At 41.3% G+C, this 230,686-nt stretch carries 217 protein-coding genes, 3 tRNA genes and 3 pseudogenes (1 of these 223 cut by a window edge); 100 read left to right on the forward strand and 123 right to left on the reverse strand.

What is annotated here, in order from left to right; translation table 11 throughout:
- A pseudogene (locus tag LEP1GSC185_RS00435) lies at positions 1 to 1,615 on the reverse strand (SpvB/TcaC N-terminal domain-containing protein); the annotation flags it as partial.
- Between the two features lie 220 nt (positions 1,616 to 1,835).
- Positions 1,836 to 6,196 (reverse strand): annotated as a pseudogene (locus LEP1GSC185_RS00440) (LIC12048 family lipoprotein).
- Between the two features lie 1,023 nt (positions 6,197 to 7,219).
- On the opposite strand from LEP1GSC185_RS00440, the gene LEP1GSC185_RS00445 reads away from it, so the two are divergent.
- The 6 genes from LEP1GSC185_RS00445 (at position 7,220) to LEP1GSC185_RS00470 (ending at position 10,907) form a co-directional block, all read left to right on the forward strand.
- Complete coding sequence (locus LEP1GSC185_RS00445) at positions 7,220 to 7,987, forward strand: glucose 1-dehydrogenase (protein WP_010514821.1); 768 nt, start codon at positions 7,220 to 7,222, stop codon at positions 7,985 to 7,987.
- Positions 7,988 to 7,997: 10 nt separating this feature from the next.
- Positions 7,998 to 9,161 carry a thiolase domain-containing protein gene (locus tag LEP1GSC185_RS00450; protein WP_008590930.1) on the forward strand — a complete coding sequence of 388 codons (1,164 nt, stop codon included), beginning with the start codon at positions 7,998 to 8,000 and terminating at the stop codon, positions 9,159 to 9,161.
- Positions 9,161 to 9,520, forward strand: a complete 360-nt coding sequence (locus LEP1GSC185_RS00455; RefSeq protein ID WP_008591199.1) for a Zn-ribbon domain-containing OB-fold protein — start codon at positions 9,161 to 9,163, stop codon at positions 9,518 to 9,520. The genes LEP1GSC185_RS00450 and LEP1GSC185_RS00455 overlap by 1 nt, the downstream gene beginning before the upstream one ends.
- A gap of 251 nt (positions 9,521 to 9,771) precedes the next feature.
- Positions 9,772 to 10,185: a c-type cytochrome gene (locus LEP1GSC185_RS00460; protein ID WP_008591214.1), complete on the forward strand. Its 414-nt coding sequence runs from the start codon at positions 9,772 to 9,774 to the stop codon at positions 10,183 to 10,185.
- A gap of 92 nt (positions 10,186 to 10,277) precedes the next feature.
- Complete coding sequence (locus LEP1GSC185_RS00465; protein ID WP_008590052.1) at positions 10,278 to 10,490, forward strand: hypothetical protein; 213 nt, start codon at positions 10,278 to 10,280, stop codon at positions 10,488 to 10,490.
- 78 nt (positions 10,491 to 10,568) lie between these two features.
- Positions 10,569 to 10,907 carry an STAS domain-containing protein gene (locus LEP1GSC185_RS00470; RefSeq protein WP_008590375.1) on the forward strand — a complete coding sequence of 113 codons (339 nt, stop codon included), beginning with the start codon at positions 10,569 to 10,571 and terminating at the stop codon, positions 10,905 to 10,907.
- Here LEP1GSC185_RS00470 and kdsB read toward each other — a convergent pair.
- The 7 genes from kdsB to LEP1GSC185_RS00505 all read right to left on the reverse strand — a co-directional run bounded on the left by kdsB (position 10,904) and on the right by LEP1GSC185_RS00505 (position 16,024).
- Positions 10,904 to 11,647 (reverse strand): 3-deoxy-manno-octulosonate cytidylyltransferase, encoded by a 744-nt coding sequence (kdsB, locus tag LEP1GSC185_RS00475; protein ID WP_008591411.1) that lies wholly within the window; start codon positions 11,645 to 11,647, stop codon positions 10,904 to 10,906. The genes LEP1GSC185_RS00470 and kdsB overlap by 4 nt on opposite strands.
- On the reverse strand, positions 11,647 to 12,171 hold the full coding sequence (locus LEP1GSC185_RS00480) for a flagellar basal body-associated FliL family protein (RefSeq protein WP_008591739.1): 525 nt from the start codon (positions 12,169 to 12,171) through the stop codon (positions 11,647 to 11,649). The genes kdsB and LEP1GSC185_RS00480 overlap by 1 nt, the downstream gene beginning before the upstream one ends.
- 21 nt (positions 12,172 to 12,192) lie before the next feature.
- Entirely contained in the window at positions 12,193 to 13,020 is an 828-nt protein-coding gene (gene motB / locus LEP1GSC185_RS00485; RefSeq protein ID WP_008590914.1) for a flagellar motor protein MotB, read from the reverse strand.
- 21 nt (positions 13,021 to 13,041) lie between these two features.
- Complete coding sequence (locus LEP1GSC185_RS00490; protein WP_008589686.1) at positions 13,042 to 13,824, reverse strand: motility protein A; 783 nt, start codon at positions 13,822 to 13,824, stop codon at positions 13,042 to 13,044.
- A 6-nt stretch (positions 13,825 to 13,830) separates the two neighbouring features.
- Positions 13,831 to 14,055, reverse strand: coding sequence for a flagellar FlbD family protein (locus tag LEP1GSC185_RS00495; RefSeq protein ID WP_008591343.1), 225 nt, complete (start codon positions 14,053 to 14,055; stop codon positions 13,831 to 13,833).
- Positions 14,052 to 15,155 carry a glycosyltransferase gene (locus LEP1GSC185_RS00500; protein ID WP_024863944.1) on the reverse strand — a complete coding sequence of 368 codons (1,104 nt, stop codon included), beginning with the start codon at positions 15,153 to 15,155 and terminating at the stop codon, positions 14,052 to 14,054. The genes LEP1GSC185_RS00495 and LEP1GSC185_RS00500 overlap by 4 nt, the downstream gene beginning before the upstream one ends.
- A gap of 65 nt (positions 15,156 to 15,220) precedes the next feature.
- Complete coding sequence (locus LEP1GSC185_RS00505) at positions 15,221 to 16,024, reverse strand: MlaD family protein (RefSeq protein WP_008590974.1); 804 nt, start codon at positions 16,022 to 16,024, stop codon at positions 15,221 to 15,223.
- A gap of 136 nt (positions 16,025 to 16,160) precedes the next feature.
- Between LEP1GSC185_RS00505 and LEP1GSC185_RS00510 the strand changes: the two genes are divergently transcribed.
- Genes LEP1GSC185_RS00510 through ftsZ form a run of 3 tightly spaced genes read left to right on the forward strand, consistent with a single transcriptional unit; the run spans position 16,161 to position 19,334 of the window.
- On the forward strand, positions 16,161 to 16,904 hold the full coding sequence (locus tag LEP1GSC185_RS00510; protein WP_008589815.1) for a cell division protein FtsQ/DivIB: 744 nt from the start codon (positions 16,161 to 16,163) through the stop codon (positions 16,902 to 16,904).
- Between the two features lie 4 nt (positions 16,905 to 16,908).
- On the forward strand, positions 16,909 to 18,135 hold the full coding sequence (gene ftsA, locus LEP1GSC185_RS00515; protein ID WP_008591091.1) for a cell division protein FtsA: 1,227 nt from the start codon (positions 16,909 to 16,911) through the stop codon (positions 18,133 to 18,135).
- An 11-nt stretch (positions 18,136 to 18,146) separates the two neighbouring features.
- Positions 18,147 to 19,334 (forward strand): cell division protein FtsZ, encoded by a 1,188-nt coding sequence (gene ftsZ, locus LEP1GSC185_RS00520; RefSeq protein ID WP_008589880.1) that lies wholly within the window; start codon positions 18,147 to 18,149, stop codon positions 19,332 to 19,334.
- A gap of 1 nt (position 19,335) precedes the next feature.
- On the opposite strand, the gene LEP1GSC185_RS00525 is transcribed toward ftsZ, so the two are convergent.
- From LEP1GSC185_RS00525 to LEP1GSC185_RS00550, 6 genes are all read right to left on the reverse strand, one after another.
- Positions 19,336 to 20,409 (reverse strand): lipoprotein LipL41, encoded by a 1,074-nt coding sequence (locus tag LEP1GSC185_RS00525; RefSeq protein ID WP_008590705.1) that lies wholly within the window; start codon positions 20,407 to 20,409, stop codon positions 19,336 to 19,338.
- 28 nt (positions 20,410 to 20,437) lie between these two features.
- Positions 20,438 to 21,568, reverse strand: coding sequence for a metallophosphoesterase (locus tag LEP1GSC185_RS00530; protein ID WP_008589649.1), 1,131 nt, complete (start codon positions 21,566 to 21,568; stop codon positions 20,438 to 20,440).
- On the reverse strand, positions 21,565 to 22,398 hold the full coding sequence (locus tag LEP1GSC185_RS00535) for a bile acid:sodium symporter (RefSeq protein ID WP_008590201.1): 834 nt from the start codon (positions 22,396 to 22,398) through the stop codon (positions 21,565 to 21,567). The genes LEP1GSC185_RS00530 and LEP1GSC185_RS00535 overlap by 4 nt, the downstream gene beginning before the upstream one ends.
- A gap of 9 nt (positions 22,399 to 22,407) precedes the next feature.
- Positions 22,408 to 22,932: a hypothetical protein gene (locus tag LEP1GSC185_RS00540; RefSeq protein ID WP_008591787.1), complete on the reverse strand. Its 525-nt coding sequence runs from the start codon at positions 22,930 to 22,932 to the stop codon at positions 22,408 to 22,410.
- 8 nt (positions 22,933 to 22,940) lie between these two features.
- Entirely contained in the window at positions 22,941 to 23,687 is a 747-nt protein-coding gene (gene map / locus LEP1GSC185_RS00545; protein ID WP_008589911.1) for a type I methionyl aminopeptidase, read from the reverse strand.
- A 74-nt stretch (positions 23,688 to 23,761) separates the two neighbouring features.
- A complete protein-coding gene (locus LEP1GSC185_RS00550; protein WP_008591256.1) occupies positions 23,762 to 24,394 on the reverse strand; it encodes a low molecular weight phosphatase family protein in 633 nt (210 codons plus the stop codon).
- Between the two features lie 115 nt (positions 24,395 to 24,509).
- On the opposite strand from LEP1GSC185_RS00550, the gene LEP1GSC185_RS00555 reads away from it, so the two are divergent.
- Positions 24,510 to 25,325 (forward strand): SDR family NAD(P)-dependent oxidoreductase, encoded by an 816-nt coding sequence (locus tag LEP1GSC185_RS00555; protein ID WP_008590015.1) that lies wholly within the window; start codon positions 24,510 to 24,512, stop codon positions 25,323 to 25,325.
- Between the two features lies 1 nt (position 25,326).
- On the opposite strand, the gene LEP1GSC185_RS00560 is transcribed toward LEP1GSC185_RS00555, so the two are convergent.
- The 9 genes from LEP1GSC185_RS00560 to LEP1GSC185_RS00600 all read right to left on the reverse strand — a co-directional run bounded on the left by LEP1GSC185_RS00560 (position 25,327) and on the right by LEP1GSC185_RS00600 (position 31,386).
- Entirely contained in the window at positions 25,327 to 26,085 is a 759-nt protein-coding gene (locus tag LEP1GSC185_RS00560) for an amidohydrolase family protein (RefSeq protein WP_008591630.1), read from the reverse strand.
- 78 nt (positions 26,086 to 26,163) lie between these two features.
- Complete coding sequence (locus LEP1GSC185_RS00565) at positions 26,164 to 26,757, reverse strand: RDD family protein (protein WP_008589719.1); 594 nt, start codon at positions 26,755 to 26,757, stop codon at positions 26,164 to 26,166.
- A gap of 10 nt (positions 26,758 to 26,767) precedes the next feature.
- Entirely contained in the window at positions 26,768 to 27,295 is a 528-nt protein-coding gene (locus LEP1GSC185_RS00570) for a hypothetical protein (protein WP_008591418.1), read from the reverse strand.
- A gap of 137 nt (positions 27,296 to 27,432) precedes the next feature.
- Positions 27,433 to 28,023 carry a glutathione S-transferase family protein gene (locus tag LEP1GSC185_RS00575; protein ID WP_008591085.1) on the reverse strand — a complete coding sequence of 197 codons (591 nt, stop codon included), beginning with the start codon at positions 28,021 to 28,023 and terminating at the stop codon, positions 27,433 to 27,435.
- A gap of 75 nt (positions 28,024 to 28,098) precedes the next feature.
- A complete protein-coding gene (locus LEP1GSC185_RS00580) occupies positions 28,099 to 28,503 on the reverse strand; it encodes an MORN repeat-containing protein (protein ID WP_008589956.1) in 405 nt (134 codons plus the stop codon).
- 68 nt (positions 28,504 to 28,571) lie between these two features.
- Complete coding sequence (locus LEP1GSC185_RS00585; protein ID WP_232298418.1) at positions 28,572 to 29,021, reverse strand: MarR family winged helix-turn-helix transcriptional regulator; 450 nt, start codon at positions 29,019 to 29,021, stop codon at positions 28,572 to 28,574.
- A gap of 79 nt (positions 29,022 to 29,100) precedes the next feature.
- Positions 29,101 to 29,628 carry an acyl-CoA thioesterase gene (locus tag LEP1GSC185_RS00590; RefSeq protein WP_008591466.1) on the reverse strand — a complete coding sequence of 176 codons (528 nt, stop codon included), beginning with the start codon at positions 29,626 to 29,628 and terminating at the stop codon, positions 29,101 to 29,103.
- Positions 29,629 to 29,782: 154 nt separating this feature from the next.
- Positions 29,783 to 30,685 (reverse strand): hypothetical protein, encoded by a 903-nt coding sequence (locus LEP1GSC185_RS00595; protein ID WP_008591361.1) that lies wholly within the window; start codon positions 30,683 to 30,685, stop codon positions 29,783 to 29,785.
- Between the two features lie 2 nt (positions 30,686 to 30,687).
- Positions 30,688 to 31,386, reverse strand: coding sequence for a hypothetical protein (locus tag LEP1GSC185_RS00600; protein ID WP_008591741.1), 699 nt, complete (start codon positions 31,384 to 31,386; stop codon positions 30,688 to 30,690).
- A 175-nt stretch (positions 31,387 to 31,561) separates the two neighbouring features.
- On the opposite strand from LEP1GSC185_RS00600, the gene LEP1GSC185_RS00605 reads away from it, so the two are divergent.
- Complete coding sequence (locus tag LEP1GSC185_RS00605; protein ID WP_008591451.1) at positions 31,562 to 32,461, forward strand: FecR family protein; 900 nt, start codon at positions 31,562 to 31,564, stop codon at positions 32,459 to 32,461.
- A complete protein-coding gene (locus tag LEP1GSC185_RS00610; RefSeq protein ID WP_008589884.1) occupies positions 32,458 to 33,699 on the forward strand; it encodes a hypothetical protein in 1,242 nt (413 codons plus the stop codon). The genes LEP1GSC185_RS00605 and LEP1GSC185_RS00610 overlap by 4 nt, the downstream gene beginning before the upstream one ends.
- A 108-nt stretch (positions 33,700 to 33,807) precedes the next feature.
- Here LEP1GSC185_RS00610 and ompL47 read toward each other — a convergent pair whose 3' ends face one another.
- From ompL47 to LEP1GSC185_RS00635, 6 genes are all read right to left on the reverse strand, one after another.
- On the reverse strand, positions 33,808 to 34,845 hold the full coding sequence (gene ompL47, locus LEP1GSC185_RS00615) for a multi-beta-barrel domain surface protein OmpL47 (RefSeq protein WP_010514800.1): 1,038 nt from the start codon (positions 34,843 to 34,845) through the stop codon (positions 33,808 to 33,810).
- A gap of 130 nt (positions 34,846 to 34,975) precedes the next feature.
- On the reverse strand, positions 34,976 to 35,458 hold the full coding sequence (locus LEP1GSC185_RS00620) for a hypothetical protein (RefSeq protein WP_008590713.1): 483 nt from the start codon (positions 35,456 to 35,458) through the stop codon (positions 34,976 to 34,978).
- A complete protein-coding gene (locus LEP1GSC185_RS19635) occupies positions 35,459 to 35,614 on the reverse strand; it encodes a DUF488 family protein, N3 subclade (RefSeq protein ID WP_008589961.1) in 156 nt (51 codons plus the stop codon).
- A 45-nt stretch (positions 35,615 to 35,659) separates the two neighbouring features.
- The gene (locus LEP1GSC185_RS00625) at positions 35,660 to 36,796 is read right to left on the reverse strand and encodes an Acg family FMN-binding oxidoreductase (protein ID WP_010514796.1); all 1,137 of its coding nucleotides are present in this window, start codon (positions 36,794 to 36,796) and stop codon (positions 35,660 to 35,662) included.
- Positions 36,797 to 36,886: 90 nt separating this feature from the next.
- Positions 36,887 to 37,348, reverse strand: coding sequence for an SAM-dependent methyltransferase (locus LEP1GSC185_RS00630; protein WP_008590699.1), 462 nt, complete (start codon positions 37,346 to 37,348; stop codon positions 36,887 to 36,889).
- Positions 37,349 to 37,411: 63 nt separating this feature from the next.
- Positions 37,412 to 38,038, reverse strand: a complete 627-nt coding sequence (locus LEP1GSC185_RS00635) for a hypothetical protein (RefSeq protein WP_008590577.1) — start codon at positions 38,036 to 38,038, stop codon at positions 37,412 to 37,414.
- A 517-nt stretch (positions 38,039 to 38,555) separates the two neighbouring features.
- On the opposite strand from LEP1GSC185_RS00635, the gene sppA reads away from it, so the two are divergent.
- The 7 genes from sppA to LEP1GSC185_RS00670 all read left to right on the forward strand — a co-directional run bounded on the left by sppA (position 38,556) and on the right by LEP1GSC185_RS00670 (position 41,893).
- Positions 38,556 to 39,521: a signal peptide peptidase SppA gene (gene sppA, locus LEP1GSC185_RS00640; protein WP_010514794.1), complete on the forward strand. Its 966-nt coding sequence runs from the start codon at positions 38,556 to 38,558 to the stop codon at positions 39,519 to 39,521.
- Positions 39,522 to 39,525: 4 nt separating this feature from the next.
- Positions 39,526 to 40,128 carry a hypothetical protein gene (locus LEP1GSC185_RS00645; RefSeq protein WP_008590029.1) on the forward strand — a complete coding sequence of 201 codons (603 nt, stop codon included), beginning with the start codon at positions 39,526 to 39,528 and terminating at the stop codon, positions 40,126 to 40,128.
- Between the two features lie 10 nt (positions 40,129 to 40,138).
- Positions 40,139 to 40,891 (forward strand): 5'/3'-nucleotidase SurE, encoded by a 753-nt coding sequence (surE, locus tag LEP1GSC185_RS00650; RefSeq protein ID WP_008591449.1) that lies wholly within the window; start codon positions 40,139 to 40,141, stop codon positions 40,889 to 40,891.
- Positions 40,892 to 41,605 carry a tetratricopeptide repeat protein gene (locus tag LEP1GSC185_RS00655; RefSeq protein WP_008590950.1) on the forward strand — a complete coding sequence of 238 codons (714 nt, stop codon included), beginning with the start codon at positions 40,892 to 40,894 and terminating at the stop codon, positions 41,603 to 41,605. It abuts the gene before it with no gap.
- 35 nt (positions 41,606 to 41,640) lie between these two features.
- Positions 41,641 to 41,712: transfer RNA gene (locus LEP1GSC185_RS00660), tRNA-Pro, on the forward strand.
- A 22-nt stretch (positions 41,713 to 41,734) separates the two neighbouring features.
- Positions 41,735 to 41,811: transfer RNA gene (locus tag LEP1GSC185_RS00665), tRNA-Arg, on the forward strand.
- A gap of 6 nt (positions 41,812 to 41,817) precedes the next feature.
- Positions 41,818 to 41,893: transfer RNA gene (locus LEP1GSC185_RS00670), tRNA-His, on the forward strand.
- 68 nt (positions 41,894 to 41,961) lie between these two features.
- Here the strand turns inward: LEP1GSC185_RS00670 and LEP1GSC185_RS00675 are convergent.
- Together LEP1GSC185_RS00675 and LEP1GSC185_RS00680 are read right to left on the reverse strand one after the other, a co-directional pair.
- A complete protein-coding gene (locus LEP1GSC185_RS00675; protein WP_008589504.1) occupies positions 41,962 to 42,765 on the reverse strand; it encodes a CPBP family intramembrane glutamic endopeptidase in 804 nt (267 codons plus the stop codon).
- A 15-nt stretch (positions 42,766 to 42,780) separates the two neighbouring features.
- Entirely contained in the window at positions 42,781 to 43,377 is a 597-nt protein-coding gene (locus tag LEP1GSC185_RS00680) for a hypothetical protein (RefSeq protein ID WP_008596406.1), read from the reverse strand.
- Between the two features lie 136 nt (positions 43,378 to 43,513).
- On the opposite strand from LEP1GSC185_RS00680, the gene LEP1GSC185_RS00685 reads away from it, so the two are divergent.
- Together LEP1GSC185_RS00685 and trxA are read left to right on the forward strand one after the other, a co-directional pair.
- On the forward strand, positions 43,514 to 44,425 hold the full coding sequence (locus tag LEP1GSC185_RS00685) for a TIGR01777 family oxidoreductase (RefSeq protein ID WP_008589559.1): 912 nt from the start codon (positions 43,514 to 43,516) through the stop codon (positions 44,423 to 44,425).
- Positions 44,426 to 44,544: 119 nt separating this feature from the next.
- The gene (trxA, locus tag LEP1GSC185_RS00690) at positions 44,545 to 44,850 is read left to right on the forward strand and encodes a thioredoxin (protein ID WP_008591489.1); all 306 of its coding nucleotides are present in this window, start codon (positions 44,545 to 44,547) and stop codon (positions 44,848 to 44,850) included.
- 212 nt (positions 44,851 to 45,062) lie between these two features.
- On the opposite strand, the gene LEP1GSC185_RS00695 is transcribed toward trxA, so the two are convergent.
- The 4 genes from LEP1GSC185_RS00695 to metG all read right to left on the reverse strand — a co-directional run bounded on the left by LEP1GSC185_RS00695 (position 45,063) and on the right by metG (position 53,383).
- Positions 45,063 to 46,790, reverse strand: coding sequence for an acyl-CoA dehydrogenase family protein (locus tag LEP1GSC185_RS00695; RefSeq protein ID WP_008590451.1), 1,728 nt, complete (start codon positions 46,788 to 46,790; stop codon positions 45,063 to 45,065).
- A 159-nt stretch (positions 46,791 to 46,949) separates the two neighbouring features.
- A complete protein-coding gene (locus tag LEP1GSC185_RS00700) occupies positions 46,950 to 48,671 on the reverse strand; it encodes an alpha-glucosidase (protein WP_008591324.1) in 1,722 nt (573 codons plus the stop codon).
- A 14-nt stretch (positions 48,672 to 48,685) separates the two neighbouring features.
- Positions 48,686 to 51,319 carry a [protein-PII] uridylyltransferase family protein gene (locus tag LEP1GSC185_RS00705; RefSeq protein ID WP_008590206.1) on the reverse strand — a complete coding sequence of 878 codons (2,634 nt, stop codon included), beginning with the start codon at positions 51,317 to 51,319 and terminating at the stop codon, positions 48,686 to 48,688.
- Between the two features lie 30 nt (positions 51,320 to 51,349).
- Positions 51,350 to 53,383: a methionine--tRNA ligase gene (gene metG / locus LEP1GSC185_RS00710; RefSeq protein WP_008590159.1), complete on the reverse strand. Its 2,034-nt coding sequence runs from the start codon at positions 53,381 to 53,383 to the stop codon at positions 51,350 to 51,352.
- Between the two features lie 115 nt (positions 53,384 to 53,498).
- On the opposite strand from metG, the gene LEP1GSC185_RS00715 reads away from it, so the two are divergent.
- Together LEP1GSC185_RS00715 and LEP1GSC185_RS00720 are read left to right on the forward strand one after the other, a co-directional pair.
- Positions 53,499 to 54,005, forward strand: coding sequence for a tellurite resistance TerB family protein (locus LEP1GSC185_RS00715; protein WP_008590475.1), 507 nt, complete (start codon positions 53,499 to 53,501; stop codon positions 54,003 to 54,005).
- Between the two features lie 22 nt (positions 54,006 to 54,027).
- Positions 54,028 to 54,966 (forward strand): hypothetical protein, encoded by a 939-nt coding sequence (locus LEP1GSC185_RS00720; protein ID WP_008591574.1) that lies wholly within the window; start codon positions 54,028 to 54,030, stop codon positions 54,964 to 54,966.
- A 22-nt stretch (positions 54,967 to 54,988) separates the two neighbouring features.
- Here LEP1GSC185_RS00720 and LEP1GSC185_RS00725 read toward each other — a convergent pair whose 3' ends face one another.
- The 4 genes from LEP1GSC185_RS00725 to eat form a co-directional block, all read right to left on the reverse strand.
- Positions 54,989 to 55,219 carry a hypothetical protein gene (locus LEP1GSC185_RS00725; protein ID WP_008590817.1) on the reverse strand — a complete coding sequence of 77 codons (231 nt, stop codon included), beginning with the start codon at positions 55,217 to 55,219 and terminating at the stop codon, positions 54,989 to 54,991.
- 84 nt (positions 55,220 to 55,303) lie between these two features.
- Positions 55,304 to 56,086 carry an ethanolamine ammonia-lyase subunit EutC gene (gene eutC / locus LEP1GSC185_RS00730; RefSeq protein ID WP_008591205.1) on the reverse strand — a complete coding sequence of 261 codons (783 nt, stop codon included), beginning with the start codon at positions 56,084 to 56,086 and terminating at the stop codon, positions 55,304 to 55,306.
- The gene (locus LEP1GSC185_RS00735) at positions 56,083 to 57,477 is read right to left on the reverse strand and encodes an ethanolamine ammonia-lyase subunit EutB (protein ID WP_008589936.1); all 1,395 of its coding nucleotides are present in this window, start codon (positions 57,475 to 57,477) and stop codon (positions 56,083 to 56,085) included. The genes eutC and LEP1GSC185_RS00735 overlap by 4 nt, the downstream gene beginning before the upstream one ends.
- A 104-nt stretch (positions 57,478 to 57,581) precedes the next feature.
- Positions 57,582 to 58,892 carry an ethanolamine permease gene (gene eat, locus LEP1GSC185_RS00740; protein ID WP_008591443.1) on the reverse strand — a complete coding sequence of 437 codons (1,311 nt, stop codon included), beginning with the start codon at positions 58,890 to 58,892 and terminating at the stop codon, positions 57,582 to 57,584.
- A 191-nt stretch (positions 58,893 to 59,083) separates the two neighbouring features.
- On the opposite strand from eat, the gene ilvD reads away from it, so the two are divergent.
- Both ilvD and LEP1GSC185_RS00750 read left to right on the forward strand, forming a co-directional pair.
- Positions 59,084 to 60,940, forward strand: a complete 1,857-nt coding sequence (gene ilvD, locus LEP1GSC185_RS00745) for a dihydroxy-acid dehydratase (RefSeq protein WP_008589869.1) — start codon at positions 59,084 to 59,086, stop codon at positions 60,938 to 60,940.
- A gap of 138 nt (positions 60,941 to 61,078) precedes the next feature.
- The gene (locus tag LEP1GSC185_RS00750; protein ID WP_024863946.1) at positions 61,079 to 61,690 is read left to right on the forward strand and encodes a hypothetical protein; all 612 of its coding nucleotides are present in this window, start codon (positions 61,079 to 61,081) and stop codon (positions 61,688 to 61,690) included.
- Between the two features lie 131 nt (positions 61,691 to 61,821).
- Here LEP1GSC185_RS00750 and LEP1GSC185_RS00755 read toward each other — a convergent pair whose 3' ends face one another.
- The 10 genes from LEP1GSC185_RS00755 to LEP1GSC185_RS00805 form a co-directional block, all read right to left on the reverse strand.
- Positions 61,822 to 63,492 (reverse strand): acyl-CoA dehydrogenase family protein, encoded by a 1,671-nt coding sequence (locus tag LEP1GSC185_RS00755; RefSeq protein ID WP_008590926.1) that lies wholly within the window; start codon positions 63,490 to 63,492, stop codon positions 61,822 to 61,824.
- A 165-nt stretch (positions 63,493 to 63,657) separates the two neighbouring features.
- Positions 63,658 to 63,915 (reverse strand): hypothetical protein, encoded by a 258-nt coding sequence (locus LEP1GSC185_RS00760; protein WP_008589828.1) that lies wholly within the window; start codon positions 63,913 to 63,915, stop codon positions 63,658 to 63,660.
- A gap of 12 nt (positions 63,916 to 63,927) precedes the next feature.
- The gene (gene mltG, locus LEP1GSC185_RS00765; protein ID WP_008590824.1) at positions 63,928 to 64,947 is read right to left on the reverse strand and encodes an endolytic transglycosylase MltG; all 1,020 of its coding nucleotides are present in this window, start codon (positions 64,945 to 64,947) and stop codon (positions 63,928 to 63,930) included.
- A gap of 52 nt (positions 64,948 to 64,999) precedes the next feature.
- A complete protein-coding gene (locus LEP1GSC185_RS00770) occupies positions 65,000 to 65,545 on the reverse strand; it encodes a phosphoribosyl-AMP cyclohydrolase (protein WP_008590371.1) in 546 nt (181 codons plus the stop codon).
- Positions 65,546 to 65,635: 90 nt separating this feature from the next.
- On the reverse strand, positions 65,636 to 65,989 hold the full coding sequence (locus LEP1GSC185_RS00775) for a single-stranded DNA-binding protein (protein ID WP_008590370.1): 354 nt from the start codon (positions 65,987 to 65,989) through the stop codon (positions 65,636 to 65,638).
- A gap of 162 nt (positions 65,990 to 66,151) precedes the next feature.
- A complete protein-coding gene (locus tag LEP1GSC185_RS00780; protein WP_010514783.1) occupies positions 66,152 to 66,454 on the reverse strand; it encodes a hypothetical protein in 303 nt (100 codons plus the stop codon).
- Positions 66,439 to 66,996 (reverse strand): RNA polymerase sigma factor, encoded by a 558-nt coding sequence (locus LEP1GSC185_RS00785; protein WP_008590234.1) that lies wholly within the window; start codon positions 66,994 to 66,996, stop codon positions 66,439 to 66,441. The genes LEP1GSC185_RS00780 and LEP1GSC185_RS00785 overlap by 16 nt, the downstream gene beginning before the upstream one ends.
- Positions 66,997 to 67,020: 24 nt before the next feature.
- Complete coding sequence (locus LEP1GSC185_RS00790) at positions 67,021 to 67,473, reverse strand: Spy/CpxP family protein refolding chaperone (protein WP_024863947.1); 453 nt, start codon at positions 67,471 to 67,473, stop codon at positions 67,021 to 67,023.
- Positions 67,474 to 67,531: 58 nt separating this feature from the next.
- A complete protein-coding gene (locus LEP1GSC185_RS00795) occupies positions 67,532 to 68,203 on the reverse strand; it encodes a response regulator (protein ID WP_008591519.1) in 672 nt (223 codons plus the stop codon).
- Positions 68,204 to 68,398: 195 nt separating this feature from the next.
- Positions 68,399 to 69,676, reverse strand: a complete 1,278-nt coding sequence (locus tag LEP1GSC185_RS00805) for a phosphoinositide-specific phospholipase C-related protein (RefSeq protein WP_024863949.1) — start codon at positions 69,674 to 69,676, stop codon at positions 68,399 to 68,401.
- A 310-nt stretch (positions 69,677 to 69,986) separates the two neighbouring features.
- Between LEP1GSC185_RS00805 and LEP1GSC185_RS00810 the strand changes: the two genes are divergently transcribed.
- Positions 69,987 to 70,451, forward strand: coding sequence for a DUF1801 domain-containing protein (locus LEP1GSC185_RS00810; RefSeq protein WP_232298417.1), 465 nt, complete (start codon positions 69,987 to 69,989; stop codon positions 70,449 to 70,451).
- A 5-nt stretch (positions 70,452 to 70,456) separates the two neighbouring features.
- Here LEP1GSC185_RS00810 and LEP1GSC185_RS00815 read toward each other — a convergent pair whose 3' ends face one another.
- The 6 genes from LEP1GSC185_RS00815 to LEP1GSC185_RS00840 all read right to left on the reverse strand — a co-directional run bounded on the left by LEP1GSC185_RS00815 (position 70,457) and on the right by LEP1GSC185_RS00840 (position 78,953).
- Complete coding sequence (locus LEP1GSC185_RS00815) at positions 70,457 to 71,716, reverse strand: esterase/lipase family protein (RefSeq protein WP_010514776.1); 1,260 nt, start codon at positions 71,714 to 71,716, stop codon at positions 70,457 to 70,459.
- Positions 71,717 to 71,842: 126 nt separating this feature from the next.
- Positions 71,843 to 72,193, reverse strand: a complete 351-nt coding sequence (locus LEP1GSC185_RS00820) for a hypothetical protein (RefSeq protein ID WP_008590079.1) — start codon at positions 72,191 to 72,193, stop codon at positions 71,843 to 71,845.
- 65 nt (positions 72,194 to 72,258) lie between these two features.
- Positions 72,259 to 73,392, reverse strand: coding sequence for a hybrid histidine kinase/response regulator LvrB (gene lvrB, locus LEP1GSC185_RS00825; RefSeq protein WP_008591244.1), 1,134 nt, complete (start codon positions 73,390 to 73,392; stop codon positions 72,259 to 72,261).
- A gap of 1 nt (position 73,393) precedes the next feature.
- Positions 73,394 to 73,837 carry a response regulator gene (locus LEP1GSC185_RS00830; protein WP_008590472.1) on the reverse strand — a complete coding sequence of 148 codons (444 nt, stop codon included), beginning with the start codon at positions 73,835 to 73,837 and terminating at the stop codon, positions 73,394 to 73,396.
- Between the two features lie 6 nt (positions 73,838 to 73,843).
- The gene (locus LEP1GSC185_RS00835; RefSeq protein WP_008591328.1) at positions 73,844 to 75,637 is read right to left on the reverse strand and encodes an ATP-binding protein; all 1,794 of its coding nucleotides are present in this window, start codon (positions 75,635 to 75,637) and stop codon (positions 73,844 to 73,846) included.
- A 178-nt stretch (positions 75,638 to 75,815) separates the two neighbouring features.
- A complete protein-coding gene (locus LEP1GSC185_RS00840; protein ID WP_008590916.1) occupies positions 75,816 to 78,953 on the reverse strand; it encodes a SpoIIE family protein phosphatase in 3,138 nt (1,045 codons plus the stop codon).
- 245 nt (positions 78,954 to 79,198) lie between these two features.
- Here LEP1GSC185_RS00840 and LEP1GSC185_RS00845 point away from each other — a divergent pair, with 245 nt between their 5' ends.
- The 4 genes from LEP1GSC185_RS00845 (at position 79,199) to rdgB (ending at position 83,059) form a co-directional block, all read left to right on the forward strand.
- Positions 79,199 to 80,698, forward strand: coding sequence for a hypothetical protein (locus tag LEP1GSC185_RS00845; RefSeq protein ID WP_008591535.1), 1,500 nt, complete (start codon positions 79,199 to 79,201; stop codon positions 80,696 to 80,698).
- Positions 80,695 to 81,936 (forward strand): acyltransferase family protein, encoded by a 1,242-nt coding sequence (locus LEP1GSC185_RS00850; protein WP_008591129.1) that lies wholly within the window; start codon positions 80,695 to 80,697, stop codon positions 81,934 to 81,936. Before LEP1GSC185_RS00845 ends, LEP1GSC185_RS00850 begins: the two co-directional genes overlap by 4 nt.
- 200 nt (positions 81,937 to 82,136) lie before the next feature.
- Positions 82,137 to 82,475 (forward strand): STAS domain-containing protein, encoded by a 339-nt coding sequence (locus tag LEP1GSC185_RS00855; protein WP_010514772.1) that lies wholly within the window; start codon positions 82,137 to 82,139, stop codon positions 82,473 to 82,475.
- Complete coding sequence (rdgB, locus tag LEP1GSC185_RS00860; RefSeq protein WP_008591093.1) at positions 82,472 to 83,059, forward strand: RdgB/HAM1 family non-canonical purine NTP pyrophosphatase; 588 nt, start codon at positions 82,472 to 82,474, stop codon at positions 83,057 to 83,059. The genes LEP1GSC185_RS00855 and rdgB overlap by 4 nt, the downstream gene beginning before the upstream one ends.
- Before the next feature lie 171 nt (positions 83,060 to 83,230).
- Here rdgB and LEP1GSC185_RS00865 read toward each other — a convergent pair whose 3' ends face one another.
- Together LEP1GSC185_RS00865 and LEP1GSC185_RS00870 are read right to left on the reverse strand one after the other, a co-directional pair.
- Positions 83,231 to 84,874, reverse strand: coding sequence for an ATP-binding cassette domain-containing protein (locus tag LEP1GSC185_RS00865; RefSeq protein ID WP_008590807.1), 1,644 nt, complete (start codon positions 84,872 to 84,874; stop codon positions 83,231 to 83,233).
- Between the two features lie 96 nt (positions 84,875 to 84,970).
- Positions 84,971 to 85,657 carry an OmpA/MotB family protein gene (locus tag LEP1GSC185_RS00870; protein WP_024863950.1) on the reverse strand — a complete coding sequence of 229 codons (687 nt, stop codon included), beginning with the start codon at positions 85,655 to 85,657 and terminating at the stop codon, positions 84,971 to 84,973.
- A gap of 200 nt (positions 85,658 to 85,857) precedes the next feature.
- Here LEP1GSC185_RS00870 and LEP1GSC185_RS00875 point away from each other — a divergent pair, with 200 nt between their 5' ends.
- The 4 genes from LEP1GSC185_RS00875 to LEP1GSC185_RS00890 all read left to right on the forward strand — a co-directional run bounded on the left by LEP1GSC185_RS00875 (position 85,858) and on the right by LEP1GSC185_RS00890 (position 89,724).
- On the forward strand, positions 85,858 to 86,499 hold the full coding sequence (locus LEP1GSC185_RS00875; protein ID WP_244264622.1) for a hypothetical protein: 642 nt from the start codon (positions 85,858 to 85,860) through the stop codon (positions 86,497 to 86,499).
- Positions 86,500 to 86,727: 228 nt separating this feature from the next.
- Positions 86,728 to 87,321, forward strand: a complete 594-nt coding sequence (locus LEP1GSC185_RS00880; RefSeq protein WP_008589839.1) for a TetR/AcrR family transcriptional regulator — start codon at positions 86,728 to 86,730, stop codon at positions 87,319 to 87,321.
- A gap of 69 nt (positions 87,322 to 87,390) precedes the next feature.
- Complete coding sequence (gene ccrA / locus LEP1GSC185_RS00885; protein ID WP_008590947.1) at positions 87,391 to 88,638, forward strand: crotonyl-CoA carboxylase/reductase; 1,248 nt, start codon at positions 87,391 to 87,393, stop codon at positions 88,636 to 88,638.
- A gap of 72 nt (positions 88,639 to 88,710) precedes the next feature.
- Positions 88,711 to 89,724 carry a zinc-dependent alcohol dehydrogenase family protein gene (locus tag LEP1GSC185_RS00890; RefSeq protein ID WP_008590473.1) on the forward strand — a complete coding sequence of 338 codons (1,014 nt, stop codon included), beginning with the start codon at positions 88,711 to 88,713 and terminating at the stop codon, positions 89,722 to 89,724.
- Here LEP1GSC185_RS00890 and LEP1GSC185_RS00895 read toward each other — a convergent pair.
- On the reverse strand, positions 89,721 to 91,520 hold the full coding sequence (locus tag LEP1GSC185_RS00895; RefSeq protein WP_008591620.1) for an N-acyl-D-amino-acid deacylase family protein: 1,800 nt from the start codon (positions 91,518 to 91,520) through the stop codon (positions 89,721 to 89,723). The two genes, LEP1GSC185_RS00890 and LEP1GSC185_RS00895, sit on opposite strands and share 4 nt — an antisense overlap.
- Before the next feature lie 669 nt (positions 91,521 to 92,189).
- Between LEP1GSC185_RS00895 and LEP1GSC185_RS00900 the strand changes: the two genes are divergently transcribed.
- Positions 92,190 to 93,113 carry an esterase/lipase family protein gene (locus LEP1GSC185_RS00900; RefSeq protein ID WP_008591357.1) on the forward strand — a complete coding sequence of 308 codons (924 nt, stop codon included), beginning with the start codon at positions 92,190 to 92,192 and terminating at the stop codon, positions 93,111 to 93,113.
- A 123-nt stretch (positions 93,114 to 93,236) separates the two neighbouring features.
- Positions 93,237 to 94,274: a 2-dehydropantoate 2-reductase gene (locus LEP1GSC185_RS00905; protein WP_008590981.1), complete on the forward strand. Its 1,038-nt coding sequence runs from the start codon at positions 93,237 to 93,239 to the stop codon at positions 94,272 to 94,274.
- Here LEP1GSC185_RS00905 and LEP1GSC185_RS00910 read toward each other — a convergent pair.
- The 3 genes from LEP1GSC185_RS00910 to LEP1GSC185_RS00920 all read right to left on the reverse strand — a co-directional run bounded on the left by LEP1GSC185_RS00910 (position 94,271) and on the right by LEP1GSC185_RS00920 (position 96,720).
- Positions 94,271 to 95,206, reverse strand: coding sequence for a DUF2167 domain-containing protein (locus LEP1GSC185_RS00910; protein ID WP_008590257.1), 936 nt, complete (start codon positions 95,204 to 95,206; stop codon positions 94,271 to 94,273). The two genes, LEP1GSC185_RS00905 and LEP1GSC185_RS00910, sit on opposite strands and share 4 nt — an antisense overlap.
- 108 nt (positions 95,207 to 95,314) lie before the next feature.
- Positions 95,315 to 95,923, reverse strand: coding sequence for a DUF2062 domain-containing protein (locus tag LEP1GSC185_RS00915; RefSeq protein ID WP_008589941.1), 609 nt, complete (start codon positions 95,921 to 95,923; stop codon positions 95,315 to 95,317).
- An 11-nt stretch (positions 95,924 to 95,934) separates the two neighbouring features.
- A complete protein-coding gene (locus LEP1GSC185_RS00920; RefSeq protein ID WP_008590776.1) occupies positions 95,935 to 96,720 on the reverse strand; it encodes a tetratricopeptide repeat protein in 786 nt (261 codons plus the stop codon).
- Between the two features lie 354 nt (positions 96,721 to 97,074).
- On the opposite strand from LEP1GSC185_RS00920, the gene LEP1GSC185_RS00925 reads away from it, so the two are divergent.
- Positions 97,075 to 99,168, forward strand: coding sequence for a SpoIIE family protein phosphatase (locus LEP1GSC185_RS00925; protein WP_008590616.1), 2,094 nt, complete (start codon positions 97,075 to 97,077; stop codon positions 99,166 to 99,168).
- 50 nt (positions 99,169 to 99,218) lie between these two features.
- On the opposite strand, the gene LEP1GSC185_RS00930 is transcribed toward LEP1GSC185_RS00925, so the two are convergent.
- Both LEP1GSC185_RS00930 and LEP1GSC185_RS00935 read right to left on the reverse strand, forming a co-directional pair.
- Complete coding sequence (locus LEP1GSC185_RS00930; RefSeq protein WP_008590909.1) at positions 99,219 to 99,635, reverse strand: MaoC family dehydratase; 417 nt, start codon at positions 99,633 to 99,635, stop codon at positions 99,219 to 99,221.
- Between the two features lie 13 nt (positions 99,636 to 99,648).
- Complete coding sequence (locus tag LEP1GSC185_RS00935) at positions 99,649 to 100,101, reverse strand: FAS1-like dehydratase domain-containing protein (protein WP_008589515.1); 453 nt, start codon at positions 100,099 to 100,101, stop codon at positions 99,649 to 99,651.
- A 241-nt stretch (positions 100,102 to 100,342) separates the two neighbouring features.
- Here LEP1GSC185_RS00935 and LEP1GSC185_RS00940 point away from each other — a divergent pair, with 241 nt between their 5' ends.
- Entirely contained in the window at positions 100,343 to 102,709 is a 2,367-nt protein-coding gene (locus tag LEP1GSC185_RS00940; RefSeq protein ID WP_232298416.1) for a sulfatase, read from the forward strand.
- A gap of 114 nt (positions 102,710 to 102,823) precedes the next feature.
- Positions 102,824 to 103,051, forward strand: a complete 228-nt coding sequence (locus tag LEP1GSC185_RS00945) for a hypothetical protein (protein WP_139032646.1) — start codon at positions 102,824 to 102,826, stop codon at positions 103,049 to 103,051.
- Between the two features lie 34 nt (positions 103,052 to 103,085).
- On the opposite strand, the gene LEP1GSC185_RS00950 is transcribed toward LEP1GSC185_RS00945, so the two are convergent.
- A complete protein-coding gene (locus LEP1GSC185_RS00950; protein ID WP_010514758.1) occupies positions 103,086 to 104,384 on the reverse strand; it encodes an OmpA family protein in 1,299 nt (432 codons plus the stop codon).
- A gap of 225 nt (positions 104,385 to 104,609) precedes the next feature.
- Here LEP1GSC185_RS00950 and LEP1GSC185_RS00955 point away from each other — a divergent pair, with 225 nt between their 5' ends.
- Positions 104,610 to 105,644 carry a helix-turn-helix domain-containing protein gene (locus tag LEP1GSC185_RS00955; RefSeq protein ID WP_008590404.1) on the forward strand — a complete coding sequence of 345 codons (1,035 nt, stop codon included), beginning with the start codon at positions 104,610 to 104,612 and terminating at the stop codon, positions 105,642 to 105,644.
- Positions 105,645 to 105,852: 208 nt separating this feature from the next.
- Positions 105,853 to 107,550: a CocE/NonD family hydrolase gene (locus LEP1GSC185_RS00960; protein WP_008590800.1), complete on the forward strand. Its 1,698-nt coding sequence runs from the start codon at positions 105,853 to 105,855 to the stop codon at positions 107,548 to 107,550.
- A gap of 49 nt (positions 107,551 to 107,599) precedes the next feature.
- On the opposite strand, the gene LEP1GSC185_RS00965 is transcribed toward LEP1GSC185_RS00960, so the two are convergent.
- Both LEP1GSC185_RS00965 and cutA read right to left on the reverse strand, forming a co-directional pair.
- Positions 107,600 to 108,214: a hypothetical protein gene (locus LEP1GSC185_RS00965; protein ID WP_008589870.1), complete on the reverse strand. Its 615-nt coding sequence runs from the start codon at positions 108,212 to 108,214 to the stop codon at positions 107,600 to 107,602.
- Positions 108,215 to 108,308: 94 nt separating this feature from the next.
- Positions 108,309 to 108,626 (reverse strand): divalent-cation tolerance protein CutA, encoded by a 318-nt coding sequence (gene cutA, locus LEP1GSC185_RS00970; protein WP_008591102.1) that lies wholly within the window; start codon positions 108,624 to 108,626, stop codon positions 108,309 to 108,311.
- Positions 108,627 to 108,749: 123 nt separating this feature from the next.
- On the opposite strand from cutA, the gene LEP1GSC185_RS00975 reads away from it, so the two are divergent.
- The 6 genes from LEP1GSC185_RS00975 (at position 108,750) to LEP1GSC185_RS01005 (ending at position 115,933) form a co-directional block, all read left to right on the forward strand.
- Positions 108,750 to 109,598, forward strand: a complete 849-nt coding sequence (locus tag LEP1GSC185_RS00975; RefSeq protein ID WP_008591583.1) for a patatin-like phospholipase family protein — start codon at positions 108,750 to 108,752, stop codon at positions 109,596 to 109,598.
- A 759-nt stretch (positions 109,599 to 110,357) separates the two neighbouring features.
- Positions 110,358 to 111,521: an acyl-CoA dehydrogenase family protein gene (locus LEP1GSC185_RS00985; RefSeq protein WP_008590499.1), complete on the forward strand. Its 1,164-nt coding sequence runs from the start codon at positions 110,358 to 110,360 to the stop codon at positions 111,519 to 111,521.
- Between the two features lie 86 nt (positions 111,522 to 111,607).
- On the forward strand, positions 111,608 to 113,032 hold the full coding sequence (gene trpE, locus LEP1GSC185_RS00990; protein WP_024863952.1) for an anthranilate synthase component I: 1,425 nt from the start codon (positions 111,608 to 111,610) through the stop codon (positions 113,030 to 113,032).
- Entirely contained in the window at positions 113,029 to 113,607 is a 579-nt protein-coding gene (locus LEP1GSC185_RS00995; RefSeq protein ID WP_008590226.1) for an anthranilate synthase component II, read from the forward strand. Before trpE ends, LEP1GSC185_RS00995 begins: the two co-directional genes overlap by 4 nt.
- A 5-nt stretch (positions 113,608 to 113,612) precedes the next feature.
- A complete protein-coding gene (locus LEP1GSC185_RS01000; RefSeq protein ID WP_008591374.1) occupies positions 113,613 to 115,520 on the forward strand; it encodes an ABC transporter ATP-binding protein in 1,908 nt (635 codons plus the stop codon).
- On the forward strand, positions 115,517 to 115,933 hold the full coding sequence (locus LEP1GSC185_RS01005) for a response regulator (protein WP_008589402.1): 417 nt from the start codon (positions 115,517 to 115,519) through the stop codon (positions 115,931 to 115,933). The genes LEP1GSC185_RS01000 and LEP1GSC185_RS01005 overlap by 4 nt, the downstream gene beginning before the upstream one ends.
- Here LEP1GSC185_RS01005 and LEP1GSC185_RS01010 read toward each other — a convergent pair.
- Positions 115,930 to 117,060 (reverse strand): nitrilase-related carbon-nitrogen hydrolase, encoded by a 1,131-nt coding sequence (locus tag LEP1GSC185_RS01010; RefSeq protein WP_008590798.1) that lies wholly within the window; start codon positions 117,058 to 117,060, stop codon positions 115,930 to 115,932. The two genes, LEP1GSC185_RS01005 and LEP1GSC185_RS01010, sit on opposite strands and share 4 nt — an antisense overlap.
- Before the next feature lie 366 nt (positions 117,061 to 117,426).
- On the opposite strand from LEP1GSC185_RS01010, the gene LEP1GSC185_RS01015 reads away from it, so the two are divergent.
- The 3 genes from LEP1GSC185_RS01015 to LEP1GSC185_RS01025 are packed head-to-tail and all read left to right on the forward strand — an operon-like array spanning position 117,427 to position 133,689.
- Complete coding sequence (locus LEP1GSC185_RS01015) at positions 117,427 to 127,332, forward strand: type I polyketide synthase (protein WP_008590590.1); 9,906 nt, start codon at positions 117,427 to 117,429, stop codon at positions 127,330 to 127,332.
- Complete coding sequence (locus LEP1GSC185_RS01020) at positions 127,329 to 127,778, forward strand: holo-ACP synthase (protein ID WP_232298415.1); 450 nt, start codon at positions 127,329 to 127,331, stop codon at positions 127,776 to 127,778. Before LEP1GSC185_RS01015 ends, LEP1GSC185_RS01020 begins: the two co-directional genes overlap by 4 nt.
- Before the next feature lie 10 nt (positions 127,779 to 127,788).
- Positions 127,789 to 133,689 (forward strand): carboxyl transferase domain-containing protein, encoded by a 5,901-nt coding sequence (locus LEP1GSC185_RS01025; protein ID WP_008591732.1) that lies wholly within the window; start codon positions 127,789 to 127,791, stop codon positions 133,687 to 133,689.
- Positions 133,690 to 133,770: 81 nt separating this feature from the next.
- Here LEP1GSC185_RS01025 and LEP1GSC185_RS01030 read toward each other — a convergent pair whose 3' ends face one another.
- The 7 genes and pseudogenes from LEP1GSC185_RS01030 to LEP1GSC185_RS01060 form a co-directional block, all read right to left on the reverse strand.
- Positions 133,771 to 136,749 (reverse strand): PP2C family protein-serine/threonine phosphatase, encoded by a 2,979-nt coding sequence (locus LEP1GSC185_RS01030; RefSeq protein WP_008590372.1) that lies wholly within the window; start codon positions 136,747 to 136,749, stop codon positions 133,771 to 133,773.
- Positions 136,750 to 136,753: 4 nt separating this feature from the next.
- Positions 136,754 to 137,174, reverse strand: a pseudogene (locus LEP1GSC185_RS01035) (ATP-binding protein).
- A gap of 9 nt (positions 137,175 to 137,183) precedes the next feature.
- Positions 137,184 to 137,525 (reverse strand): STAS domain-containing protein, encoded by a 342-nt coding sequence (locus LEP1GSC185_RS01040; protein ID WP_008590000.1) that lies wholly within the window; start codon positions 137,523 to 137,525, stop codon positions 137,184 to 137,186.
- Positions 137,526 to 138,449 carry a hypothetical protein gene (locus LEP1GSC185_RS01045; RefSeq protein WP_008589842.1) on the reverse strand — a complete coding sequence of 308 codons (924 nt, stop codon included), beginning with the start codon at positions 138,447 to 138,449 and terminating at the stop codon, positions 137,526 to 137,528.
- 192 nt (positions 138,450 to 138,641) lie between these two features.
- Entirely contained in the window at positions 138,642 to 139,343 is a 702-nt protein-coding gene (locus LEP1GSC185_RS01050; protein WP_008596135.1) for an MgtC/SapB family protein, read from the reverse strand.
- Positions 139,344 to 139,358: 15 nt separating this feature from the next.
- On the reverse strand, positions 139,359 to 140,138 hold the full coding sequence (locus LEP1GSC185_RS01055) for an inositol monophosphatase family protein (protein ID WP_008589939.1): 780 nt from the start codon (positions 140,136 to 140,138) through the stop codon (positions 139,359 to 139,361).
- 18 nt (positions 140,139 to 140,156) lie between these two features.
- A complete protein-coding gene (locus tag LEP1GSC185_RS01060) occupies positions 140,157 to 141,464 on the reverse strand; it encodes a HEAT repeat domain-containing protein (RefSeq protein WP_232298414.1) in 1,308 nt (435 codons plus the stop codon).
- Positions 141,465 to 141,800: 336 nt separating this feature from the next.
- Here LEP1GSC185_RS01060 and hflX point away from each other — a divergent pair, with 336 nt between their 5' ends.
- Positions 141,801 to 143,471, forward strand: a complete 1,671-nt coding sequence (hflX, locus tag LEP1GSC185_RS01065; protein ID WP_332306295.1) for a GTPase HflX — start codon at positions 141,801 to 141,803, stop codon at positions 143,469 to 143,471.
- A 22-nt stretch (positions 143,472 to 143,493) separates the two neighbouring features.
- Here hflX and LEP1GSC185_RS20230 read toward each other — a convergent pair whose 3' ends face one another.
- Entirely contained in the window at positions 143,494 to 143,619 is a 126-nt protein-coding gene (locus LEP1GSC185_RS20230; protein WP_008591752.1) for a hypothetical protein, read from the reverse strand.
- Between the two features lie 112 nt (positions 143,620 to 143,731).
- Between LEP1GSC185_RS20230 and murB the strand changes: the two genes are divergently transcribed.
- The 3 genes from murB to LEP1GSC185_RS01080 all read left to right on the forward strand — a co-directional run bounded on the left by murB (position 143,732) and on the right by LEP1GSC185_RS01080 (position 146,373).
- The gene (murB, locus tag LEP1GSC185_RS01070; RefSeq protein WP_008589606.1) at positions 143,732 to 144,685 is read left to right on the forward strand and encodes a UDP-N-acetylmuramate dehydrogenase; all 954 of its coding nucleotides are present in this window, start codon (positions 143,732 to 143,734) and stop codon (positions 144,683 to 144,685) included.
- A 15-nt stretch (positions 144,686 to 144,700) separates the two neighbouring features.
- Positions 144,701 to 145,282, forward strand: a complete 582-nt coding sequence (locus LEP1GSC185_RS01075; protein WP_008590700.1) for a TetR/AcrR family transcriptional regulator — start codon at positions 144,701 to 144,703, stop codon at positions 145,280 to 145,282.
- Positions 145,283 to 145,776: 494 nt separating this feature from the next.
- Positions 145,777 to 146,373, forward strand: coding sequence for a hypothetical protein (locus LEP1GSC185_RS01080; RefSeq protein ID WP_010514738.1), 597 nt, complete (start codon positions 145,777 to 145,779; stop codon positions 146,371 to 146,373).
- A 27-nt stretch (positions 146,374 to 146,400) separates the two neighbouring features.
- Here the strand turns inward: LEP1GSC185_RS01080 and LEP1GSC185_RS20095 are convergent, their stop codons facing one another.
- Positions 146,401 to 146,934 (reverse strand): hypothetical protein, encoded by a 534-nt coding sequence (locus tag LEP1GSC185_RS20095; RefSeq protein WP_010514736.1) that lies wholly within the window; start codon positions 146,932 to 146,934, stop codon positions 146,401 to 146,403.
- Between the two features lie 520 nt (positions 146,935 to 147,454).
- On the opposite strand from LEP1GSC185_RS20095, the gene LEP1GSC185_RS01090 reads away from it, so the two are divergent.
- Positions 147,455 to 148,165, forward strand: coding sequence for a TetR/AcrR family transcriptional regulator (locus tag LEP1GSC185_RS01090; protein ID WP_232298413.1), 711 nt, complete (start codon positions 147,455 to 147,457; stop codon positions 148,163 to 148,165).
- Between the two features lie 171 nt (positions 148,166 to 148,336).
- On the opposite strand, the gene gpmI is transcribed toward LEP1GSC185_RS01090, so the two are convergent.
- Positions 148,337 to 149,977 (reverse strand): 2,3-bisphosphoglycerate-independent phosphoglycerate mutase, encoded by a 1,641-nt coding sequence (gene gpmI, locus LEP1GSC185_RS01095; protein WP_008591307.1) that lies wholly within the window; start codon positions 149,975 to 149,977, stop codon positions 148,337 to 148,339.
- Between the two features lie 243 nt (positions 149,978 to 150,220).
- Between gpmI and LEP1GSC185_RS01100 the strand changes: the two genes are divergently transcribed.
- The 4 genes from LEP1GSC185_RS01100 (at position 150,221) to LEP1GSC185_RS01115 (ending at position 156,555) form a co-directional block, all read left to right on the forward strand.
- Positions 150,221 to 152,245: a hypothetical protein gene (locus LEP1GSC185_RS01100; RefSeq protein ID WP_008590498.1), complete on the forward strand. Its 2,025-nt coding sequence runs from the start codon at positions 150,221 to 150,223 to the stop codon at positions 152,243 to 152,245.
- Positions 152,246 to 152,409: 164 nt separating this feature from the next.
- Positions 152,410 to 153,426 (forward strand): DUF1554 domain-containing protein, encoded by a 1,017-nt coding sequence (locus LEP1GSC185_RS01105; RefSeq protein WP_008591521.1) that lies wholly within the window; start codon positions 152,410 to 152,412, stop codon positions 153,424 to 153,426.
- Positions 153,427 to 153,513: 87 nt separating this feature from the next.
- On the forward strand, positions 153,514 to 154,644 hold the full coding sequence (locus LEP1GSC185_RS01110) for a DUF1554 domain-containing protein (RefSeq protein WP_008590072.1): 1,131 nt from the start codon (positions 153,514 to 153,516) through the stop codon (positions 154,642 to 154,644).
- 282 nt (positions 154,645 to 154,926) lie between these two features.
- Positions 154,927 to 156,555, forward strand: coding sequence for a hypothetical protein (locus LEP1GSC185_RS01115; protein WP_008591232.1), 1,629 nt, complete (start codon positions 154,927 to 154,929; stop codon positions 156,553 to 156,555).
- Positions 156,556 to 156,642: 87 nt separating this feature from the next.
- On the opposite strand, the gene LEP1GSC185_RS01120 is transcribed toward LEP1GSC185_RS01115, so the two are convergent.
- Positions 156,643 to 157,446, reverse strand: coding sequence for an LA_0442/LA_0875 N-terminal domain-containing protein (locus LEP1GSC185_RS01120; protein WP_008591126.1), 804 nt, complete (start codon positions 157,444 to 157,446; stop codon positions 156,643 to 156,645).
- A gap of 140 nt (positions 157,447 to 157,586) precedes the next feature.
- Between LEP1GSC185_RS01120 and LEP1GSC185_RS01125 the strand changes: the two genes are divergently transcribed.
- The gene (locus LEP1GSC185_RS01125) at positions 157,587 to 158,141 is read left to right on the forward strand and encodes an RNA polymerase sigma factor (RefSeq protein WP_024863953.1); all 555 of its coding nucleotides are present in this window, start codon (positions 157,587 to 157,589) and stop codon (positions 158,139 to 158,141) included.
- Positions 158,142 to 158,301: 160 nt separating this feature from the next.
- Positions 158,302 to 159,357: a FecR family protein gene (locus LEP1GSC185_RS01130; RefSeq protein ID WP_008590520.1), complete on the forward strand. Its 1,056-nt coding sequence runs from the start codon at positions 158,302 to 158,304 to the stop codon at positions 159,355 to 159,357.
- A 115-nt stretch (positions 159,358 to 159,472) separates the two neighbouring features.
- Here LEP1GSC185_RS01130 and LEP1GSC185_RS01135 read toward each other — a convergent pair whose 3' ends face one another.
- Entirely contained in the window at positions 159,473 to 159,919 is a 447-nt protein-coding gene (locus LEP1GSC185_RS01135; protein ID WP_008591617.1) for a DoxX family protein, read from the reverse strand.
- A gap of 152 nt (positions 159,920 to 160,071) precedes the next feature.
- Between LEP1GSC185_RS01135 and LEP1GSC185_RS19985 the strand changes: the two genes are divergently transcribed.
- The 3 genes from LEP1GSC185_RS19985 to LEP1GSC185_RS01145 all read left to right on the forward strand — a co-directional run bounded on the left by LEP1GSC185_RS19985 (position 160,072) and on the right by LEP1GSC185_RS01145 (position 162,605).
- Entirely contained in the window at positions 160,072 to 160,236 is a 165-nt protein-coding gene (locus LEP1GSC185_RS19985; protein WP_008590138.1) for a hypothetical protein, read from the forward strand.
- 69 nt (positions 160,237 to 160,305) lie between these two features.
- The gene (locus LEP1GSC185_RS01140; RefSeq protein ID WP_008590315.1) at positions 160,306 to 162,246 is read left to right on the forward strand and encodes an ABC-F family ATP-binding cassette domain-containing protein; all 1,941 of its coding nucleotides are present in this window, start codon (positions 160,306 to 160,308) and stop codon (positions 162,244 to 162,246) included.
- A gap of 23 nt (positions 162,247 to 162,269) precedes the next feature.
- Positions 162,270 to 162,605: a rhodanese-like domain-containing protein gene (locus LEP1GSC185_RS01145; protein WP_008590944.1), complete on the forward strand. Its 336-nt coding sequence runs from the start codon at positions 162,270 to 162,272 to the stop codon at positions 162,603 to 162,605.
- Positions 162,606 to 162,616: 11 nt separating this feature from the next.
- Here LEP1GSC185_RS01145 and LEP1GSC185_RS01150 read toward each other — a convergent pair whose 3' ends face one another.
- Both LEP1GSC185_RS01150 and LEP1GSC185_RS01155 read right to left on the reverse strand, forming a co-directional pair.
- On the reverse strand, positions 162,617 to 163,537 hold the full coding sequence (locus tag LEP1GSC185_RS01150) for an alpha/beta fold hydrolase (RefSeq protein WP_008590024.1): 921 nt from the start codon (positions 163,535 to 163,537) through the stop codon (positions 162,617 to 162,619).
- Positions 163,534 to 164,151, reverse strand: a complete 618-nt coding sequence (locus LEP1GSC185_RS01155) for a TetR/AcrR family transcriptional regulator (protein ID WP_008591726.1) — start codon at positions 164,149 to 164,151, stop codon at positions 163,534 to 163,536. The genes LEP1GSC185_RS01150 and LEP1GSC185_RS01155 overlap by 4 nt, the downstream gene beginning before the upstream one ends.
- Before the next feature lie 159 nt (positions 164,152 to 164,310).
- On the opposite strand from LEP1GSC185_RS01155, the gene LEP1GSC185_RS01160 reads away from it, so the two are divergent.
- The 3 genes from LEP1GSC185_RS01160 to LEP1GSC185_RS01170 all read left to right on the forward strand — a co-directional run bounded on the left by LEP1GSC185_RS01160 (position 164,311) and on the right by LEP1GSC185_RS01170 (position 168,424).
- Entirely contained in the window at positions 164,311 to 165,063 is a 753-nt protein-coding gene (locus LEP1GSC185_RS01160; protein WP_008589761.1) for an acetoacetate decarboxylase family protein, read from the forward strand.
- A 57-nt stretch (positions 165,064 to 165,120) separates the two neighbouring features.
- Positions 165,121 to 167,148, forward strand: a complete 2,028-nt coding sequence (locus LEP1GSC185_RS01165; protein WP_008590065.1) for a neutral/alkaline non-lysosomal ceramidase N-terminal domain-containing protein — start codon at positions 165,121 to 165,123, stop codon at positions 167,146 to 167,148.
- Positions 167,149 to 167,242: 94 nt separating this feature from the next.
- The gene (locus tag LEP1GSC185_RS01170; protein ID WP_008589945.1) at positions 167,243 to 168,424 is read left to right on the forward strand and encodes an acetyl-CoA C-acetyltransferase; all 1,182 of its coding nucleotides are present in this window, start codon (positions 167,243 to 167,245) and stop codon (positions 168,422 to 168,424) included.
- Between the two features lie 67 nt (positions 168,425 to 168,491).
- Here LEP1GSC185_RS01170 and LEP1GSC185_RS01175 read toward each other — a convergent pair whose 3' ends face one another.
- Positions 168,492 to 169,502 (reverse strand): LLM class flavin-dependent oxidoreductase, encoded by a 1,011-nt coding sequence (locus LEP1GSC185_RS01175; RefSeq protein ID WP_008590998.1) that lies wholly within the window; start codon positions 169,500 to 169,502, stop codon positions 168,492 to 168,494.
- Positions 169,503 to 169,702: 200 nt separating this feature from the next.
- On the opposite strand from LEP1GSC185_RS01175, the gene LEP1GSC185_RS01180 reads away from it, so the two are divergent.
- Entirely contained in the window at positions 169,703 to 170,239 is a 537-nt protein-coding gene (locus tag LEP1GSC185_RS01180) for a methylated-DNA--[protein]-cysteine S-methyltransferase (protein ID WP_008589633.1), read from the forward strand.
- Here the strand turns inward: LEP1GSC185_RS01180 and LEP1GSC185_RS01185 are convergent.
- From LEP1GSC185_RS01185 to LEP1GSC185_RS01300, 24 genes are all read right to left on the reverse strand, one after another.
- Positions 170,211 to 171,479, reverse strand: a complete 1,269-nt coding sequence (locus tag LEP1GSC185_RS01185; RefSeq protein WP_008591687.1) for an amidohydrolase family protein — start codon at positions 171,477 to 171,479, stop codon at positions 170,211 to 170,213. The two genes, LEP1GSC185_RS01180 and LEP1GSC185_RS01185, sit on opposite strands and share 29 nt — an antisense overlap.
- A gap of 103 nt (positions 171,480 to 171,582) precedes the next feature.
- Positions 171,583 to 172,542: a hypothetical protein gene (locus LEP1GSC185_RS01190; RefSeq protein ID WP_008591104.1), complete on the reverse strand. Its 960-nt coding sequence runs from the start codon at positions 172,540 to 172,542 to the stop codon at positions 171,583 to 171,585.
- Positions 172,543 to 172,551: 9 nt separating this feature from the next.
- Complete coding sequence (locus LEP1GSC185_RS01195) at positions 172,552 to 173,250, reverse strand: hypothetical protein (RefSeq protein WP_008591537.1); 699 nt, start codon at positions 173,248 to 173,250, stop codon at positions 172,552 to 172,554.
- The gene (locus tag LEP1GSC185_RS01200) at positions 173,247 to 174,374 is read right to left on the reverse strand and encodes a baseplate J/gp47 family protein (RefSeq protein WP_008590907.1); all 1,128 of its coding nucleotides are present in this window, start codon (positions 174,372 to 174,374) and stop codon (positions 173,247 to 173,249) included. Before LEP1GSC185_RS01200 ends, LEP1GSC185_RS01195 begins: the two co-directional genes overlap by 4 nt.
- A 5-nt stretch (positions 174,375 to 174,379) precedes the next feature.
- On the reverse strand, positions 174,380 to 176,137 hold the full coding sequence (locus LEP1GSC185_RS01205) for a hypothetical protein (protein WP_008589477.1): 1,758 nt from the start codon (positions 176,135 to 176,137) through the stop codon (positions 174,380 to 174,382).
- Positions 176,138 to 176,494, reverse strand: coding sequence for an LIC10183 family protein (locus tag LEP1GSC185_RS01210; RefSeq protein WP_008590796.1), 357 nt, complete (start codon positions 176,492 to 176,494; stop codon positions 176,138 to 176,140).
- Positions 176,495 to 176,582: 88 nt separating this feature from the next.
- Positions 176,583 to 177,137: a hypothetical protein gene (locus LEP1GSC185_RS01215; RefSeq protein ID WP_010514718.1), complete on the reverse strand. Its 555-nt coding sequence runs from the start codon at positions 177,135 to 177,137 to the stop codon at positions 176,583 to 176,585.
- Complete coding sequence (locus LEP1GSC185_RS01220; RefSeq protein WP_010514716.1) at positions 177,134 to 178,096, reverse strand: hypothetical protein; 963 nt, start codon at positions 178,094 to 178,096, stop codon at positions 177,134 to 177,136. Before LEP1GSC185_RS01220 ends, LEP1GSC185_RS01215 begins: the two co-directional genes overlap by 4 nt.
- Entirely contained in the window at positions 178,087 to 178,488 is a 402-nt protein-coding gene (locus LEP1GSC185_RS01225; protein ID WP_008590592.1) for a hypothetical protein, read from the reverse strand. The genes LEP1GSC185_RS01220 and LEP1GSC185_RS01225 overlap by 10 nt, the downstream gene beginning before the upstream one ends.
- Positions 178,485 to 178,937, reverse strand: a complete 453-nt coding sequence (locus LEP1GSC185_RS01230; protein WP_008589823.1) for a DUF6046 domain-containing protein — start codon at positions 178,935 to 178,937, stop codon at positions 178,485 to 178,487. The genes LEP1GSC185_RS01225 and LEP1GSC185_RS01230 overlap by 4 nt, the downstream gene beginning before the upstream one ends.
- Positions 178,938 to 181,241 (reverse strand): phage tail tape measure protein, encoded by a 2,304-nt coding sequence (locus tag LEP1GSC185_RS01235; protein WP_008590230.1) that lies wholly within the window; start codon positions 181,239 to 181,241, stop codon positions 178,938 to 178,940.
- Positions 181,223 to 181,468 carry a hypothetical protein gene (locus LEP1GSC185_RS01240; protein WP_024863955.1) on the reverse strand — a complete coding sequence of 82 codons (246 nt, stop codon included), beginning with the start codon at positions 181,466 to 181,468 and terminating at the stop codon, positions 181,223 to 181,225. Before LEP1GSC185_RS01240 ends, LEP1GSC185_RS01235 begins: the two co-directional genes overlap by 19 nt.
- A gap of 253 nt (positions 181,469 to 181,721) precedes the next feature.
- Positions 181,722 to 182,138 (reverse strand): LIC_10177 family protein, encoded by a 417-nt coding sequence (locus tag LEP1GSC185_RS01245; protein ID WP_008590002.1) that lies wholly within the window; start codon positions 182,136 to 182,138, stop codon positions 181,722 to 181,724.
- A gap of 17 nt (positions 182,139 to 182,155) precedes the next feature.
- The gene (locus LEP1GSC185_RS01250) at positions 182,156 to 182,587 is read right to left on the reverse strand and encodes a hypothetical protein (RefSeq protein WP_008591656.1); all 432 of its coding nucleotides are present in this window, start codon (positions 182,585 to 182,587) and stop codon (positions 182,156 to 182,158) included.
- 14 nt (positions 182,588 to 182,601) lie between these two features.
- Entirely contained in the window at positions 182,602 to 184,098 is a 1,497-nt protein-coding gene (locus tag LEP1GSC185_RS01255; protein WP_008590739.1) for a DUF2586 family protein, read from the reverse strand.
- Between the two features lies 1 nt (position 184,099).
- Positions 184,100 to 184,516 (reverse strand): hypothetical protein, encoded by a 417-nt coding sequence (locus LEP1GSC185_RS01260; protein WP_008589861.1) that lies wholly within the window; start codon positions 184,514 to 184,516, stop codon positions 184,100 to 184,102.
- A 2-nt stretch (positions 184,517 to 184,518) separates the two neighbouring features.
- Positions 184,519 to 185,088 (reverse strand): LIC10173 family protein, encoded by a 570-nt coding sequence (locus LEP1GSC185_RS01265; protein WP_008591074.1) that lies wholly within the window; start codon positions 185,086 to 185,088, stop codon positions 184,519 to 184,521.
- Complete coding sequence (locus LEP1GSC185_RS01270; RefSeq protein WP_008590204.1) at positions 185,085 to 185,525, reverse strand: phage virion morphogenesis protein; 441 nt, start codon at positions 185,523 to 185,525, stop codon at positions 185,085 to 185,087. Before LEP1GSC185_RS01270 ends, LEP1GSC185_RS01265 begins: the two co-directional genes overlap by 4 nt.
- Positions 185,522 to 185,896 carry a hypothetical protein gene (locus LEP1GSC185_RS01275; protein ID WP_024863956.1) on the reverse strand — a complete coding sequence of 125 codons (375 nt, stop codon included), beginning with the start codon at positions 185,894 to 185,896 and terminating at the stop codon, positions 185,522 to 185,524. The genes LEP1GSC185_RS01270 and LEP1GSC185_RS01275 overlap by 4 nt, the downstream gene beginning before the upstream one ends.
- A gap of 15 nt (positions 185,897 to 185,911) precedes the next feature.
- Entirely contained in the window at positions 185,912 to 186,331 is a 420-nt protein-coding gene (locus tag LEP1GSC185_RS01280) for a hypothetical protein (protein ID WP_008590382.1), read from the reverse strand.
- A gap of 16 nt (positions 186,332 to 186,347) precedes the next feature.
- Positions 186,348 to 187,427 carry a hypothetical protein gene (locus LEP1GSC185_RS01285; protein ID WP_008591792.1) on the reverse strand — a complete coding sequence of 360 codons (1,080 nt, stop codon included), beginning with the start codon at positions 187,425 to 187,427 and terminating at the stop codon, positions 186,348 to 186,350.
- 12 nt (positions 187,428 to 187,439) lie between these two features.
- The gene (locus LEP1GSC185_RS01290) at positions 187,440 to 187,811 is read right to left on the reverse strand and encodes a hypothetical protein (protein ID WP_008589751.1); all 372 of its coding nucleotides are present in this window, start codon (positions 187,809 to 187,811) and stop codon (positions 187,440 to 187,442) included.
- Positions 187,812 to 187,822: 11 nt separating this feature from the next.
- Positions 187,823 to 189,091 carry a hypothetical protein gene (locus LEP1GSC185_RS01295; protein ID WP_008590835.1) on the reverse strand — a complete coding sequence of 423 codons (1,269 nt, stop codon included), beginning with the start codon at positions 189,089 to 189,091 and terminating at the stop codon, positions 187,823 to 187,825.
- A 67-nt stretch (positions 189,092 to 189,158) separates the two neighbouring features.
- Complete coding sequence (locus LEP1GSC185_RS01300) at positions 189,159 to 189,401, reverse strand: helix-turn-helix transcriptional regulator (RefSeq protein ID WP_008589373.1); 243 nt, start codon at positions 189,399 to 189,401, stop codon at positions 189,159 to 189,161.
- A gap of 79 nt (positions 189,402 to 189,480) precedes the next feature.
- Here LEP1GSC185_RS01300 and LEP1GSC185_RS01305 point away from each other — a divergent pair, with 79 nt between their 5' ends.
- The gene (locus LEP1GSC185_RS01305; RefSeq protein ID WP_008590421.1) at positions 189,481 to 189,915 is read left to right on the forward strand and encodes a hypothetical protein; all 435 of its coding nucleotides are present in this window, start codon (positions 189,481 to 189,483) and stop codon (positions 189,913 to 189,915) included.
- Between the two features lie 92 nt (positions 189,916 to 190,007).
- On the opposite strand, the gene LEP1GSC185_RS01310 is transcribed toward LEP1GSC185_RS01305, so the two are convergent.
- The 6 genes from LEP1GSC185_RS01310 to LEP1GSC185_RS01335 all read right to left on the reverse strand — a co-directional run bounded on the left by LEP1GSC185_RS01310 (position 190,008) and on the right by LEP1GSC185_RS01335 (position 195,117).
- A complete protein-coding gene (locus LEP1GSC185_RS01310; RefSeq protein ID WP_139032645.1) occupies positions 190,008 to 190,343 on the reverse strand; it encodes a hypothetical protein in 336 nt (111 codons plus the stop codon).
- Positions 190,344 to 190,372: 29 nt separating this feature from the next.
- Positions 190,373 to 190,816, reverse strand: a complete 444-nt coding sequence (locus tag LEP1GSC185_RS01315; RefSeq protein WP_008591709.1) for a hypothetical protein — start codon at positions 190,814 to 190,816, stop codon at positions 190,373 to 190,375.
- Positions 190,817 to 191,171: 355 nt separating this feature from the next.
- A complete protein-coding gene (locus LEP1GSC185_RS01320; protein WP_008590448.1) occupies positions 191,172 to 191,939 on the reverse strand; it encodes a matrixin family metalloprotease in 768 nt (255 codons plus the stop codon).
- Positions 191,940 to 191,953: 14 nt separating this feature from the next.
- Positions 191,954 to 193,405, reverse strand: coding sequence for a hypothetical protein (locus LEP1GSC185_RS01325; RefSeq protein ID WP_232298412.1), 1,452 nt, complete (start codon positions 193,403 to 193,405; stop codon positions 191,954 to 191,956).
- A gap of 605 nt (positions 193,406 to 194,010) precedes the next feature.
- Entirely contained in the window at positions 194,011 to 194,454 is a 444-nt protein-coding gene (locus LEP1GSC185_RS01330; RefSeq protein WP_008590085.1) for a hypothetical protein, read from the reverse strand.
- Between the two features lie 294 nt (positions 194,455 to 194,748).
- Complete coding sequence (locus tag LEP1GSC185_RS01335; RefSeq protein ID WP_008589748.1) at positions 194,749 to 195,117, reverse strand: helix-turn-helix domain-containing protein; 369 nt, start codon at positions 195,115 to 195,117, stop codon at positions 194,749 to 194,751.
- Positions 195,118 to 195,265: 148 nt separating this feature from the next.
- On the opposite strand from LEP1GSC185_RS01335, the gene LEP1GSC185_RS01340 reads away from it, so the two are divergent.
- The 21 genes from LEP1GSC185_RS01340 (at position 195,266) to LEP1GSC185_RS01445 (ending at position 210,637) form a co-directional block, all read left to right on the forward strand.
- On the forward strand, positions 195,266 to 195,538 hold the full coding sequence (locus LEP1GSC185_RS01340) for a helix-turn-helix domain-containing protein (RefSeq protein ID WP_010514701.1): 273 nt from the start codon (positions 195,266 to 195,268) through the stop codon (positions 195,536 to 195,538).
- Positions 195,525 to 195,935 (forward strand): hypothetical protein, encoded by a 411-nt coding sequence (locus LEP1GSC185_RS20100; RefSeq protein WP_008596244.1) that lies wholly within the window; start codon positions 195,525 to 195,527, stop codon positions 195,933 to 195,935. Before LEP1GSC185_RS01340 ends, LEP1GSC185_RS20100 begins: the two co-directional genes overlap by 14 nt.
- Positions 195,932 to 196,192: a hypothetical protein gene (locus LEP1GSC185_RS01350; protein ID WP_008590744.1), complete on the forward strand. Its 261-nt coding sequence runs from the start codon at positions 195,932 to 195,934 to the stop codon at positions 196,190 to 196,192. Before LEP1GSC185_RS20100 ends, LEP1GSC185_RS01350 begins: the two co-directional genes overlap by 4 nt.
- Positions 196,189 to 196,443 carry a hypothetical protein gene (locus LEP1GSC185_RS01355; RefSeq protein WP_008590760.1) on the forward strand — a complete coding sequence of 85 codons (255 nt, stop codon included), beginning with the start codon at positions 196,189 to 196,191 and terminating at the stop codon, positions 196,441 to 196,443. The genes LEP1GSC185_RS01350 and LEP1GSC185_RS01355 overlap by 4 nt, the downstream gene beginning before the upstream one ends.
- 130 nt (positions 196,444 to 196,573) lie before the next feature.
- Positions 196,574 to 196,768 (forward strand): Lar family restriction alleviation protein, encoded by a 195-nt coding sequence (locus LEP1GSC185_RS20300; RefSeq protein WP_010514698.1) that lies wholly within the window; start codon positions 196,574 to 196,576, stop codon positions 196,766 to 196,768.
- An 18-nt stretch (positions 196,769 to 196,786) separates the two neighbouring features.
- A complete protein-coding gene (locus LEP1GSC185_RS01365) occupies positions 196,787 to 197,017 on the forward strand; it encodes a hypothetical protein (protein WP_008591297.1) in 231 nt (76 codons plus the stop codon).
- Entirely contained in the window at positions 196,998 to 197,978 is a 981-nt protein-coding gene (locus tag LEP1GSC185_RS01370; protein WP_008591648.1) for a hypothetical protein, read from the forward strand. Before LEP1GSC185_RS01365 ends, LEP1GSC185_RS01370 begins: the two co-directional genes overlap by 20 nt.
- Entirely contained in the window at positions 197,975 to 199,777 is a 1,803-nt protein-coding gene (locus tag LEP1GSC185_RS01375; protein ID WP_008590185.1) for an integrase, read from the forward strand. The genes LEP1GSC185_RS01370 and LEP1GSC185_RS01375 overlap by 4 nt, the downstream gene beginning before the upstream one ends.
- Complete coding sequence (locus LEP1GSC185_RS01380) at positions 199,774 to 200,787, forward strand: ATP-binding protein (protein ID WP_008589806.1); 1,014 nt, start codon at positions 199,774 to 199,776, stop codon at positions 200,785 to 200,787. The genes LEP1GSC185_RS01375 and LEP1GSC185_RS01380 overlap by 4 nt, the downstream gene beginning before the upstream one ends.
- Positions 200,788 to 200,981: 194 nt before the next feature.
- Positions 200,982 to 201,584 (forward strand): host-nuclease inhibitor Gam family protein, encoded by a 603-nt coding sequence (locus LEP1GSC185_RS01385; RefSeq protein WP_008589506.1) that lies wholly within the window; start codon positions 200,982 to 200,984, stop codon positions 201,582 to 201,584.
- 72 nt (positions 201,585 to 201,656) lie between these two features.
- Positions 201,657 to 202,247 (forward strand): hypothetical protein, encoded by a 591-nt coding sequence (locus LEP1GSC185_RS01390; RefSeq protein ID WP_008591003.1) that lies wholly within the window; start codon positions 201,657 to 201,659, stop codon positions 202,245 to 202,247.
- Entirely contained in the window at positions 202,234 to 203,904 is a 1,671-nt protein-coding gene (locus LEP1GSC185_RS01395) for a phage terminase large subunit family protein (RefSeq protein WP_008590295.1), read from the forward strand. The genes LEP1GSC185_RS01390 and LEP1GSC185_RS01395 overlap by 14 nt, the downstream gene beginning before the upstream one ends.
- Entirely contained in the window at positions 203,905 to 206,226 is a 2,322-nt protein-coding gene (locus tag LEP1GSC185_RS01400) for a hypothetical protein (RefSeq protein ID WP_008591737.1), read from the forward strand.
- Entirely contained in the window at positions 206,223 to 206,819 is a 597-nt protein-coding gene (locus LEP1GSC185_RS01405; protein WP_008590720.1) for a hypothetical protein, read from the forward strand. Before LEP1GSC185_RS01400 ends, LEP1GSC185_RS01405 begins: the two co-directional genes overlap by 4 nt.
- Before the next feature lie 2 nt (positions 206,820 to 206,821).
- Positions 206,822 to 207,157: a hypothetical protein gene (locus tag LEP1GSC185_RS01410; protein WP_008591771.1), complete on the forward strand. Its 336-nt coding sequence runs from the start codon at positions 206,822 to 206,824 to the stop codon at positions 207,155 to 207,157.
- A gap of 192 nt (positions 207,158 to 207,349) precedes the next feature.
- Positions 207,350 to 207,730 (forward strand): ASCH domain-containing protein, encoded by a 381-nt coding sequence (locus LEP1GSC185_RS01420; protein ID WP_008591061.1) that lies wholly within the window; start codon positions 207,350 to 207,352, stop codon positions 207,728 to 207,730.
- Between the two features lie 5 nt (positions 207,731 to 207,735).
- A complete protein-coding gene (locus LEP1GSC185_RS01425; protein WP_008589619.1) occupies positions 207,736 to 208,590 on the forward strand; it encodes a DNA-methyltransferase in 855 nt (284 codons plus the stop codon).
- 92 nt (positions 208,591 to 208,682) lie between these two features.
- The gene (locus LEP1GSC185_RS01430) at positions 208,683 to 209,075 is read left to right on the forward strand and encodes a hypothetical protein (RefSeq protein WP_008589550.1); all 393 of its coding nucleotides are present in this window, start codon (positions 208,683 to 208,685) and stop codon (positions 209,073 to 209,075) included.
- Entirely contained in the window at positions 209,072 to 209,761 is a 690-nt protein-coding gene (locus LEP1GSC185_RS01435; protein WP_008596414.1) for a M23 family metallopeptidase, read from the forward strand. Before LEP1GSC185_RS01430 ends, LEP1GSC185_RS01435 begins: the two co-directional genes overlap by 4 nt.
- A 10-nt stretch (positions 209,762 to 209,771) precedes the next feature.
- The gene (locus LEP1GSC185_RS01440; RefSeq protein WP_008590976.1) at positions 209,772 to 210,203 is read left to right on the forward strand and encodes a hypothetical protein; all 432 of its coding nucleotides are present in this window, start codon (positions 209,772 to 209,774) and stop codon (positions 210,201 to 210,203) included.
- Positions 210,200 to 210,637: a hypothetical protein gene (locus LEP1GSC185_RS01445; RefSeq protein WP_010514691.1), complete on the forward strand. Its 438-nt coding sequence runs from the start codon at positions 210,200 to 210,202 to the stop codon at positions 210,635 to 210,637. The genes LEP1GSC185_RS01440 and LEP1GSC185_RS01445 overlap by 4 nt, the downstream gene beginning before the upstream one ends.
- 135 nt (positions 210,638 to 210,772) lie before the next feature.
- On the opposite strand, the gene LEP1GSC185_RS01450 is transcribed toward LEP1GSC185_RS01445, so the two are convergent.
- Positions 210,773 to 212,974 carry a tetratricopeptide repeat protein gene (locus tag LEP1GSC185_RS01450; protein ID WP_008589836.1) on the reverse strand — a complete coding sequence of 734 codons (2,202 nt, stop codon included), beginning with the start codon at positions 212,972 to 212,974 and terminating at the stop codon, positions 210,773 to 210,775.
- A gap of 14 nt (positions 212,975 to 212,988) precedes the next feature.
- Positions 212,989 to 213,573 carry an LIC_10572 family protein gene (locus LEP1GSC185_RS01455; RefSeq protein ID WP_008591750.1) on the reverse strand — a complete coding sequence of 195 codons (585 nt, stop codon included), beginning with the start codon at positions 213,571 to 213,573 and terminating at the stop codon, positions 212,989 to 212,991.
- 203 nt (positions 213,574 to 213,776) lie between these two features.
- On the opposite strand from LEP1GSC185_RS01455, the gene LEP1GSC185_RS01460 reads away from it, so the two are divergent.
- The 3 genes from LEP1GSC185_RS01460 to LEP1GSC185_RS01470 are packed head-to-tail and all read left to right on the forward strand — an operon-like array spanning position 213,777 to position 215,787.
- Entirely contained in the window at positions 213,777 to 215,066 is a 1,290-nt protein-coding gene (locus tag LEP1GSC185_RS01460; protein ID WP_008590373.1) for a homoserine dehydrogenase, read from the forward strand.
- 3 nt (positions 215,067 to 215,069) lie between these two features.
- Entirely contained in the window at positions 215,070 to 215,399 is a 330-nt protein-coding gene (locus tag LEP1GSC185_RS01465) for a hypothetical protein (protein WP_008590624.1), read from the forward strand.
- A gap of 16 nt (positions 215,400 to 215,415) precedes the next feature.
- Entirely contained in the window at positions 215,416 to 215,787 is a 372-nt protein-coding gene (locus LEP1GSC185_RS01470) for an STAS domain-containing protein (RefSeq protein ID WP_008589531.1), read from the forward strand.
- Between the two features lie 82 nt (positions 215,788 to 215,869).
- Here LEP1GSC185_RS01470 and LEP1GSC185_RS01475 read toward each other — a convergent pair whose 3' ends face one another.
- From LEP1GSC185_RS01475 to LEP1GSC185_RS01495, 5 genes are all read right to left on the reverse strand, one after another.
- Positions 215,870 to 216,556 carry a phosphopantothenoylcysteine decarboxylase domain-containing protein gene (locus LEP1GSC185_RS01475; RefSeq protein ID WP_008596092.1) on the reverse strand — a complete coding sequence of 229 codons (687 nt, stop codon included), beginning with the start codon at positions 216,554 to 216,556 and terminating at the stop codon, positions 215,870 to 215,872.
- An 11-nt stretch (positions 216,557 to 216,567) separates the two neighbouring features.
- Entirely contained in the window at positions 216,568 to 217,107 is a 540-nt protein-coding gene (locus LEP1GSC185_RS01480; RefSeq protein ID WP_008590142.1) for a flavoprotein, read from the reverse strand.
- A 36-nt stretch (positions 217,108 to 217,143) separates the two neighbouring features.
- Positions 217,144 to 218,472 (reverse strand): hemolysin family protein, encoded by a 1,329-nt coding sequence (locus LEP1GSC185_RS01485; protein WP_008591299.1) that lies wholly within the window; start codon positions 218,470 to 218,472, stop codon positions 217,144 to 217,146.
- A gap of 217 nt (positions 218,473 to 218,689) precedes the next feature.
- Positions 218,690 to 221,338 carry a tetratricopeptide repeat protein gene (locus tag LEP1GSC185_RS01490; RefSeq protein ID WP_008591206.1) on the reverse strand — a complete coding sequence of 883 codons (2,649 nt, stop codon included), beginning with the start codon at positions 221,336 to 221,338 and terminating at the stop codon, positions 218,690 to 218,692.
- Positions 221,339 to 221,364: 26 nt separating this feature from the next.
- Positions 221,365 to 222,366, reverse strand: coding sequence for an NAD(P)H-dependent glycerol-3-phosphate dehydrogenase (locus LEP1GSC185_RS01495; protein ID WP_008589775.1), 1,002 nt, complete (start codon positions 222,364 to 222,366; stop codon positions 221,365 to 221,367).
- Between the two features lie 167 nt (positions 222,367 to 222,533).
- Between LEP1GSC185_RS01495 and LEP1GSC185_RS01500 the strand changes: the two genes are divergently transcribed.
- From LEP1GSC185_RS01500 to recG, 5 genes are all read left to right on the forward strand, one after another.
- On the forward strand, positions 222,534 to 223,226 hold the full coding sequence (locus LEP1GSC185_RS01500) for a hypothetical protein (RefSeq protein WP_008590809.1): 693 nt from the start codon (positions 222,534 to 222,536) through the stop codon (positions 223,224 to 223,226).
- A 93-nt stretch (positions 223,227 to 223,319) separates the two neighbouring features.
- Entirely contained in the window at positions 223,320 to 224,318 is a 999-nt protein-coding gene (locus LEP1GSC185_RS01505; protein WP_008589410.1) for a metallophosphoesterase family protein, read from the forward strand.
- A gap of 4 nt (positions 224,319 to 224,322) precedes the next feature.
- Positions 224,323 to 225,000 carry a hypothetical protein gene (locus LEP1GSC185_RS01510; protein ID WP_008589399.1) on the forward strand — a complete coding sequence of 226 codons (678 nt, stop codon included), beginning with the start codon at positions 224,323 to 224,325 and terminating at the stop codon, positions 224,998 to 225,000.
- Positions 224,997 to 225,392, forward strand: a complete 396-nt coding sequence (locus LEP1GSC185_RS01515; RefSeq protein WP_008590494.1) for a hypothetical protein — start codon at positions 224,997 to 224,999, stop codon at positions 225,390 to 225,392. Before LEP1GSC185_RS01510 ends, LEP1GSC185_RS01515 begins: the two co-directional genes overlap by 4 nt.
- The gene (recG, locus tag LEP1GSC185_RS01520) at positions 225,373 to 227,493 is read left to right on the forward strand and encodes an ATP-dependent DNA helicase RecG (protein WP_008591554.1); all 2,121 of its coding nucleotides are present in this window, start codon (positions 225,373 to 225,375) and stop codon (positions 227,491 to 227,493) included. Before LEP1GSC185_RS01515 ends, recG begins: the two co-directional genes overlap by 20 nt.
- A gap of 65 nt (positions 227,494 to 227,558) precedes the next feature.
- Here the strand turns inward: recG and LEP1GSC185_RS01525 are convergent, their stop codons facing one another.
- Entirely contained in the window at positions 227,559 to 227,897 is a 339-nt protein-coding gene (locus LEP1GSC185_RS01525; protein WP_024863959.1) for a TIGR04452 family lipoprotein, read from the reverse strand.
- A gap of 214 nt (positions 227,898 to 228,111) precedes the next feature.
- Here LEP1GSC185_RS01525 and LEP1GSC185_RS01530 point away from each other — a divergent pair, with 214 nt between their 5' ends.
- A complete protein-coding gene (locus LEP1GSC185_RS01530; protein ID WP_008590266.1) occupies positions 228,112 to 228,876 on the forward strand; it encodes a M15 family metallopeptidase in 765 nt (254 codons plus the stop codon).
- Positions 228,877 to 228,920: 44 nt separating this feature from the next.
- Here LEP1GSC185_RS01530 and lpxA read toward each other — a convergent pair whose 3' ends face one another.
- Positions 228,921 to 229,700, reverse strand: coding sequence for an acyl-ACP--UDP-N-acetylglucosamine O-acyltransferase (lpxA, locus tag LEP1GSC185_RS01535; RefSeq protein WP_008589520.1), 780 nt, complete (start codon positions 229,698 to 229,700; stop codon positions 228,921 to 228,923).
- A gap of 152 nt (positions 229,701 to 229,852) precedes the next feature.
- Between lpxA and LEP1GSC185_RS01540 the strand changes: the two genes are divergently transcribed.
- Complete coding sequence (locus LEP1GSC185_RS01540) at positions 229,853 to 230,200, forward strand: Hpt domain-containing protein (RefSeq protein ID WP_008591349.1); 348 nt, start codon at positions 229,853 to 229,855, stop codon at positions 230,198 to 230,200.
- Positions 230,201 to 230,220: 20 nt separating this feature from the next.
- Here LEP1GSC185_RS01540 and LEP1GSC185_RS01545 read toward each other — a convergent pair whose 3' ends face one another.
- On the reverse strand, positions 230,221 to 230,686 hold the end of the coding sequence (locus tag LEP1GSC185_RS01545; RefSeq protein WP_008589845.1) for an N-acetylneuraminate synthase family protein. The gene runs 677 nt beyond the window's last position; only the last 466 of its 1,143 coding nucleotides appear in the window; its start codon lies off the right edge, out of view; the stop codon is at positions 230,221 to 230,223.

The raw sequence follows: 230,686 nt of genomic DNA on the forward strand, positions 1-230,686 counted from the left end.
CTTAACTTTGGCTCTATCTTTTCCATCAATACTCGTATCGTTTGTGCTAACACTATCCAAGTTTGCATTGGGAGAATAATCTCCCCTAAACACGTTCTGGAACTTTTTGCCTACTTTTAAGAATTCGAAACTTCCACCCTTATTCAGCATCAAAGTCCAAAGACCGGTAGGTTCGTCGAAGAGTAAGGAATCGGAGAGACCGTTTCCGTCGTAATCTCCAGGAAACCATTCCATCCGGAAAATATCCGGGATCCTACTCATCAATCTTCCATAATTACGAAATTGGAATACTTGCCCGTCATGTTCTGCAACAATGAAGTCTTTGGTTTCAGGAAGATAGAATGCGATATCGGATCTTCCGTCCCCGTTAAAATCACCGCTAACGTTTCCTTTAAAGAATCGGATCTTAGAAGGGCCGTCATAATTTTTATAACGATTCGCATAGGTCTTAAAATTATATCCGCCTTCTTTTCGGCCTTCTGCTGCCTTCCAATTTCCAGTTTGAGGATTGAAGAATACGATATCAGAAATCGCATCTCCATTAAAATCTCCCTCAAAATATTCGGTGGAATTCGGAAGAACTTCCGGCTCGCTGGACGCTTGGTTTACTATATTCTGCCAAGTTAATATTCGAGAAGAACTGCTATATTTGAATTCGGGTTTTGTAGTATGGCGATCGGATTCTACAGTTTTGAGAATAGGTCTTCCGGAATCGAAGGAAGTATCGTATACGAGTGAGTATGTCCAAAGTTTTACCGCCAGTCCAACCGACCTCTATCTTATCTAAAAGTCTATCCATGGTCATAGTAAAACCAGGAGCCATACTTACATAAGAATCGCCTCTTGACTTTGTGATAAACTTAACATATTGTTTTGCAGGAAATCCGCTTTTGCTATTCCCGGTATACTTGATCTCTTGGACATATAAATTCCGTTTTTCGGAGTAGTTAGAAGTGTCGTATGTGACCTGCATATAGTTTCCGTTCCGATCTTCCGTTTTGGAAAGATACCAACTATATGTTCTGGAAATTTGGTTTGGATCGTAGATCCGATTGGAAGCAGAGTCCCCAAAGATCGTCTTGGTCCCATCAGAGTCCAGAACCTCCCAGGTCCCCCCATTTTCTATATTCGTTAATTTTAATAGTGCAAAATCTTCTTCCGTGATTTCGGGTCTATACACTCCGTTCTCGTTAGAAGTGGAACCTGAGACTTTGATTAGTCTTTTTCCGTTCCAAGTAAATGTGTCTCTGGAATCATAGAACAAAGCCCCATATTCCGGAGTTCTTGTGATCGCTCCCAGTCCTATACTCCAGCCGATCCCAGTCCATCCATCTCCTCCAGTGGAAGAATACGATAACGCTAGGCTTGGCTGAACTCCTGCTCTTCCTGCGGGAACTTGGATTGGATAATTTAAGGAAACTGCACAGAAATTATTCGGTTCAGGTGGCGCGATAAACATGGCTCCGGTTAATGCGTCTGCCTTTGTTTCCGGATCGTCTATCGCTTCGCTGTAGTTTGTAGAAATGGAAAATAGATCACTTCCTTCGGGTGCTGGTGCGGAACCTGGAGATAAGAAGGAAGTTCCAGATGGAAGTATTCCCGCTGCCCTAAACAGCCTATCTAAGGGACTGCCTCCGTTTCCACAGGAAGTAAAAAAGAACGAAAAGGCTGCGGATAAGATCCAAAATTTAAAAGAAGCTTGTGCTCTAATAAACGATACAAGTTTCTTTTTTTGAGCTGAAGATCCTTTTGACAGCATACTTTTCCCGTTCTCTTATATTCTATTTTCTTAATGGGAGTGAGCGGCTCTTTACGAAAGAACCGCCCTCGATTTGTTACGGAACGATTTGAACGCTAAGCGTATAATCTCTCTCGATCAAAGGAGCGATAAAGAAGTTGTTCAAACCGAACTGAAGAGAACCTGGACTTAAAAGATCCAAACTGAACCCTCTGATCACCTGTTGAGTGGTATCCTGAGAAAACCAAGCAGGAAGAGCTTTAACATCATACACAGCAAGTGTCACACCTGATTGTGTTCCTTGATTGGTCGTGCTTAAGAAGAACTCTCCACTTCCTTTTAACGCAAATGGTGATAAAGTTGCTGTCCGTCCTCGGACCGTTCTCTTATTATTTTCGAAATGTTCCCAAACCGAAGTAATGATATTTCCGGAAAGAACAGTTTCACCAGGCTTCTGTGTTGCAGTTGCAGACACTGATCCGATCTGCAATGCATTCGTATATAAAAACTGTCCATCGGCAAGGTTTAAGACTTTCATATACATACCTCCTGCTTTGGAGTATGTTGCGAATACCTGACCTCCAGAAAGTGAGAAATCAGCTACAACATTGGTCGTATCAATAGTTAAGTCCGTTGCCAACTTAGTCGCAGTCGTCAAATCAATTCCTCGAGCAATCCAAGGGCCCGTGTAAGTAGGCCACATTACAAAACCTTTAGTGCCTGAAGCCTTTACAAAGACTCCACTTCCACTTCCTATCGCAGCATCACTTAAGCTGATATCGGATCCGACTTGAACACCAGTAGTGATATTATATACTCGCGCACCAATTGCTTTAGCATATGTAACTGGATTTCGATAGTGAAGCCCCAACAGCACATTTGTTCCACCCGCTCCATCTGCCTGAATTTCATATCTTGCAGCATCAGGATTTATCACATCGCTAATCAAGAAGGTATCTACAGTAACTGCACCAGTAGAAGTGTTAAAGATCCTTCCTCTAGTTAACTTATGGTAATTCATATTACCAGCAATGGCCTGGTTATCACTCCATACAACCATGGCCCTGTCTGAAGCTGCAGCTACATCGATTCTGGACCAATCTGCTAAGTCATAATTTCGAGTAATTACTTTGGTCTCAGCAACAGTAGCAGCATACGTGCTCATATTTCTAACCGCTAAATAAATATCTTTAGCGTTCTCCCAAATAATAACAGCCTTTCCATTATCCAATTTAGCGACTAGTTCACCTGGAGAAGTGATTGCAGTGGTATTGATTTGGAATTGAGCACCTAACACAGTTCCTGTAGAGATTTGGAATACTTTACCATAAAGGTTAGTATCTCTTCTCCAAATTACCATCGTTACGTCACCTTGGGTAACGGAAACTGGTTCACCTAAAGGAACAGCAGTTCCAGCATCACTAAGGATTGTATCGCTTGCAAGAGTTCCTGCCTTGTAAGTGCGACCGCTATTGGTAGTAAGTTGGAAGGTTCCACCAGAAAGGAAGCTTGTGAATCCTCCCGCATCTGTCCAAGAGTTCCAATAAGGAACACCTTTGTTATAATTCCCCATCCAGTTAACTGCTAAATAATCAGGAGTGTATCCGAGACATCCGGAAGGATGGAAAAGATTTGCTCCCGAGCAAGATACGGTCGCGGAGGTTAATAGAGGTAGATATTGTGGGAGAGAATAGTTCGAAGCAGGAGTTCCGTTTGTTTGAGTATTCCAATCCGTTACGAAAGAATTGTCCACAATCAAACGTGCATCGGGTGCAGCTAATGCTCCCGGAATAGTTACCCCTGTAGTCTTGATATTCTTCTTCTTCATAGCGGTATCAACAACTACCGTAAAAGAACCATCCGGGTACCCGGGAGTTGGAGTGCTACTTACTACTGTATATGGATACGTATCCCCACTAACGTAAATGGAATCATTTACTTCTATCGTTCCATACACTCCTGAAAGATAAATTGTAGTATCTCCAATACTTGTTGGAGAACTTAATACCCCTCTCATTTTTTTCACATCGGTGTATTTTAACGGCCAAATAGTTCTGCGATATGCACTGTTTAAAGCCGGACGAACATAGATGTTTACTAAACTATTTTCAGGATCTACAACTGTGCTAAGCTGAGGCATACGGAGACAAATTCTGAATGTTTGGTCTGCATAACCGGAAGTGTCTATCCACATCTTTTGTATTTTATAAGCGTCCACGGCATCCGTGTCTTTATAGACATGGACCCAATCAGTTCTTTGTCCACCAAAGCCTAAGCTGATCTCAAAATCCATTACTTGATCAATATTGAATCGTTTGGTCGCAACCACAGGAGAATATTTGAAATCCGTAAAGTACTGGTAAGAACCACCATTTTCAGGTAAGCCAAAGTTAGGATTCAAATATTTAGTTTGGTCCAACTTCACAGTAAATACTACTTTTTCATTAAATCCAACTTTTCCTACATAGAAAGATTTTTGATCCGGCTCATAAGGGTTTTCACCGAACTGAGATAGATCCCATTGAGTATTTAATTTAAAGAAAGAGTTTGGATCATTTGCGTCGATGGCTCCTCCAGTAGGAGTAGAACCAGAAGACCCAATCGGAGTAGCTCCATAAGGAGGATTTACTTCATTTTTAGCTAAATCCTTTACGGAAATATAAACTATATCGTAATAATCCCCTGCCCAAGTGATAGAATCCACGCCCTTTACCATCTGTGCTTTTTGAATATTGCCCGGATCGAAGATGCGGATATTAGAACCATCTACCCAGAACTCAGTTGGATCATTATATTTTCCGTTAGAATAGATCGCCCAAACCCCTGCAGTTCTCTTCTCTTCGTCCGTCCAGGCAGAAAACGGTTTTTGAACACAAGCAGTACGGCTGACTCCATCGCTACCTGAGAATGTTTGGTTTTCACAAGGTAATGTAGTAGATACTCCGGCAAAGGACTTGATTCCCTTTAAATGGATTTTGGATTGGCCGAGAGCAGGAGCGAACTCGCTAAAGTCGATAACATAGTCTCCGTATTCAATCTGAACTCCAGAACAAGCAACTCTCTCCAAAGCTTTTTCAAAGTTACTCCTGGAGCAAGAGTTGTCGCAGTTTTAGTAGTGCAAGGATTTTCTACACTTAAGTCATCAAAGGCAGCAACTCTATATTTTTCACGTATTTGAGGGCCAAACACTTTAATAAGGCTTGTTCTTCCTTTTGCGTTCTCTTCTACAATTTTTAGATTATCTCCAGTAAAGCTCAAAAGTGCAGATTTATAATTAGAATCTGCGACATGAGTCATTGTATAATCAACAATGAAAATTTTAGGAGTATAGCCGGAAGCAATTGCATTTTCAATTTCTGCTGTGTTTAAATTAGGAAGTTCCACAACATAAGGTCCGAAATCGTCTCCCCCATAAACTTCAACCTGAAATAAACTATAGTCATCATTTCTTAATCGGAAACTTTGGACTGGAATTAAATTCCCTCTCGCGTCTTCAAACATCAGTGTGCAAAGTATATTGCTCAGTTTTACCGGCATATTCACTGATCTGTTCTTAATATATAATGCTGCTCTTACATAACCAGCATTCGCATCTATTTTGGAAGTTTCGTTAATCTTAGAACTTTTTTCGGACCTATATTTTCTGGCTTTTTGGCTGGCAGAATCCGATTTAACCGTCTTTGCTTCTTTATCGATATTGTTTTTAAAAGGTTTGTCTGCCCATTTAGTAGTAGTAGCTTCTTCTAAGAATCTTTTAGACCAGCTATTTGCCTGTTTATATGAAGTGGCAACTGAGCCAGACATGGACACTCCTGTTTCCGCAGGACCTTTTACCTCCATGCTAGTACTTACACTTAAGCTGCCTTCAGTATCGTTAGACTCGCTCATTTCCGCTTCTCTTTTATATTGGTCCTGAAATTGAACTGTCCTCAGATTCAATTCATTTTGGTGAACCGATTCAGATCCTTCATTTTTATTGGATTCAATATCGTCAGAATTGATCTCACTTACGATCTCATCGCTTTCGCCAGTACTACTCTTTAAGATTGCGACCTTCATTGTGATAGGAGGAGCTACAACTGTGTCGATTTCCGGATAATCAGCTACCCAAACGTTCGTAGTCGTTTCATTGATATTTAATATTCCATCTCCATCGAAGTCATTCAGGATGGTGGTTCCGGTTGGATCTATTGCTCCACCTAAAGCCTGTGCACTTACCTTTGTTCCCGGCTTTAAATTAAACAAGTTATTCACCGGGGTAACAGTCCCGCCACCACCGACAGGAACTCCGCCCTTATCCACCACTAAAGGGACCTTTTCCGCAACCAACCATGTGGCTTTTTTTAGATCCACATCTCCGCTGCCAAAACCCCAGTCGCTTAAACAACCTGCAAAAGAAAGTACAATAGAAGTTAAAATAACTTTCCTAACAACAATCCTAACGATCAAATCGAACATCGAACGAACCTCCGGTTTCCCATCACTACTGAAAACCAAATCCAAAATACAAAACACACCGGACAAATTTTTCGACGTGAGTCGACTTTTTTGACTGAGTTCAAATTTTTACTCACAGTTTTGCCTGATTCATCTTTGAATCGAAACACAACTTGGGCGTTTGAATGGATGTTTCGAAAAAGTTCCCATTTTTGTCTAATTTTTTGCATCAAACTTAAAAAAAATTTGGAAAACGTTTAGAAAACAGGCAAGTATCAGGACAAAATGAAGCTAACAGGAAAATTTTGGGGAACTTTATCTCTCAGATGGGATAACTCAATCCAACTAACATATATCCCATAACGGATAGTTTACATTATCCTAATATGGGATATATGCACGATGAATTTTTCATAAAAATGGGAACTTTATATTATTATAATATTTAAATCTAGATTACTGGAAATTAATTATTAATAAAATAGGCAGCCAGATTGCAAATAGTTCGGATTTCAAATCATAAAGCGAACTGGACTTTCCTGATCTCTATTCATAAGAAGGATTTCGAAAAACCGTCCTTCCCTTTATTCGAATCATTCCTCAATGAATAAAATTACCTCATTTGGGTAATACGCGGTAAAACCAGAATTCAAAATCGTCTTTTGCCATTGCTGTTACCAAATAACCGCTTTTATATAGAACAACTCGGTAGGACATACAAATTCGATATAATATTATATATTTATAATGTATTGTAGTTTCAGCTGATCTGCGACCCCTTTATTCACTTTCAAAATGTGACATATCTCCTTCACATAACTCATTTTAAACCTTACCAACATTCCTACTATATCTTGCGAACAAATGTTCAACAAAAACGAACAGTGTTTCATGATCTCATATTCATATGAATTTTCCTTGTCGGGAATCCAGGTACAATCCATCTTTTACCAGAACAATCGTTCTATTTCAAACAGATCGAATTCTATCTGTACGACCCGAAAGTTTAAAAATTCGTTATCCGAGGACATAAGAGGGATCCAAATGGCAAAACAATTCGAAGGTAAAGTTGCATTAGTTACGGGAGCTGCATCTCCCCGAGGTTTAGGTCGCGCTATCGCCAATACTATCGCCAAAGACGGCGGAGATGTGGTCGTAGTAGACTTAAATAAGGAGCATATCGAGCAAGCAGCGGCTGAGATCGCTAAAGAATTCGGCGTTAAAACCTTAGGTATTCCGGTAAATGTCACTAAGCCGGAAGATTGCGAGGCTGCAATCAATGCAGTTAAAGAGAAATTCGGTAAACTGGACTTCTTAGTTAATAATGCAGGTGTTCTGAAAGATAATCTTTTTATCAGAATGAGCGAGCAAGAGTTTGATTTCGTGATGGATGTGAATGCGAAAGGTGTGTTCTTAATGACCAAGTATGCTTCTAAACTTCTTTTAAAAGCTCCTTCCGGTAGGATCGTAAACATCTCTTCTCTTTCAGGTCTTTCAGGCCAACCTGGACAAGCAAACTATTCTTCGTCCAAAGCCGCTGTGATCGCTCTTACTAAAGTTGCTGCAAGAGAATTCTCCGGTAGAAACGTTTTAGTAAATGCAGTTTGCCCTGGTTATGTGCAAACAGACATGACTGCCTCTCTTCCGGAAGAAGTTCAGAAAAAACTTACCGATCCTATGTTCATTCCTTTAAAAAGACCTGGTACTCAGCAAGAGATCGCTAACGCAGTGGAATTCTTTCTTTCTGATAAAGCTTCTTATATCACCGGTGTTTTCCTTCGTGTAGACGGCGGCGCCGGTATCGGAATGTAAGGAGTTCATCATGAGAGAAGTAGCAATCATCGGGGCTTATGAAACGGTCCACGGCAATCACAAGGACAGAACTCTACGCGATCTAGTTACCGAAGCGGGTAACGGCGCCATCAAAGATTCAGGCATAGACAGAAAGGAAATCCAAGCCGTCTATGTTGGAAACTATGCCGGTAACGAGTTTAACGCTCAAAACACAATGGGATCTTATGCTGCCAATTTACTTGGACTAGGCGATCGACCTGCGATCAGAACTGAAGGAGCTTGTGCTTCCGGTGGGATTGCAATGAGACAAGGTGTTCTTGCCGTTGCCTCCGGTCTGTATGATACAGTTTTAGTTCTGGGCGTGGAAAAAATGAACGGTTTAGACCCGGAAACTACGATGGAAATCGTAGCAAGAGGCCAAGACCAAGATGTGGAAGGCGGGTATTGTATTTCAGGTCCTTCCGGTTTTGCGTTAAATGCCATCCGTCACATGCATGAATTCGGCACCACCAAGGAAATGTTGGCTACAGTTGCCGAAAAAAACTATTTCCATGGTAGCTTAAATCCATTCGCCCATAAACAAAAAGAGATTTCTTTTAATAATATCATGAGAGCCAGAATGGTCACCACTCCATTCGGTTTTCATGATGTTTCTTTGGTTACGGACGCTTCTGCTGCGGTTGTGATCACTACTAAAGAAAGAGCAAAATCCGTTCGTAAGGACTATGTGGTGGTAAAAGGTTCCGGGATCGGCGGAGATTACTTCAATGTTGCTCTTAAAAAAGATTCCGTTAGCTTTCCCGCTTCCGTTCAAGCAGCTACCGAAGCTTTTAAAATGGCCGGTGTAGAAAGAAAGGACATCGATGTTTTGGAATGTCATGACTGCTTCACGATTACCGAGATCATCAATATCGAAGATCTTGGCTTTGTGGAAAAAGGAAAGGGCGGCCAGTTCACTAAAGAAGGTCATACTCGACTGGGCGGAAAACTTCCTGTTAATACTTCAGGCGGTTTGAAAGCGAAAGGTCATCCGGTTGGCGCTACTGGCGTTGGTCAGGTTGTGGAGATGACTTTCCAACTCAGAGACCAATCTGAAAAAAGACAAGTTGCAAATGCTCGCACCGCTTTAACTCACGTTTTAGGCGGCCCGGGTGCAGTTAGTATAGTGCATATTCTGCAGAGGGGGGAATAATGGCTGAGATCATGGAAGCTCATTCTTTAACGGGAAAAAAATGCAAATCCTGCGGATTCGAAGCTACCGATCCTGTAGTTTCTTGCACAAGCTGCGGATCTGATGATGTGGAGCCTAAAACTTTTTCCGGCAAGGGAAAAGTTTATACTTACACAGTGGTCCATGTAGGCTTCGGACATTTAGCTCCAAGAGCGCCTTATGTTCTTGCGGTTATCGAGTTGGAAGAAGGTGCAAAGACGATGAGTATTATCGAAGGTGAATACCAGGGCAAACCGGTTACTGAATCTATCGCGATCGATATGCCTGTCCTTTTCGATAGGACGGAAACTTCTACGGGATTTATTTTTAAACCCGCTTGATCTAAAAAGGAAAGCGGGGTGGGACTCCCCCGCTTTTGTTTTACAAAAAACGAATAAGTCCGATTCTTTTCCATTCTTAGAAATCGATATTAAGAATCAGCTCCTGATACTTTGACAAAAGTCAATTTTTGGCTTCTTCTTCATTTTACTCTAAATCTTTTACGGATCTTCCACCGACACTTCCGTGACAAAAAGTTCTTTGCTTTCTCTTTCTAAAAAAGAAACTTGGAACCAATATAAAGGAGTAATCCATGAAGACTCGGGCAATCCTGATTTCCCTTTTTGTTTCCATTCTCTCCCTCATCTTCCTATTGAACTGCGGAGATAAAGAAAAACCGAAAGAAGAAGCTGCACCTGTAGCAAGTACCGCGACTTTAAGTCCGGAAGTAGAAGAAGGTAAAAAACTTTTTCTTGAAAACGGCTGTAACGCATGTCACGGAGATACTGGTGCTGGGGACGGAGCTGCTGCGGCTAGCTTGAATCCAAAACCTAGAAATTACAAAGCACCTGCAAATGAATGGAAAAACGGTCCTACAGAAGCGGGAATTTTGAAAACTTTGAATAACGGAATTCCAAGCAACCCTGTAATGACTTCCTACAAGTTCTTAGGTGACGAAAAACTTAAAAAAATTGCTAAGTATATAATTTACCTAAACCAAAATTAATTCCAATTCTAAGGGAGTCCGAAAGGACTCCCTTCTTAATTTTTTCCCACTTTTCTTCTGGAAGTTTTCCACCCACATTTCAACCTAGCTTTGTGAGCCAATCCTCTTCTTTACCACATTGCGACAGTTGCGGAACGGATAGAAAATCCCCTCTTTCCAGAGAGGTAAAAACCTATGGCAACTGGGCCTGGTTTTTGATCCTTTTCGGGATTTCTTCTAAACCTACCACTGTTTCATTTCAATGTTCCAAATGCGGCCAAATTTTCGACAGACTTTCTCCGGAGGAGTTAGAGCACTACGTTTGACGGATACTCTCCTGGCGGCCCCGGTTTTCGGGATTGACTGTCTTCGGGAGGGAAGGTCTTTTGTGCTAAATAAGGCAGATGTCTGACGAATTCAAAATAAACGTGGATCTTGAACCTAACGTTCCGGTAATCCATATCTCTGGAGAAATTACCTCCGAGGCGGACGACGAAATTTTAGGAAAATACCAGTCCATACCGGAACAACGTAGGAATAGAGTAATTTTGAATTTCCACGGAACGTCTTACATCAATTCGGCGGGACTTGCTACTTTGATCAGTTTGATCACCAAAGCAAGTGAATCTTCTGCCAAAATCGAATTTGCGGGTCTAAACGACCATTTCCGAAAAGTAATGGATATCGTCGGTCTTACCGATTTCGTTCTGATCCATAACACTCTGCAAGAAGCTCTTAGTTAAGAGATCAGTCCCTTTTTCTTAAAATCTTCGACTACTAATTCCAGGTCTTCCGGTGTGTCTACGCTCAATGCTGCCCGGCTTGCGATATACACTCCGATGGAATGCCCTGCTTCCATTGCTCTTAATTGTTCGAGCGATTCCGATTCTTCCAAAGCGCTTGGGGGAAGTTCCGGATATCCTAATAAGAAGTCCCTATCGTATCCGTAAATTCCGAGATGTCGATAAGCAGGGACCGTTTTTTTAAATTGGCTAGGAATTGCAGAACGGGAGAAGTAGAGCGCTTTTCCGTTTTTATCTAAGACCACCTTGACCCTGTTCGGATCATGGATTTCTTTTTCTTCCAATAAAACCGCTGCGGTGCTCATCGCCCAATCCGGTCTTTCCAGCTTGAGCTTAGCTACTCCGTCAATGAGTTCAGATTCTATTCCAGGTTCGTCGCCTTGGATATTGATTATAATTCCGGAGTCTGGATATTTGAGCGCAACCTCTCTGATCCGATCCGTCCCGGAAGGATGGTCCGCGGAAGTCATTACCGCCTTACCACCGTTATCTAAAACTACTTTTAAGATCCTTTCGTCGTCTGTGGCGACTACAACATCATGGAGAAGAGAAGACTTTAGAGAATTCTTATATGTCCAGGCGATCATAGGAAGGTTCCCGATCTTGGCCAATGGTTTGCCAGGGAATCGGGAACTTCCGTATCTTGCGGGTATAACCCCTAGGATTTTCGGTTTTGTCATCAGTTGACGATAAATTCTGTGAAGTAAACTTCTTGGATCTTTCCGTCGGAGAGGATATGATTGATCTGAGCCTTGATCTCTTCTCTCAGATCTAACTGATCTTCGACATCGATCAGATCGTCTTTGGTTTTTCTACCTATAATTAGGTTTACCAAGTCTCTCATCTGAGCGATCCTTTCCGCAAGTTCCGCAGTGATCTTAGCGTCGTCTCTCGCCACTCCGAAAGATAATTTCATCTTTACGAAGTGAGTTTCTCCTTTGTCCGCAGTGTTGATCCTGAACTCTTCCTGAAATTGGAAGGTCATGAGCGGCGGAGGAGGTTTTACTAAAGCCACGTTTTTCATTTCGCGGAAAGTGCTAGTCGCCGCCTGTTTCGCAACAAACATGGAAACAAGTACGACTATGATAATTCCGAATACGGCACCGGCAATATAGATCAGCCATTTGATGAGCGGAGACGAGCCGGCGCCGGCATCCGCCGCGGGTAAACCGCCTTCTTCCTCGTCTATTTCGGGATCGCCCATGGGTATTCTCCTTTTACTCTACTATAATCCACTTTCGGTGGAAGATTCCGAACCCGGAACGCGGCTCTTTGGTAGGCCGAAGTTGGATTCGTATTCGCTTCGTTTGGTGGATTTTTCCGTTAAAATTACGATATCAATTCTTCTATTGAATGCTTTTGCTTCCGGAGTCCCTTGGTTCTCTACTACCAAAGGTCGATAGGATCCGAAACTCACCGCCTGGAACCAACTCGGATCCAACTTTCCTACCCCTACGATATAATCCGTGGAGTTGATCGCTCTGGCCCCGGCAAGATCCCAGTTGTTTAAGTATGTTCTTTCTTCTCTGTTCGGATTTGCGCCGGGAAGCACCGCATCAGCATCACAGTGACCTTCTACCCTTACGAATCTTTCCAAACCTTTAATAAGCCCGCTGGCCTTTTTTAAAGTGCTCTTGATCGGCTCCTGTAAGATTGCGGAGCCGGGATTAAAATAATCCGCTCCCACTAAACTGATCACAAGACCTCTTTCGTCTTCCGTTACTCGAACTTTACCTGCTTCTATCTCAGGTTTAAATAATTCTGTGGCTGTCTTTTTGGATTTAGAAAGCGCCTTTCCCGTAGTCATGGATGGCAGACTTTCTATGTTCATTCCCATCTCTTCCAATTTTCCTTTGGAGAGAGTTTGACCGCCGTCAAAAAATCCGGTGGTGGTTTTGAACGCGGATAGAATGATCTGCATCTCTATCGCGTTCGTTTTACCTGTACGGTATAACATAATAAAGAAACAAAGAAGAAGCGTAACCATGTCTCCATAAGTAAGCATATACTCTGGAATATTTTGGATACATTCTGGACATTTCTGTTTTGCCATATTCTTCTTCCGAAATAAATCTTAATCGTTTTCGTCTTTTAACACGCCGCGTTCGCCAGGTGGCAGATAACTTGCGAGTTTGTCCTTAACGATACGAGGGTTGTCTCCCGACTGAATGGAGAGTGTACCTTCTATCATGATCTGTCTTACTAATAGTTCGTCTTCGGATTTACGTATGAGTTTTTTCATGATCGGGATCGCGACCATGTTCGCTCCCATAGATCCGTACAGTGTGGTGATCAAGGCTGCCGCCATCCCTGTTCCGATCGCACTTGCGTCTCCGGAGCCAAGGTTTTTTAACATCTGAACGAGTCCGATCAGAGTTCCGATCATCCCGAACGCAGGAGCAAGCGCTCCCCAGTTTTCCCACCAGGCTTTTCCGGCGCCGTGTCTGGATGCAATATTACTCATTTCGGTTTCCATAATATTGCGAACGAGTTCAGGGTCCGTTCCGTCCACTACGAGGGTGATTCCCTTTCTTAAAAATTCTTCCGGAAGTTCGTTTACGTCGTCTTCCAACGCGAGTAGACCTTCTCTCCTTGCTTTTTCGGAAAAGGAAACCAATGTTTTGATAAGTCCTATGAGGTCGCTTTTTTCTTCTCTAAAAGCTTTACGAGTTACCTTTCCCAATTCCAAGGTATTTTGCCAAGGTACCGCCATAACCGTACAAGCAGTAGCCCCTCCGAATGTAATTAGGATCGAGGGAATGTCCACGATATCGATCGGATTCAAACCGGCGGAAAGAATCCCGAAAATAAACACTGTTATCGCAGCGCCGAAGCCTATGATTGTAGCTATATCCATTGTAGTCTAATCTGCCCTCTTAAATTGATCCGGCGCGGAACCCAAAGGAAACACCAGCACTCGTTTTTTGAACTCCAAAATTTTTTCGATCACTTGTGGAATACTCTCTTGGACCACGTATTTTCTATCGTTAGACAAAGTGATCGTAGTATCCGGATTGGCCTCGATACATTCTATATGAGAGGCGTTTAGAACGAATTCATTTCCTTTTAATCTATGTAAAGTAATCAAGCGCCCCTCCTTTTTCCAGAGTTCTTTTTTATAGTCTCGACCGTCTTTTGGATTTGGATGATGAATTTTTCCTCCGTAAAACGGTTTACCGAGGCCTGAAAGTCCTTAGATTTCCATTCTTTTCGTTCGGATTCCCGAATGGCGGAATTCAATGCCTCCACTGTTTGCTCTTTGAAGAATAGCCCGGTCTTTCCCGAGACCACTGTTTCCAAGGCTCCACCTTTTGCATAAGCCAGAACAGGAGTACAATACCCCTGAGCTTCGACAGGTGCGATCCCGAAATCTTCCATTCCGGGAAAAATGAATGTCTTAGCCTTAGACATATACTCTTGCACTTCGTTTCTTGGCCGATGAGGTAGGATTTCCACATTAGGTGGAAGATCTTTTACAAGTTTTTTATATTCTTGGCCGCTTCCTAAAATTTTGAGCGGTCTCCCGTTTTTTCTGTATGCTTCTATCGCTAAATCTATCCTTTTATAAGGAGCGAATGCGGAAACGATTAGGTCGAAGTTTTCCTTCTTCCCTGCCTGGACCTGAAACCCTTTGGGCAAACAAGGTGGATATACTACCTTGGAATCCCTTCTGTAGAATTTTTGGATCCTTCTGGAAACGAACTCCGAATTGCATAAGAAAGAATCCACTCTATTGGAAGAAACGGAATCCCAAGTGCGAAGATAGCTAGAGACAAGTTGAAATGCAAAAAACTTCAAACCGCTTCTTGCGGGGAAGTAATCGTAATACAAGTCCCAAACGTATCTCATGGGAGAATGTACATAGCTGATGTGGATCGCATCCGGGTCAGGGATTATACCTTTGGCAACACAATGAGAAGAAGATACGATCAGATCATATCCTCTTAGATCCAAGGACTCTATCGCAGTAGGAAATAACGGAAGATACCAACGGTATTTGGATTTAAAAGGCAGGCGATCCGTAAACGCGGTTACGATCTTTCTATTTTCGATTCTTTCGTTTAACTTCCCTTTTTCATAAAAAAGAGTAAATAGATCCGCATCCGGAAATACTTTAAGGATAGAATCGAGTACGATCTCTCCCCCTCTCATTCCATTCAGCCAATCATGGATCACTGCGACTTTCATAGATACTAGGATCGGCAAGGTAGCCTAGTTTGTCCCCGCCTTTTCGAAGTATCTACTTATCGGAACTATAGTTTGTTCAGATAGAAATCGCTGGAAATCCCACCGATGATGGTGGTCCTACGATACAAATTGATGGAGAACGGGATGGGAGCGCTTCTTTCTATTTTGCGATACCCTTCTACATATCTTCTGGCATCGTCCCCTAAAATTCTCATGTCAGTCAATGTCTCGGCCAAATTATCGTAAGTATCGGGATCGTTTATAAATCTTGGAACGGAGCCGTTACTACTTTTGAGTTTGTAAGAGATCTCTTCCAAGTTTGCAAACATCAAATTAATATCTTGTTTGTTCTCCCGGATCACGCCGGTGGACGCAGCGAAAAAGTCATCATAGTATCTGGCAGAAGGAGTAAAGTCCGGACGAGAATCCTCTTCTTCTTTGTAAGTGGGTCTGAAAAAAGTCTGTTTAGAATCTTCTTCCGCGTTTCCGGGATTTATATCTATCGTTCGCCCTGCAAGGACAGTCGCAGTCCTAAAACTGATATCATAGTTTGAATATAATGTGATCGGTTCCGCAAGACGGATCGTGATCTCCACAGCTTTGGTCCTGTTCTTATCTAAAAATCTTTTATCCGGAACTTCTTCTATCCCGACCACATCCACATCTCGAACGATTCCCCTTGCCAATCCTAAAATACTGACTGGAGTTCCGGGGCGTATCCCTTGAGACTTAGGATAATAAATTTTTAAAGTATAAGGATAATCTTCTTCCGAACCGGATCGTTCTATCACTGATTGGTATAAGAGTACAAAAAAAGCACAAAAGAAAACGAAACCTAGATGTATGGGAGAAGGGATCGGGAATTTCATACTTTCTTCTATTAGAAACTTCGGCTTTCGATTCGGATCAACTAAATCCCGGTAAATCAAAAATAGATGGGCGAAATTTTAGAGAATTTCCCGATAATTCTAAGGGAAAGGAAGAAAAAACCCTCTCCAAACGCCTATGAGACATAATATAATTGACTTTTTGAAAGAATCCGTTCAAAAAAGAACGAGTTGGTGGCTTCTGGCCTTCCTCTTTCTATTGGCGAGTACTTTAGGCTGGGGATATAGGAGAGGGACCCTCCCCCAGGAGTTGAATAAACTCATACTGACAGGACACGAAACTCTTAGAACGGAAGAAATAGTTCAGATCATGGGTATCCAACCGGGAACCTCTTTCGAAAATTACGACCTCGGCCAAATGGAACACCGACTTACCTCACATCCCAGGATCAAATCAGCCCACTTGGAAAAAAAAACGGACGACCAATTGTTGGTGGAGATCACCGAAAGAAAACCGAGTTACCTTGTGAATTCTGACGGCCATCTTTTCGAAATAGATCCTGAACTTAAAATACTTTCTATGGATGATGTTAGAAGCAAAGGACTCACAGTTCTTTCCGGAACTTTCCCAAGAGAAAAGGGAGAAGTAGTCGGCGCGGCTTTCAAAGACCTTCACACTTCCGTAGAGAATGCGTTTCGTTCTTATCCTGCATTAAAGTCCCGCATCTCCGAAGTATCCTTGCATGAAGATGGAGAAATTTTCGTCTACGCGGACACTCCTCTTTCCGTTCGTGTGCAAGTCGGGACCTTATTCCAAACTGAGCAGGTCAGAAAGTTATACGCTGTATTAGCATATCTTGAAAAAGAAAAAGTCCGCCCGAAACTCGTGGACATACGAGGAGAAGACGCGGTCTACCATTAAGAATATGGAATCTTCCGAAAGAATCATAGTCTCTCTGGATCTAGGGTCGGCACTCACAAAAGTGGTGGTAGGACGTCCTATCTCAGAATACGAAACTGAAATTATCGGAACAGGAATGTTCCCTTCTTCCGGGATCAAAAACGGATCCATTATCAATATAGAAGCGACAACCCGCTCTATTATCGAAGCAGTAAGCGAAGCAGAGCTCATGTGCGGCCAAGAGATCGGTTATGTGGTAGTAAACGTAACCGGTAAATCCGTTCGTGCGGACAATTCCAAGGGAGTTGTCGCGATCACAAACAGAGACAGAGTGGTGACCGAACCGGATATAGTCAGAGTGATAGAAGCTGCACAAGCCGTTAGAGTTCCTGCTGACCAAGAGATTTTACATGTTCTTTCCAAAGAATTCTCAGTAGACGATCAGACTTCTATCAAGGACCCGATCGGAATGACCGGAGTTCGTTTAGAAGCAGAAGTCCATATTGTAACAGCAGGTCTAACAGCACTTCATAATTTAGAAAAATGTATTGAAGCCGCGGGCCTCGCGGAAGAGACAAGAGTTCTTTCAAGTTTAGCTTCTTCCGATGCAGTTTTAACTTCCGGCGAAAAAGATCTAGGCACAGCGGTTCTGGATATAGGCGCGGGAATCTGCGATCTGATCGTTTATGTGGACGGAGGGATCGCTTATTCTTCCGTTATTCCATTCGGCGGATATAATGTTACTTCTGATCTTTCTATCGGTTTAAAGACCACGATTGAAACAGCGGAGCTTGTGAAAAAAAGATTCGGTCATTGTTCCTTAGAAGAAATTGATCCGACCGAAACAGTGGAGATCCCGCCGATCAGCGGAAGACCTGCCAGAACTGTTCTTAGAGAAGAACTAGTTCATGTGATCGAACCTCGTATGAGGGAAATTTTCGAAATGGTAGATGCGGAACTCGTCAAGTCCGGAAAAAAATCCTTCTTGGCCGGAGGAGTCATCCTCACAGGAGGAGGAAGCCTTTTGGAAGGAATAGAAAGTCTTGCAGAAGACGTATTTCGTCTAACGGTAACCCGTGCGAGACCCGCCGGACTTTCCGGACTTTCAGATAGAGTGTCTTCTCCCGAATTCGCTACCGCAGTCGGACTTATCAAATACGCCTCCAGGTTAGGGGACATGGAAAGAAAATCCCAGGATAGAAGCGAGACCTGGAGCAAAAAAATACGGAGATGGATAGAGGAAAATCTCTAAGGGAGTGATATATGTTACGTTTCGAAGAAGAAGAAAGATCAAACCCTGCTATTATTAAAGTTTTAGGGATCGGTGGCGGCGGAATGAACGCAGTCGCAAGAATGGCGAATTCCAGCTTAAGAGGCGTGGAATACGTTATCATGAATACCGACGAACAGGTATTAAAACGTTCCGAGATAGAAAATAAGATCGCATTAGGTTCTAAAACTACAAGAGGAATGGGCGCAGGAGGGGATCCTGAGTTAGGCGCAAGAGCAGCAGAAGAAGACAGAGAGAAGATCGCGTCCGTTATCCAAGGTGCAGACATGGTCTTTGTTACCGCCGGAATGGGAGGCGGAACCGGAACAGGAGCCGCGCCTATCGTTGCAAAGATCGCTAAAGAACAGAAATGCCTGGTAGTAGGTGTGGTCACTATTCCATTTTCTTTCGAAGGAAAAAGAAGAATGGAACTCGCCAAAAGAGGCGTGGAACAACTTCGTTCTTACGTTGATACTTTAATTTTAGTTAATAATGAATCCATCTTTCAAGTAGTAGAAAGGGATACCCCTATCGACCAGGCATTCAGAGTAATAGATGATATTCTTTTGAATGCAGTCAGAGGGATCAGCGATATCGTAAACAATCCAGGCATCATCAATGTGGACTTCGCTGATGTAAAAGCAATTATGAGAGATACTGGTGATGCAGTTATGGGAGTAGGAGAAGGTTACGGAGAAAACAAAGTTTCCGAGGCAGTGAACTTTGCGATCGATAACGCTCTATTGGATTCTCGCTCTATTGCCGGGGCCACTTCTCTATTGATCAATGTTACCGGTGGAACCGATCTTACTATTTCCGATTGGAACGAAGTATCTCAGATCATCACTTCTCAAGTGGATCCTAACGCAAATATCATCATTGGTTTAACTGAAGACGCGGATCTCGAAAAAAGAATCCGTATCACTGTAATCGCTACCGGGTTTAACAAAAGGGCTGCGGGCATCGGATCCGTTCCTAAATTACAATCCCAACCTCAAAGAAAAGTTGTAGGACTTCCGGAAATGGAAGAGCCTCGTCAAACTTTTAAAACAGAACCGGAAAGGATTAGCAACGACCCGGAGGCATACAGAGCGCTTAAATCAAAAAATCCTTCCGGAAACATGAAAGAAGATTATGATATTCCTGCTTTCTTAAGAAGAGGAGAAAAGGGAAGAGGTTAATTTACTTTTCTTGGGGTGCCTCTTCTTCTATCGAAGGAGGCGCCATCAATTCCTTTAGTTCTTTCAGATAATCGTTTTCGGGGCCGCCCAAACGGATTGCCTCATCGTAAAATTGAACCGCCTTTTGATAGTCACCTTCAGAAAAATAATAAGTAGCTAAATTCGCTTTCGCCGCCCAGGATTTTCCTTTCGCTTTTAGATCCGCTTTTTCCCAAGCGATCTTTGCTCTTTGGAAATTCGGATTTTCACCAGTAATCTCTTCATAACCTTCTAAAAGAAGAGCTTCCACTTCAGGATTTTCGTCTTCCGTAAAAATAGAAATATCTTCGGATTCTATTTTAGGTGAAAGCCTTCTTTGTATTTCCGAAATAGATTCATCCAACGCCGTAGCAAGAGAAGGGAGCATACTAGGACAACTAACGTCCCCTACTCCATTATATATGATAGAAGGTTTACTGAGGGTAGTCTTCATCATTTCTCCGGAATCTATTCGGATCAAATTTGCTTCTATCGGTATATAAACTTTTCGGACGCCTGTGGGCTTCATGATCGGATCTTCTACTAGAGAAGCTGCAGCCCTACTTAATTGTCTGTCCCTATCCTTACCGGCGGCAGCTGCTCTAAGAACGGCCATCCCAAGAGCAAGATAATCCATTTTTCTTTCCACATAACATTGGGACTCCGGTTGTTTGACGGAAACATATAAGACTGCGTCCACATCCAATATTTCTCCGATCTTTTTTCTGTTTTTTTGTATTCCCTCTATCGAAAGATCTTTTGATTCCAGAACATCCGCTCTATCTTTCAGATCCAAAATTTTAAAATAAGAATCTTTTGAAAAACTTTCATAAATTTTTCCGGGCACCATCAATACGAAAGAACGATTGCTTTCGTGGGCCCAGATCTCGGAAGTCAAAGGTTCTAATGCAAACGCGACCGTCTTCACTCCGTTTAAGAATTGTTTTAGATCTCTTCCTTCTTTTGTAGCTGGATATTTAGGATATTCTACGGTTACCGATTGGCAGGTCACAAAAACCCCAAGTAAACAGAATAGAAAGACTAACGTAAGCCTCATACTCGATCCGACCCTCCCCCCGTAAATTTTAGATCCCGTTTTTCGCCGTTTCTTTTTCGGAATTCGCGGGCAGGAGTTCCAACAAGATCAGATGAGGTCTTGCTCCGAATCGAATTCTAGGCGCTACATGACCTTCTGCTCCTAAACCTCGACTGACAATAATATCAGTATTTTCGTAGCCGTTCAATCCCCCAGCAGCGATATGTCTTGGAACTCTAGATAGGGTTAAGATGGGACCAAAAAACGGAACCTGGACTTGGCCTCCATGAGTATGTCCAGCCAGGACAAGATCCACTTTTTGATTCGGTTGATGCAAAACTGAATCAGGATAATGGCTGATCAAGATAGAATAAATATCCTGAGGGATTTCTCTTCTCAAACTCCAGATCAAAGTTTTGTTTTTATAATCAGGTAAACCTAATCCGATCAAGCCGATCTTATTTTTCCCAACCTGAAGGACTTTGGATTTTCGGTCCCAAAGGACCGATCCGCTCTTAGAATAAAAATCGGTATAACGCAGAATATGATCCACATCTCCGGTAACGAAAAAGAATCCATGATTGCTCTTAAATTCTTTCAGATAAGAAGTTACGATCGGATATAAGGAAGTATGATTCATCACATCCCCCGTAAATAAGATCAGGTCCGGCTGGAAACGATTTGCTTCGTCCCTAACTTCTAAATGTAGATTCCGAATATCATCCGTTTGTAGATCGGAGATATGAACAATCTTAATGGGAGAAATTATTTTATCCGATCGGATCTGTATACGTTCCACATCCAGAAAATTCGGTTCCCAAACTTCCGAATAATATTTGATACTAACCAAAAAGATAGAAATGAATAGAAAAACGATTCTCTTGGAAAATACGAAATGAACTATACCAAAAATCGGCAGAGCGATCGTCAGAATAGTCCAAGCAATCCTAACTCGGATAAAAGAACTCACATCCAAAAAGAATGGAATGGTAGATGAAAGGACCAGATAGATCAGTGTAAGAATTAGAATCCTTTTATAAAAGGAAAGATCCCATTCTTTGGAGATTATAAACTTTCTTTTATTTCCTAAAAATATAAAAAGAAATAAAGCAAAAGTAATAATTACCAAAACATCTATTATAAAATTGGATCGAGAATACTCATTCAGATAAAAATTCATATCTGGCTCTTCTTTCCATTCCAAAATTCAGCAGCGATCGCACTCAATAAATACATTACGGTTCCGTACATAAGTACTGTAAGCAATGTCTCACTTTGTTTTATATGAAGTTCCGCAAGAAGAAGAGCCAAGGATAAACTCCTGATCCCCGAAACCATAGACAAAGAAGACCTGACTTCCTTTGAAGAATGAAACAAAAAGATCCCGGGAAGAAGAGAAAATCCTACAGAAACGGCAGCACCGATCCAAGCAACCCAACCTAGACTCAGCGCAAATTCTCCATATTGGAAAATCAAAAGTAAGATCGATAATATCAAACAGAAAGTGCTAAATTTTTCCACCCAGGGGGCAATCGGATCGGAAAATTTAGGAAAGAAGTATTTGCTAAAAAGTCCCAAAAGCAATGGTAAACCTTGCAAGAAGGTCCCGATCAAAAAAAGTTTTAAGAAAAGATCAAAGTTAAATCCGGAGCCGCCTTGGTAGATAGAAAAGATCAAAGGAGTCAGAACAGTATTCGCACCGTTCAATAATGCAATCAACATTCCGCCTAACGCAGGATTCCCCTTTGCCCTTAATACAAACAACCCCCCGGAAGCTCCTCCGGGAGAAGCGGCACAAAGAAATATGGCAGCGAACGCAAGTTCGGATACTCCTAACAGTTTTCCCGAAAAAAACACGAAAACGGGAAGTATCCCGAAATTCCAAAAGAATGCGAACACAAGGATCGGAATAAACTTAGACCAAGAGCCCAATTCCTTTTTTTCTATTCTCAATCCCAAGCCGTACATCGAGGAAAGGGAAAGGAGAATGAGCACGATCCGTATTAACATTTTCTAATTTTACGAAAGACTCTTTTTAAGGAAACTTCTCTCTTTGATCGTTTGAGAAATAAAACTAGCGATCGCAAAGAAAAACGCAAAGCCAAGGAAAAAATAAGGAGCGATAGAAACTTGCTCTTCCGGAATATTATTTTGGACTAACATTCCGTAGAATACTACTACGAATAAAGCCGCCGGAACTGTAAGCACCGAGCCTAAATTAACGAATAACTTATATTGAATGGACCCGTTCTCGGCTTTTTTAGCGTAACCAAAGGACCATAACCAGTTCCTATGTTTAGCCAACTGGGAAGCGTTTTGGAAAAAAAATTTGTCTCCTTCCGCTTTGACAATATATCCTGCCTTTCCGAATTGAGAAGAGGCTGAGTTTATATCCGACTTCAATTCTCCGGATAAAATAGCCGGAAAGAAGGAGCCGAAATATTTTTTGGAAAAAGTTTCCTTTTGTTTTCTATCCCATATAGAAACAACAAATACCAGAATGAAAATCAGTATCGGAAGTACGTTTAAAATTATAGTGATCATCTTTGTTTTTATGCCGCAGTTAAAATGATCGGCCCAAGTTCGGTGACTACTACTGAATGTTCAAACTGAGCTGTAAAAGAACCGTCAGGAGTTTTTAAAGTCCATCCGTCCGATTGTTCCACAAAGTCCTCTGCTCCCGTCGAAACAAAAGTTTCCACCGCGATTACCTGTCCCGATTTTAAAATTCGCTTATCTCTTGGTTCATAATAATTACAAATATCGAATGGTTCTTCGTGAAGGGATTTACCTACTCCATGCCCGCATAAGGTACGGATCACTTTGTATCCATTCTTCTTCGCAGTATTCTCGATTGTTCTTCCGATCGAATTCAGTTTTTCTCCGGTCTTCACTCCGGAAAGAGCAAGTTTCAACGCTTCTGAAGACACATCCAAAAGTTTAGTTAAACCTTTGTCATCTTTACCGACGATCAATGTAAAACCGGTATCAGCAAAATAACCGTTCAACTCCAACGAAACGTCAAGGTTCAGAAGGTCACCTTCTTTCAGGATACGATTACTTGGAATTCCATGAGCGATCTCAGTATTCAAACTTATACAAGTGTATCCGGGAAATTTATACATCAGTTGAGGAGCGCTTCTCGCCCCAAACTTAGAAAAATATGAATGAGCAATACGATCCAATTCTTTGGTGCTAATCCCTGGTTCCGCAGCCTCTCTCATCTTGACCAAGGTTTCGGCAGTGATCTTGCCAATCTTTTGTAGCGCTTCAAGGTCTTCCTTATTACGAACCGTCATAAATATTAGTTCTACAGAGAGAAACTAGATGGCAAACGATAAATGTGGGAATTCCAACCGGAACCGAAAGAATCTCAAAGTTTCTGCTTCACTTCCCGGAAAGTATAAAGAAGTTCGGAAGCAATTAGATCGCAGGTCAGCAAATATTTTTCCAAAGGATTTTCAGAATCGTCCGCCGATTTTGGATCTTCAAAAGGAAGAGAGATCCTTGCTTCCGCGCCAGGAACATAAGGACACGATTCATCTGCTTGCGAACAAACTAAAACTGCAATGAACTCGGAGACAGGATTCGGTGCATCTTGGAATTTTTTAGAATATGCGATCAAAGCAGGAGTTCCATCCGCCCACCAAATGGAATATTTAGGATTACGAGGAGGTCCTTGGTTCTCTAAACGAAACCCGCAATTTTCCAATGCATTCACCGCATTCGGATGAAACTCTGTAACAGTTGTTCCGCCTGAAAAAGATCTAACTCCCGGGAAATCAAAATAGTGAGGGATACAGGCGGCGAATGCCTGAGCTATCTGGCTCCTTCTCGAATTATGGGTACATATAAAAACTAAATTCGCTTTTTGTTTGGTCTCGAAGGATTGAAGAATGAAATCCGCCAAAGAAGATAGCACCGCCCTTCTTTCATTAGGGATCTTATCGATCAAAGAAAGTTTCGTATCCAAATATGTTTTTAAAGGTTGGAATAAAGGAGACATTCCGGGAACTTTAAGTTCCTTTTTTAAAGGAGCAAGCTAGATTTTTCAAGTTTTGAAAGGCTTTGACATATTTCAGCTCATCAGGGATGAATTGCGAAATCGAAAAGGAAACTAAATGAAAACGAACAACTCTTTAAAAACAGTATTAGTTACGGGAGGATCATCCGGAATAGGTAAAGAACTTTCCATCTTACTATACAAAGATGGTTATAACGTATTAGTAGTCAGCATTTCCAAAGAAGAATTAAAACTTCTGGATAAAGAATGCAAAGAAATAGACCCTTCGGGAAAATTAGAAACCTTAGAAACGGATCTAACTCAAAACGAAAGTATCCCTAAAATCTTAAAATGGATCTCTAAACTAAACTTAGAAGTCGATGTCTTAGTCAATAATGCAGGATTCGGACTTTGGGGAAAATCCTGGGAACTGTCTCCGGAAAAAGTGGACTCGATGCTTCGACTGAATATGAATGCAGTTACTATACTTTCCAACGAATTTTCAAAAAGAATGATAGAACGTAAGAACGGTTTTATATTGAATGTTGCATCCACTGCTTCTTTACAACCTTTGTCTCATATGGCAGCCTATGCTGCAAGCAAGGCTTATGTAGTCAGTTTTTCAGAAGCGCTAAGAGCGGAACTTGCTCCTTATGGAATCAAACTTGGGATCTTATATCCGGGGACCACTAAGACAAATTTTCTATCAGTCGCGGGAATCCATAAAGAAAACAAAAAAGGAAGCTTAGGGAATCTTGCCTACTCGATCGCGATGGATCCGAAAGATGTAGCAAAGGTTGCATTCAATGCGATCCAAAATAAAACCGAAAGGTCAATTCCGGGATTTATGAATAAGACACATTATTATTCTACGAAAATATTTCCGTCCTGGATCGTAAAAAAAATAGCGGATCGGATCTTTAAAAAGGAATGAGTTATACTTTTACGTTTACTCCGTAGAATTCAAGAGCATTCGAATATAGTACTTTTTGTAATAATTCACCTTCGAATGTATCCGTAACTAAATGTAAGTCCTCTTCGGTAAAAGGAGCGGGAGAACGAGTAGAAGGAAGGTCTGTCCCGAACATCAAGGCATCCGGGCTGATTTCCGCAATTTCTACTAACGCAGACCTTATATCCATATTAGTCCTGCCAAATCCTGTGGCCTTTATTCTCACACCTTTTTCTACCAATCTTAAGATAGTTGAAAATCCTTCCTTAGATAGCCCCAAATGATCTATGGAAACTTTGGGTAGAGACAATAACACTTCTTCCAAAAATTCATCTATCTCTTTGGCATCTATATATAATTCCACATGCCAACCCGCTATATCGTAAACTCTTGCCCCCATTTCCTTAATCTTGGAAATCTCCTCAGAGCCTCCCCTTCTCACATTAAAGCGGACAGCTCTCACTCCAGATTTATGAAGAGATAAAATTTCGGAATCTTTAGTATTTGCGGGAAGCTGAGTAACACCCACATAATTTTTTCCTAACGCGGAAAGCGTATCCAACAGATAGGTTTGATCGAAAGCCTGAAAAGAACCGGAAACAACCGCGCCACCTTTGATCCTAAGCCAATCCGCCTGCTTATTATAATCGGAGACCGTAAAAGGCTCCGGCAAGAAGCCGTGATTAGGCACCAAAGGAAATCTTGGATCTATGATATGAAAATGAGAATCGAAGATCCGCATTTTTGTAGTATAACATTTACGGAATGTGAGTCAAGAGAATGTAGATATGAAATTTATTTCCTTAAAAGACCATGGCCCCTATTCCACTCTATAACGAAGCACCCTGGTCCCGGCAAAAAGGTCGTGTAATGCGGTCCTTTTATGAGAAAAGAAGATACAAAGGACTGAAATCCCATAATATATGATAGAATCCCAAAAAGTGAAATTATCCAAAGGGTTCCATTTGTTCAAGATCCTATGAATACCCGCCAAAGGTAGACCCTCCATCTCCGCCTGATGAGCCATAAATATCCTAGAATCGTATACTGCGCTCATGATCGTCACTAACGATAAAACAAGTTCAGGTAAGGTCCGAATAAAAGATCGAACCCATCCTAAACGTCCCTTGCCGGAATCGGTAACGATTATCCCGGCAAACGCCTTGCCAAGAGTTCTACCATACAAGGCATGCATTACGAATCTATACCCGATATAAAGTAAAGAATGTAAGGCCGTATAGAATGGGAACAATTCGTACACAAACTTATTATGATAATAAAAAACCATGATCTGAGGGATCAAAACGGGACACAGGATCAAAAAATCCAGAAACTGAGCATACACCCTTCTGCTCAAACTCGCATAAGACAAATGTCTTTCTTCAGTATTAATTTTTTCGAATATACTCTTCATTTGTAAATAATTATAGGATATTTCTAAAGTGAAAAACGAACCATCTAAGCTCTTTGCCGCTCTCGCAGAGATAAAAACCGTCTTTATGAGCTACAACATCGGGATCCTTGGAAATTTCCGCCCAAAATCCTTTGGAACAAGGCCCCCACCAGTCCGGTTTACAATTTCCTTGGTCAAAATTTTCAGGCCAGTCGTTTGGATAAGAATCGAATCTACGATTTAAACCGGGATGGTTTTTGAATCGTTCCAGAATTGTTTTCCGAAACTCTGGATTTTCCACTTTATATTTTGAGAAGACCACCCAAGATTCTTTAAATCCGCAACGTTTGATAAAGTAATCAGAGATACCGTTTGGAATACCGATGATCCCAAACTTTTCCGCCTGAGCCCGTGTTAGGCCCTTAAATTCAAAACGATCCGTAAAGTCAGGAATATCGGAACCGTTCCGAAAGAAAGAATATAGAAAAATCCCTAAAACGATAAGAATAACAGCGCTTACGCACGTTAGTAGAATCTTAGAAGTGAAATATTTCGCCATTTTTTCGCCGGGATCGGATCGGCCGAATCTTAACGGTAGAATATGGAAACCAAAAGTAAGGAATCAAGGAGAATTTAGAAAAGCATACTTACTTACTTCTCTCAATTCGAACATGTAGTTCTTCAGATATAGATCCTTCAGTATATCGGAATAAAATTCGGGATCTTTTTGATCCTTTCTATCCAAGAGATAATATTTGGAAAATCGGCAAGAGAAAATTGACCTTCTTCCGCCACATGTGTATATGCAAAAAGAGAAATGTCAGCAATGCTCGGTTCTTTCGAACCGAAGAATTGATTTTTAGCAAGATAGTCGTCCATAATCCGAAGAGCATTCATTCCTTTGGGAAGATTTTCGGAAATTCTAGGATCATCTTTTTTATTCTGCAATCGAATAAGACTTCTATTCACTGCAATATAGGGCTCATGACTATATTGTTCAAAGAACATCCATTGTAGTATTCTGGACTGGATCAAAAGATCGTTCGGGAAGAAGTCGGTTTTATTCGCCAAGAAGTACAGGATCGCATTGGATTCGGAAAGAAATTCGCCCGAGTCCAATTCCAGCAAAGGAACTTTGCCCACCGGATTTTTGAGAAGAAATTCTTTTGTCTTAGTTTCACCGTTTCTGACGTTGATCTCGATCCATTCATAAGGGATTTTCAATAAATGTAATAACAGTTTGATCTTGTAACAATTTCCTGAAACGGAAGTACCGTAAACTTTCATCTTAGTGGCCTGCAAGTTAATATCTAACTAGCCTAAACTTCAAGCGGAGATCCGCAATGGAAAAAATAATATATTTCATTTTGAATTTTTAGCCAAGACCTGCTTATCGTCCGCCCATTCCCCTTCGAAAATCAATACCCCGTCGGGATCAGTCAATTTACCAAAACCGTTTCTCTTATTCAATTTCCATTGGCCTTCATAAACGGTACCGTCCGAATATTTGTAAATCCCATTACCTTCTTTATTACCACGATCCCAGTCTCCATCGTAAGACTCGACTCCTCCTAATACAAGTTTACCTTTTCCATGGGCTAGTCCATTTTGAAAACTTCCATCATAACGATAAGATCCGGACATGATCTTTGTCCCAAATCCATTCTTACAATTTCCGGAAATACAACTGGGAGAAAAAAAATAGTACGCGAAGAATAGAAAGATAGGTATCAATAGGATAGGATAATAACTTTTGTTCATAGTCATTGGGAAATCGGTACAACTTATAAAGATCTATTTTAAGAGAAAAAATAAAGGATAGATTTGTAGATCTCTTAAGTTTCAGATCTGGAAAAATCTTTGAAATTCCTTTTACGAACGATCGAATTCAATCTTTTTAATAATCTTTTCAGATCGTCTTCTCCCATAGCTTCCGTCACTGCAGCCTGAGCTTCTTCCCAGATCGGATATGCTATCCTCAAAGCTTCCAAACCTTTTTGGGTTAAGATTACTTTTCTCGCTCTTTTATTTTCGGAAGGAACATCCGCAACATATCCTAATTCTTCCAAAGGAGTCAGGTTACGGATCAAAGTAGTTCTATCTAAAACAAGAAGATCCGCTAACTCAGCAAGCCCAAGACCGTCCGTTGCACCAAGAGTATGCAATAAACTGAATCTTTGGGAAGTAAGGCCGGCCTTCTCCAATTCTCTATCATAAAATTGAGTGACTGCCCGAGAAGCCCTGCGCAAATTAAAGTTCACACAACTTAAACCTGCGCTAAGCATATCTGCTTTGCTCGGAAATTTTTCAGACTTCCGAGCCGTAGTATTTTGAGACTTCTTGGACATTGGATCAAAAGGACTATCAGTCTTGGGAATATTTTCCCTCCGACACTTGTTTTCGCAACTGTTTTACCCTGTCCTCAAAAGAACCGTCATTCAAACCGGACTCACTAAATACAAAGTTCCCTAAAAAAGACATCATCTCTTGGTCATGCCGAACAGGACGTCCCTTTTGAAGATCGATAAAAGAAAACTGTGCTCTTAAAACAGCCTTCAACCGACTTCCTTCCTTGTCCAAAAGTAAGTATTCATTGTGGATCGTTGCGGGAGTCAGCTTGATCAAACGAGTTACGATCTTCACAACATCGTTCTGCTTGACCGGTTCCAAATATTGAGTCTCCACTTTACTTACCACCCAAGATTTACCCGAGCTGGAACCGTATTCGTAAAAATCGAAATTTGCGGTCTCCCTCAACTGCTCGGAACGAGCTTCCAAAAAATAATCCATATACCTTGCGTTATTCAAATGCCCGAAAGGATCACAATCCTGGAAGCGAATCCTTGCAAAACTATAAGGGGAAAGCACCGGTTTATCAATCGTCAATTCCATACCGAATCTCCTAAGAGAAATAATGTGCACTTACATATATGTAATTACACATGTGTAATTACAGGAATTAGACCTGTCGAAACCTTGGTCAAGGCAAAAAATCACATTTTCCGCGCTATTGGAGCTCCTAAAAAAGGGTTCTAATTTTGGAAGGTCAGTCCAGTTTCGAAGGCAGAAGGTCTAATAACTCGGACCACTTTTTTTTATCCTCTATGCTGATCTTACTTCTTCTATCATAGCGAATATTATAAATTCCGAATTCTCCTCTATACAATTTAGAAACCTGTGCTGATGAAGTCAGCCTACCACAACCGGAATGCTCCCAGGAATACGAAATTTTTCCCGACTTCTCAGACTCCAAACCCCAAATAACGTTCGGACATTCCTTTTTTTTACCGGACTCCAATAAGGAATAAATTTCAGATGGAGAAGAAGCTCTCACTTTATAAACATGAATGGAAAGCATTTCATTCCAGAACAATAAAGACTCGGACTTAGGGACGTATTGTAATAATGCCTGATCCATTCTGTCCACATCCGAGACCAGTCTCCACTCCCTCCCGTCCAGGCGAATAGATTCCCCTTCCGCATCCAATAGAAGGTCCTTTCTGAACTGTTTTTTATCTGATTCATGGACGGATACCTCTGTTTGCAAATGAGTAATCTGTCCATTATCGTTTTTTAATGCGATCCGGATCCATTTACGAGTAGTCCCGATCTTTCGGATCCATTCTTTGTTTTCGGAGGCTTCTATCTTAAATTTCAAAAGGACAGACCCAACTGAAAGTGGTTTTTCCTGTTGGAATAACGGAATGTCGGAAGAATTTTCATTTAATTCAAATCCTTCTATGCCTATCAAAAATGGATTTTTTACCATTCCTTTCACGAAGATCTCTATTTTCCTAGGTTCCGTTCTATAAAAGATCTTCTCTATTTTAAACCAATCGTTTTCAGATTTCTTCTTGCGGACCATATCCGGAAAACAAAAAGTAAATAAGAATATACAAAAAATAGAAATTACTATTTTAGAATGTAATTTTCCTGAAGAAAGATACAAAATTAACCTGCAACGAATCTTCTTCGAATAGAAACAAAATGAGCGAATAAGACGGAAGGAACTATAAAAGAAGGCAACCATACGTAGGGGAATTGGAGCACCGCAATGTTCGGCCTTTCAAAAGATAATTTTTGGAAAGGCCCCGGCGCGGATAAGATCCCCAAGGCCACTATATTCAGTAAAAATAATAGGCCTACTATATTCCAAAACAAAATCCAATTTTTAGAAGAGGAACGTCGATTCAAAATAAAAAATGCAGCAATCGGAGCGGTCAACCCGATTAGAATGTCGAAATTCCAACCTGCAAATGTCATACTGATAGGGATCCAGCCGTACATTGCCAACCAATATAAAACTAACTCCACCGGTATCCTGGCCAAATGTAAATATGTTAAATTGACTTCTGGGATCTGATCCATCCAAGCTCTACTGGATGGAAAAAAGAAAAGTAAAACTAAAAACAAGACCGGTGGGGCAACCGCACATAAAAATCTAGGCGGAAAAGAGTCAGTAACAAGATAAAATCCGACCCCACTTAAGATCCCTTGCAATACAAGCCAAGCAGCCAAAACCAAAAGTATCAAAGAAGAGCCGATCCAATTTTTTCTAGAGCCCAGGATGAGTGAGAAAAAATATCCTAAAATAGCAAATACGGTAGAACCGAAAATTATCGGAACAAGTGGCGGGAGATGAGCAGACATTACGATCTCCAAAATGAGGCCCAAATCATTGGAATTTCAGAAAATATGGCAATCACTTTCCTGGAAAATTGAGGCAATTCTTCCTTCTCCTTTTTCACCTAAGCGCCGTATTTTGTTGGAATTCCCACAAGATTCCCTTCTAATGATAGGATAGAACTAGTATCCAGGATAAATCATGGCCTCCCAGAATTTCTCTTTTTCGATATCTCGATCCAGACTGTTTCAATTTTTTACGATCTTACTCATCTCCGTTTCTTTGATCGGAATTCTTGCTGAACCGAAAAAAGGAGTCCACGAAGATGTTTTCGAATATAAGGTAAAGAAGAACGATACCTTATCCAAAATCGCAAAGGAATTCCTGCAAGACCCAAGAAATTGGAAAGAATTATTAAAATATAATGAAATTCCAAACCCTTCTTTGATTAGAGAGGGTACAACTCTTCTCATCCCAGGCTTCTTAAGAAAGGACACTATTTCCGCGACAGGAGAAATCATAAAACCTAATGCAGGTCCAGTGGCAATTGCAGATTTCCAAAAGGGACAAGTTCAATTCTCAAGAGATTTTACCCCGACAGGACTCCCGGCAAGTTGGTCCAAACTTTCCAAAGACCAATTATTGAACATGGACGATTGGGTCCAAACTGGACAAGGCTCTTCTTCTAAAATCATATTCACCAAAAACGGAACAGTCGTAGAGCTAAGAGAGAAGACCTTAACCAAGATAGTAAAAACAACTTCAGAATCTATTTCGGAATTTAAACTGAATAAGGATGGAGGGATTCTTGAACTCAAGTCCGGATATCTGGAGGCTAAGGTACCTCCTAAAAAGCCGGGAGATGATACTCGCAAATTTATGGTAGTAACTCCTACGGCTGTTGTGGGAGTGAGAGGAACTGAATTATACGTGAATGCTCCCGATCCTGAAAATACTATGGTCGGATGTTACAAAGGAGAATTAGAAGTCTCCGCTGAAGGAAAAACAGTGGCGGTTCCTGCCGGATTCGGAACTACTGTGGTAAAAGGACAGGCGCCTTCCAAACCGGAAAAACTTCCCGAAAAGGTTGAGTTAGAGTGAGAATTCTGGATCGGAATATTATAAAATATAAATTTTCATTTTTATTATCTTTTCTGCTTCTTCTTTCGGGAGAGGCATTTTCCGAACAACAAAGAGTAAGCCTTCGTTGGAAACCTAGCCAAGGTGCAGAAAGTTATCTGATCGAACTTTCAGAAGATAGGGAATTTCTAAGAATACATCATTTTTATAAGACTAAAAACTTCCGTTATGAATTCAATTCACAAGATTCAAAGTTCTACGTTCGTGTAGTCGGGATCAATGTGGATGGAGGAAGAGGAGTTTCCTCTCCGATAATATCTTTGGCCGAAAAATTCGCCGCTGCACCTAAAGTAAAAGTGGAGAGGCCTTCTACAGTAGTCGCTTCTTCAGAAGAATTGCGGATCTCTCTGGGCGGCGATCCTAAGACGGGCGAACCTTCCTCCAATTCTCCCGGATCTGCAAACTCCCAAAAACAAGTACCCGTTTCTACATATTATAGAGTGAACGGAGGCGAATGGCAAAGGTACGACGGTTCCATTTCTCTTTCCCAAGAAGGTTGGAACGAGGTGGAATTCTATTCCGAAGATATATTAGGAAATAAAGAAACGCCTAAAAAGACAAAATATCTCAAAGACACGACCGCCCCCCAAGTCCGTTTGATAGGAGAAAAGAAGGGACAATCAGGTTTAATTGAGATCAAATCCGGAGCAGAACTTACATTACAGGTTACTGAAGAAGGTTCCGGAATGGAAGAGATCACGATCAATCTTGCAGCCAGAGACGGAAGCGGAGCAGAAGTGAACTTAACGCTCTCCGGAGAAGAGACAAAGAAACCGATCAAAATTTCTTCCTCCGGTATAGACGGACTTTCGACTCTTCGTTGGGAAGCGAATGACAAAGCAGGGAATTATATACAATCAGAGATCCCTTTACTGATAGATGCGAAACATCCAGTCTGCGTATTCGCTCCTACAGAAGGTAAACTTCGGGAAGATGGGATCTATTATCTAAAAGAAAACGGACTCATTGCTATTCGTTGTGAAGACCCGGGCACTGGATCAGGACTTTCTAAATTGGAATACAGAATAGGAAATGGTCAGGTTCAGCCTTACCAAAGTCCGATTGGATTCAACACCGGAGTTCATTCGGTGACAGTTTATACTTCGGATAAAGTCGGAAACCAAGCAGAGTTCAAGATCAAAGTGAACGCGTTAAAGCCTGATTGGCAGAAGACCGGATCCGAACTTCAAGAAAAATAAGAATAAAAGATTATTACAGCGCCGCTCCCAGCTTCCCTGGGGTTCACGCTACGACTATAAAGAAAGAAGAAGGGACCCGTATTTTCAACGGATCCCTTTTGGCGGTTCCTAATTTTCTGTGCTTGGTGAAGCAGAAGAACTTGCAGGTTTAGTTGCCGGGGCTGGAGAGCTAGGCTTATTATCCACTTTCTGGATCTTAGTCTCAGGAGGAGTGGTATCTACTATAAAAGCGATCTTCTTCACATCACTTTCGTTACCGACCGAATCTACTGATTTAGCTTCGATCGTGTGATTTCCTTGTGCTTCTACAGAAACTGGATCAGCGTATAATTTCCATTCGCCTGAATCCAATTTATAAAAGATCTGCTTAATTCCGGATAATGTATCCGAAGCCTTGATGGTAAAAGCATTTCCGCTTTTCACAAAAATTTTATCTTTTACGGTTACAAGAGCAGAACCGAAAAGTTCAACCATCGGTTTCTCTTGGTCCACTGTTACTGCCAAAACGGAATCGGTAGAAGTATTTCCTGACTTATCAGTTGCAGAAAATTTAATGGTGTTCACCCCGGCTTTTTCCAACTGGATGGGTTTACCGTCATAAACTTTTGGCTCTGCTCCATTGATAGAGACCTTGATATCTTGAACACCCGCCAGGTTATCCTGAGCGGTAATAGAGTACGTTAGAGTTTTAGTAGCATAGTTCGTATTTTCATGAACTATTAATGCAGCACTTGGAGTGATCTTGGTAGAAGGAGGGGTATTATCCACAAGAACGTTAAAATGTTTTTCCGGTTCTTTATTCCCGGCTTTATCCACCGCTCTGTAAGTGATCTTAGTCAGACCTTCTCTTACCAATGTAATAGAAGAAACATATTTAGTATAATCTCCTGATCCGATCTTATATTCGATATAATCCACACTGGAACCCTCGTCCTTAGAGTTAAATTCGAAGGAAGATTGGGAGTTGATATATAGATCCGGTTTTTCTCCGGAAGATGATTCTCTTTCCGTTCCGGACGGCTTAGTAGTTTCCGCCTTAGGCGTGGTAGATTTCGGAGGAGCAGTCGTACCTGGCGAAGTTTGAGCGAGAATAGCGCTGGAGACTAGCATACTTGCTAGAAGGACCCATAAGGGATTACGATTCATTCTTTTCTCCAATGGAAAATTAGTGTTATCACTGTTTGACGAGAAAATATACACGGAATCTTCTCTTTCTTTGTGAGAAATTTGAAAAAATTCCGACTAAATTTCGTCAACTTTCCGGAGAAAAAATCTTCTATTTCTTTTCCTTTTTAGAGAAGGATCCGGACTTCCAAAATTTGTAAACTGGCAAAAAACTGCCTAAAACAGGCAATAACATCAAAATAGCGTAGATCCTAGAAAACAGACTTGCTGCTCCGTTCTGGACCACATTCGTAGCGTTATACAATGTCAGATCGGAAACGATTACTACGCATAAATCGTAATTTTGTAATGTAGAATATACGAAATAAACGGGGATATAAGCGATATAAAAATACAAACTAACCAAGAATGGAAAGACCACGAGCGACTGTCCCACCAAACCGCCCGAAGGTGATCCGAACCAAACTAAAAACAAGGCCAAGACTGAAATCGCAAAAGAAGCCTGAGTAAATAAAAGAAAAATACTATCGTCGCCTTGTGTGCAGGTACCCGCTTCTGCCAAAACGATACATAACGGAATGAATAAGAATAGAAGGTCGCCGAGCCAAAATAGGATTTTTTTAAGTATATTCATTTATTTGGACAAAAATTCCTTTAGCACAATCGCTTTATTATATTCCAGATTTTTAGAAGAATATAAAAAGGTGATCACTTTTTCATCCATAGAAACTTTTAATTTTTCCAAACCTTCCGGGTTGGATTTTAATTCTGCCCAATATCTTTTTTCCATCCTCTTCGGAAGGGGCGTCATACACTCTTTTGATCTTGATCTGCATTAAATGATAAAATCTTTAGTATCTCTTCTCGGACTATAATAATGATAGTCGCTTCTTCCTAAACGAACCAACATCTGGATTTTTTCTCCCGGCTTTAAAGAAGATTCGAATTCATTCCTGATCTGATCCATTTCAGGATATTCTTGTAGAATTTGGCTCATCGGATGAAGAGAAAATCCGTTTTTAGTCGCGGCTAAATGCAAACGAAGATAATCCCTTCCCGCTTGGACCCAATCAATAATTTCATTACGGTTCGTTTTCAGAAAAATAAATCCCTTAGAACTTTCTACCATGGAAGTAAACATATCCATACCTGCTTTTTTATTTTCAGGCGAATGCCAACTTTCTGCTCCATGTTTTAAGAAAAAATTTCGAGCGAAATAATATTTCAAACCTGAAACCCCGTTGGCTCTAAGAGAAAGCCCATCTTTATATTTTCCGATCTCTTCGTCGTTGTAACGAAACCAAATTCTGGATTCTTCATACGTATTATAAGTATCCGTTTCCATTTGCATCGCAGCGACCAATCGTTTTCCTAAGTTCTCCGATCCTTCTTTCGCGACAAATTTTAGTTCGGAATATAAGACTGTGGAATCTTTATAGATCTTTTCAAAATCATCCGGGGTTAGATCATCACCTTCGTAAATACTTCTTCTTGTTACTCTATCTGAAATAAATTCGGACAAGGGATTTCGAACCAGATCTTCTTGTTTGACTAAAACAATTTTGGCGATCGGCTTTTTGCCCATATCCGCAATCGTATATTTTCCTTCCGGAAAAAGTGAAACTTCTGCCAGATAACCGAATACTTGAGTTCCTAAACTTAGATTTTCTAGAAAGGTCCCTTGTCCTATATGGATTTGTCGAAAGGTAGGATCGGTATCTTTTAATAAACGTCTTTCATCCACATACAAAAGCGCAGAATGATCGTCTATAAGTTTGAATTTCCAAGGTTGTACATTATGAGGATTGGGAGCAGTAATCCCGATACGAAGAGCTTTTAAGATAGGAGAAATATTTTCGGAAAGAAACTCAGGATCGAATGGATTTTTTCTTTCGTAATCATATCTTTCCTTGGAGGAAGTTTTACAATATTGTAAAACTTGTGAAGTAGAAAGAAAAGCACCGAAGCTCATTCCATATTTTATAAAAGTTTTTCGACTGATAGAAACCATGGCCGAAAAACCTAAGGGAAACTAAGTCGGAGTCAATCTAATTCGAAAAAACTATTCCCAATAATTTATCATCAATTCTTTAGACCAATCAGGCTGAGAAATCCCGGACATAGGCAGGAATTCGCGCATCACAGGTTTTATATCCACTACCGGCGTCCCATCGATCGCATCCAAATATTTCACTAAAAGTTTTTTCCCATCTCGTCTCAAAAGTTCTACAATCGTAGAGCCAAGATGATTCGGGCGATTTTTCTTTCTTTGAGCAAAGATACCAACCTTAGGCCATCTTTTATTCTCTCTAGGATGTTCACTGCCCAAAACAGGTTTCAGTCCGATAGCCTTATGAAAGATATAAATAATCTCCAAATGGGAGAAAGTATCGATCCCGTCCAAGGACTCAGCGGGAATATTTTCCTCCAACTCGATCTCAGAAACAATTTCTGCCCAGTAATCATCCTGGATCTCTGATCTAGAGTTGGAGACCTTTGCGATCGGCCGAATCGTAAATTCCATAAAAGCCTCTTTCCATCTAAAAGATGTCCTAAGAGACGATGGAAAATACTCCTCTGCAAGAAATTAATTTCCGGCTTCCGGTTTAGCGTTTAGATATTCTTTGAATTTTGCTAGGTCACTTCCTACAAAGGAAATCGTGATTGGCTCGGTTCCTGAATAAAGTCTGATCGAAAATTCATTTGCATTTCGTATCGCTTCTTCGTCCTCACCTTTTAATAAAAAAGTGCCTTTCAATTCAAAATGAGCGTGAGACTTTACATTGATGTGCACATTTTGCGAGTTTGAAACGTTTTGAGTGTTGTTTCCAGTTGCACCTGAAGAAATTGTAGTTACCCTTTCCGATAAAGTGTTACCAAATATTAAAGGAGAAACTTTATCCCCAATCTTTACAAAGCCACTTTTTTCGATCGGTCTATTTAACGAAGTCGCATAAATAGTAAATTGTGTCACAGTAGGATTAATTTTATTGATCCCAATCTCGCGCGTAAAGTCCAGAATCACACCATATTTCATAGATTCGAAAGGAGCACCCGGCATAGCTTCTTCCGACTTCACATACATTTTTAAATTTACATTATGAATATTCTTAAAACTGTCTTTCGTTACTTTAACTTTTCCAAAGCCCGCAGGTGTAATACATCCTATCATAACAAAAAATAAAAGAAATAATATGATTAATTTTTTAAACAAGTTGATTCTCCAATTTATATATAAAATCCAGTCACCTACAAATCAAGGACAGGTCAAGAGAGTATTTTCAAAATTTATGATAATAAATTGAATCAGAAACGTTATCTCGGATTGGATAAAGTTTGTTTATAAGAAAGTATATTTAAATTTGTATTTTACTTGAAACTAATAATATGGAGCAACTTCACTCTTGCTCCATCCCTAGTCGAGCAAGCAAAAAGTTTTTTAAGTAATTTGAATTTTCCTCATCAGACGAAAAAGCCACAGGATGAGATGCCGTATATAAGGACGAATGCCCAACGGTTTACCTTCTAAGATGGTTAGTTCATCTTCTCCTTTTAGCAAAAACAAAGAGCCAAGTTAGTTCCTAAACAAATTTACACCACCGCACTTATACTTATATTGATAACCCTAGGAAATGTACCGCCTCGTCAAGAGAAACCGGCCGGGCTTCTTAGGCAAAATCAACCTCCGCTATTTCATTGACAGGGGATCGGTACCAAGATCCACTCTAATTGTGGACCGAAATCGTATCGCATTAGCAATCACCTTTGTTGTCACCATCCTCTCCTTGTTCGTTGGACTTATTAATTTAGTGTCCAACGTTTCCTCTTCTAAACTCACAAAAGTAGATGCGGGTTCCGGATTCGGGACCGACAGACTGGGAGCGGCCTTAATCAAGATTGAAGGGGAGATCCACTCCGGACAATCCGGCTATGATTCCGCAGGCGCTCAAACCATATTGCAGCAACTCAGATCAATCGAAGACGACTCTAATATCGTAGGCATCTTAGTAGAGATCAACTCTCCGGGAGGATCGGTGGGAGCCTCGCAAGAGATCTATAAAGAGTTAATGTTCCTTCGAAAGGAAAAAAACAAAAAGGTAGTGGTGTCTATGAAAGACATCGCTGCTTCCGGAGGATATTATATAGCTTCCGCTGCGGACAAAATTTTCGCATTAGGCGGAACCTTAACAGGCTCCATAGGAGTGATCGCGATCGCTCCGAATATCAAAGGACTCTTAGAAAGATACGGAGTCAAAGTCCGCACTTTCAAAGAAGGGAAATATAAGGATTCTCTTTCCCTATTCCGAGATAGCACCCCGGAAGAAGATGCAATGATCCAAAAAATGCTCTCCGACACATACGAAGAATTTATTGAAGATGTTTCCAAAGGAAGGAACCAAACCGTAAAATTCGTAGAGGCTCTGGCAGAAGGTAGGGTCTATTCAGGACAAGACGCATTCCGAAACAAATTAGTGGACGATATAGGCGGAAGAAGAGAAGCATTGGCGGAACTTTCTAAACTTTGCAATTATGATGGAACCCTTCCGTTATTCGAAGAAGAAGTAAATCCTTGGGAAAGATTCTTCCAACTGATGCAAGCAAAGTCCGGAGGATTTTTCGGCGGAGAAAAAGTGTTCCTTCAAGAGCTCAAACGTTCTCCCATTTTAGTTTTATATCCCAATTCAATGGCATGGTAATCCTGTGTTAAAAGAATTATTCAATAGATTTATAGATCTTTTAGATGCGGTTCTATTCGAACCGTTTCGAGTGGAGAATGTAATTTCTTCTTGGGGAACTTATCCTCTTAAATTGGTAACCGTTATGGTTCTGTTACTTGCAGCGACAAGCGCTGGGGCAGGTTATGTTTTCATAACTCCTCCTTTTACGGGCAGAAGTTTCGGTCAATTCCTGATTGCCGCTTTGACTCATTTGTTATTTTTTATACTTCTGCCTTACGCAGTCGCATTCATAGTGGACGGACTTGCTCAGTCCAACGGGAAGAAGGGAAACGCGAATATCACTCTTAGATTTGTAAACATCTCCCTCTCACTTTTTATCTCCACCGCCGCCTGGGCAATTCTTCTGGCTCAATTAGGAATAAAAGGCGGATTCGGTGTCCTTACATTATACTCGATCCATTACGGATTATTTATGACAGTCTTGGTTCGTGGAACTTCTTACATCTATGACCTAAAGTTTAAGGATTCCTTTCGTATCAATATTACCACATTTATTATAACGTTCTTTTTACCCTTAGCGATGTATTCCGCCGTAATCACTTCGTTTAATCCTTCTCTTCCGTAAATTATATAATATGAATATTCTAATCACCAACGACGACGGGATCTCCTCCAATGGAATCCTTGCATTGGAAAAAGTTTTAGGAAAAGAACATAACACCTACCTAATCGCTCCTCTAAAGGAACGCTCAGCAACCTCTATGGCATTGAGTATTTACGATTCCATGAGAGTAGAAAGAGTGAACGAAAATCATTATATCGTAGACGGATTTCCTGTGGACTGTGTGAATATCGGACTTCATGGGAATATCTTTCCCAAAATAGATTTGGTGCTCTCCGGGATCAACCGGGGAGTGAATATGGGGCACGATGTTCATTATTCCGGAACAGTCGGAGCCGCAAGACACGGAGCTATCCATAATAGAAAAAGTATCGCTGTCAGTTCCGGGAATTTGGATAAAAACTACGATTATTACAAAGAAGCGGAACTAGTCCGTGAAATCCTGAACTCCTGGACTGAGGAATTTTCAGCCGGTATTGTTTATAATATCAATATCCCTGAAAAATTCGAGAACTCACTTTCTTCTATAGAAATAGCGAAGTTGGGAAAAAGAACCTATGTGGACACTTATCATTCCAAGCAGATCATAGGAGGGATCTCGGATTTCTTCTTAGGAGGCTCGGAACTCGGACATATTCCTGAAGAAGGCGCCGATTTCGATATATTCTTCCGTGGAAAAATTCCGATCACTCCTTTAAGTTTAGATCAAACTTCTCCGCTTGAGTTGGAAGAATTTAGAAAAAGGATCCGGGTTAAATCGAAGTAAATGGAAAAGAAAGCTCCGAGAAAGATCCCAGCCAAAAGAAGGATTTTTACCGAAATCCTAAAAGAGAATTATACTGTCGCGATCACTCTAATCGACAGAGAAATGTCCGAGACCGGAAAAGATCCGGAACTACTTTATAATTTTGCAATATGTTGTTCCAGGACCGGAAATCACAAAAAGTGCGTTTCAGTGATCGAAGAACTTTTGGAAGAATTCCCGAAATTCTCGGAAAGAGATAACGCATTCAGAATGATGATCTATTCTCTGATTCGGACCGGAGATTATAAGACCGCTTTGGCAAGAACGGAAGAACGTCTCAAACTTTCATTGGATGATATCATTCTTCTTTCCCTAAAAGCATCCGCATTGGAGAAATCAGGCGACACAAAGGGTGCGATCGAAACCCACCTGAGAATTTTACGACTGAGACCTGAGCAAAAAAACAGCCTAAATTCCGTTGCATACCTGCTTTTAGAGGGAAAAGAGCCGAATCAGGAAGACCTCAAGCTTGCGATGGAGAATATAAAGAGGGCATTGCAGTTAGATCCGGAAAACCCAGCGTATTTGGATTCTTTCGGAGTTCTGCTATCCAAATTAGGAAAACCGGAAGAAGCCAGAAAAGCCTTCGAAAAAGCGATTACCAAAGCTCCGACAGAAGATATCATTCTGGAGCATTTGAAAAAACTATCTCAAACAAATAGACAAGCGACTTGACACCTCGCCCTTTCGCGAAATCATGGACTTCGATCCGGGATGTAGCGCAGTGGTAGCGCATCTGTTTTGGGTACAGAGGGTCGCAGGTTCAAATCCTGTCATCCCGAATTCCTCTTTTACAAAACAAAAGACTCGGTAGCTCAGTTGGATAGAGCAACTGCCTTCTAAGCAGTGGGTCGGGGGTTCGAATCCCTCTCGGGTCACCAAACATGGTGAGCGTAGCTCAGTTGGTAGAGCTCCAGATTGTGGTTCTGGCTGTCGCGGGTTCGAGCCCCGTCGTTCACCCCAAAATTTTTCTACCATTACAAATCAATCTAACAAAATCAAAAAGACCCAACGGGTGCTCGGAACTTTCGTTAACCGGCAAAAAACAAAACAATCCCTGCTATTGTAATATCCGCAAAGAAGTGCACTAACACCGGATAATAAATTCCCTTACTTAAGATCCGGATCAGCCCGGTCATCAAACCGTAGATCCCTGCGAGTACTACCCCTACCCAACCGCGTGGAAATCCATACAAATGTAAGATCCCAAAACTCAATGCTTGGAACACTAAAACCCAAAAAAGAGAAAGCCTCGCCGTTAGCAATGCCTCGAATAAGATCCCTCTAAATAAAAATTCCTCTGCAATCGCATTTATGATCGCAAAACCTATTCCGGCTGCTATCAACACCGGAATATCCCCTTTAGGAAAATTCTCTTTGATATCGCTGACATCCGGATCTAAAAGATAAAACCAAAGAAATAAAGCGATACTTGCGGAAAATACGAATAGAACGGAAAGTCCCAGAATCTGTCCGGAAACTTCCCCCTTAGCCCACCATCGTAATAAACCTAACTTGCGAATTTTAGAAAAAGACAAAAAGTAAAAAACTAATGCAACGATCAACGTCCCAGGCCAAAGATTTTTGGCATAAGGAAATATATTAATAAAAGATAATACGAATAACGGGATATTCAGATAAAATAAGGACTTCCATTTGGATCGTAATCCGATTAGCAAAAACAGAACTAACAGGACAGGGACCGCAAATATGGCCCGAACTTCTTCGAAAACAGCAACGCTAAAGACACCGATAGATAGGAGGATAAAAAAACGTTCTCGGTTACCGGCCTTGTATTCAGGTAGATCGATTCTGCCGGTTTCCGAAAAATTCATTCAAATACCAAAAACCTATTCGAAGAGTTGAATATCCTTAATACAGGAGTCCGAGCCGACGCTTTCGAATGTCCCCTGCACTGACCAGATCCAAATACCCTTCGGATATTCTTTTTGAGGAACCGAACCCGCGTCCTTCTTCAGATAAACAGTAGCAGTTTCCGATCCCGAAAAATCCAGAACGATAGAGCTATATTCAGTATCATCAGGAAGTCTGGATTCTTTATCCACATTGATCGCTTCTCTTTCTATAACTCTGAGCGAAAGAGGAGGAGTATTTTTAGAACAGGCGATTACTCGGATACCTTTCCAATTTGTCGGAACATAAATCCCGGATTTGAGGCGATGAGAAAGTCTGAGCTCCAGATCGAAATCCGTCTTCATGGAAGAAGGTCGTAACTTTCTCCATTCAGTGTCCAAATTTCCGTCGGCCAAATATGGCGCCTGAGAAGAACGATCCACTAGGTAAGAATCGGTGAAATCAAAACGTAAAAAAGGGGGCTCCGATTTATAGGACTCCAGCTTGGAATTCGTCGTAGAATACAAATAATAATTCGAAAAAACCAGTCCGGCAACAAAAACTGCGGCCCAAATTTTTGAAACAGTGTTCAATTTTAAAAAATCCACTCATCCAAAGATGCCGATTTCCTAACCCGGGATCAAGAAGGATTTCCTTTCTTCTTGTCGAAAGAAAACCGATTTCGAATCATGATCTCGGAAAGAAATTTCTTAAAAGGCGGTTCGCGAAATGCTTATTGGAATTACCGGCGGCACGGGACTCATAGGATCCATGTTGGCGATCCGCTTGAAGGCAGAAGGACATAGAGTCCGGATCTTCAGCAGAAGCGGAAAATTGCCGCCCAGACTCCAAAGAATTTCAGAATGGGACGTTAGGATCGGTTCACTACCTACCAGAGCTGATCTAGAGGGAGTAAACGTTCTAATCAATTTAGCAGGCGAACCGATAGCAGGAGTTCGCTGGACCCCCGAATACAAACAAAGGATCCGCTCTTCTCGTATAGACTTTACCAGGGATCTTGTCGCAAGACTGACTTCTTTGGGAGAATTTGCGCCCAAAGCATTATTCAATTCTTCTGCAATCGGGATCTATGGATCTTACGATGCAGGAACCCCACCGTTCGACGAAGACAGTCCTGCGGCGGAAGATGAGTTAGGCGTCCTATGCAGAGACTGGGAAGAAGAAGCATTAGAAGCGGAAAAAGCAGGCATCAGGACCGTTCTCTTAAGAACTGGAGTAGTTCTCACTACTGAAGGCGGAGCACTTGCAACGATGCTGCCAGCATTCAAATTATTCGCTGGCGGCCCGATCGGGAGCGGAAACCAAATCCTCTCCTGGATCCATATCGAAGACCAACTTTCCGCAATCATGTTCCTGATCAGAAAAGAAGAAGCAAGAGGAGCATTCAATCTTGTATCTCCCGAGCCTCTTTCCAACGAGCAATTCAGTAAGATTCTGGCAAAAACTCTAGGGCGCCCATCATTTACGAGAGTTCCTTCCTTCGCACTTTCCCTCGCATTCGGCGAAGGCTCCATTGTGGCAACTCACGGTCAGAGAGCGGTTCCGAAAAGACTCCAAGAGTTGGGTTATAAATTCAGATACCCGAATCTGGAAGCAGCACTTCGAAATTTATTAGGCTAATAGCCTGTTTAGCTCTGAGAGCAAAATGGCAAATTAGGTTTCGCGAAAAATTCTCCGAAGCTCCAAAAACAACTTCCCATTCGATTTAGAATAAGTCTAATCTCTGTATGGAAAACACAATGCCTGGTTCATTCAACGAACTTCTTAAAACACATGATAAACCCATCCTAGTGGATTTCTGGGCCGAATGGTGCGGTCCTTGTAAAATGGTAGCTCCTGAGCTGGAAAAATTTGCGCAAGCTCACCAAGGGCAAGTAACCGTAGTAAAAGTCAATATAGACGAAAAGCCTGAGTTGGCTCAACAATACGGAGTTCAATCCATTCCGACCCTGATGTTATTCAAAGGTGGAGAAATCGCTGAAAAAGTGGTGGGAGCAATTCCACAGGCACATATGGAGAAAGTTTTTGCCCCTAAACTGGCTTAAAATATTTCGCGCGGTTCGACAACCGATTGGGGCGACTCCCTCGCTCCGCTCGGGCCTTCCACAGCGACCCATAGGGAGCGAGGAAACGACCGTGAAGCGAGTCGGTGCCATCTCGGATGGCAACCGACCACCGTACCTCAATCCAATTCAATATTCTTAATATACTTTAGATCGGCCGCGACCGCTTCGCGTCTTACGTATCGCTGTTGCAATTACCAATTTACGATCTCATCTACTTCTTCCTGATCCAAACGGAAAGACTCATAGTCTCCGAAAGTTTTAGGAAGAGTCCTAAATAAGAAAGCTCCGAAACCTTTTGCAAAAGAATCGAATCTGGATCTTTTAGAACCGGAAGCTCTATCAAAAACAGCCTGCTCTAAGAATTCAGAAAGAACCAAAGCGCCATATGCCTGGTCGGAAAGATCCACTCTGTAAGTTTCCTTCCATTCTCTTGGTTTCTCTTCTATATTCTTATTCCAATCTAATAGAAAATTTTCTCCCAGTTCTGCTACGGCTTTTAATTCCGGATATTTTTTAGCTGAGTCAAAATTTTTCTTTAATTCTAAAACAAAAGAATCACGGATCTTAACCCTATTCATAGCACCAAGTGCGTGATCGGTGATGATCAAATGGGTGCCTTCCCAAGTCTCGTTGATAATACAATCATTATGAAGTCTAGGCAAACAAGTGTAATCACCGATAATTCCGGAACCACCCAAAGCCATAATCGCTCTATGAGTGATCTGAGAAGAAAGAGAAGAAGATCTATACTTCATTAAAGGAGTGGAGATCTGTTCCGCTAAAATCCCTTTTTGAGCCCAATCGATCCCGCGGAAAATCGGCATGACCAAAGCGGCATACAAGATCCTTATCTCTGCAAGTTCTCTGGAATACGCAGGAAAATCCTGGATCTTCTTACCGTAGGCCGTTCTGTATCTGGAGTATTCCCGGGCTTCCATAAATGCTCTTCTGGACATTCCGGAAGCTGCAAGACCGACGTGAACCCTAGAAGTTCGGATCACATAACGGATCAGGTTTGCGATCCCATGGGCAGGTCTTCCTAAAGCTTCCGCTTCCAGATCTTCGTATACGATCTCGACGGTAAGTTTTCCCTTAGAGCCTATAATATCTTTTTTTCTTAATATATGGTGACCGTTCAGCTCTCCATTATCTTTGATCCTTGGGACCAAGAATAGACCTACTGTTTCAGTATCTTCTATTTTAGCCGTTGTGACCCAAAGGTCTCCCGGGTTAGAGCAGAACCATTTTTCTCCGTTTAGGATCCATTTCCCATCTTCGCCCTTTCTTGCGATTGTGCGGTTGGCACCTACGTTACTTCCCCCCACTCTCTCCGTAACATACTGTCCCGCCATAAAATGAGAGAAGGAACCCTTTCCTGCCACTAAAGGCAGATATTTTTTTTTCTGTTCTTCCGTTCCGATGCCTTGCAACACACGGATCATACCTTCGGTCATCGCCAAGGGACAGGTTACCCCACCTTCACCATTTTGGTTTGCAAGATATGTCAAAGCCTGTCTGTGGAGATCCGTAAAAGGGAACTTCCATTCATCATGAAAATCTAAATTAACAATACCATAATCGTACGATATCTTTCTGGAAAGTTTTTGTTCGTGAGAATAAACGATCTGATCGATACGATTTCCTGTTCGATCGTATTTGACTACTTCTCCGTATTTACCTTCTTTATGAGAGGCCTCGGTAAGTTCGTCTAAAATGCCGCCGACCAATTCTCCATATCCTTTGAGATGATCTATCATAGCCTTCTTATGGTCCGGTTTATAATCGGAAGAGTATCTCTCCACTATTCTCTGGAGGATCTTATCCTCTTCGTAAAAGTTTTTACCTCTATTTCCTTTATAACCCGTTAAGTCGTAAGAAGATAAACCTGGGTTTTCGGCTAAACGTAATGGATGATTCATAATAGTTCCTTTTAAAAAGCGGCGATCCGAATACCGCTATCATAAGCGAATACAACTCGACCGCCAGAACTTTTTAGTCGGAAATACTACACATCGAACATCGTTTGTTTGGAAGAAAAAGTATAGCAAAGGTCATAGAACTAGAAAAACAGGTTTTTCTTAATATTCTAAAACCAAACCTTCATAAGGTGCGATCTCGAATACCACCGGGATTTCCATCTTCTCAGGTTTTCTATGAGTAGATATGAGGATCTGAGCAGTACGATTCGCGTTTGCTACTATCTTTTTGGATTCATTCTCGAAGTTCAAAATGATCAGACATTTTTTCTTTTCGAACTCTCTGGTATATTGCAGAACTCCTGGAGGAGAATCGTAATCCAGAGCCAAGGTCCCTTTTTTAAGGATCTCGTTCCCTTTTCTAAGCCATATTAGCTTTTTATAAAAATTTAATAAACTTTCGATGGACCTGGACTGAGTTTCTACGTTTACCGATTCGTATTTGGAAAAAACAGGAAGCCAAGGTTCTCCATTACTAAATCCGCCGTTCACATCTCCGGACCAACACATAGGAAGTCTGCAGTTATCTCGGCTTGGATAGACCGGCCAATATCTGATCCCTACCGGATCTTGGATGCGATTTTTAGGGACTCTTTCGTCAGTCATCCCAAGTTCTTCTCCGTAATATAAAAACGGAGTCCCTCTTAAGGTTAAAAGCATTAGAGCCGCTATCTTTGCGCGAGCGACCGTTTCTCTTCCCTTGGAATATCTGGTGATATGCCTGCGGAAATCATGATTACTTAATGTGTAATTCGGCCAACCCTTGTCTCGGAGATACTTCTCCCATTCTTTGATCACGTCCCTGAATTTTTCAGCCTTCCAAGGAGTATAAAAGAAAGCAAAGTTAAATGCTAGATGAAGTTCATCACCTTTCGCACCGTAATAAGAAGCGGGAAGTGCGCTTGTGCCAGGCGGCTCCATCATCACTTCTCCTACGGACATTCTATCTCCGTATGAATCCAAAAGTTTTCTGAGATCCTTGAGGATATCGTGCATCTCGGGACGATCCCGATCATAAATATGATTTTGTTGATCGAAAGGTCTAGCTAACCATCTTTTTCGAGGGTTACTTCTTAACTCGGAGTCTTTAACGAACAGATTTACGACATCCAAACGGAAACCGTCCACTCCCATATCCAGCCAATTTTTGACCATAGAGAAGATTGCTTTTTTAACTTCCGGATTTCTCCAATTCAGATCGGGTTGTTCCGCTAAAAAAGAATGATAATAATATTGACCTGTAGTTTTATCTAAGGTCCAAGCTCTTCCACCGAAAGTTCCCATCCAATTATTTGGAGGTTTTCCATTCACGGGATCTTTCCAAATATACCAATCTCTCTTAGGATTATCTTTGGAAGATTTGGATTCTAAAAACCAGGGATGTTGGTGAGAAGTATGATTTGCAACCAGGTCCATAATGATCCTGATCTTACGTTTATGAGCTTCTTTTAATAAACGTTTGAACGTATCCATATTTCCGAATACGGGATCGATACTTTCGTAATCCGAAATATCGTATCCGAAATCGTACATCGGAGAAGGATAGATCGGAGAAAGCCAGATGGCATCAATGCCAAGCGAATTCGGTGTCCCGTCGTTCAAATAATCGAGTTTTTGAATGATACCTTCTAAGTCGCCAATCCCGTCCCCATTAGCATCCTTAAAGCTTCTAGGATAAATTTGGTAAACTACCGCGTTCTTCCACCAGTCCGCGTCTATCTTTTTGCCGCGGCGAGGAGGATTAGCCTTTTTAAGCTCCCTAACGGATGTCGCGGTTTCTTTTTTTCTTTTAGAAGTGACTGTGGAACGACTGCCCGAATCCATACTGGGGACCATTTTCAAAAAACGAGTTCCCCTGTCATCCTTTCCACTGGCTGGATTAGCAAGATCTTATCTTCCAAGGATTTTAACAATTTAGCATCTTTGACCTGTTCCCCGTCCTTAGTCTGGAGATAGAATGAGTCATAAGCATAGTCTGCAGAAGTAGAAACCCTTAAATGAGAAACTTTTAAACCAAAATCGAATACTTTCCTTAAGATCCTGTACACTAAGCCGACCATATCGGGCATACGTACTTCCATGATCGTCGTATCCGTAACATCTTCGTTAGAAAATCGAACCGAACGATTGATGATACTTTCCGGTATCGTCTTACGTGGGTTCCATTCGGTCCTTTCGAAAGCGATACTATCTCTTTGTAATTCTCCTGAGGCCATCAACCTAAGTTTGCCTTCCATCCTGGAAAGTTTTTCGGAAGAAATATTTCCGCTACCTTGCGGATCAGTTACTTGAAGAATATGGATCTGGAACTCTTCGAAAGTATAACTTTGCATCCCGACAAGACTCAAACCTTCGGAAGAAACGGAACAACAAAGATCCAATAAGATCTCGGGAATATTACGGCTCACCACTTCTACCGTTACAAAAGCAGGGTCTTGCTCCAGGTCTAAAAGTAAATCCGAATTGGCATCTTGGCTGAGTGAAGTAATCGATTTAAAATATTTTAATATTTTTCGATTCGAAACGGTTTTTAAAAAACTTTCGGGTATCACTGAATAAGCAAAAGAAGCGATCGTTTTGGAAATTTTAGGATCTTGGCTTTCTTTTTCAGTCAGATAAGCGACCAAGTCCTTCGCAAGGGCGATCCTTTCTTCTTCTCCATGAGGACCTTCATAATCGGTTCGATTTGTTTGAAAGAAGTTTATAGAGTTTTTATAAAGTACGTTTAAGATTGCTTTTTTCCAATTCGTAAGAACGTTTGTCCCAACCGACTTGGTATCGATGATCGTCAGTATATATAAAAGTTTAAGTCTGTCGGGATTAGATACAGTTCTCGCAAAATTCCGAATCAGCAATTTATCCGAAATATCCCTCTTAGAAGAAAGTTCCGACATCAGGATATGTTTTTCGACCAGAAAACGGAAAAGATCCGTATCTTCTTCCGATAAACCCAAACGAGACCCGACAGAAACCGCAAGTTCCGCGCCGTATTCGGAATGGTCTCCTTCCTTCACTTTTCCGGCGTCATGCAAAAGAATTGCCAAGGCCAAAATTTCGGTCTTCTCACATTCTTTGTAAACTTCTAAGATCTCTCTGTCTTCGAACTCTCCCTTATCTAAACGGTCCAATTCATGAAGGATCAAAAGAGTATGTTCGTCCACAGTGAACTCATGATGATAACTGAATAAAGGGAAATTAGTACATGCGCCGAACTCTGGCAGAAGCGCTGCGAGCACCTGGCATTCATGCATTAATTTCAATATTCTTCCCCTATCTTTTTTATTCTGAAGGATCCTGATAAATCCTCCGTTCACTTCCGCAGAATATCTGAAATCATCGTCCAAAAAATGAGAAGCGAATCTGATCTCGCTAAGTAGCCCGCCGGAAACTTCGAAACCTGTTTCCTGGATCATCCTAAAAGTAAGTAAAATATCTTTGTATAATGTATGAGGATCCGCAAAAAGATTTCCTTCATTGGGAGGAAAGATCGTATTTCCGATCCTTAAGAATCGAATGCCTTCATAGTCGAAATTTTGGGCCTCTCCTTTTTTCTGAGCAGCCAATAGAGAATCCAAATATACGCGAACGATAAAGAATATATTTTTCTGATGACTATAAAGAGTGTTCATAAACTTCTCTATAGTTTGCATATCTTCTTTTTTTCCGAAGCCTAGATACTCTGCAACTTCGGGTTGCAAATTCAGATCCAAACGATCATGTTTTCTGCCGGTAAGAATATGGAGCGCAGTCCTGACTCGAATCAGAAAATCATAAGCCTCTTCTAAGGCTTGGACTTCCCCACTTTGGAAAACGGGGAGAACTGCAAGTCCACCTAAGGAACGGATAGGACTTCTGGATTTTTCGGTCCAATACAAGTACTGAATATCTCTCAAACCGCAGAGATCCGTTTTTAAATTCGGCTCTGAAAGTAGAATAGGTCTCCCTTCTCTCAAAAATCTTTCCGAAAGTTGATCTTCTTTTGCTTGGTTGTATCTGGTCACAAATTTAGAAGGAAGTTTTGCTAAAAATTCTTCTTGGTATTTCTTAAATAATTCCTTAGAGCCGGTTAAGAACCGACTGTCCAATACCGCGTGAAAGCTGGACATATCATCCAAATAGCGAAATGACTCCTTAATGGTTCGGCAAGTATGCCCTACTTCTTTTCCGGAATCATAAAGATAAGTGTTAATGGAAGAAATGATCTCCGAAAGTTTGGAATCCGGAACACCATTATGTAAATATAATATATCTACATCCGAATGAGGCGCCATCTCCATTCGCCCGTATCCGCCTAACGCAATTACCGCTACTTCTTCCCCTTTTTTTAAAATGCCGGAAGACTTTTCGAATCTGGTCCTTAGAAAGGAATCTATGATAAATGTGAGCTGGCGCGAAACCAGGCGGCCTGATACCGCCCTACTTTTTTCCAAAAGCCTTTGAAAACTATAGGAGATGTCTAATTCTAAAGGCAAAGGTAGTTCCTACTAGCTGTTAGACTGAGTTTATTTCAATTTATCGCCAGGGTTGGCACCTCGATGAGGCACAAAAAGGCTGAGACTCTCGCCTTCTCCGGAAGCCAAAAGCATCGCTTCTGAAACTCCAAACTTCATCTTTCTTGGTTTTAAGTTGGCGACTGCAACAATTGTCAGGCCAAGCAGATCCTGAGGCTGATAAGAAGCCTTGATCCCCGCAAACACATTCTTAGTTCCAAGAGGGCCCAAATCCAATTTTACTTGTACCAATTTATCAGCGCCCTCTACTGGACCGGCTTCTATAATTTTACCGACGCGGAGATCGACCTTACTTAGATCTTCGATCGAAATTTCCAGAACTCCTTCCGTTTTGGGAGCGGCTGCTGGAGTTGCCGGTTGGCCGGCGGATTTAGTTTCCAAAGCGTTTTCTTCTAACATGGTTTGAATCGATTTTTCCTCTACACGTTTGGTGATCATTTCGTAAGCGGATACTTTTGTTTTTTCCAGATCGGAAGAAAGATCCGCAAACTCAGGCTTTTTATTTAAACCTAATATTTTATAAACCTTCTCTCCCGATTTAGGAAGCACAGGATATAAATAAATGGAAAGAATTCTCGCGGCGTTTAAAGCAACTGTCACAGTCTTGCGAGCTGCTTCCGCATCCGATTTGATTTGGATCCAAGGCGCAAGATCGTTTACATACTTGTTGGCGATATCTCCCAATCGGGAACATTCTTTCATTACTCTGGTATAATTTCTGGTCTCATACCATTCTCTGATCTTAGATTCTGAACTTCTGAGTTCATCCAGTACCTTCTTACCTTCCGCGTCCGGAACTCCCAAAGTTCTATCAAGTTTATCTAATATAGAAGTGGCAACTCTCGACACTAGATTAACGAAGTTACCCACAAAGTCCGAATTTACTTTAGCAGTATAATCATCGAAGGAAAGGTCCAAATCGTCCATTCCCGGACCGAGTTTACCTGCCAGATAAAAGCGAAGATGTTCCGGGTCCAAATGTTTCAAATAACCGTCCGCCTTGATGAAAGTACCCCTAGACTTGGACATCTTCTCTCCGTTCACAGTAATAAAACCGTGAACATGAACTTGAGTAGGAGAACGATACCCTCCTCCTTCTAAAGTGGCGGGCCAGAACAAAGTATGAAAATATAATATATCCTTGCCGATAAAATGGGATATCTCGGTCTTCTCGTCCTTCCAGAAGGAATCGAATTTTTTGCGATCCCCTTTGAAATAATTCAAGCTAGAAGCCATGTATCCGATAGGCGCATCTAGCCAAACGTAAAAATATTTTTCGGTCTCCCCTGGGATCTTAAATCCAAAATATGGTCCATCACGAGAAATGTCCCAATCCTGAAGCCCAGCCTCGAACCATTCTTTCAGCTTTTTGCGAACGCCTTCCGCAACATGAGAATCTTTTTCGACCCAGCTCGAAAGATATTTTTCAAAATCTCCCAACTTGAAAAATATATGTTTAGAATTTCGACTAACGGGTGGGTTACCACATAAAGAGCAATGTGAATCTTTTAGATCCTTAGGAGAATAAGTAGCTCCGCAGTTCTCGCAACTATCTCCGTATTGGTCTTGGGTCCCACAATTAGGGCAAGTTCCTTTGATAAAACGGTCCGGAAGGAACATTTTATCCGTATCACAATATGCTTGCTCTATCTCTCTTTCCGCGATATGGCCTTTGCCCTTTAAAGAAAGATAAATTTCCTCGGAAAGAATCCGATTTTCTTCCGAGTTAGTGGTATAATAATTATCGTATTCGACTAAAAAGCCCGAAAGATCCCTGTAATGTTCTTTTCTAACACGATCTATCAATTCTTCGGGGCTAATCCCTTCTTTTCTTGCGGCAAGCATGATGGGTGTGCCATGCGTATCGTCCGCACAGAAAAAATAACACTCATTACCTAATGATTTTTGATAACGTACATAAATATCGGTCTGGATCGCTTCCAGAACATGGCCTAAATGAATAGGACCGTTCGCATATGGCAAAGCGGAAGTAACGAGGATCTTTCGTTTTGTTTCGGAACTCACATAGTCAGGTTGAGAAAAATTCCCCCAAAATCAACATGGATTTTCATTGCAAAACCGCAGGTTAGGTTAAAATACATCGGAAAAACGGGAACACCCTTAAAGGGAAGGCATTAAAATGGAAAGGGTCTCATCCTTGGCTAGTAAAGTTTTACCAGGTCATGAGTTTTACGAAAAGTTTCAGAAAAGTCTCGATAGAGAAACCGAGATTTTTCAACTCAAGATGAATTATGCCAAGGTCCTAGTCAGTCTTTGGTCTTATTCTTGTCATGCAGACGGAGTCTTTCATACGAAAGAAGGAAACCTAGTTGGACAGATGGTAAAAGCCATGTTCGATAAAGATTGTATTTTCGATCATCACCAAGAGCAAAAGGCGGAGATCATCGAAGAATTATCCGAAGTTTTCGAATCCCCTCTTCCTATTAAAATGATCACCGACTTTGCGGAAGGAAATCCTGTATTGGCCGTAAACTTCTACGAAGACGCGGTATGTATAGTAACGAGTGATGGCAAATTTACGGAAAGAGAAGTAGAATTTTTGGACGATCTGGCAAAGGAACTGGAAATTTCTTCTATGGATAAGAAAAACATAGATAATAAATATACGGACGGCGACGAAGACTGAACTTCAAGTCGCCTTCCTTCTCATGCCTTTTCCACTCCTATTACTTTTATTCGGCTACTTAGGTCTTCAACTCATACTAAGCGGCCCCTTCCTACAACTTATAGTAAATATAATATCCTTTAGGTTATTCAAATTTCGTTGGCTGACTCCGGGCATAATACTTCCCGGGCTTTGGGTTTGGGCCAGACATTTTATCATATTCTTTCCGGGAGAACTCGGAACGGATATTGTTCACGCGAAAGGAAGCTTTGTACATTTCAGGATCTCATTCTCAAATTTATTTAAAGGAAAATTAATATTTAGAGGGGTGAATGTTCGCTCCTTTCACATGGATTATACCAACAGAGTGGAATCCAGAAAGAAGATAGAATACCTTCCCAAAAGAGGGAGGATCCAATTCAAATTGGAGAAAGTTTCCCATTCCAGCATTGATATAGAAGACAAGACATTAACTCCGGTATTTAATATACAGATCCGGGATATAAAAGTAGAGAACGGAGTTTTGGACGCGGGTTCTCCGTTAGAGATCCTTTTTAGAAGCAGAATGGGTTCCTGTAGATTAGGGAGAGAAGGTTTACTCAGAACGGGAACACTCAAAGGAGGAGATAGAGGATATCTCACATTGAGCGGGATCACTTGGGGAGAATTAGCCGGACTAGAAATTATTCCTTTGCCTTTATTCAAAAAGCAAGTGCATCTTACATTAGAATTTCGGCATATAGACGATCATCATACCGACTTTGAAGGAACCTTATTGCATACGGGCTCGGGAGAAGAAGAGGAATCAGAAACATATCCTTTCCGCTTCGGAGTAGACTGGAACGATTTTAATCTTCCTTTCGATCTAGCTCTTAGGAAATTGATTATGGAATTATTCCTTCAGACCAAACTGGAAGGTTTGATGGCAAGGACCCTGCAAACGATTGCAAAAGGGATCCGATTATTTTTAGGTAAGGATTAGAAGTTAAGCGAAATTTCGCCTTTTATCGAACCCTCTGACCCATTCCTTCCACGATCCCATTCAGCTTAATCAAACCGGAGATCATATCTTTCATAGCGGAACGAAAGGCTTTCTTTTGGTCCTCGTCCACTCTTTGGGAAGCAATGTCCGCTTTCATGGATTCTAAGGTATCACTCACTAAAGCAAGAATGCCATACATAGGCTCGTCCTTATTGGTGGAGTTAATAATAAATTCTATATTATTCTTATACATCTTTTTCCCTTTTCGCCTATCGAGAAGAACTGGTTCATCTCGACTTAATCATCGTATAAAATCTATTCCTTTGAGGATAAGGATTCAAGTCGAATTTGTAATATTCAAAGGTTTTATTGAATTTTCCAAAAAGTCCGGAGCCATTTCATCTTTTAGATCCACTCCTGAAATACCTCGTTTGAGAGATTCGGAAAGTAAATAAGCGGTTTTTAAGGATGCCTTATTGAAATCTAAGCCGTCGGGACGTATATTCGAAATACAATTCCTGCTCTCATCTGTTTTGCCTAACTTAGGGTCGAATGTTAAATACATTCCTAAACTATCTGCGGAAGTAAGCCCAGGTCTTTCTCCGATGAGTAACACCACTGCCTTGGCTCCTAAAATTTCTCCTATCTCATCACCAATCGCAACCCTACCTAATTTTCCTAAAACAAATGGCGCGATCTTATATTTTTGATCCGATAAAATAGGAACCAAAACTTGTAGGAAAGGGATCAAATTTGAATCGATCGCCTTTGCAGAAAGTCCGTCGACTCCGACCAGGGCTATATCATACTTTCCTTTTTTAGATTCTAATCTGGAGCGAGAAGGTTCTGAGATCCTGCGTCCCAGATCCGGTCTAAGTAAATATTCTTCTCTACCTTTTGCTAGACTCTCCACTCCGATGATCTCGATCCCTAACGGTTGGAAAACTTTTTCGAGACCGATATTTATCGTATCAAAATCTGGCTCTACTAAAACTGCATCTCTCGCCCTTGCGTGGTCCAATCTGAATTTTAATAGTTCGGAAGTTGGTATAGAACCGCCCGATCTCCCGATTCCTATCCTTGCAGAAGTTAAGCTCTTCCAAAATTCTTTAGGATTCATCCGACCTTATCCTCTAAAATTCCTTCGAGCAAAACTCTGTTTTGATTTTCTTTGGGTAGGAATTGTTTTGTAGATTCGAATAGTCCCCGCTCTAATAACCAACTTTCAAATTCTGGTGCTGGTTTTAGACCGAAAATTTGGCGTAGATACAAAGTGTCATGAAAAGAAGTGCTTTGGTAGGATAACATCACATCATCCGCTCCAGGAACTCCCATGATATAATTACATCCTGCAGCTCCAAGTAGAGTGAGCAATGTGTCCATATCGTCTTGGTCTGCATCCGCATGATTTGTATAACATACATCCACACCCATCGGAAGACCCAAAAGTTTCCCGCAAAAATGATCTTCTAATCCTGCTCTTAATATTTGTTTTCCATTATATAGATATTCCGGCCCGATAAAACCGACAACAGTATTCACGAGAAGAGGATCGAATTTTTTCGCAACAGCGTAAGCTCTTGCTTCCAAGGTCTGTTGGTCGATCCCATAATGAGCTCCGGCGGACAACCCGCTTCCTTGTCCGGTTTCGAAATACATTACATTGTTTCCGACAGTTCCTCTGTTTAACTCCAAAGCCATCTGCTGAGATTCCGCTAAAATATTTAGGTTCACTCCAAAACTTTTGTTCAAAGCCTCGCTACCTCCGATGGATTGGAATACAAGATCTAAAGGAGCGCCTTCTTCCATCGCTTTCATTGAAGTAGTTACGTGACAAAGAACGCAAGACTGGGTCGGGATAGAATATTTTTGGATGATAGAATCCAACATTTTCAGAAGAGCAATCACAGTAGGAACATTATCCGTCGCCGGATTGATCCCGATCACTGCATCTCCGCTCCCCAAAAGAAGTCCGTCCAGAATACTCGCGGCAATTCCTTTCGGATCGTCAGTAGGATGATTTGGCTGTAGACGTGAGGATAATCTTCCCGGAAGTCCTATCGTGTTCCGAAATTTGGTAATAATCGGAGATTTTTTAGAAACCAAGATTAGATCCTGGTTGGACATTAATTTGGAAACGGAAGCAGCCATCTCGGGAGTGATCCCATCCCGGATCTGAGAGATCAGATCTGAGTCGGTATTCTCGTTTAAGAGAAAATCACGAAATTCTCCCACCGTTAAGGAAGAAATTTTAGAAAACGCAGATCGATCATGAGAATCAAAAATAAGCCGAGTAACCTCGTCCTTTTCTCCAGGGATCAATTCTATATTCAAAAATTCTGATAAAGGAAGATCCGCCAAAGCCATTTGAGCGGCCACTCTTTCTTCCTGAGTTGAAGCAGCGATACCGGCCAACTGATCCCCGGAGCGAAGCGGGCTTGCCTTCGCTAATAATGTTTTTAAGTCAGGAAATACGTAGGACTTCCTACCAAGAACGGTTTTATAACCCATAATGATTCCCTATCGACCTCACACAAAACCTTGGATCGGGACTTCTTCTTTCGATCCTATTTACTCTAATTCCGAAAATTTTTGGGATCAAGAAAATTGCCTTCCTATTTCCCAAAAATAGAAGTTCTGGCCCATACCAATCCGCTCAATAAGATCAAAATGAATATTCCGAACAGGATGGGATGTTGCCAGGCAGATACTCCTAATACAATTGCGGATAGAACAAGCGCAACAGAAGGCAGAATTTTCCCTCCTGGAACCGTAAACGGTCTTTCTCTATCCGGCTGTTTTTTTCTGAGTACAAAAAAACTGATCATCGAGCAAAAATATAAAAGTAAGGCTCCAAAGGCTGACAATGTGATGAGTTCGGATGTTTTACCTGTGCATAATGCTGCGATCCCGAATGAAGTATTCGCAATCAGCGCGTTGGCAGGTGTTTTGAATTTTGGATGTACTTTGCCGAAAAATTTAGGAAGAAAGTTTGCTCTTCCAAATTCGAAACTGGCCCTTCCTCCTGCCAAAATAATACCATGAAAGGAAGCGATAAGACCGAATAATCCGATGGTGATCAATAAGTGAAATGCCCATCCGGACTCTCCGTATAATTTTCGTAATGCGAGAGGCAGAGGATAGTCGGAGGCGGAGGCGCCCTGTTCAGGATATACGATCATCTCCCAGCCTCCTACTCCTATAGAAGAAAAAAACACCAATCCGCAAAGTATAACCAAAGTAGCTAACGCGGATCCGAATCCGATCAGTATATTCCGTTGAGGGTCTTTTGTTTCTTCTGCGACGTTTGCCACTCCTTCTATCGCCAAAAAAAACCAAACTGCAAACGGTAAAGAAGATAAAGCTCCGGTCCAACCGTTAGGCAATGGGTTGTAGGAAAACTTCTCCCAAGAAAAGTTAGGAAGGGTAAGTCCTGAAAATAAAAGTAGTTCAAAAACTGCTAATATAGTAATTCCAAATTCGAATGATGCTGCAAACTTTACTCCGAGTATATTCAAACTTGTAAAGAGCAAATAAGCAACGATCGCAATCCAGATCGGATCTATGCCCGGAAAGAATAAGGAGAAGTAAGCGCCGATAGCAGCCGCGATCGCAGGGGGTGCAAATAAAAATTCGATCAACTGGGCGGTACCTACAATATAAGCCCATAAATTTCCAAGAGCTTCTTTACCGTAGTCGAATGCTCCTCCCGCTTTGGGGATCATACACGCAAGTTCGGTGTAGCTGAAAGAAAAACAAACATATAGCAGAATGATCAGTAAGGTGGCAATTCCTAGCCCTAAGGTTCCGCCGACCGGTAGACCCAAATTCCAACCGAAATACATACCTGAAATTACGTATCCGACCCCTAAACCCCATAATAGCCAGGGGCCCAGGGTTCGACTGAATTCTTCTTTTGATTCCATCTCTATTGGCTACGTAGCAAGAAGTATGCCCGGATTAAATCAGCTCTTATTTATGAAATGTAGGAGTTCCAACGAGCACATTGCCTAGATCCAAGACTGTTAGTTTATTACGCGATTCGATCTCAAAACGAAGTTCGTTTCTTCTATAGGAAAAAACTCGACGTCTAAACTTATACCAGGGAGCATTCAATATGCCTCAATTAAGATCTCGTACTTCCACCCACGGACGCAATATGGCCGGAGCCAGAGCTCTCTGGCGAGCCACCGGTATGAAAGAAGGTGATTTCGGAAAACCGATCATCGCAATTGCAAACTCATTCACCCAGTTCGTTCCAGGACATGTTCATTTAAAAGACCTAGGGCAAATGGTCGCAAGAGAAGTGGAGAAGGCGGGAGCCGTCGCAAAAGAATTTAATACGATCGCAGTAGATGACGGTATCGCTATGGGGCATGGCGGAATGTTATACTCTTTACCAAGCCGAGACTTGATCGCCGACTCGGTTGAATACATGGTCAACGCTCATACTGCGGATGCACTTATCTGTATTTCCAATTGTGATAAGATCACACCAGGAATGCTCATGGCCGCTCTTCGATTGAATATCCCTACCGTTTTCGTTTCCGGCGGGCCTATGGAAGCTGGAAAAGTAAATTGGAATGGAGACATTCGCAAATTGGATTTGGTGGACGCAATGGTAGAAGCCGCCAATCAAAATGTTTCGGACGAACTCGTAGAACAAATAGAACGTTCTGCTTGTCCTACTTGCGGGTCTTGCTCCGGAATGTTCACTGCAAATTCAATGAACTGTCTTACGGAAGCATTAGGACTTTCTCTTCCAGGAAACGGTTCCACATTAGCAACTCATGCCGACAGAAAACAACTCTTCTTAACCGCAGGAAGATTGATCGTAGAACTTGCAAAAAGATATTACGAACAAGACGATGAGTCCGTTCTTCCAAGAAATATCGCCACTTACGAAGCGTTCCAAAATGCAATGAGCTTGGACGTAGCAATGGGAGGATCCACAAATACTGTCCTTCATATTCTTGCTGCAGCTCATGAAGCCGGCATCAATTTCAAAATGCACGATATTGATCTGATTTCCAGAAGAGTTCCTTGCGTTTGTAAAGTTGCTCCTGCCACTCAAAAATACCATATGGAAGATGTTCATAGAGCAGGTGGAGTCATAGGTATTCTCTCCGAATTGGACAGAGCTGGACTCATTCATAGAGATGTGCCTACCGTCCATTCCGCTACATTAGGAAAAGCTTTAGAAGAATGGGATATCGTTCGTCAAAAAGAAAACTCCAAAGCATATGCATTATTCTCCGCAGCGCCTGGTGGAATTCCTACAACGGAAGCATTTTCCCAAGACAAACGTTGGCCGGAGCTAGACTTAGACAGAACGAACGGATGCATCCGGGATGTAGAACATGCATACTCTCAAGATGGTGGGCTCGCCGTTCTTTACGGAAATATAGCTCCGGAAGGTTGTATCGTTAAAACAGCAGGAGTTGACGAGTCCATTTGGAAATTCAAAGGCAGAGCCAGAGTAATGGAAAGCCAAGAAGAAGCCGTCGCAAAAATCCTAGGCAATGAAGTTGTAGAAGGCGATGTAGTCGTCATCCGCTACGAAGGTCCAAAAGGAGGACCTGGAATGCAGGAAATGTTATACCCTACTTCTTATCTGAAATCCAAAGGTTTAGGAAAGGCATGTGCACTTCTAACAGACGGAAGATTTTCCGGAGGAACATCCGGACTTTCCATAGGGCATGTTTCTCCGGAAGCTGCTGCAGGTGGAGTCATCGGTTTAGTAGAAGAAGGAGACATCATAGAGATAGATATCCCGGATAGATCCATTCATTTAAGAGTGAGTGACGCGGAACTTTCGGATCGCAGAGATAGAATGAACGAAAAAGGAAAAGATGCTTGGAAACCTAAGTCCAGAAAAAGAACCGTTTCCGCCGCACTCCGAGCATATGCAGCGATGACTACTTCTGCGCATACCGGAGCAGTCAGAGACGTTAGCCAAGTAGAACATCAATAAATTTTAGATCTCATTAAAACCCTGCATGGTTTTAATGAGACAGAACTATTCCTCGAGTAAGGGAATCCTGAAAGAATAAAAAACCGATGCTTGATAAAAAGACTGGAAACCGATCTTAAAAGAGAGTATCTTCTACTTATGTCGAAAATTGCCCTTACTCTCCCCTCTGTACAAACTCCCTCTGAACTAATGGATTTCCTTAAAAAGGAATCGGATAATCCGAACTTCGATCTTTGGTTGGATCAATTGTCCGAAAGAGCAAGATCAGGAGACAAACTAGTTTGGAGTTTTTTATACCAAGCGATCAGAGAGGCAGATTCGGGCAGATTGTCCTGGGGATTTCATAAAAGACTTCTTTCCGGGATCTTTCATATGCTTTCTCGGATCGGAGATTCTCAATCTTATAGATTATTTATCAACTACGTAAAGTCCTTGGACAGGACTATTCCGACAGGCGCATTGGAACTGATCGGAGATCTGATCCCTACATTCAAAGAAATTGATATAGACGAGATCATATCCATTTCTTCTCTAAACGATCCTTTCAAATCAGCTTTTGGGATCTATGCATTGGCACAAATCGTTTTAGAAGACAGGATTCCTGAAGAAAAAATAGAACAAGTAAAATCCTTCTTAAGAGACTATCATAATCCAAGCTATTATTTAGATCATCTGGTAGAAAGAACTCTCGAGTTTTTGGAAAGGGATAATTCTGATATCTTGGCTTTCGTAGAACAACTCGCCAGTTAAATTACTCAAACCAGTTTGTTTGAAAATTTGATTTCGCTCCCGAAAGGACGCGGATAAGAAAAGGTTCCGCTCGAAAAAAAAGGAAGTCTTTCGACTTCCTTTTTCAACTTCTTCAGAGTTTAAGAAGAATTTTATGCTGAGTATTGGTCCATTAAAGATTTTGCAATTACTCTAAGAGCCATTACTTCTTCCGCACCTTCAAAGATGGAGAACACGCGAGCATCTACGAAGTAACGAGAGACTGCGTATTCTTCCGCATAGCCCATTCCTCCGTGGATCTGCATAGCTTCTCTTGTTACCCATTCTGCGACCTTAGAAGCGTAAAACTTGATCAAAGTTGCTTCCATCTGTCCTTCGTGATTGTCCAAAAGTTTCGCTACGGTATTAGTGAACTGGCGAGATGCCTGAACGATCATAGCCATACGAGCGATCTTATACTTGGTCAGGTTATAATCGAAGATAGGTTTTTGGAAAACTTGTCTCTCTTGAGCGTAACGAAGACCAGCCTCTAGAGCAGCTTGCATTACCCCGTTTGCACGAGCCGCTGTTTGGATCCTTCCGCCTGCGAAACCTTCCATTTGGAAATAGAATCCTTTTCCTCTACCTGCTTCTCCTCCGATCAAGTTCTCTTCCGGAACGAAATAATCCTCGAAAGAAACTTCGAAAGAGTGCATACCCCGATAACCTATGGTTCCGATCGCTTTACCGGAAATTCTACCGCCGCCGTCTTGTTTATAATCGAATTCGTGACCGGTAAAACTTGGCTTCTCCGCAAGAACGATAGAAAGACCTTTGTGTTTCAACTCAGGATCGGTTTCAGTTCTTACAAGGATAAGAAGAAGGTTCGCATAACCAGCAAAAGTACACCAGGTCTTAACACCGTTGATGGACCAGCCTCCGTCCACTTTTTTAGCAGTTACGGAAACTCCCGCAACGTCCGAACCGTAGTTAGGCTCAGTTACCATGATACCGCCCATCTTCTCTCCGGAAGCGATAAGAGGAAGCCACTTCTCTTTTTGAGCGTCGGTCCCACCTTTTAATAATGCTTTAGAAAGAATTTCAGGACGAGTGATCAAAGATCCAGCGATCCCCAAAGATCCTCTGGAAAGTTCTTCGGTTACGACTAACATGGAAATATTGTCAGGCTTATCGTTAGGTTGTAATCCACCGTAAGTTTCAGGGATACAAAGACCGAAACATCCCATGTCTCTTAAACCTTGGATGATCTCTTCCGGAACGATATCGTCGTGACGGTGAACATGCTCCGCTTTCGGAGCCACCACCTCTTCCGCGAACTGTTTGAAAGTTTGGCGGAACATTTCGTGGTCTTCGCTCAATCCATAAGCTCCGAAACTTCCTGAAGAAGCGATCAGGTCAGCGATATGATTATAGTTTTCGATCGCACTGGATTCTTCTAAGAATTTATTAGTAGCGTCATCGAATAATTTAGAAACCAGTTCTTGGGTGGAAATTCCGTATTCGGAAGCTCTTGAACTGAACTCGGTGCGGATATGAGAAACAACTTCCGCTGCGAAAACCTGAGCCATTAACTTTTCGAGTTCGCCTGTTCCGAGAGAATCGTTCCAAGCGTAATCTATAAAGTTTTCCGCGATCTTTTGTTCGGAGGTCAACCAAGCGATTTGGTATTGTACGAATTGGTTTTGGTCCATTTTGGAAACGGAAACTTTTCCATTGGAACTACATTTAGCCGCTAAGGCCTTGGTTACTTGTTCGATTATTGCTGAAGACTTGCTTAAAGCCTGTTTTGCCGCCGAAGAGTCCGTCGGAGCTTTCGTTGCCATCATTTGTTCCTACCGATATTGGGAAATATTACTCAAAATACTATAACCTGGGGCCGTTTCGGCCTGTCATTTAAGTTTTTGAACACAAGTCCCGGGAAGAAATGAGACAGAATCAAGGAAAGAAGGTGCTTCTTCCTCCCGATGGAAGCTGTAGGAGTTCCTAAATCAACCTTCCATATTACGGACCAAAGAGGATCTGATCTTTAAAAGATTATTCCGGATTCTTCTCTTTTGGTCATCAGTCAAATGGATCTCTTTTCTTTCCGCCCGATCTAAGACCAAACTTGCCTTTTCCACGAACTCGACAGCAGCGTCGCTTGCAGATTCTCTCTTAAGCTGTTTTTCCTTAAAAAGATCCAATGATCTTTGGACTTCTTTTAATTGTTCTGTGACCGAAACGATTTCTTCTACGGGGGAACTCATGATCGCACTCCTTTATTCGTAAAGAACGTCGATGTATTTTTTCTTAGCTTCGGCATGTTCTTTAAAACTTTTAGAGAAGTAATGGAACCCATCCGGTTTTAGCAGGAAGAATAGATACTCGGTCTTAGTCGGCATGAGCGCCGCTTCTAAAGAAGGTTGTCCCGGATTAGAAATAGGACCAGGCGGATATCCTTTATTCATGTAAGTATTATAAGGAGAAACGATCTTTAGATCCTTTTCGAAAATGCGAGGATGAGGTTTATCAAAAAGATATTGGATAGTGGCACAAGACTCCAAAGGAATGTCCTGTTTCAAACGATTTAAGAATACGCCCGCCATCAAAGGTCTTTCTTCATTTTTTTTGGCTTCTCTTTCTACCACCGAAGCGAGCACTACGATCTCATGTAGTTTTTTAGGATCTAATTCCTTTGCGCCTGGGATCTTTTCCAATCTAACATAAAATCTTTTGATCATCATCCTTGCGATCTTATCCGCAGGGAAATTCACAGGAACACTGTAAGTTTCAGGAAAAAGATAACCTTCCGCATTATTTGCAGGTATCTTAAACTCTCTTAACAGTTCCGTCCTAGCAGCCGCATTCAAAAAGTCGGCCCTGGTCTTAATTAAATTTTTCTTAACCAGCAAGTCTCCGATTTGACGGTTATTATAACCTTCCGGAACGGTAAATGTGACTAGTTTAACTTTTCCTTCTGTGATGACTTGTAGGATCTTACGTGCGTCCATTCCGTCGTTGATCTCGTATAGGCCGGCTTTGATCTTTCCTGCAGATCTGGTCGCCTTTATTAAAAAAAGGAAATATTTAGAAGATTTTAATAATCCATTCTTGGAAAGATTTTCTGTAACTTCGACCGGAGAATCGCCCGGCTCTACAATGATATCCACTTTTACCTGGCCGGCGCCTACTGCTCCTCCCTTGATCTCATCTACAACGAAGAAGGCGACCACACCCGAAAGTGCAAGTATGCCTAATAAAACAACGGATCTTCTCACGAATGCATTTTTAAAAATCATAACCGCATCTGCCTTGTATTTCTATCGGCGAAATTTCCTTTTTACGGAACCTCTACTTCCCCAAAAAAGGGATCTCAGGAACTAAGTTTTTGGTCCCAGTTTTATCCTGCTCTCTGAAAAAACAGGAATAGTACCCTTCGTGACAGGCTGCACCTTCCTGTTCCACTTCGTACACAACAAAACTTCCATCTTTGGGTGCTAAGACCCTTTTCAGTTTTTGGATATGTCCGGAAGTATCTCCCTTTTTCCAAAGCTGGTTCCTGGACCTGCTGAAATAAATTCCCATAGATTCTTTTTGGCTGAGCTCTAAACTTTCCGGGGTGGAGAACGCCTGCATTAAAAATAGACCTTTTTTATCTATGGTGACCACAGGGATCAGACCGTTGGAGAACTGGAGGCCGTCGAAACTAGAGATCTCCTTCAATTCCTTTTCCGAAAAATCGGGATGTGAGACTAGTATAGTATCCTCGTCGCAGTCTATAAAAGTTTTCACGTTAGTCGGAAGAGTATGGCGGATAACTTCCCATTCTTCCTGGGTCATTCTTCTTAATTCCGAAATTTTTCCGGGTTGTCCCCCGGCCCAAATAATAGTAAGCATTCTTTTCCTACATAAACCAAGGACCGACCCTAATCGTCAAGAAAGGTGAGACCTTGAAAATCCTCCCAAGGCCTCGACCCGTTGAGGATATTATGCAGCTTCTTTTTCTTTTCTATCTCCGAAGCTGTCGAATCGAACCTCGTCCGCTATTACTTTGACCTTGGAACGGTACTGGCCCTCTTGATTTTTCCATCTATCCTGTTTTAAATGTCCGATTACAGTTACCTTTTTTCCCTTTTTAAGATATTCAGAACAGTTTTCCGCGAGCCTTTCCCAGACTTCCACGTCCACATAGGAAACCTCAGAATCTTCTCCTTCCGTCTTTTTGTAGTTATGGTTAACGGCTACAGTGAAATTTGTGACCGACTTTCCTGCCTGGGTCTTTTTTAATTCCGGATCACCGGTTAAAAAACCGTCCAGAACTGTGAGTGATAGATTTTTCATAAACATTTTCCTCCTGGGGAATATAGGAGCTACGTGTAGCGAAATGTTTACTGCGCTTGTGATTTTTTTGGATTGATCGGGACTTCTCCCGGAATTTTGATTCCGCGAGATCCGCCTTACATAGAGAGAACGACGGGCCCAATCATTCGGGCCCGACTTATTTTATTCTTCTAGAGTGGAGAGGTAAGATTCGCCTTCTAAGATGGAAGTAACACCAAGATAATATTCATCTTCTGTGTTGAGTTGTCCGGCAAAAGAATACCATCCGATAGAAATGCCCAAGAGGAGTGCGGCTGCTACCGCTAATACATTTCTGATCGGGAATTGAACCAGCTTTTTAGAACTTTCTTCTTTTTTGTATCTGTCGATCACACAAGAAGCTAAATTTTTAGACCAGTTCGGATCCGATTTTCTTTTTTCGATCTCTTCCTTCATCGGTAGACAATCTTTCAATATTTTCCCCATACTTCTCCTCCTTCTCTTTTTTCGGAGTTCTGCATTCTTCGCAACATTTCTTTTCCTCTTGCCGCTCTGGATTTTACAGTTCCGGCAGGAACTCCCAGAACTTCGGCGATCTCTTTTTCGGAGTATCCGGAAAGATAATATTGGATCACACTTCTATACGCTTCCGGCAGATTGCCGATCCAAAGTTTTGCTTTTTCCCAAGTCGGAAGATCTTCTCTATCTTCCGGCAATTCCTTTTCAAATGCAAAACTTCTGGAATCTTCTTCTGATCTCTTTCCGGCCTTCTCTGCCTTGGTTTCCTCTCTTACAAGATTTTCATTCATTCGAATGGATTCGTTCCGAGCGATTGTGTACAACCAAGTGGTTAACTTAGAATCTCCTCTAAATTGACCTTTTTGTAATGCTTTATAAGCGCGAAGATATGTTTCTTGTGCGACATCGTCTATCGCATACGCAAAGCGTTCATACAAGTAACGGGAGATCGCCGCTAAGACGATCTCCCTAGTTTCTTCTACGAAGCGGGAAAATTCTGCCTCTCCCATTTTACCTCCGAAGAACTTTGGAAATTAATCCTCGTCTTCCTTATCGAATTTACTTTGGAACTTAAGGATTAGATCCGCAAGTTTCCCTCTTTGTTCGGGAGTTAATACCGCGTGGAATTCCACTGCCTTTTTGGTAAAAAATACTCTAAGAGCTGCGATCTTTTTCTCTCTTTCTTCGCCCAGTTTGTTCCATTTTTCAGGATTCAATTTGTCTGCACGAAGTTCTTCTACTGCTTCCTTAGGGAAGAAGTGTCCGCCCAACTTTAGCTCTTTACGTTTTGCAAGCACGTCCTCTTTAATTTTATCAAGGGTCGCAGCTTGTGCATCAGTTAAATCCAATTCGGACTTAAGTTTTTTGACGATATAATTGGCTCTTTTCTCATGAGACATCCATTTATGATGGCATCCCTGAGTCAGTAGGGCGGTTGTCCCTAGCACCAACAAAATCGCGGTTATTTTCGTAATTTTGCGAAACATTCATTTCTCCTCTTTATGCTCCTGGGACCGGGGGCTAAAAAGTCGGTTCCAAAAAAAATTAAGAAGAAAGTATGAGAATATCTTCTTCTTTAATCTCATATTTAGAAGCCAGACGGGTCACAAGGGAGGCCAGGATCTCCTGGGCCTTTTTGTGATAATAAAATTCCTCTCCCACTTCGATAAAAAATTTGCGGACTCCAGGGAGTTCTTTAAGTATGAACGCGATCTCTTGGGCGATCTTCTCCGCATTTTTTTGGAAAGGACAACCAATGAGCCTAACTCCGTTCCCATAAGAGACATTTTGTGTTCTTTCAATTGAGAACGGATATTTCTTTTTATCCACAATCATATCATTCGGGATCTTTAGGACAGAGACTATTTTTTGTAAAAGTTTTTCAGGATCGAAAGGTTTTAAGATATAGCCTACAAGTTGTTTGCTATGGGCCGCGGCCACCACATCTTCTTTTTCGTTACTCGCAGTCAGGAAAATGATCGGAGTATTTTTGTTCAGGTCGGGGATCTTATTTGCAAGGCGAACTCCGGAAAGCACCGGCATCATATTATCCAAAAGGATCAGATCATATTTCGTTTTTCTTAATTTAAGTTCGGCGGCCATTCCATCCACGACATGGTCGATTTCAAAATTGAACCTTTCCAAAAAGTGAATGAGTAATTCGGCCGAACTTTCGTTATCTTCCGCAAATAAAACTTTAAAGAAAGATTGGACCATAAATCTGAAACTTTTCCTTAATTAACGCCGAATCTTGAAAAAGACCGGCTAAAACTTTTATTCTTCGTAAATTATCCGTTTTTATAATGTTTAAGTCGACGATAAAATTTAAGCAGCTTTGGCCCAAAAATAAAAAAACGGGACCCCGATTTCTCGAAGATCCCGTTTTCATGTTAAAGCGAAAAGTATATTAGATTATCTTCCGGCTTCCCAATATCCTTCGGAATACTGGTCGGTAAGATTTGCCCATACTTCCGAAACTCCCTTAGCATTTTTTGCCTCTTGGAGTTTTTTGTTCTCGTATGGAGTTACAGGAGAGGAGAAGTTCCAGCCTCTCGCAGAACATGCGCTCTTTCCGTTTGCCCAATTTCCGGAAGCATCCGTGATTGCCCAGTTGCCGCTTCCGTCTTTACAAGCATAACGATAGCTGTTGGAACATTTATTGTCGTTCCAACGTCCGCTTCCTACGATCTGCAAGCAATCTTCCGCGTTGGCGTAATCGTTTGGCTCCGCGTTATCCCAAGACCAAAGTCCTTGCTTTGCAAAATCAGGACTAAATTGGTCTATTCCGAATACACTGATACCGCAAGCTAACATCTGAGCGATATTATCGTTTGTGAATACTCCACTTTCTTTTACTCCGTCGTAGATACCGAAGTAGTTAGTGCTATCATTGAATACACGGGTCATAGTGTTATCGTATACACCTCTGGACCAGTTACAGCTTGGATAGCCTTGGAAATCTTTCGGGCTGATGGTGTTACTTCCGAAGAAGATCCTTTTTGAGTATTGGTTCCATGCTCCGTCGTAACAACCGTTACTCATCATTAAAATCCTTCTGTTAGAAGAAACCATATCTTTGAGTTTCGGCATATTTGCTGCACTCGGAATATCTCCGCAAGAACCGCTGTATCTGTATAAATAAGGATCTAAATAACTTCTTACGATCCCTAAGAACTCATCCTGTCTTCCGTCCAGGTAATCCTCAAAATAAAGGACCAGAACTTCGTTCCTGTTTTGAGGAGAAGAAATCCAGTTGCGGATCTCTTCCAATCCTTTGCTTGCCGGACGATCGAATACGTTACATCCTAGATCGTTGGATTGACCATGGCAAAGCAAGAAATCGTTTTTGAAATTCGTGCTCAGATAGTAATGAATATCTAATTCTATAAACCTTGCTCCCAATCTCAACTGATCCGTAATGGAAACCTGTTGGTTCGGGAAAGCGTAAGAAAAGAAAGGTCCCGCATACGCTTTGCTATTATAAGAGTTATGTGTGCCGTAAAACAAAGCCTTGTGTACCGGTAGGTTTGCCGCCACTTGCACTTGTCTTTGTACGGCTAGCGATTTAGCTTCCGCGGACTTTTCAAATATATCGATCGGACTTTCAGTTACCGCTCCCCTACTTGCGAACAAACTAGTCGAAGACAAGCTTATAAGCAAAACGGTAAGCATGATTAATTTTCTCTTCATATTTCCATTCACCTTTTTTACTTCTGTGAAAGCATAATATTTGGGAGGCTTAACTCGTAACAAGCTTCTTCTTATAAGCGGCTTATATATGTTTATTTTTATGAAGAACGATTGTTATTTATAATTATTGAATGAATTAGTGGGGCCACAAACAAACAGAGTTAAGTGAGTGGCCGCTCATACATTATTTTTACTTAATGCTCTTTTAGAAAGGCTCTCATTCTACGAGCCATTTATAATCGTATGAATTTGATCTTCTTCTGATTTTAGGCATGAAAACAACTTGTTTCATGGGAAGAAGGTCCCCAAAATGCGAAGCATGCCAGCTAAGAAGAAGTCCGCAAAGACAAACTCTTCCCCTAAACGAGGGATCAAATACGAAGACAAATCCCCGGGACAACCGGAACTAGTTCCGATCTTTAATGAGATCAAGAAGCTGATGAAACCCTATATAAAGGGAAGTCTTAAAGAAAGAGGGGATTCCAGAGGCCAATACGGTTTGGTCAGCGAGATGGAGATCGAAGTAAACGGCAAAAAAAAGCCCGAAGTTTATTTTGCAGGCGTTCTAGTTCAAAAAGGTTACGTGGGATTTTATTTTATGCCTGTGTATTCGGAACCTGGACTGAAAAAAATATTCCCGTCAGAACTTCTGAAATGTTTAAAAGGCAAAAGTTGCTTTTATATAAAGAAGAAGGACCCGCTCATTCTTTCCCAGATCAAAGAAGCCTTAAAGTTAGGATATAATGATTATAAAACGAAGGGTTGGGTAAAATGAACCCCTTACTTTCCAACAAAGACCTTTAAGAAATACTCTCTCAATTCGGGGGAAGGCACGATCTGATAATGAGATAATCCTTTTAGGACCTTTACTCTATTTTCCGGATTGGATTTCTTACGAAATATGGAATCACTAAAAAGAGTAAGGCTTGGTTTTTCTACAATCCCGTCTCCGATCCAGGAAGACCAATCTCCTCCTTCCTCCGAGACAAAACTATAGATCTGATAGGCATCTATCTCGTCTAGTTCCCCGAAATATTTATCCTTTCCGTATCTGCCTAGATGTGTTCCGTCTTTCCAGTCCTCTTCTCGGATAATTCCGTGAGAAAGATCCTTCATTGCCTCACTTCTTTGGTTTCCGATATAACCTACCAACTGCACGGGAAATACAGGCAAAGCCTCGGCTCCAAGTCCCAACCAGAATCCGACTTTTTCGATATAGGAACCTCCGTCAGGAGAACTTATAAATAATACTTTTTTAATATTAGAAGAAAGTGGATTTCCTTCCTTTTTAGAAGAATAGAGGGCGCTTCTAAAAACGAGTCCACCTTGGCTATAGGAAACTACATCGAACTTTTTTTGTTTTAATTCCGGATCTTCTAGAACCTTTCTTACCAATTCCAAAAGTTTCGAGCCATTCTCCGAGATATGAGCCCCGGGGTTGAATCTAAGATAAAAAGGATAATAATTTTCTTTTATTAGGATTTCGGAGAAAGAGGGTTCTCCATTTTTAATCCAAAGCCCTTCGTCACAAAATAGACCTGGAACACAAAGGATCGGTTTTTTAGATCCGGATCTTTTCCAATCCGCCAACACTTCTTCCGGACTTACATCTTTTCCATCCAAACGAAAAGATGCTTGGATCTCCGAAGTGGTGATCATTCCTGCAAAAGATTCTCCCACTACGCTGGAGACTGAAATGTTCTCGAATACTTTTTTTTGTATCAAAGACTCCGTTTCGCTCAGTGCCTCCAATGCGGTATGCATCGCTTGTGCGGTGGATTCGAATGCTTTAGATAGGCCTTCTTCCGTTTTACTTCCGGCTTCTCCCAAGGACTTGCCTGCATCCTTCAAAAATTCTCCAAGGCGAGTTCCGTTTACTGTAGGTGTTTCCGAAATTTGGGATAAACTTTTTGCACACCATTCGAATGAACCAGTGAGTGCCGACTTAACGCCGGATAGAACTCCGAGTGAAGTGTCTCTTGCGAATGAAACTGCGAATTTTCCCAACTTCATGCTGGGTTCTGTAGGTTTATATGGCATATTTTAGTTTCTTAACCGGATAGCGCCGCCTCACTATACGTAAAAACCGCGGGGCGTCAAGGGGAAAGATAGGCGAAATCAGATATTAAGAAGCCCTTCTTAGGCTCCTTAACTTTTATGATCCGATTAACAGGCGAGTTGGACGAAGCTGATTGCGTCGGATTTGCTGAACTCTTCCTCTTCTTCCACAAAGCCTAAGAATAGAGCTTGGGCTCTCATTCTTGCGATATGAGCGGAAGGATAGTCCATAACACAAAGAGTTTGTTTGCCCAAAAAATCTTTCTCTTCTCCGAGAGAAAGTATGGATTCACTTGATTTACGAACTCCGGCGCTCTCACCGAAATCCAAGATCAATCTGTATGCTTTTTCTCCATGGTCTAGAAACAATTCGAAACCGATCACTTTACCGACTCTTAAGTCTAGATCGGCAAAAGGTCTTTCCGAAACTAAGTTTGTATATTCAGTCGATTCCATCATCTAGTATAACCATTCGTAGATAATTATTTGACAAAAAAATTACAAAGAAGATCCAAAAATCGCCGTTAGACTGCGGGCAAATCCAGAAAAAACCTGGTGTATTCATTGGCGGAACTTTCGAAAGAAAGAAACCCTCCGTGCTCTTTCACAATCCCGAGACTGACAGAAAGTCCTAAACCGGTACCCTTATCCGCACCTTTAGTAGTGAAAAATGTATTGAAGATTGATTTACCGATCTCCTGAGGAATTCCAGAACCCAAATCTTCCACAGTTATCCTTACCCAAGACTTGCCGCCGATCTCTTCCGGTTTAGCGGAGATGATCATTCTTTTGTTCTCATCGTATTCCGGATAACGTTCGTTCAACGCATCCGTTCCGTTATTGATCAGATTTAAGAGTACTTGAAGTATCTGTCCCTCTTTACACATTACGGAAGGAAGATCGGTATGAATATCCAGATCCAATTGGATACGGCTCATTTTTAATCTTTGCTCTGAAATAGAACGTGCCCTTGATATTAACGCAAAGACGCTCACAGGTTCGAAGGCGGCTTTTTCCTGTCTGGCAAATCTTAGTAAGTCTTTTACCATTACGGAAATTCTTTCTCCTTCCTGTTTGATCTTAGCTGCGATCTTTTGGGCTTTATCTATATCCATTTCTCCCTTGGAGATCAATTGAGCATAATCTATGATGGCCATGATAGGATTGTTGATCTCGTGAGCCATAGCTCCGGCCAAAAATCCCATTGCTTCCACTTTCTGGCTTTGTCTGAGCTGTTCTTCTATTTCGAATTTTTCTTGTTCCGCTCTTCTTAAAGCTTTATGTTCCTCTATTTCTCGGATCGCTCTTCTTAAAGCAGGGACAAGTTTTACTAACCTATCTTTCAGAACGTAATCGGTTGCCCCTCTAGTCAAAGTTTGGATGGCGGCATCTTCTCCGTAAGTTCCGGAAACGAATATAAAAGGAGTGCTAGGGCATTGCTCTTTTGCGATGGTTAATGCGGATAATCCGTCGAAATTAGGAAGCGAGTAATCCGAAAAAATAAAATCAGGCTTCTCATCTTCGATAGCCTTTAAGTATTCTTCTCTATCTTGAACATGGACCGGAATATAATCCACTCCCGCCCTTTTTAATTCTCTCTGAATAAGCTCTAGATCGGTAGAAGAATCTTCTAAAAAAAGGAATTTTAGCGTCTTCATATCAATGCACCGATTTATTTAATATACACCAATATTGCCCTATTTCAGATACTGTTATGATCAATTTTTCAAATTCTACAGGTTTTATAATATAACTGTTCACGCCTAATTTATAACTTTCCACTATGTCTTTCTCTTCCGCGGAAGAAGTTAGCATTACGACGGGGACTGTTCTTAATTTTTCGTCCGATTTGATCTCTCTTAGAACTTCGAGACCGTCCACTTTTGGCATTTTCAGATCTAGTAATACGAATAAAGGTTTTCCGCCGGATTCTCTGCCATGATACCTTCCTCTGGAAAATAAAAACTCTAGGGCTTCTTCTCCGTCTTTAACATGAAAGACTTGATTTACTAAATTATTTTTTTTGAAACCTCTCAAAGTAAGTTCTGCGTCGTTCGGATTATCCTCCGCGTACAGTATATCATAGTTTCCCGATTGATTCATTCTTCTCTATTCCTTGTTCGGTATTGTAAAATAAAATGTGGCGCCTTGTCCCATTTTTCCTTCTGCCCAGACTTTTCCGCCATGTCTCTGCACTATCCTATCAACGATCGCGAGTCCGATCCCGGTTCCGTTAAATTCTTCGTTGGAATGTAATCTTTGGAATACCTTGAAAAGTTTATGGGAATATTGATCGTCGAAACCCACCCCGTTATCTTTCACGAAGAATGTTCGATTACCTTCTCCGTTTAAAAAACCTATTTCTACAAAAGGATTTTGCGATCTGGAAGAATACTTGTATGCGTTCGAGATCAGATTCAACCAAACCTGTTTTAACATGGAAGCGTCCCCTTTTACCGGAGGAAGTTCCGAAATTTGTACGATAGGGCTTTTAGCTCCGTATTCCTGATTGATGATCTCAACGGAATCCGAAACCATATGTTTCATATTTATAGAATCCGACTTCGGCTCCAGCTTTGATACACGATAAAATGCCAACAGATCATCTATCAATTGCCCCATAAATTTGGAATTGGTAGCGATCACATTCAAAATTCTTAAAGCTTCCGGCTCCAACACTGCGGAATAATCTTCCAACATGATCTTAGTAAATCCGTCTATTCCCCGTATAGGAGCCCGTAAATCATGGGATACGGAATAACTGAACGCCTCCAATTCCCGGTTTGCATATTCTAGTTTTCGAATATTTTCCTCTAGATCTCGATTTAATTGGTTTATCTGAAATTCCTTAAGATTCCGTTCGGTCACATCCAGCCATTCCACGACGCTTCCCAGTCTTTCTCCCGAAGAATCGATAACTGGATCCGCGCTTAGATTAAATTGTCTTCCACCTATAGAAATAGAGCTCTTATGAGTATTAGTAAATGTAGAAAGTATCTGCCTTTGCCTTTCAGGATGAGAATGAAAAGAATCGATACAAGATCCGATCAAAGCCTCCGGAGAAAAATTCGGATATTGATTACGGATGTTTTCCTTTGCACTTTGGAACATATTCACGACGGAACGGTTCGTATACACCACGTTTAGATCGTTGTCGGCGATCATGATATTACTGGAAGCACAATCCAAAGCGGATTTAATCATTAAAATTTCTTTATAGAACTTTTCTTTTTCGAAAAGTGTATGTTCTAAAAGGTTATTTTTTTCAAAGAGGATGTTCTCCGCCTTTACTCTAAGATCGGACTCCTTCTTTAAAAATCTATAAAGTACGGCTAAGATCAGTATATTAAAGGAGATCGATAGGAATAAAACCCAATCGGTGATCTTTTCCTTTATTTTAGAATCGTAAGTCCTTTCCGAAAGAAGAAAGACCTCTTTTTCTTTCAGTCTATCTATTAGGCGATCGATATCATTCTCCAATATCGCGTTCTCGATCCCTATTTCATTGTTTTTAAAAGTAGAATACCGGCCTATCTTCCTGTCTATTTCGTCCTTTTTGATGAGTAATTTCTCCAACTCTAAAAAGCCGTTTTGCTGGGTAGAATTGTCTCTAGTTATATATTTTAGCTCACCTAGCTTGAAGAATATGTTCTGTTTTTCAGCTTTGTAATATTCCAGGTCCTCTTTTTTTCCGGAGTTTATGAAGACCAGAAATCGGATTTTGCTCTCTTTTACGGAAGAAGCCAAATTCTCCAGTCTGGAAATTACGTTGAAAGTATGGGACTCCCAGTCTTTGGACTGAGTTAGATTTCTACTACTAATCCAAGAAGAAAAGCCTATCAATAGGCCCAAAAATCCTATTCCGATAACTCCGAATCTTAGTTTAGAATCATATGAGAGCATGATAAGGAAAACATTGATTAAAAGTTTTTAATCTTTTAATTTTGTTTCATATTTGATCCGCGTATTTTAAATTTTTTGACCCCATTTTGCAAGATATTTACACAGTTTGGACAAAATTAATTTACTTGATCGATTTTCAGTTTTAGCCTCTTGATTAAGTCGCATTAGATCTAAAGTTTTATATTTTATCTAAGGCTTGCCTGATCTTTATGACCTGAGAATTTTCCGGCTCCAGTCTCTGGGCTTCTCTCAAAAGTTGTTTAGCTCTTTCATAATTTCGTAAAGCGATGGAGATCCTAGTCAAATTGATCAAATTCCTGACATGATCAGGTTCTCTTAAGAGTAATCTTTCGCCGAAATCTTGGGCTTTTTGGAATTGCCTAGCTCTTCTTGCTACGTAAGAAGCAATGAATAATATTTCTTTATCCACAGGACGAATGTTCAAATATTCTTCTGCAAATTGCGCAGCCTTAGGATAATTTTTTAATCGTATATGATACTTAAGTAATCCCTTTTTTACTTCAGGTAGACGATTGTCCAATGAGTCCGCTTCTTCCAATAAAGATAACGCTTCTTTGATATTCTTGTCTTGAGATCTTTCTTTCGCTTTTCGAAGTAGCTGCCTGATCTTTTCCTTTTCTCGGCTCCTTTCGGTCCCACCTTCTTCTTTAAAAGATATACGGACTAAGGATAAATCATCCGTTAAAGAGCCTACTTTTTGTATGGAGTCGTATATATTGGAAAGTTCTCCTTTTCCTTCTTCAATGAGTTTAAGGAAAAGTTTTTCGTCGTCGTTAATGATCCTTGCACCTTCTTTGTCGTTTCCGATTAGAATATCGTCCCTTCCGTCGGAACCTGCAATGATCACATCGCCAGGCAATAATTGGAATGTTTTCACGGAAATTTTTCCATCCATTCCGGTAGTCCCCAACTTTCTGAACATAAGATCTTGTTCTATAAAGTCCGCTTTTCCATCTCGATAGAGCACAGTCCAAGGATGCTCTGCATTAATATAATATAATGTTCCTGAATTTTCGTCGATTAGTCCTATAACCGATGAAACAAGCATAGAACCTTCAAAACTTTCGAATACCTTATGTAATTCTATGAACGCGTTTTTTAGCCACCTTTCAGGAGACTGCTCTTTCATAGATTCTACGATTCGAGTCCTTTCTATGATGGATTCACAGACGGCTCCTAAAACTAATGCTCCTCCTGCTCCTTGCATGGATTTTCCCATCGCATCCGCGTTCAAAAATACTATATAACGTTGGCCTCTGAGCGTGATCTGGTTGGAGATATTCATATCTCCACCTATCTCATCGTTAAATCTTCGGAAACTGAACTTCTTCTTTTGTTCTATTAGAAAATCCACTTTGACATTTTCAGAAACCGCCTTATTCGCACCCAATGGTTTAATCAAAAGCGATGTGAGGAAGTAGTCCCCATCCTGTTGTTGTTTGAGTTCCTTCACCTCTTCTAAAGTTTTTTCCAATTCTTTGGTTCTATCTTTTACTTTTTCTTCTAGTTCATCCGCGTATTTTTCTAGCCTCTTTCTGGCGGCTTGGATACTTCTCGCCATCTTATTGAAAGATCTAGCAATGAAACCGATCTCATCTTCTACCCTTGGAGTGAGCCTATATTCTAAATTTCCGGAATTTACCTCGGTCAACCCCACGACTACTTCGTCCATAGGAGCTACGATCGCATTTTGAAAGAAGAACCTAAATCCGATCACAATCACGAAGAATGTCAGGACCATCGAAGCTACTAATATAAAACTTGGATCATGATGAAATGTTCTATAATCCTTATATTCGAACCCTACCTCGTATATTTTTCCGCCGGGGTTGGGAGCAAAATAATAGGAAAGATACATTACAGGCTTTGGATCAGAAGTAGAATAGATCCTTGTTCCCCTGTAAATCCGTTCTCCCGCAAAATGAATTGGAGCAAGGGAGTTCAATACGATCTTCGAGACTTGTTCTTTGGTTTTTCCCGAATTTACAGCCTGGATTGCGGATTGTCTTACGTAAGCCAAGGTCTCCGATAATCCGATATCTGAAGATGCGAGTAATCCTTCGATCGATTTCTGTTTTTTGCCATCTGGAAGCCTAGAATATTTATTCCGAATAATATTCAATTTTCCGTATATACCTCGGAAATAGTCTTCAATGTCGGGATCTTTCACAATTTCATTGTTTTTCGACTTTAGAAATGCACGAATACCTATCGAATACGCTTTAAAGTCATTGGGAGAAGTTTCCAGGATCTTTTCCGTTTTCTCCAACCTTTCTTTTGCGGGCAAACTTCCCAAATTAGAGATTTTTTGCTTTTCTCTAAAGAACCGAACTTCTAATTCATCTTCTTTCTTGAATCTTGGATCCTTATTTCCCCTTTCCGATCGAAATTCATTCTTTTCCGGATCATAAGAAACTATATAAGCCAGGCCCTGAGGATCTTTTTGTTCCTGAACCGCAATGGAACTGTCCCTTCTTTTCATTTCATCGTAGGTTCTCTCATATCCGTTCAGAATAGAATAACCTACTAACTGATAACATACGAAGAATGTTGCTAAAGAAACTCCAATGATCCTGTTTAAGATCGTAGTTCTTTCTTTAGTGGCGTTCACGTATACGATCATGATAAGGAACATCCCAGTAACCATCCCTAGGTTAAAGGATTGTTGGTAGGTTGCGCGTGCAACCGTTCCGTTTCGGCTGAGTGCATTTAAAATTCCCGGAACGACAGTGATCACTGCGTAGCTCAGAAGAATATAGATTACTGACCTTCTCTCTTTTCCTGTCTCTATGATCGCTTTCCAAATTCCGATCACAAGGTAACTTACTTCGTAAAATAAGATTACATATATAAAATAACTGTAAAATACATGGACCTCGTAATCCCAGTAATGACTTCCGGGAACAAAAGACCTAGGCGCATCCCAACTTATGTAAGCATAATATCCGGTAATGACTAATACGCCCAGATAAAGAAACCAATAGAAGATCAAACCAGGCACGATCCCCTTTTTTCTTGGCTCGGGGAAATAGATAAAGAATCCAACCAATTGAGTAAAACTCATCAAAGGTCCGGCAACTGCGATGATCCGATGATGGATCGTACTTTCCTCAAAAGAGATAAAGCCCCAAAAATATCCTATATTATGGAAAACCGTGGTTAATGCGCAGACGCCCAAATGAAAGGCCGCCATACTTCTTTCCTTAATCGTAAGAAAGAAGAAACCGGCATACAGAAAGTAGAGAACGATTAAGATCGAACCGAAAGAGTAAAAATTAAAAAATAACGGATCCATTGATTGGTGTAGAAAAGTAGTCTCGGAAGCTTAGAGTAACGATCCGACTCGGATCAAGCGTAATTTATTTCCAAAATTTTATGCGGCTTCTAAGATTTGTCCGAATTCCAACATAAATTATTTAAGGCTCCTTCAAAGCGTTCCTAATTGGCATAAAGCACGTTCTAAAAAGGAATCTACTTGACCCAGGAATCGAAAGACAGAAGCTTACTGGAAATATCGGCCAACCCATTCCTCTCCGATTCATGCAAACATCTTCTATCAAAAAACTTCCACTTTACCTTCTTTTTCCGATCTTATTCTGCGTAGCGTATCTACTAGCGAACCCTGGATTCTTTAATCAGCCTTACCAAGAGACTGGAGATTATGCTGCAAATGCTCTTCAGATCTGGAAGGCAGGAAAGTTGGAAGAAAGTTTAGGAGCGTACTCACGTTTTTTAGTGAACCATCCGGGTCCGATCGTATTTTATTATTTGGCCTTTGCAGAAAAGATATTCTTCTTTGTGAAATCCCCTCATGGTGCACATTCGATCGGGATCGTTCTTTATAATCTTTTTTTTCTTCTGATCGGCTTAAGAATCCTTTGCGCAAGATTACAAGAGAATAGATCTACAATCCTATTATTCGCATCCTTAGTCCTAGGATTAACTCCTCTTTTACCAAATGCATTTTCGAATATCTGGGGACCAGGAGTGGTTCTTTTGCCCACGCTGGTATTGATCCTTTCTCTAACTGATTTTTCCCAAGGTTCTATCCGGAACTTTTTCTGGTTTGTGGTCTGTGCGAATATAATTGTTCAAAATCAGATTGTTGGAATTTCTTTTATAGTTCCGATGTTTGCAGTAGGATGTTTTTATTTTTACAAAAGTAAAGGATTCTCCCAATATAAAACGAAAGAGTTCGGATTAAACATTCTATTTGCAATAGTATTCACCGTGATCTGTTGGATACCTCCGCTCATTGAACAATTTACAAATACGCCGGGGAACTTAAGTAAAATAATAGGATTAGCTCTTAAAAATTCCACATTTCATAAATTAGGTCCAACCCTACAATATGTTCTGTCTTATTACGTTACTCCGCTCAGCATCCCAAAGCAGATCCCTGCACTTTTAATCGTAGGTCTACTATTCGGAATTCCTAGTTTCCGGAAAGATACATTACAAGAATTTGATAGATCTTTACTCAAAATCCTGATTTGGGCATTCTTTATCACTTTATTCGGCGCATTCAAGATGAAGGGGGGCCAGATTTCCCACATCTATTGGTTCACTTATGTTTTGGCTGGACTTCTTTATTATCTGAACCTAAAGATCATTCTATCCAAATTAGAATTCCCGAATACAAGAAACTTCAAAATATATTTCATTTCTATCATATTCCTTTGTATAGCAATCTACGGTAAAAACACTGAATTCGAATACGACGATAGACCTGAAAAATTCATAACGGCCATCTCTCCCCGAAAAGAGACCAAATATAGAATTCGGTGGAAATCGGACCCTAAAGATTTCGGACAAGGAGATCTAAGTTTAGGTATCCTTCTCAGATTAACCAGAGAAGGTTACAATTCCTGCTTAAATGAAGAATGGCATTTTTTAGTGCCGAGATCCTTTAGATGCCCCGACTCGGAACCTGCAATTACTATCACATTAGAAACACCTGAAAAAGAAAGTGAAGAGTTTCAAATCTTAAACAAGAACTCCTTTCACTATAAATCCACAATAGTAAGGATCATTGAATGAAAGAATATTTCCTGGGAATTTTTAGGTCCGACGAAAGGGAGATCGCACCCTTTAACGGGGCAAGAACCTTGGGCTTTTTCATGCTGATCTACGGACATATGTACCGTACAGTTCAGATATTTATCCCGGATATCGATCCCTACTTAAGAAATTTCTTAAATAATGGTTCTGTTTGTTTGGATCTATTTTTTCCTTTGAGTGGATTCTTGATCGCGAGCCCATTGTTTGCGGAATTAGAGTCCAAAGGTACAATCAACTGGAAGTTTTTCTATCTAAAACGATCCTTGAGGATTTTCCCTCCATTTTATATTTTCCTAATTCTCCAATATTTTCTGTTCATTCCGGCAATGCTGAGAAGCGCTCCACCGGAACTTATACCTCAAATCGAAGCGGCCAAAAGTAAGATCTGGTTCGACTTCCTGTATCTTTCCGACTATTTCAAAGGAACCATGTTCCATGGCTGGTCTCTTTCTTTAGAGGAACAATTCTATATCGCTTTTCCGATCTTTCTTTTGGTCATTTTCAGATATGTCCCAAAACGTTTTCGATTGGGATTTTTGATATTCCTTACCGCAATCCCTTTGATCTACCGTGCAATCTTTATGTATACCGTGATCTTAAAGACTTCCGGCCCGGAAAGTGTGGACCTATACAATGCCAATATTTATTATCCATTCCATGGACATATAGATTCGGTCCTATATGGAATTATATTCGCATATATATTCAATTTTCATAAATCATGGGTCGAAAAGGCTCTGCAATTAGGCCCTTGGGCGAATTATTTACATGCAGGACTTTGGATCGGGCTTTTAACTTATACCGCATTAGTGAACGAATTCGAAATGGGTTTTCATCAGATCATTCGTTACCCAAGTTTTGCTTTATTATGGATCGGGATTTTTATTCTATCGATGAGAAAGGGAGACCCAATCGGAAAATTCCTTTCCTGGAAAGGATTCTCTCCTTTTGCAAAATTATCCTACTGTGCGTACATCATTCATATTGTGGTGATGACGCCGATTTCCAGAAAGTTGCTGTACGCGGACAAACAATTAGAGCAACATGAATTTCTGCTGTATACCATCCCGGTTGGACTGACAGTTTTCTTCTTTGCGTATTTCTACCATTTGATCACTGAAAAACCTTTTGCTATACTCAAAGATAAATTGATCGCAAAATACAAAGTTAAGATGACTTCCGAAGTTTTCAGAGAACAATTGCAGAAGGTTTCCTGATCCAAAATTAAAACAAAGTCTTGAGATAACTCAATTAATAGGGACATAAATGAAGTTTTTTCGGGAGAATTTCCCGAAAAAAGGCGCATTCTCTTCTTTTTCTAAAATTATTCGGGAAGAAGAGTGCAAAGAAGTTCGCGAAAGGCTGTTTTTTGCTTGCTATAAAAAAATCGAATATGCACACAAGGTTCGTTACCCACATGGAAATAACGGTTCAAGGCGACATCCACATCATCAAAATTTCCGGATCCATTTTGCAATCCGACAGCGAGGAACTGGACCGCAACCTGAGCGACCATAATTTCGAACCTTCTCCTAAGATCATCATCGATCTTACTGAGGTGAGTCATATTTGCTCAACTGCGCTGGGGATCCTGGTCTCCTACAAAAAAAAGTTCAACTCTGCAGAAGGGGATATTATCATCGTAGTGAACGACGACGATCTTCTCCAACTATTCGAGATCACAATGTTGGACAAAGTATTCAAAGTTCTTCCTACTATCGAAGACGCTTTTGACGAGTTCAAATTGGGAAATTGAAATCCCTTTCTTTAGCCTCCAACAATTCCCATAAAGTTCGCGAAATTCGAGCCATCCTAACTCCTTTAGGGTTTACATTATCCACCCCAAAGGAGTTAGGTATCGATTTCGGTCCGGAAGAAACCGGTAAAACTTTCACCGAAAACGCTCTTCTGAAAGCTAGGGAATTATTCTCTCTTTCTAAACTTCCCTCCTTAGCGGACGATTCAGGAATTTGTGTGGAAGCTTTAGGCGGAGAACCCGGAGTCTATTCTGCTCGTTTCGGCGGAGAAGGTTTAGACGACGAGGGAAGAGCCAGACTTCTCCTCGAAAAAATGAAAGGAGAAAAAAACCGGAACGCAAAATACGTATGTGTGATCGCGTTAGTTACTTCGGAAGGAGAATTTACCTTCGAGGGGGAATGTCCCGGAATCATCTCCGATATTTACGATACAAGCGGAAATGGATTCGGATACGATCCTATTTTTTATTACCCACCCTTCTCCGCTCATTTTTCCCAAGTATCCGATGAGAAAAAGAATTCAGTTTCGCATCGTAAAAAAGCATTGGATGAATTAGTAAAACATCTGAAAACATATTCATAAAACTGAATATACGTTCGAAATGAATATTCCGGAATTTTTTGCAGAAAACGAAAGCATCAGGGCGAATATAATACCTGTAACCAAAAGAACGAGTTGCCAAACAACCGGCATCTCGGTTACCGTTTTTATGCAGATACTGATGAAACTTTTAGATAAATTTATCTAAGCCTACTAAGCTTCTGTCAGAACAGGTCCACCAGCTAGACGTTTATAGAATTCTTGTCCTTCTCTTTCTAAGAATTCTTCGTAAGTTCCTTTGAAGTCTCGGATACCTTCTGTGGTTACTTCCAGAACTCGAGTTGCGATTGAACTTACAAACTCCCTATCGTGAGAAACGAATAAAATGGTTCCTTCAAATTTGGTCAAAGCGTAGTTCAAGGACTCAATAGATTCCAAATCCAAGTGGTTGGTAGGTTCGTCCAATGCCAGAAGATTGTCCTGAGCCATGATCATCTTTCCTAAAATGATCCTGGATTTTTCCCCTCCGGAAAGCACCTGGGTAGGTTTTTTAGCCATATCCCCACTAAATAGCATTCTTCCCAAAATAGCTCGAATCTCTTCCATTTCCGTGCCTGGAGGAGCATATCTATATAACCATTCTATAATGGAATCCGCGTCTTCTCCTATCCCCTCCCTATGATCCTGAGGAAAGACAGAAGCCTCCACAGAGTCTCCGAATGAAACCGTTCCAGAATCAGGTTCGATCTGCTTCATCAGAGTTTTTAAGAGAGTTGTTTTTCCTACGCCGTTCGTTCCGATGATCGCGATCTTCTCCCCTTTGGTGATATTGATCGTAAAGTCCTTAAAGATCACTCTGTCTTCGTAAGCTTTGGAAATATTGTCCGCAAGGATTACATCCTTACCTAGAACTCTTTTCATTTTGAAAACTATATAAGGGAAAAGCCTGGAAGAAGGTCTGATCTCCACCATATTATCTTTGATCTTTTCGATCATCTTTTGGCGGGAAGTTGCCTGTTTAGATTTTGCAGCGTTAGCACTAAATCTACTAACGAACTCTTGCAGATCCGCAATCTTCTCTTTTGCTCGTTTATTGTCCGACTGAGCTCTTTCTCTTGCAGCCTGAGAAGCTTCCATATACTCGTCGTAGTTGCCTGGATAAACTGTCATCGTTTGATAATCTAAGTCGCAGATATGAGAAGCAACAGAGTTGATGAAGTAACGGTCGTGAGAAATTACTATGACCACTCCCTTATAATTCAATAGGAAAGATTCCAGCCAGTGGATCGTTTTGATATCCAAGTGGTTGGTAGGTTCGTCCAAAAGTAGAACATCCGGTTTTTGGAATAGTACCTGTGCAAGTAATACCCTAAGTTTAAAGCCACCTGTTAAAAAAGAAAGTGTCTGGCCATGAATGTTTGTAGGAATTCCTAAACCTTCTAACAATTCTCCCGCTACACTTTCCGCCTCGTAACCGCCCATTTCTCCAAAAGCTTCCTCTAACTCGGAAACTCGGATCCCATCCTCGTCGGACATTTCAGGTTTGGAATAAATTTCGTCTCTTTCTTTGGCGATTGCCCAAAGTTCTTTATTCCCCATCATCACAGTATTCAATACTGTTTCATTTTCGTATTCGTAATGGTCCTGTTTTAAGTAACCTACTTTAACTCCTACATCGATCGCAACGGAACCGGCGGCAGCCTGCTCCATTCCGGCAAGGATTTTCATAAAAGTGGATTTACCGGAACCATTGGCTCCGATCAGACCGTATCTACAGTTTTCTTTAAACTTAACGGTTACGTTTTCAAAAAGAATTTTCTTTCCGAAATTCAGAGATAAACCCGAAACGCTGATCATACAACCTACCTAAACACCGAAGGAATCTTATAAAAGAGGGGATAGGACCATAGTTTCTAGGGCGATAGAATTCGCCAAGCGAATCCTAGGCCTGGTCTATTCGCTCAATTTACGTAATTCTTCAATACCAGGTAGATTAGATAAGTCCGGAACGATTACAATTTCTATCCTTCGATTTGCGGTTCTATTCTCCACACTTGTATTCGGGACAGAAGGACGAGAAGATCCCATAGAAGCTGCACTGATCCTATCTTCAGGCATTCCGGACTTCACCATTGTATGCAAAACTGTTAAAGCTCTCGCAGATGCAAGTTCCCAGTTGGAATATCCTTTGATCCCTGTAGGAACGTCATCCGTATGACCTTCTACTTGGAATCTTCTTCCATGAAGAGAAGATAGAATTCCGGTCACTTCTTTAATTGCATCGGTCCCTTTAGTAGATAGACTCGACGAACCAGGAGGGAATAATATATCGGAAGAAAGTATTACCACCATTCTTCCATCTACGATCCGGATCTTAAGTTTTCCGGAATCGATCATTCCTTTAAAACTTTCTAATAAGCTTCTATAATCGGCGATCCTTCTTTCAGTTTCTTCCTGCATCCTTTTCATATCCTCAACGGATCTTTGGAGGGAAGACTTATCTTTTTCTAAATTGGAAAGCTCCCTTGCTTTCTGATCATACATCGCCTGTAAGGCGTCATACTTAGATTGGGTAACGCAGTTAGATAAAAGGGAAGCCGAGGCGAAAATTAAGGTAAGAATACCCAGATTCTTTTTCATGTTTCCTCCGAGTTTTTTCTTAGAACAAGGGCGCATAATTAATTTATCGTTTTTTTAGGACTTTTCCCGAGGTATTCTTCCCTATTTTCCGGATTATTTTCGAAAAAATCTGGCGAGAATGTACGATCCGAGTTAGTCTGTTAGTAATCATGCGATCTTTTCTATTAGAACTTCCCCGACTTGGATTCTTTCCCTTAATTTTGTTTTTATTCTTAATTATACAATCCGGCTTGTATGCCCAAACTTCTACTTCGAATCCAGCGACTAACCCAAAAGATTCCATAGCAGGAGGACCTCCCACATTCAAAAAATTGGTAGAAGAAGTTAAAGTTTCTCTTAAAGACAGAGGATATATCGTAGATCGAAAATCGCATTTTACCGGTTCAGTGTTCGGTGGAAACACTGTATCCTTCAAACTCCAATTCCCGGAAGGTAAGGACAGAAAGATCGTTCGCAAATTAGGCGTCGGCCTCGCTCACGAAAATCCGGACCAATCCGTAATGGTACATATCTTCCAATCAGATAGTGAAGATAGAAAATTATCTCCTTTATTTACAGGATTTGTAGAGCCTTCCTTCGTATATGAATGGGAAGCAAGATTCGGAGAAAATCATTTTTTAGTAGAGATACGATTGGATGAATCAGAGTCTAACGTTGCTAACTTCGAATTAATATTCGGCAGCCAATTATATACTCCTGCAGCGGCTTTTGGTCGAGAAGAGAAAGATCAAAACCTGAACCAACCCGGTTCTCCAGGTAAAAAACAACCAGGAGCAGAAGGAAGGCTTCCAGGTACGAGCGAGTTGAACAACTACTTCGAAGTTTTCAGAAAAGAGTTCTGAACCGTCAGACTTGATTACAATCAGGTAAGACTAACATTCAGCTAAGTTTGACTTAAATAACCTTTCCAATAAGTTAATGAATTGCGGAATTCTGGCGTTTGTTATATCTTCGCTAATATAGTGAAATTTCTATCCTAAAGGATAGATCTTCCGGCGATTTCGAGATCTTCGATCTTAAAACAAAAAAATAAATTCGCCGGATTAATCCTCCTAAAAGAGGTCGGATCGGTGAAAAAGAAGGACGGTAGCCCTGTCTACCCCACAAATGGAGTTTTCAGAAATTCTCGCGAGAGAATTTTAGAAGGCGCTGCGATAGCTTTTGCTCGTAAAGGTTTCCACGGAACTTCTCTAAGAGAGATCAGTAGAGAATGTGGGTTGGAGCAGCCTAGTATCTATCATCATTTTCATTCCAAAGAAAACCTATTTAGAAAAGCGTTGGTCGCAACTCACTTGATGATATTGAACGATATCCGGAGCAGACTGGTAAAGGACAAAGGTTTAAGGGAAGAAGTGGTCTCAGTATTCCGAGCGATTTCAGATATCGCGAGACAGTTTCCTGATCGAGCTAAACTTCCATTTAGCTTGGTATATTCTGCGCCCGAAAATCTAGTCCAAGAATACACAAACCATTACGGGGCCCAATATAGAAAGTTATTGGATGCGGCAGTAGATCGTAATCCCCCTGCCAAAAACGCAGACCTAAAGCTTTCCCTTCTTGTGGACCTATTACATAGTTTGATACTTTCGATCTCCTCTGAGCGATTTTTCGAGGATAGGGTCAGAGGTTTAGAAGACAGGATCGATCATATCCTTCTTACTTAAGCCCGGAAAGCCGAGTTAAAGACTCTTTTTTTTCTCGTAAGCCTCGGTCGGTTAGGTTTTCTGGTCCCCATGAGCGCACCTGAAATCGTACCAATTGGCCAACTCCCTCCATTAGGAGTGGTCCCTAAAAAAATGCATGCACAGGTCATTAGACCGGAACGTTTTGGAGACCCGATAAAGTCTATCCAACCAGAAGAGATCGACGTTCCTGAAATTAAACCTGACGAAGTGTTGGTTGCAGTTATGGCGGCCGGAATTAATTATAATAACGTTTGGGCAGGTCTTGGATTTCCAGTCGATGTGATCGGAGCAAGAAACAAAAAAGGCGAACCGGAAAAGTTCCATATCGGTGGTTCAGATGCTTCCGGGATCGTATATAAAGTAGGTTCCGAAGTTAAGAACGTAAAAGTGGGAGACGAGGTCGTCCTACACTGCGGGATCTGGGACAAGAACGATCCTTGGGTCAAAGAAGGAAAAGATCCTATGTTTGCACCTTCCCAATTGATTTGGGCATACGAAACTAACTGGGGTTCTTTTGCGCAGTTTTGTAAGGTCCAAGACCACCAATGTCTTCCTAAACCGAAACATCTTTCTTGGGAAGAAGCAGCAGCTTACATGCTTGTTGGAGCAACCGCTTACAGAATGCTTCACCATTGGAAACCGAACGATGTAAAACCGGGTGACGTTGTCCTTATCTGGGGAGGAGCAGGTGGTTTAGGAGCCATGGCGATCCAGATCGTAAAGGCAGCCGGTGGAATTCCAATCGCAGTAGTTTCTTCCGACGATAAGATCGATTTCTGTAAAAAGTTAGGCGCCGCCGGAGTGATTAACAGAAACAATTTTAAACATTGGGGAGCTCTCACTTCGGACATTAATAAGCCTGAAGTATTTGTAGAATGGACCAAACAAGCCCGCGAATTCGGAAAGGCTATCTGGGACATCGCAGGCAAAGGAAACAACCCTAAGATCGTATTCGAACATCCTGGAGAAACCACCATCCCTACTTCCGTATTCGTTTGTGAAACCGGAGGAATGGTAGTAATCTGTGCGGGAACTACAGGGTACAACGCAACAGTCGACTTAAGATATCTTTGGATGCGCCAGAAACGTCTTCAAGGTTCTCACTTTGCAAATGACGAAAACTCAATCGGTCTAAACCAATTAGTGATCGATAAAAAAGTGGATCCGGTTCTTTCTCAAACCTTCCAGTTCCATGAAACTGCGCAAGCTCACCAATTGATGAAAGAAAACAAACACCCTGCAGGAAACATGAGTATCCTCGTAGGTGCCGATAAACTAGGATTAGGTAGAAAATAAACTACCGTAGAAGGGCTCCTGACTACAGGAGTCCTTCTTTCTTCCTAAATATATTATAAAAGCATAATAAAAATGAAAGCGGTCCAACTTTCCTCTTTCGGAAAAGAAAATCTTTCCTTAATCGATCTCCCAGACCCAGGCAAGCCAGGCCCGGGAGAAGTTTTAGTCCGTTTTAGAGCGGCTTCCTTAAATTTCCGGGATTATCTTGTGGTCCAGGGAAAGTACAATCCGAATTTTCCAGTGCCAATGGTCCCCTGTAGCGACGGGTCAGGGGAAATTGTAGAAGTAGGAGAGAATGTCACAGACATCAAAGCTGGAGATAGGATCAATGCAACTTTTGCACCGTATTGGTTATCAGGACACGCGAGCAAAAAAGAGCTTAGAACCACGTTAGGGGGCCCTTTAGATGGGACCCTACGACAATATGCTATCCTTCCTGCAACAGGTGTGGTCCCGATGCCTTCTCATCTTAGCTTTGAGGAAGCGGCCACATTGCCTTGTGCCGGATTAACAGCCTGGTCTTCTTTTTTTGTCGAAAACCGACTCAAACAAGGAGAATCCGTAGTCATCCAAGGAACCGGAGGAGTTTCCTTATTCGCATTACAATTTGCTAAAGCAGCTGGAGCGACCGTTTATCTAACCTCCTCGTCAGACGAAAAACTCGAAAGAGGAAAGTTATTAGGCGCTGACCATCTGATCAATTATAAGAATATTATATCTTGGGGAGAAAAGGTCAGAGAATTAACAGGCGGAGAAGGCGCGGACCACATCGTGGAAGTAGGCGGCGCCGGGACCCTGGAACAGTCTATTAAGGCGGTAAAATTATTCGGCACAATCCATTTGATCGGGATATTAGCTGGAGCCATCAAGGATTTAAATCTTCTACCTTTAGTCATGAACCAGATCAAAGTCCAAGGGATCGTTGTGGGTCATAGAGAAGGTTTTCTTGCTATGAACAAGGCCATAGAAGAATGGAAACTCAAACCTGTAGTAGATAAAGTCTACGAACTTTCCGAATTTAAAGACGCATTAGAATATCTAAAAGACGGAAAACATTTCGGAAAGATCGTAGTTCGGATCCCTTAAGCCGCGGATCCTGCAGCTTCTCTCTTTTGTACTTTTACGGAAGAATAGAGATAATCTTTTTCTTTGTAGGCCATAAATCTTCCGAAGCCGTTTTCTTTTCCGATCTCAGGAAGAACGATCCCATTCTCCACAGCGACTTTCCCGTTAATCAACACCGCGCGGATCGCTTCTTCATTCCTTCTTACTAAACGGACCATTCCGCCGAATTCGGGCATCGGGGTCTCTTGGATGGTTTCCACTTTTTCGTTTAAGCCATTCGGATTCAAAAGAACGATATCCGCCTGAGCTCCGACCTTCAGTTTACCTGTATCCAAACCGAACCAATCCGCAATCTCCCCAGTGACTCTCCACACGGCCTTTTCCGCAGAAAGGAAAGGTTTTCCTTCCAATTCTGCGTCTCTAACTAATTTCAAAAAACGTAATGGAAAATTGTAATGAGCCATTCCTCTTAAGTGAGCGCCAGCGTCCGAAAACCCGATCAATACATCCGGATGACTGACTATATATTTTAAAGGACCCTTACGATCGTTACCTATTACGGTATACCAACGGATATCGTTCCCAAACTCCGCACATAGATCCAGAAATGTCTCCACCACATGTTGTTTTCTCTCTTTCGCGAGTTCAGAGAAAGATCTACCCACCAGTTTTTGGTCGGGACATTCTACAATCTTAGATTCGTTAAAGTCCCTATGGAAAACTCTGGGCAAGAACCAATTCGTCCATTGTCTTCGGAACCATTTTCTATATCCTTTATCCAGCAGAAGTTTTCTTCGTTCCGCAAGGTCTGCTAAATGGATGGCCGCGGTTCCAGCTCCGAATTCTTCGAAGACAACTACGTCTACGCCGTCTGCATAAAGATCGAAAACCGCAGGAACTGCCTGCAAACGAACGTCCCCATTAAAGATCGTATTCACAATCCGAGTCAGAAATGCCACGAGCTTATAGATAGTACGATTGGATCTTGGATCCATAAGAGAAATGATCGTTGTTTTCAGTTTTTTTCTGAAAATCCCCATGCTTTCCTTAAAGAACAACAAAACATTATACTTCGTAGAAACGTTCGGCACTCCTTGAAAGATCCTATCTTCTCTCCGAACGATTTTATTCAATCTGCTGATCTCCGACCATTTAGCAAATGTAGAAGGAAGCGGCTTACTTCTAAAACGACTGCCATCCATTTTATCCCAAGTAAGAGTATTGATAGAAAGTCCTAAGTATCCGCAATCGATCGCTTCTTGCAGAAGTTTTTCCATCTTCGACATTTCCTCTTCCGTAGGTTTTATGCCATAAGAAAGAGATCTTTCCAATCCCATAGAATAAGCTCGAATGGCGGAATGTCCTAAGAATGTAGAAACATTCGGCCCTAAGGGAAGTGAATTCAAATGATCGGCATACTCTTTCATCGAATTCCAAGTTTTCTTTTTTTGTAATAGAGGGAGCACCTGCTCTCTCGGGATGGCTTCTACTCTACTGAACATGTCCGCAAGATCTTCCGGTGATCCGATACAAAGACTAAGAGAACAACTTCCCATCGTGATAGTAGTGACTCCATGCATTACTGATTCTTTAAGTCCTGGAGAAGCTTCCACTTCGGCATCGTAATGTGTATGAAAATCTATGAATCCTGGAGTGATCCAAAGCCCTTTTGCATCGTAGATCTTTTTTGCATCACCGGAGATGGATTTAGAGATCTCCGCGATCTTTCCATTCAAAACTGCCACATCTCCGACAAAAGATACGTTTCCTTCTCCGTCGAATATTCTTCCATTCTTGATCAGCACATCGTACTTCATATGATTCCTCTTCTTTATTCTATTTCTAAAAGCCTCGCTACGAAAGTGTATAATTATCCATAGTCAATCTTTTTCAAATTTTTTGAATATAGATGAACAATCGTTTACTAAAATAAAGAAATATATCGATACCACGCAGCGTATCGTAAGTTTATAATCTTTGTCCATACAATTGAACGCATAGGGAACAGGTATAATTCTCTCAAAGAGCCACAGATTGCCGAACTTTCTCCTACGTTCTCCATTCAAATCATCACAGAAAAATAGAACACGTTAAACTAATAATTCGGGTCTTCCCGTAAATTATCCCCTCCTCTCTTGGCCCAGCCGGAAATATATTTCCAAGCTAAGATCTATTCTTTTTAGAACACGTTAGTCAGTCTTAAAAATCAGCATTTTTCTTTAAGGGCACCCTTATCGAAAACTATCCCTAAAGGAATATTTATAAAAAATCGATCGTTATAAAAAAATATTAGTTTTATATCGAATGTTATTTTATCAGCATTTTTTTCGAACGTTTTCTCTTGACAGTTAGGAGTCTTGATTTAATCTTCAAAAGCTCGGTTTTGTACCGAGTGATACAGATAAAAAAGCGAACAAGTTAAAACTAAGCGAATCTCAATCTGAGACCATATAGACAGCAAGAGAATAGTGAAGAGGTAAACTCAAATGCGTAAATTAGGATTAGCGGTATTACTCCTATTTTTGTGTAGCGGCACGTTGTTCGCTTCAGGGGGAGGATCTTCCTCCAAACCATTAGCTGGATCGTATCCAATCGTTCTTTCCCATGGACTTTTCGGTTGGGGAACTGATTCTTCCGGCATAATTAGTATAGTTAACTATTGGGGCGGAATGGACACATATCTGCAATCCCAAGGTGCAACCGTGTATGCTCCCACTAAGACTGCAGCGCAGTCTAATGAGACTCGCGGGGTTCAATTAAAGGATAAAGTCCTTACTTATATGGCCGCAAACGGCTTTAGCAAAGTGCATATCCTTGGACACTCCCAAGGTGGATTGGATAGCCGCTATGCTATCTCCAACTTAGGACTTTCTTCCAAAGTTTCCACTTTAACCACTTTGAACACTCCTCACAGAGGGTCTCCAATCGCGGATATCGTAACTACCGTTCTTCCTGATTGGATCAAACCTTTCGTTAGCGGTATCTTAGGGGTTGTAGTTCAACTAGTATATGGCGGCGGAAACCAAGACGCTCTTGCGGCACTTGGTTCCTTGACTACCAGCGGAACTGCGGCTTTCAACACTCGCACTCCTGATGCTTCTTCCGTTAAGTATTTCTCTTACGGATCTTACATCACTATTCCTGACCTAATCCAACACCCATTGATGGGAATCATCCAACCTGCTTGTGTGGCTGGGGGATTGTTTAACGGACAAGGCGGAACCTGCGATGGACTCGTTCCTTACACTTCTTTGAAATGGGGAACCTTCAAAGGTGGACCTGATTACGGACTTCTAGTAACTGGTGTAGACCATTTACAAGCTTCTAACACCTTGAATTCCGGAAAGTTTTGGTACGACGTGGAAGGTTACTTCCTGAAAATGGCTTCCAACGCGAAATCTAATCAATAATTTCGACGTTGTGTCCAAAAAAAAGCCGGGGCGAAACTCCCGGCTTTTTTTATGCCTAAATATGAGTATAGAATACCGATTTTCTAGTTGGTATTTTTCTAATATTCTTCATTCTTTCCGCTTATGAGTTTTTCCCCGAAATTTGCGATCTTGGGTTCCGGAAGTATAGGAACATATATCGGAGCCTACTTGTTAAAAGCAGGGTATCCTGTAGTATTTGTAGGTAGAGAAAGATTAAAACAAGAAATCCAATTATTCGGTTTAGGGATCAGCGACTATAAGGGAAATTCTTTCACCCTAGCACCGAGCCAAGTCCGTTATGTGACCGATATCAAAGAAGCCAAGGACGCAAACGTATTTCTGATCACAGTCAAAAGTAAAGATACTATAGAAGTGGGAAAATCTATCCGTTCCCTTTTTTCATCCGAAGAATTATCTAAAATTATCGTAGTGAGTTTTCAGAATGGGGTGAGAAACTCCAAGGAACTCGCTTCCGTATTACCTGAGTTAAACGATAGAAATTTGCCCGGAATGGTCCCGTTTAATGTGATAGCCAAAGGTAAAGGACAATTTCACCAAGGGACAAGCGGAGAGCTTGTATTTAATTCAAATGAATATGGTAAAAAGATCCACTCTTGTCTTAGAAAAGCAGGCTTACCCTCTATCGTTCATAAAAATATGGAGGGAGTTCTTTGGGGAAAACTACTTTTCAATTTGAATAATAGCCTGAATGCACTTGCAGGTGTTCCTCTCAGAGAAGAATTGTCTCAACGAGCTTACAGAAAAATTTTAGCTTCTATGATCTTAGAAGGTTTGGAAATACTCAAACTTTCAGGAATCCAACCTGCAAGCGCAGGCAAAATGATCCCTTGGCTTGCGCCTATCATCCTAGGTCTGCCTGATTTATTATTTTTCAGAGTGGCTTCTTCCATGGTAAAAATTGATCCGGAAGCAAGATCCTCAATGTGGGAGGATCTGCATCACGGAAGAATTACCGAGATTTCCTATTTGAATGGAGAGATCGTAAGTTTAGCGGATAAGATCGGTCACAAAGCTCCGATCAATCGTAAGATCGTTTCTTTAATTGCAGAAGCGGAAAGCGGTTCCGGTAAATCTCAATACGATGCGGAAACGCTTTCCAATCTTTTAGGAATTGTTTAGGTTTCTTTGTCTGAAGGTCCAGAAGCTGTATCCTCGGACTTTCCTCTTCCAAAAATAAATCTTCTGACAGCATAGAATAAACCGATCGCGGCTGGGATCAGTAATTTTGCCCCTTTCAGTAAGAATCCACCGATCACCGCGAACAATCCTGCTTTTTTCAGGAGTCCTCCGGCGATCAAACCTCCGATCCCGTAAGCCGCTAAACTGTCTATTTTAGAATCGTAATCCGCGTAACGGTTTCCCTCCGAGAATTCCACACTCTTTAAGATCCTTCCTACATCATTCTCCACTCTTTTTAAAACGGAAATATCTCCGAGCACATTGAGCAAAAGATAGCCGCTTCTCCCTAAAACTCGAATATTATAATTGAGAGTGTTAACATCGGTTCCTTCGAATTTATATTCTTTTGCCCAATGCAACTTTTTGGCGGAAGCATCATAATAAGGAGAAGAAGCCCAACCGACTAATTCCAATCCGGAATATCCGTCTTTTTTCCTCTGTTCACTTTCTTCCTTAGCGGCTTCTCTCAGATCGGATAATAATTCGTCGTATTTGATCTCTTTGGAATCCTCATCGTCTACATGTCCTTCGTCCACATAATCGATTGTGATCGCATAAGATCCTAGATCCAAAGGTGTTTCGTTAGCGATAAATAAAATTCCTAATCCAGGTTCGCTTGTAGGAGGGTTTCCCCAAACATCTTCCAATACGATCTTACTATCTTTCGGATTTAGATATTTGTAACCTTTCGGGACTTGGATATTTGCAATCAGCTTTCCGTCCTTATTTGAAAGGGGGACTAAATTAGTTTCATACTTTAAGGATTTGATCCATTTTGTAAGGTCTGCATCTGTTTCAAATTTTTGTGCGGAAACAGGAAGATTCCATAAGATGGCCGTAAAAAAGAAAAAGGCCAAGAATCGACGAATCATATATTCTCTCCCGGATTGAATTCGAGTAACAAATACTATGCAGATCCAAAAGGAATTCGGACAACTAATAATGATTAAATTGGAAAAATATTTCGAAAAGTAGGAACTCTAAGGAGTTTTAGCCGCGAACAATCCAACGTCTTTTCTAACATGCTTTAGTTCCCATTCCTGAAGACTCAAACCTTCTTCCTCGGCCCTTCTGCTTCTATAAGAATTTAATAAACGATAAGTGATCGGATAGCCGAGTAATGCCAAAGGAATTCCAAAAGCAAAACCGCCAACGAACATTGGAAGTCCCATCTTATCGAATAAAAAAATTGTCCAATGATATAACCCGCCGATCAAATCCATGGACTCAGACTCTTTGGAAATAGCTAATAACGTGTCGAAACTGATCTGTTGGAAAGGAATTCCGAATAAAAGTAAAACCTGCTTTCCGATCCAGTAAAATAGAGAATAGAAAAACGGAAGAGTGACCGGATTTGTAATCCAGATCATTGCGATCGCAATCGGAAGATAAAAACGGATACGGAACAACCTAAGGATCAACCAGGTCCCCAATCCTAAATACATTTGCACTCCTACCAAAGGAGTCATGGACCATAGTAGACCTACGGTGGTACCTAAACAAACTTCGTGAATAGGAGCATAAGATTCTTGGAAAGGTAAAATGATTTGTTTATGGATGATACGCCAGATCGTTCTGAGTAAATTCATTGGGTCCTGTTTTATTTAGAACGGGAAAGTTTGGAATATTGTTCCCAAGATTTCGAGTATTTCTCCATTGCTGGAAATAATTCGAAGGCTTTTTTTGCGGACTCGCTTGCTGCCTGCGGGTTTTTTTCGAAATCATTTTGTAACTTTGCCAGAAGATAATAGGTTTCCGCTTTGATGATTAGATCTCTGTATTCGGTCCCTAATCCTTTTTTTAAGGATTGGACAGAAGCAACTTTATCACGATTTAATAGATGCACAAAACCAAGTCCATAGTAGGCAGAACCTTCCGGTTTTACTTGGATGGATTTATTATACCAGTCCATGGCTTCTTCTCTTTCATCCTGAGAAAGAGCCAAATTTCCCAGATCCGTAAGCAACATGGAGCTGTATTCTTGATCTTTAGCAGCTTGCGCAATTACTAAGGCTTGTTTATATCTTGTTTCCGCTTTTTCATAATTTTGTTTATGTTTTTCGATTTGAGCAAGTCCTCTCAAACAATCGATGGAGTTTTTATTCTCCTTTAAACAAAGTTTATATTCTTTCTCTGCGGCCGAATCCTCTTTGCGTAAATAATGGATCCATCCCCTTAGGTAATGGACCTGGTCCATTTTTCCAGTGATCAGTGCCTTATCTTTCGCCTTCTGAACGGATTCTGTTAAATGACCGGAGTCTAATAGATCTCTGATCTCCAGAATAGAAGGCTCATCTTTCTCCCCTGAACAAGCAGAATAAGAAGCCAATACAAGTGTAACGCTAGCTAAAATAGAATGATTTTTAGAAAAATGAAAACGGCTCATATCTTTGATTCGTATCGGTCTTTTTCATGCTCTTCCTAAGGATCGACATGGCAACAGGAATTTCCGGTTTTTATACATATTTGCCAAAATACTTCTTTTTTATAAAAAACGGCGGATTGGACGTATAATTTTTCGTTTTTTTTCCTCTAATAATCTTTGAAGTTCCCCAAATTAAACTTTAGGGCGGCTTCTTCCGTATTTACGGAATCCAAGCAAAAAGTAGAAGGTCAAATATTCCTGAGTAGAGTTTGGAAATTATTATTTTCCAAAATTTTCTCGAATACTCTTGTTAGTCGGAGAAGGATTGACGAGAAAAGATAATCCGATGGAGGATGGTTCCAACCTTCCTGCTCAATGCACACGGCAAAATATTTATTCTTTTTATTAGGACCCATCGGCTTCCTCATTTTCCTTTTGTCCCTCACCCCCTGGCATAAGGAGGAAAATTTACGCGCTTACAAAGGTGTGATCGATCTTAGAGGTATCCAAAGTACAAGTTCCGGTCCTGTTGATCTATCCGGAGAATGGGAATTTTTCTGGAGCCAAGAGCCCGGAAAGATATTAGAGTCTTTCCATGGGAATATGACGGTCCCAGGTTCTTGGAATCGCGAAACCGAATTACATCCGTCCTATGACAGATTAGGTTATGCCACTTATAAACTGAAAGTGCTTTTGCCCGATGTTTGGGTTGGAAAAGTTCTCACTCTAGGTTTAGGCACCGTTTGGAGTTCCTACAGATTATACTTGGACGGAGAGTTCCAGGGAGAATCAGGAGACCCATCTACTTCTCCTCAGACTAGCATTGCAAGAGTGCAGCCCCGATCCTTTTCATTCGTTCCTAGTTCCAGTCAGATAGAAGTTTCACTTTTTGTTACGAATAATTTCGCAAGGCAAGGAGGTATCAGCTCGCCCGTTAGATTGGGTCCTTCCGAAGTCATGTTATCTACCCGGACTCGAACCATCTTCACTGATATTTTCGCGTTCTCCAGCTTAGTGATCATGGGACTATATCATATTTCTCTATATTTATATTTAAGATCCAGCAAAGCTCCTTTGTATTTTGGATTTATGAGTATGGCGATCGGAATGAGGACTCTTGTTACTAACACTAGATTGCTTATGGAATTCTTCCCTTCTATCAACCAGAACGGAATACAAATGATAGAACAAATTTCCATGATGTGTGCTACAGGATTGTATTTGCTCTTCTTTTATGAAACCTTCACCGTTTACGCGTCCAAGCTATACGTAAAAATTTCATTAGCAGTAATCTTTCTATTCATATTGATGACATTATTCGGCTCATTGGAATTCAATAGTAGCAAGGTAGCATATTTCCATTTATTTATAGGGATTACGATCGGTTATGTGATCTATGTGATCTTTGGAATAGATTTTGATAAAGAAAGCAATTCTTCTTATATCTTATACGGTTCGGGGATACTATTCTTAGGAGTGGCAATAGATCTTTTCTATACTTATATTTTAAAAGTTTCCTCTCATCAAGTTTCTCATATTGCACTCGTACTTTTCGTATTCTTGCAGTCTTTAGTGATCGCTTCAGATCGTTCTTCCAAATATAAAGAAGCCAAACTTCTCACAGAAGATCTACAGACCATGAACTTAGAACTTTTTGAAATGAAAGAAAAGTTGGTTCAAAAGGTAGAAGATAGAACTAGAACCTTAAATGACACTCTACAGCAGATCAATAGAGAGTTGGAAATCGCTCAAAACGTACAAAGAAAAATCCTTACTCCTCCAGAAAGAGAGATCAAAGGAATTCGTTTCGACTATGTATATAAACCTTTAGAAAAAGTCGGAGGCGATTTTTTAGATATTTCTGAAATTAACCCCGGCCAAGTTAGAGTACTTTTAGCCGATGCAGTCGGGCATGGAGTGCAGGCAAGTCTTATGACCATGGCGTTAAAGACTGAATACGAAGAATTGAAAAAACTCCCCTGCCCTACTCATGTATTAAAAGAATTGAATGGAAGATTTTTAAGAAAGTTCGACACTTTAGAAAGTATCTTCCCCTGTTTTGTAGCGGATATCTATTTAGAGAAAAAAGAAGTTCTCTACGCTTCTGCGGGACATCCTGATCAGGTTCTACTTTCTCCTGACGGCAAATACGAACTACTTCACAAAACAGGTCCGATATTAGGATTATTCGATGATTTAGAGATCGAATTTTCCACTTATAAGTTCCCTTTAGGAAGCCGTTTATTACTTTTCTCTGATGGACTCATCGAGAATAGAAGAAAGGAAAATAGATGGAGCACTGTGGAGACCATCGCCTCCAGGGCAGCCACACTTTCCAGTGTAAGTCTCCAAAAACTATTAGAAGAATTAGTCGTAATGGAAGAAAGATCTAGAGGAGACGAACAAAGATACGATGATATCACTATCATCGCGATCGAATCCAGAGAAACTCCCGAATATTCGGCATAATAAAAAGCCCCCGAGACGGAGGCTTTTTATTATTCAGAGAAACGTAAAGATTAGCAGATAACTACTAACTCTCCGGAAGCTTTCACTTCTCCAGACTCGTCAGCAGCCTCTACAGCTACTGTTAGAAGTTTTTCTCCGTTTTCTTCTTTCTTACGTTTGATCTTGCCGGAACAAGTTAGCTTTTGTCCAGGTTTGGTCATCGCTTTGAAAGTGACTCCGAATTCTTTGATTTGCTTTTGGTCTGCCCAAGAAGTGCAAAGTCTTCCGATCTGGGCCATTACGAACATACCGTGAGCGATCGTTCCATCCAATCCGGTCTTACGAGCGAAATCAGGATCGTTATGGATAGGGTTAAAGTCGCCGCTCGCTCCAGCATAACGCACTAGATGCGCGTGTGTAATAGTATCCACATTTAAAGGAGGGAGTTCTTGTCCTACTTCGTACTTGTCGAATTCAATCTTACTCATCTTAATCCTCCTATCATTGTTCCGGTTTACGGATGAAAATGGACATCTCTGCTTCGATTACAGTTTCACCCTTTGCATTACGAATAGTGGTGCGGAAAGTCATCGTATCCATTTTACCTACAGTTACGTTAACACATTCTCCCTGAGAAGAAACCCTACCAGGATAAAGAGTTTTAACATAATTATATTTTTCTTTTAGATGCAAGATCCTGGAAGTATCAACTCCCATGTTCTCCATATCTTTCCAAATTTTAGGATATCCCCAAAACTGGATCACAGTTGGAAATGTAGGAGGAGCTGGAATATCCTCGTATCCTGCTTTTTTAGCCGCTTCTAGATCGAAGTATATCGGATTGGTCTCGCTGATCGCTAGACAAAACTCTTTTATCTTTCCTCTTTCTACGTCGAATTCGTAGGAGTCGAGTTTTGTGCCGATCAGGTCTTTTGAAATGCCTTTTTCTGCCATAATCCTTTTCCTTTGGATTGGTTTAAAAACCTTCGAAGGATCGAAGATCGTTTCTATGGCCCTATTTTTTAGACACCGAGCCCACAGGTCCATTGAATTTTTAGTAACGAACGTTCTGTTCGCTCAAACAAGCGTTCACTGAATGGTGTTCATCCGGATGATAAGTGTTGTAAGCGGACCCCTCAAGTAAAATTCTGTCCTTGTTCTCATGATTTCTTTTGGTTCCAAACTTTTTAGGACATTGATCCCAATCTTGCTCTATATACTTTTACAGGATTGTAGGCAAATTTTTCCTGGATCGTTTTCGGAAGGAGAAGAGACCATAATCCCTGTTTGGGATGGACTTCGTTCCTTAAAAAAAGCAGGCAGCGCTTGCAGTGGAAATTCGGAAGTAGCAATCCAAAAGATCTCCTATCATTATAAAAAAAATCCGTCTCGTTATTCGGAACTTCCCCTCCAAGAAAAATGGAGGAACACTCAACTTACCATCCTAAAAGATAAACAAACTTTGCTAAACGAGTCCAGAGATAGTCTATTGTTATTCCAAAATGGTGGTTGCGCTATCTCCTCCGAGTTTATTATCCCCGGAGCAAAACTTTACGATCTACAAAATGTTGTTTTGGACTTTTCCACCACTGCATTATCTTCCTCTGGGGAACATGTCCCGAGCACCGGAAAACTAATAATAAAGTTGGGAGAATCTATCGTATTCTCCGAAGAACTTCAAAGCCAAGGAAGAGAGTGGATCGATCATAAGATCAAGATCCCCGAATCCCTTTCCAAATCTTTGGAAGAAGATTCTTCTCTTTTATGGAATTTTGAATGGATTCCTAAAAATCAGAACGATCTTTTATTCGTTGGACAACCTACATTATATGCCTCTGTGGCGGATCCGGAACTTTGGGGACCTAAAGAAAACGTAATATTGATCGTAGTCGATGCGCTTAGGCCGGATCGTTTGGGTTTCGGCGGTTCTCCAGTCCCTACCAGTCCCAATTTGGATAAGCTCGCTTCCGAATCTGTCGTTTTTGAAAATGCTTTCTCTAATGGAAATTGGACCAAGCCGAGTATGATTTCCTTTTTTACTTCTAAGATCGCATCCGAATTAGGTCTTGGGAATGCTTGGTTCTATTCCAGTAATCTTCATCGAAAAATATTCTATTCTAAAAAGCCGGAAACACTTCCGAACCATCTCAGATCCAAAGGTTATCTAACGGCAAGTCTAATGAATAACGTATTCCTACTGGATTACACGGGAGTGGGAGTCGATCTAGGGTTTCATAAATTATTCCAGCCTGGGAAAGATAAAGACGATACCGAACTGATACTTGCGGAATCCGTAAAATTCCTGAAAGAGAACAAAAACAGAAGATTTTTCCTACATATAAATATCAATACTCCTCACTATCCGTATCTACCTGAAAGAAAGTATATGGATATTCTAGCAAAGAAGACGGATCCAAAGATCTGGAATAGTTATGATCCTTACGTAAGAAAGTATATGGCTGAGATCTTATATACGGATGAGGTCATAGGCAAAATCCTGGAAGAAGCCAAAAAGACAGGCGCCTTCGAAAAATCTTGGATCGCTGTAGTCGCGGATCATGGAGAATTACAATCCATGGAGCATTATTACCATCATCATTTCGTGGCAGAGAATCTACATGCCCACGGAGAGACCCATTACGACGAAGAGATCAAGGTTCCCTGGATCATTCATCCTCCTGCATCAAAAAAATCGAATATTAAAAAAAAGATCTTTTCCGAGCAGGTTTCTTTACTTTCCCTTTTTCCCACTTTAGCAGGAGCATTAGGATTTCCTTGCAATCCGGATTCTTGCGACGGAAATGATTACTCCAAAACAATGTATGGAAAAGAAGGTCCACAATCGGAGGACTTCGTATATACCGAAGGAAGATTTTCGGAGTCTATTCGTACAAAAGAATACAAACTGATTCGTAGATACCCAGGTTATGATTTTGTAAGAAGGACCAAAGAGGGTGAACCTCATAAAATGCCTGAGGAATTCTATTCTTTGGTTTCAGATCCCGGAGAATTACAAAATCTCTCGGCTAACAACTCGGCACTTCTTATAAAAGCAAGACAGGAATTGGATTCTCATAGTTTAAAGAAGAATGTTTTCAAACTTAGATTGCCCGCCTGCGAAAAAGAATGCACTCGTAAGATAGAGATCGGGATCCAAGCAGGAATTTATAAAATTCAATCTGATACCCATTTCACGGAAAATAGATTAGAAGCAAAATCAGCTTCCCTTACGGTAAAACAAGCGCCCGGAAAAGAAAGTATCCTCTCCTTCTATACGGTAGAACCCATTTTTGGATTTCGTTTGTCCATTTACAAGGATGGAAAACCGGAAGATTATAAGTCCGGAAAATGGGGAATTTTATCCGAAGCGAGTTCTAAAATTTATAGGGATTCGCCCGAATCGGTTGCTTCTGCAAAACTTCCTTACGAATTCAAAACTTCTAAAATACCTTATTTTTATAACGACGCCAACCTTTCCGGAAATTCGGAGTCTTCAGAGCAAGCCGCGTTAGGAAAAGAAGTCCGAAAAGTATTGGAAAGCTGGGGTTATATCCACGAATAGAATTTGTTTTATAACAAAGTTTCTATGCCCCTTTTTGTCAAAACTCCTTGCTTTTTTTATATCCTTCGTTATGTTATCCGCTTGCCAATCCAAAACAGAAATAAGGTGAAAAGAATGAAAGTTAGAACCCTCGTATTTTGCATTATTCTAATATTCGGTTTTATATCCTGTGGAATCGATCCGGTACAGCGCTGCCAGGACAGAAGAAAAGTAATGAGAGATGCGGTTTGCCAAGCAGTCGGCGCTCATGAACCTGGAACGGAATCCTATAATAGTATTCTTCTTTCCTGCTTAATGGAAAATAGTCATTATAATGAATGTAAAAGTGAAAATTACTTTTGATCGTTAATTTACTCGAAAGGACGAAGGCCGAAGATTATTCCAAGACAATGGTGATATCCACTCTTCGGTTTTTGGCCCTACCTGATTCTGTGGAATTTTCCGCTACGGGTTGGGATTTTCCATAACCTTTATAAGACATTCTAGTTTCTTCAATTCCGTGAGAATCCCGTAACTCTTGCAGAACCGATAGCGCTCTGTCCTGAGAAAGTTTTAGATTGTAATCCTGGCTGCCTTTATCGTCCGTATGGCCGCCGATCCGAATTTCCCTATCCGGATATTTTTTTAGAACATCCGCAATCCTTTCCAATACCTTTTTGGCTTCCGACTTTAATTCGGATTTATTATAATCGAAAAGTAGATTATCTAGGGATAGTACGACTCCCTCGTTCGATTTTCTGATCTCAACAGGTGCACGGTCTGCGACTTCTTCTTCAGGATTTCCTTCCCATTCAGGCCACTCTAATCCGTTCCCTTTTTTGCCGGTAGGTCTCTTTTTCGGGTAAGCGGTTCCTTCCGGAAAAGGTCCGAGGATCCTCTTTACTTCTTCCGCAATTTTGTCCTTATCATTCTCCGTAACGGAGTTCTGTTTAGAATATAATCCATGGATCTCAAAGGACATTTCTTGCGCGATCCCATTCGGAAAAACGAATGTGTAAGCGAGCTGAACATATTTGTATTGAGGAACTCCTTGTTCGGAATCAAAGAAAACTTTTCCTTTTGCAAAGCCGTAAATTTTGTATGGAATATTCTGAGCAATCGGATCGGATTCCTTCATTAGGTTATAGTTATATTCGATCAGGTCGGCATTACCCTTTTTGCCTGAATATTCCCAGTCTCCTTTACCTTTGTAAACATACTTTGCTTGGACAGGTATCTCTATTCTCGCCGTCGGGAATTGAAAACTCTCGGAAGCAGGTTTTGTCCATTCTTCTCCTACGCCTACCTCTTTGGAGGAAAAGCTAGGTAACGATCTCAAGTTGGGCATACTGTATTCAGGGGGAACAGTATATTGGCCGGTTTCCGAAATATGGAATTTACTCTTAAACGTTTTGTCTTTATAGAATGCTGGATCTAATTCAGGAAATTTAATGTATGTATCGAATATTGCGGAAAAATCGCAGCCTTCCTTTTTACAGGATATCGCTTTTAACAAAATGCGATTTTTATCTTCTCGATTGATAACTCTAAGACCCTGTCTGGCCTTTACCCTATGGTATTCGTTTAATTCCAGATCGTCTCCGGATCTCATCTTCCATCGGAACAGTACCGGAGTTTCGGAAAATAAATAAGAGGGTATTAAGAAGAATAGGATGAGAAACCCTCTGAATGCCATAATTATAGTTTCGAAAATTTTCCCTAAAAACTTAGAAGGAATCCTAAAAATGGACCTCTTTCTTGGATATTTTATACTAAAACAGACCGAGTTTCCGCCCTGAAAAACGATTTGCGGGTTGTTATTCCGACCGTAAGAACTTGACAAGCAGGCGATAAAATTTCATCCAATTAGTTCGTGGTTCCTCATTTCCATGAGATCGTCTTTTTCGGAGTTTTGTTTTGTATGCTTCTGTCTGTGGCATGCCTACTCCGACCGGAAAAATCTTCCGGTTTAAGGATCTTATCTTTATTATCTTTTTGTGTTTCTATCCAATTCTTATATGTTTATTTTCTTTTGAAGGGTATTTATTTCGAACCTTCGTTTTTAAACCATCTTCATATTCCATTCGCATGGTTTTTAGGACCTGGAATGTATAGTTTGTATTCCGTTACGGTTCGAGAGGAGAAATTCACTGCCTTCGAAAGGAGTTTTTATCTTCCGGGAATACTCCTTCTTATCTTATTTCCAGTCCTCTATTTAGTTTTACCTCAAATCTTTTGGAACAGACCGGTAGATTATTTTGAAAAAGGTTCCACAAGTTGGTCGGATATCCTACTGTTAGGCGCTTATTCAGCGAATCTAGTATTTTATTCTTCTATCGTTTGGCAGACAAGAGCTGCGTTCCGATTGGAAAGACTCAAAAAAGATGCGGGAGCCAGGATACTTTTGTTCGTTGTGATCGGAAGCGGAAGTGTAACTTCCATCCTTGTTATTTCTTATTTAATCAGAGACATTAATCTGTTATTCATTTCTGTTTTGAGCACTGTGATCTACGCGGTTGCCGGTTATCTTGCACAAATTTATGCACCGGAAGTGTTCAGCGAAATGGGACCTTCTATGAGAGATGCGTACCGTAATTCCAGATTAGAAGGTGTGGACACAACTGATCTGGAAAATCGCTTAGAAAGTTTGATGACAAAAGAAAAATTGTATCTGCAAGAAGACCTTTCTCTCTCCACTCTAGCTAATCAGTTAGATATCAAACCATATCAACTTTCAGAATTTCTAAATCAGAGAAAGGGAACTAACTTTGCCAAGTTCGTAAACGGTTTCAGAGTAGCGGAATCAGTTCGTATATTACAGAAAGAAGAAGGAGCCAATATTCTTTCCGTCGCTTACAGATCCGGTTTTAATTCCAAGGCGACTTTCAACCTTGCATTCAAATCTATACAAGGTGTTTCTCCTAGAGAGTATCTCCGAAAATCCAAAGTCTCTTAATTTGAACGAACGTTTTGTTCCTAATTTGTTTAAATAAAAAATTAGGACCTTTTAATTTGTCCAAAATTCGAATCCAAGACGACCCATACTGATAACTGTCTTATACTCCCTCTTCATAAATTAGCTAAAAGTCAAAGACTGAAAAAGCGTATGGAGAATAGTGATGAGAAAAATATACCGAACGTTAGTTATGCGATTTTGCATACTAATGCTGATCTTAGGAGGATCTTTTTACTCTTGTAAAAGTGATTCTTCTCAAAATGCGGAAGCTGCAGCCCTCTTAGCTTCCTTAGATCCAAGCCTGGCCCAAGCTGCCGGAAACAAAGGAGTTTCCGAGTTAGAAGATTCCAGTAGCGAGATCCAAAACGCATTCGCGCAAGAGAGCGACGGAAGTTTCACTTTCGATAATACCATCAAAGTAACTGCAAACGACGGGGTTGTGTTAGAAGCTAGCCTCTTCACACCTTCTATCCCTTCTGCTACCGGAAAATATCCTACGGTAATTTTCGTGAACAGTTGGGCATTGAACAAATACGAGTATCTGGTTCCAGCTGCGAAACTCGCTAAAAAGGGATATATCGTTCTCTCTTATAGCACAAGAGGTTTTGGAGCTTCCGGAGGACTCATTGATACTGCCGGTCCAAAGGATAGAGCTGATTTAAGCAAAATTATCGACTGGTTACTTGCGAACACCCAAGCCGATCTCGCAAATATCGGTATATCAGGTATCTCTTACGGCGCCGGAATTTCCTTAGCAGGTGTGAGCACCGAACCTAGAATTAAGACTGCAGTTGCTATGAGCGGTTGGGGAAATCTCAAACGTTCTCTTTATGGTAATGATACTCCTAGATTGATCTGGGGATTATTGCTGGTTGCATCCAGTTATATCACAGGAAGACCTGATCCGATCATCGCGCAAAATTTCGGAAAACTTCTACAACATACGGATATCGATTCTGTGACCACATGGGCAGCGGATCGTTCTCCGGAAACTTTCGTAGGACAATTGAATGCTTCTGCAGGTAAATCGGTACTGATTTCAAATAACTTTGAGGACTTCTTATTTAACCCGAACGCAGTTTTGGATTATTTCGCAAAAATCCAAGTTCCGAAAAAACTTTTAATGAACGAAGGAATTCATGCTTCCGCAGAAATCGGGGGCATTCTCGGTTTTTCCGGCACAGTTTGGGATAACGCATACGACTGGTTCGATTATTGGTTGAAAGGGATCAATAATGGGATCATGGACAAACCTCAGGTCACTTTCCAAAAACGTTTTGCAGGACCTAGAGTGACTCTTCCTTCTTGGCCTTCCCCTACTGTTTCCGATAAAACTTTTTATCTGAAACCTAGAGGTTTATTTACTAACGGGGAACTTTCTGCCGGCCAGAATACTACCGTCACGAATACGGGAATTCTTTCCGGAGCGGACACTGTTGCAAGCACTGGATTTCCTTTGCTTTCGGATATTCTAGCTGCTCATGCCGAAATTCCTGTAACAACCAATTTAGGTTTAGTGAGTAGAGTGAATGGTATCGTGTACCAATCTTCTAACTTAAGCTCTGCATTAAAGATCAGAGGTAAAATGTTCTGGAACGGAAGGATCTCTTCCAGCCTTGGAAAGGCAAACGTGAACGTTTACTTTTACGATGTAGATAAATACGGCACCGCTACTTTGATCACTCATGGTACCGGGACTATTTTCGACGCAGGATGGTATGAAACAAAAGATATGTCTATCGATCTAAATGCGGTAGCTTATGATGTTCCTGCGGGAAATAAGATCGCGATTGCAATCGATACTTTCGATTCTCAATATGCGGTGCCTACTGTGCTGATTTATGGTCTGGATGTGAAACACTCCAAAACCCCACAATCCACTTTAGTGATCCAATCGGAGAATTAATTTCGGATTTCCATTCACCTTTTTTAACGGCGGGCTTGCCCGCCTTTTTTTATGCCTCTCTTTCCTTTCTCCATTGGATATAGTCGGGCAATTCTACTAGCTCTATAAATCCTTCTTCCTCTGGATCGTCAGGAAGCATTCCTATCTCATAATATCCTATTTCTTTCGTAAAAGTGTCTTCGCCGAGAAGAGCTTCTAATAATAGACCGACCGCCTTTTTAAGATGAGGATTGGATTCTACATTCGGGAAATCGGGAAAACAGATCCGAACTCCGAAACTTTTAGGAAGACTTGTGTTTTCCAAAGGTAGAAACCAGATCTCTTCCGAATCTAATTCCAAACCTTCATGAAATATGACTGTGCCTTTTTCCTGGTATTGGTCTACGGAATACACGTCCCAACCCGAAATTTCGGGAGCAAGGTCTACAAACCTTTCTGCCTCAGCGTAGAGATCCTCGTCTCCGGCAGTGACCACTGTGAATTCATGAGGACTCTCGTCCCCCCCGCCGATCTCGAAAAAAAACTCGGAATTCACTTCCTGGAGTCGATCCATCAGATCGTCCAAAAGCCGATCTCTCTCTTTATCATCCAGGTCATCTAGTTTAGTGTAATACCGGCTGTTTTGGGAAAACCAGGTCCAAAACTTTTCCGCTTTTTCTTGCATTCATCCGCCTCAGTCACGAATCTTTCGGAATTTCTAACCAAGAGACTCGATAAAAATATCCGAATGTATGAAAAGAATGTTTAAAGGGAAAGGATTATTTTCCTATTTCCGAATCTATCCACTGCAAATACTTTTGGTTTGCCTCTTTGATTTCCCAGGAAACGATACAAGGAACCGTGTAACTATGTAGTTCCGAAATTCTTGCTACGACTTTTTCCGCCTCAGAATCTTTGGTTTTTAACAAAAGAACTGTTTCCTGATTATGCTCCAATCTTCCGTGCCATCTATAAATAGATTTCATCCCTGGTATCAAATTGGCGCAGGCAACCAGTCTTTCGTTCACTAATGTTTCCGCGATTTCTAAAGCCTCGGTCTCATTCTTCGTGGTGACGTAAAAAGTTCGATAGCTCATCCTATATTGATACTCCCATAACTGAATTGTTTCAAGAATGATTCTCCTGATTCACTAAACGAAAGTCCTAAAAGTTAAGGTAAAATTCTGGACAAAGTTCCCCTCTGAATTAAGAAATTCGCAATGGCTTCCAAAAAATCGCCGAATCTTATCTTTAAAAAATCGTATGACGCATTAGCTTTGAATTCCGCATTTTTCGGTTTTTATGCTCACTCAGGTTTTTCTCTCGGACTAAAAGAGATCGGTTTTAAGCCGGCAGCGATCGCAGGTTCTAGTTCAGGAGCTTTGATCGGTTCCTTAATTTCAGCAGGAATTCCTCCGGAAGAAATCACAAGATTCATTCTTACTCTAAAAAAAAGCGATTTCTGGGACGGAAATTTTCTGAGTCAGTTCCTGAAACCTTTCAGAAAAGGACTTAAAAATTATTCGGGAATTCTTTCCGGAAAAAAGATCAGGGCATTACTAGAACCTTACTTGGGAGGTAAGGATATTTCCGAGATGCCTACCAAGATGGGAATTTCAGTTTCCAATCTCACTAAAGGTATCAGAGAATTAAAAACCGAAGGAAATATCGTGGATATGATCATGGCCTCCATGACATTCCCGATTCTTTTCGAGGTCCCGAATCTAAAGGGAGAAGAGTATTTGGATGGCGGCGTTGCTGATGCAGAACCGATCAAAGAATTTATCTTGGACCCAAGTATCAAAAGGATCGTGATCCATGATATCGAAAACCGCAAGCCTGTTTCCGATAAAATACTGATGAGGGCTTTCGATTCTTGCGTAAGTGTGATTGCCAGCGAGACTAGAGATCTTAAAGAACTACTAGCTAAAAAATACGGTAAAAAAATTATCAGAGTAGTGACCAATACTCCGTATCTTCATCCGAATAAAATGGAAAACGGAAGATTAGCTTTGGAGTTAGGAAGAAGGTCCGCTCATTTTATGAAATCCCAGATCTTAGGAAACTAAAGGCAGAAATACAAAGTACTGTTTTTGCTTTCAGGCAAAAACTCTTATTAGGATCCTTCCGCTTTCAGGCAAAAACCGCGCCATAACAGACAAAAAATCCAAAATTACACATATTTCATTAAAAAGGGCAGAAGCACCTAATTGGGAAAAAATAGCTGACAATGAGGAAAGGATCTTATGAATAAGAAACAGGAGTCTTTGGACTCCTATCGTCGCTTCACTCTTATATCCGGTGAGGCTTAAGCCAGCCGGATTATTTTTTGAAAACGATTAAAGATAGTTCATCTCTTTGCTATATTGAAATAAAAAGGGCCTCCCTTTCGGGAGGCCCTTTTTTTGTCGCTGCACTCTTATATCCAGTGCTAAGGTAAAGGATAATCCGGAAAAGTATAGGTCGCCCACAATCAAAATTCAAAATCCGATTTAAAATTTCATAAATGTTGCCGGTTTCTTTTTTTCAGAAACTTGCCATAAATCAGCAGTTAGAAATTCGGAACACAGAACCAAGTAAGCATCATTTAGGGCCTTTACCTCTGCGACTTTTTTCATTACCGTTAACCTCAATTGGAAATTTATTTCCAAATTTTGGCCACAAAACTGATGCCAATCATTCGGCATTTATGCGATTTTCGGCTTCTTCTAATCCAATCGTACGTTCTTGACTCGGTACCCTTCCGCTTAGAACCTGTTCCTTAGGGTTTTTCGTAGGGAATTTTTATCCGCACCGGTCTACCTCATTCCAATCAAGGTTTAGTTATAATGGATTTCGCTCTTTCAGACGATCAAAAAGCGCTTAGAGGTCTTGCCAGAGATTTTGCAAAAAATGAGATCCGCCCAAAAGCGGAACATCACGATAAAACGGGAGAATACCCTCTTCAGATCTTGAAAAAGGCCTGGGAAATCGGCTTAATGAATATCCATATTCCGGAAAAATACAACGGGGCCGGAATGACTGAGTTAGATGATACGATCATCGGCGAGGAGTTATTCTGGGGCTGTTCCGCAATGGCCACAGCGATCCTTGCAAACAACTTAGCATTGGCGCCGGTACTCATCGGAGCAAGCGATGAGATCCTAAAAAAATGGGTTCAGCCGATGACTGAACAATTCCAACTTTGTGCGTATGCAGTTACCGAACCTGGTGCAGGCTCCGACGTTGCCGGTATCCGCACTACCGCTAGAAAGGTCGGAGACGAATATATCATAAACGGTTCCAAGATGTGGATCACCAACGCAGGTTATGCGGATTGGTTTTTCGTTCTAACCAAAACAGATCCTGCTGCGGGTCACAAAGGTATCACTGGATTTATAGTTAGTTCCAAAACTCCAGGCGTGGTCGTCGGAAAAAAAGAATTGAACATGGGACAAAGATGTTCCGACACAAGAGGAATCACTTTCGAAGAAGTGAAAGTCCACAAAAGCCAGATGATCGGTAAAGAAGGCGACGGATTTAAAATCGCAATGGGAGCATTCGATCATACTCGTCCGGGGGTTGCAACCGGAGCAGTAGGTGTTGCTAGAGCAGCTATGGAACATGCATTAGAATATGCTAAAACTAGAACTGCATTCGGTAAACCTATCATCGAGAACCAAGCAATTTCCTTTATGATCGCCGAGATGGCGAGAGATATAGAAGCAGGAAGACTTCTTTGCCACCAAGCTGCTTGGTTGATCGACAACGGTTTCAGAAATACCTACCAAGCTTCTATTGCTAAAGCATTCTGCGCAGACGCTTGTATGAGAATTACCACTGACGCAGTACAAGTGTTAGGCGGTTACGGTTTTAACTCTGAGTATCCTGTGGAAAAACTGATGAGAGACGCGAAAATTTTCCAAATTTACGAAGGTACTTCTCAAATCCAAAGATTGATCATCTCTCGTTACCTGACAGAAGGTAAAGGGATAGAAGGGCCGAACCTCTGAAGGAATTTTCCTTAACATACGAAGAATTCCTGGAGAGAACAAAATCCGGGAATTTAATCCCGGTTTTCAAACAGGTTTTCTTGGATTTGGAAACCCCGGTGTCCCTTTTTGCAAAATGGGGAGGCACCGAGGCCAAACATTCTTTCCTTTTAGAATCGGTAGAAGGGGGAGAGAATGTAGGTAGGAATTCCTTCTTAGGAAAAGATCCTTATAGATTGGTCTACGGTAAGAACGGACTATTCTATGTTTCCAAAAGAAAAGAACCCGAGACTGAGATCATTACTTATGATCCTTTATTCCTATTAGAATATTCAATGGGAGACGACAAATACGTTCCGGATCATAGGCTTCCTTCTTTCCAGGGAGGAGCAGTAGGTTTTCTTTCCTTTGGTGCTGTCCGTTATTATGAAAATATCCCGGATACTAAGCCGGAAGACGAACCGGCTCCGGATGCATACTTCGCGCTATATGACGAGGTCTTGGTAGTAGATCATGTGGATCGTCTTTTAAGGATCGTAGTGAATGCACGTCTTTCAGAATACGAAGATCCTAAAGCTTGTTACGAAGCTACATTAGAAAGAATTGATGCGATCGAAAAAGAGATCAGAGAAGGAGAACTCCCTGGTTGGGTCGCACATCCGCGCGAATCCAAAGAAAAGTTGGAATACATTCCTAATATTCCAGACGAGGATTATAAAAAAGCGGTACAGAAAGCTAAGGAGTACATTTACGCGGGAGATATTTTCCAAGTAGTTCCTTCTAGAAAGTTGGAATTCCGACCGGGAGTTCCTCCTTTTCAAGTATATCGCGGATTAAGAACGGTAAATCCGAGTCCTTATATGTATTTCCTAAAGTTGGATGATATTTCCTTGGTGGGATCTTCTCCGGAGATCATGGTAAAATGTAAGGATAGAAAAACTTACCTCCGACCTATCGCAGGAACAAGACCAAGAGGAGCCAATCCGGAAGCGGATAAACTTCTGGAAGAAAATCTTTTGGCGGATCCCAAAGAGATCGCTGAACATATTATGCTCGTAGACTTAGGAAGAAACGATTTAGGTAGAGTATGCGAGGCTGGAAGTGTCCGGGTCGAAGACTTTAAAATTATAGAAAAATATTCCCACGTTATGCATATCGTGAGCCAATGTTCCGGGATTTTAGAAGAAGGAAAATCGGTATACGATCTTCTCCGCGCCACACTTCCGGCAGGAACTGTGTCAGGCGCGCCTAAGATCAGAGCTATGGAGATCATAGACGAACTGGAAAGAACCAGAAGAGGAATTTATTCCGGAGCCTTGGGTTATATTTCCTACCAAGGAGATACCGACATGGCGATCGTGATCCGCACCATCTCTTTTTACGGAGAAAAGGCATTCGTCCAAGCCGGCGGCGGAGTAGTTTACGATTCTTCTCCCGAAGGCGAGTTAGAAGAGACCAAAAACAAAATGGCAGCATTACTCCGAGCAGTGGACTTTGCAAGGAACGGATTGAAAGGAGAATGGAATAGATGATCCTTCTCGTAGACAATTATGATTCTTTTACATATAATCTGTATCAGTATTTTTCGCAGATCGGCAACAAGGTAGAAGTTTATCGGAACGATAAGATAGACCTGAGCGAGATAAAAAAATTGGCTCCTAAAGGGATCATACTAAGTCCAGGTCCAGGACGTCCCGAAGATTCAGGAGTTTGTATCGATATTCTAAAAGAACTGTCGGGACAATTACCGATCTTAGGAGTATGTTTAGGTCACCAAGCCATAGGACTTGTGTATGGTGGAAAGATCGTAAACGCTCCTAGTATCATGCACGGAAAAGTAAGTTTGATAGAACATGATGGTAAGGATATTTATAAGTCTCTGCCTTCTCCCTTCTTAGCCACCAGATATCATTCTCTTGTGATCCAACCTGAAAGTCTTCCTGATGTATTAGAAGTCGCCTCCAAGACGGAGGACGGGATTATCATGGGAGTGCGTCATAAAACAAAACCTCATTTATATGGAGTTCAATTCCATCCGGAATCTATCATGACCCAAAACGGATTGGAATTGGTAAGAAACTTTTCCCGGATCGTTTCAGAAGCATAATTCAAATGAAAATCTTTTTCCGCTTAATGAGCTATTCAGTACGTTATAAGTACAGATTTTCATTAGGGATCGTATTTGCTCTTCTGACTGCTATCTTAAATGCAGTCTCCTTAACTTCCATCATTCCTCTTTTTGATACTATGGCTGCGGATCCGAACACCCGCTTTCAATTCGAATTCACTGAAGCAGAACAGGAGATTATCGCTAAAGAGGAATCCAATTTAGAAATACGATTAAATCCTGTAGAAAGAGCTAAAAAAGTACTGATCGACGTTAAAAGATGGTCTAACGGACGCACTAAATACATGGAACCTAAGGAAGTGGTTTGGGCAGTTTGCCTTTTGATCCTTCCTTTGTACGGCCTCAAGCTGATCACCTATCTTGCTTCGGTTTATTGTCTCGCTACTGCAGGTTATTGGGCTGTCCGGGATATCCGACAGGAACTGTTCGAAAAAAACCAAATGCTCCCTCTTACTTTTTTCTTTAAAGAAAAAACAGGGCTTTTGATGAGCAGGATCATCAACGATGTGGAAATAGTGGCAGCGGTGATCTCCTCTAATTTTAGGGACGCTACGATAAACTTTTTCTACGTTATCACTCACCTTTTAGTATTACTTTATTTGAATACGGAACTTCTTCTTATCGCGTGCGGGATCGTTCCTTTGGTAATTCTGCCCGTCACCTTATTCACGAAGAAGATCACAAGGTCCACGGAAAGATTCCAAGAAAAACTTGCGGATCTGAACGCAAATCTACAAGAAATGATCTCCGGAATTAAAGTGATCCGCGTTTTTAATACGGAAAAATACGAAAAGGAAAAATTCCAGAAGATAAATCAGAACGTTTATCGTAGGAATTTTAAAGGACAGTACTATCTACAGATCGCGCCAAGTTTGGTGGAGCTGACTTCTTCTTTAGTCGCTCTTGGATTTTTTGCATTAGGCGCTAGGTATATTCTCGCTGGAAATGTGGGTTCTCCATTCACAGTCGGACAATTCATGGTATTCCTTCTCACACTTCTTTTCCTTCTCCGCCCTTTAACACAACTCTCTCAGATGGTTGGAAAAATTTCCCAAGCGATCATCGCCGGAAGAAGGATCTTCGAGATCATAGATCTGGAAACAGAAGATCATAGCGAAGAAGAAAAAGTAAAAGTCGAAAGAGTCACGGATTCCATTCAGTTCAAAGGTGTTAACTTCGCTTATCCGGGAACGAACGCAGAAGTCCTGAAAGATATCAACTTGAAGGTAAAGGTCGGAGAAACTATCGCGATCGTAGGAGCCAGCGGTTGTGGGAAGTCCACATTGATGGACTTAATCCCAAGATTCTTTGATCCGAGCGTAGGTTCCATCGAATTCGATGGACAGAATATAAAAGATCTTTCTCTCGCAGATCTTCGTAATAAGATAGGGATCGTGACCCAGGACATATTCCTATTCCACGGAAAAGTGGCGGATAATATCGCTTATGGCAAACCGGGAGCGAATAGAAAAGATGTGATCCGTGCCGCTAGACTTGCTCATGCGCATGACTTTATTAAACAAATGGACAACGGATACGATAGTATTTTAGGAGTGAGAGGTTTAAATCTTTCAGGCGGCCAAAGACAAAGACTCGTGATCGCAAGAGCACTCTTAAGAGATCCGGAAATTATGATCTTGGACGAAGCCACCTCCGCGTTAGATGCAGAGTCGGAAAGATTAGTCAGTGACGCATTCCGCAGATTGTTCGCAAACCGTACTACATTCGTAATCGCACATAGACTTTCTACCATCAAAGACATTCCGCGTATACTTGTTATGGACAACGGAAGAATTGTAGAAGAAGGAAATCATACTTCTCTAATGGAGAAAAACGGTCTTTATAGAAAACTCACAGATAACCAATATGCCGGAGCGGGGATGCTACCTTGAAACCATTAGTTCTTGTAGTAGACGATAATGATCGTTATGCGAATAATCTAAAGACCTATTTGCAGGAAAACGGATGCGAAGTCCTTCGCGCATTAGACGCTTCTCAAGGCTGGGATCTATATCTTGCAAATAAACATAAACTCAAAGCCATCATCACCGACATCACTATGGAAACCCAGACCTCAGGCCTTTGGATGATACGTAAGATCTACCAAGACGGATTCGAAGGAATTAAGGTCATCTCCACTACCGGGTTCGACGTTTCCGGAGTAATGGCGATAAGTAAATATTTCCTTCCTTGGTTCGCAGGAATAGAATACATGGTTCCAAAGGTTCCTTTAAAAAAAGGAGAAGTTATACTTTTGCCCACCAGCGGAGTTTTTTCGGATTTTTTAAGTAAATTAAAATCTTAAAGCCAAAGATTATATATTCGATTTTTATTATACTCGGGAATCGAGACGATTTCCGGCTTTCCATTCCTTAAAATAGAGGCTTTACCATCCGATTCCAAGTCCCAAAGTTTTCCCTGTAAAAATACATTGATCCCATTCTTAAATCCGGATCGGACGGCTCTCGTTTCCAAAGCGTATTTTTTCCAGGCCTGCCCTTCTGTGATCTTTCCAATATCCCCTGGATCCACATCGGAAGGATTTTTCTCTCCATTATAACCTGCCCAAGCTTGGTCCCATACAGACAATTCTCCTCGATTGACATATGACGGAACCGCTATAAAATCCGCACCCAACTCTTTCAGATTCGAATAAGACTCCGGATACCAAGAATCCGCACAAACAAGGATCCCCATTTTTCCGGCAGGGGTATTTATAACCGTTCCCGGTTTTATATTAGAATCCAAGAACGGCTTCTCTTCTTCCGTTAAAAACTTTTTACGAACCGGTTCCCCTAAAACGGAGCCGTCTTTTCCAAAGACAAAACTTGTATTGAATAGAGAAGAAGCATCTAAAACAATTTTTCCGTTCTCAACAGAAGGAGAAGGCAGAACAATAGAGCCGGCCAAGATCGTAACTCCGTATTTTTGAGCAAGAAAGGAGAAACTACTCTCATAGATCTTTTTCATATCGTCAGCTTTGATCTTAAATATAGAAGCTTGTATCTTATCGTTCTCCTTAGAAGTAAAAAGATGAAACAGAAAGGAAAAAGGATTACGGAGAATGAAGTATATCATGCCGGATTGCAAGTCGGGAGAAGTATATAAGGAAGATTTTTCTCCTGATACTACCAACCAAGTCCCGTAATATTCCGGGAAAACAAAAATCGTCTTATCATTGATCCAACCCGACTGTTTTGCATTTATAAGATAGGATTCCGTCTTCTCTAAAAATCTCTTGCGATTGGAATAATCTCCAGGAGTCATAAAAGGCTCCACTCCGATCAGGTTCCCTTTGCCAAAATCCTTTCCGTAAGAATAAGAACTAATCCCTAAAACAATTTTATCCGATGAATTTCCCAAAAAAGAATAAGCCCAGATCGAATACATACAAACGATCGATAAAATACTGCCAAATATATATTTTCTCACACAAACCTCCCTATCCCATTGAATCATTTTATTTTTTTATAATATTTTGTAAACATATGTTCATTAATTTAACAACTTAATATAGAAAAATAAGACTTATAAATGAACAACCAAACACATTTAACGAACGATCGTTAGCTAACTTATTTAACTAACAAATGTTCATCAGCATAATATTTATGCATTCATATTATAAAATAGGAAAATAGATACGTATAGCATTTGTTACATTCCGCAAAACAGCGTTCGCGAATTACGATCTTGATTTTATTAAGCGTAAAAAATTTTTTTCTTGAAATCAAAACGTAAACTCTTCCATTTCAAATGATTATTAATAAATGAAAAATAAAATGGAAGGATCACTAAATGAAAACGAATTATTCAAGCGGAGCTTTATCTTCCGAACAAGCATCATCATTATTCAAAAACATTTCCGCTCAATCAGTTAAAACATTCGTAACGTTTGCCGGACAAGGAATAGATCCTATTCCTGAGTTACGTTCTTTCTATGAAGAAGGCCACTCTCATTCAGAATTTTGGCATACTGTCTTCTCTTCTATCGATGAGGAATGTAAGGCTATTCATAAAGACAGGCTTATAAGATCATTACCGTTAGGCTTTCACTTAAAAGATTGGTTAGACCAACCCGAACTGACTCCAGATCATTCTATCTTAAAGAATTGTTCTTACAGTATCCCGCTAATCTTTTTGGCTCAGGCCTCGGCTCTATATAGAATACTCCAAAACGTATCCGACTGGGAAAATCTATTTAATGAGACTTCGGGTATATTCGGCCATTCTCAAGGAGTCTATGCAGGATTTTTATTATCTTCTTCTCCAGATAAGAACTCGTTTTTAAAAAATTTGTCCCTGATACTTAGAAATCTAATCAGTTTAGGAATTAGAGTCCAAGAAGAATTCCCCATTTTAGAATTGGATATTTCCGCTAAAAAGTTTTTAAAACCGGATGAGGTCGCCTCCCCCATGGCGGCGTTAAAGTCGGAGGATGATCTCCTATTAATCCAAGAATTAGAAAAATTTAATCTAAATAAGAGCGCCGAAGATACCGTGTATTTAGGTTTAAAGAATGGACCAAAGGCAAGAGTAGTTTGTGGTTCTCCGGAATCATTGTTGGAATTCAGAAGTCATCTTATAAGCAATAATATTCCAAACCTTGACTCTTGGGCGTTTCTCAAAATTTCCGCCCCATTTCATTGCCCCCTACTGAGAAGAGTGCCGGTACTTTTAGAAGAAGACGTGAAAAGGATCGGGTTCAATCCGAAACAATCCGATCTAAAAATTCCTTTATATGATACGAGGGACGGAAGAGATCTCAGGACCGAATCAGACATCGCACTCGCATTATCCAGAATGGCAGTAGCGGAAATGTTGGATTGGGAAATCTGTTTAGGAAGTTTAGAAAATGAAGAAAGTAAAATTTTACTAATTTCATTCGGTCCGGGAATAGACGCCGAAAAGTTATGCACTCCTATGCTCAAAGGAAAATCCTATCTCGTTCGAAACTTAAGCAAATCGGAGTCATACAGGTCTTTTACTAAAGAAACTAATTTAGAATTTCCTAAATCATGGAAAGAATTCCAACCGGAAACTGTAGAACTTCCAAACGGGAATGTTTTTCTAAAAAACAATTATTCCGTTTGGACAGGAAGGGCTCCAATTTTTGGAGGAGGAATGACTCCTTCTACAGTCGAACCCGGAATTGTCATCGCGGCCGCTAAAGACGGATACTTAGTAGAATGGGCAGGAGGCGGACAAGTAACCGAAGAGCTATTTAGAAAGAGAATGGATATATTTCGAAAAGAATTGCCTCCTGGAGTAAGTATAGTCATCAATCTCCTATACTTAGATGCCTATTTATGGAATCTGCAAGTTCCATTAGTAAAAAAACTCAAAAGTGAAGGAGCTCCTATCGAAGGAGTCACAATCTCCGCAGGTATTCCGGAAACTGAGGAAGCCGTTCGTATATTAAAAGATTTTGAAGCTCACGGGATTTGGCTGAACTCTTTCAAGCCCGGAACACAAAAACAGATCCGACAAGTTCTCTCCATTGCAAAAAGGATACCGGATTCAAAAATTCTAATGCAGATAGAGGGAGGAGCAGCTGGAGGTCACCATAGTTGGGAAGATCTAGAAGAACTGGTCCGGTCTACTTATAGCGAGATCAGAGATTGTAAGAATATTATCTTGGCGGTCGGCGGAGGAATTGCAGAGCCTCAAGATTCCAAATCTTGGTTATTCGGGATATGGGCGGGAAAAAATCAGATGCCTGTAGACGCTGTGTTCTTAGGAACCAGGCTCATGGCTGCAAAAGAATGCGCTACATCAGAAAAAATTAAACAAGCGCTGGTAGAGATCTCAGGTTCCGAGAATTGGAAAACTACTCAGGAAGGAAAGAACGCAGGGGGAGTAATCTCGGGAAGATCCGGATTAGGCGCCGAAATTTATTACGCAGAAAATACTTGGACCAAACTTTCATTCCTTGCAGAAGAACTCACAAAAGGAAAGGAAACTGAAGACGCTAAAAAAGCGGTTCTATCCAGAAAGAACGATTTGGTTTCTCTCATCAATTCCACTGCTAAACCCTATTTCGGCAATCTAGAAGAAATGAGCTACACTCAAATTCTAGCTAGATATTTAGAGTTAAGCTGTCCTGGGCAAAGACTGATCTCTCCGGAAGGAAATTGGCCGGATCATCCTTTTATAGATAAAAGTTTCAGAAATAGATTCATAGAATTAGTGCAAAGATTCGAAGCTCGTATCTCCGAACCTACAGACCAAAATTCCATACTGGAAGAAATAAGATCCGAGTTCGATCCGAACGTTTTTCTAAACGAATGGAATAACAGATATAAAAACGCGGATACTATCCTTATACTACCGGAAGATATTATATTCTTCTTTGATGTTTGCAAAAGGCCCGGCAAGCCCGTAAACTTCATCCCTGTCATTGACGAAGACATAGTTAAGTGGATCAGGTCTGACTCTCTGTGGTATTCTCATTGTGTAGGTATGGAACCGGATTCCTGCGCTTGGATCCCCGGGCCAAAAGCGATAAAAGGAATTCATAAAGCGAACGAACCGGTATCCTCTATCTTCCGAAACTTTTTGGAAGTAAATTTAGAAAACTCTAAAACTAAACAAATTCATTGGGAAGATCTGTTCGATTCGGATCCCAAAATGAAAAATTTCCCGAATTTATTCCCAGAAGATCAAATCAGAAACAACTCAATTTCAATATTCGATAACATCGATATAACCCCGAATGATTGGATCTTAACTTTAGCAGAACTAGGAAAAGGATTCCTAACCGCTATATTAAGATCTCCTAAAATTGGCCGATCTTCATCCGATCTAAAATTATTCTTTGAACCGCGGATTGGCAGAAAATTTGTTTGGGAAACAAGCGCTTCGGAAGAATTGTTACTGATCCAAGTCTGGGAAGAGAACAAACTAAAAGTAGAATTAAAACTTTCAGAAAAGGATTCTGCAGAGCTAAAACTTTACTTCTACGATCCCAAAAACGGGACCGCTATCCCTTTTCAGAGAAAGTTTAGTTCAGGAAAAACTTTAGGCGTATTTATAGAAGAAGATCTTACATTTAGAGAAGAATCCGGTCTTGATCTTTATTTAAAAACATGGGGATTGGATCAAAAATTTGCTCTCAGCTCTCCAAATAATATTTCGCAAGAAATAGAATCCGAGATCGTAATCGACAAGGAATCTATTTTAAATTTCCGAAAAGCAATCGGGGAATTAAGAAGAGCGGATCTTAAATCGGATCCAAATCCTCCTCTTGGAATGAGTACTGCTTTTGCATGGAAGGTATTACTTTCTCCTTTATTTACATTAGAAAATAAGAATTTATTTAGACTTCTCCACTTCTCCCAAAATTTCAAATGGGAAAAAGAAGCAAATGAGTTAGTTCCCGGAGACAAGTTAAGATCGAAAGCAAGACTTGCAAAAGTCCGTAAATTAGGCTCAGGACAAGAAATTCAGATCCTGGGAGAAATTTCAAAAAATGGAAAGAAGGTCTGCTCTTTCCAAACCGGATTTTTGATCAGAGATGTTTATTCTAAATTCGATGAATTCGATTCATTACCTTTCGAAAAAAGTATTCGGATCAATTCGGAGGCGGAATCCAATCTTCTTAATTCTATTCCTTGGATTTATAAAAAAGAAGACCAGGAAGCGAGCGTAGTCGGAACTAAATTGAAATTCGTTTCGACTAAGCGTCTTGTTTTACAACTAGAGGAAAACAAAGAACTTCACTCAATCGAAGGTACGATCGAAAAAATTTCAGGATCCCATTCTGAAGAGTGGGGAAAATTCAAAATAGAAGAAACAACCTTTGTTGGAATTCCAACCACCTTTGATCGATTCTTCTCCAATTTGACGGAAGCAGACTCGGAGATACCGCTTACTAAACCTTATAAGATTATTTCCGAGACTTTTTATTCTCCTTCGGATATGAGCGAATATTCCGCAGCCTCCGGAGATACAAATCCGATACACACAGATATAGATTTTGCAAAATATGCTGGATGGAAGGATAGGATCGTTCACGGACTATGGACTTCTTCGCGAGTAATTAAGCAAATCGTAATGGATGTCTGTCAAGGAGACCCGTCCAGGTTATCATCCTTTGAGGAAACTTTCGAAGCTCCTGTGTATCTAGGCGAAGAATTACTTTTAGAGGCGGTTCACGTTTCGCAAAAGAAAGGATCTCAAATTCTTGCTATAAGATTAGAGAATAGGAATGGAGAAAGAAAGTTAAGCGCAAAAGCGATCGTTTCTCATAAAAAAACCGGTTACGTATTTACCGGCCAAGGTTCTCAGTCCCAAGGAATGGGAATGAAACTTCGGGATGAATTTCCGGAAGCAAGAAATGTTTGGCAACGAGCTGAAAACACTACAAGGAGCGAGTTAGGCTTCTCCCTCTTAAAAATCGTACAAGAAAATCCGACCGTATTGAAAGTAGGCAAGAAGGTTTGGAGTCATCCAAAGGGTGTTCTTAATCTAACTCAATTTACGCAAGTCGCTTTGGTCACTAAGTCCATGGCGGACTGGGAGATTCTGAAAGAAAGAGGGTTCTTAGATCCAGAGGCTCCTTTTGCAGGACATTCCCTTGGAGAATTCTCGGCTCTGTCGGCTAGAGGATTTTTAGGATTAGAAAACGTGATCCGGATCGTGTATGGAAGAGGGCTTACCATGCAAAGTTTGGTTCCAAGGGACAAACAAGGAAGAAGTCCTTTCGGGATGAGCGTAGTATTAGGAAATCGTCATGTAGGACTGGACGAAGAAACTATTCTAAAAGTTGTGTCTCAGATCAAAGAAGAGACAGGCCTTCCTCTTGAAGTCGTCAACTTAAACATAAGAGACAAACAATATTCTGTGACAGGAGATCTGAAAGCTCTCACTGAAATGGAGAACCGTTTTAAAGAAATCGTAAGAGGAAAAAAGACCACAATTCGTTTGGAAGGAATAGATGTACCTTTCCATTCAAGGGTTTTGGTAAACGGAGTCGCGGAATTCAGAAAAACTCTGGAAGCGAATGTTCCTCAAATTTCCGGTTTCGAAGAATTGGACGGCAAATATATTCCCAACCTAGTTGCCCGACCATTTTCCATTGATAAAGAATTTATAAAACACGTTTGGGAAGTTTCAGGAAGCCCAATCTTAGAAAGGATATTAAAAGAAGATCAAAATCTTTCCAATAAAGAGATTAGAAGAATCCTACTCATCGAATTACTTGCGTATCAATTTGCAATGCCGGTGCAATGGATCAAGACACAAGATCAATTCTTCCTAGATCTAAAAGTTCGAAGATTGATAGACCTTGGTGCGAGGGGAGATCTCGCAGGAATGGCAAGGCAAACTCTAAGAGAAATTTCGGACCCTTCTTCCTTTGAAATCCTGCATATAGAGGAAAATCGGAACCTAGTCTTTTCCGAATTAGACGATTGTGAATCTGCAGAATTTTCAAAACTCACAGAAATCCATGAACCGATTGAAACAGAAACTCCTGTTGAAAAGTTAGAGGTTAAGAACATTTCAACACAAATCAAAGAATCCTCACAAGAGCTCCAACAATTCGGCGGAGAAGAGGCTTCCGTAAATCTGACAAAGAAGGATGCATTATTTGCATTACTTTCTTTGAAAGCGGGAATTCGACCAGAAGAGATCTCCGAAGATGAAAATATAGATACCTTATTCGGAGGGAATTCTTCTAAAAGAAATCAAGTGATGGCGGATCTAGGAGCCGAATTCAAAACCACAAGTCTGGACGGAGCTCATGAAAAATCTTTAAAGGATCTGTTAAAATCCCTAGAAGAACAGTCCGCTTATACACAACCGGGACCGTATCTAAGGACTTCTTTCGAAGAAACCTTGAAGAAGTTTTTTCCTCCCGATTTCGGTAGAACGGAAGTTTTTAAACACTTAAAGGAAGAAAGAGGCTTAAACGCTTCCGGTATTTTTGCAATCAGTATCTTTCTCCCTTTACTAGTAAGAGAAGGAGAATCTTTACGAAAAGGAGCTTTGAGTTCCATCCCATTAAGTTCCCGGATCGGAAATTCTAAAGACGCATCCAAATGGTTAGACAAAGCGGTGGATTTGTTCGCTCAATCCAAAGGAATACGGATCGGAAAATTATCCGCAAACAATTCCGGATACGGAGGAGGAGCAAAAGTAGATGCTGCAGCTCTGGAAGAGTTGGAGAGAAAGTATTTTGCAGCGGAAGGAATTTTTGGAAAGGCAATCAGGAACTTCCAATCTAGACTTATAGGAGAAGATCCATTTGCAGAATTTCTAATAAAGGATTTGAGCATTCTCCAAGAAGCAAGGCAGAAGGCCCAGACGGAATCGACTCCTTCTTCTTTATTCGAGGAAAAGAAAATTGTTCGTTTTTCCAACTCGGAACAGTGGGCAAAGAAAAAACTATTACAAGGTCTAAATAAACTTAGGACCGGGTCCTCGATCCGGTTCAGTTCAGAAGAAGAAAAGTATTTTGCGAATCACGCAAGTCCTCTATTGTCCCAGATTTTAGGATATTGGGATCAAATTTTTGAGAAAGATGAGATCCAATCTCCGGAAGAGAAGAAGAATATTAGTCATAAAAGAGAATACTTAAGATTACTATCTTCCGAATGGGATCAAAATAAAAAACCGATATTCCAAGCGGAAAATTCCGTACTGCGTCCAAAATTTGAGATCTCCGAAGAAGGCAACCTAAACTTTAAAGAAGTAGAATATTCTACTAATTTAATGGATTTTTTCAAAGGAAAAATTTCCATCGGAGTAAGCAAGGACCAAGGAGGAAGCTGGGCAGAAAATCAAAAAGAGACCGAGTCGATTCTAAATTCTATTTCAAGCTCGTCCAAGGAAGGAGTCTCTTTCTCCGGTCTGAAAGTTTTAGTCACTGGTGGCGGTCCAAATTCTATCGCGTTAGAAACTGTGTTCGTGTTACTTGCAGGCGGTGCGGATATCATTCTAACTACCACTTCTTATTCCGCTGAAAAAGTTAAGTTTTATAAAAGAATATTCCAAAAGTACGGGTCCAAACGATCTTCTCTTTCATTAGTTCCTTTTTCCCAAGGGTCATTCGAAGACATACGTTCCCTATCGGAATGGCTAATCCAAAAAGATTGGGAACCTGATGTTTTAATCCCATTCGGAGCAGTCGGAGAAGAAAATACAGGATCACAATTGGATGATTCTTCTTTAATATCTTTGAGAGTCATGCTCCTTGGCGTGGAAAAACTGATCGGAACTCTAGGACGAGTGAAGAACACACCTACGGAAACTTCTCCACTTCATGTGATCTTACCTCTTTCTCCGAATCATGGAATCTTTGGAAGAGATGGAATGTATGCGGAAACTAAACTAGGTCTTGAGACTTTGTTCCGTAAAAAATTCTCGGAAGAAGATGATTGGGGAAAGAATACAAGGATCCATGGTTGTGTAATCGGCTGGGTTAGAGGAACAGGCCTGATGGAGGATAACGATCTTGTTGCCCAAGCATTAGAAGAAAAATCAGGAGTAGTTACATTCTCTAGAAGAGAGATGGGATTACTTTTAGCAAATCTGATCCATACTTGCGTATTCCATTCTTCAGAACAGATCACTAAGGCAAATTTTACGGGCGGTTTGGATTCTCAAACCGATCTTGGAAAAAAATTAGGAAAAATTCGCGGAGACATTCTCTCGGAAGCAAAAATAAAGAAGGAAACTTTTGCACTTAAGAGCAAAATTATATTAGAAAAACAAGAAACTCTAACGAGGGAATTCCTACCCAAGGAAGTGTATAAGTTCCCTGCCGTCCCTTCTCAAACAAAACTGAACGAGATCGGGCATTTAAAGGAACTAGATCTATCTCAAACAATTTGTGTCGTAGGCTTTGCCGAATTAGGGCCTGCTGGAAGCTCTATGACGAGATGGGAATTGGAAAAATCAGGAACACTTTCATTAGAAGCAGCGCTCGAACTTGCCTGGATGATGGGCTTTATAAAATACCAAGCCGCGGATAAAGGAAGAAGTTGGACTGATTCTGAAACAGGAGAGGCAGTCTCTGAATGGGAAATCAAATCCAAATACGAAGATAGGATCTTAACTCATACTGGGATCCGCATCATAGATAAGGAATGTGTAGGATTTGATCCATCCACGTTATTCTCCTTTGTAGACGTAGTCTTGGAAGAAGACTTCTTTATTCCTGTCTCAAACTCCAAAGAGGCGGAGGAATTCAAGAACGCGGAACCGGAAGCTACGGAAATCTATCATGATTCGGAAAAAGACAAATGGTTTGTGCGAAGGAAAAAAGGGAGCACAATCAAAGCCAGAAAAGCTTCCGACTTCAATAGGAAAGTTGCAGGACAGATCCCAAAAGGCTGGGACCCCGCAAAATACGGACTTTCAAAAGATCTAACCGCTCAGGTTGATCCTATCACGGTATATAATCTTTACTGCACATGCGAGGCTTTCTTACGTTCCGGAATGGAGCCAATGGAATTATATAGGTTCCTACATCCGGGACTTGTAGGTTCTACTGTAGGCTCTGGTATGGGAGGAATGGGTAAACTTAAAAGAATGTTCCATGACTTTCTCCTCGGAAAGGAAAGACAGCATGACGCGTTACAAGAATCTCTTATCAACGTTACGACAGCTTGGGCGCTCACTTCCTATGTAGGGGGATATGGCCCTGTCCAAACTCCAGTCGCAGCCTGTGCAACCGCCGGAATATCCTTGGAGATGGCGGCAAGTTTGATCAAAGAAGGTAAAGCGGGCTTTATGTTAGCCGGAGCCTTTGACGATTTCGCGATGGAAAGTTTGGTCGGATTCGGCGATATGCAAGCTACCGCAAGCAGCATTGAGATGTCGGAACAAGGCATCGATCCGAAAGGAATGTGTCGACCCAACGACATTCGAAGAGGTGGATTCGTGGAATCCCAAGGAGGAGGAGTCGTTCTTCTTTCAAGAGCTGACTTGGCCCTAGAAGCAGGACTCCCTGTATACGGAATTTTAGCATATGCAGGCTCTAAGACCGATGGGATACAAGCTTCTATTCCTGCACCTGGATTGGGACTTTTATCTTTAGGAGCCGAATCCGAAAAAGAAAAATCTCCTTTAAGAAATGCATTAGCGGCTTTCGGACTTACGGCTGATGATATAGGAGTAGCCTATAAACATGACACTTCTACAAAAGCAAACGATAAGAATGAAAACAAACTTTTGTATAATCTATTATCCAAGTTAGGAAGAACTCCAGGAAACCTGTTACCTGTAGTTTCTCAAAAATCACTTACCGGGCATTCTAAAGGAGGAGCGGCGGCCTGGCAAACCATCGGAATATTACAAACTTTGGAAGAAGGTATCGTAACCGGAAATAGGAACCTTGAAGAAGTGGATCCGGATATGAACGATTACCAATTCATCACTTTTACCGACGAAAGCATTCCATTCGGGAAACATAATATTAAGGCCGGAATGTTGACAACTTTAGGCTTCGGACATGTGGGAGCGCTTTGCCTTTTCGTTCATTCCGATTATTTCTTAGCTGCACTCACCCTCGAACAAAGAGAGGCCTATCTGGCGTTAAGAAGAAAAAGAGAGATCAAATATCGAAACAGATACCATGAGATCAGAATGGGATTAGGAAAACCAATGTATGAAAGACATACTAAGTCCTACTTCCAAGAAGAAGAAATAGGCATCTTATTAGATGCGGGATACAGATCCAAACTAGGAGAGAAATGATGAAATTAGGATCACAACTTCTCCCGAGTTTCAATTCGACAGGGAACCCTTCCGTTTCCGTAGGAGTGGATCTTACTTTTATTCCCGAGTTCCAGGAAAGCTTGCACGATAAGGCCACATTCTTCTTTAAAATCACTTTTACGGAATGGGAAAGAAAGAAAGGACAAACAAAACCTGAAAACCAAAGAGCAAGTTTTTTCGCAGGAAGATACGCCGCAAAAGAAGCATTGATCAAGGCAATAGACGGTTATCGTTTATTCCAAAAACCTGATTTAACCGTAAACTATTCGGAAATCGAAATACGCAATGACGATTATGGTCGTCCTTATTTTCGTTTTTACGGGAATTTCGAAACTTATCTAAACAACTTAAAGCCGAATTCTATCCGGTTAAGCATCAGCCATACGGGGGATTATGCATTTTCCGAAGTCCTCCTGATATTTTAGGAGAAAGCGAATGATACCCACAAGAAAACCAGAGCCGGATTCATTTACCCAAGGAATATTAAGTATTCCTGAAATAGATTCAGTCATAAGGGACCTGAAAATTTTAAACCCTGGACGTTCCGAAAAAAAGGAAATTTTACCGGACAGAAAAGGGACACTTAAAAAGGTATTGATCGCAAACAGAGGAGAGATCGCTAAAAGGTTTTTTTTAGCGTTAAGAGAAGAAGGTATCCGTTCTGTTGCAGTAGTAACAGACCCGGACAGGGAACAATCCTGGTATGAATCCGCAGACGAGATCATTTATATCGGAAGTTCGGATAAATACACGAATTCACAGACTATAATAGCAGCGACTCTGCTTTCGGATGCGAATGCGGTTTATCCAGGTTACGGATTTTTATCTGAAGATTTCAAATTCGTAGAATCCTTAGAAGAAGCCTCCTCGATCTATAATAAAAATATAATATTTATGGGCCCCAAGGCTTCCGTAATGAGGAAAGTGGGCAACAAACTAGATGCCAGAAAACTGGCCTTAGACAACGGGATTCCACTTTTATCAGGAAGTGGACCGATTGCCGACGGGAAGGAGATCGCAATCCAAGAAGCGGAAAAGATCGGCTATCCGCTTATGATCAAATTGGACAGCGGCGGCGGCGGAAAGGGAATGGTAATCGTACGAAATTCCAAAGAACTGATTCCCGCAATAGAAAGCACAGTTCGGATCGGCATCCAATCTTACGGAAACGGAACCTTCTTTTTTGAAAAATATGTAGAAAGACCCGCTCATTTCGAAGTACAAATTTTCAACTCTACTGCGGTTGGAATCCGAAAATGCGCGGTGCAAAGAAGAAACCAAAAAGTTGTAGAAGAAAGCGGAGAAACTTTTTTAGACGATAGGACCTTGCTACAATTATTGTCCTCCGCTGAAAGGGTTGCTCATATCTCAGGCTATTCGGAAGGATGCGCAGCTGGGACAGTGGAATTCCTACTAGACTGTGAAACAGGTAATTTCGGATTTTTAGAAATGAACACCAGATTACAGGTAGAATATCCTGTAACGGATCAATCTTTAGGCATTGATCTAGCAAAATGGCAAATTCTATTTTTCGATGGAAGAGAGCAAGAGATCCCTTACGATTCTGTGGTCAGAAGAAGATTCTCGGACAGAAATCATTCTATTCAATGTAGGATCTATGCGGAAGATCCATTTCAAAATTACTCACCTTCTCCCGGAGAAATAAAAGACCTTGAACTACCTACATTCAACGGAGTGCGTTGCGATTTCGGATTCAGAAAAGGTGATAGAGTATTAGGCGATTACGATCCTATGATCGGAAAACTGATCACTACAGGGACCACGAGAGAAGAAGCTTTACTAAGAATGGAAAGAGCCCTTTCAGATCTATACATCCGGGGTATCACAACAAATATTGAACAATTGATCAAACTGGTACGACATGATCTTTTTCGTTCGGGAGAATATGATAATTTAATTTTATCTAATAATGAAGAGCTAACGAAAGCGGAGAAGGAATCGGAAGAAGAAGGTGCAATCATATGCTCTCTTGCTGAATCAGTCTTTATATCCGAAAACGATTTGAAAAGATCTTTTAGGGATAGAGACCTTCCTAAATTACTGCACTCCCAAGAATCAGAATACTCTCTTTACGAATTTGAATTAAGATCGGAAACAAAAACTTATAAAACAAGATTATTCCGTACTTCCATTTCCAGTTATAGGGCATTATTAAACGGAAAAGATTCCGGTATCATAGGAGTGTCCGTCCGCGGAGAATTGGGCGAAGAATTTTTAGTAGAATTCGGAGGTAGAACCATTCCTGTTCGAGTAGATCGCAGACCTTCCTTTCATTTAGTGCGATTTCCGGACAGACAAGGAAAACTAAGGTACGTCCGATTCTCCATTCTATCCAAAGATAAAAAGAATAACACATCCGACGAAGGCATATTACGCGCTCCATTCCAAGGAACATTCGTAAAGATATGTAACAACCCCCATACAAACGACATATGGAAAGAAGGAGAAATCATTCACGAAGGTGATCCGATCTTAGTTATTTCCGCGATGAAAATGGAGACGATCCTTACATCGCCTGTCAGCGGAAAGCTGAGTTATCTATTGGAACACGGAGATAAGAACAGATTAGTACGAGGAATTACTGCCTCTGGGATGATTTTGGGGAAAGGTTTAAGCGAAGGTGAAATTCTCGCTAAAATTGAAACGGAGCAAAAATCGGAAATCGAAAATGAATTAGAAAATTATAATGCTACCGACGGTTCTATCTGGGAAATTTGGTCTTCTATTGAAGCCGATGCGAAATTTGAGCTTCCACCCATCCAAAAAACTTCAGGTTCCGATCTAAGAGCATTATTGAAGTCCTGGATATTGGGAACCTTCAGAGAACAAGATGCGATAGAAAAAATAGATTCTATACTTTCTAATTTCGAATTTGCTAAACTTTCCGATTCCGAGAATCGTCTTTGGGGAAACTTCTATATAGAACTTTTGAAATTCCATGTATTAGTGCGAAGAATATTCTCCTCCGACCCTGGGACTAAATTTTCCCATTATGGAGAAATACAAAGAGCGCTTTCCGAATGGGACACCGAAGGATACAATCCTCCAAAGACTACGAAAAAACTTTTATCGAATGCATTCCATTACTATGGTATAAAACCTTGGAACCCTCTGAGAAGGACCAAAAGCCAAAAAGATGCATTTATATTCTTAGTAAAAGCGTATGCAAATCTTAGAGAAGGAAAAGAGCTTATAGCAAAACTTTTGGAAAAACTTGCCATTTATGCTCCACCTACTCCTTCCATAGACCTTGCATTGAACGGCATCTTATATTTGGAGGAAAGAGAGAAGGAAAGTTCCCTCGAAAAAACAGTCAGAAGAATATTAAACTCGAGAGGAAATCGCCCCCAAAAATTTAAAGGGGGAGATGCAACCATTTCTAGAAAACATGTCTTCGATTATGTGCGCTTTTTAAAATCTCCTTGGTCTTCCGTCTCCGAGGAAAGATCCGAAATCTTAGAAGGAAAATTTAAAAAATCTTTTTCCGAAAACTTGCCATTAGTTCCGGAAAACTTTGATGAGGCTCTCACTTCTCAAATCCGAAAGAAACTAGAATACTGGCAAACCCAAGGAAACATTAAAAGATTATATTCTCCTAACCCCGGACATTTTCTATACTTCCTGGAAACAAAAAAAGAAAAACAATATATACTCTTCTCAACTTTAGTAGCTAAACCTGAAAAGACAACTTCCAGGTTCGATCTGGAAACGACTGCGAAAGTTGGAGCATGTATTTTACAAGGTTCCCAAATATTCCAAAAAGTAGATATTTTTAGATTAGAAGTACTTGTTTCCGGATTCAAAGTCAAATTCGATCCGGGTTCAAACGAAGAAGATGTATTCAATTATAATAATATAATGGAATCCGCAGGTTCCGTTCTTCGCTTCTTCTTGCATGGATTGTATAGCCAATTCACAATGGATTTCCTTCCGGAAAATACCGAAAAAACGGTCACGCTTTCCTTCTTCTTTAAAGATGGAAAGCTTAGAATGGACATTGCTCATCCCAATGATCCAAGATTCCCTTATTGTAAAGGAACTGATCCGAAAGATCTAACGGTTTTCCAAAAAGGGAAATGGCCCTTAGAGTGCTGGGTTTCCGAAGTATTTGATAAGGATTCTACAAAGGAAATTACCATTCCCGGAACTGACGGACTTCTCAAAAAAAATCCTAAAACCGGGAAAGAAGAGATCTATATCCCCGGAGCAAAAATATTCGAAGGAAAGATCGGCGGAAAACCTGCATTATGTTTTTTTAAAGATTCGAGAGTCGCAGGCGGCGCCACAGGTGATATAGAGGGGAGAAAATATATCGCAGCCGCTTATTATGCATATCGAAAAGACCTTCCTTTATATATTTGGAACGACGGAGCAGGAGCTAATATTAAGGAAGGAATGGTCTCTTTGAATAGAGCAGCGGAAGGATTTTTCATGAATTCACTGTTAAGCGCAGGCTTGAAAGCATCCGAATTCAGGGCCGCAATCGAATCACACTCAGACCCTATCTTAAAAGAAGTGTGCTCCGAAACAGAAAAAAAATACGGATCAGAATTCAGAAAATATAACTCGGAAGATAAACCTAATCTTTGTTTTACAGTCGCGGTCGGAACCGGCTCTTCTACAGGACTGGATGTTTACGGCTCTTCCCAAGCATCGTTGCAGGTTCTACTAAATGAAGACGAGTCCTATAGAGTTTTAACCGGATCTTCCGTGATCGAATCCGTAACAGGTGAGAAGTTTACCAATTACGAGATCGGCGGCGCTAAAATCATGGGACAGGCTACTGGCACCGTTGATTTTGTCGCTAACGATAAGATCCAACTCATTTGGATCATTAGAAGGATCCAGGATTCTTTGTTAGGATGCAAACCTTCTCAAAAAGAGAAAAATAAAAGAGTCATATCAGAAAATTGGAATATTTTAGATGAAAACGAACTTATCCATCACTCAGAGAGCGGATTCTTTTTGCCTATCAAAGAAAACTATTCAGGTTCCGGATCTTTAGTGTCCGGATTCATTCGATTGGGAGAAGCTTCCGTCCTATCGATGGGACCGAGAACTAATGATGGATTTCATTCTCTTCCATGTATTATTAAAGCGAAAGAATCCGTTCGGATCGCCGAAAAAACGGGAGCTAGTCTACTTTTAGTCTACGGAAGTAAATGGTTTAGAAGTTCTCATTTGGACGATTATGATTCCTTAAGACCGAGAAGAGACTTCCAAAAATCGTTACAAAGTTTTGAAGGAGCTTGTTTACATTTCATAAAAAACCCCGAAGGACTTAGGGTTTCAGAACTTACTTCAAATGCAGACGTATGTTTACTTTTAGAACCGAATGAAAAAAGTAAACCTTCCGCCCGCAAAGAATTTTCGAATAAAAAAAGATGGGCAACATTTACCGCTAAAAGCGAACAGGAAGCATACGAGATCATTAAAAAATTCTTTCATTTGATGAATCACAGAAAAATCGAAAATTCCTCTCCTAACAAAAATGAGATCAGACTTCCGAAAGAGATCACAGTTTCCTACGATATGAAAGAAGAAGTCGTATTGAAAATTTTAGACGTGAATACTTTCTTAGAATTTGGAGAATGGGACCCGGGTTCTAGTCTGATTACAGGACTCGGAAGAATACAAGGAAGAACCGTTGCAATCATCGCAGATCAACCGAAAGGAGGAGGTTCTCCCGATGCGCCGGGCACCGAAAAATTCAGAGTATTCACCGAGTTTGTAAACAAACATTCCATACCTTTATTAATGATCTCCGATGCACCAGGTTTCGTTCCAGGTACCAAACAAGAAAGAGCAAGGATACAGCAGATCGGCGGAGAATCTTTGGATGTGAACGTTCTCTCCGAAATTCCCGTGGTTTCCATCGTATTAAGACAAAATTATGGAGGAAGACAGATCCACGCATTCAGCGGATTTTTAAGACCCGGAATCGCATATTATTCTTTAGCGGAAGCAACTCTTGCTGTTATGGGCGGAAATTCAGCATTCGATCTATTCCAAGGAGCGAAAGTTTCAGCGCTCAGAAAAGACGGGAATATTCAAGAAATTGAATCTATCCAAAAAGAATTTTTCGAATCTTTTACTAAAAAGTCCAGGGCCGACTTCGATGCAAAAAATTCCGGAGTTTTAGACGGGACTTTCGGATCTGTTTCCGAATTAAGAGAAGTTCTAAAAACGGGTTTAGAAGAAGCTGATCTTAAACTTTTCCTTTGGAGAAAGAATAAGAACAAATACTCGGAAGGAGAAGTGTATTTATCTCCTCCTAAACCAGGAGAAGACTGGAAGGACCTGATCTTACCTTAATTTGAAATCCGTTTGTAGGAATTCCTACAAACGGGATCCAAAGAAAATTTAAAAATCAGACCAACGCAGCACAGTAGTTTCTTATCGTTTTCGGATCGCGATCATCGCAATATCATCCGAAAGTTTGGAGAAGCCAGTCGCACTTAGATCCTGCTGAGTATGTGATTCCACATCTGCAACGATCGTCTTGATTAATTCTTCCGGACGTTTTTCTCCGTTTGCATGCAACAGTTTTGCAAGCCTTTCTCTCGTATACATATCCGAGTTTGGACTTCTTGCCTCGTCCAAACCGTCCGTATATTCAAAGAAAATATCTCCCGAATCCAATGTTAATGCCCTTCTTTCAATCGTAGTTTCGAAGAAAGAATTTTCATCCATTCCGATTGGAAGACCACCGGCAGGAAGTTCTTTGATCTTTCCATCGGAAGCATCGAAGAATAGAGGTTTCACGTGACCGGCAGAAATATATTCCAATCTAGAAGTATTGGAATCGAAGATCGCTAAGAAGAATGTGATAAAAATATGATCCGGAGTATCCTCATAGAGATAACCGTTCGCTTCGAGTAAGATCTTTTTCAGATCTCTTTCTCCTTTGCGAAGAATTGCTCGGATCTGAGCTCTAAAAAGAGCCATCACGATCGCAGGACCTACACCGTGATTCGAAACGTCGCCGATACAGATCGCGATCTTTCCTCCACCTAATTCAATAAAATCGTAATAATCTCCGCCCACGCCGGTCATCGCCTTATAGAATGCGCCGAATTCAACGTAGTCGTTCAAGCTAGAAGGTAATTTTTCAGGGAGAAGCCGCTTCTGAATCTCTTCTGCCGCCAGAAGTTCTCCTTTCATCTCTTCCCTTTCTTTCAAACCGTGAACCATATCGTTCAAAGATTCACTTAGGATACCGATCTCATCATAACCTGCAGGAGGAAATTCCACATTCAGATTACCTTCTCCGATAGACTCGGCATTTTTACTAATCACCCTTATCCTGCGGACCACAAACCAGGCCAAGCCGTAAGCCAAAAGAATCGCGATGGTCCCGATAATCCCAGTATATCGGATCATCTCCTCTCGGTTAGATTTCATCTGACGGACACCTTCGGTCCTATCTATTAGAATAATATTATATCCTAATAAATCTTTACGGAGAAGGTCATAAACCAGTCCTTTACCTTCTTCTTCCCCAGGAGCCACAAGAGGAGTGGAATCCAAAGCCCACATTACCTCTTCGGCCTCGCTTCTGCTTCGGACGAGGATCCCCGAATCCCATGCGATCCCTTTAGGAGTTTTAGGAAGTTCTGTTTCGGAATTTCCGGAGAGGATCCATTCTCTCAAAAGTCTCCATTTGATCCGAACGGACTTTCTTTCGTTTTCGTCTTTATAATATCTTCTAATACCCGCAGGTCCTGTTTTAAAAGGAATAAAAGTGAAGTCTTCGAGCGCGGCTTCTCTCAAGCCGAAAAATGCATCCTCTGCCTTATGTTCGTAAGAATTGCCCCAATCCCCCTTAGTAGACTCCAAACGAATTAAAGAATCCTTATATTCTTCTTCCAGAGATTCTAAGACTCTGATCTTTTCTTGGATCTCTTCAGGAGAAGTTTTATTATCTCCTTCTTTAGGAGGGAATTTTAACATCTTCTCCCATTCTAAAATCTCTTTGGAAGTGTTCGCAATCTTGTCTTTTAGAGACTTATGATCATCATTCCATTTTTTTTTGTTCTTTTCGAATACTGAACCGTAAGGTTGTAACTGCTCTAACTTAGTATCTCTTTTTTTAAGCATCTGCCTATAAGCAAGAGCCAGATTTTTGAATTCTTTATCTGAAGAAGGTTTAGCCTTCCCGTCCTTACGGAGTTCGGACATTCTGGTTTTCAACCTTTGGGAGATCTCTGCAATCTCCGCGGAAATTTTTCTATCTTCTTCCAGATACTTGGCCCAATCTTTAGGATTCTCTGCAATTTCTTCGGCCATCGATCTGGATCTTTCCGCAGTGCTCGGATTCCTAAAAACGGGACGATAAACTACTTCGTATTGTCTTCCGCCCACTTCATAACTTTCAGCTTCCGATTTGTTTTGGATAACTTCCAAAACGTCCGTATCTCCAAAAAGACCTTTACGACTTTCCGTAAAGTCCGCCTGAGATAGTAATTTTTTACCTGTCTCGGAACTTTGGGAGAAAAGTAAGCCCGTATCCAACGTCTCCTTTCCTACTCTATCATATGCTAAAATTCTAATTTTGTCCGGAAGAAGTCCCAAAGAGGAAATTCGATCCTTAAAAGAGCCTCTAAAAAAATTCTGAAGAGCTTTCGTTAAGGCAGTCTCCCCGGATGCCGCCTTTTTCTCTCCGTCCGGGATTGCTTTTTCGGCCGCCTTTCGCTCCTTCTCCAATTTATCCTTATCTGTCAGATACGTTTTTTTCTTTTTAGGATCTAAGTCTACTTTGGCCAACTCTGTATCTAAAAACTTAAGTTCTTCGGTAATTTCTTCTATTCTTATCTTAGAAGTTTCCGCGCTAATACGAGCAAGTGCAGTCTTCTCCGCGATAGATCTGATCCTTTCATAGACGGGTGTGTCTATCGGAGCTCCATTCTCTTTTCTTAATTCATTACGGACCTTGGATTCAAATTCCTGGATCTCCTTTTCGGATAAATATCTTGTAAAATAAGTATCTACCGATTTATAAACGTTCCCTCTTTTAACATTCAAACCGATGGATTGACCGAGCTCTTTTAACGCTCCGAAAAATCCGCCTTCCTTTTGGACTACTGTTCTTTTGAACTTGCTGAGTTGCTTCTTTTTCTCCTTTACCCGAACCTTGAATTCTTCGATCAGGATCATACTTCTACTCAAGTTTTCCAGATCCAAAACGACCGAGTTCACATATTCCAAAGGAGCCTTTAACTCGGACTCGAGCTTTTCTTCCAAAGCTTTTGTCTGTTGGGAATAATGAATTATAGAAGTGAAACCTAATATCGAGATGACCAATGCGGCCGTAAAAAAGGAAAGTTTTGCCCGAATGCCGGGAAGAACCGCTCTTAGAAATTTGTTTTTAATCATCTTATTATCTCGTATGGATCAGAGTGAGTTTATTACGCGGAGGATTTTTGAGACGTTGATAACGCACGACCATTATTTTTTTTAATGGAGCGTAGTCCGAAACCTCCGTCGGCGCCGCTTTCATATAATTCCTTCCAAGTTTCGCTTTTTTCTTTAGTAGGATCGAAAGGAATGCCTTGGTCTAGAATGGAAAACTTCCAGCTTCCTTTATTCTTTTTCATTCTTAATTCAATCTTAGAGGAGTCCGGTTCAGTAAACCCATGCTCTATTACGTTAGTCATAGCTTCATCTAGGCAGAATACGATCCTGCCCTTGACAATGTCCGAACAATCTTCTCCTAAAAACTCGCGGACCTCTCCCCGAATTTTAGAAAGTTCATCCAGATCGACGGAGTAATATAGGATTTTTTCCGGAGAGAAATCCATGAGAGGATTTTAAACTCCGCCTAACGCATCATTTAAAGAAGGAAATACTCTTACCTTTTTGGTGAAATACATCAGTTCCATCGTATCCTTTACTTCCTTTTTAAGGCTGCAGAAAACGATCTCTCCTGATTTTTCCTTTAGGAATTTTTGAATGGAGTTCAAAACACCGATCCCTGCGGAAGCGATATAAGTAAGAGCGGAACAATCGCAGATGATCGTTTTGATTCCGTTCCCTACTGCCGCTTCCAACTTGATCTTTAGGTCCGGAGCGGTCTTAGCATCGATCTCTCCTGCAACTGTTAGGATCAATTTGCTTCCGTCCACTTTTTCATTAAATGTTAGGCTCGCCATTTACACACCCTTCCTTAATTCTTTCATTAAATCCTTCGCTTGAATAATTCCGTAGAGTTTTCTTTCTAAGGAGTCAATTTCATAGTAATACTTAGTATTGGGATCACCTTCAAAAATATGGGCGTATTTCCGGATACCTTGGATCGCCTTCTTTGCATTCCCTTCTAATATACCTTTTGTTATGGAAAAGTAAAGTTCGATAGCAAGAGAATCCCGCAAGGTTTCCTTAAATCCAACTTCACGTTTTCCTAATGCGTCCAAAAGATTGTCCACCTCTTGCTCGCTATATGTTTCCGAATCGCTGTAGTTGATTATATATCTGGAAAGTAGTTTTTTGCACCTTACCAGATTATTAACCTTTGCGGCAGAGAGTATTTGTTGATATAAAGTATGGATCTCAGTATCCAAATATACTTTTTGCCTGGTCCCATCCAGTTTTACCGGCTCGAACGCAGATTTTAATTCTTCTTTGGAAAAATTCTTAATAGAGTCTTCGAAAAGTTTTTCGTTATTACTGCTAGTTACTTTTTCGAATTCTTTAAGAGGCTTTTCTAATACTGCGATAAATTCCAATGCCTCGGGTGAAATAGCAACGCTACCGGTTTCTTGGATCTTCTCCAAAAAGAAAATACAAGAGTCGCCTAAAGCAGAAAGACTTTCTATAATTGCCTGAGAGACCAAGCGTTTACATTGGTGAGGGATCGTATGTAGATACGAAGGATTATTGGAATCCTCTTGGATCTTATCGATCATCTTACTTGCTGCAAGTGCAGAGTGAGACTTTTCCTTTTCCCAACCCGCATAAATGAACGGATCGTATAGGTATTTCTTAAAATTCTTTTTGCCGGACATGGCAAGAAGTCGGATGATTTTTACAAGTTCCTGCGCGAGATCAGAAGGGATCGATGTTCTTTTTTCGGCCATATCGAGGTCAGAATCATTTTATAAACTCTTAAAAAAAGCATAGCAAATTCCGAAATTCGAATAGATTCCGGGAAAAACTAATAGGACATAAGAGCTATTCCATGCTCTTGAAGCCCGCGATAAAATACTCATCAATGACTTAAGTTTTGGAACAAACTATAAAACAGATTTCAGAATTGTAACAAATTCTACTCAGGTCGATTCTATACTGATCTTTATGACATCCGCCAAATTTCTAAATTCATCCACAATCTTTAGAATATCAAAGTCCCGGGGCATTGCGATCGTAAGTTTGATCTGAGCGTTTTTGCTTTGGTAATCCTGCATAAAGGATTCAGAAACCAATCTTAACTTATTTCTTAATAATAATTCTTTAAATCCTTTTCGGTGGAATTTTTTCTGTTTTAGGTCCAGGACTAAAACTTTATATTCATATTTTCCAAAATACCTTTCTTCTACCAGATCGAATAAGACCAGAATGATCAGAGTAGCAACGGTGGTTAAAAATCCCGCATAGTATAAACCTGCTCCAACAAGCAAACCGATCGCAGAAACGATCCAGATAGAAGCGGCGGTATTTAATCCTTTCACGGTCAATCCGAACTTCATAATCGCACCCGCGCATAAAAAACCGACTCCGGAAACCACTTGCGCGGCTATCCTAGAAGGATCTCCTCCCACTACGGAATAGAATTCCGGAATAAAAATAGACAATAACATCAAAACGGTAGAAGCAAGACCGATCAAAATATGGGTCCTGAAACCGGCGCCATGATTTTTACCTTCTCTATTCCAGCCAACTGCGCCAGCAAAAAGAATGATCAAAGCAACCCGAATACTTACCGTGACAGTATCGATCGTTTTAGAATCCAAGATGGTTAGAAATTCCTGCATATTCCAAGGAATGATCTAAGGTTTCAGTCGGTAAACTTCTTTTAAGAAATCCGGATCTCTACTTAACAGGGCAGACATGCGGATCTTATCCCATTTCAAAGGATTTCCCGATTTGTCCAAAGCGATCCCGCCTGCTTCTTCCAAGGCAAGAACTCCTGCGGCAAAGTCCCATATCTTAGCGCCACTTAAGTTCATGAATAGATCCGTCTTACCTTCTAGTAATTCTAAAAATCCAGCTCCTGTCGCTGCCAAAGCACGAGTCGCCAAAGTGTTTTTACTCGCGTTTGAGATCCAACGATAGTCCTCGTCTTGGAAGGTATTATTGATCTCAAGAGAAAGAACGGAACGATCTATACTTCCACCCTTTTTAAGAAGGATCTTTTGATCGTTGATAAAAGTCCCAACTTCTCTTTGTGATGTAAGGTAAGTATCCAGCGCAGGAAAATAAATACATCCTACCTTAGGAGATCCATTCTCTATATAAGCTAAAATTACGCTGAACTCTTTGATCCCTCTAGAAAACAAGGTAGTCCCGTCCAACTCATCGCATACTATGAAAGTTTCCGGAAGAGGTTCAGGATTGTTTTGCTCTTCCATGACGAGCGGAATTGTGGGAAATTCCTTTTTGAGAATTTCTTCCAGAACTCGATGAGAGTCCAAGTCCGCTTGTGTCAAAACCTGCATAGGATCTTTCAGATCGAATGTGGACTCTTTACCGAATAATTTTAAGATCTCTGTTCCGGCAGATTTAGATGCGAATCTGAAAACGGATAGAATTTTAGAAAGATCGGCCATTCACTAAACAGAAAATCATTAATTAGAATTTTCTGTATTCGGAGCCGGATCGGAAGTTTCCATATCATCCAGAATAGAAGGCCTTTTCGGTTTCTTCTTCTTTTCTTTTTCTTCCTTAGGCATAGAAATAGTTCTGACTTGGATATATTTTCCAAAGACCCAACCTTGGACTGTTTCAGTAAATGCATCCTTGTATTTGGTATTTACTAAGACTTTATAATAAAAGTCTTCGATCCTTTGGCCTTCGATCGGAATGATATAAGCAACCGAATGTTTTTTTATGACTTTTCCAACCTCTCCCGCTTCCAAGTCGCGGATCTTAGGAGCCCCTACATAAGGCTCTCTTAAAAGAGGAGTATTATCGGAAGTAATAGTCATATATTTTCCGACAGCTTTTAACTTATACAGTCTTGCACTGATCTCGTTTACTATATTTTCGGAATCAACATTAGCATTCAAAATTCTTAATAATGCAAAGATCGCGAACGAATTCTTCTGTTCAGTTAAAGTGTCCAGGATCTGATTTCTCAGGTTTGTCTTATCTTTGAAAGAATCTTCCAAAATTTTCATGGAAGTCCTGGTCTTATGCCTACCCAAAGCTTCCACTGCAGCTTTTTGGAATTCTTCGTCTTCCGAATTTAGATAATCTATAAATATGCGAAGGTCTTCCGGAACTTGGTAATATCCCAGACCTAAAAGAGTTGCCTTTACGATTTCCTTATCGTCGGACTTAAGACCTTTTTTTAAGAGAACTTCTCTTGCTCCGGGATCTAATGTTTTTCCCATTCCCCGGAAAGAAGCCACTCTAATCTCTCTGTCGGAGGACTTGGCTCCTACATAAAAATAATCTAATGAACGTCTGGAACCGATATCTGCAAGGCCTTTATATGCAGCTTGACGCACCCATTCTCCATCTCGATCTATCATTTTATGTAAAATATTAACACCGACCGGGTTTTTCAATCTTCCCAAAGCCAAAGCCACTGCAGCTCTTACTCTTGGAATAGGATGAGTTAGTCCGAAATGTTTTAGCCTGGCGTAATTGTGAGTTGCTTCCGCTTCAAAAACTTTCAACAATCCGGTTTTTAAAAGATCATTATAACGTTTCGATTCAGGGTCCAAGACCTGCTTTTTAGGTTTTTTCTTATCTGTTTCTTGGTTATCGGAAGCGGAAGTATCCTCGGTGTCAGAGGAACTATTCCCTACGTCTGAAGTATTGTTAGTATCTTCGGGAGTTTGAGCAAGAATTGGCGAGAACCAGACTCCAAAGGACGCAATCAGTAATAAGCCTGGAAATAAAAATCTGAAATTCAATGGGGCAAACATTCTTGTAATCGAAAAGCAAGCTTTGGTCCAAGAAACATTTCCCTGTGCCAGCCTCTATTCTTTTTTTCGACCATCCGTTATCGTGCGATTACCTTTTTTTAAGCCGAAATCCTCTATTGCAAGTAATGTAACCGTAAAAGTAATAATTTCTTTCCAGAACAGGATATAGATTTGCCATATAAACCTTTATATCTATAGAATTCGATCTTCTTGGGCTTTTTTACGACCGGAACTGCTTGACTCTCCTTTTGGGAAATGGTACCGTCTAATTCTTAGAGAAGAGGCAAATTTATCAGTAAGCTCAGCGGAAACCTTTCCGGACTCAAGTCCAATCAGATCCAAAGACTCAAAAAACTCTCCGAGCGTAGAATTCGGGAAAACGTGATCATCACGCCCGAAGTTTCCAGAACACTCACAGAACTTTCCTTCGAAATCAGCAGACAAATCGGAATCTTAATAGATCGAAACGGATACGTTACTCACGTGATCGTGGGATCGGACAGTTCCATCGATATTCCTTGGTTGGATCGTATCAGGACATCCGAAGCAAGATTAAGAGGCCTAAGACTGGTACATAGCCATCTCAAAGAAGAAAGCCTGAACCAAGAAGATCTTACGGACTTAGCTTTATTACGTTTAGATTATATAACTGCAGTCACAATGGACGAGAAGGGCCTTCCTAAATCTTATTATTCCGCACACGTAAATCCCGAAGACGAAGAGGGAGAACCATGGACAGTCCTTCCTAAAAAAGTTCCGGGACAATTGGAAGAAGGTATACTGGACGAAATTCTAGATATCGAAAGCAGGATGACCAGATATCGCAAAAATCTAAAAGGCGCTCAAAAAGAAAATAGGGCCTTTTTAGTAGGAGTATATCCGGAAAATAATAGGGTACGTCCTCCTGCACAATCCATCGAAGAACTAAAAGAGCTCTGCAGGACTGCTGGAGTCCATGTAGTAGATTCGTTTATCCAACGAAAAAATCGTTTAGATCCTTCCACAGTATTAGGAAAAGGTAAACTAGAAGAGATAGTATTAAAAGCGATCCAGAAACAAGTGGAACTATTAGTATTCGATCTGGAGCTCACTCCTTCTCAAGCAAAGAAGATCTCGGACTATGCAGATCTTAAAGTTTTAGATAGAACCCAATTGATCTTGGATATTTTTGCAAGGAATGCAACAAGCAGGGACGGTAAACTCCAAGTAGAACTTGCCCAATTAAAATATCTGAAAGGAAGGCTTTCCGAGTTGGACGATAATATGTCCAGGCTTACCGGGGGAATAGGCGGAAGAGGACCTGGAGAAACAAAACTCGAGATCGGAAAACGTAGAGTAGAAGAAAGAATTTCCAGGCTGGAACAAGAACTTAAATCCTTAAAAAAGAGAAGAGAGATCGCAAGAAGAAGACGTAAAAAAAACGAGATCCCTGTTTGTGGTATCGTAGGTTATACAAACGCAGGAAAATCCACCTTACTGAACGCGATGACAAATTCCTCCGTATTATCCGAAGACAAGTTATTCGCAACCTTGGATCCAACTTCCAGAAGAATTCGGTTCCCGGAAGAAAGAGAGATCATTATCTCCGATACAGTAGGATTTATCCACGATCTTCCCCCGGAACTTTCCAATGCATTCAAAGCGACACTGGAAGAATTGGGAGATTCCGATTTATTAGTCCACGTAGTAGATGTTTCCAATCCGGAATTCAGACAGCAAATGGAAGCAGTCGAAACTATATTAGAAGATTTGAATCTGTCGGATATACCTAGGATTTTAGTATTCAACAAGATAGACGGTTTACCAGAAGAAGCAAGGAACGAACTTTTAAGGGAGGCGGATCTGGATACGATCTATGTCTCCGCCACCAAAGGTTTCGGATTAAACACTCTGCTGAACCGGATAGAAGAGAGAATATACTCACAGGCAGAGGCAAAACTCTCCAGCTCTAAACTTTGGGAAGAAGATGAAGATTGGGAAGAGGAAACGGAAAAAACCTACGTTTGACGCAGGTTTTACAGAAGGTGAATTAAACCAGACCGGCTAATTTTTCCTGATCCATAGCCAATCGGATAACAGAATTGATATAAGTTTCCCTATCCGATCTTCCGCTGATATAATCTTGATACACGGATTGTAAGAGCAAATAAAACATATTCTTTCGGCCCCTAAAAGAATGTTCGGACCGACTTACTCTTCTCATAAGCCTTTTTTGAGGCTTAGACTTTTTTCTTGCTCCTAGATCCGAACGGGGAAACTTGAATAAAGTGGCTATTCTTTCCGAAATACAGATCCGAGAACTAAAGAATTCCTTAGAGAATTCCGGTCTACCCTACCGGGAAAATCAGGATTTGAGCGTCAATTGCTCCTTTAAGATCGGAGGAATATCCCCACTCATAGTCGAGCCAGAAACCCGAGAACAAATCCTAGAAACTCTTTCTTTATTCAAAAGACTGGAAATGCCGTGGAAGATCCTTGGAGGTGGGACTAATATTCTGATCTCAGATCATCCGGATGATTTTGTGATCCTAAAACTTTCCGGAGGATTCAAGGAATACAAAGATCTGGGAGAAGGGTACTTCCAAGTTGGAGCTGCAACCAACACGACTCCGGTGTTTCGCCAAATCTCTCAGAAAGGATATACCGGAGCAGAGTTCCTAAGCACTATCCCCGGTTGGACTGGCGGAGCGGTCATCCAAAATGCAGGTTGTTATGGAGGAGAACTTTTTGATCTCATCCAAGAAGTGGAATTTTTAAGGAACGGAGAAGTTCTCAAAAGAAAACCTTCTGAGATAGAACACGGCTATAGATTTACGGAGTTCTTAAAAAGAAAAGATTCCATTATTCTTTCCGTTCTGATCAAATTGAAACGGGGAAATTTAGAGGAGATCGAAGCTTCTCTAAAGGAAAAACGGGACAAACGGAATTCTTCTCAGCCCCAGAATAAAAAAAGCGCCGGTTCTATGTTCAAAAACCCAAAGGTATTCGACGAACATGGAAAAGAGATCAAAGCTTGGCAATTTATAGACAAGGTAGGCCTAAGAGGTTTACAAATAGGTGGAGCCCAGATCTCGCCGGAACATTGTAATTTTATAGTGAATATCGGAGGAGCAAAGGCTTCCGATGTGTATGGACTTGTAAATACTGTCCAAGAAAAAGTGGAAAAAGAAACCGGTGTGATATTACAAAGAGAAGTGGAATACTTCGGTTCCATTCCCTAATTCCAGGAAAACCAAATGCCAGTAGTTCGAGATCCGGAAGATAAAAAAGAAAGAATACTCACCTCTGCCTTAAGGTTATTCACCGAAAAAGGTTTTGAAGGAACTCCTATACCGGATCTAGCCAAAGACGCAGGTATAGGTGCCGGGACCATATATAGATATTATAAAAATAAAGAAGAATTGGTAAACGAACTCTATCGTTTCTGGAAAAACAAACTGAGAGAAACTCTCGCAGAAAATTATCCTGAAAAAGCAAAATCCAAAGACTTATTCGTTCATCTGTGGAAGGCGCTTGCAAATTTCTACCACCGTTATCCGGAAGCATTCGAATTTTTAGAATTACACTATCATTCTCCGTATTTGGACCAAGCCAGCAAAAAAGCGACCTCTCAAACTATGGAGTTTATTTGCACATTCTTAGAACAAGCAAGAGCAAAAGGAGATATTAAATCCGACCTCGGCTCTATGGAACTTGTTTCCTTATGTTATGGAAGTTTTGTGGGAATGGTGAAAATGGCCAAGGGCGGTTATATCCAACTTTCCGCAGAGACTTTACAGGCTTCCGGTTTAACTCTCTGGAAGGCATTGGCAAAATAAGAACCTTACTATTTTAAAATTTATTTCCTAAGGGATAGGAATCATTCCAAATATAATTCTTACTAAGACCGGAAACAATATTCCAAATTAGATATTCGTAAAACCCCAATTTATCATTTCTCAAATAACATCTCTTTCTAATATGCATATATAAATGATCGATAGTTAGGAGAAATCGTTTGTCCATAATACCTTCTTTAGTCCTTCTTTGTTCAGCGATATTTTTTTACTTTAAATCCGACAGGAGAAAGCTTTCTTTGGCCTTCACTTCTGTTGCTTCTTTAATGGCCTTATGGTCAATATTAATATTCTGCTTAGAATCCGGACTAAATTTAGAATTTAAATTAGTCATAATGAATCTAATACCGATCCCTCCCCTTTTCATTCCATATTTAGTTAATTATATTATTCGAAACTACTCGAATCCAAATCACCTAACGCCGATTCCACGTCCCTTTGCAATAGCCCATAGTATGGCAATTATTCTATTTTCTATGTTTTTTATTCTGGAGATTGGGTCCCCTTTTGCATTCGATGGATCTTCATTTTATTTTAAAGGGGGCTTAATTTATAATCTTTCCGTGTTCTATATTTATGCCGCGCTTGCTTGGGGAATGGGTAGGATTATTTACAACATGTTCCAAGGAAATTACTTCGAAAAACTTCATTCTATCTATCTTTTTACCGGAATTCTGTTCTCCTGTATCTTTTCCGTTGGCTTTCTATTATTCAGCCCCACAAAAGAATTGATCCATAATTCAATTCTGGCGATTGGATTAATCTTTTTCCTATGGTTTAGTTGGATACCTGTTACAAAATACAGATTATTTAACGTAGACATAGAGGACTTCGGCAAAGATCTCAGAAACCCTAGGATTTCTTCCATAGTTATAACTATTAATCGATATTTATTAAATAAAATCGATCCCATCGGATATAAAGAGATCTGTGACAGATACGAGAAATTAAAAGCAGAGGAACTCAAGCATATTCAAATGTCCGGCATTCAACGTCTCTTACTAGGCAAGGTTTCCCCATTTGAGTATTTAGCGGAAGCCTCAGAGAAGATAACGAAATTGTTCTTTAATTAAGATCTATGAAATAAAATATTATTTTATCTAATCATAAACTTTTTTTTCCAAGCTCAATAATTGTTTATACGCTAGCTCGTAAGAGGATCGAGGTAAATTCATAGTTAGCGAAATCGCAGATCGTAAATCCTTATTTTTCTTTTCCTGCAACAGTTTATGACACAAATTGATTAACAGTTCTTTGTCGGTTAGCTCCAATTTGAAGGCTAAATCAATAACCCTTTTCATTTGAACGTCCTCTTTTACTTTTTGCGACTTAACAAGATCAGTCACTAGGTCGCCAAAAATGGACATCTGTTCTTCGGTGCTAGCCTGCCAGTTCCCTTTGCCAGTCTTAACGTAAATTTTCGATATTCCTAGCTGAATTAGGAGCTCATTTAGAACTAATTCCTCTATTTTATCATCATTTCGGGCCCATCTCTGAAACGTGTGCTGGGTAATATTTATTCTTTCGACTGCACGTTGTATCCCATATTGCTGCACTGCGTATAACAACCGTTTACCTTCGGATCCTAGGGCCCGGGAGGATTTTAGCGTTTTAGGGTCCTTAACTTTCTTCATTTTTGAACCTTAGATAAAAAGTACATTTTGTACTTTTTTTTACTTGATTACGTATATTTTGAACCTTTTATAGAACCGAGATGAAACCTGATGGTGCGAACAAATCTGATCAATATTTATCATTGCTGTCGCCAAATTACAGTTTAGTTATCTATTTTTTGATTTGTTACTATGGGTTTGGAATGCCGGTTCCGGAAAACTAATGTTATAAATCCTCGGATTATTACAATCTTTGTTCCAAATAATTCAACCTGCAAAATTGAATTATTTATTATTTTCTAAACGAATAAACTCGGCATGTTGTAAATTCGGTACCGCGAACTAATGAGAGGAAAATTTTATATTTTCCTCCATTCAAGTTGAGTATTCAAATTTACTGATAGTTAAATTCGCACCTCTGATTCAACAAAAGAAATGAATCGGCACCAAAGAGATATAATAGAAACTCAAAATGCCGAACTCGGAAAACTCTTAAAAACAAAAAAGACCGTTTAGGAGAAATTTGAAAATGGTTACCCGGATGGAAAATAGTCCCTTGATAGAAACCCTAGGTATGTCCTCGGATCCTGAGTTCACACCCGATCAGGATCCCGTATACGAAACAAACAAGGAGTCTCCATTACATAAGAAACAAGATGACTCTAAAGAAAAAATCATACGTTCCGCTCTTAAGCTGTTTGCAGAAAGAGGATTTTTCGAAACAAGGATCCCTGAAATTTCTGCTCATGCAAAAGTTGGAGTTGGAACAATGTATCGCCACTTCCGAAATAAGGATCATCTTTTTAACGAAACATTTAGGATCTCGATCCAAGAGTTTTCCGAGTTCTTAGATAGATCCATATCTAAGAACTTATCTCCGAAGGAACAGTTTTTCGATTTTTGGAAAGGACTTGGACTATTCTCTCAAGGTAAATTGGATCAATTGATCATGATAGAAAGAAATCTATCTTCCTATATACTGGATGAAGAAAGCACACAAGATGCAGCGGCCTTAAAACAGAAAATTTCAGAATACTTTGCGCCTGCTCAGAATGACCAAAACCTAAACCTACTTTATCCTTCTCTCATCTTAGGTTCTTTTACCGGGGTTCTACGCTTTCATAGAACTCAGGAAAACAATATTGAACCTTTTCTCATGGAACAATCCGCGGAGATGTTATGGGAAGGTTTTTCTAAGGTTCGCCAATCCCCAACTTCTAAAAAGAAAGAAAAACAGACAAAAAAGCTCTGAAATGGTATCGGTTTTTTGCCGGAGGTTTTATTCACGATAAAATAACAATATATGTACTCAAAGCCCATTTACCGCAGGAAAATAGGCATAAGGATATATTCATCATTACGAAATTTTAAATCAGTTAGATAAGAGCCTAAGCTATGTAGTTCATTATGTGAACGATTGGCCTTACTTAGCTAACAAACTAGGATGATATCCTTCCGGCGTTTCGTATCCCATAATATCCAAGATCGTAGCCGCAACATTCGCGAGTCCAGGATCTTTCAGGTCCGTTCTTAACTTGATCTTACCTTCAGGGTCCAAAACGCTAAATGGAACAGGATTTAAAGTATGAGAAGTTTTAGGAACAGGTTTACCCTCTTTATCCTTCTCTACATTCCCTTTTTTATCAAGTTGGTACATCTCATCCGCGTTTCCGTGGTCTGCGCTCACCAATAAAACTACATTACTTTTTTTGCATGCTTCTGCAAGACTGCTCATACATTCGTCCAGGAATTCCATAGCCTTTACTGTGGCTTGGTAATTTCCAGTGTGACCGACCATATCCCCATTCGGGAAATTGATCCTATAGAATTCCGAATGATTTTCTCCTAAAACTTTTTCGAGTTCCGCTGTAATCGCCCGCGCTTTCATCTCGGGAGTTTGGTCGAATGGAATTACATCGGAAGGGATCTCCTTATATTCTTCGCTTTTAGGATCGAACTTACCGGAGCGATTTCCGTTCCAAAAGAATGTCACATGTCCGTATTTCTGTGTTTCGGATAACGCATATTGGTTAATCCCGGACTTGGCCATGTATTCGCCTAGAGTACGATCAATTGCAGGAGGGCTTACTAAAAATCTTTCGGGTAATTGAAGATCCCCGTCGTATTGCATCATTCCCGCGTAACATACCTCCGGAAAATCGCCTCTGTCAAATTTGTTGAAATTTTTCTGAGTGAATGCTTGGGAGATCTCGATAGCTCTGTCTCCTCTGAAATTCGTAAATACTACCGAGTCTCCACTGACAATTTTTCCAACCGGCTTTCCTGATTCTTCTATCACAAAGCTTGGAAGGTATTGATCGATTATCGTTGGATCTTCTTTTCTAAAAGTTTCTATCGCAGTTTTTGCATCGGAAAAGCTCCGACCTTCTCCATGGACATGGATCTTCCATCCTCTTTCCACCATAGCCCAATCCGCTTCGTAACGGTCCATAGTGATCGTCATTCTTCCCCCGCCGGACGCGATCTTTACGTCCGCACCTTTAGATCTGAGCGTTGTCAGCCATTCTTCGAAAGGAATAAGATATTCTAAAGCGGACTTTTCAGGAACGTCCCTTCCATCTAGAAGAATATGCAATCTGATTTTCGGGACCTTTTCACGTATTGCAGCCTCTATCAAAGATTTCGTATGATCGATATGTGCATGAACATTTCCGTCTGAAAAAAGACCGATCAAATGTAATGTGGAATTTTTGGATTTAGTATTTTCTACAATTTCTTTCCAAGCTTTTCCCTCGAATAACAATCCTTCGGCGATAGAGTTATTGACTAGCTTAGCGCCCTGATCGAAAATACGCCCGCAGCCCAGAACATTATGCCCCACTTCGGAGTTTCCCATATCCTCGTCGGAAGGCATACCAACTGCGGTTCCGTGCGCTTTTAAAAGGATGGTGGGGGATTCTTTCCAAAGTTTATTGAGAAAAGGAAGATTGGCACCTGCAATCGCATTCCCGAATTCGGGGCCTTTAGGAGTATAACCAACGCCGTCTAAAATTACGAATAATACCTTTCGGGGAGAGAAGGGAGTTTTTTTCTTCAGTTGCATTCTGTTCCAGGAAAGCGCTTCCCTATGCTTCGTCAAGAGGATTCATATAAGACCTTCGGCGTACGTCCTTCGGTTTATACGGGTTTTAGCGAAAAAGAAGCAGGATTTAGGTTTTTCGGTGGAAGCGTTTAGAATGCATTATATGATGGTTTTGAATATCCTCAGGGATAATTATATCGGAATGCGGATATCTTTTCGCAAGTATATGCTAAATTTTTAATATTTTATTGTTTATAAACTAAGATGAACGCAAAAGGTCCCAAACCCTTAGATCCGAATACAGGCAACGTAGCCGTTCCTAACTTCTTAAAAGTTAAGAAGTTAAACGAAGTTGTGAGTTATTATATGAACGATAAAATAACTCACTCCGTCTACAAAGCCATTTCTGCGGCGACATCTTTCAAGAATGTAAAGAAAAGGCAATTATTCGAACCTCATCATAAAGTGCCCGAAGTCGGAGAGTTAGGACCTAAAGATATAGATCTTCACTTAAAACGTCTGTTAGAAGACGGTACGGTTTCTCAACTTGCATATTTGATCAGCGACAGCACAGAGAAACAACCGGAAGCGCTTCCTTGTTACGCTTCTTTTCCGGAAGCGGAATCTTTGGATTTGAGCAGGATCTATCTTGAACTACTGGATTATTCCGTTTCTTCTCTCTTAAGTTATCTGGATAGAAAACCTGAAACAAACAAAACTCTGCTTTGGGAAAATTTGGAATCGGATCTAGAATGGGGGGCCAGGAAAGAAGCGCCCTTCCCTCAGTTATTTTTATATTTGAGACAGACATTCCAAAACGAACATTTCAGAATTTCGCCTAACCCGGAGTTTATTAAGGATTTCTTATTCGAATTAGAGGATGATCTTCATAAAAAAGGGAGGGTAATAGACGTTCCGGGATATGGTCTATTCGGGATCAAAAATCCCAAAGAAGCGGTCCAGATCATGGATTATGTGGATGACTTCATCCAATCTAAAGGAACAAAACAATTACGCCATGTTCTGATGGAAGAATTCCAAAAGATCGCAATGGAAGAAAAATTATATTATTCTAATACTTCCAACCCGGAGACCACAAAATTCAAGACGGAAAGAGCGGAAGCTTTTGCAAGAGCGTTACCCGGTACCCCAAGTCCCGGAACTCCGGGGATGTTGAGTGTAGTTTTGGTACGTAGCCTTTCCGAACTCGCGGAAAAAGAACTTCATAAACAATCCGCAGAAAGGGATCGAAACAGATTCCATGACATAAAAAGAAATCTTCTCTCTGAATCCGGTTCTTGGGAAAAAAAAGTCCTCTTAGTCCCGGACAAAGAATTCAAATCCTATCCGGAAGAATTAAAAAGGATGTTGATAGACGATTTGGAGATCGGCTATTCCACTTGGGAAACCAAAACAACCACCATACATGCTTTCTTTCATAAGAATGCAAATAGTGTCAGACAGATCATTCTAAGCTTAGGAGCGGCCACAAACGTAGAAACTTGGAAAATTCTTTGTATCAGACAACTTGTGGAATCCAACGAACCTCAGATAAAGTCGATATTTAGAGAACCGGACCTGGTTAAGGCTTACGGAAAAGTATTAAGAAAAGGTTATTTAGATTACTTCCCTTGGTATTATACTATCCTGGATCTGCTAGGAATAGGGAGAATATTCCAAGATATGTTCTTTGCTCAAGCGAAAGAAAAGATCAAGGGGCAACAGAACCAACTCAAAGCCAGAAATCACGAGGCTTCTAAAAAGGAAGAACAGGCAAAGATCCAAGAAAAGATCAAAGAAGAAGAAAAGATCCGATCAGCGGAACAGAAGTCCAAAATTTCCTCTGCAATGGATGAATTCTATTTTAGACGAAGCGTTCCGCCGACTGCTTCCGAGATCCAAGGAAATGTCGGAGAATTTCCGGCGGACCTATATTATCAGATTTTGGATCGAGAAAATTTCGTCTTTATCACTTGGGAAAAAGGAAAGGAAAGAATGGACCAGATCCTTTGTTATCCTGCAAACGAATCCTTTAGGAACAAGGCGAGAGAATTACATAGGATCTTATCGGAAAGGATGGAAGTCCTACAAAACAAAGTCAGGACAGCCGAAGAAGAAGATAGTAGAAGTAGGATCTCAAAAGTGATCAAGCATGTGGATGAATGGTTTACTTCTCACAAATCTTCTTCGGATAAAACAGCTCCTCAAAAAGGAAAAGTGGATTCCGGCGATCCTTATGAATCTTTCCGTAAGGAAATTGATAAATTAAGAAAAGTAGATAAACCTTAAGGGACAAATTTTTCCCAACGAACTCTGTTCGTTCTGCAAATTCGAAATCCAGGTCCTTAAAATTCGGACGAAATTCCCTTGGAAAATCCGCTTTTCCCAAAAAAGTGAGCAAAAACTCGCAATTGGATTGTGATTCTTAAAAAGAAATCACCCGACCTGGAACTATGAATTCGAATCCAAAGATCCTTTTCAGACTCATCCCGATCGTATCGCTATTCTCCCTATTCTCTTTTTGCAATCAGGCAAACCCGATCAATTTGGACGGCAGCAGCAGTGCTGCCGGCGTTCTTTTGAATGTTGTTTTACCGAATATCATCGGAGCTGAGATAATTCCGGAAGGTCTTCCGCAACTTTCGTCTAACGTTATTTACGATGCTGGGAATACCTATATAGATCTTACTTTTTCGGAACAAAGCACCGTAGACGAAAATTTTACGATGCAAATCGAAAGTTATACTACTGTTTCCTCACCGAGTTTTGTCGGTTATAATACTTTTACTCTTCCTGCAAATACGGGCACTTATTCTGTAGGTTTTGCGTTAAATGCAGATGATGATAACTGCTTAGATCGTGCAGGAGACAAATTCAGTTTCAGAATTACGAAAGATTCCACAGGAGATACTTTCGTATATGACGTAACTGTAAAGGACGGAGATTATTGTATTTTCGAATCTTCTGCCAAATCCCTGGCCCAATTGGGTGGACTAGGTGCAATGGACAATCATTGTAAAAACTTAGCAAGCGGGAAAGGTCTCCCTAGAAACCCAGCCTATTATAAAGCTATGGTTGGCGCTCTATCCGCTACCTACGGAGATAGAAATCCGGGAGAGACTCTGTCTTCTACTTCTTTCTTCCGGGCAAATAAGAGGTACGTTCGTAAACAAGGAAATGGAACTTGGGTAAAAGTCTTTTCGATTGGCGGGACCTGGCCCCTAAGTTCCGATTTTGATAATCCTTTGATAGATTTGGGAGATTATTGGACAGGAATGCATTCCGGTTGGGGCAGAATGGATAGCAACACCTGTCTCAATGGCTCCGAAAGTTGGACAAATTCGAGTAATTCTTCCAGCGGAAACTTAGGCACTTCGAGCGTAGTGACCGGAGACGCGGCTTATCGGACTCTAGATGCTTGTGATTCCCCTTTGACATTGCCGTTTATTTGCGTTTATTCTCCGGATTGATCTAAAAAATCGTTCAATTTTTTTCCCGCCTGGCTGTTTTCATACTTTAAGGGGTATTTTCCTCTGAGAGATCGGGCGGGTGCGAATATGAAAGGATCTAAATCATTAAGGACGGCTTTCATTTTATTATGTCTTACTTTGTGGATTTCCAAATGTAATAATGCTGAATCCACCGCTTTAGACGGAAGTAAGCCTAGCATAGCAGGCGCGATTACCATTGATCCTTCCATTTTTTGGAATTTGTTCAATGTCCTTCCTCCATATCCTTTGGTTGGATTTTATAACGAAGGGGAAACTACCTTCTCTGTAGAAGAAAATAACGAATCAGATATTACGCTCGGTATTAAAAATCCTCCTACTGACGGAAGCACGATCCAATATAGATTTTATACTAGCGATAATATTTATTTCGTAACGGATACTGATCCTAACACCGGCGAATCCTTAGGTTATACAACCCGTAGCTTCGGTGTGGACCCTCAAAACCCTAATTTCGATTATAAAGCCGGCCTAAACATTAATGGGGCACAAGATGATAACTGTTTGAATAACTATTACGATCTTGTAGCAGTGGACGTAGAATCCGGTATTTCCCAGACGTTTAAAGTTAAAGTAACCGATCTTGATAAATGTATCTTCGTAGCAACGAATAACGGAGCAGGTTACACAGGAAACTTTGCTAAAAAAGGAATTGATAATTCGACTTTTGCAGGTCCAAAAGAAGTTGCAGACGATATTTGTAACTCTAATGTTCCTGATGGTGTTAACAAGGACGTAGGTTATAAGGCAATGCTTGCGATAAGTTATAGTCCGAGTGGGAATTATCGGAATCCTTCCACTGATTGGGTATTCAACTCTTTCAGTAGATATTTCAGCCAGGGCGGCAAAAAATTAGCATATAGCTTCAATTCTTCTACTACGATCGGGTTTGCAAATGCGGATCAGTGGGCAAATGCTCTCGGAACTTCTGGCAGAATTTGGACAGGATTCAGTTCCATAGATTGGGCAACGAATATTCCTACCAGTTATCAATGCGCGGGATTAGCGCCTTCTGGAGCACCCTATTCTTCTTGGTATTCTTCTACCGCAACGGGAAGCCAAGGAGTTCTTTCTTCAGTAAATGGTAACTCAATTGCGGAAATGACAACTACTGATCCGGCTCAGGTGATAGAGACTGCATGTTCTCAAAAACGTAATATCGTCTGCGTCGGACAGTAAACGTTATATCCTGATTTATTATCATCCGCTCGGCTATTTCCTTATATAGGGTAATAGCCTTTTCTATTAAACGAATAGAGACAATCTGGCAGAATCTATAAAGATCTCTTTATACGAGATCTTTTATTTTCGAACAAACCTGCGATTTACATCCTATCCCAATAAAATTTAGTAAAAAAATTATCCCCCTGAAAAAAAAGAGCAAAGAGCTTAAGGGCGATTGTTACTTTTGTTATGGGGAAAACTATCCAAATTTTCCCCTCTTCTAAGTGGAGAATACAAATGAAAAGATTCCTGAATTCAAACAAGATCATAAATGGATTTTACCTTTTAATTCACGGATGTTTTCTTCTCTCTTTCTTATTGGTGCAAGGTTGTAATGATGCCAAGGCGATCAGTATAGATGCAAGTTCTTCCGCTATTGGCGCTCTGCTCTCAGACGGTAACTTTGGCGTATTCGGTAATTTTGGCGATTCTGGAGGAACTTCTCCTGCGGCTACTTCTCCCGTTACTGTTTCCCTGACGGGCTATGTGGATGTTACCGCAACGGATCTGAATCTTACCTTATCGGATTCAACAGATAGCACCACCCAGACGTTAGCATTATCTGCGAACGGTTCTTATTCTTTCTCCACAGAACTTACCAGTGGAGATTCCTATTCGATCTCATTAGGGGCTTACACACAAGGACAGTCTTGTAGCATCTCTGCAAATGGAAGCGGCACTGCAGGTACTACTGGAACTGCCACCATTGTTTGCGAAAGACAATTAGCGATCGCCGCCGGATGGAAAACTAGTTCTGGAACTCCAGTTTTAAAATTGTTCGGGGTAAATCATTCTGCTTCTCCTTATCTAGTAACAAAAAATCTTTCGATTACAGTTGGGGGTGCGCCTGGCTCTGTTGATCCGGAATTGGTTTGGAATGGGACCAATTATTTACTTATCTGGAAATCTGCAGATACTACCATTAAAGGACAATTCTACGATATTACTCTTACTGCTGTTGCTCCTGCGTTTACGATCTATACCGGGGCCGGCGTAACTATTGGAAAAGTTTCCGCGGCATATAATCCAAGTGGAGAATTTGCAGTTGTTTGGACAGAATCCGCGTCTATAAGAGCTGCTAAATACCAAAGGATCAGCGCCTCTACTGGAGCTCTTGTCGGAACTGCAACGACTATCGCATCTTCGACTAGTACAAATTATTTTAATGCTGATGTAGCTTTGAGTGGCAGCACTTATTATACTGCATTTCGCCAAAGAACAAGTGGTGGTGCAAATTTATTAACTGCCTTTAGTTTCTCTAACGGATCGGCTTCTTCTGTAAAAACGTATACCGCGTCCAATGGTACTGATTCACTTGCTCTGGATTATCCTTCTTTACTAGTACAAGGTTCGAATACCTGGCTGTTTTTTAGCCAAACTGAGACTGACGGTTCCGGAAACGTAAGCGCTTCTAGCTTAAAAATTTCTAAAAATTTCCAAACTTCCCCTGGGAATCTAAGAACGGAAACAAATCCTTATGGATGTGATCCACTTAATAGTAGTGGGGACCAATATATGCTCCCTTCTGCCGCAATCGCAAACAGTACGAATTTACTAGTTTCTTACGATCTATTTTGCGGAGATATGGGAGTATATAACGAGGTTTCAGATCTGCCTGTTACGATCACTTCAGGTGCCGCTGGGATTCCGACAGATTATTCTTCTGCTCAAATAACGACAGGAGCAACTATGGGTTCCTCAATTACTTGTAGAACTAATTCTTGCTTTATCAGTGTCGGTGACGAAAGTGCGGATTATCTTTATCTGTTCGATCCCGATCCTACCACCGGAGGGGACAACGGAACACTGAACCTATACTTGGATGTAGTAAACGGAATCGAATCTCCCGTAACTGTAATTCAATAAACGACAATCACACTTAAAATAAAAAAACTCGGGCACTTGTCTGTGGTCCGAGTTTTTTTTATTTTAGGCAGAATTTACTTCAAAGACTTAATATCTGATCTCGTATTTGAGTTCCCCATTCCAGCCTAAACCATTCCCACCAACGGTCATAGGTTGGTAAGAAGGAGCAAAGCTGAATCTAAAACCGGAGCTAGGTCCTTCCGCAAGGCCTTGCTCTGCTTTTACTCCTAAATAGTAGGAATAGAAGAGCTGTAATCCATAAACGATCCCGAACAAATACTGATAATTATTGGATTCTTCCGCAAGGCCTTGGTAATGATTAAATGCCCCTTTGTTCACCAAGAAGGCTCCGAGCAATCGTTGGGTAGTATTTGCAGGCAAGGAAAGGACAGGATCATTCAATGCAAATATGAAATAATTTCTTGCATTTTCTTCATAAGCGCCTTTGGCCGCACTGAAATCGTTTTGGGCCTTAACAGCTAGATAAGTTGCCCCTAAAACCGCGACAAATGCAGCAGAAGCCCTATATTTTTTATCCGCTTTCCAAATCCCCCAACCTGGAACAACTGCAGATCTAAGCGAATAATCCCAACGAGGCTTTTGGTACCATCTCTGGACCGCGACTTCTTCTTCGGTTTTTTTAGCTTCCTCTTTGGGTTTAACGGGATCCTTTTTTACGTCCTGTTTAGGGGTATCCTTTAAATTCAATTCAGCGATCTCTGTTTTTGGAATGGTTAGCACCTTTCCATCCACTTCGATCTGAACTTCCGTTCGGGTTTGGTTTACGACTTTCCCTTGTATTACTTTTCCGTTTTTTAAGGTTAGGCTAGAGCCAAAAAGGGAATGGGAAACAGTTAGGAAACAAATTGCAAAAAGCCAACGATAAGGCATAATTTATCTTAAATCCCTTTGACCTAGGATTACAGACACAAAAATTGTCTGCCTATACCGTTTTAAAACGGATTCCTTTCTACAAGAAAAAACCGAATTTACTTGAAAAAAGACCGATAGAAAAAAATTTCTATTCTACCGTGTCTGAAACCTTGTTTTTCGAAAAATTATACAATAAAAATAAGGATCACTTGTTTTCATTTATTCGGCGCTCCGTGCAGGATGAATCCACAGCCTTAGACCTATTACAAGACACCTTTTTGAACTTCTTTAAACATTATTCCGGCAAGGAATTACCGGATGAACAGGTCTCTAGGATGATCTTATTTAGAATCTCCAGGAATCTAATGATCAACCACGGAAAGTCCTATTATCAAAAGAACGTTGCTCTCGTTGGTGAGGAAACTTCTTCTTTATTCGGCTCCAAAGGCCAAGGTCCTGAAAGCCAGGTCCTGGACGAAATGGAGGCCCAAAATCTCGGAAAGATCATAAGCGAATTATTGAGCGCCTTACCCGAAGAACAAAAGACCGCTATAGAACTGCGTTATTCTCAAGGCTGTAAATTGGAAGAAATAGCGTCCGTATTGGACTTATCCGTATCTGGAGTTTCCAGACTTCTGGAAAGAGCCGAAAAACAGCTTTTACAAGAGGGAAAGAAGAGAGGCATCCAGCCTTCTTCTTTTCTAAAATCTTAGGATTTTCGCCAAAATATGTATTTCGAACAATTGATTCATTTCGTCAAAAAAGCCATCCCCACTCAAAAAAATGAGCAAGGTACCAGTTGTCAGTTTGTTGATCCAACTGAGCGGGCAGGACAATGTCAAAAGGCCCGGGACTAAGGAAACGGTAAAGAGGATGGAAAGAATGAACCCTGAATTCCAAACATTCGCAGAGCTCCTCAAAAAGTCTCTACCGAATTCTAAGGCACCGGACTTCGATCCAAACTGGATCGGCATGTCGCCTCGCTTCTCTGTGGAGGCAAATATCATGCAATCTCCTACTAAGGACAATGTAGTTCAACTGAGCGGCTCCAAAAATAAAGTATGGTTCTTAGCTGCGGCAGCAATCTTATTCGTAGGGATTGGAGCCGGAACTTATTTCACTATTTTCAAAAAAGAAGCCGCACCTGTAGCCGAAGGCACGCTGCTTAAAGCTGCAGTCGTATTCGTTAAAGGTGAAGCAAAAAATGTAAAAGAAGCTCCCGTAGCATTACATTTAGGCGATATACTTAGCGAGGGCGATAAGATCGTAACCGGCAAAGGTGGATCGGTAGATATCGGTCTAACCGATTCCAGCGTGATCCGTTTGAAAGAAAACTCCGAGTTAGTTCTCAAGAGTTTAAGACAAACAGACGCTTCTCAAATCAGGATTTCCTTAATGTCGGGAAAGATCCTGAACCTAGTCGAAAAGGAAAAGAAAAACGCAAACTACTTCGTAGATACTCCTACTGTGGTGGCTGCGGTCCGAGGAACTTCTTTCGAAGTAAACGCTTCCGATAAAGAATCTTCCGTCTTCGTAGTCGAAGGTGCAGTCGAAGTGACTCCTTTGATCCACGATAAGTCTGAAAGAGCTTTGATTACCGGTGGATTGATCATAGTCACTGACGAAAAAGTTATAGTGATCGAAGATCAAAAACGTGCTAAGGAAGAATCTCCTGAATACGGCGACATGCGTAAGAATCTTAGCGGTTTAGATAAAGAAGTTTTAGCATCTACTCAAAACTTAAAAACCGCTAAGACTGAGCAAGAGTTGGAAGAACTTTATGATAAGAGTATCGAACATATTATCATGAAAGACGGCCGCGATATCAGAGGTGTAGTTGTATCTCAGAAAAAAGGAAAGCTGATCGTCCAAACACTAAAAGGATCTTACATCCTGGACGAAAATTCGGTCGAAAAGATCATCTATTAAAAAAAATTAATAGATAGCTCCTTAAGTAAAGACCCGGGATTGATTCCCCGGGTTTTTTTATGCCTACTCATAATCCACCCACGGGCTTCAACAACTTGAACTTAAGAGCAGATTCTTAGACGGACCATTCCCCTAATTTTCTATCAAAGGAGAAGGAACCTGCTCCTCTGAACAAAAGGGAAAGCGCCGCAGATACAGCCAGAATATGGTATTCAAAACCTTCTCCGCCTTTGTCCCCGAACCAATTCATAAAGAAACCGTAATCTCGATGAGTAAAACCTGCGACTGTCAAAGTGATCGCAAGTCCCAATGCCCAGAACCTGGTTAAAAACCCGAATACAAAACAGATAGTTCCGATAAACTCGAAACCGATTACCAGGACTCCTAAAAAATAAGGAGCGCCTAAGGTTTCGGTAAAGTAGTCCATTGCGGTGTAAAATCCGGAACCTTCGAACCAACCCAATGCCTTTTGGGCTCCATGCGGGAAGATACAGATCGCAAGACCCAAGCGGAGAAATACAGGCCCCAAACCTTCTCTTGTTTGAAATAAATTATATAACATGCCGAATGTGCATCCTATTGAACCCATATCGGGTCAGATTTCCATTCTAATTTACATTCTCCGGAGTCCGAAGCGAGCTTAGGGGCCAAAATAGGTTGTCGAAAGGGGTATTTCCGTAAATTTTGGCAATACGAACGCATCGGAAGGTACCTATGTCTGAAGAGACAGCCGAAAAGAAGAACAAAAAAATCAACAAGATGAGCGCCCAAGAGCTTGACCAAGCTTTAAAAGACGCAGTCGAGAAGATGAACGGGGAAACGAGCAAGTACGTACAACATCTTAAAGCGAGAAAAGAAGAACTCGCTAAAAAGAAGTAAGCACTACTTTCAAAACCCGCAAAACCCTCCGCGGACTCGTGCGGAGGGACCTCAAAATTCCCAGGAACCATGCTACAATTCATTGATATCAAGCACCGGTTCGGTAGCTCCACACTTTTCGAAAACTTCTCCTGGCATATAAAACCAGGCTCCAAAATTGCCTTAGTAGGTCCGAACGGTTCAGGTAAATCGACTCTGTTCAAAATGGCAGTAGGAGAACTAAATCCGGAAGAAGGATTAGTTAGCCGCTCAAAACATACTGAGATCTCTTTATTCCAACAGATCCCTGATTTCAATTTTGAAGCAAGAGTGATCGATACTGCGCTCTCTAAACATAAACATTATAATGAATATATAAAGCGTGCCGAGGACATTCATTCTAGAATGGATCACACGGATCACGATTCTCCAGAGTTTACTGCCTTATTAGAAGAACAAAGCTCTTTGGAAGAATACGCATTTACCTACGGCGTCCATGAATTGGAGGCCCAGGCAAAAAAGATCATTGGCGGTTTAGGTTTTTCTAATGATCAAATGGAGAAAAAGGTAAAAGAATTTTCTCCCGGTTACCAGCACAGACTTGGACTTGCGATCGCAATCTTGAATCCAGGAAACCTTCTTCTTTTGGATGAGCCTACCAACCACTTGGACCATGCGTCTAAGGCATGGCTTGCTGAATATTTATCGGATACGAATCGATCTTTCGTTTTGGTGACTCACGACCCTGAGTTTTTGAATGCGACCACGGATACAATTGCAGAGTTGAATCCTTCCGGCGTTCTGGAATTTAAAGGAACCTTAGAAGATTACTTTGAACATAAAAACGAACTCTTGGATAAGTTAAGGCTTCAATTCAAAAAAGAAGAAGCTTATTTAAAGAAGAGGACCGAGTGGATAGAACGTTTCCGCTCCAAGGCTACTAAGGCGAAACAAGTCCAAAGCGTGATCAAAAAGTTGGAAAAAAGGGAAAAGGTGGAAGCGCCTGACGATTCCTTTTGGAATTCCAAAACCGAATACAAGTTCAATTATACTCCTTGCGGCAATCTTTCTTTTAGAATTGAGAACGCTTCCTTTGCTTATGAAAAAACAGGAAAAAACATTTTCTCCAATGCGGAACTTCATGTTTCCAACGGGGATAAGATCGCGATAATAGGTCCAAACGGCGCGGGTAAATCCACATTCTTAAGAAACATATTAGGGATTCATAAATTAACCGAAGGTTCCGTCACTTTCGGACCTAAAACTAAGATCGGCTACTTCTCCCAAAACCATCACGAGCACCTTGATCCTGAAAAGAATCTTTTGGAAACCGTTCTTTCTGTGTATCCGGATCTCCCGGATGTGGAAGCTCGAAAACTGTTAGGCTATTTTTCCTTTAGCGACGACAGGGTTTTCAAAAAAGTAGGACTTCTCTCCGGAGGAGAACAAAGTAGATTAAGATTGGCTCTTTTAGTCCGATTCTCTTCCAATACTCTATTTTTGGACGAGCCTACCAACCACTTGGATTTGGTGGTAAGAGACAATTTGAAACGTGCGCTCCAAGAATATCCTGGAGCGGTCTTAGTCATCTCTCACGATCCCGATTTTTTAAAAGATCTATGTACGAGAACGGTATCCGTTTCAAACGGAAAGGTCAAAGATTTGAATACCAGCTTTTCGGATTATCTAAAATTCCCTCCGGAAGAATTAGAAGCCGAAGGCGGTTTTACAATAAAAGCCCCGACGGAAAACATAAGCAGCGAGAACAAAAGCAGATCCCAGAAGAACGCTGACAAAAATCGGGTTAAAAAATTACAAAAAGAAATAGAACAAATCGAAGCTAAGATCGCTCTATTAGAAAAGAATAAAGCAAACTCCGAGGAACTTCTCGCAGATCCTGAGTTTTATAAAAAGCGCAGTTATCAAATGGAACTAGACAATTACAACGAGACCAAAAAAGAGATCTCTAAGTTGACCGAATCCTGGGAAAAGCTGCAAATCGAAATGGAAGAACTTTCTTCCGTAGTATAAGAATTGATCCATAAGGAGACTGAATGAATCCGAAAGAATTAAAAAACAGATTAGATGCTCGAAAATCGGGAAACGATGACTTTTACCTTCTGGATGTTCGTAACCCGAATGAACAAGAGATCTGCACGATAGATGGAACGGATCTTTTGATCCCGGTTTCTGAATTGCCTGCTCGTATCGGAGAATTGGATTCTTGGAAATCTTCCGGAAAAGAGATCATAGTATATTGCCGTTCCGGAGCAAGATCCGCGAATGCCTGCGGATTCTTAAAATCCACAGGTTTTGCAAAAGTATTTAACTTAGAAGGCGGGATACTTTTATATTCCGACGAAGTAGACCCTTCTTTAGCTAAATATTAAAAGTTTATCATCTACTTGGATAAAAACTTAGAGATAGCCGGAAGAACTACTTCCGGCTTTTCTATATGGGGAAGATGCCCTGCATCCTTTACTAAAATAAATTCTGCGTTCAAAAGTTCCTTCACATACTCCCCTTTTTCCAAAGGAGTGGTATGATCTTGGTCTCCCCAAAAAACCAACACTTGCTTTTTAGTTAATGCCAACTTTTCGAATTCAGACTTAGGCTCTAAAGAAATAATATTTCTGATCGTAGATAAAATAGCTCTTCCGAAACCTTTAAAACTAAGTTGGGTCTCATACTTCTCCACCCAATCGCTTGGAACCTTAGAAGGATCTACAAAATCAGCCGAAATCCCTTTCGGCAAAGAAGGAATATAAACAGCAGAGTTTAAATATTCTCCAACCAAAGGAACAGTAAGAGGGAAAGTATTCGTTTTTGCGGTGAGCGGATCTACTAAAACAACTTTTTTGATCTGATCAGGATGTTTAGAAACGTAATGAGCAACAATAGGACCTCCCATAGAAAGTCCCATAATATCGAAAGATCCATTTATATGCAGATAATTTAATAGATCGGAGACCTGAGTAGTAAACAGGTCCAGATCATAAACTGCATCCGGCCTATCGGAATATCCTCTGCCATAAAGATCGAAACGTAGAACCCTATAACCTGCATCCGTCAGCGATTTTTGAATAGGGTCCCAGATAAAATATGGCGTCGAAAATCCGTGAACTAAGACTACAAGATTTCCTTTTTCGGGCCCTGACAATTCGTAATGAGTCCAGCCCAAAGGAAGTTCCGCAAATTGTCCGGATACTCCGGAACGTATCGATTCGTTTAATTCAATTTTTTCTCTAGAACGTACGAATGGCAAAACGGTAAGTACGATGAGTGCAAATACCGCCAGGCCTAGGAGGAGTTTCTTTTTCATTCTACGTCTAAAAGAATTTTACGGAAAAATAAAAAGCCTTCGTCAAGAGGATCGCCGATCCCTCTTTTTTTCAACATGCCGGTCATATCTAAAACGATGATCCCGTACATCCAGGAATACATTGTTCTCGCTAGAGAAGGATAATCTTCTTCTTTGATCTTGAATTCTCCCGATCTAACGCCCGCTCGGATAGTTTCCAAAAATACGCGGTAACTGGTTGGAAGTTTAGGGAATGCTTTTCTGTGCATATGACCATGAACAGTGTTGAACATTACCTTATGCAGTTCTTGGTTATTCCCTGAAAAATCGTAATAAGCCCTTGCGATTAGGGTTAATTTTTCGTAAGAGTTTTTACCGTTCAGTCTGGAAGCTCTTAGAGTTTCGGTTAACTGAGCTTCTCCCTGAGAAATGATAATTTTGATGATATCTTGTTGGCTCTTGAAGTGAGAATACGGACTTGCTACACTACAATCCAACTTTTCGGCGATCCTTCTCATGGAAAGCCCATCAATTCCCTCTTCGTTCAATATATCCAACGCCGCCTGGACGATGGATTCTTTATTTAAACTATTTCTAGTGCGTCTTCTAGGACGCGTAGCAGCTACTGCAGTCATATTTTTTGCCTTCGGGACATTCGAAAGCCGAGAACGGCTCGAATATCGTCCCCATTGTCCAGTTATCCCAAAAATAGGCAGGATGTTCAAGAGTTTCCTTTTCAAATTTGGGGATTTTCCTAGTATAGGATACAAAAAAGATAGAAACGGACCCCTAGAATGAAAGCAACCGCCTCTTCCAAGGTTAAACCAAAGACCAAAGCCTCAAAAACTACACAACATTCCCCTAAAAAAGCCACAAATACAAAGAGTAAAGTCCAATCCCCTAAGAGGCATTTTCCAGCGCCTTGGTCATTAACAGGAGAAGGATTCCTGTTCCCACTGTTCGGTAGGAAGTCCTACAATTTGGAAATGGCGTTTTTGGATGAAGAAGACCGCAAGTCCTTCAAAGGAGGATTAGGTTCTCTGATGTTAGTGAATTACGAAAGATCCGATGTGGGACCTTATTACGAACTTTTATATATTCCGGGAAATTTCGAACATAAAGAGATAAATTATAAAAGGATCACTCGTATTTTTGTATCCAGCCAAACTTCTGTAGAAGAAGGAATTCGTAATTGGGCCATCCCGAAAGAAAGAGCTGACTTTGTTTGGAAAAAAGAAGGTTCAGTAACTAAGATAGAAGTTTCGAGAAATGGAAAAACTTTTTTCAAAATTAAGATCCGTACATTAGGTTTTAATTTTCCTGTAAGCACTTCTATCCTTCCTTATGTTCTTTTGCAAAAAGCAGAAGATGGATCCAAACTAAGCACTGCGTTTATCGGCACAGGCAAAGGAAAATTTGCGAGAATAGAATCCGTATGGTCGGATGAAACTATCTTTCCAGACTTTATAAAGGGCGGAGGAATGAGAACAGGAATAGGAGCTTCTCCTTTTCATCTCACATTTCCTGTCGCAGAACACGTTGAATAAGCTGAATATTCGAATTTGATAAAATAGTTTTAATAAAAATCCGCAAGGAGCCCTGCTATGAAAAAATTCCGTATAACGATTGTTATTCCGTTCTTATTTTTGTTCTTTTCGAGTCCTAGATTTTCCGGAACAGCCAAACCTCAAATTAAAGATTTTAATTATGAGGCAGGAATGTCCAAAGTAGATATTACGGGACCTCCCACAGGGATCATGTTCTGGGGTTATGCACAAGAGGGACAAAAAGGAGAAGGTATACATCTACGACAATTTGCGAGAGCCTTGGTCATCAAAGATCCAAAGAGCGGAAAAGTATTAGCCTATGTGACTGCGGAATTAGGCGGAGTTCCTCATGAAGTGCAAAGAGATGTAGTCGCCAGATTGAAGAAGGAAGTGGATCCTAATTTTAATTTAGCGAACGTTCTTTTGAACGCTTCTCACACACATAGCGCTCCTGCGGGATTTTTCCATTATATTCAAAATTCAATATATACCACTAAGTTTTTTCCTGAATATTATTCGGTAATCGTTAACGGAATCTTTCAAGCGATCAAAGAGGCTTATTCCAAAAAGGAAATCGCACAGTTATTGATCGGTAGCTCGACCGTAGAAGGCGCTGGGGTAAATCGTTCCTTAGTAGCGTACCAAGCAAATCCGAAAGAAGAAAGAGATAGGTATAATTCGGATACGGACAAAACAATGATCCAAATCTCGGTAAATACGAGAAGAGGTGTGATCGGTATCGTGAACTGGTTCGGGGTGCATACAACAAGTATGACTTTCGACAATCACTTAGTATCTACGGATAATAAAGGATATGCGTCTTATCTTTCCGAAACCGAGGCAGCAAAAAAAGGACAGAAGGACTTTATTGCCATCTTTGCACAAGCAAACGAAGGAGATGTGACTCCCAACCTAAATCTGAATAATACAGGTCCCGGAAAGGATATGTTTGAGAGCACAAAGATCATAGGAGAAAGACAATATCTTGCGAGTTCTAAGATCTTAAACGATGACAAACTGAGAGTATTACCTTCCGGTCTCAATTATACTCAGTCTTTTATAGATATGCCGAATTCGATCGTTCGTAAGGAATTTTCAGAAACTGGAAAAGACGAAAGAACTTGTTTGTCCGCTTACGGATACGCTTTAGCTGCCGGTTCTACGGAAGAAGGAGGAGGGCATTGGCTTTTCCACGAAGGCATGAAGGATGAGGATAGAAAATTCTATATTGATTGGCTGGCGGCAAGACTGCTCCAAGCACCGAGTGAAGATCTAAGGGCCTGCCAAAAACCTAAGGCGATCTTATTTCCAATGGGAGAAACTAAACCCGATCCTTCTCTTTCTCAGATCCTACCGTTGGGCCTTGCCACAATCGGTGATTTTGCTTTGATTGTTTCGCCTAACGAAGTTACTACTATGTCCAGTAGAAGAATGAAAGAAACGGTCAAAAAAGTATTAGGATCCAAGATCAAAGACATTGCTCTTTCAGGGCTGACCAATGATTTTGCAGGATATATAACTACAAAGGAAGAATATTCTACCCAACAATACGAAGGCGGTCATACTCTTCATGGTCCGTTTAGCTTGGATCTTTTTAGACAAGAATATGATAGGCTTGCAAACGATCTTTTGCAAAACAAGGTAAGCACTCAAGGACCGTTTCCTAAAGATCTGAGTTCTACGGTTATAGGCACTAATGTTCCTAATAGAGATAAGATCTCTTCTTTCGAACCTAAGATCAAAACCCCGAATAGGACTATTGCAAAAATCGGAGAATCCGTTTCTTGCGAAGTGAGTTCCATAAATCCGAATATCTCTTATCCAAAACAAAAATCCTATTTTGATGTGGAGAAAAAAGAAGGAGACAAGTGGATTACTACTTATACCGATTCAGACTGGGCTACTAAATTCTATTATAAAAAATCCTTTCTACCCTTATTCGATGATAATATCCGATTGGTTTGGGAAACAGATAAGAACGATTCTCCTGGAGTTTATAGGCTAAGACATTCTTCCTTCTATATTAACAAAGAAGGGAAAGAAGTCCCATTCTCCATTGATTGCCCAGAATTCGAATTAAAATAGTATGACTCGAAAACGATGTAAATTGGAATGGTAGTACACCGTATTGATCTGCAGTTAACGACTGCATAATGTTAATATTTTTAGGACTGGAAAAATGGAAGAAGCAGTTTTATTGGACGGGATCCGCACCCCTTTCGGAAATTTCGGCGGAACATTAAAAGACGTAAGCGCAGTGGACTTAGGAGTTTTGGTCTCTAAATCCTTGCTAGAAAGAACAGGAGTTAATCCTTCCGATATAGGCGAGTCTATTTTCGGAAACGTAGTCCCTACAGGTAAAGAAGCCATCTATTTAGCTAGGCATATTGGACTCAAAACCGGATTACCAATTACTGTTCCCGCTTTGACCTTAAATAGACTTTGCGGTTCCGGAATGGAAGCAATCATACAAGCAGCTAAAAAGATCTATTTGGGAGAATCGGAAGCAGTTCTCGCAGGTGGATCCGAATCCATGAGCAACGCGCCTTATGTTGTGCGTAACGCAAGATGGGGAGTCAAATACGGTTCTGCCGAGTTCGAAGATTCATTAGAGCAAGGATTAACCGACCAATACGTTGGTCTTATCATGGGCGCAACTGCAGAAAATCTCGCAGACCAATATAAGATCAGTAGAGCGGAACAGGACGAATGGGCAGGGATTTCTCAAACCAGGGCGGAAAAAGCAACGGTAGAAGGTAGACTAAAAGAAGAGATCCTTCCCGTAACTGTAGGCGGAAAAAAACCGGTTACATTAGAAAAAGATGAATTTATCAAAGGCGCCGCTTCTATCGAAAAACTTTCCGGATTAAGGCCTGCCTTCAGAGAAGGTGGAACGGTTACCGCAGGAAACGCATCCGGTCTGAATGATGGAGCTGCCGCGACAATCGTTACTTCAGCTTCTTACGCTAAAAAGATCGGTAAAAAACCCTTAGCAATCATCAGAGGATACGGACACGCGGGATGTGATCCTGCGAAAATGGGGATCGGACCCGCGTTAGCAATTCCGATCGCTCTTAAAAAAGCCGGTTTAAAACTTTCGGACATGAGCCTTGTAGAAGTAAACGAAGCGTTTGCAGCTCAGTATCTTGCGGTCCAAAAAGAATTAGGCCTAAATCCTGAGATCACAAACGTAAACGGTGGAGCAGTTGCGATAGGACATCCGCTCGGAGCAAGTGGTGCAAGAGTAACCATAACTTTGGCTTACGAACTTAGAAGAAGAAAGGCAAAATACGGAGTCGCTTCTCTGTGTATCGGCGGCGGTCAAGGGATCGCTATTATTCTAGAAAATCCGGAAGCATAATAAAAAAAGACTATGTCCTGCTCGTTTGCAGGACATAGTCCAGTTCTCACTTCCCTAGTTTACGCTTTTATAATCTATTTTCCAATTCAAAAACTTCTGCTAACAGTTCGTAAGAACGAACCCTATCTTTAAAATCGTAGGTGATCGTAGAAACCACTACTTCATCTATTCCATATTCCAGAGTCAGATCTAAAATCCTTTTTTTAACCGTATCAGGAGTTCCGACGATCATTCTACCCCGATTATGTAATAACCTGACCCTTTCCAAATCCGAATATATGTAAGGCTTAACTTCTTCGTAAGAAAGTATACCCTCGCTAATTCCTTTTTCAATATTTAAAAGTTGCCTGTCCATTACTGCCTGTAGTTCTTCCGCCTTCTCCTTTGTTTCCGCGCATAAAACAAAAATACCCACACTCGCCTGAGGGGAGGAAAGAGCTTCGGAAGGTTGGAATCTTTCTTTATATGCCCGGATACTTGCGTATCCTCCTGTCGGATTGATAAATTGTGCAAACGATAAAGCCATTCCAAAATGAGCGGCGATTAAAGCGCTTTCCCCGCTGGAAGTTAAGATCCAAAGTTCAGGGCAAGTTTCCGCGACAGGGATGGCCTTTACTTTTTCTTGAATGGAATCCGGCTCCGCATTGTCCGTCAAGAAATCTCGTAAGTCCATCAATTGTTGGATAAAATCATTCTGAACAAAACTGTTGGAAGGATTCAATATAGCAGCCGTTAGTCGATCTCCACCGGGAGCTCTGCCAAGTCCTAAGTCTATCCTTCCTGGAAACAAAGTCTCGAGCATCCTAAAATTTTCGGCCACCTTAAGAGAACTATGGTTCGGAAGCATGATCCCACCTGAACCCATGCGGATACCTTTCGTTTCACCGGCAAGATGTGAGATCAAGACCTCGGGAGAAGACCCAGCCAGTCCCAAAATATTATGATGTTCCGAAACCCAATATCTATGATAGCCAAGCTTATCTGTAAGTTTCGCAAGTTCAATCGTCTCTTGGACCGCCTGAAATGCGGTCCCACCTTTACGAATTGGAGACTGATCTAAAACGCTTAATCGTATCATATTAGAATGCAGATTTGGGTATCCATGTATTGTTTTCCATTACTTAGACGAAGCTAACGTGAGACTAGGCAAAAACGGTTTTATCCGCGACTTGGCCTTAGGTCGGCCGCTAATTAAATCTTAAGAGTTTTTGTAAGATATTTTACAGCAATTTTCGGGTTGTGTGAAATTCAAAAAATCTTTTATACTTAGACAAAGAAATGATCCTAATAAAAGAAATCCAATCCCCTTTAGGAATACTTATCGCAGGAGCGGTGGAAGAAGGTCTGTGTCTTTTGGAATTCACAGAAAAAGAGAGATTAGAACTCCAACTTACTCGGCTCAAAAAAATTTTCGGAGAGGATGTCCAACCGGGAGAAAGTAAGTTTTTCTCTATATTAGAAGAACAGCTTAAGGAATATTTCGAAGGTAAAAGAAAGGAATTCGATATCCCACTCATAGTTTTAGGCACCGACTTTCAGAAAAAAGCATGGGAGGCGCTACATTCAGTCGTTTATGGAAAGACAAATTCTTACGAGTCTCAAGCGATAAGGATCGGGGACAAAAATGCGGTCCGTGCAGTTGCAAAAGCCAATGGAGAAAATCGGATCGCCATATTGATCCCGTGTCATAGGATTGTCGGCAAAAGTGGTGATCTAACCGGCTATGGTGGAGGTCTCTGGAGAAAAAAATTCCTGCTAGAATTAGAGCAGAAATTTTCCGATTCTCCTACCTTACCTTTTTTCCAAGGTGAATGACGGAAGCAATGCTTCCCGGAAAAGTAAATCCCTCAAATGGAGACCATCCGCTTTTACTTTTTATATCTTCTTTTCTGAATGTAGTCGGAGTTTGGAAATCCAGAACGGTAAAACTTCCGCAATAACCTTCTTCTATTTTTCCGAAACCTTTTCCGTATTCCTTAGGCAAAAACTCCGCAACAAAATCTCCAGGATTCTCCGCGCATATTTCGGAAATTTTTTCCAAAGAAACACCTGCTGTCTTATGCAACCAAGTCACGAATAAAGAATAAGTATCCAGCTGGGAAATACCGGATGTACCCTTTAGTTTTTCTTCTATAGAATGAGGGGCATGATCGGTGGCTAAGAAGTCAATCCAACCTTCTTTGACTCCTTGGAGCAGAGCTGCTTTGTCCTCTGGTCCTCTTAGAGGTGGATTCATCTGGAACCAGTGACGGTTTTCGTCGGTGAGCATGGTTTTGTCAAAATAGAGATGAGTAGGAGTTACTTCGCATTTCACTTTAACTCCTCTCTTGCGGGCTTCTACTATCTTCTTCAAACCTTCTTCCGTTGAATAATGGCATAACTTCCCTACCAGGTCGTATTTTTCGATCAGATAAAGCGCAAAATCGGTCGCCAAAGTTTCCGCAATAGCGGGTCTTCTGTCTTCATGATATGTTTCGTTTTGGTTCTTCTCTAAAATTTCAGGATCTTCACAATGAAAACTAACGTTACAACCTTTATAATGTCGGATTGTCTCCTCCAACTGCTCATTGGAATAAAAGAATAATTCGCCGACAGAAGGACCCATGAATGCTTTATATGGAACATGCGCCTTTAGAGGTTTGGTATGAGGACCTATCCCCGCATATAAGGTGATCCGAACAGGAGAATGATCTGCAAGTTCTCTTTTTTTTGAATATGTAATATCGTCGGTCGGAGGGATCGGATTATTAGGCATGTCCGCAATATGGATCACACCTCCGTTGATCGCAGCATTTCCTGCGGATAAAAAATCCTCTTTGTATTTATGTTTTCCGGATTCGTCTTCTCTAGCGTGCACATGAATATCGCCGAACCCCGAAAAGATCACAAACTTGTCAGGATCGAATGCAAGCTCCTCCGCATTAGAAGATTGTAATACTTTACCCTTCTGGACGGAAAGTATTAGGCCCGTTTTCGGGTCCAGCTCCACGGTTCCTATAAAAGATCCTTTTGAGTTTTGGAATTTTCCTGAAATTTTCCGGATTTGAGGCGCCATTAGCCCAGTTTATCTCAGGCGCCTTTTTTTTCTATCGCATTTGTCCGCGAGCGTTACTATAAGTGCGAATGAGCACTAAAACTGTAACTGAGCAAGTATAACCTCACCCAGTAGTAGCGATCCAAGTCCCGTTCACGCGAGCGGCAACCCCGTACAGAACGCCACCAATCGGGTTAATTCCACCGAGGCCGTGGCCGTGGATACTATAACCCTGACCAAAGCTAATACCGTACGCAATCCGGTAAACAACGATCGTGCCATCCACATTCGGAATGCCATCAGTCTGATCAAAATTCTTACCTTCACCATAGTAACTGATCTTGTACACTTGCGCGAAACCAGAATGAGTATGATTGATTGGAGCGAATACGCTTCCTAAATTATTGATCTGAGATTGAAGCCCTGTGTCTCCGTTTTGACGAGCAGTTTCTTCTGTGCTCATCCAAGAAGCGAGAGCATTCAAGGCACTCACGACGCTGGATCTGAGAGAACCAGTAAAACGTTCTACAAGCTCCGCTAAAGAACCGATCTTAATGTCGGAGACGAGTTTAGAATTTGTGATGGAATTGTTTCGAATGATTTCTTCACTAATTCTACGCCAAGAACGGAGATCTTCGAGAATAGTCACTGTCCCAACCAAAGATCGGATTTTAAAGAGAGGAACATCACCCTCTTCTAAAGATTCTTTAAAGAGAACATCGAAGGAGTTTTTGCGATAAGTATTCGCATAACCAGTAGAGTCCAGATAAGTAGAATTTTCCGTCACAAATTTATGGCGCAATACTACAAACGAATCGGCATTCGGGCGAGAAACGATAAGATCAGTAGAAGCGGGAAAAACGATCCGCTTACCTTCAGGATCGTAAGCGATAGTGACAGAGATATTGACAGTATTTGGATTCTCACCAGGAGTAACTTCACCACCGGAAATGATTTCACCGCTGAATAGATCCGAATTCCTGTTTAAAATTTCGGATTCTAAATCATCTTGTTCCCTTTGAAAGTCGCCTTGGAATACGGGCTTTCCATTCGAAGGGAAATTTAAACCACCAAGTTTACTCATAAAAAACTCCTAATATACCAGCCAATAACGTTCCGACCCCAATGGTCCTTCGCTGAGTTTAGTTCCTTTCCATACTTGTCCTTCCGAAGAAACAGGAAGCGGATCTAACGAATCCAGTTCTTCCCAAACCTCCCAAACATTTCCTCCGATATTCGTTGCATTCAGGATCCGAATCAGATTTTGACGGTTTGTTTTGTTCGTGGACGGAACGTAAATTCGAAAAGCATGAAAGCAATAATCGCGGGAACCCAAAATTGATCCGATAGGATCTCCCATTCGGTATTGATAATCGTAAACTTGCTCGACTAAAATTCGATCTATCGAATGTCCTGTGACTCTTGAAATTAAAGCTCTCTTAGTTGCGATCGTTGCGGGGAGTCTTTTGTATTCTAGTACGAATAAAATTTGCAGAAAATAAGAACTGTCCTTTTCTCCTGGACTCCGCAATAGTCCGTAACGTGCACCCCACCAATCGAGACCTTTCCCAGAAGCGGAATCAAGCCAGATCTGTTGATATAACCAGTTCGCTCGATTTAAGCGTTCTTGGAGAACGATTAGAAATGCAAAAAGGATTCTATACCAAAGACTATTGGATAGTCCTCCCGTTCCATCGGCATTCATCTCCTCGGGTGATGGTGTAGTTTCTCTGATCGTTCTTCTCATGTTTTTCCAAATCAAAGAATCGAATGAAAAACGAAACCGACTCATCCAGAATACACCGTTGCAATAATATCGAAACTTGGACCTTTAACAGCGAGGCTTCCCGGAGAGATGAAAATATTATCCTCGACGTCCACATCGCACTGAACTGCATCGGGGAGATTCAATAGGCTGGAACGGAGCGAGTTCGTAACGAAGTCGTCTCCATCTTTTAAGCCAAAGAAGAATGTTTCGGCCAAGTTTTCCAGAGTAATGGAATCCGGAATGGATTCGGAGGAAGCGAAGTAAACGTTAAAGACCTTATTGATCTCAACCGCATCGATATTTTCACAAACGACTTTTGCAGTCCCCCCCGGATTCTTGTCTTCATCGTCGAAATGATCCATTACACTTTGAAGTTGGGATCCGGATAAAGTTCCACCCGCGCCTTTCAAAAGTAGCTTCACAACGCCGGGGATCCCGATCGCTTTACTACTCTTGAAAATAGCTCTTTCTACAAAAGAAAAACCTAAAGCTTCCGTGACGTACCATTCCGGCGTCCACATAGAACTGGATTTGATCTCTGCTTCTCGGATACGAGCACGAACACTTGGTATTGTTTCGCGATCCCTTGCTACGAATTCGGGAGTGGAATACGGGTTGTATACCACATCGCAATCTTCGATGTAATCGACAATTTCTGAAATCGCATTTTGAACAACGTTTCCCTTTGTTCCGGGCTCTAAAGCTTCGCAAAGGACTTCCACTGTATAGAATCCTCTATCATCAACGGTTGTCGTGGGGAGAAGTGTCGAATCTTGAATGATTTGGAAGAGGATTTTTCTGTCGGCTGTTCCGATAACTTTTCCAATCGGTATGGTAACACTATAAGGCACGGGAGTTTTTGAACCGATTCGGATCTTATGCCTTGCTAACGTTTCGTCTTTCCATTCTAGGCCGTATCGTTTTAGCCATTCGTGAAGATCCTCTTCCTCCGAAGTGTGGTAGTGGATTGCTTTTTGAAGAGCAAGGAGATTCTGGTCTAGGAACAAGAAAACAGCATTTGCCAAGGCTCTCAAAATCGTACTAGCTTTCGAAAGTTGAGTAAGGTCCAAACTTTCGAAGACTTTAGATCCGGTAATATTCCGTTCTATTTCTCTTTGGACGTTCGATTTTGTAGTGTAAAGGATCATATTAGTTATGGTGAAGGTGGATCATAGAACGGAATGACTTTGGGAGCGTTTTGATAAAATATCCTTAGATAGCCCGCTGGATTTGCAGGCAAGGCTGGAGCGGATCCCGATTCTGCGTAGGGCTCACTTCCGGAATCGAAATTTGGAGTTCGTAATGATTTACGATAAATTCCCGATGAACCACCGAACGCTGCATACACGCTCGATTCTACCAAGGCAGAAGCGTCTGGACGGTAGGAAATCGTGCCACCTAATCCTCCTGCTACAGCGAAGCTTCCCTGTAAAAGTGTTTCATTGATCGCATCCAGATAAACCGTTACGTTTGGATGAATCTCCATGAATTGGAAATGCGAATCGTATGTATTGGAATTGTTATCGATTACTATTTGAGCTAAAGCAAACGGAGAAGCTGGATCTTTTGATATGGAAAGAAACGAACAAGCTGTCGTATTATCCCAAATAAATTGGGAGTTTTTGAAATTTCCATATAAGAAGGAAATCGCTTTCGTAACTAAGGGGACAGACCTGCCAGTAACGTCTATTACGCAATCTTGAAATGTAGGCATCCCAGTGAAGAGAACAAGATCCGAAGTAAGATCAATGCTTACGTTTTTAAGAAGCGATCCTTTATCCATTCGGATCGTAGTTTCGAAGTCGAGATCATAGGTTCCGTCCGGAATAGAGAATTTGTTTCCCGTAGATAGAAAGGAAGAATCGAGTAATATCGTTTTCGGGAAACCATGTAGAGAAGAAATCGCAGAATATAACGATGCCCAGTCGGTAAACACGTTGCCGCTTGGTGTTCCACCGGGTTGATAGATAAAAAGTTGCAGTTCTCCGATTCCACCACCTCCGCTGGAATTCCAATCGTCTTTTTCCGCTTGGGTAACGAACTGGTGGTCAGGATCCGTAGAAATATCCGATACCGGAATCGGTCCGGTGTTCCTTTTATTTTGATTGAGACGATAAACAGTTCCGGCACTTGCGACTTTATCCGCAAGTTCGGAATTGAAATCATCTACGATATCGGAAAAAGGAATCTTTGAGGTAGATATTTCATCGATTACATCCTTATTGGCTTTGATGAAGTTTACGATTTCTTGGAATGTATCAAGATCCGTATCATCAGAGTTCAAAAGAGATTGTATCGCGTTCAAAGACTGGCGTAAAGAGGCGACTTGAGCGGCGGAGACTGGCTTGTTTGTAGAGGAAGAGGTATCGGAATCGATTACATCCGCTTCCGTAAGTTGGATAACATTCAAAACATTTCCGAGTCCTACTTGTTCTTTAGTCACTGAGTGAGGATTGTCGTTTCTATTTTCATGCTCCGACAAGTCGGCTTGAACTCCGGAGATCGCATTCTCCCGATTTTCTGTTTCGGTTTGGATTGCACCTGTAAGATTTTGATCTGCGTTTTCTCGTTCCGTTTTTTCCTGTAAAACGGATCCCGCGATCAAGTTTTGGAGTGCTGTGGATAGATTGGAGATCGCATTAGAAATTTCGGTATTTGTCTTTAAGCTGGACCAAAGAAGATTTGGAGAAGTGACGTTATCGTTTATGAATTGAGAGAAGTTATTTAAAAGTTCTTCTTCAAAACTTTCTGCATCTACACCTCCGGGAAAAGTTCCGAAAGTAAGACAGTAAACGAGTATCAAAAGTTTCTCTTCGAAATTGGAGCGAGCCCAAAATTTAGCGGCTTCTTTTAAACCTTCCGCCTCGGCTGGTGGAATAGAGTATTTTAGAATGAAATCCTTTATATTCATTTAAGTACCGCCAAGACTGATTGAAAGTTCCTCGCCGGATTTCAGTCGAAAGGAAATTCCAATTCCTTTATCTAAGGAAGACACTTCGACGGTGGATTGGTCGATTTGGGGAAATTGTGCGAGGATGCGATATGCGTCGTTTAATCTTTCTTGCGGACCGCTTTCATCTTCTTCGAATAGATGTTTTCTTTGGAGGCTATAGAATTCCGGAAAATCAATGTCGTCCGCAAGTGTCATATCGAATGCTTCGATTACCATAGAGCGAACGGCGTCCAATTCGGATTCGTTTGTTGCAAAATCGAAAGTTTTCGAATCGAGTAATAGATCTCCGGAGATTTCTTCTGTAAGCAAGTCCACGAGAACAGACTATTCACTCGTAAAGGTTGTGCAAGCGGTTCGAATTTTAAGGATCGAATATGTCCGCAATGTCCTCTTTTTTTGAGCCTTATATTTTCCCGTATTTAAAACTCACGACTTTTAAGTCCGGAGGAACTTGGGGAATCGGAAGAGATTCGATTGCAGAAGAAAGACCCGCCTTGTAAGAAGCTCCCCCGTCTGTTGGAGTCGTCGGTGCATTTTGGATCGCTGTATAAAGAGTTTGCAAAGAAGAAACGATCTGATTCATCCAGATTTCCAAAGAATTTGTATCGACTGCCTGAACGGATCCTTCTCCAAACTTGAATCCGGTTTCGTCGATCTCGATGTCCCGCATTTCCATGATGCTCGTTTTAACTTTTGCGATTTTGTTAAAACCGATCGCGACTGCACGGGCCGCACTGTTATCTCCAAACAAAATGACACACCGGCTTCCTGGCATCGGTTTTATGGGCCAAAACCATCGGATGTCTTCCTTATTTGCATTATTTATCAGGGCGGTGAGTAGTCCCGGTTTTCCGGATTCGTCTGGTTCACTTTGGACTCTTACGACGGTTCCCATCGTTGCCCAGTTGATAGTGTACTCACTAAAAAATAGAGTTACAATGTCCGATGCAACACTCATGCGACCCCCACGAATTTTACGACCGCAGGATAGATGAGTTGGCGAAACTGAGCATTTTGTGCGGACCAGGTTTTTACGACTTTATCTACAAAGATTTCCTTAGTTCTTTCTTTGTCGTTCGGATCCTCGAACCGGATAATTTCAGAGTGTTGGACCGATGGAGCACCGAAGGTCTCGAAATCTCCCACAAGTCCTTTTCCTGCGATCTCATGATAGACTTCTTTTGCCCGTTTTAACAATTCGGCATAGGAAATCCCATCGATGTCGAAAACGATTTCTTCTCCTTTCGCTTCGGTATAAGTGACCTGTTGCATTCTTCCCGAATCTTTATTATAACTCCTTAATTTTACCGTTACGTCTCTGCCTTCTCTTGTGGAAAGATTATCTTTGATCACATTGTGAGCCAGATGAAAACGTTTCGGTTTCGGAGGAATAGTAAGTTTCGACGGACTTTGAACGTAAAGGATCCCTTTTCTAAAAAATGCGTCTATTCCGTATTTCTTTAGTCTTGTTAAGACGTAGGAGGCTCGTCTTCCTTCTGTGGTGATGTCGTAGCTTACTCTTGTAGATGCGACGGAGGGATCAATTTTGGTCAATGTTCCCGGAAGAATGCACCGATTTACAAGAGAAGAAACGGTCATATTGTCTACATTAAAGTTTATAGTCTTTAATTGCAGATCAAACATTCCGTCCCGGCATACGATTTCTAAGGGGAGCTTGGGAGATACACTCACCACTGTTCCTTCAAATTCTAAACTTTCCGAATAGCCTTCATACCAAGCATACCATTGGACGAGATCTCCCTTTTTGACGCTTTCCCTAGCCCAGCCCTTCATTTTAGGAAGTTTGATTGTAAGTTGAGAAGACGGTTCATTTCTTCCGCTGACAAGTTCGGCCTCTAAGATTTTGTGCAAAACCATTGTCCCAATGCGAAGACGTTGCTTCATAACTAAGGCCATATTTTTAGCCTCTCTTTTGCAGCTTGGAAAGTCCTACGATCAACGAGTGCAGGAATGATGATTTTGTTTCCGACTTCATATCGGAGAATTTTACGCTCGTTCTCAATACGGATCCGTTCGCAAAAATGTTCAGTGAAGTAATACAAGAGACTCAAGGATTCGTAAGTGTCTGTTTCCAATACAGTATGATCAATAACCGAAGTTGGAATATCCATTCTGATCCGAAGAGGGATTCCTTCTTTTAGTTTATCGGTCCAGTCGAAGCCTATTTTTCTATTTAGATGAGTGTTCGTATCTCGGATGAGTGGCCAGATTGTCCAATCTCCCCAATAAGATGCAGCAATCCTTTGGAGAGTGTCGTTTTCGCGTGCGAAGTGAACTCTTTCGATCATAAGGGAGGAGTCTCCAAATCAAAAAGAGGATCATCACTTACAGCCTCAATCCTGCACGGAAGTTCGAAAGCTCGGTCCTCGTCTGGGAATTCTATCCGTGTCAGTAGTATATAAAAAATCTTTAATGCGTTTATTTTTGGGTGAATGATTGATAAGGATTCTTCTTTCTTCCATTTGGATACCACATCCCGCATTTCGGAGATTGCGCCAAGCTGAAGGCCGGTCGAGCTTACGAATTCGAATTCGATTGTAAGAAGCCAGTCGCGAAATCCTACGACCTCTTTTATAGTTCCCTCCATGCCGTTGATGGAAGTTTTCGAATAGTTCTTTTCTTGGGAAGCCGTGACTTTTGTTCCTCGGGGACAAGCGTATCCTTCGATCATAACAGGATCCAAGTCGCTTCCAGTAACAGCTAAGAACTTTCCGCCTGGAGAAGGATCTAAAATCATTTATCCCCCCACCGGAAATCCAAAACCAGGCGAGAGTGGATTCCCTTTTTCAGCGGATTTTCGGATTGCGTCTTCGAATAAGTTACCTATGAAAAGACCAGATTCCCTATAACCGGAAGAATTATTCTGGAATGTTACTTTATCAACGAGGCTCTTGATTGTGATTTGGATGGCCTGTGCTCCCATTCCTCCCGGGATTCCGCTCAATGGACTGTTTGCGAGTCCAGAAGAATCGAATTTAGGAAGTTCTAATGCTTTGGAGTATTGTGCATCCTTCTTTAAATCCAGTTTTGCTCCGCCTGTTTGTGTGAGCATTCTATCTTTTCCGCTCATTCCCAAGGAATCAAAGACGGTATTTGTAGCGGAAACACTCGGACTTGCAGGAGTCGGTACTGTGATCTTTTGGTCTTTTGTGGTTCCAACCGTTACCTTGTCTCCACCCATACCAAAGAATTCTTTTACCGCTGAAACTGCTTTGCCAATCCATCCCACAATCGATCCCCAGTTGTCCTTGATCTTAACAAGAGCGGCAATCGTCCAACCGATCGGACCCGTGAGTAAAAGGATGGCTGATACTAGATTCTTGTTTTCATTCCATGCTTTGGAAACGGCGGAAGTCCATTCATCCCAATAGTAGATCGCGGCGGCAACGACTCCCACTGCGAGTAGGATCCCTGCAACTACCCAGGTGATCGGATTCGCCCAGAAGGCCGCATTCAAGAGTGTAGTTGCAAAGGTTAGTGCTTTTGTCGCTCCTGCTTGGATAGCTTGCCAAGCCGCAAGTGCTTTTGTTTTACTCGTTACAATTCCATAGACAAAACTTAGGGCCATCCAGGAGTAAGTGGCGAGACCCACAATTCCGATCAGTGCGTATTCTGCTACGGTCAAGGCGATTGTCGCGGTTTTATTTGCCACTTTCGCAATCCAGTTTTTTACGGTAGCCGCTGTATTAAACAAAGTGGCCGCCGCCGCAGAATTAGTAACGGCTGTATACATTCCAATGACTCCGACAAGAGTAAGAAAGGATCCACCCAAGAATAGCACAACGGACCCGCCGAATACAAGATAGGATACAAATTGCTTTAGTGTCGGATTTGCATCCAAAAGCCTCGTAACTCCGGAAAGCATATCCGCAAATCCTTTGGTGACGGATAGCAGGGCTCCATTTCGAATCGGCTCGGAAAGACTTGCCTTTAATGCTTTCCATCCGCTTTCTGCTCTTCCGATTTGAGAATCCAAATCCTCCAAATTTGTTCCGGCCATCTTATTTAAGGCGTCCGCTGTCCCGCTCAGATTTGCGTCTTTGATCTCTGAGATGGAAGTTTTCAATTCTCCAATTTTTGGAATTAAGTTTTCCACTGCGGCGACAGCTTCCTCGGAGCCGAGTGCTTTTTTGATTTCGTTTCTTGCATCCAGTTTTAGAACTTTGTTCCCCGTTGCCTGATCGACTATAAAGGATTTAGAATATTTCTTGTTCAGTTCCTCCAAAAGTGCTGGCATTGTTTTGATTTGGCCCTGCGCATTCTTAGCGTTCAGTCCTAGCTTTTGGAATCCTTCTCCTGCCGTACTTAAAAAAGCTCGATAACTTGTTCCAGCGACTCCCGGTTGCATCGTATTTTGGAGTAAACCGAGAACACTCATTTGCTCTTCTAAAGTGACTCCCATTCCGGCGGCGGTTGCTCCGAGGGACTGGATGGCCGCTTGCATTTTCGCGCCATCCGTTTTAAATTTTTGAACTGAAATAGATAGAGTATTCGAAAAACGTAATGCAAAAGCCGCATCCGATTCGTTATACATTTTCTTAAATTGTGCGTGGGTTGTACCAAAGAGATCCGCAAGACCTGCAAAATCTCCTTTGGTTGCAATGGCCGCTTGCCCCAAAGCTTTCGCTACACTAGAAAGTTCCGCAGGGTTTAAACTCGAAACTGCGGATTTGATGTCATAAATACCTGAAAGGAACGTTTCTTGTGCGATCCCAAGATCCCCGGTCATCCCGCGAACCTCAGAGGAAATTTTAGTCACTTCTTCTCTGGAAACTCCTAAAGACTCTATATTCTTTTCGAGTTTACCCGCTTCTCTTCCTGCATCGATAAGAGACTTAGAAAAGTAGAGTCCAGCGGAACCGTATTCGAGCATACGTTGGCCCGCTTTGGCAAGTCCCATAGAACGATCGAAAAGTTGAGCAGACGCACTTGTGTCATCCATACTTTTCCGAAGAGATTTCCAACGGCCTTCGATTTCACCGAGTCGACCGGAAACATAGTCTTTGAGGCTTAAAACGACCCCTAATTCAAAGGCGTCCATCCACTTCTCCAAAGGAGATATACAATGGATGTGAAAAGATTAGTTGCGAGGGGAAGGTATTTTAAAAATCTGTTTTTGTTAAAAGGAATGACAATCAGTGCCGGAACAATTCCAAGCAAAGGGAAGAGGGATAAAAGATGTAAAAATCCGTAGATCACCCCGGCAAACGGAATTAGATCGCTTGCTTTCGGGTTCTGTGAATCATAGCCTTTCCAGTCCTTTGCCATTTCCAGTTTTCCTAATTCTAAATTACCAATAACCCCGGACAAATTCTTCACCGACTAAAGGCTTTTGCAATGCCTTTTGCGACCCCCGCCGCAATTATATCGATGATCCTTTCTTGAGTCCATTGTAGGTCCTTACTTCGTTTTGCAACTTCCTTCGCATCGAAGGGATCCGGAAGAGAATCCTCGGGAAAAAGAAGCCTTATCAGATTTTCAAACGCACCGATTCCCGAATGGATTTCAGCTTCCCGATCCTCTAAAGCTTTTTTGAAATTGCCTCTTGATTTACTTTTGCAAGATCGAAAAGTTTTCTGCTAATCGCCGCCGCAAGGCCGGGCGCACCCGAGTTTATCCAACCTCGGAATATCTCCGCAGACGGATACACCAAACAACGTTGCACGAAATCTATATCCGACTCGATCGGATCCAGTTTCTTCGCTCTTTCGGATGCAGAAGATAGAATCTCCTTGGAAGGAACGCGGCAAAGTGTATGGAATTCTCCTTCCACCGCTAAGTGATGTAACCCTCCCTTGTCTGAAAGAAACTCTTTGATCGCATCAATTTCGACTTGGTATTTCTGTAAAAATTCCTCGTCCACGGGGATATAGGTATTCGGCAACTGTGCGACTGCTTCCCTATAATCGTCGTATTTCTGTTTTCCCTGCATTTCCATTTTGACTCCTCCTTATTTTAAGAAAACGTGATGATCGGATAACTCACTACGGCGAAATCCATATCTGTTTCGGAAACGTCGGATCCCACTTCCGTCGGTAAGTTGAATTTCATGATCTTTACGGCTGGAACTACAAGAAGAAGTGTTCCTCCTTCTACTTCGCAACGCGCGGTCAACGGAGAAGGAGGAAGTTTTAGTAAGTCGCCTCCAAACGGAGCCGCAAGCTGGATCAAATACTTTAACTCGTCTATTTCGATCGTTGCTTTTGCGGATCGTTTATAGCTTTTTACGGACCAGCTTACAGGTTCTCCTCCCTTTCCTAATTTAAAGGAAATGTCGGATTCGTATTGGATATCGAATTTCGAGAATTTTATGAGTTCTCGCCCGAATAGGGTTAAGGTAAAATTTTCGAAACTGATCGCTTGAGGTAAAATATCACCGGGTTTCATTCTCTACTCCTTCTTTATCCTAGTACGAACTCGGTCGTCCATTGGATCGTATCGAGCCTATCTTTGATCTTCATCTTCATGGTTGCCGGAAGGACCTTTTTCTCACCGACCTTCTTGATTGTTCCAAAGATGATTTCGTGGCCGGAAATTTCCGCCTCTCCCGGACGTTCCATTTCTTCGGAGACTTTCTTATCCACCTCGGCCTTGATCGCATCTAAGCCGCCGGATCCAGAATTTGTTTCTGTGTCCATTTTAAGGAACGGTAAGGATCCCCGGTAAACAATCCGGTGCATCTTGTTTGCTCTTCTAAGTTCCGGAATATTTTGGAAGTCCGAAGCCGGTGGAGCCATGAGATTATCGCTTGCAATATACACTCCTTGCCAATCCGGATAAATCTTGAGCATGGTAAGGCCAAGATCATCTAACGCACCAAGATAGTTCTTATATCCTTCGATCCAGTAACGGATCCCGATAAAAGTTCTGGATTTGTTCTTTGCAACCCAGGCCGCACTTACGTTTACCCTGGATGCGGCAAGTCTTGCACAAAGAAAAGTTGCCGCGTTTCTCCATTCTCCGATCGAGTCGGCTAATTCGAGAGAGGCATTCCATCCTCCTTGGGAATCGGTTCCGCCCGGAATGTAGCGACCTTCCGCACCGATTACGGCAATCCTTTCGTTTTCGTAAGAGTCCCATTCGTCTTGCATCCGAAGAAAATAGGATTCTACTGTCTCTGCGGTTTGTTTTCTTTCAGTTTCCAAAACTCCGAAAATTCGGAAAAGGTTTTGAGTTCTCATCTCTTCGAGTAGAACAGAAACGGAGACCGCGAAAGCCCGATTGACTCCTCCAATATGGTGGAACCAGTAAAAAGGATTATTTCCTTGATCGATTGTTTTTAAAACTTCGATTGCGACTAAACGTTTGGCCGCAGACGCAGTCGGTCCTTTGATATTAAAAGTAAAGGTATCTCCAACCTTGAAGGTGTCTGCTTGCGCAGTTGTGTCGTTTGTAAAAGTTGCAGTAACACCTACTGCAAGTGCAATGACTCCACCTACAGGAGTGATCACAGGAGGACCGAAAGCTTCGCCTCCGTTCTCACTCTTGCGATACTCCGCAGTTCCCAACGCACCGGCTTTCGTAATTTTTAAAACGACCATTCTACTTCCGGTAGGGGATCCTTCGATTGTCGGAAGATCTGCAAGCCCTGTATTTTCCTCTCCGGCTACTGCGGGATCTACACTTCCGGGCTGGTCGTTTTCGGGCCGGATGCAAAGAACAGGAACCGGAACTTCTCCCGCTTCCTCGTTGAATTCTTCGAAATGTTGTTTGAGTGCATCGACTAGCTCACCCTGTACAAATACATCCTTCCCTTGACCATACGTTGAGATCAGGATCGGCTTATTTGCATCGTAACCTTCCGCCTGTCCAATTTTGGCGTGAACCTTATCCTCGTAAGGAAAACTATTTCCGAGTCCGCCGGAAACGTGTGTAGTTGATACGGAACCTATGGCCATATTATTCTCCTTTTGCTCCTATAAAGACTTTGATTTTCATCCGAAGCCCGTTCATGTCCGGACAGCGAACCTTGACTCCCGTTAAAGCTTGCGTTCCTGCAAGTTTTAACTCGTTTGCTCCGATCCAAATTTCGGAGTCATTTAATTCGAATTCGAACAAAGCGGGTTCTCCCTCTTTCACTCCAAAACTGGAATTCGTTTCGTCCCAAACACCTTCCAAGTGAATTATATCCACTTCGGTGAGTTCCTGCATTGGGATACTCTTGGGTCCGGACGCTTGAGAAACTTTGATCGAATAGTTCTCCAATACTTCCCCGCAGTCGAAGAAGGAATTCGTAGAAATGATCTCCTTCTTTAATATAGCGTTATCCGGTATCCGGACCTTATGGATCATCGTCACTATTTGGTATCTGTCCATGATCACACTCTCTCCAAAGTCGGAACTGACTCTTCGAGCTCGGCTCCTCCCAAAGTTTCTTCCTCTTCGATCGTATAGAGACCGTCTCTAAAAATGATCTCCACATAGAGTTTATAATTTCCGGTTTCTTTAGCCGGGTCGGTGATGATTCCGTTTTTACCGAACCGGACTTCTATCGGGATCCCTTCGTCTGTCTGGATCCAGCGATGTTCTGACACGAACAAAAGACACTGGTCAAGGATCCCGCGTTCTGTTACGGTGCTTACGACATCCGCGTCCGGTGTTTCCAACCAAAAGTCGACAGTATATTTGAAATCTTGTTTGATTTGGCGTACTGCGTTTTTAAGGAATGTGTCTCTTCCTCGAACGATTTTCGCCAATCTGTGTTTCACTTTTCTTGCAATGCTGTTTGTCGGTTCGCTTGCTTTTAAAATTGCACAAGGAATCTTCTCTTGGATGGAATCCAAAGGGGGTTGGTATTCAAAAAATCGATCCGAAGGAATTGCAGAGTCTTCTCCTTGCACAAGACCTTCTACCATCGCTCGAAGATATTCTATATGAGTACGTCTCATTTGAATATTTCTCCGAGCGCAGTTTTAAAATTTTCGAGAATCTGTTTTTTAGAATCTTCTAATGCAGGTCTAAAGTAAGGTCTTTCCGGAATTCCAATAGTTTCGAAACCGAATTCCTGAGCCCGTGCCTGCTTCTTGTTTGTTCCTACTACAAAAGTCGAATCGTTCTCCTTAACGATCTCAAAAGAAGAAGAGAGATCTCCTTCCGCGATGAGAGTCAGATTCGACTGTCCAAGTTTTGCTTTTCTCTCCTTCGTTTCTTCCGAAAGTTCCGGCCAATTGGATTTGTATTTTTGGGAACGGATCCCTTTGATTACATTCGCTTGCACAAGAGCCGCGTTCTGCTCCTGTACATGTTCGATCTTTTTTCTTCCTTGAGAAATCGCTTGGTTCAGCTTTGGACCGAAAGTATCCGTTACGGAAAGAAACTTGTTCATGCCTTGTTTCCTCCTGCTTTGGGTTTTCTGATTTCGATTCGAATTAAAACAAATCCTTCGATCTCTTGTGCTGGATGAATGGTATCTACAAGCCAATCACCGGAATCTTCTTTTCGGATCCTACATTCCGGTCCGAGAGATTCACTGCTTAAATCCCCAGGACGTATTTGGCAAACGGCTCGATATTCTTGCCTTTCACCGACTTCCGTATCCGAAATCGGATCTTTCCAAATCCATACACATGGAATTGCTTTTCCGGGCTGGTATGTGATCTTTTTGGATGCGTTTAGTCCGGAAGGACCAGCTACAGAAACCGGGGTGAGAATTTGGATTTTGCCTTGCGTTCCTTTTTCAAAGGCGCGATCAAGCATAGCGGCAATACTCATTTATGCCACCCCTGGAGATTCGGAAGGATGTTTACCAAAAAGCAAAAAATATGCTTTATTCCGAAATCCTTCCGCGATCTCTCCGCGTTCATCCGTTCCCATGCGGGAGCGTTTTACTCTTGTTCCTTCTCCACCTCCGGAAGATACTTCCTCCGGATCAAAAGCGTCATTGTAGCCGAATTCTTCTACAATCTCCGCCTTAACGAGAAGAACCTCGGCCATCCGAAGCTCTGTCGCAACTGGACGGGAATCTGGGATTTGTATTCCCCAAGATTTCATCCGGACCTTGGCTAAAGCCGCCGCCGAGTAAAGATATTCTTCGTATGGAGACACGCTCTTTCCCTCTCCTTCATCGGAGAGATCCAAGCTCTTAGCCTGGATACGAAGTTGTTTCTTTAACTCGACAGGATCGTTTAACATTGCTTTAGCCTTCTTCTTAGGCCGCCTTAGTTTTGTAGTGACAGCTTGCGGAGAATAATTTCCCGAATTCGAATTCGTAGCTGATCACTGTTCCTTCGATCTGCTCTCGGATGAAACGATCGCTTTCTACAAGTTGACCTGAGGAATCTTCGAAGAGTTCTAGAGTGACGTCTTTGTTCCATGCAAGTATAACGTCGTCCGCTATCTCTGGATGGGTTTTCCAATTCACCCCGAAGAAGTTCAGGACTTGTCCGGTCTTGACATAGCCTTCGAGTAAGTTCATCGACTGGAACTGTTTAAAGTTCGTTTCGTCTGTGAGCATCTTTTCAAGGAAAGTCTTATTCACTACAGCATGAGTGAACTCGACTCCTTGATCAGCGGAAAGTAACATGTTAACCACATCCGCATACTTGAATGTAGTAGTGGAAGTTGGAGAAGTCGGAGCCGCGGTATTCTCGTTTCCGTCTCCGTCTTTGATAACCTGTAAAGCTCTCTGGGTGATCTGTTGGGATAGTTTCCAACCGAAGACTTGGAATACGTTCTGAGCCTTTAGGATTTGCATCCTTTTCAAAACTTCGTAAGTGAAATCGATTTCGAGTCCAACCTTATTCGTTTTGAGTGGTTTGCTTTTGGTAGCAATGACCGCCTTTGGAAATTGTCCGTCCTCTTTCGTTTTGCGTTTTGCCTTTAAATCGGATCCGGTAATATCAAAGGCGGTGGATACGACTGCTCCTTGACTTACTCTCGTTTTCACCGAATAGGTATCTTCGAGTTTCACTTGGAGTTGTCCCATGTTCATCCCGATATAGATGTTCTGGTTTACGAACTCCGGAAAAAGATACTTGGACTGGTTAGAAGCTTTGATGAAATCCTCCACCGCGAAGTTTGCTCTTCCAATTTGGAGATCGTTCGCCATAAGCTGGCGTTCGAATGCAGAAAGATCTTTTCCCGCTGGCGTTTCGGGATCGTATCCGGCGTCCAGTTCTTCTTTTTCCATGAACTCGCTCATACTCAAGCCTTGAGCCTTCGCGTCATGGTATACACCGGCTTCTAAATCGAGTAAAACGATGCCGTTGTCTAATTTTCTGTGTGCCATTTGCTTCCCTCCTTAAAGAATAAAGGCGACTTTCTTATTCGCGCTATCGATCGAGATCACAAGTACTCTGTTCCCACCGGAAACTACGGCTTTGATCTTTCCCGCACCGTCTGCTTGGACGTTCTGGAAATTGAGTATTGGATCTGCACCGGAATAATCGTATTCAAAAACTCCGGAAACCTTTAAGGCCGCGATTTTGTCTTCGACACTCACGATCTGACCTGCGGGAGTTTCTCCATCCGCACAAAGAACCACTTGCATATTTGCAGAAATCTTTGCCGGTTTTCCTAGGTCTTCTTTCGTAAGGCCGCTATGTTTTACGGCGATCGTCTTGGGTTCGATAACCCCGCGATAACCGACATCAAAAGGATCTGTAAGAGCCATATTTCCTCCCTTTATTTCCTAAGTTTAAAGTTCTTAGAATCGGCTTTTTTCCGGGGGATTGTTTCTCCCGGTGGTTCACTTAAACTTCCGGAAGCTCGGCTGATTTTTTTAGAACCGCAATCCTCACATTTAAGGGAATGCGTTTCGTCTAACTTGGCTCCGTATTGTCTTCCGAATGCTCTGGCCTGCTCTAAGTTTGCCCCTTGGATCAAGGATTCGATTACGGAATCCGGCTTTCCTTTGGAGAATAGTCTGTAAGCTGTCAGAGCCTTTTCTCTTTCGGATCCCAAAATTTTCTTCGGTTCCTCCAAGAGTGCTTGGAGTTCCGAAACCTTGCCCGAAAGGTCGACGTTTTCCGGAAAAGATTCGCTTCCGAAAAGTTTCGCGAATTGATTCAGGCTTTCCCGCAAAACAGCGTTTTGACGCGCTTCGTTTTGTAGTTTGGTGATTGTTTTCCCCGCTTCTTCGAGCACGGATTCGACTTTCTCCGACGGTAGTTCCAAAGATTCGCCCTCCCCAGAGGACAGACCGAATTTTTGGGTATCTACCCCCAGAAGTGATAAAATAGTGCGTTTGATCTTCATTCTATCCTCCTGCGAGTTTGGGTTTAAATGATTGCCGTTTGAATTTTGAAATCCGGAAAACTTTCTTGCGGTTGTATCCGCAGGGATTGCTACAAGGCTTGTTTCCGGTACGGACAAAATTTTCGTAACGATGAGTCTTACGATTTGTCCATCCACCTTTTCGCCTAAGCGATAGTAGAAGTTATCCAAGTTCGGATGAGACTTTTCGTACGCGAATGTAATGCCTACCGAATTTGCATCGATTAAAGGAGGATCCGTTTTGAGTCTTCCGATAACATCCGCACCGAAAGCTTTATAAATTCGAAATATTGCATCGATCCCAGGGATTCCGTTTCGTTCGGAGAAATTCGGCTCTCTTGTGATTCCTATAGAATTGCGAACACTCCTTTGGTGATCCGTATAAACTTTGGTTACAAAGAATGAAGCGGCTGATTCCAAAACTCCCGGCTTGGAAAAATCGGTCCAATAGCCTTCGATCAATACCGCAGACAGCATTCTAAATTGAAATTCCGCAAACTCCTCATTCTCGGTTAGTGCTACTTGATTTTGCGTTCCCGCAAAGGACGGACCACCTTGCAAAAGAGTAGCGTGGAGGGAACGAAATTCCCCCCGCGCTGTGCCAGAGTGATGAAGGACGAGTCCGGATTCTAAAGTTGTGAATCCTTTGGAATCGAATTGAAGCTTTGCAGTTGCCACACGGCAAGAATAGCCGTTAGGTTTTTTACAGGAAGAGGTTTAGAAAAACGTTAGACTCGAATGTCCTCTATGTCCGTTCTTTTTTGTTTCTTCTGGAATTGATCCAGCTTTCGACGTCTGAGATTAGCCACACTGTAGATCTCTCTCCTAATTCATAACTTGAAAAGGGAAACACACCGCTTTCTTCCCAACGATGGATTGTTTTCTCGCTCTTTCCTAGTATCCTCGCAAACTCTTTCGTCGAGTAAAACATCTTTCTTACGTGAGAAGAAAGTTTAATACGAGAAGGTTTTTCAGAGACAGCGTTCATATATAACCTTTCCCTAAAATTCTAAAAATACTTGTCAATGAGAAAAAAGAGACGTAAGATTCTTTTAAAGACTTAGGCGATGAAAACAGAATCTAAGATCTCTAAAGATCAATTACGAAAACTTTGGGTCACTGCAAGAGAAGCAGGTTTGGACAAAACCAAAGTATACGATCTTGTTTTAGAAAATACAGGATCCGAGTCTATTTCTTCCCTCAGTTCTTCCGAAGCTAAGAAAGTAATCGAATCTTTGAACTTACTCCGAGTGAATTTGTCGAAACGAAAACCGAAGGATCCGCTTTCCATTTTACAGAGGAAACTTCAGAAACGATCTTATGAGCAATCGGAAATGGCAAAGGTCCTTTGCGGGAAGATTAATGAGAAAGGAGTTTATACGATCGACTTGGAGGAGTTTTCGTTAAGACAGTATCGTAAGCCGTTTAGCCTTTTGACTCGCGGCCAGGCGTCAGGTTTAATTCAGGGCTTAAAGGCGATTTTGGAGAAATCGCATGGGTGACCGTAGCAAGGAATAAATACGAATGAGAGCAATCGAATGCCTTATCTTATCATTTTTTCGTGTTTTACTCAGGACTAAGGGGCTTTACATAATTAATCGCATCTATCCGAAATGGGAAAATCAATTTGAGGGGGGAAAAGAATATGGTCTACACCGTCAATCATTGACCTTATAATATCTGCATCCTCAATTAAAGCTTGTAATCTAATTTGATCGCCATCTTGAACCCCTTCATAGGTAAGCTGATACGTTTGATTATTTAAGCAGGCCGTAGCATTCCGATTGCGAAGTATGTTATGATTGCCATCAGCTTTATCGATTATAATGAAGATTACTCGACAAAATCTCCAACCTACATCCGCCATCGGGATTCTAACTTCTCCGTTATTCACTAAAAAAGATTTTTCGATATAACTGTAAGTTCCCATTGTATACCTTAATTGAATTGAAATTCTTTTTATTGCTTTGTGTAGGTTTTAGTATCTATAGTCAAATCAGTTGCATTTATCGAATAAGAATAACAATTCCAGGGGGATAAATCACTCATCCACACTTTTTCGCAATATTGACCTGATTCGATTTTCCATTCTAGTTGCAGATTATAGTTACTGTGAGTAGCGCAGGCGTCTTTGATTTGGTCGAATGTCCAAAGGGACACAACAGTATCGTTAAAATTATATGTAATTGTTGTTTGGGTGCATGCATCAGTAAAATCCTCATTTTTCCATATGCCGATAAATTCAGGATGAGTTGACTTAGCGATAGAAACCCCAGAACATAACCCGCAACAAACGGGTTCGATTGCGCAACTTATAGAAAGAGCCTCTTGGCTTTGATCCTTGCTCCCCCCGCAAACATAGAATAACGAAGCAAAAGCAAGAATAATAAAGAATTTATACATACCGCTCTCCGTTTTCGGAAATCAATTTGCAATAATCTCTTGCAGCTTTCCGCAATGAGAAGTGGCCAGCGTCTGCGTCCATTTTTCCGAATAATATGTCATATTTAGAACTTTAGAGGAGCTATTTAAAGAACATTTATAGACGCTACCACCTGTGGGACATTGTTTCAAGCGAAAATCACCGCCTGACATTTTTGAACAATATTCGTTTGCCTGGGTCTGTGAATAATTTGAAACAAAGTCTACACAAGTCGCGCTCGCGTTTACTACGCAGGACTCCGCCGCGAAGATTTCAACGTGAATCAAAAGACAAAACGATAATATAAATAGATAATTTTTCATACGCTATATTCCTTCAAAGATGGCAATAGCCAATGGCAAAGCAGGCAACCACAATGCACCACGGATCAGCGGGATCTATATTTAAAGCTCGGCAAAAGTTTCCCAATATTTCGTTAAGATCGATTCGTTCACCATACAGTGCTTTTATCCCGGCTATATCATCAGAATTCAACGATTTAACTTCACCATACCCAAGAGAATAATACATCAACGCTCCTTTTAAAACCGGATTCGACTCATAAGGTCTTTCAGAAGAATGCAGTAAGCCGAGGCAATGTCCTAACTCATGCTTGAATGCAGTAGGTAATGACAATTTAGTATAATCAACAGGGTTAATAAAGAATGGACGAGGAAAGATCATCACATCGCAATCATTGATTTCCAGCGTTTGAGTAACCCCCCATGGGACAGCAGCGGCGATGGCGTTTGGCATATAGAATAATCTCGCAAGAATATCTAAATCCAGCGTTGCAATAATTGAGTTATTAAAATCTCTAGCCACAGTTCTATTAGATGTTGAGCCAAAATCCGCTACAGTGACATTTGAGTTCCCTTCATTGTTCCAAGATGAGTATGATGGCCAAAGAACTTCTGATATTACCCTAGGTGGCGAATTCACAGTATCTGTATAAAACATTTCCAAATTATAGCGAAATCCTACAAGTGGTTGGATAACATTCCATTGCCATCGAAAAAAAATTATCGTATAGGAAGAAAGACTTCCAGTTAAAATAATCAGAAGAGCTATAATAGCAAATAGCTTGATTTTCATATTTTTCATAATTCGTTACCGTCTTAAAAACTGATTTTTCCGATCTGCCCAAACGTAACGTATTTTACGCCATCGATCGTCCTGATAAATACAAGAACCCTTTCTCCAGATGTGAATGAGGCAACATGAGAAGGGAAGAGTTTGATTCCGTCGACCTCTCCGCCGAGAGTTTTCACTACGATTGTATCCCCCTCGGTCAAAACCCCTGATTCATCCAGATAGATTTGATTTGTCCTAAGGGTAACATTAGTCGTAATCAGTTCATGGGACGCTATTGTTTCGAGCGAAGACGAAAGGCTCTGCACACTAACATCTGCGATTGTATCAGACTCTTGAATAAGAGATTGCGTGAATTCTCCCGCGTAACGTTCCACCAACGACTCGTTTGTTGAATCGAAAAATCTAAACTTGTCCAGAGAAAACATTGGGCTCAAAACATATTCCGTATCAAATGCTCGGATCATTGAGTAGTTTGGACCTGGAAGGACTTTTATCTCGGTCACCTTTCCTGAAGTTACGGAAAAGGATCCCAGGGCATCGAATTTATTCTCGTTATTTGGTGTTATTAATTTAACTTCATAGGACTTATTTCCTTCCTTAGCTGTGACTGCCCCATTTACGTAGAATCTTATACCAGATATATTCAAAGAAGAATTAATAATAGCAGGATAGCCTAACAGTTCAGCTATATTCTGGGAATAGTCTTTATCAAAAGTCAAGGTGGCCTGGGACGAGAAAATTGGAATCTCGCTACCATCATTTACCAATAAAGAAACTTTACTAACCGGGACCAAAAGCGTATCGTACGAAATTGCAGTAGGAGCATCACCTAAAAGGCTATCGAAAATCTTCGATTTCGTTCCAAAGGAAACGTCTTTTCCAATAATTGTCCCTTTAACGATCACCGAGTTATCCACATTAACGGAACCATAAGGAGAGTATACATTTGCAGTTATGCTTGTATTTGAACCAAAGTTTACCGATGAGAAAGAAAAAGCCCAGAATTTGTGATCCTTGCTTTCGGCATAAATCAAAAGGTCTTTTGGATCTCCCGATAGAGGTGTAACGAGACCTTTAGGTAGTACATATAGGTCGTTCTTTACGGTTAGAACGCAAGTGCCGGAACAGAAAAGGGAACCTCTTGGATTTATATAAACTGATCTAAGTTGGTAGTATCCCTCGCTCAGAGTAACTTTCGCCCCTGGAAATATTATTAAATCCTTATATTGTCCTGGATTTAATGCCTTATCTGATTTTGCTACAATAGAGTTTTCGGATGGAGTTCCTATTAAAAACTTTGGAAGTATTGGTAAGTCGCCTACGGGGGTATTTTTTTCTGTAATTTGAGCGCTATGGCCGATTTTGTATTCGTTTGCAAAAGCCTTACCTAAGATCTTCGAATTCGAATTTAAAGATATTGTATCTGCTTTGGAAATATAGTTTTGCTCTTGAGAAGCAAAACTTTGGAAGGCCAACTCAGCTCTAAACCCTTTACATGAATCTTTAGAAAAGAAACCTTTGCATTGTGTAAGAGCGAATAAATTGCTATTGATAGAAGCACCTGGACGAAGAGAGATGGATTTTAACGCGACTATACCATTCGCTAAAAGTGTTTGCTTACTAATATTTGGAATACCAGTGTTTCCTGGTAGTATTTCCGGTAATAAATCATTGATCGGAATTTCCGTTACGCCGTTAGGAAATGTTTGTGATGCGATGATTTTTCCATAGAAACCGTTTTTCCCTAAACGCGAATTCATTGCTCTTTCGATTATTTCGTCATTGGATAAAGTATCTAACTTCTCATCAGAATCTGAATTTTTGACTCCGAGTAAGTTAAAAATGGAAAGTCCGTCTTTATTCTCGCTGGACCTACCGCAACCTATCGTCACAAGGGAGGTAACAGCTAAAATTGCAATAAGTCGCGTCATTTGCACTTCCTCAAATCAAGGGATTGATTTACCAAAAGAAGGCTTTTGTATGGCTGTTTCCAGTGTTTTTTTGGCTTATAAGATTTAAAAACGTCTCAATTTAGTTAAATTTTTGACTCAAATAAGAATATCTCACGGTTCAATTGGGATTAATGTCTATTCGAGTTCCAATCTTCGTAGCATTTGCTTTCGGCTCGTGGATCTAAATACCGATTTACGTTAGCCTTATCCAAGCAAGCTCGCAAAGACTCTTTCTCAATATAAGGGATTATATCGTAAAAGGAAGGTTGGCCTTTGCCACAAATCCTTTCATAGACCACCATAAATTCTCTCATTTCACGACTATTACTGATTTTGAGGGCATCAGTGGCCGTGTGAGAAGGAACAGCTTCTAAAACTCCTTTTGCAGTTTTGACCCAGATCTTCGTAGGATCCTCTTCAACTTTCGCACTTGTGAAATCCGGTCCGGGTGAAAGGATCCCAAAATTAGGGCATTGTGCTTCGATATGTTTTGGGAGGTGTTTGCCGGATTCAATGTAGTGATCCTCAACCGCAAACATGATCCGAAAGAGCCATACAAGTGCTTCACCCATAGTTTATATACCTAAAGACTTATCCGATTTTATGACCCATAAAGTCGCAAAAAAGCAATATTTTTATCAAAATTTCCCCTTGATTTGTCCAGGCCGAAAAAGATACTAAACAGACGATAAGAGATAAAATACTATGTTGGATAAATCAAATAAAGGAGAGGTCTTGAAAGAGATCCGCACTGTTCTTGAAGTTCTAGTTCACAATTCCCGCCAATTAAATTATGTCCCGATGCCTGTCTTAGTTGACGGAGCAATGGAGAGAATCAGAGAGATAATTTCGCCACAAGGTTCGGATTATTTATGAAAAAGAAGCCGGGCCATTTCTCGTAGGCGCTTCCATTCGTCATCGGTCAAATTCATCAATAAGCGTAGGAAATCCTTCATCCCTTCGCGCTTTTGTAATACTCCAATCATTTCCCGAGTTTCATCTGCTTTTTTGTAAATTTCCTCAGCACTCGGGATAAACATTTCCCCTTCGCCAGTCAATAGCCAGTTTATATCGACTCGAAATTTAAAAGAGATCTTTACGATCGTTTCTTGGGAGAATGATTTTCCTCTATTAATCACATCATTCACGAAAGCAGGGGTAACACCTATGTTTTCTGCGAATTTTCTCTGAGTTATTCCGAGGGCTTGGATAAGCAATGCGATTCGTTCGCCCATATTCAAACCCCGCAGGTCAACATTTCTAAGAATTGTTGACCTTTAAAAAAAATACGCCTGCAGATAATTTTCATTGCAAAAATACGTCTATAGAGTATATACGCTAATAGTTAATTAGATAGTATATCGACCAAGGTTAAGGTCAACCATTAACAATTACGATTCATTAAAGCAGGAAAAAAATTTCACTTCTGAGAATATTCATTCTCGCTTTCTCTCCGCAGAAATCAGGCGGCAAATTAAGACCGAGCTAAGATACCGATACGGAAGCATTGCGGAATGGGCTAGAATGCATGAGCTGAATTACGGTTATGTCAGCCAGGCGTTGAACGGAGTGGCCCCTGGTCATAATATACGTATTCTATTAGAGAAAGAAGGACTTCTCCAAGTACCTAAGGAGGCTAATCATGCTTCTACCTAAAAGGAGAGGTCCAAAGATTCCTTTCAAGATAGAACTTGTTGCGAAATCGGGGAAAACCATATCTTCTATTTCGCACAAAAATTCTATTGATAAGTCTTTAATCTCACGCTGTTTACGGGGCCACAAAACCTCCGCACGAGTAAATTCAATCCTCCTCGCCGAATGGGAAATCTCCGTCGCCGATGCGCGGGAAGCTTACCAAGAACACAAAGAAAGAGAAGCATTAGGAAAGCCTGTTACATTCGAAGAAGCCTTCGAATGGATGGTCCGCAAAAGATACGATTACCGTACTAAGTTTAAAGGACTCGAAGCCTCTTGGGAAGAATTCCGTAAATCTCAATATGATCTTGTATATCCGATATATCGTGCGGCGTACGCTCCGAGGTTTGCCGCATGAACACCGTCGATCGGATCCGTTTCTTACGCCAAGCAATCTATACTAAACTTTGTGAGGACGTTATCCGCGATATATCTAAAGAACTAGACCCAGACGGGAAATTGAGATACCGCAAACTTTCCGACAAAGCCATCATTCGCGCGGCGATGGCAGAAACGTATATTGAGCAACATGGAGAGAGAGCAGATTACGAAGAATGGCAGAACAAGGAACTTATAGAAGCTATGATCCGAGATGAGCGGGAGTTAGAAATATGAAAGAAAAGCATCCGCTTAAATTCAGAAAAGCCCTTATACATTCCGGTCTCTCTGAAACCGAGTTTCGGGTTTATTGGAATCGAGTTCATGATCTCCAAAAGGATAAACTGAGCGCGAAAGAGTTGGCTTTACTCATAACGATCGAAGTGGAAATGAGGCCAGCCTCGATGGATCCAAATCCAGCGGCACAATATAAGAAAAACGAGATGCTCCCCGATAAAGAGAAAAGGTTTTTCGAGGCGATTGTATGAAGTATTACGTTTACTTGCAACCTCCACAGCTTCACTACAAAAAGCCTACTGTTTGGAGTAAGATCAAAGATTTCCTCTTCGGACAGGAAGAGAACGGAAATTTTCAAAATACCAGGAGAGCGTATCGGCAATGACAAGTTCTGCCAACATTCTCCTAAAACCATGCCCGCGATGTGGAGCTACGAAGCCTTATTCAGGAGAAAGACTATTTCCTTCGATTGGTTGGGGATTCGTTATATCCTGCTTAAATTGTTTTGCGGAGACGAAGCCTTTCGAAACTCCCCAAGAAGCGATGTCAGCTTGGAATAGCGGAGAGCTAGCTTGAGGATTGGAGGTCGAGAAAATGCTTAAACAAACTTCCGAAATCATACTTGCTCGGCATTCCGTTATAGAAGGATTACTCGCCGTTGGCCTAACGAACATGACAGAAGTCGCAAAAACGATGATCGATTCGAATGTATGCCACATGGCATTTTTGAAGAAGAACGGATTACTACAAGATTACGAGGAATTTGTCAACGAACTCAAGATAGATATAAACACGGAGGAACAGAATGTCAAAAACAAAGACTAAGGAGCAAAAGGCAGTAAAACAAACCACCAAGCCCGAAAAGAAAAAAGCAATCGAAAAGGCTTGGAAAGAGGAAGGAGGAGAAATTGAGGTAAGTAAACCCTCGGAAATATCTCTTCCAGAATCGAATTCTATAGTTCCGCTTGTCACACCGGAACAGAGAAGAACAAGACTCAACTATCTAATGAGCCAAATCGGAGCCGGAACCGAAATGATTCGGGTCGGACAAGAAACGGTTCTCGTAGCTCTTGCCGAAATCAACCGGGAGCAACTTTATTTGGAAGTTCCAGGCTGTAACGGAATGGAGCAATTCGTAAATGAGAATACAGTCTTCGAATGGTGGAAGATCGAAAAAGCTCTTCCTGCGGTAAATAAACTTTTCTCTTCTGAGATCAACCGGAAGTCTTTAAACGGAAAGAGCGACAAAGTTCTTCTTCGTTTGATTGAAGGGTTGAAGGAAGAGAATGCACTTTTCGAAGAAGGCGAAGTTCGTTTTCCAGATGGTCGAGTGATGAATCTTTCCGATTTCGAAAAAAGCCTTATATCAAAGAATCAAAAGGAAATCTCAAAACTACTTTCGGAGAAAGATAAGAAGATCGGGGATTTGGAAAACCAAGTCTCGAACACACAAAAAGAGGCCGCGACCTATAAGGACCTGGTAACGGATCTTACAAAAATTGTGGACGACCAGACTCAAGAAACGGGGATTTCTCCCGAGGTTCGAAAAGCATTTCGAGAGAGAAAGGAACTTTCTGGGATCCTAACGGACGTGTTAAATTCGATTCAAGCTCAGGCGGATATCATATTTGCCGCTCATGACGCGGATCTTTCAAAACACGAGCATAGTTTAGAAAACGGTAAAGTAGTTTCCCTCTTCCTTACTTCGATTTCCGGAATTTATAAATCCGTACATGAGAAGTGGGCGGATTGTCTACCGGTTCCGATGGCGGAGGATCTTGGATGAAAGTCTTAGATCTCGGTATCGTTATGCCGCTTTATCGCGAGTGGAACTACGCAAAAACTGTTGTAAAGAACGCGAAAGTCCGAGGTGAGATCGTGAAAAAAGCGATGTCCATTCTCGGACTTTCTAAGCCCAGAGTATACGACGTTTTTCATAGGCTCGAAAAAGGAGAATCGGTTGTCTCCGTTGCTAAGGTCGACCGCAAAAAAACAGGATCCCGACTTGGAAATTCGGAACAAGAACTTAGAGAAAAGGAGGGATTCATTCTCTCCGAACTCATGTATTCCGGAGAAGTCTTACACGAACAGAAGAAAGGGACCGGAACGGAAGGAAATGCAAGAACAGTCGGATTTTCGTTGAATCGAAAATACGGGAAGTCGATGGAATTTGCAATCGAACAAGGAGAGAAGCTAGGACTTGTTCGAGCCGGAGTTTGGGATCGTTTCAAATTGGGCCGATGGCTAAACGAAAGAGGACTCGCAAGACGCCAAGTTAAACAACCTTTGGCATCCGTTTCTTGGATGGAGCCTTATGCGAATCGAGCCTGGATGATAGACGCCTCTCCATTGAATGCGGTTTATCTGCAACCAGGAGGAAAACATCTTGCGATCCGAAGAGATATAGAATCAGGACTTACAAGGATCTACGAAGGTTCGGAAGAATCAAAACTTCGAAAGGTGCATATTTATGTGGCCGTGGATGTGTTTTCGAAAGCGTTCTTTACTTGGGCGTATGCACCGACGGCGATCGGAGAAGATTCGATTTACGGAGGAGAGAACTCTACGGATTGGTTGGACTTTCTTTCGAAGACTTTCCTAGAAAAGGAAGACGATTACATTCCCCTCCAAGGTCTTCCCGAAAAGTTATATACGGACGGTCACACCGCTTTTAAGACACTCGACCCAATTTTCGGACGTCTTGGAATAGATAGGACCTCACATTTTCCAGGACACTCCAAAGCAAAGGGACTCGTCGAGGGAAGGATTTCTGCGATCAAACGCTCCTGCGAAGTTCGGATCACTAAGGGAATGATCTCGAATTTGGATGAATTGAACGAGCTTTTGTACCGTTATCAGATCCACAGAAACGATACAATCGGAAATTATGCGAAGTGGCTCGCGTCTGTCCAAGAGCATCCAATCAAAGCAGTAACAAAACAGAACTTAAAAGACGCAACGATCTCCGAACAGATTCGAGACGTAGATGCTTATGGATGTGTTTCGATCGAAGCTCGGAAATATTTGCTTCGATATTCGTCCGACGAAATCGCTTTGGATCGTTGCGGTGAAGCCGTCTCGATTTTCAAGCGATATGACGGATCATTTGTCGCAGTCACCAAGGACGGAAAACACCTAAGCCTAGATGACCAAGGACCGATTGGAAGAAGCTCAGGATCCTACGAAAACATCGGAGGAAGAAAGGGCTTTAGAGATACCGAGAGAGTTAAGAATCGTAAGAAGGCTTTGAAAGGAGCAAAGATACGCGAAAAAAGTATCACACTCTCGGACGTTCTACCAGATCTTCCAGAGACTCCGTTTGGAAAATTGCATGTTCCAAAATTGGAGATGAAGACCCACACACCGGCTCCGCCTTCGGAATTTTTGACTGTTGATGAAGCTTACGACTGGCTTGTCGAAGAGCTTGGATTTACGGGGGAAATTGAAGACGAGGAAATTGATAAGATCGTCCTCTACAATTTGAAATCTTGCAAAAAGAAAATCGGAAACATTCCATCCCAAGAGGTTCTGGATCTTTTGGAAATGCTGAATGAGTATTTCCAAAACAAGGAGTCAGGGAAATGAAAGGACTCCTATCTAAACAACCGAACTTCGTACATACTCGAAATACGGACAAGATCACGAGATCGGCTTACCAAGCAGTTAAAAACAATTCCTGGCTTGCCGTAACAGGCGAAGTGGGAATGGGTAAAACCTTCTTATACAACAGCTTGGTGGAGTTTTTTTCGAGCCAACCGAATCGGTATATCCTAGTACATGCAGGGCCAGCTTGGGAAAGCGCATTATGCGGCATATCCATTCCTTTCGTAATGAAACACATGATCCGGACGATTCGTCCGGGTGAGCAGATTCCGGGAAACTTGAACGAAAGATACTTTCGTCTTCGCGAACATCTTATTTGGGCAAATAGCATCGGAAGAAAAGTGGTGCTTGTGATAGATGAGGCCCAGGCTTTGAGAATATCCGGACTGCGGGACTTAAAAAAGATATGGGAGATTGCTTCCGGAGAATTTGATCACCTCTTTTCGATTATCATGTTTCTAAAACCGGAGACTAAAATATCCGCGATCTTCGCGGGACCAGAAATCGGACACCGAGTGACAAGTTCATACATGGCTCCTCTGGAAAGAAGTGAGCTTCTAAAAATTGCAGAAGAAGGGTTCGGTATCAAGTTCGAAAGAGGTAAAGCCGGAGAGACTACTCGGGACCTTTTTGTTCGTGGATGCAGATGGCAAACGCCTTTGGCAGTAAAGCATATGATCGAAGGTCTGGTCTTTGCTTATCCTGAAATCCAAAGCGATCGGACTGTTCGAGAAACTCACGTTCGGAACGTATTATCCGACGGATATACGAAGATCATGCAAAGGTTAAGGATTTCACTTCGAGAGATCAAAGAAGGGATCCGACTCAGACACAAAAAACTTTTGGATAACGGAACGATACAAGCGGCCTTAAAAGGCGAAGACACTGTTTCTCCTGAAATCGTGTCCGTAGTTCGTTCCGAGTTAGTGAACCGGATCCGTGAAAAGACCAAGAAATACGACGAGTCGATTTTTTCTGAAATCGAATCATAAATTCATAATAAAGGAGGAAACCAAGGTGGTAGCAAAAAAGAAAACGAAGAAAAAGACCGTGAAAACGGCAAAGAAGAAATCTGCGGCCAAAAAGGTCGTACGGAAAAAACGAATCCCTAAAGCCGACGTAGTCAAGTCGACTTCTAAATCGGTGACGGTGGATGTAAGCCAAGAGGAACAAGGAGGAATCGATCATGGCTAAGACAAAGAAACAAGAAACAAAACGCCCCCTTGTAGATTTACCGAATAACGACTACAAGAATCGTACCGACTTGGAGAAAGCCGTCGAGTTTATGGGAGAGCAGATGCTCGAAAAGGATCGGCTCGTAAACGAGGCGAACGCAAAAATTTCCGAAATCCGATCAAGTTTGGAAGACTCCCTCTATCCTTTACAAGCTCGGATCGAGCACGTAACAGATGGAATCGCGTTCTTCGTTAAGAAGAACAGGGACGAACTATTCCCGGATCCAGATCTGAAAACCTGCAAATTGATTTCGGGAACTCTACAACTTAGAAGGACACCTGCTTCGGTGAAAACGAAAGGAACCAGCAAACTTTTCGAGAAGATCCTAGCAGAGAACGGTCTTTTACAGCTTTTCAATGAGTGGGTCGCTCGACTATCAAACGTGTTCATTCGAGTAAATCTCGAATTGAACAAGGAAGCAATCCTCGCCGATCCGTTGAATGCGAGACAGAAGATCGGAGTCGAGTTGAACGAGGCAAAGGAACGCCTCTATATCAAACCTTCTAGATTGGAAGACGAGATCTCAGCCGACGCGGACATAGAAGCCGCGTGAAAAGAACAGACATAAGGGACGTATTTTTTGATTTCTGTTTTGCAAAGACAAACGAAATGGAATACCGTCCCTGTGTCTTATCCAAAATCAGCAAGACGTCGGGCATATAATCTTTTTGTAATATCCGGATACAATCCGGAACAGATTGCAAATACGCTTAGACCGGAATTCCCTAAAATCACGGCCCAAACAATCCGCAACTGGCTCTCAGAAAAAGACGAGATTACCGGAACGTCCGCAGAACAAGACCGAGACTTAACTCTACTGAACGCTCAGAAAGAAGCTTTAAAAGAAGCGGAAATCAATTTAACGACTCTTCGAGTAAATACGGTTCGGGCCTTCAAGGCACTCAAAAAACAAATCTTCGATGAAGATGGAAATCTGAATTTGAGTTTCAAATCCGGAGAAGGAGCTTGGAACACTTTTCGCGGCCTGATGAACGACATTGAGCGAATGCTTGAGAAAGAAAAGGAAAGAGTCGAGCCCGTAGAAGTTGCGCGAGGAGTACATAGGGCAATTAAGAATACTCCAAAGCTGAATAAGTTTTTCCAAAACGAACCCGAGGTACTGCGACAATACATCGAGAATATCAAGCGGGAAGTATCTTCGATGAAGCAGGTCGACATAAGTATTTTGCCGGAGATTACCGATGGCGAAGATTAAAACTAGAACTAACGACCAGGACCGATTCTTTGAGGAACTAGACAATATCGCAGGAAAACCCTCGACTGTTCTTGGAAGAACGATGGAGGAATTCCTCGTTCAAAATGTTTTCGTAAAAGGTGACGAAGATCTAATTCCGTACAGTTTTAAGGGATATTCTTTTTGGAAAGATATCTGTAGAGAATCTCAAAATCATCCTTATTTGGTTTTCATTAAAGCCGCTCAGATCGGCTATTCGATTTGGGCTCTTGCCCGAATGGTTTGGAAGATCTTTCGTACAAGCTATAAAGCAGGTATCTATTTTCCAGACGATACTTCCATGAAAGATTTCGTTCAGGACCGGGTAGAACCGTTTATCAATCAATGTCCTATCTTAAAGCCTTATCTAAACGATTCAAACGTAGACAACACTCGAACTAAAAAGATCGATAAAGCCACTCTTATTATGAGAGGGACTTGGACAAAACGAGGAACCAAAACAGTCGACTTAGACATTGCGATGCTTGACGAAGTAGACGAACATGATGAAGAGAATATCGAATTCGTCGGAGACCGACTACTCGCTTCCAAGTTAAACTGGATGATGAAGGGATCCCAGCCTTCCTTGCCCAACGTGGGAATTCATGCGGAATTTCTAAAGACAGACCAAAGGTTTAGACTTTTAAAGTGTGGCTCCTGCGGACATTGGAATAACCTAGTGGAGCGTTGGCTAAAGGATCCCATTTCCATATTTGGATTTGAAGATAGGGACTCACTCCATTCTCCGAACGTGAAAAATGTCTTTTACTCATGTGAAAACTGCGGTTCAAGATTAAACAATCAGAAGGGAGAATACGTTGCCAAAACGAAATCGGATCGTCGAGGATACCAATGCTCTCAACTTTTCACACCGATCACTCCATTCTTTATTTATAATAAACTCCTAAATGCCGGAACTACTGCTAAACGAAAAAACCTTACGATCTCAGTAATCGGTTGGCCCTACAGTTCCGAGGAAGAACAGCCGCTTCGGATTGAAGATATCCAAAAATGGGAAGGAGACCAAGGGTTAAGAGATAGCTCTCCATATTTCACATATCACGGAGCAGACCAAGGAGATACAGTCCACGGTGTTTTCGGTGAACCTACTTTAGAAGGAAGGATCCGTGTAATTGGACTCTTCAAAGGGAGCGTTTTAGATGAGGAACTTTATAAAGAACAAATCGTAAGATTCAATGTGTATCAAGGAGTAATCGATGCGATGCCGAATCGAAACTGGTCCCTTCGTATGGCCCTTCGGTATCCTGAAAATCTTAGGATCCAATATTTTACGAAAAAGTATCGAGAGAATTCCGAAGTTGTTCCGGGGGAAGAGGAAATCGGAGTAGTCAATGTAAATCGGGACGACTCTTTGCAGGATACGGTCGATGCAATTAAAAGCGGTCTCTTCATATTTCCAAATCCGAATTTACTTTCTTCGACTGAACTTGCCGCATACGAAGAATTCAAGTTTCACCTTACTATGTTGATCCGAGAAAAAGGAGAAGACGAGAATGGGAAATCTCTTTGGTCCTTCAAGAAAAAAGTTCCGAACCATTACGGAATGGCATTAAATTCTCTTCGGATTGCGTATGAGACTTCCGGTGTTGGTGGTGGATCCGGTGGAGGCTTTGCTTAAATGGGCTTCTTCCAACGGATCGCAAACTTTCTTTTCGGAACATCCTCTTTTCTTGAGTTTGCAGGCGGACAAAAAAGTTTAAAAGATTTTCGAAACGAGACTGAGTTTTTTGTACAGGAAGTCAATCCGTCCTTTCCACTCGAATACATTCCTCTTATTAAGAAACTCGTAATTGCATTTCCAGATCTCTCTCAGGCAACGAAGCGAGCACTTACACTTGGAAACCCTGGACTTGAATGGAAAATTGATGCGGACGAAAAAGCGGCAAAAGCAATCCAAGCAGAGATAGACGATTTTTTCAGAAAGAAATCAGGCATCACAAATTATCTTCTAAGACAGGTTATCACTACAGGGGCTTTATCTTCTGAATTCGTTCCTTCTTTAAATCTGGATTCAGTAGAAGAAATTCGTTTGATCCCTGTCGAAACGATCCGGTTCAAAAAAGAAACGGATGAAAATGGAATTACTCGATTTGTTCCTTACGAACGAGGAAAATTTGGATACGTTAAGTTAAACGAAGAGCAATATACTTACGAAGCATTGGAGAGAGAAGAAGATTCTCCGTATGCGATTCCACCTTTTATCTCCGCAATTCGTTGGGCTTATTCTCAATTTAAAGCCCAGGAAAACATAGACAAGACTTTGAATAAATGGGGCCTCCTTGGATTCATCATCGCCAAGTTTAGGCGTCCCCGTTTCCTCCCCGGAACGGATGCAAAAACTTTCGAAAACCAACAAAAGGAGTTCTTAAAAGAAGCAAAGGTATCTTTCGAGAAAAACTCTCAGTCTGGATTTTTGGCAACGTACGACGATACAACAGTCGACCACCACACATTGACGGATGCCTCAAAAACCGGAGGATTTGAGTCAATCTCTCGTTACATTGAAGAACAGATTTCTTCCGGAGCAGATACCGACCTGTTCATTTTGGGACGGTCTTACTCCGTCACTGAGGCTTATGCAAAAATCGCAGGAAAACTGTTCCTCTTGAAATTAGGAAACTTCGGTCATCCTGTAAAACAGTTTCTAACAAAAGCGATTACTTTCCATCTTCTTGCAAAGGGATACCGCTTCCATTCCGTTGAGGCAAGCTGGAAGAAGTCGATTTCTCTCGACCCATTGACGGACGCACAAGCAAGACTTACAGAAGAACAAGCAGACAATCAGTATTTACAACGAGTTACAGGGATGGTGAAAACCGGCCTTATTTCACCGAACGAAGGAGCGAATTTGCTCGGATATGACACTTGGAATGATCCAGAGAAATTAGAAGCTCCGATTTCGTCCGGACTTGCCTTTTCCGAAGGTTCCGAAACAGGTAAAAAAAAACTTCTCATGAATGAAGAAACGTTACATACCTGCGGAGACTTGGATTCCTTTGTGGAACTAGGAGCATGGACGAAGAAGGAGAAAGAAGTTTACGAAGCAATCGAAGAATCATTCGCAAGTAATTTCTTCTCTAAGTATGAGGATCGTGTATCGGAAGTTCTAAATCAAATCTCAAAAACGAAACTAACCAAAAATGAAGCGGTCGATACGATTTGGAATTTATTAGAAAAGGAACTTGGAGTCAATTTTCCAGAAGAGACTGTCGCCTCCTGGAGAGAAACTATTTCCAAAGCTTGGGATACCGGCCAAGACTTTGATCGTCCGAATTCCAAAACCAAAGTTCCACGAATACAAGCAAACAAAGACATTTTAGATTTCTTTAATAAGGGATACAAATTCGATATAGGAAAACAATTCAAAAGAAAAGACGACGTAAACAAAATTGAAGAAGCAATTCGCGAAGCAGTGGATTCCGGATCCACAGATGAAATGATCCAAAGGTTACAGGAGGAACTCTTAGGCCCACCGCCAAAGGATAAACCTGGAAAGAAGAAAGACGGCCAGGCTCCGCCGATAGATCCGAATGCAAAGCTAAGGATCAAGTTAAACGATATCGTAAGAGGACAAATTCTCCGTTCACGTAATTTCTCCCGTACTGAACGATTCGAACAAATTGGAATCAAACGTTTGGAAATCGTGGCAGTGATGGACCAAAAGACATCCTATATCTGCAAACTCATGAACGGTAAGAGTGTCGAGATTCGAACTTGCGTACAGTACGTTAGAGAGTTTTTGGCCGATGATCCTACTAAAGAAAATTTCTGGAAAGATAGACAAAACCCTACGGAAGCTCAAATCAAAAAACTCGGGATCGAATCCAAATCGGGAGATGAAATATCCAAACATCTAAATAACAAACTTCCACCTTTTCACAATCGATGCCGTACCACTGTAGTAGCAGACTTTAAAACAGAATTAAGGAGGACCGCTTGATCATCGAAACAGAAAGTCTGACTGCCAAAGACCGTGCAAGGTTATATAATGAAAGCTTTCCGAATTATGCACCTTTGCATGTGTTCAAAGGAAGAATTTATGGTGAGTGGGAGCTTGGGCAAAATTACAAAAACACCTCCGACTATCATGGAGCCTATCCGGAACAATACTTAAAACGACTCGATCCCATGTTTCCGGATAAAAAAAGGATCCTACATTTATTCAGCGGAAAAACACCTCCTGGTCCGTATTTGCGAATGGACAAAAATCCAACATTGGAACCGGAAATCGTAGGCGATGCAGAGAATTTATCCTCCTATGTGAAGACTTTCATCGGTCTTCCTTTTGATCTTATCAAGGCGGATCCTCCGTATACAAAAGAGGATGCGGAGCATTACGGATTCATAATGGTAAAAAGAGCGAAAGTAATCCAAGAAGCATGGAAAAGTCTCTGCGTCGGTGGCCACCTTGTTTGGTTGGACCAGGTCGTTCCGCAATACGACGGGGATAAATGGATCCTGGAAGGGAAAATTTATCTCTCTATTTCCACAAACCACAGAGTTAGAGCGATTTGTATTTTTAAGAAGGTATAAAAATGGATGAGATCTTAAAGTTTATCATTGAAAATAGGATTCAAGTTTCGGTGTTCTCATGGGGTGTGATCGGACTTTTTACTTGGACATGCTTCCAGTATTTAGAATACAAATCATGCAAAGAAGCTCCGGAGATGTGGGGAAAACGAAAGATTTATGAGTTAGAACTCACACAGACTTTTTGGATCCCATTGGCAATTATAGCCGGTCCTTTGCCGTATGCTTTCGGGATCCTTTTTCCGTTTATAGACTCGCTCATCAATTGGATCAAAGAACGAAGAATCATCTTGTTTAGAATAAAGTTTCCAAGGAAAAAGGATAATGGAAAATTTTCGTAATTGTGCGGAACAACTAGATCTTGGTTTCGCAAAGAGCGTGAGTGCTCTGATTACAGCTCTCGGTATGCACTGGACGAACCAGGAGCGGATTCAAAATGGATATTCCCCTGCATACGACGAGGATTCCTTTCTAAACCTAATCGATGAATTTGGTATCGAAGAATCGGACGTTAGAGATCGGTATCATGGCTTATGAAAATTATATCTTTTGCATATACGACGCCAGCCTTCCTCGCAAAAGAAAAAACGGTTACAAGAAGGGACTGGAACGACGATTATGCGGCTCGTTTCAAAAAAGGAGAAGAAATTCAGGGATGGAATAAATCTCCGAGATTCCAAGGGAAGCGTGTCGGTATCATTCGGCTTATAGAGAAACCTTACAAAGAGAGTACTCTTATAATGCCTGACGAAGACTATGAAAAAGAAGGTTTCGGTTATTTAGATCGGAATCCAGATCTCAAGACTGGTCCATACAGGGGAAAGGATCTGAAAAAAATATTCAACGAATGGAAGCAAAGTGCTGTTTCTCTTTGGGTAGTTCGTTTCGAATATTTGGAAGTTTTCGATCCGTAAATACAATGATGAGACTTTGGCGACTTAGCAGACTCTTGGTTTGGAATCTGTTTTGGGTGAAAAGGACTATTCTTTTGTTTAGTCTCATGTCCACAGAACTACACTTAGGCGATTGCCTAAAAATTCTTCCCAAAATTCCCGATTCCTCTATCGATTTGATCTTTTGTGATCTTCCGTACGGCACAACGGATTGTCCCTGGGATAAGATTATTCCAATGGAAAAACTTTGGCCGGAGTATGAAAGAATTTCGAAAGAAAATACTCCGATCATTCTTACCGCAAGTCAGCCTTTTACGACTTACTTAATAAATAGCAATCCTAAGAATTTTCGATATGAGTTGATCTGGTATAAAACAAAAGCCTCCGGATTTTTGCTGGCAAAGAAGAGACCGAACAAAAGCCACGAAAACATTCTCGTCTTCTACAAAAAGCAACCAGTTTACAATCCTATAAAGTATGAGATCGACGAGCGTTACCGTAGAAAAGGAAAAACATTAGGGAACGGAAATCAATCGACGGTCTTTCGCATCACTGGGGAGAAGAGCAAGAACTATCAGTATCTAGATAGTGGTAGTAGGTATCCGGATTCGGTTTTATGTTTCCCAAGTGAATCAGAAGTTGGAATGCACCCAACCCAAAAACCAACTCGCTTACTTCGATTCCTGATCAAATCTTTTTCAAATCCAGGAGATTTAGTCTTAGATAACTGCATGGGACACGGAACGACCGGCATTGCGGCTGTTGAACTGGGAAGGAATTTTATAGGAATTGAGAAGGAAAGATCTTACTTCAAGAAAGCTGAATCGAAAATTCGAATGGCTGAGAAAAGATATAGTCTTGGTTTAGATTTCGAAACTTGAAACAGGAACGAAGCCAGAAAAGAAAAGACTTAGAGGACATCGAACTTTTCTAAAATTGTCCCCATCGAGCATCTTTCCGATACCATCCTGAGATGGACGAGGTTCTCAAATATCTAAATCTCTTTTCCCCTTTGTCGGCTCTGTTCTGGATTCTTTTTAGAAGAGAACTCAGGATCCAAATCCAGAAATCAAAGGAAGAACAAAGAGAATACGTCGATTCAAAAATGAAAGTGATCGAAACGGAACAGTATTCCTCTTCCTTGAGAAAGCATCAAAGAATCGACAAACTCTCCGATAGGGTTGCCGAGTTAGAAAAGACTCATGCTCTGGAAATCGCACTTCTTAGGCAAACGGCTTCCACCACCGAAAAGCGATTGGATACGATCGAGGCTAGGATCGAAAAGCTCGATGTAAAGATCGACGAGCAAAAAGAACTCCTCCTAAAAATCCATGGGATTATCGAAAAAGGAGGACTTAATTCGTGATTCTCAATCTTCTACAGTACTTCAACTTTCTCTATCCGATTGTTAAGAAATTTCTAAATTTCGATAAGATCCAAAAGAAACAATACTATTGGAACGACTCGGATCTTGCTTCCGCTTCCACAAAGAAAATATCCAAAGAAGAGGTTTTGGATTCTTTATCCAGAATCGCGACCGAGCGAGAACCAGTCCTTTTTGCGCCTGTAAAAAATCCGCACATTACCTCGCGCTTTGGTTGGAGAGTGTTAAACCTTGACGGCAAACCCTCTAAACAATTCCACCTCGGAATTGATTTAGGAGGTTATAACGACGTTATCGCAGTGGAGGATTGCGTCATAAAAAGTGTCCTCGGTAAGGACAAAGAATATCCAGTTCGATTCGTATGGGAAAATGGCACATGGAAAGACCGCATCAAATCCGGAGAAATCCCAGAGGGGCGTGCTTGGACTCCCTATATTATAGCGGTCGGTGTCCATACAAAAAATCAGTACAAATTCAAACACACCGATGCCCGTAAGGCAAAAGGACAAAAAGTAAAAGCCGGTGAAGTGATCGGGAAAACCGGGAATTTCGGCTATTCTCTAGGATCGCATCTTCATTTCGAAGTATGGCCTTTCGACGAAAAAGAACAGAAGTGGAAAGAGCCTATTGATCCCGAAATTTTCCTCAAGGAAAAAGGACTACTCTAAGGAGGTCATAATGGTAGATTCAGCTTTCGAACTTCTCTCTACGGTTTTTCTAAACGGACTTTATATGGGATTGGTACTTACCATCTCCCAGTTTATCTTTCGGAATTTTTCCGTACGAGTATTGCACCAAAACAAAAGGCTTACAGTCTTCGTGATCGCCACCTTGATCGCAGTTCCGTATAACTTATTTTACTGGCTTACAAAACCGGAAGTCTACACATACTGCGTTTCTTTCGATTTCGTTAAGGAAGAAATTTGTAAAACCCTTCCGGGATGGACCCTAGTTGTTTATCAATCCCTCCGGCTTTTCGTTTGCTATCTTGGTACGATTTTACTCTACGAGAAGATCGTAAAACGCCTCTTCGAGAAATCAGGATTTGGACATCGCGGTTCAACGGATTCCAGTTTGGAAAACCCAATCAATAGCGAGGACTATCAATGAAAACGTTTCGATTTTTTCTCTTCTTATTACTTATTATATTTCCACTGAATTCCTGCATAACGACTGTCGCGCAAACTCCGGATTCTGTCGGTATGCCGAAAGTTCTTAGAGAAGAGGCAAAAAGCCAATACAAAAAAGGGGAAAAGCGAATTGGAAATTTGCTCGAAGCCGCCGCCGATTCCATTGAAGCAGGAGACAAGAACGCAAGAGCCGCAATCAAAGGAGAAAAGGAGATTCAGAAAGAAAACTCCAACTTGCAAAGAGAAGCTGGATGGGGAGATGGCCTCCAAGATCTCGGTTGGTTTTTCATTGTGGTATTGATAACTGTTTTTCTTATTTTATTTCTCTACCTCATAATCAGAGGTAAGATCCAGATCCCTTTTATTTCTAAGTTCCTACCATTTGGAAGTACCGGAAACTCTTCAGGATCCTAATTTCCTTTTCGAATCGTTCTCAGAAATGGGGACGATTCCCAAATATTATTTGATCTTTTTCGCTTTCTTTGAGTATGCTATATAATAAACATTTATTAGAAATCAGCGAAAGCCCCCGTTTTTTCCCAAGTTTTCTCAAAGAATCCCAAATTCAGTTACGTTTTTAATGCACATCCCGACCGGGGGTAACGCTCGCGGACACGCATTCAAAAGTTTAGTAACCGCCTCGGAGGGTCCCTGCTCTTTACGAATTTGAATCGCAAGATCTTTGGCTTCGTTCAGACGATTTGTATGATAATACATGTCCGCAAGATGAAGATTATTTTGTGAATGATCTCTGGAAATAGATCTCAGCTCTTCCGACAAACGAATTGCTTCTTCGATATCTCCTGTCTTTTTTGCACAATAAGAGAGAATAAAAAGCATCTCTGGATCTTTTACGATCCCCATCTCCTTCAATTCTTTGGCAGCCATATAAGCTGTTTGATAATCTTTGATCTTCAGCCCGAGCTTTAAGATTAACTTAGAACGAATCGGATGCGATTCTTTGCTTCCTTGTAGATCAGAGAGGAATTTTCTCAATTCGGAAACCGAATTAGTTCTTTTGATCCGATCCGAAATTTCTTTCCAAGAAGAAATGCTTCCGCTATGTCTGGGCGAAGTTTCATTTAGACTAAAAGAAGAATGTTCCGAAACTTCTTCCGTCCGGATCGAATGGATCATTCTGTTAAACTGATCCGCTAAACTACCGATCTCATCCCAGGCTTCGGGATGTAATTCTCTTTGTAGATCCCCTTCTGTCGCAAGTTCTAAAGCAGAGTATAATCTGTCCAAAGGATAGATCACGAAGAAGGAGAAAAACGAATTGATCGCTATTGAAAAAAGAAGAAGACAAACTAAGAATGCAATCACCGGCTTTTTCAACAATCCGGTCTCGAATAACAGAAATTCCTGATATGGAATACCGATCTCTTTCATCTGGGTTTTACCGGGAGATTTTTGGATTATGGAATAATAATATTCTCCCATCGCAAGTCCTGGTATCCTTCTGAAACGAGGTTCTCCTTCCGGGACCAATTCTCTCATCTGGTCTAACGTAAAACTTCGTAACGCCTCTCCTTCTGCAGAAGAGTTTTTAACGGACCCGGAAAGTATTTTTAAGAACAATGCCAACTTCTCCTCTTTACCGTCCGGAGAGATCTGTTCCAAAATCCCTTCTCGGATATCTTTAGGAGGAAGATTTCTGATTTTTTTACGGACCTTCTCCAAACTTTTCGAAAAGCCTATTAGATTTTCAGAATATTTCTCCGAGCCCTTTAATGACTCCGCAACTTTTGCGTAGGAAGGAAACTCCTTATTTAGAGCGGAGGGATTATTCCAAATAAAGGAAAGGATCAGATCTCTTTTTGACTCCGTGAAAAAAGAAGTCTCTAATCCGCCGGAGGTAGTCAAAATAAACCCGTCATTGTCTTGCACTGAAAGAGAATAAGAATCTGGAGATAGATCCTGAGCTTTTAATCTTTCCTTAACTGTTTCGTTAAAGGATTCTAATCCGGGTTGTAAAAATAACCAACTGCTTCCTTGGAATACGAATAATAATAACAATACAATCCCTAGTAGAACGGGAGATCTAAGACTGAAAGCTTCTCCTGATGCCCTTAAATGGATCAACCATGCTAAAAACAACGCAGTCAAAAAGATCGGATTCCAAAAAGAAAGCCCTATGGCTCTATCCAAAGGATAAGCGATCTCTTTTAAATGGAAAAGTATAGTAGTTCCAAGAAGAAGTAAAAAAGGCACCCAAAGAGAAAGCGCCATTAATTGTATATCGGATCGATGTGCCTGAAAGCCTCTCCAAACACCAAAAAGTAATATTACGGAAATATAAATAACTCCGAACCAAAAGATCACTCTTTCGTCGGCCCTGTGAATTACGTCGAAAACCCCGCCGCCAAAATCATAAACAGGTTTGGAAAATATTGTGCCCACAATATGCAGAACCAAAATACTTAAGGCCAGAAAATATCCGGCTCCCAATAAAATCCTTCCGGTCTTTTCCGAGGCCTGTGGATTCAGTAGGAAAAAATACAAACAAAGGTGAGCACATAGTAAAAACGCAGAAGGAAGCGAAACCCATCTATGCAAAAAAGAAAGAGGATGGAAAAAGGAAGTCCCTATCAAAAAGGAAAGTTCGAGTAAAGCGCAATATAGGAATACCCACCCTAAATGTAAGGTTGTTTCGTACTTTTCCTTTCTAATTAATAGAAAAAAAGCGCAGAGCCCGGAAAGAATAAACCCGGTGAGGTAACTTACGCTGGAAAAAGTTAAAACGGCCATGATGGATCAAAGGATCATTTTACACAAATTACAGCGAATTTGTTCGTGCTGGGACTTGGAGAGAAATCTCCACTGCTTAAGTTTACGGTCATATAGTCCCCTTTATCTCCAGCAGCGCTTGTAGACCAAAATAATCCGATGGCTTTGATCTTTTTATCCGCTCTTTTGGAGAATGTCTTTAACTCTTCCTTGTCCGGGAGTCTCTTTCTTCTGGAAGAACAATAACGAACCGCATCTTCCCAAGCAACCGGGGATCCAGCTTCTTCATCCCAGCCATGTTTTCCATAAACAGGGGTCTTATCCAAATATTCCTGAACGATAAAGTATCCGAAAAATACGATCAATGCTACAGCAAGAAATCCTAAAACTTTTACGAGAGTGCCGGAACTTCCTCCTGATTGAGGAGCTTTCATAGGGAGCTCTTTCATCGTTTCTGAGATTTTACTAGCGACAGTCTGTTGTTGGTGGCGATTTGAACGACCGTGATCCGGCCTTTTTTTCTGCTGATGGCCGCGGTTTCCTCCTCCTGGATGTTTGTGGGAAGATTCTTGTTTTTTATTCCCGGAGGTTTTGCGGGGAGGCTTACGACGGTTCGCCATAAAGTGGGTTATCCTTTGAGTCGATGGATTTGGACCAATTTACTCTAAAAGGTCCGAGACGAATTTTAAAATCGTCCGTAAAAGAATCTCTACCAAGACTAGCTCATTTAGTAAAGAAAAAACCGCCAGGCCGAAAGGAAAGCCCCTATACATACTTAAAAAAGGTCGAATGTTTCCAGTATAGCCGAAAGGATTGTCCCAGAATGCAGACGATTCGAATCGGATTAATTGGCGCAGGCACAGTCGGCTCAGGAGTTCTTAAAATTCTTTCGGAAGAATCCGCAAGATACGAAAAAGAATACGGTATCTCCCTAAATGTACATACGATTTGTACCCGAACTCCCTCTAAAATCGCCCCTATTTCGAAATTATTTTCCAAAGTAAGAATAACAGACGATTACAAACAAGTGGTGGGAAACCCCGAAATCGATTTGATCATCGAGCTTGTCGGAGGTACAACAATCTCCGAAGAGATCGTATTAGGAGCATTACAATCCAAACAGACTGTAATCACTGCCAACAAAGCTCTACTTTCCGAAAAAGGAGAGATCATTTTTAGGGCCGCAGAAGAAAACCAAACGGAAATAGGATTTGAAGCTTCTGTGGGAGGTTCGATCCCCATTATACGAGCCATACGAAATTGTTTGGCGGGGGATAAGGTCCTAGGACTTTACGGGATCTTAAACGGAACAACTAACTTCATCCTTTCCAAAATGGAAACGGAAGGTTTAGATTATAAAGAAGCTTTAAAACTCGCTCAAGAAAAGGGATTTGCGGAAGCGGACCCTAGCTTCGACGTCGAAGGTATAGATACCGCTCATAAAATCAGTATTTTAGGATCTTTGGCCTTCGGCGAAAAGATCCCCTTACAGAACATAGTGGTCGAAGGTATAACAAAGATTACACGATTAGATATCGCGTTCGCTTCAGATTTGGGTTATAGAATAAAGTTACTCGGCCTTGTAAGAAAATTGGACGGCAAGGTAGAAGCCAGAGTCCAACCTGTAATGATCCCAAAACACCATGCGTTTGCAAGCGTGATGAATGAGACAAATGCAGTATATTATAAGACTGCATTTGCCGGCCCAGGTTTGATCGTAGGGAAAGGGGCAGGAGCTTTGCCTACCGCGTCTGCAGTTGTTTCAGATCTGATCTATTACGGCTCAAGGCGGGGCAAAAATCTTCCGATGGAAAAGAACAGATTTCCAAAAGCCTCGATATCGGAAGCGAATCAAACGGAAGCTAGATATTATCTGAGATTCAATACCTTGGACCAACCAGGGGTTTTGGCGGAAATCGCAAGAGATTTGGGAACAAACGGAGTATCGATTTCTTCTGTCCGTCAAAACGAATCTGAAAAGGAACCTGCAGAAGTAGTAGTAGTAACACATCCTTGTGTGGAAGCTTCGATTTCTGCGTCTTTAGGAAGGATTGACGCTTCTGAAGTGGTTTTAGAACCCTCGGTTGCAATCCGCTTGGAAGACAAATTGTAAATTATGAGCGAATTCCCCTGCACATTATCCTTACATGAAGGATTCGGGGATTCACATTTGGATTTATTTTTGGATATTGACGGAAATTCTCGTCTAATCACCTTCGGAACGGTCGCTTCCTATTGGGACTTGCTCCAAAGTGGATCGAAAATAACTTTTCAAAGAAAGAAAGATCACAGAAGGATCTATCTGGACTTAGAAGGCGAAATCGAAGAGAAAGGACGACTTAGGATACTCTACCGCGGATCCGCCAAAACGGATTCCAGATCGGAAGAAGTCTCCGGATGGACGGAATTGACAGCCACCATCAAAGACGGAACAATGATGTTTTAACGCGGATCGGGATAAAATGGCAAAAACGGAATTCGAAGGCCTATACATAGAAACTAAAAAAGACTCCGTCGGAGACAAAGAAGTTTTAATCGTCATTATGAACGGAAAAGTGACGAATACGAACGCTTTCGAAATTTCCAGAAAGATCAACTTCGTTTTCGACGAAGGGATCTACGAGATTATCTTGGACCTTTCTTCTTTGGAATATATCAATAGTGTTGGGGTCGCGACACTATTAACTTTAATCAAAACCGTAGACCAACATAACGGAAAGATCGTAATCGGTGGATTGAATCACTTCTTGGAGAATGTGATCCGATTGATGGAATTACCTAAAAAGGTGGCGATCTATCATACCCTCGACGAGGCCAAAGCGGTCTTTAAATAATCTTATAGTCCGTCCCAAAATTAGGCTTTCGGTCGATACCATGGCATGGGCTTCAAGAGACTGGACCTTTTGGGACAGGCCCTTATCTAATACTTTCTTGCCTAGAAAGAATATCCAAATATTCTAAAATACCTTTGGCGATAGCCTCTTTGGAGGCAGGACCGATTTCCTTTTTAGAACCTTCTTTTCCGTAAATGACTACGCTAGTATCCAAATCTCCAAAACCCTTGGAGTCTTTGCCCACGTAATTCCCTACTATAAAGTCCAGATTTTTTCTTTCAAGCTTACCAAGTGCGTTTTGGTCCAAAAGATCCGTTTCGGCAGAAAAACCTACACGCAGCACATCTTTCAGATCTTGTTCTTGGATCTTTTCATGAACGGAAACAAGTATGTCCGGATTTTTGATCAGTTCCAGAACTAGGGTTTCGCTTCCTTCTTCTTTCTTGATCTTGGATTCATTTGCATTCTTAGGACGAAAATCCGCTGGAGCGGCAGCCATAATGAGTATAGAAGAAGAAGTCACCTCTTTCAAGATTGCATCCTTCATTTCCAGAGTAGTTTCTACTTTTACGACTCTTGCTCCTTTCGGTTCGGAATATTTCGGTTCAGTTAATCCGCGGATATATACGACTTCTTTGGCTATTTGAGTCGCTTCTTGGGCTAAACAATATCCCATTTTTCCGGAAGATGCGTTAGAAATAAAACGCACTGGATCGATCCACTCTCTGGTGGGTCCCGAACTTATTATAATTTTTGAATATTTATCCAAGATTAAACATCTTATTTAGAAGTTTTCAGATACATTTCTATGATCTTTTTTTGCATTACCGGGACATCAGCCAGTTTGCCGTAACCTTCGTCACCGCAGACCACTACTCCTTCCTGAGGATCTAAAATGATCACTCCGTCCCCTTTCAAACGAGCAAGATTCCTTTGAGTCGCCGGATGAGTGAACATATTCGGATTCATCGCAGGTGCGACCAACACAGGACATTTCGCAGCAAGATAGGTAGAAGTTACAAGATCATCCGCAATTCCGTTGGCCATTTTAGCGATAATATTTGCGGTAGCCGGAACCACTGCAATCACCGCAGCACGATTCCTTGCATCTATATGCGCCATTCCCTGCTCATATTCGTCTACTTGGACTTTTTTTCCGGTAAGAGCTTCGAATGTGATCGGACCTATAAAGTTAGTGGCATTCCGGGTCATGATCACGGAAACAGGATAACCTTCTTTGGTAAGATTACGCACCAGTTCGCATGCCCTAAAGGCTGCGATACTTCCACTGACTGCTATCAGAATATCCTTTTTGTCCATAGTGCAGATCCAAAACCGATCTATTAGATTTACAACTTAAATCGCAAAGGAAGAAGGAGCGGAAAGCCTTGTAAAACGAACGGTCATGATCTTATTTCCATCCATCTTTTCTACGGTCAGTTTACCCTCCGGGATCGCAACTTCTGTCCCTTCCTTAGGCATATCTTCTAACTTCTCTAAAATAAAACCTGCGATTGTGCGGATATCGTTTAACTCTTCTTCTTCGATCCCGGTTAAGATCTCTTTTAATTCGTCGAGTTCGGTTTCACCGTCTATATCAAATGCATCAGGAGAATGTGATGGAACTGCGTCCGTTTCGTGATCGTCTGTCTCGTCCCGGATCTCACCAAAAACTTCTTCCACTATGTCTTCCATAGTAAGTAGTCCTGAAACTCCACCGTACTCGTCGATCACGATCGCCATATGTTGTTTTGCGAGTCGTAACTTTTGAAGTACCTTCTCGATCGACATACCTTCCGGAACGACGATTGGAGGTTGCATGATCGTAGTAACTTTTGCTTTTTTGTTCCGTTTAGATTCGGAAAGCCAAGCTAAGAAAGCCTGCACGTGAATGATACCAACGATATTATCAGTTGTTCCGTCATACACTGGATATCTGGAAAAATGATGTTCCGCGATAATAGAAAGCACTCCGTCCATTTGACTGTCGGCAGGGATTCCTACAATACTCAAACGATGTGTCATCACATCCTTAGCCAAATGTTCCGAGAATTGGAAAGTATTTTGAATGATCTGAAATTCTTCCTGATCGATATTTCCCTGTTTGTTCTGTTCCTGGATCAGTATCATCAACTCTTCAGGAGAATGGATAATACGATGGGAATCTTCCTTAAAACCGATCATCTTAAGAAGAAAAGAAGTCATTCCATTTAAGAAAAATGTAATAGGAAAGAACAGATAATAGAAAAAGAATATAGGAGCGCTTGTCACCAAGGCCAACGTCTCGGTCTTTTGGATAGCAACAGTTTTAGGAAGAAGTTCTCCTAAAAGAATATGCAAAAATGTGATCAATGCAAATGAGATGGCGACTGCAATTCCATGGATCGTTAGATCTGAATCAGGATAGCCTGCGTAATGAAAAATGGGTTCTATCCAACTGGACAGATACCCTTCTCCTACCCAACCAAGAAGTAGACTTGCAATTGTGATCCCCACCTGACAGACGGAGAGCATATCGTTCAACATGCTGGCCGCTTTTTTGGTGAGAACAGCCATCGGTATACCGTCCCTGATCAATTCCTCCAAACGAGAAGGTCTGATCGAGACCAAGGCAAATTCCGCAGATACGAAAAATCCGTTGGCGAATATAAGAAGGAGTATTACAAAAAATCCAATTACGTCCATTAACGGCAAGATCTTCCGAATGTAAGATTTAGGCGGATTGCTAGATCGAAAGAATAAAACAAGGTGGGAAAAATATCGCTTTGGTCCGGAAAAATCCGGCTTCTACTGTCGGGGTCCATCTATCTGTGATACCATCCATGAAAAACGGTGCATTGTCGAGTGTTTTGGAGACAAAAAAATGAAAATTTGCCCTTTTACCGAACCCGGTTTAGAGGGATTATTCTGCATTTCGGACCATTTTAAGAACTCTCGAATTCAGATTCGGGTCCCCATTTTCGTTTGCGAGTCTCTCTAATAAATTTATGTCGGATTCCGACTCAGGATTCCAGTATTTAACAAAGTAAAGGCGAGAAGTACCCACGGATAACCAGAACCTAGCCCAGTCCAAAAAGTCCTCGGATTTATCTCCCCAGCCTGAGCCGCTAAGGGAATCCTTAGTGAATGCGATCCGATCCGGTAAATTCCTAAAATCCAATCTACGTTTTGCCTTTCTGAAAGAGATAGAATCGGAACCGCAAGACCATTCGTAATCTCTCAGACCGTTTGGAGATTTAGAAGTCACTTTCATATTCCAAACGAGTAGAGCCGACTTTCCTTGGAGTAATTTAGATCCATCGTAATATTGTAATGGAAAGGATTGCCAACCCAAATGTCCGTCCCCTTCCGGAAGATTTTTTGGAAATAGATTCTCGCAAGCAGGTCCGAACACCTTCTTAGCCGAATCGGACTCGTCTCTTTTATCGAAACGAAGGAATAACTTAATTTCGGAATCAGTAAATTCCTTTCTTAGATATTCCGCAGCTTCCACTCCGGGTGAATTCAGATAAATTTGGACCTTGTCCCTTTTGGAAAAAGATTCCATCGTACTTTTCAAAGCGGATTGAGCAGTGTAACTGGTAGGATTGTCCGTATTCAACTCTCTTGCTTCCAGCTCAGAAGAATCCCCGTCTTTGTGAAATAGGAACACTCTTTTATCCTTCACAAAAATCGCGAGTAAAGGATGAGTTAACTTTTTGAAATTCGCATTTTTAAGCGGATCCGATTCTTCCCTAATACGTGCGGACTCCTTGGTTCTCATTTCGGACCAAGCGGATTTCCAGGGTTCTCTTCCTGGAGGATAAAATCCTTTATATCTAGAAATCCTATTATGAGTTTTGAGGATCGCAAGATCGGGGGGAGAATCCTCTTCTTGAAGTTCCGAATTTTCCTCATAATGGACCATTAGAGAAAGTAGATCGTTCGTATAACCATGTCTGGTATAAAAATCAATCGCTGAATTCTCTAAACTTTTGCTTCCGTATGCGGGAGGTAGATAATTTTTGATCTCGAATGTTTTGTCGTCAGTATGACCCGAAGCGGAAATCTTAAGAGCCTGATCTAAGAAACTTTTTACTCCCCTCAGATTGGATGATTCCTTATGAGAAAGAAATAATCCGCTTAAGCGGATCCATTCTTCTTTGTAGGATGGATCTTCTTTTAAGATCCCGCCTGCCTTAGTAAATTCTATGATCGCTTTTCTCAGATTATTGGTTTTTAACTGCAAGAAACCGTGAAGCAATGTGGCGGAATATTCTACTCTTCTCCATCCTTTACTTTGTGCGAGAAAACTTAAGTCCATCGCAAGTTTGGAGGCGACTTCCGGTTCGTCCTCGGAAAGTATTTGAATAATCCTTAATTTAGTAAATAGATCGTCTTCCGTCAGATTTTTAGGAGTACTAACCGACTGCAAAGCATCCACCGCTTTATGGGAATTCTTGGATTTCCAAATGGCAACGGAAACTAAGTCGCGAGCGCTATTGATCGGAATGGGTTCTCCCAAAAATGGATGGAGAATTTTTGTAGACCAATGTAAAAAATCTAAATTCAAATAATATTCTAAAGCTCTTGCAGGTTCACCTTGCAAATACGCAAGAGTTCCTAACTTCAGATACAATGAATTTTTATAAGCGGGAGCCATTTCTCCCTGTCTTTCTATAATGTATTTTAGAACTTTTTCGGCTGAATTCGGATCGCCATCCACCAAGTAATAATATGCTAATTTTTCATAAGAATGAGAAAGCATTCTTCCACCCAAATTTTCCGAAACGATCCCTATTTTAGAAAATTGGATCGCATCTCTTGCGAATCCCAACTCGGAAAGATAATCCGCAATATTAGGAAGAAAATTCGATAAGAAAGGAATGTGTTTTAGCTCCTTCTCCTCCGGATCGGTAACGCCTGGAAAAGGAGAAAGTATTCTTTGTAGATTCGTATATTCTCGATCATGGTTCGGATCCGAAAGTTTGAAGTCAGCCATATAACTTCCGAGACGAAGCATTCTGCAGAGTGAATAATATTGTTTTTTAGGAGAACATTTGATCTTGTCTGAAGGCTTCTTATGAAGAAGAACGTTACGCGTCGATTCAACCAATTCTTTTTGGTATGTATCTCCCGCGGGAGGATTCCAAACTTTTAGGAAATTTTCCCCATTCGTTTTTTTAGAGAAGTAGATATCCTGGAAATAAAGCAGAAGAACTTCCGCAAATCCTAGATCTTTTTCTTTTCTGATAGTATTGATCAGGTTGGAGAATTTTCCGGAATCTTTGTTTAGAAGCAGATATTCCCCCGCCAAAAGAGCAAACTCCGATTTTTGCACAATGTTTAGGCCTTCGGGGAAGGAATTAAAATCGGTTTCCTTAGTCAGAACGTTTTTGCCGTCCATCAAAAGATAAAAATTACCGGGAGAACCGGTCCAACCGTAATCGTTACGGGTTTGCGCTGACAAAGATGTACAAAAGGAACAGAATGAGATTAATAAAAACGGAATATACTTTAAAATTAGGCTAATACCGCCTACTTTACGAATATTTAAAATTGCATTTTGCAAGGGAATCGACGCGATTTAAGTCCGGTTTATAGACCTTCTCTTTTTAAGTCACGGCCCATTAAATCTCTAACAACCTCCTTCGGATTCTTATGCTCGTAAAGCATTTTATACACCTCGGTGGTGATGGCCATTTCTATACCTAATTTCTGGGATAATTCGAATCCACTTTTTGCGGTTTTTACCCCTTCTGCAACTTCTACCATGCCGCCTAAAATGGAATCCAGGCTTTCTCCTTTTCCTAATCTAAAACCTACGGTCCTGTTTCTGGAAGCATCTCCGCAGCATGTTAAGATCAAATCTCCCATTCCGGAAGGTCCTAAAAACGTAAGAGGATCCGCTCCCAATTTGACTCCTAATCTGGAAATTTCGGTCAGTCCTCTGGTGATCAAAGCCGCTCTTGTATTCTGCCCAAATCCCAATCCGTCGGAAACTCCTGCTGCGATCGCGATCACATTCTTTAAAGAACCGCCGACTTCTACTCCGACCACATCCGGAGTCCAATAAGTCCTAAAGTAAGTGAAACTGAATATTTCTTGTACCTTTCTTGCAGTCGCTTCATTCTTGGATGCGATACTCACTATCGTAGGTACACGTTTGACCAACTCTTTTGCAAAACTAGGTCCGGAAAGATAAGATAATCTGCTATGAAATTTTCCAGGAAGTTCTGCTTCAAAAATTTCGGAAACCAATCTAAGACTTCCATTTTCGATCCCTTTACTTGCGGAAACGATAGGAGCCTTTTCGGGAAGAAAAGATTTAATTTCTTTTAAAATATCCGTGATCGCGTGAGAAGGCGGAGCGGAAACGATCATGTCCTTGTCACGGACCGCTTCTTCTAAACTTGTACTTCCTTTTAGATTTTTGGGAAGATCTATGCCCGGTAGATATTTTTCATTTCGATGGTTCTCGTTGATCTCCTGGATTAGGCCGGCATTCCTTCCCCAAATGGTAACATCATAACCTTTATCCGCCAAGAGCACACCTAAAGAAGAACCGAAACTTCCGGATCCGATAACGCCGATTTGCATGAGATACCCTTTCCCCGACTAACCCTAAGGAGTGATGATCCTGACCTGGAAAGCCTAAACGGCAAGAAAAAAAAGCGGGGATTTAGGAATGCCTTTCCATTCTTATTTTGGTATAAAACAGAAATGAAGTTTACCGACCGAATCAGAGGGATTAATTTTGTTCTTCCATGCTCGATTTGCGGAAACTTTCGGGATTCAATCTTTTAGATTTTCTTACTGGAAAAAATTCCTTCGAAGAAAAGTCCTTAAAGAGCAATTACAGGATCGCCGTTTTACTTCATTCTCTGAACAAGGTTCTGCAAAAAAAGGTGGTCGAAGGCACGGAAGATCTGGAGTCTTTAGTGATGGATTCCGGTCGGGGTGTTTTATACCTTTCCGGACATTATTCCATCCAAGGACTAGCCTGGTCCAAAATTTTAAGAACGAATCATATCAGATACAAACTCTCTTTACGACCCGTAAAAGTGGACGGAAACAGAGTGGTATTTAGGATAGAAGCATTTAGACTCTATGATCATAACCCGAGATCGATAGATCCGATACGGATTTTTTCCAAAGTTTTCAAATTTCATCGAAAACTGATTTTAGAAGAGATAGTCGAGGAAATTCCGGAAATATTATCCCTCACGGATATAGGGAATGAGATCAGAGTGGATCTAAATTATTTTTTAGCGGAAATTCCGGAAGTAGCGGGAGCAGTCACCGTCCAAAAAGTAATCCCTGAAAAAGGAAACGTATTCTTATTCGTACGCTCTAACACGATCTTAAAACCGTTATTGGATTTTTTTGGTCCGGACTATCTGAGAATAGAACCGATTTCGGAGAACGAAGACAGCATGCTCATGCTGTGGCGGGATTAGAAAGATTGGACATTATCGTGGGTTTTTCAAGAATCAGTATAGAAAGGGTCAAACGGCTTTAAGTCGTTTAACATAAAATTAGGATAAGTCCAAATGAGGATCATTTACCTCACCGATATCCACGACGGACTCAGAGGATTGAAAGAAGTCCTTCTAGGAACCGAATGCGACTTGTACCTCTTCTCCGGCGACATCATCTACAAAGCCTTTTTTAATCCAGAACGTATTATCGAATTTGTAACACTCCAAGAAGATATGTATCGGATCATGGATGATATCAAAGAAGATATCAATCCTTACGATTACGCAACAAGAGCGGTACGTTTTCCCGAAAAGTACCAACCTAACGTAGTGGAAAAATCCCACGATTACAGAAGATTATTCCACCAAGCAGCAAAAACGATGAAGGAAAAATACGAACTCATCGAGATAATCATCCAAAAATACGCAAAGGCGCCGGTCTGGTTACTCCCGGGAAATTACGATATAGATCTTCAATATTCCGCGTTATACGAAAGAGACCTGCACAGAAAAACTTTCGATATGGGAGGATTAAAGTTCGCAGGTTACGGCGGAGCTCCTGTGATCACTTCAGGTATCCCGGAAAAGTTAGCGGTAAAATTCCATGAATACAATCGTAACGGAAAAAATTACAGCGAGCCGGAAGACTTCTTCAAAGAAGAAAATCCTGACGTAGTTGTGATCCATAATCCTGCTTACGGATTCTTGGACAAGATCCCGAGTTTCGGACATGTGGGTTCCCAAGGGATCAGAAGATATTTGGACGATTATTCCCCTGCTTTAGTCGTTTCCGGTCATGTTCACGAAGACCAAGGGATCGTGAAAAAAGGAAAAACAGTGTTTTTGAATCCTTCTAATTTTGGACCGGTTGATTCAGTCTTCGGATTTCAACCGGGCGGTTTCTTCTCCGAAATAGAATTAGAAAAGGATCTTGTAAAAAATGTAAAACTGAATAGACTATCGGATCACTCAATTCGCCACCTTCTCGAGATCGATTGCTCTGGAGACAAGTTAGAGCTTGTCCATACAAGCAGCGACTCGGAAGTTTCGGCGGAAGATTTTATCCGATAGGTTTATGACTCTTCCAAGACTTAGTTCAAACTCCAATATTGTAAAATTCGTAGGTCTGAAAAAGTTTTTTAGGTCCCATGAGACTGGAGTCTCCAGAGAAAGGATCGAAGATTTCAAAAAATTTAATAAACTCATAAACTACGGAGGAGACGAAGTAGCGTTTGATATCTTAGGTTCCTTAAATTTCGGCCAGGCTACTACGGATTCCGACACAGACATAGTAATGTATACCAGATGTGAAGAAGGCAAAATGGGAGAATGTGGATTGGAAAATTGTTATAAAATTTCCCTATTCAAGCATATGTTCCTGAACCTGGTGACATTCGAGCACAATTCCCAAGCTTATAAGCTGGAGATTGTGGATTGTATCAACCTGAACCAATTGGAAAAAGATATAAAAGATAAAAATGCAGAGTCGGCCTTACTCATCCGTTTTTGTTTTTATAGGTCGATTTGTAGAGGAGTAAATCGCAGACTCTTACACAAATACGAAAACATGATCGCCGAAAATCTTCCTCTTTGGGAAAAAATTTCCGAATCATTGGAAGAATGTTTCGAAGGAATTATCAAATCTTCCCAGCACACTTACTCTTTTCATAAATATGCAGGAAGATTGGCGGATAAGGGAATTAAATTGCCCGGCTCCATGGCGGAAAAAATAAAGGATTATCTAAAACAATGATCACCTTTCTTACCTTAGTTGCTTGTTTGGCCGCCGCCGCAATATTCTTCCATGTTTTATATACGGTGGATACGAAACGTCTGGATAAAAAAGATTCCAAACGTCCCAAAGACAACGACTACGGAAATCCCAGAAAGGTATACGGTGGAAATTGGGATCCGAACGTTCCCCGCCCCAGACTTTGTCCTGTATGCGGTCGTTTCTTGGATAAGAATGAATATTTATACGCAGTACTTTTTGAACCTGCAATTCCCGGAGCAAAACGACAAGCAAGGATTTATGGTTGCCGCTACTGTTACCTAGGATTGGATGATTCAAGTTCGGCTCCGGAGGAAATGATACAAAATTCTCCTCAACCGAAACCAATTCAGGATGAAGAACTCGGTCTCTGATAAGAAAAAATCTGATATTTCCCTAAGCAGCTCCATTGGAGTCGTCAAAGGTGTCGGTCCAAAAAAGCAGGAGGTTTTGGAGTCCGTAGGGATCAAAACTATCCAAGATCTTTTAGGATGGTTTCCTCGTAGATACTTAGATCGGAACTTAACTGAAAACATTCTACTGAAGCAGGGAGAATCTGTTACCTTAATTTTAGAAGTAATCGACTCCTATTTGGCCCATGGAAAAAAATCCAGACTGGTAGTTTCCGCAAAAACCAAAAACAACGAACCGATCAGTTTAGTTTTCTTCAGGGGCATCCAATTTTTTCGCAGGGTCTTCCAACCCGGAATTCTAGTAGCAGTAACCGGTAAACTGGAATATTTCAGAGGTTTCCAACTCATGCATCCGGATTACGAAGTTCTATCTTACGGTGGAAATTCCGAAATTTCTGAAGATGATCTTCCGGAGAGTATTCATACAGGACGGATCATTCCTCTCTACCCTACTACGGAGGCGATGAGAGATGAACATCTCAATTCAAGAGAACTTCGTAAACTTATCCATTTTGCATTAAAACTTTTAGAAGGTAGAATTCAGGAAATCCTTCCTACCCAAGTGGTCAAAAAAAGAAATCTGATGGATCGTGCACTTGCTTATAACGAGATCCATTTTCCCACGGAAGATGAACAATTAGGAAGAGCAAGGACCAGATTCAAATACGAAGAATTATACTATTTCAATCTGTTGATAGAATACAAACGTTCTCAAAGAGCAAAAGTCCCCAGGATTTTATGGCCACTTCCAGAGTCCAAGACCGCTAAGGATCTGATCAAAAATCTACCTTTTGAATTGACTCCAGACCAAAAAGAAAGCCTGGCAAAAATAGGAGAATGGACCAAGTCGGACACTCCTGCCGCAATCTTGTTACAAGGAGATGTCGGTTCCGGAAAGACCTTAGTAGCGCTTATTACCGCACTTAGATACACAGATAATCAAATCCAAGTTTGTATGGTGGCTCCTACTGAAATTTTAGCCAGACAACATTACCAAACCGTAATGAACTTTCTAGGTAATATGCCTTTCTTACGAATAGAACTTTTGGTAGGAAAAGAACCCAAAAAGACCAGAGCGGAAAAAATATTCAGGATCAAAACGGGGGAATCCCTATTTATCATAGGAACTCATAGTGTTTTCCAAGAAGATGTGATCTTTAAAGATCTGGGACTTGCAATCATAGACGAACAACATAAGTTCGGAGTGGAACAAAGAGAAACGTTAAGAGCCAAAGGAAAAAATCCGGACATTCTAGCAATGACCGCCACTCCTATTCCAAGAACACTTTGTCTTACTCTATACGGGGATTTAGAATTAGTCACTTTAAAAAATCGCCCTGCCGGCAGGATCCCGATCAAAACATTGTGGTTTACCGAAAGCAAAAGATCCGGAGTATACAAATCCATCCAAAAGTACGTCTCTCAAGGAAGACAATGTTATATAGTTTATCCATTGGTGGAAGAATCCGAAAAATCTGATCTTAAGTCCTGTATAGAAGCCTATGAAACATTAAGAAAAGATGTTTTTCCTGAATTCAAAGTGGGACTTCTCCACGGAAAAATGGAAACATCCGAAAAAGATAGGATCATGAAATTATTCCAGCAAAATGAGATACAAATATTAGTCAGTACTACAGTTATCGAAGTGGGTGTAGACGTTCCGAACGCTTCCGTCATGGTGATAGAACATTCGGATAGGTTCGGGATCTCTCAACTGCACCAGTTAAGAGGTCGAGTAGGCCGAGGAAAACATGAGAGTTTTTGTATCCTAATTTCGGACTCTAAAGTTACGGAAGAGGCAAGATATAGGATCCAGGCCCTGGTAGATTCCGACGATGGATTTTTCTTATCCGAAGCGGATCTGAAATTGCGGGGACCTGGGGAACTTTTAGGAGTAAGACAAAGTGGATTGCCGGACTTTAAGATCGCTGACTTAAGGGAAGACAGCCAATGGATCGAGATCTCTAGAGAAGATGCGAACCAGTTTGGGAATTTGGGAGATCTGGAAAAATCGGAAATTGTTTCTAGATTTTCGGAAGGAGCTTTATTGTTTTCAAATTGAGAAGAGAAAATTTTCGGCCGACTTAAGAAACCAGTCGGCCGAAAATGAACAGTCCGTGAAACGGATCAGTAGATAAAAGGAATGATCGTCGCTCTAGGCTGTAGATCGCAGGTAAAACCGCCTAAATCCACAGTGAGCAAGTTAATGATCAACGCTTCGTTTGCACAATCGTCAACATCCGATTTGTTATAGTATTTATCTTCTTCTACTTTTGCTAATTGAGGAGCAAGAATAGAAAGAACTTCGAAACCGCTTACTGCGGATCCAATAACTGCGCTTGTCAGGATAATACTTTTTGCTTCAGTTCCGTCTACAGTATCCGGATAGGATAAACCAATTGCATCAAATAGAACACAATTAAACGTTAGGAACAGGGGCAGAAGAAGAGCGATGATTTTTTTCATCCAGGGTTCTCCCAATTTGTTTTTTACAAAAAATTTCCAATTAGAGCTTAACTTCAACCGAATTTCCTAAGTAATGCAATACAAATTTCCTGATTTCAAGGCCTGAGCGTGTCGTAAAGTCCCAGAAATTTCTGTAGTTACATTTGTGTCTTAAACAAATCTATAGGATTAGAATTTCCCTTTTCCCCAAGTCGCCAGAGAAGATTATGGAATTATGCTGTCCCTATTCCGATGTTTAGTACTTGTTCTGGTTTTCGGTAACTTCTCTCTAATATCTCAACCGACAGACGAAATCTACCAAGGTGTTTCGGAAATTTCTTATTTGATAGGAGATTTTCCCAAGGAAAAAGCCCTCGTACCTTTTACAAATCCTGGAGATCCAAGACAATTCTTTGTACGAAAAGAAACCAAGGCCGCATTTATAAAATTAAAGGAAGAATATAAAAAGGACCATCCACAAGAAAGACAAGAGCCATTCATTGTTTCCGCTCATCGATCTTTTTCGGATCAAAAGTCCATCTGGGAAGATAAATATTCCGGAAAGAAGAAGATGAGAGAACCGGTGAAAGACAAAACTCCTTCTCAGATCATTTCTTTAATTTTGGAATTTTCCAGCGCCCCCGGCACTTCTCGCCATCACTGGGGAACCGACATCGATATCAATGCCTTGGAAAACTCCTATTTTGAAAAAGGAGGGAGGGGAGAAACATTCTATAATTGGATGAAGAAGAATGCCCACAGATTCGGATTCTGTCAGCCTTATTCTCCTAAGTCAGAGAGAGCCGGAAAAGGTTATAATGAAGAGAAATGGCATTGGTCCTATGCTCCTCTCTCTAATAAATTCCAAAAAGCCTGGGTAGATGCTTATAAAAAGGGAAAATTGAACTTTAAAGGAAAATTCCAGGGATCCGAATTTTTAGGGGATATGCCCTTGGAATACGTAACATCCATCAATCCGGACTGCGCCAGAATAGATTAAGTATAAAAACCGCGTGTTGGAATTCCAACACGCTTGGCTTTTAGTTATCTGTGGTTCATTACTCCACGATCACTGTTTCTGAAGAACTTAATAATCTGTAGAACTTCAGGTGGGTGACCTGATTCCTTCTCCAATTGATCCAAAGCGGTTCTATAATTCATACCTGAATGATAGATCGTCTTGTATGCGTTCTTAATCGCAGTTCTTGTCTCAGGAGAAAATCCTCCTCTTTTCAGACCGACCGTATTTAATCCTATAATCGTGCAAGGATTTCCGTCAGCAGTAGCAAAAGGAGGAACGTCCTGAACTACCTTAGAACAACCAGCAATCATTGCGTAATCACCCACAAAACAGAATTGGTGAACTGCAACTAAACCGGAAATAAATGCCTTATTTCCAACGGTGACATGTCCCGCCAAAACAAGACCGTGGGTCAGAATATTATCATCTCCTAAAATACAGTCGTGCCCTACGTGAGCATTTCCCATTACATAGTTCCTGTTTCCGATAATAGTGGGAGAATCTACCTTGGTTCCCTTGTGAATATTGGAATATTCTTTAAAAGTATTATTATCTCCGATGATCGTTTTGCTCGGAGTGCTCGGATCAAAGCCCAAGTCCTGCGGTCCTACACCGATTATCGCTCCATGATGGACTTTGTTGAATTTACCTAATTTAGTGCCTGCGAAAATTCGGGCTCCCGTTTCAATCACGGTTCCTTCGCCGATTACCACATCTTTTTCTATAATTGTATACGCACCGACTTCGACGGACTCGTGTAGTTCCGCTTTCGAATCGACGATGGCTGTTGGGTGAATTTTCATTAAGTTTCGCCTCTTAAATCTTCCATAATACGAAAATCGACGTGGATTTTTTATTCAAGCTAGAAATAATTGGGGTCGGTAAACGGTTCAGGGCTTCGTCGAATTTTGAAAGCCGGACTAAATTGCCAAACGCGGTTCGGGAGGAGAATTCTATGCTAGTGGATTGGTCTCGTCTGGATTCCCTAAAACAAGGCGATGATGAAGATGATGTTATTTGGCTGGAAGAGATGGTACGTTCCTTACGTAAGAACATGAACAGCCGTTTAGAGAATATCAAAAGTTTCACTGACGAAAAGAAAAGCGTAGAACTCCAAGCAGAATTACATCAGACAAAAGGTGTGGCAGCGAATTTCGGGCTCGCGGCGGTTCAGAAAAATGTTACAGAGGCTGAACTGAAATTGAAGGAAGGAAACTTAGATGCTTGTTTGGCTCTTTGTCAGGAACTTCCGAGTCTTTGGGAGCAAACCAAAAAAGAATTAGCTCCCAAATTTCCGGAATAAATAAGTCCGAAATCGCCGGCTTATTTTTTTCCTTTACGTTCCAAAAAATAAGAATCTACCTTATCCGTTATAGGTTTGATCTTTTCCTCATAAGTTAAGATAGCTTCTACAGTTTTTTCGTATAAAGACATTAGAAGCGCCTGAGCGGCATCACACATCTGTTCTTTACGGAACTCTTCCACATGTAAGGTTTCAGTAATCGACCCATCCGGATTGAACGGAAGTGAAGCCAATAAATTGGAAACCACGATCTTATCGTCCCCGGCAACATGGCTTGGGTCGAATATCACAGGAAGAATTGTCTGATTTTTAGCGTGAGTGATCACGTTTAGATCCGGAGTGTTACGGCAATATCCTTCCTTAATGAAAAGAGTTTTTACCCCTCTTTCGCAAAGAACAATATTCAAATTTCCTTGATTAGCGATATATTCTGCAGCGGAGAACCACTCTATAGCTTCGTTACCGAAACCTCTTTTTAAGATCACA

Origin of the sequence: Leptospira licerasiae serovar Varillal str. VAR 010, from assembly GCF_000244755.1 — a bacterium.
In the GTDB taxonomy this organism is placed as follows: Bacteria; Spirochaetota; Leptospiria; order Leptospirales; family Leptospiraceae; genus Leptospira_B; species Leptospira_B licerasiae.

What these genes read in the sequence shown, in the direction of transcription:
- LEP1GSC185_RS01110 (WP_008590072.1), top strand. Translation starts at nt 153,514, where the DNA reads ATGAAAGGATCTAAATCATTAAGGACGGCTTTCATTTTATTATGTCTT.
- LEP1GSC185_RS00560 (WP_008591630.1), bottom strand. Translation starts at nt 26,085, where the DNA reads ATGCGGATCTTCGATTCTCATTTTCATATCATAGATCCAAGATTTCCT.
- LEP1GSC185_RS01015 (WP_008590590.1), top strand. Translation starts at nt 117,427, where the DNA reads ATGAAAACGAATTATTCAAGCGGAGCTTTATCTTCCGAACAAGCATCA.
- LEP1GSC185_RS01495 (WP_008589775.1), bottom strand. Translation starts at nt 222,366, where the DNA reads ATGCAAATCGGCGTTATCGGATCCGGAAGTTTCGGTTCTTCTTTAGGT.
- gpmI (WP_008591307.1), bottom strand. Translation starts at nt 149,977, where the DNA reads ATGCAACTGAAGAAAAAAACTCCCTTCTCTCCCCGAAAGGTATTATTC.
- ilvD (WP_008589869.1), top strand. Translation starts at nt 59,084, where the DNA reads ATGCCTCAATTAAGATCTCGTACTTCCACCCACGGACGCAATATGGCC.
- LEP1GSC185_RS01240 (WP_024863955.1), bottom strand. Translation starts at nt 181,468, where the DNA reads ATGGCAAAGGACTGGAAAGGCTATGATTCACAGAACCCGAAAGCAAGC.
- LEP1GSC185_RS01195 (WP_008591537.1), bottom strand. Translation starts at nt 173,250, where the DNA reads ATGAGTCGGTTTCGTTTTTCATTCGATTCTTTGATTTGGAAAAACATG.
- LEP1GSC185_RS00525 (WP_008590705.1), bottom strand. Translation starts at nt 20,409, where the DNA reads ATGAGGCTTACGTTAGTCTTTCTATTCTGTTTACTTGGGGTTTTTGTG.
- LEP1GSC185_RS00930 (WP_008590909.1), bottom strand. Translation starts at nt 99,635, where the DNA reads ATGAGTAAGATTGAATTCGACAAGTACGAAGTAGGACAAGAACTCCCT.
- LEP1GSC185_RS01300 (WP_008589373.1), bottom strand. Translation starts at nt 189,401, where the DNA reads ATGAACGCTGTCTCTGAAAAACCTTCTCGTATTAAACTTTCTTCTCAC.
- LEP1GSC185_RS00675 (WP_008589504.1), bottom strand. Translation starts at nt 42,765, where the DNA reads ATGAATTTTTCGGAAACCGGCAGAATCGATCTACCTGAATACAAGGCC.
- LEP1GSC185_RS00455 (WP_008591199.1), top strand. Translation starts at nt 9,161, where the DNA reads ATGGCTGAGATCATGGAAGCTCATTCTTTAACGGGAAAAAAATGCAAA.
- LEP1GSC185_RS01160 (WP_008589761.1), top strand. Translation starts at nt 164,311, where the DNA reads ATGAAAGCAACCGCCTCTTCCAAGGTTAAACCAAAGACCAAAGCCTCA.
- LEP1GSC185_RS00780 (WP_010514783.1), bottom strand. Translation starts at nt 66,454, where the DNA reads ATGGGGAAAATATTGAAAGATTGTCTACCGATGAAGGAAGAGATCGAA.
- LEP1GSC185_RS00555 (WP_008590015.1), top strand. Translation starts at nt 24,510, where the DNA reads ATGAAAACGAACAACTCTTTAAAAACAGTATTAGTTACGGGAGGATCA.
- LEP1GSC185_RS00965 (WP_008589870.1), bottom strand. Translation starts at nt 108,214, where the DNA reads ATGCAAGAAAAAGCGGAAAAGTTTTGGACCTGGTTTTCCCAAAACAGC.
- LEP1GSC185_RS00835 (WP_008591328.1), bottom strand. Translation starts at nt 75,637, where the DNA reads ATGCTCTCATATGATTCTAAACTAAGATTCGGAGTTATCGGAATAGGA.
- LEP1GSC185_RS00845 (WP_008591535.1), top strand. Translation starts at nt 79,199, where the DNA reads ATGCAAACATCTTCTATCAAAAAACTTCCACTTTACCTTCTTTTTCCG.
- LEP1GSC185_RS00720 (WP_008591574.1), top strand. Translation starts at nt 54,028, where the DNA reads ATGCCTTTTCCACTCCTATTACTTTTATTCGGCTACTTAGGTCTTCAA.
- LEP1GSC185_RS01225 (WP_008590592.1), bottom strand. Translation starts at nt 178,488, where the DNA reads ATGATCGAAAGAGTTCACTTCGCACGCGAAAACGACACTCTCCAAAGG.
- LEP1GSC185_RS00830 (WP_008590472.1), bottom strand. Translation starts at nt 73,837, where the DNA reads ATGAATCAATCGGGAAACTATGATATACTGTACGCGGAGGATAATCCG.
- LEP1GSC185_RS01040 (WP_008590000.1), bottom strand. Translation starts at nt 137,525, where the DNA reads ATGGCGAGCCTAACATTTAATGAAAAAGTGGACGGAAGCAAATTGATC.
- LEP1GSC185_RS01335 (WP_008589748.1), bottom strand. Translation starts at nt 195,117, where the DNA reads ATGGGCGAACGAATCGCATTGCTTATCCAAGCCCTCGGAATAACTCAG.
- LEP1GSC185_RS01000 (WP_008591374.1), top strand. Translation starts at nt 113,613, where the DNA reads ATGAAAATCTTTTTCCGCTTAATGAGCTATTCAGTACGTTATAAGTAC.
- ftsZ (WP_008589880.1), top strand. Translation starts at nt 18,147, where the DNA reads ATGTTACGTTTCGAAGAAGAAGAAAGATCAAACCCTGCTATTATTAAA.
- LEP1GSC185_RS01215 (WP_010514718.1), bottom strand. Translation starts at nt 177,137, where the DNA reads ATGAGTGTTGCATCGGACATTGTAACTCTATTTTTTAGTGAGTACACT.
- LEP1GSC185_RS00945 (WP_139032646.1), top strand. Translation starts at nt 102,824, where the DNA reads ATGAAAGTTAGAACCCTCGTATTTTGCATTATTCTAATATTCGGTTTT.
- LEP1GSC185_RS01465 (WP_008590624.1), top strand. Translation starts at nt 215,070, where the DNA reads ATGAGCGAATTCCCCTGCACATTATCCTTACATGAAGGATTCGGGGAT.
- LEP1GSC185_RS00890 (WP_008590473.1), top strand. Translation starts at nt 88,711, where the DNA reads ATGAAAGCGGTCCAACTTTCCTCTTTCGGAAAAGAAAATCTTTCCTTA.
- LEP1GSC185_RS01185 (WP_008591687.1), bottom strand. Translation starts at nt 171,479, where the DNA reads ATGGCGCCTCAAATCCGGAAAATTTCAGGAAAATTCCAAAACTCAAAA.
- LEP1GSC185_RS00850 (WP_008591129.1), top strand. Translation starts at nt 80,695, where the DNA reads ATGAAAGAATATTTCCTGGGAATTTTTAGGTCCGACGAAAGGGAGATC.
- recG (WP_008591554.1), top strand. Translation starts at nt 225,373, where the DNA reads ATGAAGAACTCGGTCTCTGATAAGAAAAAATCTGATATTTCCCTAAGC.
- LEP1GSC185_RS01075 (WP_008590700.1), top strand. Translation starts at nt 144,701, where the DNA reads ATGCCAGTAGTTCGAGATCCGGAAGATAAAAAAGAAAGAATACTCACC.
- LEP1GSC185_RS00700 (WP_008591324.1), bottom strand. Translation starts at nt 48,671, where the DNA reads ATGGATTCGGGCAGTCGTTCCACAGTCACTTCTAAAAGAAAAAAAGAA.
- LEP1GSC185_RS01275 (WP_024863956.1), bottom strand. Translation starts at nt 185,896, where the DNA reads ATGCTTGATCGCGCCTTTGAAAAAGGAACGCAAGGCAAAATCCAAATT.
- LEP1GSC185_RS01165 (WP_008590065.1), top strand. Translation starts at nt 165,121, where the DNA reads ATGAAAAAATTCCGTATAACGATTGTTATTCCGTTCTTATTTTTGTTC.
- LEP1GSC185_RS01350 (WP_008590744.1), top strand. Translation starts at nt 195,932, where the DNA reads ATGAACACCGTCGATCGGATCCGTTTCTTACGCCAAGCAATCTATACT.
- LEP1GSC185_RS01200 (WP_008590907.1), bottom strand. Translation starts at nt 174,374, where the DNA reads ATGATCCTTTACACTACAAAATCGAACGTCCAAAGAGAAATAGAACGG.
- LEP1GSC185_RS00570 (WP_008591418.1), bottom strand. Translation starts at nt 27,295, where the DNA reads ATGGCGAAATATTTCACTTCTAAGATTCTACTAACGTGCGTAAGCGCT.
- LEP1GSC185_RS00775 (WP_008590370.1), bottom strand. Translation starts at nt 65,989, where the DNA reads ATGAAAAATCTATCACTCACAGTTCTGGACGGTTTTTTAACCGGTGAT.
- motB (WP_008590914.1), bottom strand. Translation starts at nt 13,020, where the DNA reads ATGGCAAAACAGAAATGTCCAGAATGTATCCAAAATATTCCAGAGTAT.
- LEP1GSC185_RS01425 (WP_008589619.1), top strand. Translation starts at nt 207,736, where the DNA reads ATGATGAGACTTTGGCGACTTAGCAGACTCTTGGTTTGGAATCTGTTT.
- LEP1GSC185_RS01150 (WP_008590024.1), bottom strand. Translation starts at nt 163,537, where the DNA reads ATGAAAAAGAAACTCCTCCTAGGCCTGGCGGTATTTGCACTCATCGTA.
- LEP1GSC185_RS01175 (WP_008590998.1), bottom strand. Translation starts at nt 169,502, where the DNA reads ATGATACGATTAAGCGTTTTAGATCAGTCTCCAATTCGTAAAGGTGGG.
- LEP1GSC185_RS01170 (WP_008589945.1), top strand. Translation starts at nt 167,243, where the DNA reads ATGGAAGAAGCAGTTTTATTGGACGGGATCCGCACCCCTTTCGGAAAT.
- LEP1GSC185_RS01540 (WP_008591349.1), top strand. Translation starts at nt 229,853, where the DNA reads ATGCTAGTGGATTGGTCTCGTCTGGATTCCCTAAAACAAGGCGATGAT.
- LEP1GSC185_RS00600 (WP_008591741.1), bottom strand. Translation starts at nt 31,386, where the DNA reads ATGTCTGCTCATCTCCCGCCACTTGTTCCGATAATTTTCGGTTCTACC.
- LEP1GSC185_RS01500 (WP_008590809.1), top strand. Translation starts at nt 222,534, where the DNA reads ATGCTCGATTTGCGGAAACTTTCGGGATTCAATCTTTTAGATTTTCTT.
- LEP1GSC185_RS01460 (WP_008590373.1), top strand. Translation starts at nt 213,777, where the DNA reads ATGCAGACGATTCGAATCGGATTAATTGGCGCAGGCACAGTCGGCTCA.
- LEP1GSC185_RS00590 (WP_008591466.1), bottom strand. Translation starts at nt 29,628, where the DNA reads ATGGAATTGACGATTGATAAACCGGTGCTTTCCCCTTATAGTTTTGCA.
- LEP1GSC185_RS01400 (WP_008591737.1), top strand. Translation starts at nt 203,905, where the DNA reads ATGGGCTTCTTCCAACGGATCGCAAACTTTCTTTTCGGAACATCCTCT.
- LEP1GSC185_RS01305 (WP_008590421.1), top strand. Translation starts at nt 189,481, where the DNA reads ATGAAAACAGAATCTAAGATCTCTAAAGATCAATTACGAAAACTTTGG.
- ftsA (WP_008591091.1), top strand. Translation starts at nt 16,909, where the DNA reads ATGGAATCTTCCGAAAGAATCATAGTCTCTCTGGATCTAGGGTCGGCA.
- LEP1GSC185_RS00925 (WP_008590616.1), top strand. Translation starts at nt 97,075, where the DNA reads ATGCACACGGCAAAATATTTATTCTTTTTATTAGGACCCATCGGCTTC.
- LEP1GSC185_RS00550 (WP_008591256.1), bottom strand. Translation starts at nt 24,394, where the DNA reads ATGTCTCCTTTATTCCAACCTTTAAAAACATATTTGGATACGAAACTT.
- LEP1GSC185_RS00820 (WP_008590079.1), bottom strand. Translation starts at nt 72,193, where the DNA reads ATGATGGAATCGACTGAATATACAAACTTAGTTTCGGAAAGACCTTTT.
- LEP1GSC185_RS00790 (WP_024863947.1), bottom strand. Translation starts at nt 67,473, where the DNA reads ATGTTTCGCAAAATTACGAAAATAACCGCGATTTTGTTGGTGCTAGGG.
- LEP1GSC185_RS00575 (WP_008591085.1), bottom strand. Translation starts at nt 28,023, where the DNA reads ATGAAAGTTTACGGTACTTCCGTTTCAGGAAATTGTTACAAGATCAAA.
- LEP1GSC185_RS01385 (WP_008589506.1), top strand. Translation starts at nt 200,982, where the DNA reads ATGGCTAAGACAAAGAAACAAGAAACAAAACGCCCCCTTGTAGATTTA.
- LEP1GSC185_RS00460 (WP_008591214.1), top strand. Translation starts at nt 9,772, where the DNA reads ATGAAGACTCGGGCAATCCTGATTTCCCTTTTTGTTTCCATTCTCTCC.
- surE (WP_008591449.1), top strand. Translation starts at nt 40,139, where the DNA reads ATGAATATTCTAATCACCAACGACGACGGGATCTCCTCCAATGGAATC.
- LEP1GSC185_RS00870 (WP_024863950.1), bottom strand. Translation starts at nt 85,657, where the DNA reads ATGAAAAAGAATCTGGGTATTCTTACCTTAATTTTCGCCTCGGCTTCC.
- LEP1GSC185_RS01365 (WP_008591297.1), top strand. Translation starts at nt 196,787, where the DNA reads ATGCTTAAACAAACTTCCGAAATCATACTTGCTCGGCATTCCGTTATA.
- LEP1GSC185_RS00505 (WP_008590974.1), bottom strand. Translation starts at nt 16,024, where the DNA reads ATGAAATTCCCGATCCCTTCTCCCATACATCTAGGTTTCGTTTTCTTT.
- LEP1GSC185_RS00530 (WP_008589649.1), bottom strand. Translation starts at nt 21,568, where the DNA reads ATGAATTTTTATCTGAATGAGTATTCTCGATCCAATTTTATAATAGAT.
- LEP1GSC185_RS01155 (WP_008591726.1), bottom strand. Translation starts at nt 164,151, where the DNA reads ATGACTGCAGTAGCTGCTACGCGTCCTAGAAGACGCACTAGAAATAGT.
- LEP1GSC185_RS01245 (WP_008590002.1), bottom strand. Translation starts at nt 182,138, where the DNA reads ATGGAAATGCAGGGAAAACAGAAATACGACGATTATAGGGAAGCAGTC.
- LEP1GSC185_RS00805 (WP_024863949.1), bottom strand. Translation starts at nt 69,676, where the DNA reads ATGAAGAGAAAATTAATCATGCTTACCGTTTTGCTTATAAGCTTGTCT.
- LEP1GSC185_RS00510 (WP_008589815.1), top strand. Translation starts at nt 16,161, where the DNA reads ATGAGACATAATATAATTGACTTTTTGAAAGAATCCGTTCAAAAAAGA.
- LEP1GSC185_RS00480 (WP_008591739.1), bottom strand. Translation starts at nt 12,171, where the DNA reads ATGGGCGATCCCGAAATAGACGAGGAAGAAGGCGGTTTACCCGCGGCG.
- LEP1GSC185_RS00605 (WP_008591451.1), top strand. Translation starts at nt 31,562, where the DNA reads ATGGCCTCCCAGAATTTCTCTTTTTCGATATCTCGATCCAGACTGTTT.
- LEP1GSC185_RS01480 (WP_008590142.1), bottom strand. Translation starts at nt 217,107, where the DNA reads ATGGACAAAAAGGATATTCTGATAGCAGTCAGTGGAAGTATCGCAGCC.
- LEP1GSC185_RS00540 (WP_008591787.1), bottom strand. Translation starts at nt 22,932, where the DNA reads ATGATCACTATAATTTTAAACGTACTTCCGATACTGATTTTCATTCTG.
- LEP1GSC185_RS01285 (WP_008591792.1), bottom strand. Translation starts at nt 187,427, where the DNA reads ATGGCACACAGAAAATTAGACAACGGCATCGTTTTACTCGATTTAGAA.
- LEP1GSC185_RS01485 (WP_008591299.1), bottom strand. Translation starts at nt 218,472, where the DNA reads ATGGACGTAATTGGATTTTTTGTAATACTCCTTCTTATATTCGCCAAC.
- LEP1GSC185_RS00565 (WP_008589719.1), bottom strand. Translation starts at nt 26,757, where the DNA reads ATGAAGAGTATATTCGAAAAAATTAATACTGAAGAAAGACATTTGTCT.
- LEP1GSC185_RS01410 (WP_008591771.1), top strand. Translation starts at nt 206,822, where the DNA reads ATGGATGAGATCTTAAAGTTTATCATTGAAAATAGGATTCAAGTTTCG.
- LEP1GSC185_RS01430 (WP_008589550.1), top strand. Translation starts at nt 208,683, where the DNA reads ATGGACGAGGTTCTCAAATATCTAAATCTCTTTTCCCCTTTGTCGGCT.
- ompL47 (WP_010514800.1), bottom strand. Translation starts at nt 34,845, where the DNA reads ATGAATCGTAATCCCTTATGGGTCCTTCTAGCAAGTATGCTAGTCTCC.
- LEP1GSC185_RS01260 (WP_008589861.1), bottom strand. Translation starts at nt 184,516, where the DNA reads ATGGACAGATACCAAATAGTGACGATGATCCATAAGGTCCGGATACCG.
- LEP1GSC185_RS00840 (WP_008590916.1), bottom strand. Translation starts at nt 78,953, where the DNA reads ATGGATCCGTTATTTTTTAATTTTTACTCTTTCGGTTCGATCTTAATC.
- LEP1GSC185_RS01045 (WP_008589842.1), bottom strand. Translation starts at nt 138,449, where the DNA reads ATGGCCGAAAAAAGAACATCGATCCCTTCTGATCTCGCGCAGGAACTT.
- LEP1GSC185_RS00470 (WP_008590375.1), top strand. Translation starts at nt 10,569, where the DNA reads ATGTCTGACGAATTCAAAATAAACGTGGATCTTGAACCTAACGTTCCG.
- LEP1GSC185_RS01355 (WP_008590760.1), top strand. Translation starts at nt 196,189, where the DNA reads ATGAAAGAAAAGCATCCGCTTAAATTCAGAAAAGCCCTTATACATTCC.
- LEP1GSC185_RS01290 (WP_008589751.1), bottom strand. Translation starts at nt 187,811, where the DNA reads ATGGCTCTTACAGATCCTTTTGATGTCGGTTATCGCGGGGTTATCGAA.
- LEP1GSC185_RS00535 (WP_008590201.1), bottom strand. Translation starts at nt 22,398, where the DNA reads ATGTTAATACGGATCGTGCTCATTCTCCTTTCCCTTTCCTCGATGTAC.
- LEP1GSC185_RS00450 (WP_008590930.1), top strand. Translation starts at nt 7,998, where the DNA reads ATGAGAGAAGTAGCAATCATCGGGGCTTATGAAACGGTCCACGGCAAT.
- LEP1GSC185_RS00895 (WP_008591620.1), bottom strand. Translation starts at nt 91,520, where the DNA reads ATGAAGTACGATGTGCTGATCAAGAATGGAAGAATATTCGACGGAGAA.
- map (WP_008589911.1), bottom strand. Translation starts at nt 23,687, where the DNA reads ATGACGGTTCGTAATAAGGAAGACCTTGAAGCGCTACAAAAGATTGGC.
- LEP1GSC185_RS00995 (WP_008590226.1), top strand. Translation starts at nt 113,029, where the DNA reads ATGATCCTTCTCGTAGACAATTATGATTCTTTTACATATAATCTGTAT.
- LEP1GSC185_RS01105 (WP_008591521.1), top strand. Translation starts at nt 152,410, where the DNA reads ATGAATTCGAATCCAAAGATCCTTTTCAGACTCATCCCGATCGTATCG.
- LEP1GSC185_RS01470 (WP_008589531.1), top strand. Translation starts at nt 215,416, where the DNA reads ATGGCAAAAACGGAATTCGAAGGCCTATACATAGAAACTAAAAAAGAC.
- LEP1GSC185_RS00625 (WP_010514796.1), bottom strand. Translation starts at nt 36,796, where the DNA reads ATGAGCTTCGGTGCTTTTCTTTCTACTTCACAAGTTTTACAATATTGT.
- LEP1GSC185_RS19635 (WP_008589961.1), bottom strand. Translation starts at nt 35,614, where the DNA reads ATGGAAAAAAGATATTGGGCAGAATTAAAATCCAACCCGGAAGGTTTG.
- LEP1GSC185_RS20100 (WP_008596244.1), top strand. Translation starts at nt 195,525, where the DNA reads ATGCTTCTACCTAAAAGGAGAGGTCCAAAGATTCCTTTCAAGATAGAA.
- LEP1GSC185_RS00905 (WP_008590981.1), top strand. Translation starts at nt 93,237, where the DNA reads ATGAGTTTTTCCCCGAAATTTGCGATCTTGGGTTCCGGAAGTATAGGA.
- LEP1GSC185_RS00785 (WP_008590234.1), bottom strand. Translation starts at nt 66,996, where the DNA reads ATGGGAGAGGCAGAATTTTCCCGCTTCGTAGAAGAAACTAGGGAGATC.
- LEP1GSC185_RS01445 (WP_010514691.1), top strand. Translation starts at nt 210,200, where the DNA reads ATGAAAACGTTTCGATTTTTTCTCTTCTTATTACTTATTATATTTCCA.
- LEP1GSC185_RS01130 (WP_008590520.1), top strand. Translation starts at nt 158,302, where the DNA reads ATGGAAAGAATGAACCCTGAATTCCAAACATTCGCAGAGCTCCTCAAA.
- LEP1GSC185_RS01380 (WP_008589806.1), top strand. Translation starts at nt 199,774, where the DNA reads ATGAAAGGACTCCTATCTAAACAACCGAACTTCGTACATACTCGAAAT.
- LEP1GSC185_RS01120 (WP_008591126.1), bottom strand. Translation starts at nt 157,446, where the DNA reads ATGCCTTATCGTTGGCTTTTTGCAATTTGTTTCCTAACTGTTTCCCAT.
- LEP1GSC185_RS01020 (WP_232298415.1), top strand. Translation starts at nt 127,329, where the DNA reads ATGATGAAATTAGGATCACAACTTCTCCCGAGTTTCAATTCGACAGGG.
- LEP1GSC185_RS20300 (WP_010514698.1), top strand. Translation starts at nt 196,574, where the DNA reads ATGACAAGTTCTGCCAACATTCTCCTAAAACCATGCCCGCGATGTGGA.
- LEP1GSC185_RS01330 (WP_008590085.1), bottom strand. Translation starts at nt 194,454, where the DNA reads ATGGGTGAAGCACTTGTATGGCTCTTTCGGATCATGTTTGCGGTTGAG.
- LEP1GSC185_RS00950 (WP_010514758.1), bottom strand. Translation starts at nt 104,384, where the DNA reads ATGGCATTCAGAGGGTTTCTCATCCTATTCTTCTTAATACCCTCTTAT.
- LEP1GSC185_RS01510 (WP_008589399.1), top strand. Translation starts at nt 224,323, where the DNA reads ATGACTCTTCCAAGACTTAGTTCAAACTCCAATATTGTAAAATTCGTA.
- LEP1GSC185_RS00910 (WP_008590257.1), bottom strand. Translation starts at nt 95,206, where the DNA reads ATGATTCGTCGATTCTTGGCCTTTTTCTTTTTTACGGCCATCTTATGG.
- kdsB (WP_008591411.1), bottom strand. Translation starts at nt 11,647, where the DNA reads ATGACAAAACCGAAAATCCTAGGGGTTATACCCGCAAGATACGGAAGT.
- LEP1GSC185_RS01265 (WP_008591074.1), bottom strand. Translation starts at nt 185,088, where the DNA reads ATGAGACGTACTCATATAGAATATCTTCGAGCGATGGTAGAAGGTCTT.
- LEP1GSC185_RS01090 (WP_232298413.1), top strand. Translation starts at nt 147,455, where the DNA reads ATGGAAAATAGTCCCTTGATAGAAACCCTAGGTATGTCCTCGGATCCT.
- LEP1GSC185_RS01025 (WP_008591732.1), top strand. Translation starts at nt 127,789, where the DNA reads ATGATACCCACAAGAAAACCAGAGCCGGATTCATTTACCCAAGGAATA.
- LEP1GSC185_RS01145 (WP_008590944.1), top strand. Translation starts at nt 162,270, where the DNA reads ATGAATCCGAAAGAATTAAAAAACAGATTAGATGCTCGAAAATCGGGA.
- LEP1GSC185_RS01050 (WP_008596135.1), bottom strand. Translation starts at nt 139,343, where the DNA reads ATGCAGGAATTTCTAACCATCTTGGATTCTAAAACGATCGATACTGTC.
- LEP1GSC185_RS00725 (WP_008590817.1), bottom strand. Translation starts at nt 55,219, where the DNA reads ATGTATAAGAATAATATAGAATTTATTATTAACTCCACCAATAAGGAC.
- LEP1GSC185_RS00955 (WP_008590404.1), top strand. Translation starts at nt 104,610, where the DNA reads ATGCTTCTGTCTGTGGCATGCCTACTCCGACCGGAAAAATCTTCCGGT.
- LEP1GSC185_RS01315 (WP_008591709.1), bottom strand. Translation starts at nt 190,816, where the DNA reads ATGTATAAATTCTTTATTATTCTTGCTTTTGCTTCGTTATTCTATGTT.
- LEP1GSC185_RS00585 (WP_232298418.1), bottom strand. Translation starts at nt 29,021, where the DNA reads ATGCTTAGCGCAGGTTTAAGTTGTGTGAACTTTAATTTGCGCAGGGCT.
- LEP1GSC185_RS00655 (WP_008590950.1), top strand. Translation starts at nt 40,892, where the DNA reads ATGGAAAAGAAAGCTCCGAGAAAGATCCCAGCCAAAAGAAGGATTTTT.
- LEP1GSC185_RS00915 (WP_008589941.1), bottom strand. Translation starts at nt 95,923, where the DNA reads ATGAATTTACTCAGAACGATCTGGCGTATCATCCATAAACAAATCATT.
- LEP1GSC185_RS01270 (WP_008590204.1), bottom strand. Translation starts at nt 185,525, where the DNA reads ATGAACAAGTTTCTTTCCGTAACGGATACTTTCGGTCCAAAGCTGAAC.
- LEP1GSC185_RS01205 (WP_008589477.1), bottom strand. Translation starts at nt 176,137, where the DNA reads ATGAATATAAAGGATTTCATTCTAAAATACTCTATTCCACCAGCCGAG.
- LEP1GSC185_RS01100 (WP_008590498.1), top strand. Translation starts at nt 150,221, where the DNA reads ATGAACGCAAAAGGTCCCAAACCCTTAGATCCGAATACAGGCAACGTA.
- LEP1GSC185_RS00795 (WP_008591519.1), bottom strand. Translation starts at nt 68,203, where the DNA reads ATGGTCCAATCTTTCTTTAAAGTTTTATTTGCGGAAGATAACGAAAGT.
- lvrB (WP_008591244.1), bottom strand. Translation starts at nt 73,392, where the DNA reads ATGAAGACGCTAAAATTCCTTTTTTTAGAAGATTCTTCTACCGATCTA.
- LEP1GSC185_RS01370 (WP_008591648.1), top strand. Translation starts at nt 196,998, where the DNA reads ATGTCAAAAACAAAGACTAAGGAGCAAAAGGCAGTAAAACAAACCACC.
- LEP1GSC185_RS01115 (WP_008591232.1), top strand. Translation starts at nt 154,927, where the DNA reads ATGAAAAGATTCCTGAATTCAAACAAGATCATAAATGGATTTTACCTT.
- LEP1GSC185_RS00630 (WP_008590699.1), bottom strand. Translation starts at nt 37,348, where the DNA reads ATGGAATTTACGATTCGGCCGATCGCAAAGGTCTCCAACTCTAGATCA.
- LEP1GSC185_RS00900 (WP_008591357.1), top strand. Translation starts at nt 92,190, where the DNA reads ATGCGTAAATTAGGATTAGCGGTATTACTCCTATTTTTGTGTAGCGGC.
- LEP1GSC185_RS20230 (WP_008591752.1), bottom strand. Translation starts at nt 143,619, where the DNA reads ATGTTTTATTTGCTCTTACAATCCGTGTATCAAGATTATATCAGCGGA.
- LEP1GSC185_RS01230 (WP_008589823.1), bottom strand. Translation starts at nt 178,937, where the DNA reads ATGATTTTAGATCCTTCTCCAGGCGGAAAGTTCTTAGCTGTTACTGGA.
- LEP1GSC185_RS01450 (WP_008589836.1), bottom strand. Translation starts at nt 212,974, where the DNA reads ATGGCCGTTTTAACTTTTTCCAGCGTAAGTTACCTCACCGGGTTTATT.
- LEP1GSC185_RS01180 (WP_008589633.1), top strand. Translation starts at nt 169,703, where the DNA reads ATGATCCTAATAAAAGAAATCCAATCCCCTTTAGGAATACTTATCGCA.
- LEP1GSC185_RS01310 (WP_139032645.1), bottom strand. Translation starts at nt 190,343, where the DNA reads ATGGGAACTTACAGTTATATCGAAAAATCTTTTTTAGTGAATAACGGA.
- eat (WP_008591443.1), bottom strand. Translation starts at nt 58,892, where the DNA reads ATGGAATCAAAAGAAGAATTCAGTCGAACCCTGGGCCCCTGGCTATTA.
- ccrA (WP_008590947.1), top strand. Translation starts at nt 87,391, where the DNA reads ATGAGCGCACCTGAAATCGTACCAATTGGCCAACTCCCTCCATTAGGA.
- LEP1GSC185_RS01525 (WP_024863959.1), bottom strand. Translation starts at nt 227,897, where the DNA reads ATGAAAAAAATCATCGCTCTTCTTCTGCCCCTGTTCCTAACGTTTAAT.
- LEP1GSC185_RS20095 (WP_010514736.1), bottom strand. Translation starts at nt 146,934, where the DNA reads ATGAAGAAAGTTAAGGACCCTAAAACGCTAAAATCCTCCCGGGCCCTA.
- LEP1GSC185_RS00755 (WP_008590926.1), bottom strand. Translation starts at nt 63,492, where the DNA reads ATGGCAACGAAAGCTCCGACGGACTCTTCGGCGGCAAAACAGGCTTTA.
- cutA (WP_008591102.1), bottom strand. Translation starts at nt 108,626, where the DNA reads ATGAGCTATCGAACTTTTTACGTCACCACGAAGAATGAGACCGAGGCT.
- LEP1GSC185_RS00810 (WP_232298417.1), top strand. Translation starts at nt 69,987, where the DNA reads ATGCGAAGCATGCCAGCTAAGAAGAAGTCCGCAAAGACAAACTCTTCC.
- LEP1GSC185_RS00865 (WP_008590807.1), bottom strand. Translation starts at nt 84,874, where the DNA reads ATGATCAGCGTTTCGGGTTTATCTCTGAATTTCGGAAAGAAAATTCTT.
- LEP1GSC185_RS01320 (WP_008590448.1), bottom strand. Translation starts at nt 191,939, where the DNA reads ATGAAAAATATGAAAATCAAGCTATTTGCTATTATAGCTCTTCTGATT.
- LEP1GSC185_RS01190 (WP_008591104.1), bottom strand. Translation starts at nt 172,542, where the DNA reads ATGAGTAAACTTGGTGGTTTAAATTTCCCTTCGAATGGAAAGCCCGTA.
- LEP1GSC185_RS00620 (WP_008590713.1), bottom strand. Translation starts at nt 35,458, where the DNA reads ATGAATATACTTAAAAAAATCCTATTTTGGCTCGGCGACCTTCTATTC.
- LEP1GSC185_RS00735 (WP_008589936.1), bottom strand. Translation starts at nt 57,477, where the DNA reads ATGGGTTATAAAACCGTTCTTGGTAGGAAGTCCTACGTATTTCCTGAC.
- LEP1GSC185_RS01375 (WP_008590185.1), top strand. Translation starts at nt 197,975, where the DNA reads ATGAAAGTCTTAGATCTCGGTATCGTTATGCCGCTTTATCGCGAGTGG.
- LEP1GSC185_RS00855 (WP_010514772.1), top strand. Translation starts at nt 82,137, where the DNA reads ATGGAAATAACGGTTCAAGGCGACATCCACATCATCAAAATTTCCGGA.
- LEP1GSC185_RS00985 (WP_008590499.1), top strand. Translation starts at nt 110,358, where the DNA reads ATGGATTTCGCTCTTTCAGACGATCAAAAAGCGCTTAGAGGTCTTGCC.
- LEP1GSC185_RS01440 (WP_008590976.1), top strand. Translation starts at nt 209,772, where the DNA reads ATGGTAGATTCAGCTTTCGAACTTCTCTCTACGGTTTTTCTAAACGGA.
- LEP1GSC185_RS01530 (WP_008590266.1), top strand. Translation starts at nt 228,112, where the DNA reads ATGCTGTCCCTATTCCGATGTTTAGTACTTGTTCTGGTTTTCGGTAAC.
- LEP1GSC185_RS01515 (WP_008590494.1), top strand. Translation starts at nt 224,997, where the DNA reads ATGATCACCTTTCTTACCTTAGTTGCTTGTTTGGCCGCCGCCGCAATA.
- LEP1GSC185_RS00920 (WP_008590776.1), bottom strand. Translation starts at nt 96,720, where the DNA reads ATGAGCCGTTTTCATTTTTCTAAAAATCATTCTATTTTAGCTAGCGTT.
- LEP1GSC185_RS01250 (WP_008591656.1), bottom strand. Translation starts at nt 182,587, where the DNA reads ATGAAACCCGGTGATATTTTACCTCAAGCGATCAGTTTCGAAAATTTT.
- LEP1GSC185_RS01080 (WP_010514738.1), top strand. Translation starts at nt 145,777, where the DNA reads ATGTTTTTTATTCTGGAGATTGGGTCCCCTTTTGCATTCGATGGATCT.
- trxA (WP_008591489.1), top strand. Translation starts at nt 44,545, where the DNA reads ATGCCTGGTTCATTCAACGAACTTCTTAAAACACATGATAAACCCATC.
- LEP1GSC185_RS00500 (WP_024863944.1), bottom strand. Translation starts at nt 15,155, where the DNA reads ATGAAAGTCGCAGTGATCCATGATTGGCTGAATGGAATGAGAGGGGGA.
- LEP1GSC185_RS19985 (WP_008590138.1), top strand. Translation starts at nt 160,072, where the DNA reads ATGTCTGAAGAGACAGCCGAAAAGAAGAACAAAAAAATCAACAAGATG.
- LEP1GSC185_RS00445 (WP_010514821.1), top strand. Translation starts at nt 7,220, where the DNA reads ATGGCAAAACAATTCGAAGGTAAAGTTGCATTAGTTACGGGAGCTGCA.
- LEP1GSC185_RS00580 (WP_008589956.1), bottom strand. Translation starts at nt 28,503, where the DNA reads ATGACTATGAACAAAAGTTATTATCCTATCCTATTGATACCTATCTTT.
- eutC (WP_008591205.1), bottom strand. Translation starts at nt 56,086, where the DNA reads ATGAATCCTAAAGAATTTTGGAAGAGCTTAACTTCTGCAAGGATAGGA.
- LEP1GSC185_RS00685 (WP_008589559.1), top strand. Translation starts at nt 43,514, where the DNA reads ATGCTTATTGGAATTACCGGCGGCACGGGACTCATAGGATCCATGTTG.
- LEP1GSC185_RS01030 (WP_008590372.1), bottom strand. Translation starts at nt 136,749, where the DNA reads ATGATTAAAAACAAATTTCTAAGAGCGGTTCTTCCCGGCATTCGGGCA.
- LEP1GSC185_RS01135 (WP_008591617.1), bottom strand. Translation starts at nt 159,919, where the DNA reads ATGTTATATAATTTATTTCAAACAAGAGAAGGTTTGGGGCCTGTATTT.
- LEP1GSC185_RS00960 (WP_008590800.1), top strand. Translation starts at nt 105,853, where the DNA reads ATGCTGATCTTAGGAGGATCTTTTTACTCTTGTAAAAGTGATTCTTCT.
- LEP1GSC185_RS00715 (WP_008590475.1), top strand. Translation starts at nt 53,499, where the DNA reads ATGGAAAGGGTCTCATCCTTGGCTAGTAAAGTTTTACCAGGTCATGAG.
- LEP1GSC185_RS00695 (WP_008590451.1), bottom strand. Translation starts at nt 46,790, where the DNA reads ATGAATCATCCATTACGTTTAGCCGAAAACCCAGGTTTATCTTCTTAC.
- mltG (WP_008590824.1), bottom strand. Translation starts at nt 64,947, where the DNA reads ATGATTTTTAAAAATGCATTCGTGAGAAGATCCGTTGTTTTATTAGGC.
- LEP1GSC185_RS00975 (WP_008591583.1), top strand. Translation starts at nt 108,750, where the DNA reads ATGGCTTCCAAAAAATCGCCGAATCTTATCTTTAAAAAATCGTATGAC.
- LEP1GSC185_RS01060 (WP_232298414.1), bottom strand. Translation starts at nt 141,464, where the DNA reads ATGTTTGCCCCATTGAATTTCAGATTTTTATTTCCAGGCTTATTACTG.
- LEP1GSC185_RS00750 (WP_024863946.1), top strand. Translation starts at nt 61,079, where the DNA reads ATGTCGAAAATTGCCCTTACTCTCCCCTCTGTACAAACTCCCTCTGAA.
- LEP1GSC185_RS01235 (WP_008590230.1), bottom strand. Translation starts at nt 181,241, where the DNA reads ATGGACGCCTTTGAATTAGGGGTCGTTTTAAGCCTCAAAGACTATGTT.
- LEP1GSC185_RS01255 (WP_008590739.1), bottom strand. Translation starts at nt 184,098, where the DNA reads ATGGCCATAGGTTCCGTATCAACTACACACGTTTCCGGCGGACTCGGA.
- LEP1GSC185_RS01140 (WP_008590315.1), top strand. Translation starts at nt 160,306, where the DNA reads ATGCTACAATTCATTGATATCAAGCACCGGTTCGGTAGCTCCACACTT.
- LEP1GSC185_RS01395 (WP_008590295.1), top strand. Translation starts at nt 202,234, where the DNA reads ATGGCGAAGATTAAAACTAGAACTAACGACCAGGACCGATTCTTTGAG.
- LEP1GSC185_RS01455 (WP_008591750.1), bottom strand. Translation starts at nt 213,573, where the DNA reads ATGGCGAACCGTCGTAAGCCTCCCCGCAAAACCTCCGGGAATAAAAAA.
- LEP1GSC185_RS01420 (WP_008591061.1), top strand. Translation starts at nt 207,350, where the DNA reads ATGAAAATTATATCTTTTGCATATACGACGCCAGCCTTCCTCGCAAAA.
- LEP1GSC185_RS00815 (WP_010514776.1), bottom strand. Translation starts at nt 71,716, where the DNA reads ATGCCATATAAACCTACAGAACCCAGCATGAAGTTGGGAAAATTCGCA.
- lpxA (WP_008589520.1), bottom strand. Translation starts at nt 229,700, where the DNA reads ATGAAAATTCACCCAACAGCCATCGTCGATTCGAAAGCGGAACTACAC.
- LEP1GSC185_RS00760 (WP_008589828.1), bottom strand. Translation starts at nt 63,915, where the DNA reads ATGAGTTCCCCCGTAGAAGAAATCGTTTCGGTCACAGAACAATTAAAA.
- LEP1GSC185_RS01505 (WP_008589410.1), top strand. Translation starts at nt 223,320, where the DNA reads ATGAGGATCATTTACCTCACCGATATCCACGACGGACTCAGAGGATTG.
- LEP1GSC185_RS01055 (WP_008589939.1), bottom strand. Translation starts at nt 140,138, where the DNA reads ATGGCCGATCTTTCTAAAATTCTATCCGTTTTCAGATTCGCATCTAAA.
- LEP1GSC185_RS00490 (WP_008589686.1), bottom strand. Translation starts at nt 13,824, where the DNA reads ATGGATATAGCTACAATCATAGGCTTCGGCGCTGCGATAACAGTGTTT.
- LEP1GSC185_RS00770 (WP_008590371.1), bottom strand. Translation starts at nt 65,545, where the DNA reads ATGCTTACTATTATTTGGGCCGGGGGACAACCCGGAAAAATTTCGGAA.
- LEP1GSC185_RS01280 (WP_008590382.1), bottom strand. Translation starts at nt 186,331, where the DNA reads ATGTTAAACGATCCTGTCGAGTTAAAGAAACAACTTCGTATCCAGGCT.
- LEP1GSC185_RS01220 (WP_010514716.1), bottom strand. Translation starts at nt 178,096, where the DNA reads ATGGCCTTAGTTATGAAGCAACGTCTTCGCATTGGGACAATGGTTTTG.
- LEP1GSC185_RS00935 (WP_008589515.1), bottom strand. Translation starts at nt 100,101, where the DNA reads ATGGCAGAAAAAGGCATTTCAAAAGACCTGATCGGCACAAAACTCGAC.